204 protein-coding genes, 2 tRNA genes and 4 pseudogenes are annotated in these 221848 nt (G+C 73.9%); 91 read left to right on the top strand and 119 right to left on the bottom strand.

What is annotated here, in order from left to right; all coding sequences use genetic code 11:
• Nucleotides 1–224: 224 nt before the first annotated feature.
• The 9 genes from IE245_RS03835 to IE245_RS36680 form a co-directional block, all read right to left on the bottom strand.
• Nucleotides 225–1775: an alanine/glycine:cation symporter family protein gene (locus IE245_RS03835; protein WP_189945280.1), complete on the bottom strand. Its 1551-nt coding sequence runs from the start codon at nucleotides 1773–1775 to the stop codon at nucleotides 225–227.
• A gap of 572 nt (nucleotides 1776–2347) precedes the next feature.
• On the bottom strand, nucleotides 2348–7189 hold the full coding sequence (locus tag IE245_RS03840; protein ID WP_229851057.1) for a DNA repair ATPase: 4842 nt from the start codon (nucleotides 7187–7189) through the stop codon (nucleotides 2348–2350).
• Nucleotides 7190–7276: 87 nt separating this feature from the next.
• On the bottom strand, nucleotides 7277–9289 hold the full coding sequence (locus IE245_RS03845; RefSeq protein WP_189945281.1) for a flotillin family protein: 2013 nt from the start codon (nucleotides 9287–9289) through the stop codon (nucleotides 7277–7279).
• A 42-nt stretch (nucleotides 9290–9331) separates the two neighbouring features.
• Nucleotides 9332–9754 carry a hypothetical protein gene (locus IE245_RS03850; RefSeq protein WP_189945282.1) on the bottom strand — a complete coding sequence of 141 codons (423 nt, stop codon included), beginning with the start codon at nucleotides 9752–9754 and terminating at the stop codon, nucleotides 9332–9334.
• A gap of 800 nt (nucleotides 9755–10554) precedes the next feature.
• Complete coding sequence (locus IE245_RS03855) at nucleotides 10555–11487, bottom strand: SDR family oxidoreductase (RefSeq protein ID WP_189945283.1); 933 nt, start codon at nucleotides 11485–11487, stop codon at nucleotides 10555–10557.
• Nucleotides 11488–11570: 83 nt separating this feature from the next.
• A complete protein-coding gene (locus IE245_RS03860) occupies nucleotides 11571–12164 on the bottom strand; it encodes a fasciclin domain-containing protein (RefSeq protein ID WP_189945565.1) in 594 nt (197 codons plus the stop codon).
• A 365-nt stretch (nucleotides 12165–12529) separates the two neighbouring features.
• Nucleotides 12530–13363, bottom strand: coding sequence for a class II glutamine amidotransferase (locus IE245_RS03865; protein ID WP_189945284.1), 834 nt, complete (start codon nucleotides 13361–13363; stop codon nucleotides 12530–12532).
• A gap of 119 nt (nucleotides 13364–13482) precedes the next feature.
• Nucleotides 13483–14565: a YihY/virulence factor BrkB family protein gene (locus IE245_RS03870; RefSeq protein WP_189945285.1), complete on the bottom strand. Its 1083-nt coding sequence runs from the start codon at nucleotides 14563–14565 to the stop codon at nucleotides 13483–13485.
• A gap of 29 nt (nucleotides 14566–14594) precedes the next feature.
• Nucleotides 14595–15320: a VanZ family protein gene (locus IE245_RS36680; RefSeq protein WP_229851058.1), complete on the bottom strand. Its 726-nt coding sequence runs from the start codon at nucleotides 15318–15320 to the stop codon at nucleotides 14595–14597.
• A 184-nt stretch (nucleotides 15321–15504) separates the two neighbouring features.
• Between IE245_RS36680 and IE245_RS03880 the strand changes: the two genes are divergently transcribed.
• From IE245_RS03880 to ppk2, 3 genes are all read left to right on the top strand, one after another.
• Entirely contained in the window at nucleotides 15505–16185 is a 681-nt protein-coding gene (locus IE245_RS03880; RefSeq protein ID WP_189945286.1) for a DUF4230 domain-containing protein, read from the top strand.
• 161 nt (nucleotides 16186–16346) lie between these two features.
• Nucleotides 16347–16790: a hypothetical protein gene (locus tag IE245_RS03885; RefSeq protein WP_189945287.1), complete on the top strand. Its 444-nt coding sequence runs from the start codon at nucleotides 16347–16349 to the stop codon at nucleotides 16788–16790.
• Complete coding sequence (gene ppk2 / locus IE245_RS03890; protein WP_189945288.1) at nucleotides 16787–17770, top strand: polyphosphate kinase 2; 984 nt, start codon at nucleotides 16787–16789, stop codon at nucleotides 17768–17770. Before IE245_RS03885 ends, ppk2 begins: the two co-directional genes overlap by 4 nt.
• A gap of 72 nt (nucleotides 17771–17842) precedes the next feature.
• Here ppk2 and IE245_RS03895 read toward each other — a convergent pair whose 3' ends face one another.
• Complete coding sequence (locus tag IE245_RS03895) at nucleotides 17843–18694, bottom strand: RNA polymerase sigma factor SigF (RefSeq protein ID WP_189945289.1); 852 nt, start codon at nucleotides 18692–18694, stop codon at nucleotides 17843–17845.
• 170 nt (nucleotides 18695–18864) lie between these two features.
• On the opposite strand from IE245_RS03895, the gene IE245_RS03900 reads away from it, so the two are divergent.
• Complete coding sequence (locus IE245_RS03900) at nucleotides 18865–19287, top strand: ATP-binding protein (RefSeq protein WP_189945290.1); 423 nt, start codon at nucleotides 18865–18867, stop codon at nucleotides 19285–19287.
• Between the two features lie 67 nt (nucleotides 19288–19354).
• Here the strand turns inward: IE245_RS03900 and IE245_RS03905 are convergent, their stop codons facing one another.
• From IE245_RS03905 to IE245_RS03930, 6 genes are all read right to left on the bottom strand, one after another.
• Nucleotides 19355–19780 carry an SsgA family sporulation/cell division regulator gene (locus tag IE245_RS03905; protein ID WP_189945291.1) on the bottom strand — a complete coding sequence of 142 codons (426 nt, stop codon included), beginning with the start codon at nucleotides 19778–19780 and terminating at the stop codon, nucleotides 19355–19357.
• Between the two features lie 104 nt (nucleotides 19781–19884).
• Entirely contained in the window at nucleotides 19885–20316 is a 432-nt protein-coding gene (locus IE245_RS03910; RefSeq protein ID WP_189945292.1) for an STAS domain-containing protein, read from the bottom strand.
• Entirely contained in the window at nucleotides 20313–21431 is a 1119-nt protein-coding gene (locus IE245_RS03915) for a cobalamin B12-binding domain-containing protein (protein WP_189945293.1), read from the bottom strand. Before IE245_RS03915 ends, IE245_RS03910 begins: the two co-directional genes overlap by 4 nt.
• On the bottom strand, nucleotides 21428–23110 hold the full coding sequence (locus tag IE245_RS03920) for a PP2C family protein-serine/threonine phosphatase (RefSeq protein WP_189945294.1): 1683 nt from the start codon (nucleotides 23108–23110) through the stop codon (nucleotides 21428–21430). The genes IE245_RS03915 and IE245_RS03920 overlap by 4 nt, the downstream gene beginning before the upstream one ends.
• A gap of 134 nt (nucleotides 23111–23244) precedes the next feature.
• Complete coding sequence (locus IE245_RS03925; protein ID WP_189945295.1) at nucleotides 23245–25488, bottom strand: SpoIIE family protein phosphatase; 2244 nt, start codon at nucleotides 25486–25488, stop codon at nucleotides 23245–23247.
• The gene (locus IE245_RS03930; RefSeq protein ID WP_189945296.1) at nucleotides 25485–25895 is read right to left on the bottom strand and encodes an STAS domain-containing protein; all 411 of its coding nucleotides are present in this window, start codon (nucleotides 25893–25895) and stop codon (nucleotides 25485–25487) included. The genes IE245_RS03925 and IE245_RS03930 overlap by 4 nt, the downstream gene beginning before the upstream one ends.
• Nucleotides 25896–26264: 369 nt before the next feature.
• Here IE245_RS03930 and IE245_RS03935 point away from each other — a divergent pair, with 369 nt between their 5' ends.
• Nucleotides 26265–26522 carry a WhiB family transcriptional regulator gene (locus tag IE245_RS03935; RefSeq protein ID WP_189945297.1) on the top strand — a complete coding sequence of 86 codons (258 nt, stop codon included), beginning with the start codon at nucleotides 26265–26267 and terminating at the stop codon, nucleotides 26520–26522.
• Between the two features lie 83 nt (nucleotides 26523–26605).
• Here the strand turns inward: IE245_RS03935 and IE245_RS03940 are convergent, their stop codons facing one another.
• Both IE245_RS03940 and IE245_RS03945 read right to left on the bottom strand, forming a co-directional pair.
• Complete coding sequence (locus IE245_RS03940; RefSeq protein ID WP_189945298.1) at nucleotides 26606–27091, bottom strand: ATP-binding protein; 486 nt, start codon at nucleotides 27089–27091, stop codon at nucleotides 26606–26608.
• 113 nt (nucleotides 27092–27204) lie between these two features.
• Nucleotides 27205–28416 (bottom strand): PP2C family protein-serine/threonine phosphatase, encoded by a 1212-nt coding sequence (locus tag IE245_RS03945; RefSeq protein ID WP_229851059.1) that lies wholly within the window; start codon nucleotides 28414–28416, stop codon nucleotides 27205–27207.
• Between the two features lie 107 nt (nucleotides 28417–28523).
• On the opposite strand from IE245_RS03945, the gene IE245_RS03950 reads away from it, so the two are divergent.
• Nucleotides 28524–29036, top strand: a complete 513-nt coding sequence (locus IE245_RS03950) for a MarR family transcriptional regulator (protein WP_189945299.1) — start codon at nucleotides 28524–28526, stop codon at nucleotides 29034–29036.
• Nucleotides 29037–29169: 133 nt separating this feature from the next.
• On the opposite strand, the gene IE245_RS03955 is transcribed toward IE245_RS03950, so the two are convergent.
• From IE245_RS03955 to IE245_RS03970, 4 genes are all read right to left on the bottom strand, one after another.
• Nucleotides 29170–30330, bottom strand: coding sequence for a PP2C family protein-serine/threonine phosphatase (locus IE245_RS03955; RefSeq protein WP_189945300.1), 1161 nt, complete (start codon nucleotides 30328–30330; stop codon nucleotides 29170–29172).
• Nucleotides 30331–30396: 66 nt separating this feature from the next.
• Nucleotides 30397–30765, bottom strand: a complete 369-nt coding sequence (locus IE245_RS03960) for an STAS domain-containing protein (protein ID WP_189945301.1) — start codon at nucleotides 30763–30765, stop codon at nucleotides 30397–30399.
• Between the two features lie 53 nt (nucleotides 30766–30818).
• Complete coding sequence (locus IE245_RS03965) at nucleotides 30819–33278, bottom strand: SpoIIE family protein phosphatase (protein ID WP_189945302.1); 2460 nt, start codon at nucleotides 33276–33278, stop codon at nucleotides 30819–30821.
• A 115-nt stretch (nucleotides 33279–33393) separates the two neighbouring features.
• On the bottom strand, nucleotides 33394–37419 hold the full coding sequence (locus tag IE245_RS03970; RefSeq protein ID WP_189945303.1) for a HAMP domain-containing protein: 4026 nt from the start codon (nucleotides 37417–37419) through the stop codon (nucleotides 33394–33396).
• A gap of 286 nt (nucleotides 37420–37705) precedes the next feature.
• Here IE245_RS03970 and IE245_RS03975 point away from each other — a divergent pair, with 286 nt between their 5' ends.
• Complete coding sequence (locus IE245_RS03975) at nucleotides 37706–37933, top strand: DUF5133 domain-containing protein (RefSeq protein WP_189945304.1); 228 nt, start codon at nucleotides 37706–37708, stop codon at nucleotides 37931–37933.
• Between the two features lie 149 nt (nucleotides 37934–38082).
• Here the strand turns inward: IE245_RS03975 and IE245_RS03980 are convergent, their stop codons facing one another.
• Both IE245_RS03980 and IE245_RS03985 read right to left on the bottom strand, forming a co-directional pair.
• Complete coding sequence (locus IE245_RS03980; protein ID WP_189945305.1) at nucleotides 38083–38244, bottom strand: DUF5670 family protein; 162 nt, start codon at nucleotides 38242–38244, stop codon at nucleotides 38083–38085.
• 107 nt (nucleotides 38245–38351) lie between these two features.
• Nucleotides 38352–38723: a hypothetical protein gene (locus IE245_RS03985; RefSeq protein ID WP_189945306.1), complete on the bottom strand. Its 372-nt coding sequence runs from the start codon at nucleotides 38721–38723 to the stop codon at nucleotides 38352–38354.
• Between the two features lie 268 nt (nucleotides 38724–38991).
• On the opposite strand from IE245_RS03985, the gene IE245_RS03990 reads away from it, so the two are divergent.
• Nucleotides 38992–40722, top strand: a complete 1731-nt coding sequence (locus IE245_RS03990) for a thiamine pyrophosphate-dependent enzyme (RefSeq protein ID WP_189945307.1) — start codon at nucleotides 38992–38994, stop codon at nucleotides 40720–40722.
• A 93-nt stretch (nucleotides 40723–40815) separates the two neighbouring features.
• Complete coding sequence (locus IE245_RS03995; protein ID WP_189945308.1) at nucleotides 40816–40989, top strand: CsbD family protein; 174 nt, start codon at nucleotides 40816–40818, stop codon at nucleotides 40987–40989.
• Nucleotides 40990–41087: 98 nt separating this feature from the next.
• Here IE245_RS03995 and IE245_RS04000 read toward each other — a convergent pair whose 3' ends face one another.
• Complete coding sequence (locus tag IE245_RS04000) at nucleotides 41088–41690, bottom strand: DUF6328 family protein (RefSeq protein WP_229851060.1); 603 nt, start codon at nucleotides 41688–41690, stop codon at nucleotides 41088–41090.
• Between the two features lie 1392 nt (nucleotides 41691–43082).
• Here IE245_RS04000 and IE245_RS04005 point away from each other — a divergent pair.
• Nucleotides 43083–43156 (top strand) — tRNA-Trp (locus tag IE245_RS04005).
• A 25-nt stretch (nucleotides 43157–43181) separates the two neighbouring features.
• On the opposite strand, the gene IE245_RS04010 is transcribed toward IE245_RS04005, so the two are convergent.
• The 3 genes from IE245_RS04010 to IE245_RS04020 all read right to left on the bottom strand — a co-directional run bounded on the left by IE245_RS04010 (nucleotide 43182) and on the right by IE245_RS04020 (nucleotide 44393).
• A complete protein-coding gene (locus tag IE245_RS04010) occupies nucleotides 43182–43634 on the bottom strand; it encodes an SRPBCC family protein (RefSeq protein WP_189945309.1) in 453 nt (150 codons plus the stop codon).
• A 92-nt stretch (nucleotides 43635–43726) separates the two neighbouring features.
• Complete coding sequence (locus IE245_RS04015) at nucleotides 43727–44101, bottom strand: ribosome maturation factor RimM (RefSeq protein ID WP_189945310.1); 375 nt, start codon at nucleotides 44099–44101, stop codon at nucleotides 43727–43729.
• A gap of 67 nt (nucleotides 44102–44168) precedes the next feature.
• The gene (locus tag IE245_RS04020) at nucleotides 44169–44393 is read right to left on the bottom strand and encodes a DUF6458 family protein (protein ID WP_189945311.1); all 225 of its coding nucleotides are present in this window, start codon (nucleotides 44391–44393) and stop codon (nucleotides 44169–44171) included.
• A 265-nt stretch (nucleotides 44394–44658) separates the two neighbouring features.
• Here IE245_RS04020 and IE245_RS04025 point away from each other — a divergent pair, with 265 nt between their 5' ends.
• Together IE245_RS04025 and IE245_RS04030 are read left to right on the top strand one after the other, a co-directional pair.
• Nucleotides 44659–45747, top strand: coding sequence for a serine/threonine-protein kinase (locus IE245_RS04025; protein ID WP_189945312.1), 1089 nt, complete (start codon nucleotides 44659–44661; stop codon nucleotides 45745–45747).
• A gap of 137 nt (nucleotides 45748–45884) precedes the next feature.
• Nucleotides 45885–46028 (top strand): hypothetical protein, encoded by a 144-nt coding sequence (locus IE245_RS04030; protein WP_189945313.1) that lies wholly within the window; start codon nucleotides 45885–45887, stop codon nucleotides 46026–46028.
• A 191-nt stretch (nucleotides 46029–46219) separates the two neighbouring features.
• Here the strand turns inward: IE245_RS04030 and IE245_RS04035 are convergent, their stop codons facing one another.
• Together IE245_RS04035 and IE245_RS04040 are read right to left on the bottom strand one after the other, a co-directional pair.
• Nucleotides 46220–47140 carry a hypothetical protein gene (locus IE245_RS04035; RefSeq protein WP_189945314.1) on the bottom strand — a complete coding sequence of 307 codons (921 nt, stop codon included), beginning with the start codon at nucleotides 47138–47140 and terminating at the stop codon, nucleotides 46220–46222.
• A 16-nt stretch (nucleotides 47141–47156) separates the two neighbouring features.
• On the bottom strand, nucleotides 47157–47708 hold the full coding sequence (locus IE245_RS04040; RefSeq protein WP_189945315.1) for a hypothetical protein: 552 nt from the start codon (nucleotides 47706–47708) through the stop codon (nucleotides 47157–47159).
• A 294-nt stretch (nucleotides 47709–48002) separates the two neighbouring features.
• On the opposite strand from IE245_RS04040, the gene IE245_RS04045 reads away from it, so the two are divergent.
• Nucleotides 48003–48467 carry an ATP-binding protein gene (locus IE245_RS04045; RefSeq protein ID WP_189945316.1) on the top strand — a complete coding sequence of 155 codons (465 nt, stop codon included), beginning with the start codon at nucleotides 48003–48005 and terminating at the stop codon, nucleotides 48465–48467.
• A gap of 482 nt (nucleotides 48468–48949) precedes the next feature.
• On the opposite strand, the gene IE245_RS04050 is transcribed toward IE245_RS04045, so the two are convergent.
• From IE245_RS04050 to IE245_RS04085, 8 genes are all read right to left on the bottom strand, one after another.
• Nucleotides 48950–49168 carry a hypothetical protein gene (locus IE245_RS04050; protein WP_189945317.1) on the bottom strand — a complete coding sequence of 73 codons (219 nt, stop codon included), beginning with the start codon at nucleotides 49166–49168 and terminating at the stop codon, nucleotides 48950–48952.
• Nucleotides 49165–49389 (bottom strand): DUF6479 family protein, encoded by a 225-nt coding sequence (locus IE245_RS04055; protein WP_189945318.1) that lies wholly within the window; start codon nucleotides 49387–49389, stop codon nucleotides 49165–49167. Before IE245_RS04055 ends, IE245_RS04050 begins: the two co-directional genes overlap by 4 nt.
• A 162-nt stretch (nucleotides 49390–49551) precedes the next feature.
• The gene (locus tag IE245_RS04060; RefSeq protein ID WP_189945319.1) at nucleotides 49552–49818 is read right to left on the bottom strand and encodes a GlsB/YeaQ/YmgE family stress response membrane protein; all 267 of its coding nucleotides are present in this window, start codon (nucleotides 49816–49818) and stop codon (nucleotides 49552–49554) included.
• 136 nt (nucleotides 49819–49954) lie between these two features.
• A complete protein-coding gene (locus tag IE245_RS04065) occupies nucleotides 49955–50968 on the bottom strand; it encodes a glutathione S-transferase family protein (RefSeq protein ID WP_189945320.1) in 1014 nt (337 codons plus the stop codon).
• A 33-nt stretch (nucleotides 50969–51001) separates the two neighbouring features.
• The gene (locus IE245_RS04070) at nucleotides 51002–51562 is read right to left on the bottom strand and encodes a SixA phosphatase family protein (RefSeq protein ID WP_189945321.1); all 561 of its coding nucleotides are present in this window, start codon (nucleotides 51560–51562) and stop codon (nucleotides 51002–51004) included.
• Nucleotides 51563–51750: 188 nt separating this feature from the next.
• Entirely contained in the window at nucleotides 51751–52794 is a 1044-nt protein-coding gene (locus IE245_RS04075; protein ID WP_189945322.1) for an iron-containing redox enzyme family protein, read from the bottom strand.
• The gene (locus IE245_RS04080) at nucleotides 52791–53255 is read right to left on the bottom strand and encodes a CDGSH iron-sulfur domain-containing protein (protein ID WP_189945323.1); all 465 of its coding nucleotides are present in this window, start codon (nucleotides 53253–53255) and stop codon (nucleotides 52791–52793) included. The genes IE245_RS04075 and IE245_RS04080 overlap by 4 nt, the downstream gene beginning before the upstream one ends.
• 113 nt (nucleotides 53256–53368) lie before the next feature.
• A complete protein-coding gene (locus tag IE245_RS04085; RefSeq protein ID WP_373305260.1) occupies nucleotides 53369–53857 on the bottom strand; it encodes a flavin reductase family protein in 489 nt (162 codons plus the stop codon).
• A 115-nt stretch (nucleotides 53858–53972) separates the two neighbouring features.
• Between IE245_RS04085 and IE245_RS04090 the strand changes: the two genes are divergently transcribed.
• From IE245_RS04090 to IE245_RS04135, 10 genes are all read left to right on the top strand, one after another.
• Nucleotides 53973–54185: a hypothetical protein gene (locus IE245_RS04090; RefSeq protein WP_189945324.1), complete on the top strand. Its 213-nt coding sequence runs from the start codon at nucleotides 53973–53975 to the stop codon at nucleotides 54183–54185.
• A 16-nt stretch (nucleotides 54186–54201) separates the two neighbouring features.
• A complete protein-coding gene (locus tag IE245_RS04095; RefSeq protein ID WP_189945325.1) occupies nucleotides 54202–54939 on the top strand; it encodes a HemK2/MTQ2 family protein methyltransferase in 738 nt (245 codons plus the stop codon).
• 41 nt (nucleotides 54940–54980) lie between these two features.
• Nucleotides 54981–55547 carry a type 1 glutamine amidotransferase domain-containing protein gene (locus IE245_RS04100; RefSeq protein WP_189945326.1) on the top strand — a complete coding sequence of 189 codons (567 nt, stop codon included), beginning with the start codon at nucleotides 54981–54983 and terminating at the stop codon, nucleotides 55545–55547.
• Nucleotides 55548–55564: 17 nt separating this feature from the next.
• A complete protein-coding gene (locus IE245_RS04105) occupies nucleotides 55565–55732 on the top strand; it encodes a CsbD family protein (RefSeq protein WP_189945327.1) in 168 nt (55 codons plus the stop codon).
• Nucleotides 55733–55890: 158 nt separating this feature from the next.
• Nucleotides 55891–56451, top strand: coding sequence for a cysteine hydrolase family protein (locus tag IE245_RS04110; protein WP_189945328.1), 561 nt, complete (start codon nucleotides 55891–55893; stop codon nucleotides 56449–56451).
• 106 nt (nucleotides 56452–56557) lie between these two features.
• Nucleotides 56558–57523: an LLM class F420-dependent oxidoreductase gene (locus IE245_RS04115; RefSeq protein ID WP_189945329.1), complete on the top strand. Its 966-nt coding sequence runs from the start codon at nucleotides 56558–56560 to the stop codon at nucleotides 57521–57523.
• Between the two features lie 85 nt (nucleotides 57524–57608).
• Complete coding sequence (locus IE245_RS04120; RefSeq protein ID WP_189945330.1) at nucleotides 57609–58235, top strand: flavodoxin family protein; 627 nt, start codon at nucleotides 57609–57611, stop codon at nucleotides 58233–58235.
• Nucleotides 58236–58273: 38 nt separating this feature from the next.
• Nucleotides 58274–59167, top strand: a complete 894-nt coding sequence (locus tag IE245_RS04125) for an SDR family oxidoreductase (protein ID WP_189945331.1) — start codon at nucleotides 58274–58276, stop codon at nucleotides 59165–59167.
• 160 nt (nucleotides 59168–59327) lie between these two features.
• A complete protein-coding gene (locus IE245_RS04130) occupies nucleotides 59328–59651 on the top strand; it encodes a hypothetical protein (protein ID WP_189945332.1) in 324 nt (107 codons plus the stop codon).
• A 129-nt stretch (nucleotides 59652–59780) separates the two neighbouring features.
• Entirely contained in the window at nucleotides 59781–60194 is a 414-nt protein-coding gene (locus IE245_RS04135) for an STAS domain-containing protein (protein WP_189945333.1), read from the top strand.
• 14 nt (nucleotides 60195–60208) lie between these two features.
• Here the strand turns inward: IE245_RS04135 and IE245_RS04140 are convergent, their stop codons facing one another.
• Nucleotides 60209–60559 carry a MarR family transcriptional regulator gene (locus IE245_RS04140; RefSeq protein ID WP_189945334.1) on the bottom strand — a complete coding sequence of 117 codons (351 nt, stop codon included), beginning with the start codon at nucleotides 60557–60559 and terminating at the stop codon, nucleotides 60209–60211.
• A gap of 116 nt (nucleotides 60560–60675) precedes the next feature.
• Here IE245_RS04140 and IE245_RS04145 point away from each other — a divergent pair, with 116 nt between their 5' ends.
• From IE245_RS04145 to IE245_RS04160, 4 genes are all read left to right on the top strand, one after another.
• Entirely contained in the window at nucleotides 60676–61083 is a 408-nt protein-coding gene (locus IE245_RS04145) for an STAS domain-containing protein (protein WP_189945335.1), read from the top strand.
• The gene (locus IE245_RS04150) at nucleotides 61073–61408 is read left to right on the top strand and encodes a hypothetical protein (RefSeq protein WP_189945336.1); all 336 of its coding nucleotides are present in this window, start codon (nucleotides 61073–61075) and stop codon (nucleotides 61406–61408) included. Before IE245_RS04145 ends, IE245_RS04150 begins: the two co-directional genes overlap by 11 nt.
• A 63-nt stretch (nucleotides 61409–61471) precedes the next feature.
• Nucleotides 61472–61879, top strand: a complete 408-nt coding sequence (locus tag IE245_RS04155) for a hypothetical protein (protein WP_189945337.1) — start codon at nucleotides 61472–61474, stop codon at nucleotides 61877–61879.
• A gap of 84 nt (nucleotides 61880–61963) precedes the next feature.
• Nucleotides 61964–62674, top strand: coding sequence for a DUF6766 family protein (locus IE245_RS04160; RefSeq protein ID WP_189945338.1), 711 nt, complete (start codon nucleotides 61964–61966; stop codon nucleotides 62672–62674).
• A 20-nt stretch (nucleotides 62675–62694) separates the two neighbouring features.
• Here the strand turns inward: IE245_RS04160 and IE245_RS04165 are convergent, their stop codons facing one another.
• On the bottom strand, nucleotides 62695–62850 hold the full coding sequence (locus IE245_RS04165; protein ID WP_189945339.1) for a hydrophobic protein: 156 nt from the start codon (nucleotides 62848–62850) through the stop codon (nucleotides 62695–62697).
• Nucleotides 62851–63160: 310 nt separating this feature from the next.
• Here IE245_RS04165 and IE245_RS04170 point away from each other — a divergent pair, with 310 nt between their 5' ends.
• Both IE245_RS04170 and IE245_RS04175 read left to right on the top strand, forming a co-directional pair.
• Nucleotides 63161–64354: a cytochrome P450 gene (locus IE245_RS04170; RefSeq protein WP_189945340.1), complete on the top strand. Its 1194-nt coding sequence runs from the start codon at nucleotides 63161–63163 to the stop codon at nucleotides 64352–64354.
• Entirely contained in the window at nucleotides 64351–64587 is a 237-nt protein-coding gene (locus IE245_RS04175; protein WP_268256512.1) for a ferredoxin, read from the top strand. The genes IE245_RS04170 and IE245_RS04175 overlap by 4 nt, the downstream gene beginning before the upstream one ends.
• 19 nt (nucleotides 64588–64606) lie before the next feature.
• Here the strand turns inward: IE245_RS04175 and IE245_RS04180 are convergent, their stop codons facing one another.
• The 4 genes from IE245_RS04180 to IE245_RS04195 all read right to left on the bottom strand — a co-directional run bounded on the left by IE245_RS04180 (nucleotide 64607) and on the right by IE245_RS04195 (nucleotide 70931).
• Nucleotides 64607–67297: a hypothetical protein gene (locus IE245_RS04180; RefSeq protein ID WP_189945341.1), complete on the bottom strand. Its 2691-nt coding sequence runs from the start codon at nucleotides 67295–67297 to the stop codon at nucleotides 64607–64609.
• The gene (locus IE245_RS04185) at nucleotides 67294–67893 is read right to left on the bottom strand and encodes a hypothetical protein (RefSeq protein WP_189945342.1); all 600 of its coding nucleotides are present in this window, start codon (nucleotides 67891–67893) and stop codon (nucleotides 67294–67296) included. The genes IE245_RS04180 and IE245_RS04185 overlap by 4 nt, the downstream gene beginning before the upstream one ends.
• A gap of 91 nt (nucleotides 67894–67984) precedes the next feature.
• Entirely contained in the window at nucleotides 67985–69403 is a 1419-nt protein-coding gene (gene pntB / locus IE245_RS04190; RefSeq protein WP_189945343.1) for a Re/Si-specific NAD(P)(+) transhydrogenase subunit beta, read from the bottom strand.
• Between the two features lies 1 nt (nucleotide 69404).
• Nucleotides 69405–70931, bottom strand: a complete 1527-nt coding sequence (locus IE245_RS04195; protein WP_189945344.1) for a Re/Si-specific NAD(P)(+) transhydrogenase subunit alpha — start codon at nucleotides 70929–70931, stop codon at nucleotides 69405–69407.
• 184 nt (nucleotides 70932–71115) lie between these two features.
• Here IE245_RS04195 and IE245_RS04200 point away from each other — a divergent pair, with 184 nt between their 5' ends.
• From IE245_RS04200 to IE245_RS04210, 3 genes are all read left to right on the top strand, one after another.
• Nucleotides 71116–72090, top strand: a complete 975-nt coding sequence (locus IE245_RS04200) for an acetylxylan esterase (protein ID WP_189945570.1) — start codon at nucleotides 71116–71118, stop codon at nucleotides 72088–72090.
• A gap of 59 nt (nucleotides 72091–72149) precedes the next feature.
• A complete protein-coding gene (locus IE245_RS04205; RefSeq protein WP_189945345.1) occupies nucleotides 72150–73103 on the top strand; it encodes a LysR family transcriptional regulator in 954 nt (317 codons plus the stop codon).
• A 94-nt stretch (nucleotides 73104–73197) separates the two neighbouring features.
• Nucleotides 73198–74568, top strand: coding sequence for a carbohydrate-binding protein (locus IE245_RS04210; RefSeq protein WP_189945346.1), 1371 nt, complete (start codon nucleotides 73198–73200; stop codon nucleotides 74566–74568).
• 70 nt (nucleotides 74569–74638) lie between these two features.
• On the opposite strand, the gene opcA is transcribed toward IE245_RS04210, so the two are convergent.
• Complete coding sequence (opcA, locus tag IE245_RS04215; RefSeq protein ID WP_189945347.1) at nucleotides 74639–75553, bottom strand: glucose-6-phosphate dehydrogenase assembly protein OpcA; 915 nt, start codon at nucleotides 75551–75553, stop codon at nucleotides 74639–74641.
• A gap of 52 nt (nucleotides 75554–75605) precedes the next feature.
• A complete protein-coding gene (locus tag IE245_RS04220; RefSeq protein WP_189945348.1) occupies nucleotides 75606–76142 on the bottom strand; it encodes a DoxX family protein in 537 nt (178 codons plus the stop codon).
• 195 nt (nucleotides 76143–76337) lie between these two features.
• Here IE245_RS04220 and IE245_RS04225 point away from each other — a divergent pair, with 195 nt between their 5' ends.
• The gene (locus IE245_RS04225) at nucleotides 76338–76952 is read left to right on the top strand and encodes an HdeD family acid-resistance protein (RefSeq protein WP_189945349.1); all 615 of its coding nucleotides are present in this window, start codon (nucleotides 76338–76340) and stop codon (nucleotides 76950–76952) included.
• Nucleotides 76953–77120: 168 nt separating this feature from the next.
• Nucleotides 77121–77543, top strand: a complete 423-nt coding sequence (locus IE245_RS04230; protein WP_189945350.1) for a DUF350 domain-containing protein — start codon at nucleotides 77121–77123, stop codon at nucleotides 77541–77543.
• Between the two features lie 79 nt (nucleotides 77544–77622).
• Here IE245_RS04230 and IE245_RS04235 read toward each other — a convergent pair whose 3' ends face one another.
• The 4 genes from IE245_RS04235 to IE245_RS04250 form a co-directional block, all read right to left on the bottom strand.
• Entirely contained in the window at nucleotides 77623–78120 is a 498-nt protein-coding gene (locus tag IE245_RS04235; RefSeq protein WP_189945351.1) for a hypothetical protein, read from the bottom strand.
• Nucleotides 78117–79559 carry a WGR domain-containing protein gene (locus tag IE245_RS04240; protein ID WP_189945352.1) on the bottom strand — a complete coding sequence of 481 codons (1443 nt, stop codon included), beginning with the start codon at nucleotides 79557–79559 and terminating at the stop codon, nucleotides 78117–78119. Before IE245_RS04240 ends, IE245_RS04235 begins: the two co-directional genes overlap by 4 nt.
• Before the next feature lie 163 nt (nucleotides 79560–79722).
• Complete coding sequence (locus IE245_RS04245; RefSeq protein WP_189945353.1) at nucleotides 79723–80424, bottom strand: ABC transporter ATP-binding protein; 702 nt, start codon at nucleotides 80422–80424, stop codon at nucleotides 79723–79725.
• Between the two features lie 36 nt (nucleotides 80425–80460).
• The gene (locus IE245_RS04250; protein ID WP_189945354.1) at nucleotides 80461–81945 is read right to left on the bottom strand and encodes an ABC transporter permease; all 1485 of its coding nucleotides are present in this window, start codon (nucleotides 81943–81945) and stop codon (nucleotides 80461–80463) included.
• A 392-nt stretch (nucleotides 81946–82337) separates the two neighbouring features.
• Here IE245_RS04250 and IE245_RS04255 point away from each other — a divergent pair, with 392 nt between their 5' ends.
• Nucleotides 82338–82730: a nuclear transport factor 2 family protein gene (locus tag IE245_RS04255; RefSeq protein ID WP_189945355.1), complete on the top strand. Its 393-nt coding sequence runs from the start codon at nucleotides 82338–82340 to the stop codon at nucleotides 82728–82730.
• 19 nt (nucleotides 82731–82749) lie between these two features.
• Here IE245_RS04255 and IE245_RS04260 read toward each other — a convergent pair whose 3' ends face one another.
• On the bottom strand, nucleotides 82750–83445 hold the full coding sequence (locus tag IE245_RS04260) for a type 1 glutamine amidotransferase domain-containing protein (protein WP_189945356.1): 696 nt from the start codon (nucleotides 83443–83445) through the stop codon (nucleotides 82750–82752).
• Between the two features lie 219 nt (nucleotides 83446–83664).
• Between IE245_RS04260 and IE245_RS04265 the strand changes: the two genes are divergently transcribed.
• Nucleotides 83665–84621, top strand: a complete 957-nt coding sequence (locus IE245_RS04265) for a LysR family transcriptional regulator (RefSeq protein ID WP_189945357.1) — start codon at nucleotides 83665–83667, stop codon at nucleotides 84619–84621.
• Here the strand turns inward: IE245_RS04265 and IE245_RS04270 are convergent.
• Together IE245_RS04270 and IE245_RS04275 are read right to left on the bottom strand one after the other, a co-directional pair.
• Nucleotides 84611–85654, bottom strand: a complete 1044-nt coding sequence (locus IE245_RS04270; protein ID WP_189945358.1) for a S66 family peptidase — start codon at nucleotides 85652–85654, stop codon at nucleotides 84611–84613. The two genes, IE245_RS04265 and IE245_RS04270, sit on opposite strands and share 11 nt — an antisense overlap.
• 163 nt (nucleotides 85655–85817) lie before the next feature.
• Nucleotides 85818–87014, bottom strand: a complete 1197-nt coding sequence (locus tag IE245_RS04275; RefSeq protein ID WP_189945359.1) for an ROK family transcriptional regulator — start codon at nucleotides 87012–87014, stop codon at nucleotides 85818–85820.
• Between the two features lie 251 nt (nucleotides 87015–87265).
• Here IE245_RS04275 and IE245_RS04280 point away from each other — a divergent pair, with 251 nt between their 5' ends.
• From IE245_RS04280 to IE245_RS04295, 4 genes are all read left to right on the top strand, one after another.
• Complete coding sequence (locus IE245_RS04280) at nucleotides 87266–87814, top strand: winged helix-turn-helix transcriptional regulator (RefSeq protein WP_189945360.1); 549 nt, start codon at nucleotides 87266–87268, stop codon at nucleotides 87812–87814.
• Entirely contained in the window at nucleotides 87811–88755 is a 945-nt protein-coding gene (locus tag IE245_RS04285) for a ketopantoate reductase family protein (protein WP_189945361.1), read from the top strand. The genes IE245_RS04280 and IE245_RS04285 overlap by 4 nt, the downstream gene beginning before the upstream one ends.
• A 38-nt stretch (nucleotides 88756–88793) precedes the next feature.
• Nucleotides 88794–89435, top strand: a complete 642-nt coding sequence (locus tag IE245_RS04290; RefSeq protein WP_189945362.1) for a phosphoribosylanthranilate isomerase — start codon at nucleotides 88794–88796, stop codon at nucleotides 89433–89435.
• 67 nt (nucleotides 89436–89502) lie between these two features.
• The gene (locus IE245_RS04295) at nucleotides 89503–89751 is read left to right on the top strand and encodes a hypothetical protein (protein ID WP_189945363.1); all 249 of its coding nucleotides are present in this window, start codon (nucleotides 89503–89505) and stop codon (nucleotides 89749–89751) included.
• A gap of 218 nt (nucleotides 89752–89969) precedes the next feature.
• On the opposite strand, the gene IE245_RS04300 is transcribed toward IE245_RS04295, so the two are convergent.
• Nucleotides 89970–90419: a VOC family protein gene (locus IE245_RS04300; RefSeq protein WP_189945364.1), complete on the bottom strand. Its 450-nt coding sequence runs from the start codon at nucleotides 90417–90419 to the stop codon at nucleotides 89970–89972.
• 69 nt (nucleotides 90420–90488) lie between these two features.
• Between IE245_RS04300 and IE245_RS04305 the strand changes: the two genes are divergently transcribed.
• Together IE245_RS04305 and IE245_RS04310 are read left to right on the top strand one after the other, a co-directional pair.
• The gene (locus tag IE245_RS04305) at nucleotides 90489–91097 is read left to right on the top strand and encodes a TetR/AcrR family transcriptional regulator (protein ID WP_229851061.1); all 609 of its coding nucleotides are present in this window, start codon (nucleotides 90489–90491) and stop codon (nucleotides 91095–91097) included.
• Between the two features lie 92 nt (nucleotides 91098–91189).
• Complete coding sequence (locus IE245_RS04310; RefSeq protein ID WP_189945366.1) at nucleotides 91190–91570, top strand: hypothetical protein; 381 nt, start codon at nucleotides 91190–91192, stop codon at nucleotides 91568–91570.
• A gap of 58 nt (nucleotides 91571–91628) precedes the next feature.
• Here IE245_RS04310 and IE245_RS04315 read toward each other — a convergent pair whose 3' ends face one another.
• The 4 genes from IE245_RS04315 to xylB all read right to left on the bottom strand — a co-directional run bounded on the left by IE245_RS04315 (nucleotide 91629) and on the right by xylB (nucleotide 96553).
• Nucleotides 91629–92234, bottom strand: a complete 606-nt coding sequence (locus IE245_RS04315) for a GOLPH3/VPS74 family protein (RefSeq protein ID WP_189945367.1) — start codon at nucleotides 92232–92234, stop codon at nucleotides 91629–91631.
• Nucleotides 92235–92488: 254 nt separating this feature from the next.
• Nucleotides 92489–93094 (bottom strand): hypothetical protein, encoded by a 606-nt coding sequence (locus IE245_RS04320; RefSeq protein ID WP_189945368.1) that lies wholly within the window; start codon nucleotides 93092–93094, stop codon nucleotides 92489–92491.
• Nucleotides 93095–93305: 211 nt separating this feature from the next.
• On the bottom strand, nucleotides 93306–94874 hold the full coding sequence (locus tag IE245_RS36685) for a serine/threonine-protein kinase (RefSeq protein WP_229851062.1): 1569 nt from the start codon (nucleotides 94872–94874) through the stop codon (nucleotides 93306–93308).
• 203 nt (nucleotides 94875–95077) lie between these two features.
• Complete coding sequence (gene xylB, locus IE245_RS04330) at nucleotides 95078–96553, bottom strand: xylulokinase (RefSeq protein WP_229851085.1); 1476 nt, start codon at nucleotides 96551–96553, stop codon at nucleotides 95078–95080.
• A gap of 213 nt (nucleotides 96554–96766) precedes the next feature.
• Here xylB and xylA point away from each other — a divergent pair, with 213 nt between their 5' ends.
• Nucleotides 96767–97939, top strand: coding sequence for a xylose isomerase (gene xylA / locus IE245_RS04335; RefSeq protein ID WP_189945370.1), 1173 nt, complete (start codon nucleotides 96767–96769; stop codon nucleotides 97937–97939).
• Between the two features lie 22 nt (nucleotides 97940–97961).
• Here the strand turns inward: xylA and IE245_RS04340 are convergent, their stop codons facing one another.
• Nucleotides 97962–98963, bottom strand: coding sequence for a LacI family DNA-binding transcriptional regulator (locus IE245_RS04340; RefSeq protein WP_189945571.1), 1002 nt, complete (start codon nucleotides 98961–98963; stop codon nucleotides 97962–97964).
• A gap of 482 nt (nucleotides 98964–99445) precedes the next feature.
• On the bottom strand, nucleotides 99446–99766 hold the full coding sequence (locus tag IE245_RS04345) for an L-rhamnose mutarotase (RefSeq protein WP_189945371.1): 321 nt from the start codon (nucleotides 99764–99766) through the stop codon (nucleotides 99446–99448).
• Between the two features lie 159 nt (nucleotides 99767–99925).
• Here IE245_RS04345 and rhaI point away from each other — a divergent pair, with 159 nt between their 5' ends.
• From rhaI to IE245_RS04375, 6 genes are read left to right on the top strand one after another with little or no spacing between them, the layout of a single operon-like run.
• Nucleotides 99926–101092: an L-rhamnose isomerase gene (rhaI, locus tag IE245_RS04350; RefSeq protein ID WP_189945372.1), complete on the top strand. Its 1167-nt coding sequence runs from the start codon at nucleotides 99926–99928 to the stop codon at nucleotides 101090–101092.
• A 53-nt stretch (nucleotides 101093–101145) separates the two neighbouring features.
• A complete protein-coding gene (locus tag IE245_RS04355) occupies nucleotides 101146–103191 on the top strand; it encodes a bifunctional aldolase/short-chain dehydrogenase (RefSeq protein WP_189945373.1) in 2046 nt (681 codons plus the stop codon).
• Nucleotides 103188–104738, top strand: a complete 1551-nt coding sequence (locus IE245_RS04360; RefSeq protein ID WP_189945374.1) for a rhamnulokinase — start codon at nucleotides 103188–103190, stop codon at nucleotides 104736–104738. Before IE245_RS04355 ends, IE245_RS04360 begins: the two co-directional genes overlap by 4 nt.
• Nucleotides 104738–105454 (top strand): (Fe-S)-binding protein, encoded by a 717-nt coding sequence (locus IE245_RS04365; RefSeq protein WP_189945375.1) that lies wholly within the window; start codon nucleotides 104738–104740, stop codon nucleotides 105452–105454. The genes IE245_RS04360 and IE245_RS04365 overlap by 1 nt, the downstream gene beginning before the upstream one ends.
• Nucleotides 105451–106899, top strand: coding sequence for a LutB/LldF family L-lactate oxidation iron-sulfur protein (locus IE245_RS04370; protein WP_189945376.1), 1449 nt, complete (start codon nucleotides 105451–105453; stop codon nucleotides 106897–106899). Before IE245_RS04365 ends, IE245_RS04370 begins: the two co-directional genes overlap by 4 nt.
• Nucleotides 106896–107543, top strand: coding sequence for a LutC/YkgG family protein (locus tag IE245_RS04375; RefSeq protein ID WP_189945377.1), 648 nt, complete (start codon nucleotides 106896–106898; stop codon nucleotides 107541–107543). The genes IE245_RS04370 and IE245_RS04375 overlap by 4 nt, the downstream gene beginning before the upstream one ends.
• On the opposite strand, the gene IE245_RS04380 is transcribed toward IE245_RS04375, so the two are convergent.
• Genes IE245_RS04380 through IE245_RS04395 form a run of 4 tightly spaced genes read right to left on the bottom strand, consistent with a single transcriptional unit; the run spans nucleotide 107544 to nucleotide 111755 of the window.
• The gene (locus IE245_RS04380) at nucleotides 107544–108569 is read right to left on the bottom strand and encodes a LacI family DNA-binding transcriptional regulator (protein ID WP_189945378.1); all 1026 of its coding nucleotides are present in this window, start codon (nucleotides 108567–108569) and stop codon (nucleotides 107544–107546) included.
• 29 nt (nucleotides 108570–108598) lie between these two features.
• On the bottom strand, nucleotides 108599–109513 hold the full coding sequence (locus IE245_RS04385) for a carbohydrate ABC transporter permease (RefSeq protein WP_189945379.1): 915 nt from the start codon (nucleotides 109511–109513) through the stop codon (nucleotides 108599–108601).
• Nucleotides 109510–110442, bottom strand: a complete 933-nt coding sequence (locus IE245_RS04390) for a carbohydrate ABC transporter permease (RefSeq protein ID WP_189945380.1) — start codon at nucleotides 110440–110442, stop codon at nucleotides 109510–109512. Before IE245_RS04390 ends, IE245_RS04385 begins: the two co-directional genes overlap by 4 nt.
• Complete coding sequence (locus tag IE245_RS04395; RefSeq protein WP_189945381.1) at nucleotides 110439–111755, bottom strand: ABC transporter substrate-binding protein; 1317 nt, start codon at nucleotides 111753–111755, stop codon at nucleotides 110439–110441. Before IE245_RS04395 ends, IE245_RS04390 begins: the two co-directional genes overlap by 4 nt.
• 216 nt (nucleotides 111756–111971) lie before the next feature.
• Between IE245_RS04395 and IE245_RS04400 the strand changes: the two genes are divergently transcribed.
• Together IE245_RS04400 and IE245_RS04405 are read left to right on the top strand one after the other, a co-directional pair.
• A complete protein-coding gene (locus IE245_RS04400; RefSeq protein ID WP_189945382.1) occupies nucleotides 111972–113993 on the top strand; it encodes a beta-galactosidase in 2022 nt (673 codons plus the stop codon).
• Nucleotides 113994–114145: 152 nt separating this feature from the next.
• Entirely contained in the window at nucleotides 114146–115726 is a 1581-nt protein-coding gene (locus tag IE245_RS04405) for a glycoside hydrolase family 53 protein (RefSeq protein ID WP_189945383.1), read from the top strand.
• Between the two features lie 58 nt (nucleotides 115727–115784).
• Here the strand turns inward: IE245_RS04405 and dgoD are convergent, their stop codons facing one another.
• From dgoD to IE245_RS04430, 5 genes are read right to left on the bottom strand one after another with little or no spacing between them, the layout of a single operon-like run.
• On the bottom strand, nucleotides 115785–116930 hold the full coding sequence (gene dgoD / locus IE245_RS04410) for a galactonate dehydratase (RefSeq protein ID WP_189945384.1): 1146 nt from the start codon (nucleotides 116928–116930) through the stop codon (nucleotides 115785–115787).
• Nucleotides 116931–116940: 10 nt separating this feature from the next.
• The gene (locus tag IE245_RS04415) at nucleotides 116941–117693 is read right to left on the bottom strand and encodes an SDR family NAD(P)-dependent oxidoreductase (RefSeq protein ID WP_189945385.1); all 753 of its coding nucleotides are present in this window, start codon (nucleotides 117691–117693) and stop codon (nucleotides 116941–116943) included.
• A 28-nt stretch (nucleotides 117694–117721) separates the two neighbouring features.
• Entirely contained in the window at nucleotides 117722–118705 is a 984-nt protein-coding gene (locus IE245_RS04420; protein ID WP_189945386.1) for a sugar kinase, read from the bottom strand.
• Entirely contained in the window at nucleotides 118702–119343 is a 642-nt protein-coding gene (locus IE245_RS04425) for a bifunctional 4-hydroxy-2-oxoglutarate aldolase/2-dehydro-3-deoxy-phosphogluconate aldolase (protein WP_189945387.1), read from the bottom strand. The genes IE245_RS04420 and IE245_RS04425 overlap by 4 nt, the downstream gene beginning before the upstream one ends.
• Nucleotides 119344–119363: 20 nt before the next feature.
• Nucleotides 119364–120272, bottom strand: a complete 909-nt coding sequence (locus IE245_RS04430; protein WP_189945388.1) for an SMP-30/gluconolactonase/LRE family protein — start codon at nucleotides 120270–120272, stop codon at nucleotides 119364–119366.
• Between the two features lie 163 nt (nucleotides 120273–120435).
• Here IE245_RS04430 and IE245_RS04435 point away from each other — a divergent pair, with 163 nt between their 5' ends.
• Entirely contained in the window at nucleotides 120436–121692 is a 1257-nt protein-coding gene (locus IE245_RS04435; RefSeq protein WP_189945389.1) for an ROK family transcriptional regulator, read from the top strand.
• Between the two features lie 226 nt (nucleotides 121693–121918).
• Here IE245_RS04435 and IE245_RS04440 read toward each other — a convergent pair whose 3' ends face one another.
• Nucleotides 121919–122692, bottom strand: coding sequence for an IclR family transcriptional regulator (locus IE245_RS04440; RefSeq protein ID WP_189945390.1), 774 nt, complete (start codon nucleotides 122690–122692; stop codon nucleotides 121919–121921).
• Nucleotides 122693–122999: 307 nt separating this feature from the next.
• Here IE245_RS04440 and IE245_RS04445 point away from each other — a divergent pair, with 307 nt between their 5' ends.
• Entirely contained in the window at nucleotides 123000–124025 is a 1026-nt protein-coding gene (locus IE245_RS04445; protein WP_189945391.1) for a zinc-dependent alcohol dehydrogenase, read from the top strand.
• A 47-nt stretch (nucleotides 124026–124072) separates the two neighbouring features.
• Here the strand turns inward: IE245_RS04445 and IE245_RS38005 are convergent.
• Nucleotides 124073–124406: pseudogene (locus IE245_RS38005) on the bottom strand (winged helix-turn-helix transcriptional regulator).
• A gap of 217 nt (nucleotides 124407–124623) precedes the next feature.
• Here IE245_RS38005 and IE245_RS04455 point away from each other — a divergent pair.
• Nucleotides 124624–125655: a LacI family DNA-binding transcriptional regulator gene (locus tag IE245_RS04455; protein WP_189945392.1), complete on the top strand. Its 1032-nt coding sequence runs from the start codon at nucleotides 124624–124626 to the stop codon at nucleotides 125653–125655.
• Here IE245_RS04455 and IE245_RS04460 read toward each other — a convergent pair.
• From IE245_RS04460 to IE245_RS04480, 5 genes are read right to left on the bottom strand one after another with little or no spacing between them, the layout of a single operon-like run.
• Nucleotides 125603–127870, bottom strand: coding sequence for a glycosyl hydrolase family 95 catalytic domain-containing protein (locus IE245_RS04460; protein WP_189945393.1), 2268 nt, complete (start codon nucleotides 127868–127870; stop codon nucleotides 125603–125605). The genes IE245_RS04455 and IE245_RS04460 overlap by 53 nt on opposite strands.
• Nucleotides 127867–129864: a beta-galactosidase gene (locus IE245_RS04465; RefSeq protein ID WP_189945394.1), complete on the bottom strand. Its 1998-nt coding sequence runs from the start codon at nucleotides 129862–129864 to the stop codon at nucleotides 127867–127869. Before IE245_RS04465 ends, IE245_RS04460 begins: the two co-directional genes overlap by 4 nt.
• A gap of 29 nt (nucleotides 129865–129893) precedes the next feature.
• A complete protein-coding gene (locus IE245_RS04470; protein ID WP_189945395.1) occupies nucleotides 129894–130850 on the bottom strand; it encodes a carbohydrate ABC transporter permease in 957 nt (318 codons plus the stop codon).
• Entirely contained in the window at nucleotides 130847–131806 is a 960-nt protein-coding gene (locus tag IE245_RS04475) for an ABC transporter permease (protein WP_229851063.1), read from the bottom strand. The genes IE245_RS04470 and IE245_RS04475 overlap by 4 nt, the downstream gene beginning before the upstream one ends.
• 2 nt (nucleotides 131807–131808) lie before the next feature.
• Nucleotides 131809–133515 carry a type 2 periplasmic-binding domain-containing protein gene (locus tag IE245_RS04480; RefSeq protein WP_189945396.1) on the bottom strand — a complete coding sequence of 569 codons (1707 nt, stop codon included), beginning with the start codon at nucleotides 133513–133515 and terminating at the stop codon, nucleotides 131809–131811.
• A gap of 361 nt (nucleotides 133516–133876) precedes the next feature.
• On the opposite strand from IE245_RS04480, the gene IE245_RS04485 reads away from it, so the two are divergent.
• Both IE245_RS04485 and IE245_RS04490 read left to right on the top strand, forming a co-directional pair.
• A complete protein-coding gene (locus IE245_RS04485; protein WP_189945397.1) occupies nucleotides 133877–136726 on the top strand; it encodes a glycoside hydrolase family 3 C-terminal domain-containing protein in 2850 nt (949 codons plus the stop codon).
• A gap of 75 nt (nucleotides 136727–136801) precedes the next feature.
• Nucleotides 136802–137353, top strand: a complete 552-nt coding sequence (locus tag IE245_RS04490) for a hypothetical protein (protein ID WP_189945398.1) — start codon at nucleotides 136802–136804, stop codon at nucleotides 137351–137353.
• On the opposite strand, the gene IE245_RS04495 is transcribed toward IE245_RS04490, so the two are convergent.
• The 6 genes from IE245_RS04495 to IE245_RS04520 form a co-directional block, all read right to left on the bottom strand.
• Nucleotides 137313–138464, bottom strand: a complete 1152-nt coding sequence (locus IE245_RS04495) for a Cmx/CmrA family chloramphenicol efflux MFS transporter (RefSeq protein WP_268256514.1) — start codon at nucleotides 138462–138464, stop codon at nucleotides 137313–137315. The two genes, IE245_RS04490 and IE245_RS04495, sit on opposite strands and share 41 nt — an antisense overlap.
• 477 nt (nucleotides 138465–138941) lie before the next feature.
• Nucleotides 138942–139793, bottom strand: coding sequence for a hypothetical protein (locus tag IE245_RS04500; protein ID WP_189945399.1), 852 nt, complete (start codon nucleotides 139791–139793; stop codon nucleotides 138942–138944).
• A 66-nt stretch (nucleotides 139794–139859) separates the two neighbouring features.
• Complete coding sequence (locus IE245_RS04505; protein WP_189945400.1) at nucleotides 139860–140276, bottom strand: Imm10 family immunity protein; 417 nt, start codon at nucleotides 140274–140276, stop codon at nucleotides 139860–139862.
• Between the two features lie 29 nt (nucleotides 140277–140305).
• Entirely contained in the window at nucleotides 140306–140752 is a 447-nt protein-coding gene (locus IE245_RS04510; RefSeq protein ID WP_373305266.1) for a pyridoxamine 5'-phosphate oxidase family protein, read from the bottom strand.
• On the bottom strand, nucleotides 140749–140943 hold the full coding sequence (locus tag IE245_RS04515; RefSeq protein ID WP_189945401.1) for a DUF397 domain-containing protein: 195 nt from the start codon (nucleotides 140941–140943) through the stop codon (nucleotides 140749–140751). Before IE245_RS04515 ends, IE245_RS04510 begins: the two co-directional genes overlap by 4 nt.
• Nucleotides 140940–141779, bottom strand: coding sequence for a helix-turn-helix domain-containing protein (locus tag IE245_RS04520; RefSeq protein WP_229851064.1), 840 nt, complete (start codon nucleotides 141777–141779; stop codon nucleotides 140940–140942). Before IE245_RS04520 ends, IE245_RS04515 begins: the two co-directional genes overlap by 4 nt.
• 96 nt (nucleotides 141780–141875) lie before the next feature.
• On the opposite strand from IE245_RS04520, the gene IE245_RS04525 reads away from it, so the two are divergent.
• Complete coding sequence (locus IE245_RS04525; RefSeq protein WP_189945402.1) at nucleotides 141876–142340, top strand: hypothetical protein; 465 nt, start codon at nucleotides 141876–141878, stop codon at nucleotides 142338–142340.
• Between the two features lie 17 nt (nucleotides 142341–142357).
• On the opposite strand, the gene IE245_RS04530 is transcribed toward IE245_RS04525, so the two are convergent.
• Nucleotides 142358–142672: an ArsR/SmtB family transcription factor gene (locus tag IE245_RS04530; protein WP_189945403.1), complete on the bottom strand. Its 315-nt coding sequence runs from the start codon at nucleotides 142670–142672 to the stop codon at nucleotides 142358–142360.
• Between the two features lie 129 nt (nucleotides 142673–142801).
• On the opposite strand from IE245_RS04530, the gene IE245_RS04535 reads away from it, so the two are divergent.
• On the top strand, nucleotides 142802–144007 hold the full coding sequence (locus IE245_RS04535; RefSeq protein WP_189945404.1) for an MFS transporter: 1206 nt from the start codon (nucleotides 142802–142804) through the stop codon (nucleotides 144005–144007).
• Between the two features lie 139 nt (nucleotides 144008–144146).
• Nucleotides 144147–144650, top strand: coding sequence for a hypothetical protein (locus tag IE245_RS04540; RefSeq protein ID WP_189945405.1), 504 nt, complete (start codon nucleotides 144147–144149; stop codon nucleotides 144648–144650).
• Between the two features lie 81 nt (nucleotides 144651–144731).
• Here IE245_RS04540 and yicI read toward each other — a convergent pair whose 3' ends face one another.
• Entirely contained in the window at nucleotides 144732–146972 is a 2241-nt protein-coding gene (yicI, locus tag IE245_RS04545; RefSeq protein WP_189945406.1) for an alpha-xylosidase, read from the bottom strand.
• Between the two features lie 302 nt (nucleotides 146973–147274).
• Between yicI and IE245_RS04550 the strand changes: the two genes are divergently transcribed.
• The 13 genes from IE245_RS04550 to IE245_RS04610 all read left to right on the top strand — a co-directional run bounded on the left by IE245_RS04550 (nucleotide 147275) and on the right by IE245_RS04610 (nucleotide 162048).
• On the top strand, nucleotides 147275–147934 hold the full coding sequence (locus tag IE245_RS04550) for a GntR family transcriptional regulator (RefSeq protein ID WP_189945407.1): 660 nt from the start codon (nucleotides 147275–147277) through the stop codon (nucleotides 147932–147934).
• A gap of 2 nt (nucleotides 147935–147936) precedes the next feature.
• Nucleotides 147937–148839 (top strand): dihydrodipicolinate synthase family protein, encoded by a 903-nt coding sequence (locus IE245_RS04555; RefSeq protein WP_189945408.1) that lies wholly within the window; start codon nucleotides 147937–147939, stop codon nucleotides 148837–148839.
• A complete protein-coding gene (gene araD, locus IE245_RS04560) occupies nucleotides 148836–150602 on the top strand; it encodes an L-arabinonate dehydratase (protein WP_189945409.1) in 1767 nt (588 codons plus the stop codon). Before IE245_RS04555 ends, araD begins: the two co-directional genes overlap by 4 nt.
• Nucleotides 150603–150726: 124 nt before the next feature.
• Nucleotides 150727–151665: a carbohydrate ABC transporter permease gene (locus IE245_RS04565; protein ID WP_189945410.1), complete on the top strand. Its 939-nt coding sequence runs from the start codon at nucleotides 150727–150729 to the stop codon at nucleotides 151663–151665.
• Nucleotides 151662–152582 (top strand): carbohydrate ABC transporter permease, encoded by a 921-nt coding sequence (locus tag IE245_RS04570; RefSeq protein WP_189945411.1) that lies wholly within the window; start codon nucleotides 151662–151664, stop codon nucleotides 152580–152582. Before IE245_RS04565 ends, IE245_RS04570 begins: the two co-directional genes overlap by 4 nt.
• A 5-nt stretch (nucleotides 152583–152587) precedes the next feature.
• Nucleotides 152588–153760, top strand: coding sequence for a Gfo/Idh/MocA family protein (locus tag IE245_RS04575; RefSeq protein ID WP_229851065.1), 1173 nt, complete (start codon nucleotides 152588–152590; stop codon nucleotides 153758–153760).
• On the top strand, nucleotides 153757–154608 hold the full coding sequence (locus IE245_RS04580; RefSeq protein ID WP_189945413.1) for a DUF6807 domain-containing protein: 852 nt from the start codon (nucleotides 153757–153759) through the stop codon (nucleotides 154606–154608). Before IE245_RS04575 ends, IE245_RS04580 begins: the two co-directional genes overlap by 4 nt.
• Complete coding sequence (locus IE245_RS04585) at nucleotides 154605–156182, top strand: glycoside hydrolase family 43 protein (RefSeq protein ID WP_229851066.1); 1578 nt, start codon at nucleotides 154605–154607, stop codon at nucleotides 156180–156182. Before IE245_RS04580 ends, IE245_RS04585 begins: the two co-directional genes overlap by 4 nt.
• 86 nt (nucleotides 156183–156268) lie before the next feature.
• Nucleotides 156269–157606, top strand: a complete 1338-nt coding sequence (locus IE245_RS04590) for an ABC transporter substrate-binding protein (protein ID WP_189945414.1) — start codon at nucleotides 156269–156271, stop codon at nucleotides 157604–157606.
• Nucleotides 157603–158427 carry a rhamnogalacturonan acetylesterase gene (locus IE245_RS04595; RefSeq protein ID WP_373305273.1) on the top strand — a complete coding sequence of 275 codons (825 nt, stop codon included), beginning with the start codon at nucleotides 157603–157605 and terminating at the stop codon, nucleotides 158425–158427. Before IE245_RS04590 ends, IE245_RS04595 begins: the two co-directional genes overlap by 4 nt.
• 12 nt (nucleotides 158428–158439) lie before the next feature.
• A complete protein-coding gene (locus tag IE245_RS04600; RefSeq protein ID WP_189945415.1) occupies nucleotides 158440–159735 on the top strand; it encodes a pectate lyase family protein in 1296 nt (431 codons plus the stop codon).
• A gap of 112 nt (nucleotides 159736–159847) precedes the next feature.
• Nucleotides 159848–160984 (top strand): pectinesterase family protein, encoded by a 1137-nt coding sequence (locus tag IE245_RS04605; RefSeq protein ID WP_189945416.1) that lies wholly within the window; start codon nucleotides 159848–159850, stop codon nucleotides 160982–160984.
• Between the two features lie 131 nt (nucleotides 160985–161115).
• Entirely contained in the window at nucleotides 161116–162048 is a 933-nt protein-coding gene (locus IE245_RS04610; protein WP_189945417.1) for a DUF2382 domain-containing protein, read from the top strand.
• Between the two features lie 76 nt (nucleotides 162049–162124).
• Here the strand turns inward: IE245_RS04610 and IE245_RS36690 are convergent.
• The 4 genes and pseudogenes from IE245_RS36690 to IE245_RS04630 form a co-directional block, all read right to left on the bottom strand.
• A pseudogene (locus IE245_RS36690) lies at nucleotides 162125–162322 on the bottom strand (polysaccharide lyase family protein); the annotation flags it as partial.
• Between the two features lie 104 nt (nucleotides 162323–162426).
• Complete coding sequence (locus IE245_RS04620; protein ID WP_189945419.1) at nucleotides 162427–163068, bottom strand: hypothetical protein; 642 nt, start codon at nucleotides 163066–163068, stop codon at nucleotides 162427–162429.
• Nucleotides 163068–163610, bottom strand: a complete 543-nt coding sequence (locus IE245_RS04625) for a SigE family RNA polymerase sigma factor (protein WP_189945420.1) — start codon at nucleotides 163608–163610, stop codon at nucleotides 163068–163070. Before IE245_RS04625 ends, IE245_RS04620 begins: the two co-directional genes overlap by 1 nt.
• Nucleotides 163597–164631 carry a LacI family DNA-binding transcriptional regulator gene (locus IE245_RS04630; RefSeq protein ID WP_189945421.1) on the bottom strand — a complete coding sequence of 345 codons (1035 nt, stop codon included), beginning with the start codon at nucleotides 164629–164631 and terminating at the stop codon, nucleotides 163597–163599. Before IE245_RS04630 ends, IE245_RS04625 begins: the two co-directional genes overlap by 14 nt.
• Before the next feature lie 282 nt (nucleotides 164632–164913).
• On the opposite strand from IE245_RS04630, the gene IE245_RS04635 reads away from it, so the two are divergent.
• Nucleotides 164914–167802 carry a glycoside hydrolase family 2 TIM barrel-domain containing protein gene (locus tag IE245_RS04635; RefSeq protein ID WP_189945422.1) on the top strand — a complete coding sequence of 963 codons (2889 nt, stop codon included), beginning with the start codon at nucleotides 164914–164916 and terminating at the stop codon, nucleotides 167800–167802.
• Here the strand turns inward: IE245_RS04635 and IE245_RS04640 are convergent.
• The 3 genes from IE245_RS04640 to IE245_RS04650 all read right to left on the bottom strand — a co-directional run bounded on the left by IE245_RS04640 (nucleotide 167784) and on the right by IE245_RS04650 (nucleotide 170328).
• Complete coding sequence (locus tag IE245_RS04640; RefSeq protein WP_189945423.1) at nucleotides 167784–168380, bottom strand: DUF4328 domain-containing protein; 597 nt, start codon at nucleotides 168378–168380, stop codon at nucleotides 167784–167786. The genes IE245_RS04635 and IE245_RS04640 overlap by 19 nt on opposite strands.
• 86 nt (nucleotides 168381–168466) lie before the next feature.
• Nucleotides 168467–169138: a response regulator gene (locus IE245_RS04645; protein WP_189945424.1), complete on the bottom strand. Its 672-nt coding sequence runs from the start codon at nucleotides 169136–169138 to the stop codon at nucleotides 168467–168469.
• Nucleotides 169135–170328, bottom strand: a complete 1194-nt coding sequence (locus IE245_RS04650; RefSeq protein ID WP_189945425.1) for a sensor histidine kinase — start codon at nucleotides 170326–170328, stop codon at nucleotides 169135–169137. The genes IE245_RS04645 and IE245_RS04650 overlap by 4 nt, the downstream gene beginning before the upstream one ends.
• Before the next feature lie 132 nt (nucleotides 170329–170460).
• On the opposite strand from IE245_RS04650, the gene IE245_RS04655 reads away from it, so the two are divergent.
• Both IE245_RS04655 and IE245_RS04660 read left to right on the top strand, forming a co-directional pair.
• On the top strand, nucleotides 170461–171447 hold the full coding sequence (locus IE245_RS04655) for an ATP-binding cassette domain-containing protein (protein ID WP_189945426.1): 987 nt from the start codon (nucleotides 170461–170463) through the stop codon (nucleotides 171445–171447).
• On the top strand, nucleotides 171444–172322 hold the full coding sequence (locus IE245_RS04660; protein WP_189945427.1) for an ABC transporter permease: 879 nt from the start codon (nucleotides 171444–171446) through the stop codon (nucleotides 172320–172322). The genes IE245_RS04655 and IE245_RS04660 overlap by 4 nt, the downstream gene beginning before the upstream one ends.
• Before the next feature lie 7 nt (nucleotides 172323–172329).
• On the opposite strand, the gene IE245_RS04665 is transcribed toward IE245_RS04660, so the two are convergent.
• The 8 genes from IE245_RS04665 to IE245_RS04700 form a co-directional block, all read right to left on the bottom strand.
• On the bottom strand, nucleotides 172330–173382 hold the full coding sequence (locus IE245_RS04665) for a rhamnogalacturonan acetylesterase (RefSeq protein WP_189945428.1): 1053 nt from the start codon (nucleotides 173380–173382) through the stop codon (nucleotides 172330–172332).
• A gap of 17 nt (nucleotides 173383–173399) precedes the next feature.
• Nucleotides 173400–176132 carry an exo-rhamnogalacturonan lyase family protein gene (locus IE245_RS04670; RefSeq protein WP_189945429.1) on the bottom strand — a complete coding sequence of 911 codons (2733 nt, stop codon included), beginning with the start codon at nucleotides 176130–176132 and terminating at the stop codon, nucleotides 173400–173402.
• Nucleotides 176133–176847: 715 nt separating this feature from the next.
• Nucleotides 176848–177450 (bottom strand): hypothetical protein, encoded by a 603-nt coding sequence (locus IE245_RS04675; RefSeq protein WP_189945430.1) that lies wholly within the window; start codon nucleotides 177448–177450, stop codon nucleotides 176848–176850.
• On the bottom strand, nucleotides 177447–178304 hold the full coding sequence (locus tag IE245_RS04680; protein WP_189945431.1) for a carbohydrate ABC transporter permease: 858 nt from the start codon (nucleotides 178302–178304) through the stop codon (nucleotides 177447–177449). Before IE245_RS04680 ends, IE245_RS04675 begins: the two co-directional genes overlap by 4 nt.
• Complete coding sequence (locus tag IE245_RS04685; RefSeq protein ID WP_229851067.1) at nucleotides 178301–179323, bottom strand: carbohydrate ABC transporter permease; 1023 nt, start codon at nucleotides 179321–179323, stop codon at nucleotides 178301–178303. Before IE245_RS04685 ends, IE245_RS04680 begins: the two co-directional genes overlap by 4 nt.
• 11 nt (nucleotides 179324–179334) lie before the next feature.
• Complete coding sequence (locus tag IE245_RS04690) at nucleotides 179335–180621, bottom strand: ABC transporter substrate-binding protein (RefSeq protein WP_189945432.1); 1287 nt, start codon at nucleotides 180619–180621, stop codon at nucleotides 179335–179337.
• A gap of 160 nt (nucleotides 180622–180781) precedes the next feature.
• On the bottom strand, nucleotides 180782–180979 hold the full coding sequence (locus tag IE245_RS04695) for a hypothetical protein (protein WP_189945433.1): 198 nt from the start codon (nucleotides 180977–180979) through the stop codon (nucleotides 180782–180784).
• Nucleotides 180980–181320: 341 nt separating this feature from the next.
• The gene (locus IE245_RS04700) at nucleotides 181321–184236 is read right to left on the bottom strand and encodes a glycoside hydrolase family 48 protein (RefSeq protein WP_189945434.1); all 2916 of its coding nucleotides are present in this window, start codon (nucleotides 184234–184236) and stop codon (nucleotides 181321–181323) included.
• Between the two features lie 315 nt (nucleotides 184237–184551).
• On the opposite strand from IE245_RS04700, the pseudogene IE245_RS04705 reads away from it, so the two are divergent.
• Nucleotides 184552–185874 (top strand): annotated as a pseudogene (locus IE245_RS04705) (cellulose binding domain-containing protein).
• A 53-nt stretch (nucleotides 185875–185927) separates the two neighbouring features.
• Entirely contained in the window at nucleotides 185928–187664 is a 1737-nt protein-coding gene (locus IE245_RS04710; protein WP_189945435.1) for a glycoside hydrolase family 6 protein, read from the top strand.
• Between the two features lie 320 nt (nucleotides 187665–187984).
• On the opposite strand, the gene IE245_RS04715 is transcribed toward IE245_RS04710, so the two are convergent.
• On the bottom strand, nucleotides 187985–189007 hold the full coding sequence (locus IE245_RS04715) for a LacI family DNA-binding transcriptional regulator (protein ID WP_189945577.1): 1023 nt from the start codon (nucleotides 189005–189007) through the stop codon (nucleotides 187985–187987).
• A gap of 358 nt (nucleotides 189008–189365) precedes the next feature.
• Between IE245_RS04715 and IE245_RS04720 the strand changes: the two genes are divergently transcribed.
• The 4 genes from IE245_RS04720 (at nucleotide 189366) to IE245_RS04735 (ending at nucleotide 194291) form a co-directional block, all read left to right on the top strand.
• Nucleotides 189366–190703 (top strand): ABC transporter substrate-binding protein, encoded by a 1338-nt coding sequence (locus IE245_RS04720; protein WP_189945436.1) that lies wholly within the window; start codon nucleotides 189366–189368, stop codon nucleotides 190701–190703.
• A gap of 91 nt (nucleotides 190704–190794) precedes the next feature.
• A complete protein-coding gene (locus IE245_RS04725; RefSeq protein ID WP_189945437.1) occupies nucleotides 190795–191802 on the top strand; it encodes a carbohydrate ABC transporter permease in 1008 nt (335 codons plus the stop codon).
• Between the two features lie 3 nt (nucleotides 191803–191805).
• Nucleotides 191806–192720, top strand: coding sequence for a carbohydrate ABC transporter permease (locus tag IE245_RS04730; protein ID WP_189945438.1), 915 nt, complete (start codon nucleotides 191806–191808; stop codon nucleotides 192718–192720).
• A gap of 128 nt (nucleotides 192721–192848) precedes the next feature.
• Entirely contained in the window at nucleotides 192849–194291 is a 1443-nt protein-coding gene (locus IE245_RS04735; protein ID WP_189945439.1) for a GH1 family beta-glucosidase, read from the top strand.
• A gap of 64 nt (nucleotides 194292–194355) precedes the next feature.
• On the opposite strand, the gene IE245_RS04740 is transcribed toward IE245_RS04735, so the two are convergent.
• A complete protein-coding gene (locus IE245_RS04740) occupies nucleotides 194356–194826 on the bottom strand; it encodes a hypothetical protein (protein ID WP_189945440.1) in 471 nt (156 codons plus the stop codon).
• 121 nt (nucleotides 194827–194947) lie between these two features.
• On the bottom strand, nucleotides 194948–195679 hold the full coding sequence (locus tag IE245_RS04745) for an IclR family transcriptional regulator (RefSeq protein WP_189945441.1): 732 nt from the start codon (nucleotides 195677–195679) through the stop codon (nucleotides 194948–194950).
• 158 nt (nucleotides 195680–195837) lie between these two features.
• Between IE245_RS04745 and IE245_RS04750 the strand changes: the two genes are divergently transcribed.
• On the top strand, nucleotides 195838–196674 hold the full coding sequence (locus IE245_RS04750) for a glycerophosphodiester phosphodiesterase (RefSeq protein WP_229851068.1): 837 nt from the start codon (nucleotides 195838–195840) through the stop codon (nucleotides 196672–196674).
• A gap of 55 nt (nucleotides 196675–196729) precedes the next feature.
• On the opposite strand, the gene IE245_RS04755 is transcribed toward IE245_RS04750, so the two are convergent.
• Genes IE245_RS04755 through IE245_RS04765 form a run of 3 tightly spaced genes read right to left on the bottom strand, consistent with a single transcriptional unit; the run spans nucleotide 196730 to nucleotide 200367 of the window.
• Nucleotides 196730–197620, bottom strand: coding sequence for a geranyl diphosphate 2-C-methyltransferase (locus IE245_RS04755; protein ID WP_189945443.1), 891 nt, complete (start codon nucleotides 197618–197620; stop codon nucleotides 196730–196732).
• Nucleotides 197621–197637: 17 nt separating this feature from the next.
• Nucleotides 197638–198900 (bottom strand): family 2 encapsulin nanocompartment cargo protein terpene cyclase, encoded by a 1263-nt coding sequence (locus IE245_RS04760; RefSeq protein WP_189945444.1) that lies wholly within the window; start codon nucleotides 198898–198900, stop codon nucleotides 197638–197640.
• Between the two features lie 57 nt (nucleotides 198901–198957).
• Complete coding sequence (locus IE245_RS04765) at nucleotides 198958–200367, bottom strand: family 2B encapsulin nanocompartment shell protein (RefSeq protein WP_189945445.1); 1410 nt, start codon at nucleotides 200365–200367, stop codon at nucleotides 198958–198960.
• 905 nt (nucleotides 200368–201272) lie between these two features.
• Between IE245_RS04765 and IE245_RS04770 the strand changes: the two genes are divergently transcribed.
• Both IE245_RS04770 and IE245_RS04775 read left to right on the top strand, forming a co-directional pair.
• The gene (locus IE245_RS04770) at nucleotides 201273–202199 is read left to right on the top strand and encodes an NADP-dependent oxidoreductase (protein WP_189945446.1); all 927 of its coding nucleotides are present in this window, start codon (nucleotides 201273–201275) and stop codon (nucleotides 202197–202199) included.
• A 57-nt stretch (nucleotides 202200–202256) separates the two neighbouring features.
• Complete coding sequence (locus tag IE245_RS04775) at nucleotides 202257–203192, top strand: AraC family transcriptional regulator (protein WP_189945447.1); 936 nt, start codon at nucleotides 202257–202259, stop codon at nucleotides 203190–203192.
• 381 nt (nucleotides 203193–203573) lie between these two features.
• On the opposite strand, the gene IE245_RS04780 is transcribed toward IE245_RS04775, so the two are convergent.
• From IE245_RS04780 to IE245_RS04790, 3 genes are all read right to left on the bottom strand, one after another.
• Complete coding sequence (locus tag IE245_RS04780) at nucleotides 203574–204047, bottom strand: MerR family transcriptional regulator (RefSeq protein WP_189945448.1); 474 nt, start codon at nucleotides 204045–204047, stop codon at nucleotides 203574–203576.
• 19 nt (nucleotides 204048–204066) lie between these two features.
• Complete coding sequence (locus tag IE245_RS04785; protein ID WP_189945449.1) at nucleotides 204067–204939, bottom strand: SDR family NAD(P)-dependent oxidoreductase; 873 nt, start codon at nucleotides 204937–204939, stop codon at nucleotides 204067–204069.
• A gap of 394 nt (nucleotides 204940–205333) precedes the next feature.
• Nucleotides 205334–205675 carry a GNAT family N-acetyltransferase gene (locus tag IE245_RS04790; RefSeq protein WP_189945450.1) on the bottom strand — a complete coding sequence of 114 codons (342 nt, stop codon included), beginning with the start codon at nucleotides 205673–205675 and terminating at the stop codon, nucleotides 205334–205336.
• A 166-nt stretch (nucleotides 205676–205841) separates the two neighbouring features.
• Here IE245_RS04790 and IE245_RS04795 point away from each other — a divergent pair, with 166 nt between their 5' ends.
• Nucleotides 205842–206405, top strand: a complete 564-nt coding sequence (locus IE245_RS04795; RefSeq protein ID WP_189945451.1) for an NUDIX domain-containing protein — start codon at nucleotides 205842–205844, stop codon at nucleotides 206403–206405.
• A gap of 198 nt (nucleotides 206406–206603) precedes the next feature.
• A complete protein-coding gene (locus tag IE245_RS04800) occupies nucleotides 206604–206903 on the top strand; it encodes a helix-turn-helix domain-containing protein (protein WP_373305274.1) in 300 nt (99 codons plus the stop codon).
• Here the strand turns inward: IE245_RS04800 and IE245_RS04805 are convergent.
• Nucleotides 206900–209140: a glycoside hydrolase family 9 protein gene (locus tag IE245_RS04805; RefSeq protein ID WP_189945452.1), complete on the bottom strand. Its 2241-nt coding sequence runs from the start codon at nucleotides 209138–209140 to the stop codon at nucleotides 206900–206902. The genes IE245_RS04800 and IE245_RS04805 overlap by 4 nt on opposite strands.
• A gap of 285 nt (nucleotides 209141–209425) precedes the next feature.
• Between IE245_RS04805 and IE245_RS04810 the strand changes: the two genes are divergently transcribed.
• From IE245_RS04810 to IE245_RS04820, 3 genes are all read left to right on the top strand, one after another.
• Nucleotides 209426–209629, top strand: coding sequence for a hypothetical protein (locus IE245_RS04810; protein ID WP_189945453.1), 204 nt, complete (start codon nucleotides 209426–209428; stop codon nucleotides 209627–209629).
• Nucleotides 209630–209942: 313 nt separating this feature from the next.
• Nucleotides 209943–210545 (top strand): SRPBCC family protein, encoded by a 603-nt coding sequence (locus tag IE245_RS04815; protein ID WP_189945454.1) that lies wholly within the window; start codon nucleotides 209943–209945, stop codon nucleotides 210543–210545.
• Entirely contained in the window at nucleotides 210542–210985 is a 444-nt protein-coding gene (locus IE245_RS04820) for a hypothetical protein (RefSeq protein WP_189945455.1), read from the top strand. Before IE245_RS04815 ends, IE245_RS04820 begins: the two co-directional genes overlap by 4 nt.
• Nucleotides 210986–211204: 219 nt before the next feature.
• On the opposite strand, the gene IE245_RS04825 is transcribed toward IE245_RS04820, so the two are convergent.
• The 5 genes and pseudogenes from IE245_RS04825 to IE245_RS04845 form a co-directional block, all read right to left on the bottom strand.
• Nucleotides 211205–212410, bottom strand: a complete 1206-nt coding sequence (locus IE245_RS04825) for an MFS transporter (protein WP_189945456.1) — start codon at nucleotides 212408–212410, stop codon at nucleotides 211205–211207.
• Nucleotides 212411–212692: 282 nt separating this feature from the next.
• Nucleotides 212693–213232: a precorrin-3B C(17)-methyltransferase gene (locus IE245_RS04830; RefSeq protein ID WP_189945457.1), complete on the bottom strand. Its 540-nt coding sequence runs from the start codon at nucleotides 213230–213232 to the stop codon at nucleotides 212693–212695.
• A 69-nt stretch (nucleotides 213233–213301) separates the two neighbouring features.
• Nucleotides 213302–213589 carry a hypothetical protein gene (locus IE245_RS04835; protein ID WP_189945458.1) on the bottom strand — a complete coding sequence of 96 codons (288 nt, stop codon included), beginning with the start codon at nucleotides 213587–213589 and terminating at the stop codon, nucleotides 213302–213304.
• Nucleotides 213590–213680: 91 nt separating this feature from the next.
• The gene (locus IE245_RS04840) at nucleotides 213681–213899 is read right to left on the bottom strand and encodes a hypothetical protein (RefSeq protein ID WP_189945459.1); all 219 of its coding nucleotides are present in this window, start codon (nucleotides 213897–213899) and stop codon (nucleotides 213681–213683) included.
• Between the two features lie 128 nt (nucleotides 213900–214027).
• Nucleotides 214028–214393: pseudogene (locus IE245_RS04845) on the bottom strand (winged helix-turn-helix transcriptional regulator); the annotation flags it as partial.
• Between the two features lie 95 nt (nucleotides 214394–214488).
• On the opposite strand from IE245_RS04845, the gene IE245_RS04850 reads away from it, so the two are divergent.
• Nucleotides 214489–215700, top strand: coding sequence for a pyridoxal phosphate-dependent aminotransferase (locus IE245_RS04850; protein WP_189945461.1), 1212 nt, complete (start codon nucleotides 214489–214491; stop codon nucleotides 215698–215700).
• Here IE245_RS04850 and IE245_RS04855 read toward each other — a convergent pair.
• The 4 genes from IE245_RS04855 to IE245_RS04870 form a co-directional block, all read right to left on the bottom strand.
• Nucleotides 215694–216266 carry a HutD/Ves family protein gene (locus tag IE245_RS04855; RefSeq protein ID WP_189945462.1) on the bottom strand — a complete coding sequence of 191 codons (573 nt, stop codon included), beginning with the start codon at nucleotides 216264–216266 and terminating at the stop codon, nucleotides 215694–215696. The two genes, IE245_RS04850 and IE245_RS04855, sit on opposite strands and share 7 nt — an antisense overlap.
• A 171-nt stretch (nucleotides 216267–216437) precedes the next feature.
• Nucleotides 216438–217703 (bottom strand): acyltransferase family protein, encoded by a 1266-nt coding sequence (locus tag IE245_RS04860; protein ID WP_229851069.1) that lies wholly within the window; start codon nucleotides 217701–217703, stop codon nucleotides 216438–216440.
• Between the two features lie 2 nt (nucleotides 217704–217705).
• Nucleotides 217706–219781: a bifunctional polysaccharide deacetylase/glycosyltransferase family 2 protein gene (locus tag IE245_RS04865; protein ID WP_189945579.1), complete on the bottom strand. Its 2076-nt coding sequence runs from the start codon at nucleotides 219779–219781 to the stop codon at nucleotides 217706–217708.
• Nucleotides 219782–220009: 228 nt separating this feature from the next.
• On the bottom strand, nucleotides 220010–220246 hold the full coding sequence (locus tag IE245_RS04870) for a hypothetical protein (RefSeq protein WP_189945463.1): 237 nt from the start codon (nucleotides 220244–220246) through the stop codon (nucleotides 220010–220012).
• A 366-nt stretch (nucleotides 220247–220612) separates the two neighbouring features.
• Between IE245_RS04870 and IE245_RS04875 the strand changes: the two genes are divergently transcribed.
• On the top strand, nucleotides 220613–221563 hold the full coding sequence (locus tag IE245_RS04875) for a glycoside hydrolase family 16 protein (protein WP_189945464.1): 951 nt from the start codon (nucleotides 220613–220615) through the stop codon (nucleotides 221561–221563).
• A gap of 213 nt (nucleotides 221564–221776) precedes the next feature.
• Here the strand turns inward: IE245_RS04875 and IE245_RS04880 are convergent.
• Nucleotides 221777–221848, bottom strand: a tRNA-Pro gene (locus IE245_RS04880).

Genomic DNA, 221848 nt, shown 5'->3' on the forward strand with positions numbered 1-221848 from the left:
AACCCTCCGGGGCGTGTCGGCAGGTGGGCACACGGGCCCCTCGGACGCCGACCAGACTTCCCGGCACACCAGCATCGTTTCGTTGATGCGTTCTTCACACCCTATCGGGCGCACGGGAGTCTCACCAGGCGTCTCTCACCTGCTGGAACAGGGTGAAGGGCCCTGTCCCCACCAAGGCGCGAGGTGGGGTCAGGGCCCTTCTGGAGCCGGGCCGCGGGGGACGGTCAGACGGTGGTCCTCACCGGCTCCTGGTCGGCGTCTCCGTCCGTGCCGCCTTCCGCGTCGAGGCCGGCTTCGCGGCGCTTGACGAAGGCGAGGAAGGAGTTCAGCTCCCGCTTGACGACGGGGGCGAGGAGGTAGAGGCCGATGATGTTGATGACGGCGAGCATGAAGAGCACCGCGTCGGCCATGTCGATCAGGGTCTGGAGGGTGAGCAGGGAGCCCGCGACGGCGAAGACCGTGTAGACGACCTTGTAGGTCAGCTCGCTGGCGCGGCCGCGGCCGAAGAGGTGGGTCCACGCCTTGAGGCCGTAGTAGCCCCAGGTCAGCACGGTGGAGATCGCGAAGAGCATGACCGCGATGGTGAGGATGTACGGGAACCAGGGCAGGACCGTGGCGAAGGCGTCGGAGGTGATGGTGACGCCGCCGATGGAGTCGCCGCCGTTGCGGACCTCGACGTAGCTGGCGGGGTTGGCGATGACGATGGTCAGCGCCGTCATGGTGCAGATGACGACGGTGTCGATGAAGGGCTCCAGGAGGGCGACCAGGCCCTCGCTGGCGGGGTGCTTGGTCTTGACCGCGGAGTGGGCGATCGGGGCGGAGCCCAGGCCGGCCTCGTTGGAGAACGCGGCCCGCTTGAAGCCGATGATCAGCGCACCGAGGACGCCGCCGGCGACGCCCTGGGGGTTGAAGGCCCCCTCGATGATCGTGGAGACCGCGGCGGGGACGGCGGTGACGTGGACGGCGATGACGACGAGGCAGGCTGCGATGTAGATGCCGGCCATGGCGGGGACGAGCTTGCTGGTGACGGAGGCGATGGAGCGGATGCCGCCGAGGAGCACGATGCCGACGAGCGCGGCGATCAGGATGCCGAAGAACAGGGCGCCCGCCGAGGAGCCCATGATGCCGTTCTCGCCACCGGTGACGGAGACGAGCTGGGCGTAGGACTGGTTGACCTGGAAGAGGTTGCCGCCGAACAGGCCGAAGAACAGGACCATGAAGGAGGCGAGGACCGCGAGGACCTTGCCGAGCGTCTTGCCGTTCTTGCCGAAGCGGTCGGCGAGGCCCTTGGGCAGGTAGTGCATGGGGCCGCCGGAGACCGTGCCGTCGGGGTGCACCTCGCGGTACTTCACGCCGAGGGTGACTTCGACGAACTTGGTGGCCATGCCGAGCAGGCCGCACAGGATCATCCAGAAGGTGGCGCCGGGGCCGCCGATGGAGACCGCGACGGCCACACCGGCGATGTTGCCGAGGCCGACGGTGCCGGAGACGGCCGCGGTGAGCGCCTGGAAGTGGTTGACCTCGCCGGCCGACCCCTTCTCGTCGTACTTCCCGCGCACCACGTCCACGGCGAGGCGGAACTTGCGCAGCTGGACGAAGCCGAACCAGCCGGTGAAGACCAGACCCGCCACGACGAGCCACGCGACGATCAGCGGCAGGTCCGTGCCCCCGACGGGCACGGAGTAGAAGACGACCTCGCCCAGCCAGGTGGCTATGGGCTCGAAGAAGCCGCTGACGGCCTCGTCGACGGACTGGGTGAAGGAATCGAGTGACACGGTGGGGACCTCAGGTGCGCAGGACCGGCGTGCGGGAGGCGGTGCCGGTGTGAGGGTGCGGTCTGTGAGCGAACGCCGTTGTCCGGTCGGCGAGCGGGGTGAGCGACGTCCGCGGACTCGGAGCGTGATCACCTCGGTCGTGCAGCCGGGTCTTGCCCGGCACTCCGGTACGGCGGCGAGGGGTGGTGCCACCTGCGGAGTTGCGCATTCCTACCACGAGCTCCGACCTATGAGGTGTGATAGAGATCACATTACGGAAGGTGATCTCCCATAAGTCCAGCATCCGTGACGCGACCGTTATCCGGACAGCCCTATCCGTTCACCGTGCACTTATTTTCGCAGGTCAGGAGCTTGGAGTGGAACGCTCATGTCCTGGCGGGCCGCGCCGCGCGGAGAAGTCGCCATGTGGCGCGGTGGCAGCCCCCTCTCCACCCGGTGGGCGCGCCCCGAGACGTGGTCCCACCCCTCGTCGGGGATGCGGAGGTGATCGATGCGGTCGTCCTTCCAGAGGACGAAGGCGACGGCACCGGCCGCCAGGCCTTGTAGAGCAAGCCGAGCGGCGCGGTCACCGCTCACCGGGGCCGGGCGGGGTCGGAGCGGGCGAGCAGACGGCGGGGGTCCGCCGCCCGCACGATGGCCGTCTCGACGGCCGCGACGCGGTCGGCCAGCCGGACGAGGGCGGCGACCGTCCGCTCGCCGGGGCCGTCGCCGGCTCCGGCGAGGGAGCGGCCGCGGGCGCGGGCGGCGGTGATCACGGACCAGCGGTGAGCCTGTTCGGCGGTGAGGGTGCCGCGCAGGGCAGCGAGTTTCAAGAGGTTGGCCTCGGCGTCCGCGGTCAGGGTCTGGGCCTCCGCCGCGTAGTGGTCGTCGATGACGGCGGCGAGTTCGGCGTCGTTCATGGCGGGCGAGATCCGGGCCGCGATCTTGTTCATGCTGCGGTACGAGCCCTGGAGACGGAACGGCGGCTCGGTGCGGGCGTCGTCGGCCTGCGCGGCGGAGGCGATGTACGCCTCGTTCACCGCGAGCACGGTGGTGCGGGCGGTCAGCAGGTGACGCAGGACGGCGAGGATCCGGTCGAGCTCGGCCGGCGTGTACGGATGGGTGAGGCGGTCGCGGCTCGCGGTGGGGTCCGCGACGGCGAGCCGGGCGAGCAGGTCCAGGTCCGCGCGGTCCCGGCCTGCCAGGGGGGCCAGGTCCGGGTGGGAGGTGAGGGCGTTCTCGACGAAGCTGAAGGCGAAGGCGTCCTCCTTGCCGGTGAGGACGTCGCCGAGGTTCCACACGTCGGCGCGGTTGGCGAGCATGTCGGGGACGCGGAAGCGCTGCCCGGACTCGGTGTAGGGGTTGCCGGCCATGCAGACGGCGAAGCGCTTGCCGCGCAGGTCGTGCCCGGCGAGGCTGCGGGTCGCGTCGCAGAGGGGGATGAACTTCTGCAGGAACTCGGGCGCGCAGTGCTGGATGTCGTCGAGGTGGAGCATGACGTTGTTGCCTGCCGCGAGCGCGAAGGCGATCTTCTCCAGTTCGCGCCGGGCCCCCGCGTCGGGGGCCTCGGCGGGTTCGAGGGAGAGGGTGTCCTGGCCGAGGGCGGGGCCGTCGACCTTGACCAGGAGCAGGCCGAGGCGGTCGGCGACGTACTCGACGAGCGTCGTCTTGCCGTAGCCGGGCGGGGACAGCAGCAGGAGAAGGCCCTGGTTGTCGACGCGCTTGGCGTCGCCCGCCGCGCCGAGCTGCTTGGCCAGGTTGTCGCCGATCAGGGGGAGGTAGACCTCGTCGACGAGCCGGTTGCGGACGAACGAGGACATGACCCGCGGGCGGTGTTCGTCCACCCGCAGGCGGGTGCGTTCGGCGGCGACGAGCTCGGCCCTGCGCGCCTGGTAGGCCCGGAAGGCCGGTGCCTCGTGGGCACGGAACTCGCCCGTGCGGTGCAGGAACTCGTCGAGCCGGAGCTCCAGGGAGCCGCCGCGCAGCCGCGGGTGGCTGCCGATCAGTCCGGGGATCGTGGAGCCGGTCGGGCCGTCGACGTCGTAGTGGTCGAGCGAGGGGCACAGCTCGACGGCGACGGCCTCCGCCAGGATCCCCGGGCCGATCCGCTCGCCGGACGCGGCCGCGTAGGCGTGCAGCCAGCCCTCGACGAGCTGCCGGCGGGCCGCGACGTCCGGGAGGGCGGCGAGGTCGTCGTCGTACGCGCCGGTCCCCACCGCCCTGCGGAACTTCTCCAGCAGGGTGCGCGCCTCCGCGGACACCGCGAACCCGGCCGGCCCCGTGGCCAGTTCCTCGACCAGGTACGCGGCGGCCGACGGGTCGCCGATCTCCTCGGCCAGTTCGCCGCGGAGCCCGTCGAGGGCGGGCGCGGCGCCGAAGAGGTCGCGGGCGCGGGTGAGGGAGACGGCGCGCCGGGACCAGGCGGCGCGGGCCTCGTCGGTGGCCGTGTGCGCCCAGAACAGCTGGGCGCGTGCCCGGGCGGCCGCAAGGTGGCGCAGCGGTCCGGCGTTCTCGCGCAGTCGTAGGACCGCGGTGAGGATCGCCGCCGCGTCGTGGTCGTGGACCCCGCGCTCGTACCCCTCGTCGTACGCGCCCTCCGCCGCGTGCCGCACGAGGGCGGGCAGGTCGGCGGTGGCGAGGGCGTCGGCGCCGTGTTCGGCGAGGAGCCGGGCGGCGAGGTACTCGGAGCGGTAGACCTCCGGGGACTCGGACGGCAGGGTGCGCGTCCAGTGCGGGCGGGTGGCCTCGAAAGCCGGATCGGTGACCGGGCGGCGGTAGTCGGTGCCGGTGAGGGCGAAGGCGAGGGTGTCGCCGTGCGGGACCAGGGTCAGCTCGGGCGACTGGCGCTGGACGGCGAAGCGGTGCCGGCCGAGGCGGATGGTGTCGCCGCCGTCGGCGTACAGCTCGGTGCGGTCGCGCAGGGCGCGGCCGGCCTCCTGGCGGGCGGCGGTGAGACGGCCCTCCAGTTCCTCGGCCCGTACCTGGTCGCCGAGGTCCCGCAGTGCGTCGGCGGTGCGGCGGACCTTGGCGACCATGGGGTCGGAGGCGAAGTACGCGTGGACGTCGTCGGTGCTGCCGAGGGACGCGGTCCGCCGCGCGACCGCTTCGAGGATGCGGCCGGCGGACTCGGCCAGGCGCTCGGCGCGGCGGGCGCGGGTGTCGGTGAGGGTCTGGCGGCGTGCGGTGAAGGCGTCGTGGATCTCGGTGCGCTTCTCGGTGAGCTCGTGGAGGAAGCCGTCGTGGTCGGCGAACCGGGACTCGAGGTTCTCCAGCTGGAGCAGGAGCCGGCCGAGCTGTGCGTCGCAGTCCTCGGGGGTGCCCGTGGCGGCGAGAGCGCCGGTGACCGCCTCGGCGAGCAGGGCGAACTGCGCCGTGAACTCGGCCCGTCCCTCGCGGTCGAGGAGTTCGGTCCGCCGGGTGGTCAGGACGGCCCGGGCCCGGTTGAGGCGGCCGAGGACGTCGGCGACGCGCTCCAGGACGGAGGTGCGCACGGTGGCGTCGGCGATGTCGAGGCCGGCGACGACCTCGCTGAGCGTCCGCAGCCCGAGGCCGTGCTCGTCGAGCCGTTCGGCGAGGTCCCGGGTCGCGGCGACGCTGTCCGCCTCGGCCGCGGCGGCGGCGAGCCGTTCGGCCTCGGCGGCGTGGGTGGTGAAGGCGTCCTCGCGCTGGAGGAAGGCGACCGCCCGCTGGGCGGCCGAGGCGATGTCGTCCTCGGCCTGCCGGGCCAGGGCGTCGATGGCGTCGATGTCCGCGTACCGCAGCTCCTTCACGGTGAGGAGGCGGCCCTGGGCCCGGCGCAGTGCGGTGAGGCGGGAGATCCACTCCTCAGCGGTGGCCGGGGACTCTCCGCGGACCTGGCGGACGAGACGGGTGAGGCGCCGCTCCGCGTCCGCGAGGGCCTCGGCGGCCCGGCCGGTGAGGGCCGCCACGGTCTCGAACTCGGCGAGCACCCGCTCGGCGGTCGTCCGGAGCTCGGCGAGCGGGGAGCCGAGGTCACCGGTGCCCGGGTCGTCGAGCCAGTGGTGGGCGTCGGCCGCCCGGACGCACGCGGCGATCAGCGCTTCGTACACCTCACCGGTCGGCGTGGTCTCGGTGGCCTGCCGTGCGATGGCGAGGCAGTCGGAGATGCCGCGGACGAGGTCGGCGTTGCCGATCCGGGCCAGCGGCCCCGTTCCGGCCGGGGACAGGTGGGTGTCGGCGGCGAAGGGGGTGCGCCAGAGCTGCACGGGGTGGACGCGGCCCGCCTCGGTGCCGGTCCCGCGCAGCACGGCCATGGTCCCGTCGTCGAGCAGCGCGTGCGCGCGGCCGGTGACGGGGCGGGCGATCTCCTCACGGACCCGGTTGTACGGGAGCAGGACGGTCCGTCCGTCGTCCGGGGCGCGGAAGACGTACAGGACGTCCTCGCCGTGCGGCGAGGTGACGGACCCGTCGTAGACGAGTCCTGTGGTGTCCGCGTCGAAGGTCCGCACCGTGCCGTCGGCGAGGCAGTACCCGCCCGGGAAGACGACGCCCCGGTCCTCCGGGAGCCGCAGGCAGGCCTGGCCGAGCCCGTCGAGACGGATGACGGTGCCGGTGAGGGAGTGGAAGACGAGGTGCCGGGTGGTCTCCTCCCGGTACGGAAGGACCCGGACGAGCACGAGCGGCCCGACGACGGCGTGGGCGACCTCGGCGTCGGCGAGGGACTGCAGGGGCTCGTCGACCGGTTCGGCGTACACGCCGTCGGCGGTCTCCGTGTCGTCGTCCGTCTTGACGGTGAGGGTGCCGCCGACCGTGGAGACGTACAGCCGCCCGCCGAGCGAGATGTGGGGGTGCCGGCCCGGCACGTGGTCGTCGCGGACGGCGGCGGTCCAGTCGACGTCCTGTCCGGGCGGCGTGCCGAGATCCCGTTCGCCCTGGGCGTCCAGGAACCGGCAGGCGCCCGACGGAGCGACCGCCCAGCGCAGGACGCGCAGGTCGTCGGCCTTCTCGCCGGTACGGAAGACGGCGAGCAGACGTCCCCCGGTGCGGTGCAGCCGGACGAGGCGCGCACCGCGGAAGTAGCGGTGCAGGGCGGTGAACTCCCGGGCGAAGGAAGGGTCGTCGAGCAGTCCGGGCACCGCGTCCTCGGACAGGGCGGTGAGCTCCCGGTCGTACAGGGCGAAGACGTCGGCGACGCGGGGCTCCGTGGTCTCGGCGACGATCGGCGGGGTGCGGCCGAAGAGCAGCAGGCCGCCGACGGACACCACGTCCGTCAGGACGCACGGGTCCTCGGTCCGTGCCTGGCCGGTCCCGGTGAGCTCCAGCTCGCCCGAGCCGAACTCGCGGGTCCGTTCCTCGTTCAACCCCTGGGCCCGGGAAGCCAGTTCGGCCGCCTGCGTCGTCAGCCGGCCGCGCAGCACCGCGTACGCGTCCTCGTCGACACCGTGCGACTCGGTGGTCGCGCTCATCGTGTTCATCCCGTCGTCCCTCTCCGCGTCCCTTCCGAGGGGGCCGGCGCCGGGGCTCCCGTGCCCGGCCGCCGGCCCCCCTGGCCCCGTGGTCCGTCAGCTCGTGGCCGTGCCGTCCAGCACCCCGGCGGCCGGCTCCTTCACCGGTGTCGCCGGGTCGAGGACACCGGACTTCATGACCTTCGCGAGCAGCGCGGAGACGCTGAGGTTCTGCACGTCGGCCGTGGAGAGGGATCCGAGCACCTTGGTCAGGTCCTCGGTGAAGGAGCCGTCGCCGTTCAGCCAGGGACCGGCCAGCGCCCGCGCGGTCCGCGAGTGGTCCAGGAAGCCGTCGACGGACTTGCCGAGCGCGATGGACTGCACGAGCCGGTCGAGGAAGACGGACTCGCCACCGACGATGTTGATGTCGGCGTTCTCCAGGCCGGTGGCCAGGACGGTGGCCTGCGCCTCGGCGACCTGCCGCTGGACGTCGAGTCCGGCGAGCCGGACGTCCTTCTCGGCCTCCAGGCGGAGCCGGTACTCCTCGTGGGCACGGGACGCCTCGTCGAACGCGGCGACGGCGTTCGCCTTCTGGTGGAGCCCCTCGGCCTCCGCCTTCAGCTTCTCGCCGATCGCGGTCGCCTCGGCGAGCGCCTTGGCCCGCAGTCCCTCCGCCTCGGCGCGCAGCCGTGCCTCCGCCGCCTCGGCCTCGGCCCGGCCGGTCTTCTCGATGGCCGCGGCCTCCTGCTCCCGCACCCGGGCGGCGGCGAGCCCCTCGGCGGCGGCCTCGGCCTGGATTCCCTCGGCGAGGCGGATCCTGGCGCGGGCGTCCATGTCGGCCGCCTTCTGGCGGGCCTCGGCGAGGGTCAGCTCCTCCGCCGCCCGGTGCACGGCGGCCTGCTCGGCCGCCTCGGCGGCCTTGATGTCCTTGACCAGCTTCTCCTGGGCCTCGGCCTCGGCGCCGATGACCAGCGCCTGACGCTCGCGCTCGGCCTCCTCGACCACCCGCAGCCGCTTGATCGACTCCTCCTGCTCGGCGACGGTACGGTCCACCGCCACGCGCTCGCGGATGACCTCGGCGATGTCCCGGCGCTCGGCCTCGACCTCCTTCTCCGCGGCGATGCGGTTCAGTTCGGTCTCGCGGTCGCGGGCGATGACCTCCAGGAGGCGGTCCTTCTCGATCCGCTCGTTCTCGATGGCGATGACCCGCTCGCGGTTCTTCTGCGCGACGGCCACCTCGCGCGCCTGGTTCTCCCGCTGCACGCCGAGCTGCTCCTCGGTGCGCAGGAAGGCGCTCTGCGCCCGCAGCCGCTCCTCCTCGACGACCTTCGCCGTCTCGGCCTCCTCCTTGGCCCGGACGGTCTCGATCTCGCGCCTCTGCTTGATCTCGGCGTCGGCCTGGCGTCGCTCCAGCTCCAGGATCGCCTCGCGGGCGTCCACGTTCTGCCGCGTGATCTCCTTCTGCTCGTGCTGCCGCAGCTCGTTCGTGCGGACGTTCTCGACGGCCGTGAGCTCGGTGATCTTGCGGATGCCCTGGGCGTCCAGGATGTTGCCGGCGTCGAGCTGGGCCAACGGGGTCTGCTCCAGGTGGTCGATGGCCGCGTCCTCCAGGCTGTAGCCGTTGAGGTCGATGCCGATCACCTCGATGATCCGGAACCGCAGTTCCTCGCGCTTGGTGTAGAGGTCGGTGAAGTCCATCTGCTTGCCGACCGACTTCAGCGCCTCGGAGAACTTCGCGTTGAACAGCTCCTGGAGGGTCGCCTTGTCGCTCGCCCGCGCCGTGCCGATGGCCTGGGCGACCTTGATGACGTCCTCGGCCGTCTTGTTGACGCGGACGAAGAAGGAGATCCGGATGTCGGCCCGGATGTTGTCGCGGCAGATCAGGCCGTCCCGGCCGGTCCGGGAGATCTCGATGGTCTTCACCGAGATGTCCATGACCTCGGCCTTGTGCAGCACGGGCAGGACGACCTGCCCGGTGAAGGTGACGTCGACCTTGCGCATCTTGGAGACGATCAGTGCCTTGCCCTGCTCGACCTTGCGGAAGAGCCGGCTGAGCACGAAGACGACGGCTACGGCGAAGAGCAGGACCACGGCGACGAGCACGCCGATGCCCACGGTGATGGCATCCATGAGAGAACCCCGTGTCGGTGAAAGGAGAAGGAGCGCAGCCGCTCAGGCTGCGGAACGCGCAGGGCGCGGGCCGGACGCGGCGCCGCGGCGGCGGGCCCGACGGGTGGCGGCCGGCCGTTTCCTCACCCGGCCGGCCAGCCACCTCGTCAGCCGCCAGGACACGGTCAGAGCCGCCACGAGCAGCACGAGGGAGAGAAGAAGGGACCACAGTCCGGGCAGACCGGCTCTGCCCAGCAGCACCATGCCGGAAAGGTCGAGCACCCAGCCGACCGCGATGAAGACCGTGCCGGCCGGCGAGACGGACACATCGCCGAAGCCCAGGGCCTCCATGTCCAGATCCGCGTCGAAGGCGTCCGGTGAGACGACACGGCAGAGCACGAGCGACCAGAAACCGGCGACGGCGACGAGCGCAGACGTCAGGACGATGGCGGGAAGGCCGAAGGCCGCGTCGAAGAGCTCCGACATGCCTGTCCTCCCCGCTCTCGCCTCTTCCGGATCTCGGCATCAGGCCCCCAGGGCGCGCCGCCGCCAGAGCGATTCTGGCCCTGGAGAGTCCATGGGCACATTGCAGGGTTCCGGCAATCTTTACGCCCTCTTGATGCCGAAACCGCGCCCCTTCCGGCGGGTCACGGAGCGGCGGGGCCGCCCAGAGGGCCCTTCCGGGCCGGCCGAGCGGGCGGGCGCCGATGACGGCGGTCTGGAGGGCGTGGCGGCCGGCCGGATCGGCGGGGTCGGCACCGGTAGGCCGGTGGACGCGGTACGTGACGGCCCGCACGGACAGGTCGAGGTGGCGGGCGGCCGGGTGGTGACGCGTCCGCTGCCGGAGAACGCGGTCAGCGGTTCGGCCGCCGCCCGCTCGCCGCGACGTCCACGAGCAGTCGCTCGTGCCCCTCCACGTTTCCGTCCTTCGTCTTCCCGCTCCAGGCGGTCGCCCTCGTCCGTCCTCCTGCGCTGCCGCGGCCGCCGCGGCTTCGCGTACTCCTCGACCGTCGGCCGTCCCGGTTCCCGGCAGGGGCAGCCGCCACCGGAGGCGCCGTGGTCCCCTTCTCCGCGAGCGGGCGCGCGGTGGTCGTCCGGCGCTCCAGCCGGGCGGCGACGGCTTCCGACAGGTCGTAGCTCCGGCTGCCGTCGGTGGGGAACGGGTGGGTGCCGTGGGCGCTGCGGAAGACCCGGGTCCCGGCGCCGGGGCCTCGCGGCCCGGCGGCACGGCCGGCGCGCCTCCCGGACGGTCCTCCGCCCGCTTCGCGCGGGTCAGGGCGACGCTCTCACCGTCCCTCCCCCCGCGGCCCTCCGTGTCCGCCCGTGGCCGGACCGGCGGGTGTCCGGTCGATCAGTCCCTGCTCGATGTGGCCGCCCGCGCCGAGCAGGCCGGTCTGCCCGAACCCGTTCTCGCGCAGCAGACGGGGCAGTTCGCGACGGGAGAGCAGGTCCACCGCGAGGGGGAAGAACGGGCGGCCGGCCTGGGCGAGCCTGAGCCAGGGCGGGGCGTACACGGAGGCGGAGCGCCGTTCCACGCCGCGCACGAGCCAGGACGCCACCCGGTCCACCGGATACACGCGGCGGGCGGGGCCGGGCATGTGCCCGCGGAGTTCGCGCAGCACCGGGTGGCGCTCGACGTCGCGGACCATGTCGGTGTCGGTCCAGTGCAGGTACGCCACGCCCACGCCGACGCCCTGGTGCGCCACCTCGGCCCGCAGGGAGCGGGCGAAGGCCTCGGCGCCCGCCTTGGAGGCGCAGTACGCGCTCATCATCGGGGCGGCGCCGAAGGCGGCGGTGGACGCGATCTGGAGGAAGTAGCCGCCGCTGGAGAGCAGGCCGGGCAGGAAGGCGCGCGCGGTGATCGCGCTGCCGACGAGGTTGACCTCCACGACGCGGCGCCAGGTCCCGGGGTCGGAGGTCCCGAACGGGCCGCCCTCGGCGACGCCCGCGTTGGCGACGACGACGGACGGGGCGCCGAGGACCCGGGTCGCCTCCTCGGCGGCCCGCTCCATCGCCGCGTCGTCGGTCACGTCGACCTCGACGGCGTGGCTCTCGGTGCCGAGCGTCCCGGCCACGGCGGCGAGCGTGGCGTGCTCCCGCCCCAGCAGCGCCACCCGCATCCCGAGGCCGGAGAGCCGGCGGGCCAGGCCGGCGCCCAGCCCGCGGGCCGCGCCGGTGACGACGGCGGTGCGTCCTTCGAGTTCCCAGGCACGGGCCATGGGGGCCTCCGGTTCTTCGGCCGGGTCGGGGACGGGGCGCACCGGGTGACCGGCGCGCCTCCGTCACCCGGGCATCGGGACGGTCACTCGGGCATCAGGACGGTGTCGACGACGTGGACGGTGGCGTTGGCGGTCTTCACGTCGCCGCACACGACCTTGGAGCTGTCGTTCACCGTGAACTCCTCGCCGGAGCCCTTCGTGGTGAGCGTGCTCTTCTGCAGGGTCTCGAAGGTGCCGTTCTCCATCTGCTCGGGGGTGAGCTTCTGGCCGACGACGTGGTAGGTCAGGATCTCGGTGAGCTTGGCCTTGTCGGCGAGGACCTCGTCCAGGTCGGCCTTCGGGATCTTCGCGAAGGCGTCGTTCGTCGGTGCGAAGACCGTGATGTCCTTCGCGTTGTTCAGGGTGTCGACGAGACCGGCCCGCTTCACGGCGGTGGTGAGGGTGGACAGGGCCGGATTCTCGGAGGCGGCGGTCGCGACGGGCTGCTCCGCCATGGCGGCGAACGAACCCGGTCCCTCTTCGGGTACGTCCGCACAGCCCGGCCCGAACGGCTCCTCCACCGTGCCGGCGGCGGGCACCGCGGCCTGGGCGCCGCCGGACCAGGCGGCGGCCGAGAGCGGGAGGACGGCGACGGCGGTCACGGCGATCGCGCCGCGACGGACACGCAGGGTACGCAGGGAGTTCATGGCTGGTGCTCCTGGGGGTGCTCCGCCCGGTTCCACGGGGATCCGGGCGGCGCGGTCCCGGCCGGCGCTGGGGACGCGCCGCGCGGGGTGCCGGGGGCCGGTGGGGCCGCCGGTGCCGGCGGGTCGGCCGGCGGGGCCGCTGCGGAAGTGCTCATGTCCCCTGTTTCCGCCCGGGCGGCCCGGCGGATGCGCCCTTCCCCGCGGAGACGTTCTTCCAGAGGGCTGTGCCTCCCCGCGGATGCGTCTTCCGGACGGCGGCGGCCTCCCGTGGACGCGCCCTCCCGCGGAGGCGCCTTCTCGGGGACGCGCCCTCCTGCGGGCGTGCTCCCCGTGGAGGCGCTCCCCCGCGGTCGGGCTCAGGCCGCCGCGGGGGTGAAGCGGTGGAGTTCGTCCATGCCCGGCTGCACGACGCCGTAGCTGTTCTCCGGGACCTCGTTCCAGGCGCCCGGCAGGTCGCCGAGGGGCTCGGAGACGATGAGCCGGGTCTCCCCCGAGACGCCCCGCAGGAACTCCACGTCGGGGTGGAGGCGGCGCAGGGCCTCCACCCGGCTGCTGTAGAAGAGCGACCGGGACGCCTGGGCGCTGGAGTAGCGGAACGCCCAGACGCGCTCGCCGTCGGTGAGGGCGAGCGTCATCTGGAGGGGGTGTTCCACCCCGTGCTCACGGCCGACCCGCTCCACGACGCCGGCCATGCGGGCGACGGCCGCGGGCGGGTCCTCGTCGAGGCCGTAGGTGAGGGCCAGGTAGAACATGACCTCGGAGTCGGTCGTGCCCTCGATGTCCGCGTAGAGCGCCGGGTCGACGAGCAGGGTCAGGTCGCGGCGCAGCCGCGGGAACCCGGCGATGGCGCCGTTGTGCATGAACATCCAGCGGCCGTGCCGGAAGGGGTGGCAGTTCGACTGCTGCACGGCCGTTCCGGTCGACGCCCTGATGTGCGCGAAGAAGAGCGGGGACTGGACGTGGTCCGCCAGCTCGCGCAGGTTCCGGTTGTTCCAGGCGGGCCCGACCTCCCGCAGCAGCGCCGGGGTGTCGTTGTGCTTCGAGTACCAGCCGACGCCGAAGCCGTCGCCGTTGGTCGTCTCCACGCCCAGCTTGGAGTGCAGGCTCTGGTCGATCAGGGAATGGGTCGGCCGGTAGAGGATCGTCTCCAGCAGCACCGGCGTCCCCCAGTAGGCGAGCCATCGACACATACGCGATCACCTGGGTCCCTGCGCGAGCACGCTCCGCCGCGTCATCGGGTCCTCCCATTCTCGGCACCGCCACTCCGGGCCGCCACACCGGCGGCGGCCCCCGGTCCGGTCCGTCGTGCTCATTCGTCGTGGTGGCGGGGCTTCTCCGGCAGGCCCGCCTCGCGCCGCTCCTCGTCGCTCCACGCCCGGGTGTCGCGCGGCCTGACGTACGGTTCCCGGTCCGGCGGCATGCCGCCGGCCACCGCGCGCCGGCGCAGCAGCTCGGCGTCGACCTCCAGGCCGAGGAGCACGGCCAGGTTGCTGATCCACAACCAGACGAGGAAGACGATGACGCCGGCCATGGTGCCGTAGACCCGGTTGTACGAGGCGAACTGGGAGACGTACACCGCGAAGCCCGCCGAGGCCGCCATCCAGATCAGCAGGGCGAGCACGCTGCCCGGGGTGACCCAGCGCCATCCGCGGCCCTCGGCGTTCGGGCTCGCCCAGTACAGCAGGGCGATCATCACCACGGCGAGCAGGAGGAGGGCGGGCCACTTGGCCACCGACCAGACCGTCAGGGCGGTGTCGCCGACGCCCAGCACGTCGCCGGCCCGGCGGGCCACGTCGCCGCTGAGCACGAGCAGCAGGGCGCCCGCGGCGGCTATCAGCATGAGCGCCGCGGTCATGCCGAGCCGGATCGGCAGCAGCTTCCACACGGGGCGGCCCTCGGGGACGTCGTGGACGCGGTTGGCGGCGCGCATGAAGGCTCCGACGTAGCCGGACGCGGACCACAGCGCCACGAGGAGTCCGACCACGGCCATGACGGTGCCGGTGCCGGTGTTGCCGCTGAGGGCCGCCAGCGCCTGTTCCAGGACGTCGCGGGCGGGTCCCGGCGCCAGCTCCCGCAGGCTCTCCATCACCCGGTCGGTGGTCCGCTGCCCGCTGATCCCGAGCAGCGAGACCAGGGCGAGCAGTCCGGGGAAGAGCGACAGGACGCCGTAGTACGTCAGCGCCGCCGCCCGGTCCATGAGCTCGTCGTCCGTGAACTCGCGCGCCGCTCCCTTCAGGACCGCGAGCCAGGAGCCCCTGGGGAGGTCGGAGGGCGAGTCGGGGGCGCGTTCCTCGACGCCGGGGCCCGGTCCGGGGTCCTCGGCGTCGGACGGTTCGGGGGGCGGGGTCCGGTTCCCCGGAGCCCGCCGTTCGGGGAAGTTCCGTTCGGCCATGCCCCGGCGGGTACCCCCCTCGGCCGGTCCTACGCCGACGTCCGCCCTCCCGGATCTCCCGCCGGGGTACGGGCCGGGCGCCGGCGCCGCCACCGGCGGGGGCGGGTGCGGGGGTGGACGGCCCGGCCCAGCCGCCGGCCGACGAGCGCGTAGCCGAGCAGCGCTCCCGTCGTGTTGAGCAGGACGTCGTCGACGTCGAAGGCGCGGCCCGTGACGAGCGCCCCCTGCACCAGCTCGACGAGCAGCATGGTGGCCGCGGTGAGCAGCGCGACGCGCAGGAAGCCGCGGGCCCTGCGGGACAGGAGCGGCAGCAGGATCCCGAAGGGGACGCCGAGGAGGATGTTGCCCCCGAGCTGCTTGACGGTGTCCACGAAGGCGGGCCGGCCGAGGTACGCCTCGATCGAACGCCCGGGCGTCAGGTTGTCGTGGGTGAGGGGCGCGGAGGCCGGCGAGGCCTCCAGGGTCAGCCGGGCCAGGACCACGGCGAACACCACCATGCCCGCGAAGGCCGTGAGGGCGACCAGTGCCCGTACGAACCGGCCCGGCCCGCGCCGGGCCGGGACCGCGGTCCGGGGCGGCGCGGCGTCCGGCTCCTTCCGTGCCGGGCTCCCCCCGGCCGGCTCCTTCCGCTCCGGGTTCCCGCCGGCCGGGGCCGATCCGCCCGCGCCCGCCGTGTTCCTCTCCTCTCCCCCGTCGCCCCCGTCCCCTCCGGCGGGCGCGCCGCCTCGTCCCCTCGACGCTCTCCGACCGAACATGGCCCGTCTCCTCCCCTGGTCGTCCTCGTGCGAACGGGTCCCGGGTACCCCCGCCGGGGAACCGCATGCCCTGGGGTCGAACGGGGCGCCCGCGCGTCCGTCCCACTCACCTCACAGATCCCAACTTGGCTTACGAACATAAGGAGTTGGGTGTGCGGGCGGCCGACCCGGGCATCCGGCCCACATGGGAGAAGAGACCGAGAACGGACCCGCGCCGGCCCGCCGTCCGTGGAAGCGCCGCGGAGGGAGGTGGCGGCTCGCCGCCGTCGTCCTGTTCGTGGTCGCCGTCGCCCTCATGCTGGTCGGCCAGTTCCTCCGGATCCCCGGCCTGGACGTCCTCGGGACGGACGTGAAGGACCGCTCCGGTCCCGCCGTCCTGAAGTCCGTCCAGGACCTGAGCCGGTACGAGGGGGCGGCGGGGACCTACCAGGTGGTGGTCGACCTGGAGCACGACGCGCGGTTCCTGCCGGACGCGATCCGCGGCACCCGCACCCTGTACGTGGCGAGCGGCGGCGTCACCGCCTACGTCGAGTTCGGCGGCCTCGGGGCCGACGCCGTGACCGTCGACGCCGGCCGGACCGAGGCCACCCTCCGGCTGCCGCACGCCCGGCTGGGCGACCCGGCGCTCGATCCGGAGCGGTCGTACGCCGTGTCGAAGCAGCGCGGTCTGCTGGACCGGATCGGCGACCTCTTCTCGGACAACCCCGCGAGCGAGCAGGCGGTCCACGTCCTCGCCGCCCAGCGCATCGGCGAGGCGGCCCGCGCGTCCGACCTGACGTCGCGGGCGGAGCGGAACACCGCCGCGATGCTGCGGGAGCTGCTGCGGGGCCTGGGCTTCGAGCGGGTGACCGTGACGTTCGTCTGAGCGGGCCGGGGGACCGTGGACGAGCCCCCGGGGCCGTGGACGGGCCCCGGGGCCATGGGCGGCCCCGGGGGGGGGCGGCGGGCCGCCGTTCCGGCTGCGCCGTCCGGGCGATGTGTCGGCCGACACGCCGTGTCGGCCCGCGGACGGGGCAAGGGGCCTCTATGAGCACTCATGACGACGTCCGGGACGCCCCCGGCCCCGCCGCCCCGGACGCGACCACGGTCGAGGCCCTGGGTTCGCTGTCCAAGGCCCTGGAGACCGCCGAACGCGCCCGGGGCCACCTGTACGGATTCCACCAGCTCACCGGCACCGCGGACTTCGAGCTCGACCGTGCGGTGCGGCTCCTGCGGGAGGCGGGGCACCACGCCTGGGCGGACCGGGTGGAGAGCGAGATCCTGGGGCGGAACGTCATCCCGGGCCACTGGACGTACCAGATCGTCGAGGCCTACAACGAGACCTACTACGAGCCGTTCCGGGAGGTGGAGCGCACCGCCGTCTCCGCGCTGGCCGGCGGCCGCGAGCACCGTTTCGAGGCCCGGCTCCAGCGGGAGCGCCGCACTCCCGGCCACCCCGACCACGCCCCGGCCGAAGGAGCCGACGCATGAGCGACGCCGAGGACCCCGCGGACGTCCCCGACGACGACGCCGACGACGACCTGCTCGCCGGGCTGAGCGTGGACACCAGCCAGCCGGAGCAGCCCGTGCTGCTGGACGCGCAGGGGGGTCCCATCCGGACCTGGCGCGAGAACTACCCCTACGACCGGAAGATCCGCCGCCAGGAGTACGAACGGACCAAGCGGGTCCTGCAGATCGAGCTGCTGAAGCTGCAGCGCTGGGTCAAGGAGACGGGCGCCCGGCTGGTCGTGATCTGCGAGGGGCGGGACGCCGCCGGCAAGGGCGGCACGATCCAGCGCTTCACGGAGCGGCTGAACCCCCGTGGCGCCCGGATCGTCGCCCTGGACAAGCCGACCGAGCGGGAGGCGGGGCAGTGGTACTTCCAGCGCTACGTCCCGCATCTGCCGGCGCGCGGCGAGATCGTGTTCTTCGACCGCTCCTGGCACAACCGCGCGGGCGTCGAGAAGGTCATGGGCTTCTGCACCAAGGAGGAGCACGCGCTCTTCCTCCGGCAGTGCCCGGCCTTCGAGACGATGCTGGTCGAGGACGGCATCATCCTGGTCAAGTTCTGGTTCTCGGTCTCCCGCGCGGAGCAGCGCACCCGGTTCGCGATCCGGCAGGTGGACCCGGTCCGCCAGTGGAAGCTGTCGCCGACGGACCTGGCCTCGCTGGACCTGTGGGACGCGTACACCGCCGCGAAGATCGAGATGTTCCGCGCGACGGACACCGCCGACGCGCCGTGGACGGTCGTCAAGAGCAACGACAAGCGCCGGGGCCGGCTGGAGGCGATGCGCTATCTGCTGTGGCGGATCGACTACGCCAACAAGGACGCCGAGGCCGTGGGCCGGCCCGACCCCCTGATCGTGGGCGCCGCCGACACCCTCCTGGAACCGGGAGAGGAGCCGTCCGCGCTCTCCCCCACGCCGCTGGCCGGCCCTCCGGTGGGCCGGGGCCAGCACCCGCCCGCATGAGAACGGCTCCAGGGTTCCCGCGCCGGACGCGTGTCCGGCGCGGGAACCCTGGAGCCGTGCGGGCGGGTCGGATCAGCCGGTGCCGAGCAGGCCCTCGCGCAGGCGCTTCACGGTGCGCGCGAGCAGCCTCGACACGTGCATCTGCGAGCAGCCCAGTTCCTCGCCGATCTGCGCCTGGGTCAGTTCCTCGACGAACCGCAGGTGGATGATGCGGCGATCGCGCTCGTCGAGGTCGGCGATGAGCGGGGCCAGCGAGTGGAAGTCCTCGACCAGCGCCATGGCGGGGTCCTCGCTGCCGATGAAGTCGGCCAGCGAGGCGTCGCCGTCCTCGTCCTCGCCGCTGAGGGCGGCGTCGAGCGAGGAGGAGTTGTAGCCGTTGGAGGCCAGCCGCGCCTCGGTGACCTCCTCCTCGGTGAGGCTCATCAGCTCGGCCAGCTCCTTGACCGTCGGCATCCGGCCGAGGCGGGTGCTCAGTTCCTCGGTCGCCTTGGCCAGCTCCACCCGCGCCTCCTGGAGCCGGCGGGGCACGTGCACCGCCCAGGAGGTGTCCCGGAAGAACCGCTTGATCTCGCCGACGATGTAGGGGACGGCGAAGGTGGTGAACTCGACCTCGCGCGACAGCTCGAACCGGTCGATCGCCTTGATCAGGCCGATCATGCCGACCTGGACGATGTCCTCCATCTCGTCGGCGCGGTGGCGGAACCGGCCGGCGGCGTAGCGGACCAGGCTCATGTTCATCTCGATGAGGGTGTTGCGCGCGTACTGGTACTCGTGCGTCCCCTCCTCCAGCGTCGCGAGCTCCTGGAAGAAGACCTTCGACAGGGTCCTCGCGTCCTTGGGCGCGACCGCCGACGTGTCCGGGATCTGCGGCAGCGTCCCTGTCGCGGACTCGACTCCCGTGGTCGACAGCGTGGTGATCGTCACACCATTCCCCTTTCACGTGTACTTCTCATCGGGATGCACGGCCCTGAGGTGGCCCGCATACCCCGCCTTCTCACATCCACACCCATCGTCTCCTCACATGTTTTCGGTCGGTTCCTCTCCGCCGATGGAGGGGCAGACGGACTCCCGAACCCACCGCCGGAAGGAGAGTCATGACACGGGATCCCTCGATGAGGGCCGTCGGCTGGGCGCGGTCGCTGCCGATGGGCAGCAGCGTCAAGACGGCCCGGGACTGGACCCGCGAGCACCTGGCGGCGATCGGCTGGGACCGTACCGCCCCCGACGCGGCGGACTCCGTCGTGCTGACGGTCTCCGAACTCGTCACCAACGCCCATGTGCACGCCCACAGCGACGCGCAGCTGATCCTCACCTGGGACGAGGAGTGCCTGCACGTCACGGTGCACGACGCCTCGCCGCTGGTGCCCGAGCAGCGCAGGGCGGACGACGGCGCGCTGGGCGGGCGCGGGCTGATCCTCGTCGACGCGCTCGCCGACGACGTGCGGACCCGGCCCTGTCCACGGGGCAAGGACGTGACGGCGTGCTTTCGCCCGGACGCCCCTGGGCGTCCCGGCTGAGGGGCCGGGCCCGGGGACGCCGTGCGGGCGGGTGGCGCCGCCGTACGGCGTTGCGGCGCGGCCCACGTCAGCGCCTCAGGGACGCGAGCAGCGGTCCCCAGTCGATGTGGCGGTCCTCCGTGCCCTGCGGCACCAGGACGAAGGTCTCGCGCACGAAGCGGCAGAGCGCCTCCTGGTCGCATTTGACGACGGCGCGCTGTCCGGACGGCCCGAGCAGCAGGAGGAGCCCGCCGTCGGGGTCGGGACGGAGCCGGATCTCGCCGTCGCCGGTGGGCCGGAGGGATCCGGCGAGGATCATCTCTCGGTCGAAGCACCACACCACCGGCTCCTCGCCGAGGAGGTGGAAGGTGATCGTCAGGGCGTGGGGGGTACGGGAGTCGTACCCGACGGTCGTGTCGATCGGGACCGCCGTGTCCGGGGTGAGCAGTTCCATCGCCATGGGCTGGGTGAAGACGCGCGGGGCGGGGAGCGGCGCGGCGGGGTGCTGGGGCATGGGGTCCTCCGGCTGAGGGGCTGTCAGCGAGCGGGTGCGGTGTCCGCTTGACCCGTCCCGTCCCCGTTACACCTCGTACCGGCGTGGCGGATGTGCCGATGGTGTCACGGTTCGGTGAAGGTTGTGAACGGCCGCCGGAGGCCGGGGGGCAGGGGTCCCTCCGCCGTGTCGCTCCGGGTGTCGCCGTCCGGCCCGACGGTCGCCGACCGGCCCGTCAGGTGCTCGTACGTACCGGTGAGGAGGAGCAGCCGGTCGAGGAAGGGCGGCCTGCGGTCGAGGTGCAGCGGGACGCCGGCGGCCTCGGCCAGCCGGTGGAGGGCGAGCAGGGCGGAGAGGCCCGTCGAGTCGCAGAGGGTGAGTCCGGCGCAGTCGACGCGGAGGCCCGCCGGGACGGAAGCCGGGTCGAGATGGGCCCGGACGGCGTCGAGCAACTCGTCGGCGCTGTCCCACGCCAGGTCGCCGGCGAGCGTCACGGAGAGGATTCCGTCGGGCGCCGCGACGGCCTCGACGTCGAAGGTGGGTCCTGGGGTGTTCACGAGTGGAGTCCTGAGGCGGGCGGGGCGGACGGGCGGACCAGGGCGCGTCGCCCTGCGACGAGGTGCGCCCGGGCGCGGGGGAATTCGGACTGGACGTCGGCGAGCAGGTCGAGCGCGGCGACGAGGGCGCCTCCCGGAACCCCCCGGGCCCGGAGGATCCCGGCGGTCCAGGTGACGAAGCCGGTGAACAGCTCGGCGTCGTCGGCGTAGAGGGACGCGGCGAGGAAGTCGACGATCTGGGCGATGTCCTCGGCGGTCCGCTCCCTCTGCCGCTCGGTGTACGCGGCCGTCGCCGGCACCGCCTCCTGGAGGCCCTGGAGGACCTGGCGGACCAGCTGGGTCCGGGCGCGGGTGACCAGGGTGTACTCCTGGTCGGCGAGATGGGGCAGGTCACCCGGTACACCGGTCCGGGCCGGGTCCCGCGCCGGCGGGCCGACGGCGAGCAGACGGGCGGCGGCCCTGGCGTCCGGCGCCCACCCGTCGGCGCCCAGCAGACGGGCGTAGCGGCCCTCGGGGCCGAAGGCGGCGCCGCCGACGAGGACGGGGAGCCCGATCGCCTGGACGGCGGTGACGGCGGCGTGGGCCGTCGGGAGCCGGATCGGCAGGGAGGACGAGAGGGCGACGACGTCCGTGCCGGTCTGGTGCAGGTGGGCGATGAGATGGGGGGTGGGGACGTGCGCCCCCAGGTAGTCGACCAGGAAGCCCCGGCCCCGCAGGACCTCGGCGAGGAGACGGGCGGGCAGGGCGTGCCACTCGCCGTCGACGCAGGCGACGGTGACCCGCCGGGTCCCCGGCCCGTCCTCCGGCCGGTGGCCGGCCCCGTCGGCCGTGCGCCGGGAGAGGGCGGCGACGACACGTTCCTGGATGGCCGTGGCGGCGTGTTCCTGGGCGACCCCGATGCGGTCCGCGGCCCATTCCGTGCCGACCCTGGCCTGGACGGCGCCGATCACGTCGAGGAGGAGGTCCTCGGCCGGGACCCCGGCGTCGTGGGCCCCGAGGACGGCGGCGGCGGCCGCCGGTTCGTCCCTGGCCTCCAGGGCCGCCCACAGCCGTCGGCGGGTGGTGGCGAGGCCGTCGGTCGCGGTGTCCGTGGTCCGCGTGGTTCGCGTGGTCATGCGGTGTACCTGCCCCGGGTGTGGCCGTTCACCGCCGACAGGTGGGTGGTGTGCGGCGCGGTGATGGCGACGACCGCCATGTCGTCGTGAGGTCCGCGGCCCACCCAGTCGCCGGCGATCATCTGCACCCGCTCGACGACGGCCTCGGCAGGGAGTCCCACGCACTCGGCGAGCGCGGAGCGCAGCCGGTCCTCGCCGAACATGGCCGAGCCGAGCGGGCCGCCGCGGGCCTCCGTGATTCCGTCCGTGTACAGCAGGCAGGTCTCGCCGGGCGACAGGTCCACGGTCGCCGACCGGCTGGTGACGACGGGGAGGGCGCCCACCAGGGTCCCGCCGGTGTCCGCCTCCTCCACCTCTCCCGTCGCGCGCAGGACGAGCGGGCGGGGGTGGCCGGCGCTGGTGAGGCGGAGCCGCACCCGGCCGCCCGTGCGCCGCACCGAGGCGAGGACCAGGGTGGCGAAGCGGGTGTGCCGGGCGGTCAGCAGCGCGCCGTTGAGCAGCCGCAGGACGTTCTGGTGGTCCCCGGCGAGGGGCAGCAGGGCGTGCACGGTGCTCCGGATCCGGCCGGTGAGCACGGCGGCGTCCAGGCCCTTGCCGCACACGTCGCCGAGGACGGCGAGCGTCTCCGGGCCGTCCTCGGTGCCGGGGTGGACATCGTAGAAGTCGCCGCCGATGCGCTCGGTGTCCTGGGAGGTGCGGTAGCCGCCGGCGAAGTCGACCCCGTCGACGTGGTGGAGCCGGGGCGGGAGGAGCTCGGCGATCAGCGCGCGGGTGACGCGGGCCTGCTCGGCGTAGAGGCGCGCGGCGGAGAGGGCGGCGCCGGCGCGGGCCGCGAACAGTCGGGCGAAGAGCTCCTCCGAGGCGTCGAAGGCCCGCCGTCCGCCGCGCCGCAGCAGGATCAGCGCGCCCGCGGGCACGCCGTGGCCGGGCAACGGGGAGATGGCGACGGAGCCCGGGGGCCCGCCGAAGTCCTCCGGCACGGCCCATGACGGGAGTTCGGCCGGGTCGATCCAGCGGGCGGGCACCGGCGGGAATCCCTGCAGCGCCTCGGCGAGCCCCGGCACGACGGCCGGGTCGAGATTGACCTGGGTCCGCTCGAAGCCCCCGGCCATGGCGGTGACCACCGCGTGGCGGTTCCGGACGGGCGGGGAGATCACGAGGGCCGCGTCGCCGAGGTGGTCGGCGGCGAGCAGGGCCGCCTTCTCCAGGCAGCGGTCGGGGTTGAGCGAGGCCAGCAGCTGGGTGGACGCGTCGGCCAGGATCGCGTGGCGCTCCCGTTCGGTGCGCAGGGCGTCCTGGGCGGCCGTCAGGTCGGAGTCGTCGACCAGCCACCAGGCCACGTCGCCGTGACCGGACTCGGTGGGGTGGGCCCTCAGGAGGCGGCCGTCGTGGCTGCCGCGCAGCGGGGCGGGTCCCGCCGACGCCGTGGCCGCGGCGACGGGTGCGCGGGTCGTGCGGGCGAGCCGCCGGTGCGCGTCGGCGAGCCATCCGGGGACGACCTCGTCCAGCCACGTGCCGACCCTCATCCGGGGGAAGAGGTCGGCGGCCGCGGCGTTGAACTCGACGACGCCGCCGTCGCGGTCCGCCACCACCGCCGGGTGCGGCGATCCGATCCAGGAGGTGCTTCCCGCTCCGGTGGTCTCCCGGGAGCGGCCGGACTCGTCCTCGAAAACAGTCATATGCGTGGCCTGCGTCGTGGCCCGCCGCCTTCCTCGTCGACAACGGCTCGTCCGTCCACCCTCGCGCAGGGGGCGCCGCGCATCAAGTGAACCCTTCTGCTCCGGTACGCGCCCCGCCTTTCCCCCCGTGACCCTCACGGTTCCGACACGGCCCCTTCACCGGACGGGCCTCCGGTGGCGGTGAGGACGAGGACCGCCCGGTCGTCGTCGATCTCCTGCCCGCCCGTGAAGTCGCGCACCGCGTGGGTGACGGCGTCGACGAGCTGCTGGGCCGAGGGGCGGGGCGGGGCGCCGGCGACGGCCGCGGCGAGTCGCGCCTCACCGAACTGCTCGTCCGCGCCGTCGCGCGCCTCCGTGATCCCGTCGGTGTGGAGCAGCAGGCTCTCGTGCGGGCCCAGACGGAGGGTGCGGGTGACGACGTCGGTGTCGGCGGAGATGCCGAGCAGGGATCCGGGGGCGTCGACGAGACGGGTGGTGTGTCGGGCGTCGAGGTGGAGCGGGAAGGTGTGGCCGGCACGGACCAGTTCGATGTCCAGGCCGTGCCGGGCGGGGGTCAGCGTGCCGTAGACGAGGGTGACGAAGCCGGTTCCGTGACTGTCCGGCCGGTTGACGAGGGCCCTGTTGACGGCCGCGACGACGTCCTCGGGGCCGGGCAGGAGGGGGGCGACGGCACGCGCGGTGTGGCGCACCAGGGCGGTGGTCGCGGCGGCGATGGCTCCGCGTCCGCAGACGTCGCCGAGCAGGAACGCCCACCGCCCGTCGTCCAGCGGGAAGACGTCGTAGAAGTCGCCGCCGATGTCGAGGCCCTCGCCGGCGGGATGGTAGGAGGTGGCGACGTCCGCGCCCGGTACGTCGGGGATCTCCGGCATGAGCAGCCCTGCCTGGAGGTCCCTGGCGAGGGTCACCCGGTGGGTGTACTGGCGGGCGTTGCGGGCGGCCGAGGCGGCACGGCGGGCGAGTTCCTCGGCGAGGGCCACGCGGTGGCCGTCGAAGGGCTCCGCCTCGGTGGACAGCAGCGTCACGGCGCCGAAGGCGGTGCCCCTGTCCAGCAACGGGATGCAGAGGTATCCCGTGGCACCGAGGTCCTGCCAGGGGCCCGGGCCGGAGGGGGCGCGCCGGGCGATCTCGCTCGCGCGGGTCGCCAGGACACGGGCGACGGCGTCGTCGTCGGCGTCGTAGACCGGGGCGTGCGAGGCGAGGACCTGCCGCAGGCGTTCGTCCGGGGCGGCGGTGGCGACGCGGCTCAGACGGCCGTTCTCCACCACGTCGACGGCGCACAGTGGCGCCAGGCGCGGGGCGCAGGAGGCGGCCAGCCGCTCCAGGGTCTGGACGGCGTCGAGGTCGGCGGTGAAGGCGGTGCTGGCCTGGAGCAGGAAGGCGAGGTCGCCACGCGCTGCCCGCTCCCGGGTCTCGGCCGCCCTGCGGGCGGCCTCGGCCCGCTGCCGCTCCACGGCGAGCGCCGCGGTGTCGGCGAAGAGACGGGCGAGGGCGAGGTCGGCCGCCTGCGGGAGCCTCGGGACACGGTGGTACATCGCGAAGGTGCCCAGGAGGGTCCCGTCGCGTCCGAGGACGGGGGTGGACCAGCAGGCGGCCAGGTCGGCGCGCCGTGCCAGGTCGCGGAAGTCGTCCCACAGCGGGTCCGTGGCGATGTCTCCGACGATGACGGTCGCGCGGCGGTGTGCGGCGGTGCCGCAGGACCCGACGCCCTCGCCGATGCCGATCCCGTCGATGGCCCGGTTGTAGAAGTCGGGCAGGCTGGGGGCCGCGCCGTGGAGCAGGCGCCGGCCGTCGGGGTCGGCGAGGAGGACGGAGACCACCAGGTCCTCCGGGGAGAGTTCCTCTATCGCCCGGGCCATTCCGTCGAGGACGTCGGGCAACGGCGCCTGGCGGGCGATCTGTTCCAGCAGCAGGCGGTGCTCCGCCGTGAACCGCTGGGCCTGCTTCACCTGTGTCGTCTCCACCCCGATGACGCGGACGCCGGTGACGTTGCCGCCCGCGTCCACGCGCGGCTCGTAGCTGAAGTCGAAGAAGGCCTCGCGCGGTTGCGCGCCGTCGTCGAGCTGGACCCGCGCGTCGCGGCCGGTGCGGGGGGTGCCCGTCCGGTAGACGCGGTCGAGCAGACCGATGAGCCCCCGCCCCGCGGGGTCGGGCAGCAGCTGCCCGAGGGGCATGCCGGTGCGGACGCGCGGGTCGGCGCCGATGGCCCGGAAGAAGGCCGGGTTGGCGCTCTCGACCATGTGCGCCGGGCCGGCGAGGGAGGCGAAGACCGCGGTGGTCTCGCCGAACAGGACTCTGAGGTCGTCCTGCGCGGGGGCGGCGGGACCGAAGTCCTCCGCCGGGTCGGGCCGGTGCGGGTGCTGACCCGGTACGCGCCTCATGCGCTCTCTTTCCTGTTCTGCCGCGCCGGTGCTCCGGCTCCTGGTGCGGTGTCCGGCCGGACCGGCCCCGCGGCGAATGCCTCGTGCACGTCGGAGTGCGCGGTGAAGATCTGGTCCAGCCCCGTCAGGGCGAACAGCCGCCGGACGGTGCGCGGCACGGCGGCGAGTCCGAGGGGCCTTCCCCGGGCGGACAGGTGGCGGTGGAGCCGGAGCAGGGCGCTGATGCCGCTGGAGTCGCAGAAGGTCAGGGCGGCGAGGTCCGCCACGACGGGCCGCGCCGCGCCGTCGGCGGCTCCCGCGCTCCTCCGTCCCGCCTCGTCCAGCTGGACGGCGCTGTCGTGGTCCAGCTCGCCCCGGAGCACCAGCACGGTGCCCCGCCCCTCCTCCTCGACCTCGACCGAGAACACCCTCTGCTTCCTCCGTGTACGTCGTGCCGACGGACGCTCGCGGCCCGGGGACCGGCGTGGACGTCACTGTCCCGTTCCGTGTTCCCCTTCGCTCCGGATTCATGACGGAGGAGCGCGTTTCGGCGTGGCGTTCACGGTCAGTCGGTCCTCGAACGAGGTCCGCTCCCGGAAGGATTCCGTCGTGCCGGTCGTGCTGGTCCTGGTGTTCGTCATCGGTGTGGCGATGGCGTGGTGGAGCGTCATGCCCGTCCCCCGCGGGCCGCGACGGGGTCCGTGACGCCGTGGGACGGCCCGGCCCCGGGTTTCACCGCCGGACGAGCGGTCAGGCGAACGGGGACAGGACTCCCTACGCGTACACCGGAGGTTCCGATGGAAAGCCGGCGCGCGGACGCGGCCTGCCAGGAGGTCGACCCCGATCTGTTCTTCCCGGTGGGGACCGGTTCCCCGGCCCTCGCCCAGGCGGAGGAGGCCAAGAGGGTCTGCCGCCGGTGCCCGGTACGGGAGCCGTGCCTGCGCTCGGCCCTGGCGCAGCCCCATCCGCCGTCCGGCGTGTGGGGCGGGCTGACCGAGACCGAGCGGCAGTCGCCGGCACGCCGGGCCCGCCGACGTGCGGCCGACCGCCGGTGACCGCCTTCAGGAGCGAGGTCGCGTGCGAGGCCCCCCGGGGTTCCCGGGGGTCTTCGCGTGCCGTCGGCGCGCCGTGGGCGGCGTCAGCGCGGTCGCGGGTCCGCGGGGGTCGCCGGGTCGGCTTGGTCCGGCAGGAGGGAGAGGCGGGCGCGGACGCGCTTGCCCTCCGGCGCGGGCTCCACGGTCAGGTTCTCGCAGACGGCGACGACGATCTCCACGCCGTGCTGTCCGATGCGGCGGGGGTCGTGTCCGCGAGGGACGGGAGCGGCGGCCTCCTGGTCGAAGACCGAGATCTCCAGGCTGTCGCGGCCCAGTTCGAGAAGGAGCCGGCAGGGGCCTGCCGTGTGCCGGATCGCGTTGGTGACCAGTTCGCTGACCACCAGCTGCGCGAGTTCGACGCGCTCCAGGGCGACCGGCCCGGGCAGCACGGTCGGGGCGGTCGCGAGGAACTCGGCCGTGAAGGCGCGAGCGGAGGCGATCGCCCCGCCGCGGGCGGCGTCGTGGTAGACGGCACCCGCGGACAGCAGGGGCTCCGGGACCGCGCGTTCCGCGGTGAGCGCGTCCGTCATGGCGCTGGTACTCCCCTCGTCCTGGGTCTGCGGCTGGGCTCCTCGTACCCGCCTTTCCCCTCTTCATGGTCCCCACACCGCCCGCAGTGCGGATCACATCCGCCGGCGGCGCGTCAAGGGGACGCCGGCGCGGTCGACGCGGGGCCCTCGTGCGGTTCCCCGCCCGGGGGTCCGGCCTCGTGGCCGTGCCAGTCGAGACAGAGTACGAGGACGGCGTCGGGCGCGCCACGGCGCGTTCCGCGCAGCGCCCGCAGGACGGCGCCGGGGACGTCCGCGCCCCTCCGGCGGTGGGCGCCGGCGAGCGCGCGGGCGACGGGGCCGTCCGGCGCCTCGTGCGCGTCGTCCGCCGTCGGCTCCCCGGTGCCGTGGGCGACGAAGACGAGCCGGTCGCCGCGGAGGAGGCGCAGGCGCTGGGGGGCGTAGACGGTGTCCTCGAACATGCCCAGGGGCAGCTGGCGGTCCAGTTCGATGCGTTCGGTCGCGGTGGGGCGGACGCGCCAGAGCGTCGGCGAACCGGCGTCCACCACCTCGGCCTCGCCGGTGGTCAGGTCGAGCCGGAGCAGCAGGGCGGAGAGCGGGTGCTCGCCGCGGTACTGCCCGTAGAGCGCCTGGTCGGTGAGGCTGGCTTGGGCCACCAGGTCGAGGCCCGCCCGCCGGGCGTTGCGGATCGCCGTGAGGGCGAGGGTGCTCGCCAGGGCGGCCGGGGTGCCCGGGCCGGCGCCGTCGGCGACGACGACCACCAGGTCCCGGTCGGTGGCGCTCCAGTCCAGGAGGTGGCCTCCGGAGCCGTAGGCGGGCTCCCAGTGGGCGTGGAGGTCGAACGCCGGTGCCGCGCAGGCGCGGCCCGGCAGGGTGTCCCACTGCATCTCCCCGGCGACGCTGAGGGCGTGCGTCCTGCGGGTGCGGCGGTAGAGGTCGGTGTGGCGGTCGGCGACGCGCAGGGCGTGGCCGAGGGTCTCGGCGACCCGGGCGAGGCTCGCGGTGGCCGTGGGGCCGGACCGGTCCGCGGGCAGGACGACGACCAGGACCCCGAACCGGTCGCCGCGGACCGTGACGGGAAGGTAAACGGTCGCCGTGGGCCCGACATCACGGAAAAGATATGGTTGCTGGGTGCGGAAGACGCGGCCGGCGGGGCCCGCGTCCACGGGCGCGTGCGGCATCCCGGCAGGTGCCTGGACGGGCTCCACGGGGCGCAGGGTCGTGAATCCGTAGTCGACGAGCAGCAGGTCGGCGGAGGTCGCGGCGTACAGGTCCGCGAGACTGGTACGGAGGGAGTCCAGGAGGAGGTGTGGTGCCGCCCCGCGCAGTGCGCCTTCCACTGTCACGTGTCGATCCACCGGATCCGTACCGCCTTCTGGAGAGATGTGGAAATGACCGGTCCGTCGCGAGGCCGCCGTCCCCGGCCCTGGACGTCCGAGGAGGGTCGGCAGGCATGAACGGCAACCCCGCCCCGCCGCCGCGGGAACCGCAGCGGACGGCCGAGTACGCCCGGGAGCTCATCGAGCTGCTGGAGGTGTTGTGGGAGCGCGGCCGGGACATGGTGTCGTCGACACCCGTCTCGGCGAGTCAGCTGCGCGTGCTGTACAGCCTGGACCGGGAGGAGGGCATCAGCCTGCGCACCCTGGGCGAGCTGCTGGGCTCCGCGCCGCCCTCGGTGAGCCGCATGTGCGACCGGCTGGAGGCGCTGGGCTTCGTCCGGCGGCTGCCCAGCCCCGTGAGCCGCCGGCAGCTGGAACTGCACCTGACGGCACGCGGCAAGGCGTACCTGCGGGACCTCAGGGCCCAGCGCGAGGAGGCCCTGCTCGCGGTCATCGCGGACATGTCGCCGACGAGCCGCAAGGCGCTGCTGCGAGGACTCACCGGCTTCCACGAGGCCGTCGAGGGGGGCGGAGCCGGCGCCTCGTCACCCGCCCCCGCACCGCTGAAGGACGTCAGTTCGGCCTGATCCCCCCGCGCCGCCGGCTCCGGCCGGGCGCACATCCCCTGTCCTCATGTCCACCTCTGGTCGTGGTCGACGGCGTTCTTCCGGGCACCCGCCGACTGTTGCCCCAAGGATACAGTTGCCGCACGACAATTGATCACACGGTGCCGTGCCAGTCGAGGCAGACGACCAGGGCGTCGTCCTCCAGCGGGCTCCCGCCGTGGTGCTCGGCGAGCTCCCGGAGCACCGCCTGCGGCACCTGGGTCGGCGGCAGCAGCCGCGTCCCCCGCAGCGCACGGGCCAGCGCCCGGTCCCCATAGCTCTCCCCCGCGGGCGAGACGGCCACGTACACCCCGTCGCTCCCGAACAGCAGCCGGTCGCCCGGCCGCACCGTGAACCGCTCGGTCACGTACACGGTGTCCTCGAACATGCCGAGGGGCAGCTGCGCCTCGAAGCCGACCGGCTCCACCGTCTGTCCCCGCTGCCGCCACAGCCGGGGCGAACCGGCGTCCACGGCCTCCACCTCGCCCGTGGCCAGGTCGAAGCGGAGCAGCAGCACCGACACGAAGGCCTCGCCCCGGTACTGGGCGTACACGGCCTGGTCCGCCAGCGCGGCCTGGTCCGCCGGCGGGAGGCCGGCCCGGCGGGCGTTGCGGAGCGCGTTGATCGCGAGGTTCGTCAGCAGGGCGGCCTCGATGCCCTCCCCCATGCCGTTGGTGACCGTCAGGGTCAACCGGCCGTCCGAGACGGACCAGTCGTAGTTGTCGCCGAAGATGGCGTAGGCGGGCTCCAGATGGGCGGCGAGGGCGAACTCGGGACGGACGCAGGAACGGCCGGGCAGCAGCTGCCACTGCATCTCCGCCGCGAGCGTGAGCCGCGTCGCCCGCCGCGCCAGGACGTACAGGTCCGTGTCGCGCTCCGCCACCAGGATCTCGTGGCCGAGCGCCTCGCAGACCTGGGCGAGCCCGGGCAGCAGCGGTCTGAGGTCGGCCTCCGGCGGCAGCTCGGCCGTGAGCACCCCCAGCCGGTCCCCCCGGACGGTGACGGGCAGGTGGAGCAGGAGCGCCCCGGGCTCCCGCACCACGTGCGGCTCCTGGGCGCCGAAGGCGCGCCCCTGGGGGCTGTCGTGGATCGGCACCGACGGATCCGCCCCGGAGACGTGGCCGACGAGCTGGAGGGACCGCAAGCCGTAGTCGGCCAGGCGGAGTTCCACCCGCAGTGCCCCGCAGTGCTCCCTCAGGGCGTCCTCGACGACCCCGACGAGCCGGTGCGGAGCCGCCCGGCGGAGCGCCTGCTCGATCTCGGCGATCTCGTGCACGCTCTTCCTCTTCCCCTTCCTCTTCTCCTGGCCGGTCCCGTGCGCGGCGACCGCGCCGCCCGTCCGCTATCCGGCGGCGACGGCCGCGGCCAGCGCGTCCGCCACACCGTCGTACGGCGGGATCGTCATCGTCACGCCGGTGATCTCCAGGATGCGGCGCACGGCCGGGGTCGGCGCGGCGAGGTACAGGTCGCCGCCGCTCTCCCGCACTCTGTTGACCGCCCGGATCAGGACGTTCAGCCCCGAGGAGTCCATGAAGTCGAGGGCGGACAGGTCGAGGACGAGGCGGCGCCGCCCCTGGCCGAACTGCTCCGAGAGGCGGTCCTCAAGGCCGGCGGCCGTCTCCATGTCCAGCTCACCCCCCACGGTCAGCACCGCCGTGAGGTCGTCGCGGATCTCGACGTCGACTTCCAGGTTCGCTTCTCGCTCGAACATGTTCCCTGCTTTCCATGGGGGGTGGGGTCCGGTCGTGGGACGGGCGGCCGGGGTCAGGACACCTGGACACCGACCACGCACGTGTCGTCGTCCGTGTCCGACTTGCTGCGCGCCAGCAGCTGGTCCAGCCGGCGTTCCAGGCTGTCGGACGGCTGCCGGGCGACGGTGAGCAACTGGGTGACGGAGTCGTGGACGGCGGTGTCCCGCCGCTCGACGAGTCCGTCGGTGTACATCAGCACCGTGTCGCCGGGTTCGAGCCGGAGCTCCGACTCCTCGTACTCCGCCTCCGCGAGGGCACCCAGCAGCATCCCCCGCAGGAGCGGCAGGTCGTCCGCCTCCTCCCCGCGGACCAGCACCGGCGGGAGATGGCCCGCGCGGGCCCAGCGCAGCGTGCGGCTGCCGGGGTCGTAGATGCCGCACACGGCGGTGGCGGTGACCTGGGCGGTGAGGTGGTGGGCGACGCTGTTGAGCCAGGACAGCAGCTGTCCCGGGCCCGCGCCGGTGACGGCGAGGCCGCGGAGGGCGTTGCGCAGCACCACCATCCCGGTGGCCGCCTCCACGCCGTGGCCGGCGACGTCCCCGACGCAGAGGAGCACCTTCTTGGACGGCAGCACGACCGTGTCGTACCAGTCGCCGCCGACCAGGGACTCGGTCTCGGCGGGCCGGTAGCGGACGGCGACGTCGAGGCCCGGCGCGTCGAGCGGCGGCTTGACCGGCGGCATGATGGCGTGCTGGAGCTGGAGGGTGAGCCGGTTGCGTTCCTCGGCCGCCTCCTCCGTCGCCACCAGCCGGTCGCGGGTCGCCGTGAGCGCCACCTCGGTCCAGTGCTGCGCCGAGATGTCCTGGTAGGCGCCCCGGACGGTCTGGAGACCGCCGTCGGGGCCCAGGGCGGGTTCGGCGGTCACCCGGATGTGCCGCGTGACGCCGTCGTGGCGGAGCATGCGGAAGGCCGCGGAGGCCACCCGCCGCTGGTCCAGCACCTTCTGGAGGAAGCGGCGGATGATGTCGGCGTCGTCGGGGTGGGCGTGGGCGGCGAGCTCGCGCAGGGCGACCGGCTGCTCCGTCGGCGCGAGGCCGAAGAGCTCGTACAGCTGGCCGTGCCAGGTGATGTCCCCGGCGACGACGTCCTCCTCGAAGGCGCCGACCCGGCCGAGGCGCTGGGCGTGCTGGAGGAGGCTGGCGAGGCGTGCCGACTCGTCCTCGACGCGCCAGATGAGCAGGACGCTCGTGCCGTACCGGCTGATGCTGATGTCGGCGAGCGAGGCGAGCGGCACCTGGTCCACCAGCGCGGTGAGGCGGACCCGGCGGGCGCGGAACGGCTCCCCCGTGGCGTAGACCCGCTCGATCCGGTCGAAGAGCTCGCTGCTGCCCGCCGTCGCGGGGTACGCCTCCAGGAGCAGGGCCCCGTCGACGGAGCCGCGGGGCCGGCCGGCCGGGTCCTGGAAGTGCGCGTTGGCGTGCCGGATGCGGAAGTCGACGAGCTGCCCCGCCTCGTCCAGGTGGGGGGTGAGGACGAGAGCGGGGTCGTAAAGCCCGTCGGAGAGTTCGGCCAGCTCCGACGCCCCGGCCCCGCCGGGGACCGGGAAGCCCCCGGGGGACGCCTCGGGCAGCGCCTCCAGGGTGTGGGCGCAGAGCTCCGCGAGGGCCTCCAGCTGGCGCTCCACGGCCTGCGGCAGCGGGTCGAGGGGGCGGCCCCAGCAGATCTCCAGGACGCCGTGGATGCGGCCGCCGGTCCCGGCGGGGACGACGACCCGGCCGCCGTCGGGGTGGCGCGACCGGCCGATCGAGGGGATGCCGGCGGCCGCGAGCGAGGCGTACCGGACGGTGCGGCGCCCGACGAGCGCCTGGCGGGCCGCGGTGGTCACCCCCGGCGGTACGTAGTGCCAGCGGGCCGCCTCGTCGGGGCCGAAGCCGGCGTGGCCGCGCAGGCTCAGCGAGGTGTCCGGGCCGGTGGTCCAGATCGCCACGGCGACGGCGCCCAGGGGTTCGAGGGCGTGGCGGAGCAACGACTCGGCGACGGCCTGGGTGTCGCCGGCGCTGAGCACCGCGCTCTCGGCCGTGCGCAGCCGCACGGCGACGGAGGCGGCGGGGGCGGGGGCGGGGGACTCGCCGACGGCCGTCCGCACGAACTCGTCCGCCGCCTCGGCCATCCGGTCCCGGGCCGCCTGGTTGATGATGTCCGCGGCGAGTTCGAGCCGGGACAGACCGGCCCGGTCGGCGAGCTCCGCGAGCTGGCGGGCCGCCTGGGCGGGGCCGCAGCCCAGGCGCTCGACGATGACTCCCTTGGCGAGTTCGATCAGGGCGCGGCCCTCGGCCGCCGCCTGGGCGGCGCGCACCTCGCCGCGCAGGCGTTCCACCGTGGCGGCGAGCCGGCCGTCGGTGTCGGCGGTCGTTTCGGCCGGCACGACGTCGGCGGGTGCGGTGACGGCGGTGCCGGGTGCCGGGGACACGGCGGCACCTGCCTCGGGGAGGCCGGCGGCCGGGTCGCCGCCCGGGATGCGGGGGCCACTCACGTCGGCGACTCCTCGGTCGGGGCGGCCCCGGGGCCGCCGTGCGGACGCGGCCGGGGGGCGCCGGTCGGGCGCTCCGGGGCCGGGCGGGGCGTGCGGGCCGGGCCCGCGGGGGCGGTCACGAGGCCGCCCTGCCGTCGAGCCAGCGGCTGATGCAGGCGATGAGCTCGTCGGCGTCGACGGGCTTGGTGACGTAGTCGCTGGCACCGGACGCGAGGCTCTTCTCCCGGTCGCCGGGCATCGCCTTCGCGGTGACGGCGATCACGGGCAGGTCCGCGTACTGCGGGAGCTCCCTGATCCGCGCGGTCGCCGTGTAGCCGTCCATCTCCGGCATCATCACGTCCATCAGCACGAGGGCCACGTCGGGGTTCGCCTGGAGCGTCTCGATGCCCTTCCGCCCGTTCTCGGCGTGCAGCACGGTCATGCCGTGCAGTTCCAGGATGCCGCTGAGGGCGTACAGGTTGCGGGCGTCGTCGTCGACGGCGAGGACGGTCCTGCCGCGCAGGGTGGTGTCGATGGCCTGGGTCGCGGGCGCCCAGTGGTCGCCGCGCACCAGCGGCACGACGTCGCCGGGCTGCTCCGCGGACAGGTGGAGGGCGATCCGCTCGCGCAGCTCGTCGAGGCTGGAGAGGAGTTCCAGCGGGCGGCGGCGGGCGAGCTCCTGGAGGGCGCCCTCCTCGTCGGCGGGGAGCCGGCGGTTGTTGTGGGCGAGGACGGGGACGGTGCGCAGTGCCTCGTCGCCGTCCATGGCGTCCAGGAAGCGCAGGGCGTCGCCGTCCGCCATGTCGACGTCGAGCACGACGCAGTGGAACGGCCGGGCGGCGAGCGCGGAGGCGGCCTCCTGGGGGCCGACGACCGCGATGAGTTCGATGTCCGTCCGGCCCGTGTGCCCGGCGTCGGCGGCGAGTTGGGTGACGGCGTTCTCCGCGACGACGGCGAGGAGCCCGCGCGGGCGTTCCTCGATCACGAGGAGGCGCCGGGTCGGCCGGTGGGCCGGGGCGCCGGGCAGGGCGATCGCGCCGCCGGCCTGTGCCGGGACGGCGAGCTCGGCCGAGGGGTCCGCCGGCACGACGGCGGCGTCGGGCTGTTCGACGAAGTCGGTGCGGGTGACGGGGAGGTAGAGGGTGAAGGTGCTGCCCTCGCCGGGCACGCTCGTGACGGTGAGGGCGCCGCCGAGCAGATGGGCGATCTCGCGGCTGATGGAGAGGCCCAGGCCGGTGCCGCCGTACTTGCGGTTGGTCGTCCCGTCGGCCTGCTGGAAGGCGCCGAAGATGGCCTCCAGGTTCTCGGGGGCGATGCCGATGCCGGTGTCGGTGACGCGGAAGGCGACGACGGGGCCGCCGCGGTGGACGGACACGGGCAGCTCGCGGTCCGAGGCCGGTTCGATGCGCAGCTCGACGCTGCCGTGCTCGGTGAACTTGACGGCGTTCGACAGCAGGTTGCGCAGCACCTGCCGGAGCCGCGTGTCGTCGGTGACGAGGTCGACGGGGACGCCGGCGGCCGTGGAGACCGCGAAGGCGAGGCTCTTCTGCGAGGTGAGGGGGCGGAAGGTGGCCTCGACGTAGTCGAGGAGCCTGCGCAGGGGCACGCGCTCCGGGTTGAGGTCCATCTTCCCGGCCTCCACCTTGGAGAGGTCGAGGATGTCGTTGATCAGCTGGAGCAGGTCCGATCCGGCGGAGTGGATGATGCCGGCGTACTCGACCTGCTTGGCCGTGAGGTTGCGGGTCGGGTTCTGGGCCAGCAACTGGGCCAGGATCAGCAGGCTGTTGAGCGGGGTGCGCAGTTCGTGGCTCATGTTGGCCAGGAACTCCGACTTGTACGTGGAGGCCAGCGCGAGCTGCTGGGCGCGGTCCTCCAGCTCCTGCCGCGCCTGTTCGATCTGGAGGTTCTTGGCCTCGATGTCGCGGTTCTGCGTGGCGAGCAGCGCCGCCTTCTCCTCCAGCTCGGCGTTGGAGCGCTGGAGTTCCTCCTGGCGCACCTGGAGTTCCTCGGTGCGCGAGCGGAGTTCGCCGGCCAGGCGCTGGGACTCGTCGAGGAGTTCGTCGGTGCGGGCGTTGGCGACGATGGTGCTCAGGTTGACGCCGACGGTCTCCATGAGCTGTTCCAGGAAGTCCCGGTGCACGGAGGTGAAGGGGGTGAAGGACATCAGCTCGATGACGCCGAGCACCTGCTCCTCGACGACGATCGGCAGCACCACGAGGCTGCCCCGGGACGTGCTGCCGAGGCCCGAGGAGATCGTGACGTAGTCGGCGGGGACGTTCTCGGCGGCGATGGTGCGGCGGCTGCGGGCGGCCTGCCCGACGAGCGACTCGCCCAGCCGGAAGCGGACGCCGTCCTGGTCGCCGGCGGGGCGTCCGTAGGAGCCGACGAGACCCAGCTCGACGCCGTCGGCGCCCTCCTCGGCGAGGTAGAACGCGCCGTACTGGGCGGAGACGAGCGGGGTGAGCTCGTCCATGACGAGTTCGGCGACGGCGGCCAGGTCGCGGTGGCCCTGCATCAGCGCGGACATCCGGGCCAGGCTGGACTTGAGCCAGTCCTGCTCCTGGTTGGCCCGCGTCGTCTCGCGCAGCGAGCCGACCATGGCGTTGATGTTGTCCTTGAGCTCGGCCACCTCGCCCGAGGCCTCGACGGTGATCGAGCGGGTGAGGTCGCCCTCGGCGACGGCGCTCGCGACCTCGGCGATGGCGCGAACCTGGCGGGTGAGGTTGCCCGCCAGCTCGTTGACGTTCTCGGTCAGCCGCTTCCAGGTGCCGGAGACCCCCTCGACCTCGGCCTGGCCGCCGAGCCGGCCCTCGCTGCCGACCTCGCGGGCCACCCGGGTCACCTCGGCCGCGAACGAGGACAGCTGGTCGACCATCGTGTTGATGGTCGTCTTCAGCTCCAGGATCTCGCCCCGGGCGTCCACGTCGATCTTCTTCGACAGGTCGCCGTTGGCGACCGCGGTCGTGACCTGGGCGATGTTCCGGACCTGTCCGGTCAGGTTGTTCGCCATGGAGTTGACGTTGTCGGTGAGGTCCTTCCAGGTGCCGGCCACGTTCGGCACCCTGGCCTGGCCGCCGAGCCGGCCCTCGGTGCCGACCTCGCGGGCGACGCGGGTCACCTCGTCGGCGAAGGCGGACAGGGTGTCCACCATGGTGTTGATGGTGTCGGCGAGGGCGGCGACCTCGCCCTTGGCCTCCACGGTGATCCGGCGGGAGAGGTCGCCGCGGGCCACCGCGGTGGCGACCTGGGCGATCGAACGCACCTGCCCGGTGAGGTTGGACGCCATCACGTTGACGTTGTCGGTCAGGTCCTTCCAGGTGCCCGAGGCGCCCCGGACGGTGGCCTGGCCGCCGAGGTTGCCCTCGGTGCCGACCTCGCGGGCGACGCGGGTCACCTCGTCGGCGAAGGCCGAGAGCTGGTCCACCATCGTGTTGATGGTCGTCTTCAGCTCCAGGATCTCGCCCCGGGCGTCGACGTCGACCTTCTTCGACAGGTCGCCGCCCGCGACGGCGGTGGCCACGTGGGCGATCGCCCGCACCTGCGCGGTGAGGTTCCCGGCCATCGAGTTGACGGAGTCGGTCAGGTCGCGCCAGGTGCCGGAGACGCCCTTCACGTCGGCCTGTCCCCCGAGGATGCCCTCGGTGCCCACGTCCCGGGCCATGCGCGTGACCTCGTCGGCGAAGGCCGAGAGCTGGTCGACCATCGTGTTGATGGTGTTCTTCAGCTCCAGGATCTCGCCGCGGGCGTCCACGTCGATCTTCTGGGAGAGGTCCCCCTTGGCGACGGCCGTCGCCACGTGGGCGATGTCGCGGACCTGGGTGGTGAGGTTGCCGGCCATCGCGTTCACCGAGTCGGTCAGGTCGGCCCAGGTGCCGGAGACACCGGGCACGGCGGCCTGGCCGCCGAGCGTCCCTTCCGTGCCGACCTCGCGCGCCACCCGCGTCACCTCGGAGGTGAACAGGGACAGCTGGTCGACCATCCCGTTGAACACCTGGGAGATCTCGCCCATCAGCCCGTCCGCCTCGTCCGGCAGACGGGTGCCGAAGTCGCCGTCCCGCACCGCCGTCAGCCCGGCCAGGAGCTGACGGAGCTCAGGCTCGACCACGGCGGCCGGTCCGGGCTTCTCCCGGCCGGAGGAGCTCCTGGTCGTCGTCTCAGACATGGCCCATCCTCGTTCCCCACCAAGCTCGCACACGGACCGTACGGCTCACGTCACGCGTCGGACGTCCGCTCCCCCGGGACGGCTCCGACTGCCGCGATCGTTGCCGTACGGCAATCATGACGACACTACCCCTCCGTGATCGCCACGAGGAGGCCGGTGCCGGTTCGGGCGGCCGGAACCCGCCCCCTCCGCCGCCGGGAGGAGCGGGGCATACGACGCCGCGACCGGGGTACACGCGCGTCGAACCGGGCGGTCCCCCGCCCCCGAAGACGAGGGGAGCAGTACGTTGCTGATGGCCCACCCCGCGGTCCTGCGCAATCTCATCGAGCAGTACGAGACGCTCAAGGTGCTCCAGGCCGAGAACGGCGGCGAGGAAGTGCGACGGCGCATGGACGACCTCGCCTACACGCTGTGTGTCTCCACCGGTACGCGTGACGTGGACGCGGCCCTGATCGCGGCCCGCCATCGCCTGCCCGGCGCCCGCCCCGAGGACGACTCGGTGCTGACCGCCTGAGCACACCGCCCCGCCGTGCGGCTCTGCCCGGCACCTCTTCCGGAGGTGCCGGGCAGAGCCGCGCACCCATGGACGCGGCCGGGCCCGGCACGCCCCTGAGGGAGCTGCCGGGCCCGGCCGCGTTCCGCCCGTGGGCGCCGCGGAGGCGCCTACCAGCGGTACCAGCGGCCCGTGCTGCCCTTCGGCCGGGCCACGAAGCCCACCAGCCACAGGACGAGCACGATGACGGCTATCCACCACAGCGCCTTGACGGCGAAGCCGGCGCCGAAGAGGAGCAGGGCGAGCAGCAGCACGAGAAGCAGGGGGACCATGACGGATCGACCTCCGTGAGAACGGTGACGGAAGAAAGAAGGAGGGCCGGGCGGCGCACACGCGCGCACCGGCCTGGTCGGGCTGGGCGGGCGGCGCCGCCGCCCGCTCAGCCGAGGCGTTCGAGGAACAGGGCCATCGGGCCGAGGTCGCGCCGCGCGGCCAGGCGCCCCGAGCGGCGCCCCCACCCGTACGCGGCGGTGAGTGCGGCGGCCGCGCCGACGGCGGCACCGGCCGCCACGGTCCGGTGCGCACGCGCGGCGGCCCACAGGTCGCCGCCGGTGCCGCGGGCCACCAGGGCGGCCGCGCGGGCCTTCTCGGCGAACGGTGCGGGCAGGATGCGCGGCTCCCCGGGAGCGGCCGGGTCGTACCTCTCGTCCACGTCGGGGTCGTCCACCCGCGTCAGGTCGGGGTAGTCCGGGACGACGTAGGGCCCGGTCCAGGGGAACTGGTTCTGTTCGCTGTTCTCCGAAGCACTCATGGGCATCGTCTCGCCGCACTCCCGCACGCTAAACCTGGCGGCCCCGGGGCCGTCCGCCACGTCGGAGGGCCGGCGGGCCCCGCCGGCCCTCCGGCACCGCTCTCCCCGGCTCCCCGGCACGTCTGCACGTCTGCACGTCTGTACGCCGGCGGGGAGCTTCGCCGCATCGGTCCCGGCCCCGTGGGCAGGCGCGACGGGAGGCACCTCGTTCCGGCCGGTCCGCCCCCGGCGCGCCGGCCGACGACACAGAGAAGAGAAGGGAGACCCCATGACTCGGACCGTCGCGCAGGTGATCGTCGACGGGCTCGCGGACCTCGGAGTGGAACGCGTCTTCGGCGTGGTCGGCGACGCGCTCAACCCGCTCACCGACGCCATCCGGACCACCGAGGGCATCGACTGGACCGGCTTCCGCCACGAGGAGGCGGCCGCGTTCGCCGCCTCGGCGCGCGCCCAGCTCTCCGGGGAACCGGCCGTCTGCATGGGCACGGTGGGACCGGGCTCGGTGCACCTGCTGAACGGGCTGTACGACGCGGCCAAGAGCGGGGCGCCGGTCCTGGCGATCTGCGGCCAGGTGCCGCTGTCGGAGATGGGCGGGGACTACTTCCAGGAGGTCGACAACGACCTCCTCTTCCGGGACGTGGCCGTCTACCGGGCCACCGTGACCTCGCCCTCCCAGATGCCCCGGCTGCTGGAGTCCGCGGTGCGGGCGGCCGTGACCCGGCGGGGCGTGGCGGTGCTGACCGTCCCCGGCGACCTCGGCGACCAGGAGGTCGAGGAGGACCGGCCGACGCGGTTCGCGCTGCCGCGCCCGGCCGTCACGCGTCCCGACGACCCGGCGCTCGCCGAGGCGGCCGAGGCGATCGCCCGTGGCTCGCGGGTCACCCTGCTGGTCGGGCACGGCGCCCGGGACGCCCGCGAGGAGGTGTTGCGCGCCGCCGAGCTGCTGTCGGCGCCGATGGTGCTGACGCTGAAGGGCAAGGAGTGCTTCGAGGACGACAACCCGTACGAGGTCGGCCAGACCGGCCTCATCGGCAATCCGGCCGCGGCCCGTGCGATGGACTCCTGCGACACGCTGCTCATGCTCGGGACGGACTTCCCCTACCGGGACTGGTATCCGGAGGGCTGCCGGGTCGTGCAGATCGACACCCGGGAGGAGCACCTCGGCCGCCGGGTCCCGGTGGACGTCGGCCTCGCCGGGGACGTGGGCGCGACGCTGCGGGCCCTACTGCCGCTGCTGACGCCCGTCCCGTCGCGCTCCCACCTCGACGAGGCCCGCGAGCGGTACGCGGACTGGCAGGAGGGCCAGGCCGGCCTCGCCGACCCCGGCCACGACCGGCGTCTCCTCGGACGGGTGCGGGCCGTGTTCGACAACCGGGGGGCGGACATCCGCCCCGAGGCCCTCGCCGCGGCCGTCGACCGCCACGCCGCCGACGACGCGATCTTCACCTCGGACACCGGGATGGCCACCGTGTGGCTCTCCCGGTTCGTGCGGATGCGCGGCGGCCGCCGGCTGATCGGCTCCTACAACCTCGGCTCCATGGCCAACGCCATGCCCCAGGCCATCGGGGCGCAGCTGTGGGCGCCGGACCGGCAGGTCGTGGCCTTCTGCGGCGACGGCGGCCTCGGCATGCTGCTCGGCGACCTGATGACCATCCGTTCCGAACGGCTGCCGGTGAAGCTCGTCGTCTTCGACAACCGCCGCCTCGGCATGGTCAAGCTGGAGCAGGAGCAGGCGGGGCTTCCCGAGTTCGGGACGGAGCTCGACAATCCCGACTTCGCCGCGGTGGCCCGGGCGCTCGGACTGACCGGCATCCGCGTCACCGCGCCGGGCGAGCTGGACGAGGCGGTGCGCGAGGCGCTCGCCCTCCCCGGCCCCGTCCTCCTGGACGTGCTGACCAATCCGGCGGAGGTGGCCGTGCCGGGGAAGCCGACGGTGTCGCAGGGGTGGGGCTTCGCCATCGCCAAGATCAAGGAGAACCTCCCCTCCGGCGCGGGCTGAGCGGTCACGCCGGATTTCCACGGGTTTGTCACCAAGGATCCGGGTGAGGTGTTCTGTCGTCAGACGTGTCGCACGGAGAAGGAGTGATCCCTCGTGTCCGGTGAGCAGAAGATGAAGGGCAAGGCCGAGCAGGTCAAGGGCAAGGCCAAGGAGGCGGTCGGCCGGATGACCGACGACGAGCGCCTCGAGGCGGAGGGCCGGGCCGAGCAGGCCAAGGGCGACGCGCGCGGCGCGAAGGAGAAGGCGAAGGACGTCTTCAAGCACTGATCCGACGGACGACGGACCTCGTCCGGTACGGAGAGAGGAGCGGCCCGCCGGACGGCGGGCCGCTCCTCTCTCCGTCGTGCTCCCGGGCCGTGCTCCGGTCAGCTTCCGTTGGCGTAGTGGGTGCGGACCCACAGGGGCAGGGCGAACCAGCAGACCAGGTACCAGGCGAGGACGCCGGAGACCAGCCAGGGCACGTACGGGTCGTGCGTCGCCACCCGCAGGATGAGGAACAGGGCGGACGTCAGCGTCGCGAGCAACAGCAGGATGCCGGTGAAGGTCAGCCGGGAGGCCCAGACGACGGCCTGGGGCTTGACCCGGTGACCCGACACGATCCGGTGGAAGGAGACGGGCCCGATGAGCGCGCCGGTGGCCAGCGAACCGAGGACGACCGTGACCAGGTAGATGGTCTTGTCGGTCTGCTCCAGGTCGTGGAAGAGCGGGGTGAACACCACGGTGAGGAGGAAGCCGAGAAGGATCTGGACACCGGTCTGGGCGACCCGGATCTCCTGGAGGAGTTCCTGCCAGCGCCGGTCCGCGCGCTCCTCCTCGGTCTCGCCGCGTCCGTCGCGGCCGCCGCGTCCGTCGCGTCCGCCGCGTCCGTCGACGCCCGCACCGGCGGCGCGGTCCGGCTCCCGCGCCGACTCGCCGTGTCGCGTCTCCCCCGGCTCGTCCTCCGGGATGCCGCCGTCTCGGTCGTTCATGAAGATCCTCCTCTGAAGCACGGGGCGGGAGCGGACCGGCACCACCCGGTTCCGGTGGCGCTCCGCCATGATCGGTCGTGGACGGCGCCGTCGCGCGCCGGGTCGGGGACGACACGGCGGAAGCCCCCGTCGAGCGCGGGGGCTTCCGTCCGGCGCGGCACGGGGCGGAGTCAGGGCCGCGGCGTACCGGCCGTCCATGGGGGCACGGGGTGTCGCCACCGTCCGGGACGGGCTGCCCGGTCGTCGTGGGCCGGCCTCCCCCGGTCACCGTCGGCCCGCCCGTGCGGCCCCTCCTGCCCGTCCCGTCCGCGCGGTGCGTCGGGGGTCACGGCGGGAGCGTACGTGCGGCTCTCCCCGCTCCGGCCCGAGGCACTGGGGTCCTCGGACGGGGCCGCGGCCTCCGGCGGCCGCGTCGGCGGCGCCGCCGGAGGGCGGGTCGGGCGACAGGGCCGGCGCACCGGTGCGGAGGACTCCGCCGCGGCGGTCCGGCCCTGGTGCGCGGGCCTGGGAACCGTTCCCGCGGGCAGCCCCCGGGTGGGGGCGCCGAGCGGGGGGACTCCCGGCATCGGAAGGCCGGGCGTCGGGATCCCCGGGTGAGGCGACTCGCGCCGCTGCCCGTGGGTCCCGGGCGCCGTCCGCGCTCCCACCGGCGCGGCGCACGGCGCCACGCGGACGAGGACTCGGGTCGGGTTCGACATGAGTGCCTCCTGGTGGGTTCCGCGGGCCGGCCGACCGTCACCCGACTTTCTTCGCCTACCAGTTCGGCTTGCCGCTCTTCCCGGTGCCAAACGCCGGGGACGCGGGGAGACTTCCCGGCGGTCCTGCGCCCCTGGCGCGTCGCCTCCGGGTGCGTCGTCCCCGGGTGCGTCGTCCCGGCATGCGAGCGGCCCGCACCTCCACCAGGGTGCGGGCCGCTCGCGGGTGCCTCCGAGCCGCGGCCAGGGGGGAAACCGCGGATCGTCCGGCGTGAGCGCGTCCCTTCGCTCGATCCCCGCCTGCCCCGCCGTCCAGGATCCATGCCACCCGGATCCGATCCCGCCGGAGCCCGCTTCCGGGCGGGGCCGGGCAAGGGACCGCCCCGCTCGGAGGGGGCCCGAGCGGGGCGGTCGTGGGGCCGTCGGCGCGTGGCGTGGGGGGTGGCCGCGGGCCGACGGCGGGGAGGGGTGGTCCTGCGGCGGTGCCGTGACCCGCCTACCCGCGCCTCGGGCGGCCATGCCGCCCTTCTTCTCCGTCCGGCGCGCGTCCCGTGTCCGCGTCGGCGTCCGATGGGCGGCGGACGGCCGCCCGGTCCGCGGTCGGCCCGGCGGTGCGGGGCGCGGGTGTCGTCCGTTCCCCGCGGCTTTATCCGTTGGCGCCGGCTCCCGCCGGTGTGGCACGCTTCCCTCACACCGAAGGGGTGTAGCTCAGCTGGCCAGAGCGCCGGTCTCCAAAACCGGATGCCGCAGGTTCGACTCCTGTCACCCCTGCCGAGGGCGCGCGGGCGCCGGATCCTCAGACGGATCCGCGCCAGCCGCCCGTCTGAAGGCCGCCGCGCTCCTCGATGAACGACTTGAACCTCTTGAGGTCGCCGGCCACCTTGCGCTTGACGAACCCCAGCTTGTCGCCCGCCTGTTCCGTCAGCCCCTCGGGGGCGAAGTCCATCTGGAGCATGACCTTCGTCCGGGTCGCGTCGAGGCGGTGGAACGTGACGACGCCCGCCTGCCGGGCCTCGCCCTCGACCGTCGTCCACGCGACGCGTTCGTCCGGGATCTGCTCGGTGATGACCGCGTCGAACTCGCGCCGCACCCCGCCGATCTCCGTGACCCAGTGGGTGAGCGTGTCCGTGCGCTGCTCGATCCGTTCCACGCCGTCCATGAAGCGCGGGAACGTCTCGAACTGGGTCCACTGGTCGTAGGCGGCACGCACCGGGACCTCGACCTCGACCGACTCCTCCACCTTGGACATGGCGACACCTTTCTGTCGGACGGGGACCGTCTCCCCGTCGGGGACGTGCTGCTGCTGTGCTGTGCGTGCGTACCGGGGCGGCCGGCGGCCCGTCAGAGGCCGCCCGTGCTCCCCGGGAAGGGCCAGGACGTGCGGTAGTACTGGCCGATCTCCTCGCGGTACTGACGGTCCGCGAGGTGCTTGTCGGAGACGAACTCGGGCGAGTCCTTGACCTGTTCCTTCGTCAGCGCGAGGTGGAGGGTCTGCTCCTCCAGGTCGACGCGGGTCACCGCGCGCGCCGGGATGAGCACCTCCTTCCCGAAGATCCAGACGCCCGTGTCGACGACGAGGTAGGAGTCGTCCACCTCGTCGGAGTGCTTGTCCACCTTGCCGATGTGGCCGTCGGAGGCCTCGACGCGCCAGCCGGTGAGGTCGGTACCCGCCAGGTGGCCGGAATCGGTGCTGTAGGACCACAGATGGTCGGTCATCGCTGTCACTCCTCTGTCGCTTGTCGCTGTGTTCGCGCAGGGCGCGGCGCCGGACGTGCGGGCCGCCTCAGAGCAGGTCCCGGCGGTCGTCGTCGGTGACCGTCGGGGCCACCGGCGGGACCACCATGCGGCGGCGGCGCAGAACGCTGGTGTAGACGGCGGTCCCGAGCAGGCCGACGCCCATCAGGATCAGGCCGACCAGGTCGAGGTCGACCGCTTCGAGTTCCCAGTCGGTCGCGAACGTGAGGATGGCGCCGACGGCGATCATGATGATGAACAGTCCCATACCCATGGTGGGTCGCTCCTCCCTGCGGGTCGGACAGCGTCCGCGTACCCGGGTCCCCGGGGATCATTCCGCCGCCACCGGAGACGTTCGGAACCGGATCCGCCCGGCCGCCGCGCGCACGCCGGATCCGCCGGTCCGCCTTCTTCCGGGGGATGTTCATGGGCGGACGGGGCACGCGGTCAGCCGCGGGCCCGCGCACGCACCGGCGGGCGCCGCACCCGACTCCCGGCCCGTCGGCAGAGGGCCGGCCACACTCCCAGGGAGCCCCCCGATGCAGCTCGGAGCGAGGCCCGTACGTCCCGACGTCCCGCGGACGGCCCGTGCCGTCGCCGGGCGCTACCGGCTCGACCGCCTCCTGGGCCGCGGCGGCGCGGCCGACGTGTACGAGGCGGTGGACCTGCGGCTGCGGCGCCCGGTGGCGGTGAAGGTGTTCCGCCCGGCGGAAGGCCGCCGGGCCGACGTCCAATGCGGCGACGAGGCCCGGATCCTGGCCCGGATGCACCATCCGGGCCTGGTCACCCTCTACGACGCGGGCCGCGACGGAAGCCGGCCCTTCCTGGTGATGCAGCTCGTCCCGGGGACGACCCTGCGCCGGCGGATCGCCCGCGCGGTCCTCACGCCCGCCGAGACCTGCCGGACGGGCGCCGCCCTGGCCGCCGCCCTCGCCCATGTGCACGCCCGCGGCGTCGTCCACCGGGACGTCAAACCGTCGAACATCCTGCTGGACGGGGCGGGCACCCCGCACCTCACGGACTTCGGCATCTCCCGGCGGGTCGAGGCCGCGGACGACGGCCCGGAGGGCGGCGGCGCCCTCGTCGGCACCGCCTCCTACATGGCGCCCGAGCAGGCCCTGGGCCGCGGGACGGGGCCCGCCGCCGACGTGTACAGCCTCGGTCTGGTGCTGCTCGAAACCCTCAAGGGCGAGGCGGAGTACGGCGGGGCGCCGCTGGAGGCGGCGCTGGCGCACCTGCACCGCCCTCCGGTGCTGCCGCCCGGTCTCCCGCCCGAACTCGCCCGTCTGCTCACGGCGATGACCGCCCGCTCCCCCGAGGCCCGCCCGGACGCCGCCGTCTGCGCCCGGGTCCTCGCCGACCCGCGGACCGCGGGACGCGCCCCGAAGCCCACCGTCGCACCCGGCTCCCGCGAGGCGGCGGCGCACCGGTCGCCCCGGCCCGTCGGCGGGCGCGCCGTGGCGGCGGCCGTCGTCACGCTCGGGCTCACGCTGACCGGTTCGCTGGGCGGCCCTCCCGCCGGCCAGGCGGCGCCCCCGGGACGGGACGGGGCGGGAGCCGGGACCCGGACGAGCGCTCCGGCTCCGCCGCTGCCCGATCCGAACCACCTTGCTGTTAACGTCATTTGACGGTTGTTCAGGATCTCGTAGGTGTGCGGCGGCCGCTCGGGGCAACACGAAGTGCCAGTACACGGAAGGAAGGCGGGGCCGGGGGCCGTTCACCGGCCTCCCCGGTCCTTCCGCGTTCGACACCGGAGGAGAGTCCCATGACCGCACTGCTGGACCGCATCAAGCGTTTCGCGCGCAGCCCCCAGGGCCGTGACGCGGCGGCGTCCCTGCGCCGCGCCGCGTCCGACCCGCGCACGCGCACCCGGGCACGTCGCCTGCTCGGCAGGCTGCGCCACCGCTGACACCCGCCCGGCCGCCTCGCGGCCGGACCGCCGACGCCCCGCGCGACGTATCGCGCGGGGCGTCGGCGTGCGTGCGCCGCGGGGCGTCGGCTCGTGCGCGGCGGCGGCGCCGGACATGACGCCGGCCCGGCGGTGCGGGCCGCGAGGCCGATCGCGCCGCCGGGCACGGGGCCGGGGAGCCCCCGGGGGCGTCAGGTGGACAACAGGCGCTGGAACAGGGCGCGGTACTGGCAGAGCGCGAGGCGCAGGCTCTCGGTGTCGGCCTCCAGCCCCTGGCTCCACTGCCCCTCCAGGGTGTGCCGGTGCCGGGCGAAGGTGGCCGCCAGGGTCCTCATCACGTCCCCGACGAGGACGTCGGCCGCGTGGACCGCCTGGCGGGGGTCGTCGACGAACCGGCCCTGGACCTCGTGCCAGCGGCGGAGGAACTCCTCCTCCTCGGTCGGGCCGAGCAGATCGGGGATCCCCTCCGCGTCCGCTCCGGCGGCGCCGGACGGAGCGGCGTGCCGGGCGTGGCCGCCGGGGGCCGCGGGCGCCGGGCCCGGGGGCACGGAGGGCGGGGTGTACGGCATGGCCTGCGGGTACGCGACCGGCGTCCGCTGCGCCGGTACGCGCGGGGGCGCGGGGCGCGGAGTCGGGGTGCCGTCGGGGCCGTCGGACCGGGGCCGGTCGTGCGCGGGCCGGCCGGTCTCCGGCTGCGGATGGTCGTGCCGGGGCCCGCCCGGCCGGGGCCGGTCGGCCTGGGGAGGGGTCGGCGCGACCGTCGGGCTGCCCGAGTCACCCGGACCGGTCGTGGGGGCCGGCGGCCCGGGCGGCGTGGAGGAGGGGGTCCGGGGCGCGGCCGGCCGGCGCCCGTCCCCCTCCTCCGTTCCGGGCTGCCTCGGCGGGGTCGGCGCGACCGTGGGGCTGTGCCGCGGCGGGCGGGCCGCCTCGTCCCCGGTCGTCGCGGACCCCGGACGGCCGGGGTCGGACCGGCCCTGGCCGGTCCGCGGGTCGGGGCGGTCCGCCGGCTCGCGGCGGCCCTCCGGCTGTTCGGGGTACCGGCCCGTGGGGTCCGCGTGGTGTCGTCGCTCCGGCGCGTGGGTCGTGCGCTCGGACGTCTCGTGGTGTCGCATCTCTCCTGCTTCCGCGTCAGGACCGGCGGGTGCCGGTCGGCTCGCCGTCGGCGAGCAGGTCGTCGAAGAGGGTGCGATAGTCCATCATCGCGCCCCTCAACTGTTCGGTGGTGGCGGCGTCGTGGGTGCTCAGGGCGTGGACCTCCAGGGCCGCCCGGTACCGGTCGAGGGTGCGGCCGTGCCGCACCGACAGGTCACGCAGCCGCTGCTCGTACCCCTCGTCGGGGTATCCCCGGTCGCGCATCAGGGCCGTCACGAGTTCGTCGGCGTCGTGGACGGCGGCCTCGGGCCGGTCCACGAACTCCTCCTGGGCGCGCATCCACCGCCGCGCGTACTGCTCCCGCACCTCGCCGGGGACCGGCTTGAGCTCCAGGTCGGCGAAGCGGCGCTCGCGGGCGTCCAGTTCCCGCTCCGCGGCCCGTCTGCTGCCGGTCGCCTCGACGGCCCGTTCGTACTCGGGCCCGAAGCGGTCGCGCAGTCGCGATCGCCGCCGGCGGTCCACCGCCACGCCGGCGGCGATGCCGGCCACGACGACCGCGACGACGACCAGGACGATTCCGATGGACATCGGCTCTCACCCTTTCGCGTTCTCTCTCGGAGTCGCGCTCTTCCGTCCCGGCCTCCGGGGGCCCGGGACTCATGGAGCTCCGCGTGCCCCTGCCCCCGGAAGGCAAACCGGGCGTCCCCGACGGGACGGACCGGAAGGAAGAGGCGGACGGACGGGAGAGCGGCACGAGGGCAGGGACCGCATCCGATCGCCGGAAATGGCGATAAGCACAGATATCAGGGCATAAGGACGTTCCTTGGGCGGAACACGCCCTGGGCTCCGGAAGACCCGACCGCGCGAGACGGAGAGCCGACGATGGAGAAGACCGACGACACGCATTTCGCACACGCCTTCGCCCGGGGCGAGCTTTCGCCCTCCCTGGCCCGTGGGCTCGCCGTGGACTTCCTGCACGGCCTCGCACGGCACGGCCGGCCCGTGCCGCCCGCCGCGGTGGAAGCCGCCCGGCTCGTCACCAGCGAGCTGGTCACCAACGCGCTCAAGCACGCGCCGGGGCCCGTTCTGCTGGAGCTGCGACTGGAGGGCGGGCTGGCCGCCATCACCGTCTGGGACAGCGAGCCGGCCCTCCCGGTGGTCGGGGAAGGCGACCCGGCCCGGGTCGGACGGCACGGCCTGGAGGTGGTGACGTCACTCGCCCGACGCTTCGAGGTGCGGCGGGAGTCCGTCGGCAAGCGGGTGACCGCGTGCGTCGCCCTGGACGACGAGACGGCCCCCGAGCGCGCACCGGCGCACGGGGGAAGGGTCACCGGGGCCCGCCGGTGACCGACGGCGAAGAGTGGCGGGGCCCCGGCCGCGGCCGGGGCCCCGTTCCACGGGGTCGGCCCGCGGCAACAGGGCCCGGTGGTGATCCCGGCCCCTGAGCAGGCGCCCCGGCTCACGACCGGCGGCGGGGCCGGGGGCGTGGAGGCGCCGCCCGTCGACGACTCGTCCACGAGGGGACGTATCGCACCGAGTCGGCGGGGCCGAGCCGGCCCGACTCGGGCGGGGAACATACGGGAGGGATCCCGGTCGTGGACGGCATCGGCCGGACGGGTGACCCGCGGGTCACCGCGCCGGACATCGACGCGCCGCTCCCGCGACGGCGCCGGTCCCCTGCCCCTCCCTACGGCCCGGCCGCGGTCCGGCGACCCGGGGCGCCGCGACGACGCCGCCGTCCTCCTCGCATGACGGAACCCCGGGCGCCGGTGGAGTTCACCGGCGCCCGGGGTTCCGTCGGTCGTCGTGGCCGTCAGTCGTCGTGGCGGTCAGCCGCCGTGCTCCTCCGTCTGCTCCTCGCGTCCCACTCCGGGGCGCTGTTCCTTGGCGGTGTGTCCGTCGGCGCCCTTCGGGTCGGTGGCCTCACGGCCGGCGGCCCCGCGGCGCTCCTCGGAGGACCCTCCGGAGTCCGTCGCCTCGACGGCCTCCCGGCGGGCCTTCCCGTCGCCGCTCCCGCCCGTTCGCGGACCGTGCGCGTCCCCGCTCATCGCGTCTGCCCCTCTTCCGGGGCGGACCAGGAATCGCGCCGCGCCTCCGCGGGCGGCGGCTGGGCCACACCGGCGCTCCGCCGTCTGCGGGCGACCCGCCGGGAACCCCACCAGAACGCGCCGAGCAGCACGAGTACCGGTACCACTCCCACCAGGATCAGGAACAGCGAGGGAGATCCGGAGGCGGCGAGCCCGGAGGCGTTGACCAGGGAGAGGGACATGAATCAGCCTTCCTGACGAGTGACGGGAACGGTACGAACCGTTCCGTCGGCGCTGCTGATCCGGCTTCGGCGGAGCCATCGCGGCGGGCACCGCGCCGGAGGTGCCGTTCGGCGCCCGCGCCCCACCGGCCCGACGTGGCCCGAGGCGGCGTCGCCCCGGTCTCACGTCCTCCGGGAGCCGGTGAAGAGCCGGTAGAGCGCCAGGAGGATGAGCGAGCCGACGATGGCCGCGATCCAGGTGGACAGCTCGAAGAATCCGTCGACGGAGTCCACGCCGAAGATGACCTTGCCCAGCCAGCCGCCGAGCAGGGCTCCGACGATGCCGATGAGCGTGGTGACGATGAAACCGCCCGGGTCTCTTCCGGGCATCACCATCTTGGCGATGATGCCCGCGAGAAGCCCGAGGATTATCCAGGCGATTATTCCCATGATTCTTCCATTCCGTGTCGTGAATCCCGCCGTATTCGTACCGGCTCGGCTCCCGAGCCCCGCCGGGACGAAAAGCGAAAACCCGATGTGCTTCTCCTGTGTCTTCTGCAGGTGCTTCTACGCGATCGGCGCGCACTCAAACGTGGAATTCCGCATCGGGTTCCGGGCCGAGGGGCGGCACGCGTTCCGCGGGCGGTGGCGGCCCCGGCGGGGTGCCGTCGCCGAACGGCCGGCCGCCGAGTTCCTCCCGGTGGTGCGGCGCGAGCCAGCCGCGGACGTCCGGGCCGCGCGGGACGACCCCGGTCGGATTGATGTCGTGATGGACGACGTAGTAATGCGCCTTGATCTGTGCGAAGTCGATCGTGTCGCCGAAACCGGGCGTCTGGAACAGGTCCCGCGCGTAGGCCCAGAGGGCCGGCAGTTCGCTCAGCTTGTGCCGGTTGCATTTGAAGTGGCCGTGGTAGACGGCGTCGAAGCGCACGAGGGTCGGGAAGAGGCGGACGTCGGCCTCGGTGAGGGTGTCGCCGACGAGGTAGCGCCGGCGTCCGAGCCGCTCCTCCAGCCAGTCCAGCCGTTCCCACAGCCTTCGGTACGCCCGGTCGTACGCCGCCTGCGTACCGGCGAAGCCGCACTGGTAGACACCGTTGTTGACGTCCGTGTACACCTTGCCGGCCACGTCGTCGATCTCGTCGCGCCACCTCTCCGGGTACAGCTCCGGCGCCCCGTCCCGCTGATGGGCCGTCCATTCGGTGCCCAGGTCGAGCGTGATCCGCTCGAAGTCGTTGGTCACCACCCGGCCGGTCGGGACGTCGACGATCGCGGGTACGGTGACGCCCTTCGCGTAGCCGGGTTCGCGTGCCTCGTACGCCTCCCTCAGCCACTCGATCCCGAGGACCGGGTCCCGGCCGCCGGGGTCCAGGTGGAAGCACCAGCTCCGCTCGTCGTGCAGGGGCCCGACGATCCCCATCGGGAGGGCGGCCTCCAGTCCCATCAGGCGCCGCACGATCGCGCTCCGGTTCGCCCACGGGCAGGCGCGGGCGATGATCAGGCGGTAGCGCCCCGGTTCCACGCCATGGCCGTCCCGTCCGTCGGCCGTGATCCGGGTGGTGAGGTACGTGCGGTCGCGCTCGTACGAGCCGTCACCGCTCATCGTCGCCCGCCTCCTCCGTCCGTGACGTCGGGATCAGTCCGCCGGTGACCAGCAGGCGGTCACCCGCCCGCTGCCGGGGGACAGCCGCTCCCAGCCGCCGGGCGCCTCGATCACCACCACCCCCGAGGTCGGGAAGCCCGCCCTCACCCGCTCCAGCAGGTCCGGCGGACCGCTCCCGCACAGGCCGGCGGCCAGCTCGTGGATCCCCGGGTTGTGGCCGACGAGGGCCACGGCGCGCAGGCCCGGGGCCCGCTCCGCCAGGACCGAGACCAGCGTGCTCGGCGGCGTGTTGTAGAGGCGCCCGTCGTAGACGACGGGCGGCGGGTCCTCCAGCGCGGGGGCCGCGAGCCGCCAGGTCTCGCGGGTCCTGAGCGACGGTGAGCAGACCACGAAGTCGGGCCTGTGCCCGGACTCCGCGAGCCAGTGCCCGGTCCGGGGCGCGTCGCGCCTGCCCCGCTCGCTCAGCTCGCGGTCGAAGTCGTCGATCCGCCGGTCCTTGCGCACGGCCTTCGCGTGCCGCACCAGCAGCAGCCGGCACCCGGCCGCGCCGTCACCGCCCGGCGAAGGCCGCCGGGCTCCGGACTCCAGGGACATGGCGTCTCCCTCCGCGCGTACGGCTCCGACTCGTTCCGGAGGATGCGCCTACCCCGCCCGGCCGTCCGCACGCGCCGCCGCGTCGGCATCGCGTCGAACCGGCCCCCGCAGGGGCCTCCGGACGCCGCCGTCGCGGCCGGCCGCGCTCCTCGCCGAGGGTGGCCGCGCCGGGGCCGGCCGCGCGGGGCCTACGGCGCGGCGGCGTGCCGGAGCGGCGTGCGCAGGGCGCTCTCGCCGCGGGTCCAGGCGTCCACGACCTGGCTGCCGAGGCGGTCCTCCAGGAAGCACGTCGCGGCGATGCCGAAGGCGACCTCGGGGGCGAGCGCGGGCTCGTCCTCCAGGAGGCCGCCCACGACCTCCCTGCGCACCAGCTGCTCGTGCACGGCGTCGGCCTCCACGTGCTCGTCGTAGTACCGCTCGGCGGCCGCTCCCGCACCGGTCCTGCGGGTCGCCGCGGCGATCCGGGAGGCGGCGGGCGGCGAGGTCGTCTCCAGGACGGCGAAGTGGCCCACGAGCGCCCCGCGCAGCCGCCGGTGCAGGCCCAGGAACGACATCAGGTTCGAGGCCGCCAGGAGTTCGGCTCCGGCGGCGTCGGTGTAGTGCCCGTACGAGGGGTCGAGGTCCAGGGCGGCCATCAGCTCCGCGTAGAGCCGGGAGTGCATCCGCTCCGGCCGCCCGCAGCCGTACTCGTCGTACTCGATGGCCACCATCGCCGCCTTGGCCCGCCCGAGCAGCCGGGGCACGACCCACAGGTGCGGGTCGGCCTCGCGCAACTGGTGCACGGAGCGCAGGGCCGCGTACTCGCGCAGGTGCCACGACTCGCCCCGGGACATCAGGAAATCCGAGACGCCGGTGCCTTCGGCCGGTTCGACGAGCAGGGCGTCCAGGGCCTCGCCGACGTCCGGGAGGGGGCTGCAGTCGTGGCGGAGCGCGCTCTCGAAGCGGTGCTCCAGAAGGGCCCTCGCCTCCAGCAGGCGGTGGTCCCATTCCAGGGTGTCGGGGACGCCGGCGAAGCCCCGGTAGTGGAGCTCGTAGCAGAGGTGGAGGGCGAGGTGGAGGTCCTCGCCGTACGGGGAGCAGCGGGCGATCTCGGCGGGGCCGGGCAGCTGCCCGCTGCCGGCGCCGAGCAGGCGGTCCCGCAGGGCCTGGGACACCTCGCCCCGCGCCTCGGGGAGTCCGGGGGCCTCGGCGGCTCCGGGCCCGGTGGCGGCGGTCGTCGGAAGCAGCGTCATGACGTCCCCGCCTCCTCCGCCGCTCCCGCCCTCTCCCTCGGCTCCGTCCTCTCCGTCATTTCCGTCCTCTCCGTCATTTCCGCCTTCCCGGCCCCTTCGGCCTTCGCGGCCGCCTCCGTGGCCTCCGCCGCTTCCGGCTGGTCCGGCTTCTTCGCCCGTTCCGTGTTCTTCTCGGCCGAGCGGCGTGCCGGACGCCGCGCGCGGTGCCGGTGGCTGGTGTCGCAGAACGGGGCCCGCAAGGTCCGCCGGCAGGTGCAGAGGGCCATCACCGGCCGCTCGCAGCGGATCACCCGTCCGTCCGGCATGACGATCTCCACGGGCCCCTCGACGAGCAGCGGCCCCTCCGGCAGCGGCCGGAGGCGGGGCGGGTCCGTGGGGGCCCGTCCGGAGGCGCGGAGCACCGCTCCGCCGTCCTCCCGGTACGGCTCCGGCAGACCGTTCTCGTTCGGGGAAGCCGACATCACACACCCTCCGTCGTGTCGACAGCGTCGATACGCCGCGACTGCCCGCCCCGGCGGGCTCGAACCACGCGGGGCCCGCACGGCTTCCGCGAGGGCCCCCCGGCGAAGCCGCCTCAGGCCGGGTGTCCCGGGTCCAGGCCGCGCAGCTCCCGGTACCGGAGCAGGGCGGGAGGCGGGCCCGCCGACGGCGGGGCCTCCGCCACGGGGGCCAGCAGGAATCCGACGTGGTCGCCGCCCTCGATCCGCGCTTCGATCCGGCCGGTGAACCACGGGGAGAGCCCGTCCAGGACGGGGCTGTCCGCTTCCCCCGCGTGCCAGGCGACCTCGGCGAACTTGTCCACCTCGTCGCCCGTCCGGCCGCCGAACCACTCGGCCGTCGCCCGTTCGTCCTGCCGCAGCAGGTGCACGGTGAGGTGGTCGGCCGTACGGGCGAGGCGGTAGGTCCGGTTGGCGGTGGACAGCCACACGACGAACCTGGGCGGGTCGATGGAGCACTGCGACGCGAAGCCCACCAGGCAGCCGGCGCGCTCCGCTCCGGACGCGACGGTGACCACGTACATCGGTCCGTCCAGCGCCTCCGTGAAGACCGGGAATCCCGTCACGACGACTTCTCACCCCTTCGTTGTCCTTGCCCGTCGTCCTTGTCGACGGCCGTCCCCGCGCCCTCCACCCTCGGCCGTCGCGACGCGCGCCGCCACCGGACGACTGCCCGGGCCGGTGCCGGGTAGGCGCCTGCCGACGCGAGGAGCCGACCGCGCGGATCCCGACGAGGGGGTCGAGGAGGAGCCCTTCCTCGTCGACCGCCCCGGCCGGACCCCGTTGGACCGCGCGCCCGGCCCCTCCCGGTGCCGGCGGCGGGCCGTCCACCGCCGGCACCGGCGCCTCACCGACGGGGTCGGCTCGCTCGCGGAGACGGTCGCCACCGCCTGAACGGAAGGACGCTCGCATGCGCATGGTCACACCGCCCGGCGTGTACGCCCCCCAGGGCGACACGGCTTTGCTGATGGAGACCCTCGCCCGGGAGGAGCTGGAGCCGGACGCACGGACGCTGGACCTGTGCACCGGGACGGGCGTCCTCGCCATCGCCGCGGCCCGCAGAGGTGCCAGGGCGACGGCGGTCGACGTCTCCGGCGTCTCCGCGGCGACGGCACGGATCAACGCCACGCTGCACCGCTGCCGGGTCCGGGTCCTCCGCGGGGACCTCACGGCGCCGGTGTCCGGCGAACGGTTCGACCTCGTCACCGTCAACCCCCCGTACGTGCCGGCCCGCCCCTCGGGCAGGCCTCCCCGGGGCCTCGATGTGGCCTGGGACGCGGGTCCCGACGGCCGGCTCCTCCTCGACCGGATCTGCCGCGCCGCTCCCTCGCTCCTGGCGGCGAACGGCGTGCTGCTGCTCGTGCAGTCCTCGCTGAGCGACGTGACGGCCAGCCTCGCGGCTCTGGAACGCCAGGGCCTGCGCGCCTCCGTGGCGGCGCGCCGCACCCAGCCGTTCGGGCCGGTCCTGACGGAGCGGGCCGGGTGGCTGAGGGAGCGGGGGCTGGTCCCGCCGGGGGCCTCCACGGAGCAGCTGGTGGTGATCCGCGCGGTCCGCGAGGCGACCGCGCACGCGCGCCGGGACGGAGGGACGGCGGGCCTCGCGGCATCGGGTGGCGACGGCACGTTTGAGGGCCCGCCCGCGCGGTGAGGTGACGAATTAGGACATAAACCCTGAAAAGGAGGCGAACCGTGTCGCTCGACGGACGCAGCGTGCTGGTCCTCACGACCAACTACGGAACGGAACAGGACGAGCTGACGAGACCGGTCGCCGTGCTGCGCGAGAACGGGGCCCGCGTCGTGATCGCGGCCCAGGAGGACGAAGCCGTCCAGACCCTCGTGTCGGACCGCGACCCCGGCGAGGTCGTCCGGCCGGACACGACGTTCGCGCGGGAGACCGCGAAGGATTACGACGCCGTGGTCGTGCCCGGAGGCACGCTCAACGCCGACCAGCTGCGGACGGACGCCGAGGCGCGCCGCCTCGTGTCGGCCTTCGCCGACGCCGGGAAGCCGGTGGCGGCCATCTGCCACGGTCCGTGGCTGCTCGTCGACAGCGGGCTCGCCAAGGGCCGCGAACTGACCTCGTACCCCTCGCTCCGTCCCGATCTGGAGAACGCCGGGGGCACCTGGACGGACCACGCGGTCGTCGTCGACACCTCGGGGCCGCACCCCCTGATCACCTCCCGCAGGCCGGACGACCTCGACGCCTTCTCGGCGGCGATCGTCGACGCCCTCGGCGGCGGCGGGGACCGCGAATGACGGAAAGGAACCGCGTCATGGGCAAGAGCGGGATGCAGAAGGGCAAGGGCAAGGTCAAGGAAGCCCTGGGCAAGGTCACCGGCAACGAGCGCATGAAGGCGGAGGGCAAGGCGGAGCAGGCCGAAGGGAAGGTCCGGGAGTCGGCCGACGAGGCCCGCGACGCGATGAGGCGGCGCTCCCACTGACCGGCCCGAGGGACGGGCCGGTCCTCGTCGCCACGAGCGCCGCGCCCCCTCGGACACCACAGGGCCCCCGACGATCCCCTTCCGCCGGGGGCCCGCTCCGCTCGCGCCCCGGGGTCCGCCCCTCCGGGCGGGCGGACCGCGGAACGGAGGTCCTCGCCATGGACGGTACGGCCACGGCGCTCATCGTGATCGACATGCTCAACACCTACGAGCACGAGGACGCCGAGACGCTGGTCCCGTCCGTGCGCGCGGCCCTGCCGGGCCTGCGCGCCCTGCTGGAGCGGGCGAAAGCCGGCGAAGCGCCGGTGATCTACGTGAACGACAACTTCGGCCGGTGGCGCTCCCACCACGGGGAGATCCTCCAGGCCGCCCTCTCGGGGCGCCACCGCGGCCTCGTCGAGCCGGTCGCGCCCGACGAGGAAGCCCTCTTCGTGGTCAAGGCGCGGCACTCCGCCTTCTACGAGACCCCCCTGGCCTATCTGCTGGGGCAGCTCGGGGTGCGCCGGGTGGTGCTCTGCGGGCAGGTGACCGAGCAGTGCGTGCTGTACTCGGCGCTGGACGCCCACATCCGGCACTACGAGGTCGTCGTCCCCGTCGACGCGGTCGCCCACATCGACGCGGACCTGGCGGAGGCGGCCCTGCGCATGATGGAGCGGAACATGTCGGCGCGGCTGTGCACGGGCGACGAGATCGCCTTCGACGGCGGGGCACCGCGCTGAGACCGCCGCGGGCGTCGCGGCCGTGGACGCTCCCCCGTCGGACCGCGGAAGCCCGGCGGGGGATTTCTTCCGTTTCATCCTCCCGGGTACCGGCAAGTCGCGGGACATGATGCACATCGGCTACACGATGATGACCGAGCAGGCAGGCCCCCGTGAGCTCGTCGGGCACGTGGTCGAGGCGGAGCGGGCCGGGTTCGACTTCTCCGTGATCTCGGACCACTCCTTCCCCTGGCTGCCCTCCCAAGGGCACGCCCCCTACGCGTGGAGCGTCCTGGGAGCGGCCGCGCAGGCCACCTCGCGCATCCCCCTGATGACGTACGTGACCTGCCCGACCTTCCGCTACCACCCCGTGGTGGTCGCCCAGAAGGCCGCGACGCTCCAGCTGCTGTCCGGAGGCCGGTTCCGGCTCGGCCTCGGCTCGGGCGAGAACCTCAACGAACACGTCGTCGGCAGGGGCTGGCCCTCGGCACGGGTGCGCCTCGCCATGCTCGACGAGGCCGCGGAGATCATCGACGCCCTGTTCACGGGCGAGTACGTGACCCGGCACGGCCGCTACTTCCAGGTCGACGACGCCAGGCTCTGGGACGTGCCCGACACCCCGCCGCCCGTCGGCATCGCCGTCTCCGGCCCCCGCTCCTGCGCGCTCGCCGGACGCCGCGCCGACCTGGTGATCGCCACGGAGCCGAAACGCGAACTGCTCGACGCCTTCGACGCCGCCGGCGGCGCGGGAAAGCCCCGGGTCGGCCAGCTCCCGGTCTGTTACGACCCCGATCCTGACGCGGCCAGGGCCCGCGCGCACGAGCAGTTCCGGTGGTCGCTGGGCGGCTGGCGCCTCAACGCCGAACTCCCGCTGCCGGCCGGCTTCGCCCAGGCCACCGCGCACGTCCGGCCGGAGGACGTGGCGGAGAGCATCCCCTGCGGGGACGACGTGGACGCCGTCGTCGAGGCGGCCCGCCCGTTCGCCGAGGCCGGCTTCACCGAACTCGCCCTCGTCCAGATCGGCGGCGGCCACCAACTGCCCTTCCTCCGCTGGGCGGAGTCGGACCTGCTGCCCGCCCTCCGCGCCCTGTAGGGGCACGCGGAACGCGAGGGCGGGACGTTGCGCCGGATGGAGCAGGCGGAGGGATGCGCGGCGGCCTTCCGGGTAGCCGCACGCCATGGACACCACGACCGACACCACGCCGCTGCGCGCCCTCGCGCTGGTCTGCACGCTCTCTCCGTCCCCCAAGCGGTCCAGCTCCCAGCTGCTGGCCGAGCAGACCATGGCCGCGCTGGCCGACCACGGCGTCACGGGAAGCGTGATCCGGATCGCCGACCACGACGTCAAACCGGGCGTCGAGGTCGACATGGGAGAGGGCGACGCCTGGCCGGCGATCCGCGACACGATCATGGACAGCGACATCCTGATCCTGTCCACGCCCATCTGGCTGGGCCACCCCTCCAGCGTCGCCCAGCGCGTCCTCGAACGCCTCGACGCCGAGCTCGGCGAGAGCGACGACGAAGGCCGCATGCTCACCTACGGCAAGGCCGCCGCGGTGTGCGTCGTCGGCAACGAGGACGGCGCCCACAAGGTGAGTGCCGACCTCTTCCAGGGCCTCAACGACGTCGGGTTCTCCCTCGCCCCGAACGCCGTCACCTACTGGGTCGGCGAGGCCATGCAGGGGACCGACTACCAGGACCTCGACAAGACGCCCGAGAAGACCGCGACCGCCACCCGGACCCTCGCGGCGAACACCGCGCACCTGGCGCGCCGCCTCAAGTCCGCGCCGTACCCGCCGTCCTGACCCCCCGTCCGCCGTCACGCCCGAAGGAGTTCTCCGCCATGCCGTCCCAGGAGCAGAGCCACCTCACCGACCCCGTGTCCCTCCACGCCCGTCCCCCGTTCCCCGAGCAGGAGCAGGACCCTCCCGGCTCGACCGAGGCCATGGACCCCCGCCCCGACCACGGCGAGGACAGCTACCGGGGCCACGGCCTGCTGCGCGGGCGCAAGGCGCTCGTCACCGGAGGCGACTCCGGGATCGGACGGGCCGTCTGCCTGGCCTTCGCCAGGGAGGGGGCGGACGTCGTCCTCACCCACCTGCCCGAGGAGGCGGAGGACGCGGCGGAGACCGTCCGCCTGGTCCGCGAGGCGGGCCGCGAGGCGGTGGCCGTCGTGTGCGACCTCAGGAACGAGGACGAGTGCACGGCCCTCGTCGACCGGGCGGTGGGCGAACTGGGCGGCCTCGACCTGCTCGTCAACAACGCCGCGTACCAGATGGCGCAGCCCGACGGGATCGAGGCGATCACCACCGAGCAGTTCGACCGGGTGATGAAGACCAACCTGTACGGGATGTTCTGGCTCACCAAGGCCGCGCTGGCGCACATGCCGCGCGGCGGCTCGGTGATCAACACCACGTCGGTGCAGGGCTATCAGCCCAGCCCGCACCTCCTCGACTACGCGATGACGAAGGCGGCGATCGTCTCCTTCACCCACAATCTCGCCCAGATGCTCGCCGAGCGGGGCATCAGGGTCAACGCCGTCGCCCCCGGTCCCGTCTGGACGCCGCTGATCCCCTCGACGATGCCGGACACGACGACGTTCGGCGAACAGTCGCCGCTGGGCCGGCCCGCCCAGCCGGCGGAGATGGCCCCCGCCTACGTCTTCCTCGCCTCGGACCGGGCCTCCTACATCACCGGCGAGATCGTCAACGCCACCGGCGGGACCCCTCTCCCCTGACGCGGGAAGTCCCCGGGGGCGGGGCGCGTCGGCGCCCGGGAGCGGGGCAGTCGCAGGGGCGGGAACGTCGGTCGAGGAGGTGCTACGGGTGGAGTTCTGGCTGCGGCGTCAATGCCGCCCCCCGGCCGGGCCCGGGGCCGCGGCGGAAGCCCGGCGCGAGGTGCACCGGCTGGCCGACCAGGCCCTGTTCGTCGGCCACGTCGTCAGCCGGGCGTCGGAGGACGACGCCGCGCTGATCGCCAGTGAGCTCGTCGCCCACGCCGACGGCGCGTGCGTGCTGGAGCTGCGGCTCGCCTCCGACGGCCTCGACATCCTGGTCATGGGCGCCCGGCCGCCGTTCCCGGCTCCGACCGGGCGCGGCCCGTACGTGTTCTGGTGGGATCTGGTGACGATGCTCGCCCGGGACGTCACCGTCCGCCGCCGCACGCCCTCCTCGGGCGCCGTCGTCCGGGTCCACGTCGACGCCGAGCGCCCGGCCCGCTGACGCCGGCTCCGCGCTCCGGGCGGAGCCGGCCGGGCGCGGCAGGCGCATACTGGAGGGACCGCGTGGACCTCCACGACCCCTCTCCGAGCCAGGCGAACCCCTCATGACGAAGAACCCGGAGTTCCCCTCATGACGAAGAGCCCCGAGTTCGCCGAGGACGGGGTTCCGCAGGGCTTCGTGGCCTCCGGGCCGCACGCGTACAAGTCCCGGGGCGTCGCGAAGGTCACCCGTGACTCCTCCGCTCCCCCGGACACCTGGCTGCTCGTCCTCCGGGGGGAGTTCGACCGGGACACGGTGCCGTGTCTCCGCGCGGCGCTCGACGACGCCCAGGCGGGGGGCGCGGCGCGGATCGCCCTGGACCTCTCCGGCGTGACGTTCGGCGACTCGTCCTTCCTCAACGAGCTCCTGGAGGCGCGGACGCGCGCGGGGGAGCTCGTCCTCGTGGGGCCGTTCACCGGCCAGATCCGGCGCCTCTTCGAGCTGACCGGCACCGGCGGGATCCTCTCCCTGGCTCCCGACCGCGACAGCGCCGGCCTCGCCTGAGGACCCGCCGCGCGTCACCGGTCGCGCGGGGCGTGCCCGGACCCGTCGTGGCGCGGCGCGCGGTCCGGCCGGGACACGAGGAGTTCGAGGAGCCCGGCGATCTCGTGGTCGGCCTCGGCGGGGTGCCGGAAGGGCGCGGCGGGGTCGATGCGGTACACGTTGCGGCGGCCGTCGGCGGCCCGGCCCCGGGTGAGGTATCCGCCCGCTTCGAGGTCGGCGACGACGCTCTGCACGGTGCGTTCGGTGACACCGCAGTGCGACGCGACGTCCCGCAGCCGGATCCCGGGGTCCCGGGCGATCGCCAGCAGCACCCGTGCGTGGCTGGTGAGGAAGGTCCAGCCGGGGCTCGCTCCGTTGCCCTGCATGACGGGCCCCTTCCCCCTCTCCCACGGATCATGCGAAGGGTTTTTCAGGTAACGGTTGACCGGTATGCGGCATAGGCGCAGACTCGGAGAACAGGCCCTCCACCCCAGGAGGAGGCATGATCCGTTCCCCCGCCCCACCGCCTCCCGCGTCCCCGGGAGGCCGCGCACGCGAACGGCTGCGCCACCGGACGGAGCCGACCGGATCCGGGACGTCGGTGCGACTGAGCGGCGAGATCGACCCGAGCACCGCCGGGGAGCTGGAGTCCGTCCTCACGGCCGCCCTGTCCCTCGGAGGCGACGGCGCCTCCCTCACTCTGGACCTGTCGGGCGTCTCCTTCTGCGACTCCTCCTGCCTGAACACGCTGCTGCACGCCCGTCTGCTCGCCGTGGCCCGGCACAGCGATCCGAGGGTCGTCGCGGCCGGCGCCCGGGTCGCCCGTCTGCTCGCCCGCACGCACGTCGGCGACCTCGTGGAGTTCCCGGCCGCCCCGGCCGCTCCCAGGGGAGACGATCATGCCCCGTGACCTCCTCCACCACGTCCAGTTCCTGCTCGCCGAGGCCGGGTTCGGACCGGACAGCGGTCTGACCACCACCCGCGACGGCCCGGCGGTCGTCGTCTCCTGGCACGCCGACCCGCTCATCCGGCCCATCATCACGGCGCACGCCACCGATCCCGACGTCGGCACCGCGGCCGGGATCCCCGGTCTGCGCACCGCCCTCGAGGCCGCCCTGACCAACGTCTTCCAGGCCGCCGACCTCCGCCCGCTCCCCGACCCCGGAGGACTGCTCCGCGTCACGGCGGGGTTCGGCACGGCCGACGCCGCGCCGCGGAAGAGCGCGAACGGGTGAAGGCCGCGGCACCGACGGCGGCGCGGGACGGCGACGGGCGGCCCGCGCGGGCAGAGTGAGGGCATGTCGACACCTCTGCGCGCGGCCGCCGTGCTGGTGGTCGCGGCCTTCCTCTCCGGCTGCGGAGCGTCCGCGGCGCGCGAGGACGGCGCCTCCTCCTCGGGTCGCCGCTTCGCGGCGGCGCTGGCCGCCGGGGACTACCGCGCCGCCTGCGAACTGCTCGCCCCCGAGACCCGCGACGAGGTGGAGGAGGACGCCAAGGGGCCGTGCGGCCCGGCCCTGCGCGAGCTCGGTCTGCCGCCGTCCGGCCCCGCGCGCGGCGTCGACGTGTACGGGAACGACGCGCTGCTGCGCACGGCGGGCGACACCGTGTTCCTGTCGCGGTTCGACGACGGCTGGAAGGTCACCGCGGCGGGCTGCGTCGAGCAGTCGACGGACGAGCCGTACCGCTGTTCGCTGAAGGGAGGATGACCGGATGAGGACCATGTTCCTCGGCGTCGCCCTGACGATCCTGGGCGGCCTCGCCTACTTCACGGTGATCGGGGCGATGCACCGATGAGCAGCGGAAGGGTCCCGGGCCGCCGGACCCGGGCACCGGGGTTCTGGCGTTCCAACAGCCTGACCCTCGTCTTCGGCGGAGCCTTCCTGGTGGTGCTCGCCGCCCAGGCCGTCGCCGGACGGGCCGAGTTCAACGAGCAGCTGGCCGTGGACGGACTCCAGCAGGTCGGGTTCGGCGCCTACCTGATGTCCTCGGACTTCGCCGTCGACGTCACGGAGAACTGGCAGTCCGAGTTCCTTCAGTTCTTCCTGTACGTCTTCGGCACCGTCCACCTCGTCCAGCGCGGCTCGCCGGAGTCGAAGCCCCTCGAACGGGCGGGCACCGAGAGCGATCGCGACCAGAAGATGGGCGATCACGCCCGCCCCGAATCGCCGCGCTGGGCGGGCACCAAGGACTGGCGCCAGGGCCTCTACTCCCGGTCGCTGGGCCTGACCATGGCCGTGCTCTTCTTCCTGTCGTGGTTCGCCCAGTCCGTCGCCGGCGTCGCCGCGTACAACGGGCAGCGGCTGCGGCAGCTCCAGGCGCCCCTCGACTGGAGCGCCTATCTCGCGTCCTCCGATTTCTGGAGCCGCTCGCTCCAGAACTGGCAGTCGGAGCTCCTCGCCGTCTGCGCGATGGCCATCCTGTCCGTCTACCTGCGCCAGCGGGGCTCCCCGGAGTCCAAGCCGGTCGGATCCGCCCACTCGGCCACCGGCGTGGAGGGCTGAAGGCGGGCGGATCGACCGTGTCACCAGCGGTACCAGCGTCCCTGCGAGCCACGGACGAAGAAGCCCAGCACCCAGATCACCAGCACGGCGAGGGCGATGTACCACAGGACTTCGACGGCGAAGCCGGCTCCGAAGAGCACGAGGATCAGAAGCAGTACGAGCAGAAGCGGAATCATGACGTCACCTCCTCGGCCACCGGCCCGCGTCGTTCCGCCGCAATGCCGGTCGTCCACCAGGCGACTTCCCCTCCTTAGTCCCGGCATGCGCCGCACGGGCGACGCCCTCGGCCCGCCGTCGCCCGGCGGCGCCGCGACATTGCCTTCACCTCTATCCATTGCAACGGTCCGTTGCATTCCAACGGAGCTCATTGCATCGATTTTCCCGCAACTACCTGCATCTAAGGGCATTCGCGATTGACGCTTCCCTGAACGCAACGTAGCGTTCAAACATCTTCGAACGTACCGGGTCGCGAGATGCGGAGTGATCATGAGCGAGTCCGTCCACACCGTCACGGCGCTCCCCACGGAGCGCCGGACCGACTGCCCCTTCGATCCGCCCGCCGAGCTGCTCGACGCGCGCCGGCACGGACCCATCAGCCGCTGCACGCACCCCGGCGGGAAGCCCGGGTGGCTGGTCACCGGGTACGAGCTGGTGCGTTCGGTCCTGGCCGACCCCCGGTTCAGCTCGCGCAAGGACCTCCTGAACGTGGTCGACTTCGAGCTCCCGCCCGCGCCGCCCGGCGAGTTCCTCCTCATGGACGACCCCGAGCACAGCCGCTACCGCAAGCCCCTGGTGGGCAGGTTCACCGTGCGGCGGATGCGGATGCTCACCGAGCGGATCGAACAGATCACCGCCGAGTGCCTGGACGCCATGGAGGCGGGCGGCACGTCGGCGGACCTGGTGACCGCCTTCGCCAAGCCCATCCCCACCATCGTCATCTGCGAGCTCCTGGGCGTCCCGTACGAGGACCGGGCCTCGTTCCAGGAGCAGATCGACGCGTTCATGGGCGGCGAGGTGAGCGACGAGGAGCTGATCGCCGCGTACACCGCGACGCAGGAGTACCTCGCCCGGCTGGTCGCCGCCAAGCGCGCGCACCCCACCGACGACGTGCTCAGCGAACTCACCGACAGCGACCTGACCGACGAGGAGCTCAAGGGCATCAGCCTGATCCTCCTGGCGGCCGGTTTCGACACCACCGCGAACATGCTCTCCCTCGGCACCTACGCCCTGCTGCGGAACCCGGACCAGCTCGCCGCGCTGCGCGCCGACCCCTCGCTCACCGACGGGGCCGTGGAGGAGCTGCTGCGGTACCTGAGCGTCGCGAAGACCTTCCACCGGACGGCCCTGGAGGACGTGGAGCTGGGCGGGCAGACCATCGCGGCGGGCACGACGATCGTCCTCTCGTACCACACCGCCAACCGCGACCCCGAGCGCTTCGCCGACCCGCACGCCCTCGACCTGAGCCGGCAGGCCGCCGGGCACCTGGCCTTCAGCCACGGCATCCACCAGTGCCTCGGCCAGCAACTGGCCCGCGTCGAGATGCGCGTGGCGTTCCGCGCGCTCGTCGACCGCTTCCCCGCCCTGCGCCTCGCCGTGCCCGCCGAGGAGGTCGTACTGCGCCCGGAGAGCGCGGACATCTTCGGGGTGAAGAGCCTCCCGGTCGCCTGGGACGCGAAGTGACCGCGCCCGCGCCCCGGCTGACCGCCGACCGGGGGCGCTGCATCGGCGCCGGCATGTGCGCCATGACCGCCCCCGACGTCTTCGACCAGGACCCCGAGGAGGGCCTCGTCCTCCTCCTGCACACCGAGCCGCCCGCCGCCCACCGCGCGGCGGCCCGCCTGGCCGTCGGCCTCTGCCCCTCCGGGGCGCTCGCCCTCCACGACGGGGGCGGGGCCGACGACCGCCCGTCCTGAGGCGTCCGGGCCCGTCCCGTCAGGTGTGGAGGTGGATGTACACGGGGGCGGGGTCCAGGCCGGCCGCCGCCAGGAGGTCGCCGAGGTCGCGCTGGGCCTGGGCGCCCTGGGCCGTGGGGCGGGGCGCGCCGTTCTGGAAGGCGGCGAGCGGGGTCGCCGGGGCGAGGATGCGGAAACTGCTCCACGCCCTGCCCCGCCTGCGGACGAGGAGCGGACGGCTCCAGGCCATGAAGCAGTCGACGCCGGTGCCCCGGGCATGGGCGCGGACGAGCACGGGCCCCGGCCACAGGTCGCCGGGCAGGCCGGCCAGGACCGTGACCGCCTTCGCGCAGGCCGCCTGCGGGTTGCTGAACTCGCCCGTGAGCTCCCAGACGCCGGACTCGTGGCGCGCGGCGAGGTGGGCGGCGGCGAGCGCGCGGTGCGCCTCGGTCATGGGGTCCGGGACGTCGCGGGCCCGCTTGCCGAGGGCCTCGACGTCGGTCACGGTCGCCACGGGGGCGCCCCGGCGGCCCGCCGGGAGGTAGAGGTCCGCCGCATGGTCCGGTTCGGCGCGGGCGACCGCGGCCCGGCCGGTCCGCCAGGCGGCCGCCGCGACCGGCTCGGCCTCCGGCCCCTCGAACTCTCCGTGCAGCCCGAGCAGGGACACGCAGACGGCGACCACCGCGTCGAGCCGCTGCCGGTGGGGCCCGGACGGGTCCTCGTCCGCCGGGCGCTCCGTCCGGGGATCCGCCGCGTCGAGGGCGCGGAGGAGGTCGGCGGTGACGGCGCGCCAGCCGTAGTCGTCCTCGTCCCAGGCCCCGGCGGCGAGCAGCCGGAGGTGGAGGGCGGTGACCAGCAGGGTCGTCGGCGGCGACCAGGGGCGCGCCGCCGCCGGCCCCGGCCCGCCCGGCGCCTCCGGCGCCTCGGTCGCCTCGGTCGCGAGGCGCCGGGCCATCCGGGCCATCCAGGCGCGGGCCTGCTCGCGGGCGCTCGCGGGCAGCGGGCCCTCCTCCGCCCCGGCGGCGGCTTCCTCCGTCGCGTGCTCCGCCTCGGCCCCGTCGTCGCCCCCGGCCTCTTCGTCCGCGTCGGTCGTGACGTACTCCGAGAGCCGCCGGCGGCGCGGTGCCGGGATGCCCGGCAGCTCCGGAAGGTCCGTCGCGAGCGGGCCGTAGGCCGCTTCGGCGAGCTCCGGTCCCAGCGTCCGGACGCACTCGGCCACCGTCGGGGACGCGGTGCCGGGCCCCGACGCGTCCGTGACGACGCGTTCGCGCAGCCTGGCGATGTCCTGCTCGAAGCGGCGCGCGGCGGCCGGGTCCTGGAACAGGTCGTCGACCGCGTAGCCGCCGGAGAGGCGCGGCACGGTGTCGGCGGCGCCGCGCGGTGCGCAGCCCTCGGCGTCGTAGGGGAAGGCCGCGGCGGATGCGACGTGCGTCCCGTCGGCCGGCCGGCAGCTCGCCCGTACGGCCGCTCCGGGGGCGGCGGTCCACGGGAAGGTGCCGGTGTTCCGGTCGGCCGGGATAGGGCCGAGGGGGCGCCACGAGCCGGGCGCGCCGCCGTCCGTGGAGATCTCGACGGTGACCTCCGCGCCGGCGGGGCGGCGGCCGAGGACGGCTTCCAGGAGGAGGCCGTGCTCGCGGACGCCGAGGAGGACGAGCGCCGGGGGCGCCTCCGTCGCGTCCCGGGGCGCCGCGGTGGATCCGGTGAGTTCCGGGACGGGGCGGACGGGGCCCGCGTCCGGCAGCAGCGGGGCGGTGCCGTGGACGATGACGGCGAGTTCGCAGTTGCGGGCGGGGCCTTCCGCCGGGCCGCCGGTGGCGTCGCCGACCGCGCGGGCGAGGGCCGCCCGGGTGAGGTCGGGGCTGCCGGTGAGGGCGTGCCAGGTGTCGCCGACGCGCCATTCGACGAGCTTGCCGTGGCGCGTCCGGGTCCCGGTGAGTTCGCGCACCCGGGCGGCGGGGTGCCCGTCGAGGGCCTTGCGCACGCCGGCGGGGTCGTGGCCGGTCCAGCGGGGGTGGACGCCGAGGGTGATCTCCCGGGGGTCCAGCCGCTCGCGCAGGAGGCGCAGCGGTTCTCCCGAGGGGTCCACGGAGGGGGCGTACAGGCGGAGTTCGTCCACCGGCCCTTCGGGGAGCCGGGCGATCAGGGGCGTGCGCAGGTTGTGCGCCAGTTCCACCTCCGGCCCCGTGGCGTCGGTGGGCGGGGCCTCGCAGTGCAGGACGGTGAGCAGTTCGGCGAGGTGGCGCAGGTGGTCCGCCCACCAGGAAGTCATGGCGACGGCGTCGGGCAGGGCCTCCAGCCAGTCGGCGAGGTCGGCGAGCAGCGGGTGGGAGGCGCCGTCGTCGGTGGTGACGACGGTCCACGGTCCGTCGTCGGTGCCCCGGCCGGACCGGGTGGGGTCGCCGGAGCCGATGGCGACGCGGCAGGCGTCGTCGCCGAGGAGCAGGACGAGTGCGGGGCGGAAGGCGCCGTGGCAGGCCGCGACGCCGTGGAGGTAGCCGCGCCCGGCGAGGCGGACGCCGACGGCCTCGTGCGGGGCGTGTCCGGCGTCGCCGAGGATGGCGACGCGGGCGCCGAGGGCGCGGGCCCTCGGCACGGCGACGGCTTCGAGGAAGGGGAGGTCGGTGGTGTGGCCGAGGACGAGGAACTCCCTCAGGGGCCCCTTGCCGTGCTTCTCCCAGTCCCCCAGGAGGGAGACGGGCGAGGCGGATCCGGTGTGCACCGCTGTGGTCATGGCATCCCGTCCAGGCTCGTGCGTGCGTGGTCCGTCGGAGCGGGGGCGCCGCCCCGGGTGTCGTCGGCGGCGAAGAGGCCGGGCTGCCGGGCGAGCCGGTGGACGCGGACGCCGGTCTCCGCGCTCGGCTCCTCGCCGGGCCTGGAGGAGCGGTCGTGGCGCGCGTGCGGGCGCGGGAGGACGCGGTGGCGCCCGGTCCGGGGGTCGTGGCGGTTCTCGCGGAGCGCGACCCTCCGGGACCGGGCCGGCACGTCGTCGACGAGGCGGGAGGCCGGGTCGCGTGCCGGCCGGCTGCCGTACTCGCGCGGCGGGCCCGCCGTCCCTCGCGGGTCGGGGAACTGCCGGCGGTCGCCGGGGAAGGCGCGCCGGGCGTGGGCGGCCAGCGGGGCGCGGCACTCCTCGGTGCCGGGGCTCCGGCGCTCGGCGTCGGCCGCGTGGAGGGTGGAGTGGCGGGCGTGCTCGGTGACGCCGGAGACGCCGGGCGCGAGCCGGTCGGCCGGCCTCCGGACGGGGCCTTCGACGGACAGCGGGGACGCGGGACTTCCGTGCCCGGGTCCTTCCTCGGCCCACGCGGGGCCCACCGTCCGCACGCCCATGCCGTCGTCCCCTCCCCTTGCCGTCCCCTCGGCCGCGGACGACGATACCGCCGCCCGCTGTCAGCGGGCGGCGGCGGGGGGCGCGGCGGTGTCAGAGGGCGCTGACGATGGCCTCGACCCGGTCCTTGGCGTCGCCGAAGAGCATCGAGGTGTTCTCCCGGAAGAACAGCGGGTTCTGGACGCCCGCGTAGCCGGAGGCCATCGAGCGCTTGAAGACGATGACCTGGCCGGCCTCCCAGACGGTGAGCACCGGCATGCCGGCGAGGGGGCTGGAGGGGTCCTCGGCGCCCGCCGGGTTGACGGTGTCGTTGGCGCCGATGACGAGGACGACGTCGGTGTCGGCGAAGTCGTCGTTGATCTCGTCCATCTCCAGGACGACGTCGTACGGGACCTTGGCCTCGGCCAGCAGGACGTTCATGTGGCCGGGGAGCCGGCCGGCGACGGGGTGGATGCCGAACCGTACGTCGACGCCCTTCGCACGGAGCTTGGAGGTGAGCTCCGCGACCGGGTACTGGGCCTGGGCGACGGCCATGCCGTAGCCGGGCGTGATGACCACGGACCGGGCGGAGGACAGCAGTTCGGCGGCGCCCTGGGCGGTGATCTCCTGGTGCTCGCCGTAGTCGACGTCCGAGCTCGACGGGGCCTCGATGCCGAAGCCGCCGGCGATCACGGACAGGAACGACCGGTTCATCGCCTTGCACATGATGTAGCTGAGGTAGGCACCGGAGGAGCCGACGAGGGCGCCGGTGACGATCAGCAGGTCGTTGCCGAGGAGGAAGCCGGAGGCCGCGGCCGCCCAGCCGGAGTAGCTGTTGAGCATCGAGACGACGACCGGCATGTCGCCGCCGCCGATGGAGGCGACGAGGTGCCAGCCGAGGGCCAGGGCCACGACGGTGGCGGCGACGAGCAGCCAGAGGTCGGGCTCGATGGTGAAGAGGACGGTGAGGACGAGGAGGACGACCAGCGCACCGACGTTGAGGACGTTCTTGCCGGGGAGCACGAGCGGCTTGGAGTTGATGCGGGCCGCGAGCTTGAGGTAGGCGACGACGGAGCCGGTGAAGGTGACGGCGCCGATGAAGACGCCGATGAGGACCTCGGCGTGGTGGATGCCGAGGGTGCCGAGCGCGTCGAGGGCCTTGGCCTCGGCGCCGCCCGGGTGGTGCTCCACCTCCAGGTAGCCGTTCCAGCCGACGAGGACGGCGGCGAGGCCGACGAAGGAGTGCAGCAGGGCGATGAGTTCGGGCATGCCGGTCATCTCGACGCCGCGGGCCCGCCAGATGCCGATGACCGCGCCGGCGAGCATCGCGACGGCGAGCAGTCCGGCGGCGCCGGCGGCGATGCCCCGGTCGGCGGCGAGGACGACGGTGGCGACGAGGGCGACGCCCATGCCGAGCATGCCGAACGCGTTGCCGAGCCGGGCCGACTCGTGCTTGGAGAGTCCGGCGAGGGCGAGGATGAAGAGGACGGCGGCGATGAGGTAGGCCGCCTGTGCAGCGTGTGTGGCGGACATGTCAGCTCCTGTTGAACATGGCGAGCATGCGGCGCGTCACCGCGAAGCCGCCGAAGACGTTGATGCTCGCCAGCAGGATGGCCGCTGCGGAGAGCACGGTGACGACGGTGCCGCCGTGTCCGATCTGCAGCAGCGCGCCGACGACGATGATCCCGGAGATCGCGTTCGTGACGGACATCAGCGGGGTGTGCAGGGCGTGGTGGACGTGCCCGATCACGTAGTACCCGATCACGATCGCCAGCACGAAGACGGTCACGTGCGACAGGAGCGCGACGGGCGCGAAGCCGACGACGAGGAAGAGCGCGAGGGCCGAGAGGGCGACGGCGGTGAAGCGGCGTCCCTGGCTCATCGGGGTCTTCACCGGCGACACGGGGGCCGGGGTGGCGGCGGCGGCCGCCGCGGGGGCGGCCGAGACCTGGACCGGCGGCGGCGGCCAGGTCGTCTCGCCGTCGCGCACGATGGTGACGGAGCGCTGCACCGGGTCGTCCCAGTCGAGGACGAGCGCGCCGTCCTTCCCGGGGGTCATGAGCTTCAGGAGGTTGAGCAGGTTGGTGCCGTAGAGCTGGGAGGCCTGGGCGGGGAGGCGGCCGGCGAGGTCGGTGTAGCCGAGGATGGTGACGCCGTTCGCGGTGACCGTGCGCTCGCCCGCGACGGAGCCCTCGACGTTGCCGCCGTTGGAGGCGGCCATGTCCACGATGACCGAGCCGGGCTTCATGGTGGCGACCATCTCCGCGGTGATCAGCCGGGGCGCGGGACGGCCCGGGATCAGCGCGGTGGTGATGACGATGTCGGCCTCGCGGCACTGGGCGGCGTAGAGGGCGGCCTCGCGGGCCTTGTAGTCGTCCCCCATCTCCTTGGCGTAGCCGGTCGCCGAGACCTCCGTCTCGGCCGACTCGATGGACAGGTACTCGCCGCCCATCGAACGGACCTGGTCGGCGACCTCGGGGCGCGGGTCGGTGGCGCGGACGATCGCGCCGAGCGAACCCGCGGTGCCGATGGCGGCCAGGCCGGCGACGCCCGCGCCGGCGACGAGGACCCGGGCCGGCGGCACCTTGCCGGCGGCGGTCACCTGGCCGGTGAAGAAGCGGCCGAACTCGTGGGCCGCCTCGACGACGGCGCGGTAGCCGGCGATGTTCGCCATCGAGGACAGGACGTCCATGGACTGGGCCCGGCTGATGCGGGGCACGGCGTCCATCGACAGGACGGTGAGGGGGCGCCGGGCCAGGTCCTCGACCGTCTCCGGGGAGGTCGCGGGGGCGAACAGGGCGATGACGGTGGCCCCGGGCCGCGCCCGGTCGAGCCGTTCGGGCGGCGGGGCGTTCACCCCCAGGACGATGTCCGCCTCGACCGCCTCGCCGACGCGGGCGCCGGCCTCTTCGTACGCGGCGTCGGCGAAGCCCGCCGCGGCGCCCGCTCCCGGGTCGACCACGACCTCGTACCCCAACCCGCGGATCTTCTCGACGGTGACGGGCGTCGCGGCCACCCGCCGCTCGCCGTCCCGGGCCTCCTTGAGGACTCCGACAATCACCACACCCCTCCGTTCGTCGCTGTCGGCCCCCACCTTGAACCCCAAAGGCGCCCGGGGGAAACAAGGCTCGCTCGGGTCTGGACAGAAGATCGAGGATCGGCCTGGCGTATGTGCACGTTAGGGTGGGTCGGGCCGGGTCCGACCGGTCGACATTTCGAACGTGACGACCGACCAGGTGGTGTCCATGACCCTCTTCGACCTGCCCCTCGACCGGCTCCGCGAGTACCGCAGCGCGTCCGTGGAACCGGCGGACTTCGACGCGTTCTGGGCGGGGACGCTCGGCGAGGCGCGCAAGCACGGGCTCGACGCCCGGTTCGAGCGGGTGGCGACCGGCCTCGCGACGGTGGAGACGTACGACGTGACGTACTCCGGCTTCGACGGACAGCCGGTCAAGGGCTGGTTCGTGGTGCCCGCGGGCACCACCGAGCCGCTGCCGGTCGTCGTGGAGTTCATCGGCTACGGCGGGGGGCGCGGGCTCGCGCACAGCCATCTGCTGTGGGCGTCGGCCGGGTTCGCGCACTTCGTGATGGACACCCGCGGCCAGGGCAGTGGTTGGGCGCCGGGCGACACCGCGGACCCGGTGGGCAGCGCGCCCGCCTTCCCCGGGTTCATGACGCGGGGCGTCGAGGACCCGGAGACGTACTACTACCGGCGGGTCTACACGGACGCGGTGCGTGCCGTGGAGGCGGCCAGGTCGCATCCGCTCGTGGACGCGGCCCGCACCGCGGTGACCGGGATCAGCCAGGGCGGCGGCATCACCGTCGCCGTGTCGGGGCTCGTGCCGGACCTGGTGGCGGTGGCGCCCGACGTGCCGTTCCTGTGCGACTTCCCGCGCGCGACGACGGTCACGGACCGGACGCCGTACCGGGAGATCGGCAACTACCTGAAGACGCACCGGGGCCGGACGGAGCGGGTGCGGGAGACCCTCGCCTACTTCGACGGGGTACACTTCGCGGCCCGCGCGACGGCTCCGGCGCTGTTCTCCACCGCCCTGGAGGACCTGACGTGCCCGCCGTCGACGGTGTTCGCCGCGTTCAACGCGTACGCGCACGAGGACAAGGCGATCGAGGTCTACGACTTCAACGACCACGAGGGCGGTGGCGCGTTCCAGCAGGCCGCGCAGCTGGCCTGGCTGCCGGAGCGCCTCCGCGCCCGGTAGCCCGAATCCCCTCCCTCCTTGGTCTGGACCTACCGGCCGGGGGTCGTCAAGCTGGCCGCATGGACTTGGAGTTGCGGCACCTGAAGACGGTCCGGGCGATCGCCGAGGCCGGCAGCCTCACGCGCGCGGCGACCGCCCTCGGACTGGCGCAGCCCGCGCTGAGCGCCCAGCTCAAAAGGATCGAACGGGCCCTGGGCGGTGCCCTGTTCGTGCGCGGCCGGGAGGGCGTGCGGGCCACCGCGCTCGGGGACCTGGTCCTCGACCGGGCACGGGTGGTGCTGCCCGCCGTCTGCGAACTCCAGGAGGAGGCCGTGCGGTTCGCCCGCGACGGCGCCGCCGGGCACCGGCTCGGCGGCACCCACGGCCCGCTGCTCGGCGGCCTGGTGGACCGGCTCGCGCGGGCGGAGCCGGACGCGCAGGTGACCACGTACACCTCCTGGTCGGAGCGGGAGGTCGCGCGCGGAGTGGCCGCCGGGCGGCTCGACTTCGCGCTCGTCGGGGTCTGCGGGGAGAGCTCCCCGCCGGAGGCGGGACGGCTCGCCTGGACGGAGGTGGCCCGCGACCCCGTGTACGTGATGCTGGCGACCGGCCACCCGCTGGCGGCCCGCCCGCAGCTCGCCCTCGCCGAACTGGCCGACGCGGACTGGACGGACGTGCCCGGCGACGGCTGCTTCGGCGACTGCTTCGCCGCCGCGTGCGTGCGGGCCGGCTTCACCCCGGCCCGGGTGTACGAGACGGACACCGCCTCCTGCGTCCACCTGGTGCAGGTGGGCCGCGCCGTCGGCCTCTGCCGGGCGACCTTCCCCGCCACCCCCGGCATCGTCACCCGCCCCCTCACCGGCACCCCCCTCGTCTGGCGCCACCTCCTCGGCTGGCACCCCGAGGGCCGCGCCGCCGCCCACGCCGCCACCGTCCTCGCCCACACCCGCGAGGCCCACGCGGAGGCCCTGGCCCGCAGCGCCGGCCGGACGGGGGACCCGGGGGCCCGGCCGGGGCCGTCCCCGGGGCCATAACGCCGGGGAGGGGGCGGACCGGAGGGTGCCCGGGGCCCCGGGCGGTTCCTACGGTTCTCGGCAGATCCCCCACCGAGAACCGAGGAGACTCCCCATGCTCCGACGACACGCCCGTGCGGCGTGTACCGCGCTGGCCGCCGCCGGGATGGTGCTGGCCGGGCTTCAGGCCGGGTCCGCCACCGCCGCGCAGCCCTCCCCCGGAGCCGCGCCCGGCGCGCAGAGCGCCGCTCGGGCGCTCGGCGCCGCCGAGGCGCAGCCCGAACTGCTCGCCGCGATGGGCCGCGACCTGGGCCTGACCCGGGCCCAGGCAGAGCGCCGGCTCGTCAACGAGGCCGAGGCTGGCGCCGCCGCCGCCCGGCTCCGCGACCGGATCGGCGGCTCCTTCGCCGGGGCCTGGGTCGAGGGGGCCGAGTCCGGCTCCCTGACCGTGGCCACCACCCGCGCCGCCGACCTCGACGCGATCCGGGCGGCCGGGGCGACGGCCCGGCTCGTCCGGCACGACCTGTCCTCGCTGGAGCGGGCGAAGGCCGCCCTCGACCGGGCCGCGGGCGCCGACGCGCCGGTGCGGTACGTGGACGTGCGCGCCAACCAGTTGGTCGTCGAGGAGGTCCGGGCCGGTGCCGGGGCGCGCCTGGCGGCGGCCACCGGGGTGCCGCGGGAGCTGGTGCGGGTGGAGCGGAGCACCGAGGCGCCGCGCCCGCTGTACGACCTCCGGGGCGGCGACGCGTACTACATGGGCGGCGGCGGGCGCTGCTCGGTCGGCTTCCCGGTGACCCGGGGCACCACGCAGGGCTTCGCGACGGCCGGGCACTGCGGCCGCGCCGGCCAGACCACCAGCGGCTACAACCAGGTCGCCCAGGGCAGCTTCCAGGGCTCGGTCTTCCCCGGCAGCGACATGGCGTGGGTCGCGGCCAACAGCAGCTGGACCGCCACCCCGTACGTGAAGGGCGCGGGCGGCGCGAACGTCCAGGTCACCGGCTCCGTGCTGCAGCCCGTGGGCGCCTCCGTCTGCCGCTCGGGCTCCACCACCGGCTGGCACTGCGGCACCATCCAGCAGCACAACACGAGCGTGACGTACCCGGAGGGCACGATCTCCGGCGTGACCCGGACGACGGTCTGCGCCGAGCCCGGCGACTCGGGCGGCTCGTACATCTCCGGCAGCCAGGCGCAGGGCGTCACCTCGGGCGGCTCCGGCAACTGCTCCAGCGGCGGCACCACGTACTTCCAGCCGCTGAACCCGATCCTGTCGACCTACGGCCTGACCCTGAAGACCACCGGCACCGACCCGGGCCCCGGCCCGGGCCCGGGCGAGCCGGAGCCGGGCGGCACGTGGAAGGCGGGCACGGTGTACGCGGCCGGCGCCACCGTCACGTACGGCGGTTCCACCTACCGCTGCCTCCAGGGCCACCAGGCGCAGACCGGCTGGGAGCCGCCGAACGTACCGGCGCTCTGGCAGCGGGTCTGACGGCGACGGCCCACCACGGCGACACCCACGGAGGCCCCGGGCGAAGTCCGGGGCCTCCCGGCGCGGCGGCTCAGGAGGAACGGCCCTCCAGGGCCGCCGCGTAGGCGTCGTCGGGGTCGAGGTGGCGCAGTTCCTCGGCGATCAGTTCGGCGGTCGAGCGGACCTTGAGGGCCAGGACGCGGCTGGGCTGGCCGGGGATGGCGAGCCGGGCGACCGGGCCCTCGGGGCGGTCGATCCGGACCTCGCCCTGCGGGGTGCCCATGCGGACGGCGGTCACGACGGGGCCGTCGGAGACGATCCGGTCGACGGGGACGCCGAGCCGGACCTCGAACCAGCGGGCCAGCAGCTCCGCGCTGGGGTTGGCCTCCTCGGCCTCCACCGCCGCCGAGACGACGTCCGTGCCGGCCTGGTCGAGGGCGGCGGCCAGCATGGAACGCCAGGGGGTGAGCCGGGTCCAGGCCAGGTCGGTGTCGCCGGGGGCGTACGAGGCGGCCCGGGCGGCCAGTGCGCCGAGCGGGTCCTCGACCGCGAACGCGTCGGTGATCCGCCGCTGGGCGAGGGCGCCGAGCGGGTCCTTGGACGGGACCGCCGGGGCGTCGACCGGCCACCAGACGACGACGGGCGCGTCGGGCAGCAGCAGCGGCAGCACCACCGAGTCGGCGCGGGCGCCGAGTTCGCCGTGCAGGCGGAGCAGCACCGTCTCGCCCGAGCCGGCGTCGGTGCCGAGCCGGACCTCGGCGTCGAGCCGGGTGACGTGCCGCTCGCGCGGGGAGAGCGCCCGGCGGCGGATGACGACGAGGATGCGCGAAGGGTGTTCCTTCGACGCCTCGTTGGCCGCCTTCACCGCGTCGTAGGCGTGCTCCTCGTCGGTGACGATCACCAGGGTGAGGACCACGCCGACGGCGGGGGTGCCGACGGCTCTCCGGCCCTCCAGGATCGCCTTGTTGATCGCGCTGGAGCTGGTGTCCGTGAGATCGATCTTCATTGCCCGGAGTCCGTCCCTTCCTCTGCGGCGAGCCTAACGCCCCGCGCGGGGTTCAGTGGTCGTCGCCCGGTTCCTCGCCGCCGGCCGCCGCGGCGGCCCTGGCCTGGGCGCGTCGGCCGACGACGGCCGCGGCGGCGACGGCGGTGCCGAGGAAGGCGGTGGCCACCACCCACGGGCGGTCGAGGACGTGCCCGGTGGCGTGGTCGAGGGAGTAGCGGCCGGCGCCGGTGAGGCCGATGGCGGCGGCGGTGAAACCGAGGAAGGCCGGGTACTCGTAGCCGCCCCCCTGCGCGAAGAAGCCGGCCGGGGCGTGCACGGAGACGGCGCCCGCCATCGCACCGGCGGCGGCCGCGCCGGCCGCGGGGGTGGCCAGGCCGAGGGCGAGCAGGACGCCGCCGCCGGCCTCGCCGAGTCCGGCGGCGACGGCGGACTCGCGGGGCGGGTGGAAGCCCATGGCCTCCATCGCCTGGGCGGTGCCCTCGATCCCGCCGCCGCCGAACCATCCCAAGAGCTTCTGGGTGCCGTGCGCGGCGAGCACGGCACCGGTGCCGACCCTCAGCACGAGCAGCCCGAGGTCGCGTCGGTTCATGGGGATCTCCTGATGCGGGAAGGGGCGTGGACGCCTCCACTGTCGGCGGGTCCGCCGCCCGCCGCCGCCCGGGAGGCCGTCGAGTACTCCACGCGTGTCATGTTTTGCGGCGTTTGCCCCGTGTTGCTTGACTGGGGTGGCCGCCGCCGTCCCGGCCGTCCGGGAGCGGCCCCGAGGAAAGAGGAGACGGAACCCATGACGCAGACACGTGAACGGCCGCACGACGGCCGCACCGGGACCGACCTGCCGCAGGGGCCGCTGAGGACGCTCGCCGGCGCGGCCTGGCAGGCCCTGCTGCTCGCCGGGGCGGTGGCGCTCGTCCTCGGGGTGCTCGTGCTGGTGTGGCCGGGCGCCTCGCTGGTGGCGGCCGGGGTGCTCTTCGGCCTCTACCTGCTCTTCAGCGGTGTGACGCAGCTGGTCGCCGCCTTCGGTACGCACGCCACGACCTCGCTGCGGGTGCTGGCCTTCATCAGCGGCGCCCTGTCGATCCTCCTCGGCCTGTTCTGCTTCCGGGGCGCGACGCAGTCGATCCTGCTGCTCGCACTGTGGATCGGCATCGGCTGGCTGTTCCGCGGCATCACGCAGACGGTGGCGGCGGCCTCCGATCCGGCGATGCCGGCCCGGGGCTGGCAGGTGTTCCTCGGGCTCGTGAGCGCCGTGGCCGGGGCGGTGCTGATCGTGTCCCCGCTGGAGTCGGTCGCGGTGCTGACGCTGCTCGGCGGGATCTGGCTGATCGCGGTCGGCGCGGCGGAGATCGTCACCGCGTTCCAGATCCGTTCGCGGGCCCGGCGCCTGCCGCCGGGCGTCTGATCCGTCCCGGCAGGGCCGGCTCGTCCGGGCCGTCCTCCGGCGGCTCCTCCGGTCCGCCGTCGGCCCGATCTCCGGGCGGGCGGCGGACCGGCGCGTTCTGTGCGCTAGATTTTGCCGGTCCTCGACCGTCGATCGCTCGCGATCACCACTTTCCGGAGCCGGCTTCCCATGACCGACATCGTCAACGGCCTCGGCCGCGCCACCGCCTACGGCGCCCTCGGCGTGGTCCTGCTGATCCTCGGCATCGTCCTGGTGGACATCCTGACCCCCGGCAAGCTGGGCCGGCAGATATGGGAGGACCGCAACCGCAACGCGGCCATCCTGCTCAGCTCCGCCCTGCTCGGCATCGGCGGGATCGTCTTCACCTCCATCTGGACCACCTACGACAACTTCGGCAAGGGCCTGGCCTCGACGGCCGCCTTCGGTCTCCTCGGCCTGGTGATGATGGCGGTCGCGTTCCTCGTGGTGGACCTGGTGACGCCCGGCAAGCTGGGCGCCACGCTGGTGGACCCGGAGCCGCACCCGGCGGTCTGGGTGACCGCGTCCTGCAACCTCGCGGTCTCCGCGATCGTCTCGGCTTCGATCGCCTGACGCGACGCGTCCGGGCGAGCCCTCCGCGAGGGCCCGCGCGCCCGAGCACGCCCCCCGTCCCGGCCCGGTGCCCGTCCGTTCAGGACGGGGCCGGGCCGGGGGCCGTCGTGACCGGTTCCACCTCCAGGAAGCGGCGGCCGCGCGGCCCCTTGTAGAGCAGGGCCTCCCAGCCGAGCCGGTCGAGGACGTCGGCGCACTCCGCCAGGGCGGTGGCCTCCTGCCCGGCGGCGCCGGAGCCGGGCGGCCCCAGCCATTCGACGACGACGGTGGCCGGCCGCTCCCCCGCCCGGACCCGGTAACCGGTCGCCGTCCTGGCCCCGTCGGCGTCCACCGCCGACGGCGCGAGCCCGCCGGCCTCCAGGGCCAGGGCCACGGCCCGCACCGGCTGCCGCCGTTCCCATTCCGCGGGGACCGCCCCACCGGCGCCGTCCCGGCCGGCGGTCAGGCGCCGGATCTGCCGGAGCCCGTCGAGCGCGGACCTGACCTCGCGGGAGCGCTGTTCGGGATCGCCGGCGAGCGGCGGACCGTCGCCCGTCGCCGCCTCGAAGGCGCCCCTGCCGCCCGGTTCCCGGCTCACAGCAGCCGCCGGATCTCGCCGCGCACCCGGTAGAAGCCGCCGGCCGCCGGGTGCAGCGCCTCGACGACGTACCGGGCACCGGGTTCGCGGATGGCCCGCGGGAACTGCACGTTCCACGACGGCTCGTAGCCGTGGCTGACCACCCGGACGCGGCTCCGGCCGCCCTCGCGGACGCACTCGACGACGATCGAGCCGCTCGGCGCCTCCTGCACGGAGACGACGGTGGCGACGGCGGCGGCGGTGGTCGCCGGGGTGTAGGTGGGCAGCGCGGCGGCCAGCTTGACGTCCCGTACGACGGGCACGCTGCCCTGCTGGGCGGCCGCGATCGCCGCCTCGCTCGCGTCCACGCAGACCAGCGAGCCGTCGGTGGTCACCAGGTAGAGCCGCTCGTCGCGGTACTGCATGGAGAGCGCGGAGCCGCCGCCGGTGGAGAGCTTCCACAGCCGGGTGCCGTCCTCGGCGAAGCAGTAGACGGAGGAGGCCGAGTCGCCGGCGAAGACGAACCGGCCGCCGGGCGAGGTGGCGCAGGAGTACACGCTCGCGTCGCAGGTGTAGACGGCCTCCACGCGGCCGTCGGCCTTGGCCAGCCGCTGCACCTTGCGGTGGCCGGTGCCCGCGTAGACGGAGCCGGTCTCCTGCCAGCCGAAGAGGACCGCCCCGTCGGTGGCGGTCCGCCACAGCTCGCCGGTGCCGTCCGCCGCGTAGGCGGTGACGCCGCTGGTGTCGCCGTAGTAGACGGCGCGGCCGTCCGCCCGGACCATCCAGGCGAACTCGCCGCGGCCCGAGCGGGACCACTGGTGCTCGTCCTCGTGGTCGATGACGGTGAGCCGGCCGGAGCGGTCGGCGACGTCGAGGACGCCCTCGTGGATGTCGAGCCAGAAGATGTCGACGTCCGCGCCGATCTCGTAGGCGGCGAAGGGCAGCTTGGAGGAGAGGTCGTAGACCTTGCCGTCGTCGCAGCCCGCGTAGATCCAGAAGTCGTCGGCGACCAGGCACTTCACGCCGTCGGGCAGGCCGAAGCGGGCCAGCACCTCGCCGCCGTGGTCCAGGGTGAAGACGTCCCCCGCCTGGTTGCCGACCCAGATCCGCTCCTCGTCGACGTGGATGCCGAAGGCGGCGGAGCCGGTCCGGAAGCGCCAGAGGACGGGCGCGACGGCGCGGGCCGTGGAGGGCGCGGAGCCGACCGCCCGGCGGGTGACGGCGCGGGCGGCGCGCTGACCGGGGACGGCGGGGGCGTATCCCTTGCGGACCTTCTCGCCGATCTTCTTGGCCGCGGCGGCCCGCGCCTTGTCGGCGGTGGCGAAGGTGGAGCGCTGGGTCTGGCCGGCCGTGCCGATCCGGCCGTAGCGGACCGACACCTCCAGGCCGTCGACGGTCACTTCGTAGAACTTGTGGGCACCGCCGCCGTCCTGCGACAGCTCCAGATAGGTCGTCGTCATGATCCGAACGGTAGGGGCTGCCACTGACAACGGCCCCCGTCCGTCCGTGAAGCTCTGGCCGGGGCCGAGGTCCCGGGCGGGCGTGCCCCGCGCCGCCACCCGCCCGCCGACGCCGGCCTCGTCGAACGCCCCGGGCGGCGTCCGGATCCGGGGCCCGCGCGTCTCACGCCCCTGTCGGGGCCGCCGCCTTCGGGTTCTCCGTGACCGTGACGCGGCCCTTGCGGAGGGTCGCGAGGCGCGGGGCGCGGCGGGCGAGGGCGCTGTCGTGGGTGACCATGACGAACGTCAGCCCGTGTTCCTTCCAGAGCCCTTCGAGGAGGTCGGCGATCTCGTCGCGGGTGGACTCGTCGAGGTTGCCGGTGGGTTCGTCGGCGAGCAGCACCTGGGGTCGCTTGACCAGCGCCCGGGCGATGGCCACGCGCTGCTGCTGACCACCGGACAGCTCGGACGGCAGATGGGCGAGGCGCTCGCCGAGTCCGACCGACTCCAGCGCCTCGGCGGCCCGGCGGCGGCGCTCGGCGGCCTTGACGCCGAGCGGGACGAGCGCGGTCTCCACGTTCTCCTGGGCGGTGAGCGTGGGGATGAGGTTGAAGCTCTGGAAGACGAAGCCGATGTACTGGCCGCGGACGGCCGTGAGCCGGCTCTCGGACAGCTTGGCGAGGTCGGTGCCGTCGAGGAGGACGCTGCCGGCGGTGGGGCGGTCGAGCCCGCCGAGCATCTGGAGGAGGGTGGACTTGCCGCCGCCGGTGGGGCCCTGGACGACCAGCCGGTCGCCCTGGGCGATCGTCAGGTCGATCCCGGCGAGGGCGTCGACCCTCGCCTGGCCGCGCCGGTACTGCTTGGTGACGCCGATGAGTTCGTACATGGGGGGACTCCTGGGGTACGGGGAAGGTCGGGGTGGCTACTCGACGCGGCGCAGCGCGTCGGCGGGCCGCAGCCGGGAGGCGCGCCAGGCTCCGAAGGCTCCGGCGACGAGGCCGCCGGCGAGCGCGAGGAGCACGGCGAGGCCGACGGTGGTGAGGCTGACGGGGGCGGTGAGCGCGATGTCGACGCTGCGGCCGGCGGCGGTGCGCGCCGCGCCGGGCCCGCCCGCTCCCCCGGGGCCGCCGAGGACCACGCCGCCGCCGCGTCCGGCGAACCCGCCGGCGCTCGCGCCGAGTTCGGCGGTGAGGGTGGGGCTGACGGCGGTGACGGCGTACGCGCCGGCGAGGCCGACGGCGATGCCGAGGGCGCCGCCGATGACGCCGTGGACGAGGGCCTCGCCGACGACCTGGCGGGTGACGCGGCCGCTCTTCCAGCCGAGCGCCTTGAGGGTGCCGAACTCGCGGACGCGGCGGCTGACGGCGGAGGAGGTGAGGAGGCCCGCGACGAGGACGGCGGCGAGGAGGACGGCGTACGAGAGCCACCGGCCGACGTCGGAGGCGAGACCGGCGGCGGTGTCGAGGGAGCCGGACACGGTCTGGGCGAGGTCGGCGGAGGTGGTGACGGTGGTGCCGGGGACGTTCTTCTGGATGGCGGCCTTGACGGCGTCGATCCGCGTCGAGTCGGTGGCCTCGACGTAGACGGTGGTGACCTTGCCGGCCGAGCCGGAGAGGGTCTGCGCCCGCTCGAGCGGGAGGTAGACCTGGGCGGCGGACTGGCCGCTGTCGGCGGTGGCGATGCCGATGACCTCGAACGTCACGCCCTTGACGGTGAGTTCGTCGCCGACGGCGAGGTCCTGCTGTTGGGCGTAGGCGCTGTCGACCACGACGACGGCGGCGTCGGTCTCGGTGGTCCTGAACGCGCGGCCCTCGGTGACGGTGGAGGTGGTGAGGGGGCCGAGGTCGGGGGTGGTGACGTCGGTGCCGTAGAGGGTGAAGGAGTCGACGTCGAAGGCGGCGCCGCCCCCGGTGACGGTGTCGCCGGGACCGCCGCCGGTTCCGCCCTGGCCCGGGGGCCGGCCCTGGCTCTGCCCCTCGCCGCGCTGGATCTGGCCGCGCCGGAACTCGCCGTTGATCTTCAGGTTGACGAGGCTGAGGCCGCCGACCGCGCGGCCGACTCCGGCCTGCTTCGCGACGGTGGCGACGGTGGAGTCGGCGAGGGTCTGGAAGCCCTGGACCATGAGCCGGTCGCCGCTCTGCTCCTCACCGTCCTCGCCGCCCTGGAACTCGAACCGGGGCCGGGCGGGCTGCGCGCCCTCGGCGGGCCGCTCCTGGGCCTTCGTCACCGTCAGGTCCGTACCGAGCCCGTAGAGGGATTCGAGGACCTTGCCCTGGGCCTGCTTCATGCCGGCGGAGACCGAGGTCACGACGATGACCAGCGCGATGCCGAGCGCGAGCCCGGAGGCGACGACGAGCGCCGCCTTTCTGCGGCGGCGCAGTTCGCGCCGGAGGTAGGTGAAGAACATGGGCGCGAAGGTAGGGGCGCCGCGTGAGGCGGGGATAAGGCCCGCGTGAGAGCGGGATGAGAGCCCGCGGGCGGGTTCCGGAGCGAGGCGGGGCGGAGCGGGGCGGAGCGGGGCGGAGCGGCTGAGGCTCTGGGACGAGGCCGGGTGGGGCCGGGCGGGCGGCTGGGGTTCTGGGGCGAGGCCGGGCAGCCGAGGTTCTGGGGCGAGGCCGGGTGGGCGCGCGGGGCGAGCGGTCGCGGGGCCGTAGGGCCTGGGGGATCCGTCGTCCTCGCGGCGGGCCCGTCCGCCCCGTCCGGCGGGCCCGCCGCCCTGGACAAGCCCCCGCCCGGAACCTACCCTCCCCTACACCTATTCAATTTATTGAGTATCACCGTGGACGCCGTGGAGGCCCCGTGCACCCCTTCCGTACCGCCGTCGAGAACCACGACGAGGCCGCCGTCGAGGCGCTGCTCGCCGAGGACGTCGTCTTCACCAGCCCGGTCGCCTTCAAGCCGTACGCCGGGAAGGCGGTCACCGCCGCGATCCTCCGCGGGGTCCTGCGCGTCTTCGAGGACTTCACCTACGTCCGCGAGATCGCGAATCCGGACGGCCGCGACCACGCCTTCGTGTTCACCGCCACCGTCGACGGCAAGCGGATCCAGGGCTGCGACTTCCTCCACTTCGACGACGACGGGCTGATCGACGACTTCACCGTCATGGTCCGCCCGCTCTCCGCCGCGCAGGCCCTCGCCGCCGCGATGGGCGCCCAGTTCGACCGGATCACCCGGGAGGCGGCCGGGGGCTGAGCGGGCGCCCGGGCGGGCGTCAGGCCAGCTTCTTCAGGACCTCGTCCGCGAGGGCGGTGGAGGAGGCGGGGTTCTGACCGGTGACGAGGTTGCCGTCGACGACGACGTGCGGGGCCCACGGCTCGCCGGCGTCGACGTCGACGCCCGCCTCGCGGAGCCGGGTCTCCAGGAGCCACTTCGCCCGCTCGGCGAGACCGGCCTGGGTCTCCTCGGCGTCGGTGAAGGCGGCGACGCGGCGGCCGGCGAAGGCGTTGGCGCCGTCCTCGCCCACGGCGGCGAGGAGGGCGGCCGAGCCGTGGCACACGACGGCGAGCGGCTTGCCGGAGTCGAGGACGTCGATCAGCAGCCGGCCCGAGCCGGCGTTCACGGCGAGGTCCTCCATGGGGCCGTGGCCGCCGGGGTAGAGGACGGCGTCGTACTCGGCGAGGTCGACGTCCTCCAGGCGGAGCGGCTTCCGCAGGGCCGCGAAGGCGTCGAGGGCGGCGGCGACGCGCTCGGCGCCCTCGGGGCCGCCGTTGACCTCGGGGGCGAGGCTGCCCCGGTCGACGGTGGGGACGACGCCGCCGGGGGTGGCGACGACGACCTCGTGACCGGCCGCGGTGAACGCCTCGTACGGCGCGACGGCCTCCTCCGCCCAGAAGCCGGTGGGGTGCTTCGTGCCGTCGGCGAGGGTCCAGTGGTCGGCGCCGGTCAGTACGAAAAGGATCTTCGACATGGGTCTGCGGGCCTCTCGTTCGTGGGAGCGGACCGGCCCGGGCCCCTTCGGGGGCCACCGGACCGGTGAGGGTTCGACCGTAGGCGCGAGGACCCATGGGAATCCAATAGGCTCGGGCATGTGAACGATAGGAATTCCGATGGCTCGCCTGGAGCGTCGGCGGCGGGCGGCCCGGAGCCGGGCCCGGCATCCGGAGCCGGAGCCGGGCACGGGCTCGCGGTGGGGAACGGCGGGCTGCCGGACCTGAACCAGCTGCGGACCTTCCTCGCCGTGTACCGGGCCGGGGCCTTCACCGCGGGGGCGCGGGTCCTGGGGGTCTCGCAGCCGACGGTGACCGCGCAGATCAGGGCGCTGGAGGGACGGCTCGGGCGGGAGTTGTTCGAGCGGGGGCCGCGCGGGGCGGCGCCGACGCCGTTCGCGGACGACCTCGCGACGCGGATCATGGGTCCGCTGGACGCGCTGGGGGCCGCCGCCGGGGCGGCGGCCGGCTCGCCCGGCGAGGAGGGGCCGGCCGAGCCGGTCCATCTGGCGGGTCCGGCCGAGTTCCTCGCGCACAGCGTGCTGCCGACGCTCGCGCCGCTGGTCGAGCGCGGGGTGCGGCTGCGCGTCTCCTTCGGCCTCACCGACGGGCTGCTCGACGAGCTGCGGGCCGGACGGCACGACCTGGTGGTGTCGACGGTACGGCCCCGGGGCCGCAGCCTCGCCTGGCTGCCGCTCTCCGACGAGGAGTTCGTCCTCGTCGGCGCGCCGGTGTGGGCGGAGCGGCTCGGGGACCGGATCGCCGCGGAGGGGCCCGCCGCGCTGCACGGCGTCCCCCTCGTCGCGTACGCCGAGGACCTGCCGATCCTGCGCCGGTACTGGCGCCACGTCTTCGGCCGCCGCCTGACGGCCGTGCCCGCGGTCACCGTCCCGGATCTGCGGGCGGTGCGGGCGGCGGTGGCGGGCGGCGCCGGGGTGAGCGTGCTGCCCCGCTACCTGTGCGCGGCGGAGCTGGTCTCGGGTGCTCTCGTACCGCTCCACCTGCCGGAGGACCCGCCGATCAACACCGGTTTCCTGGTGCACCGGCCGGGCCCGCCGGCCCACCCGCACGTGGCGCTGGTCCGGGACCACCTCGTGCGGCACGAGCGGGACGCGCCGCGGGAGGCGGCGCCGGGTCGGCGGCCGGTCAGTAGGTGACGGTGATCCGGCGGGCGGGGCCGTCGACGCGGACGGTGCCGCCGTACGGGATCACCACCTGCGGGTCGGTGTGCCCGAGGTCCACGTCGAAGACGGCCATGGTGTCGGGGGCGTACGCGTCGAGGGCGCGCAGCACGGCGGCGCGCTGGGCCTCCCGGTAGGCGGCCCGGGCGGCGGTGTCGTTCGGCGTCCCGAAGGACCAGGCGCGGGCCCGGCCCATGAGGAGGGCCGGGAAGCGGGCGAGCAGGCCGCGCTCCCCCATGGCCCGCAGGATCCGGAAGACCTCGTCGGCGGAGGGCAGCAGTTCGGAGGTCTCCAGGAACAGCACCCCGCCCTCGTACGCCGCCGGCTCCGCGATCTCCCGTCCGGCCATGAGGAGCTGCGAGACGATCTCCAGGCAGCCGCCCCAGGAGCGGCCCTCGACGACCCGCTCGGCCCGGTGCCAGTGCCACGGGCCGGCCGGTTCCATGACGGGCGCGGAGTCGAAGGTGCGGGGGTCCTCCCAGGGCCGTTCGACGTCGTTGGTGTCGGTCGGGGCCGGGAGTTCGTACGGTCCGGAGCCGAAGAGCGCGGCCCGGACGGAGGCGTCGGTGACGGGGTGGACGGCGCCGGGCCGGCCGAACTGGGTCATCACCGCGGCCCCGTGGTAGCCGACGACCCCGAGGTTCCACAGCCGCATCAGGAGGTTGGTGTTGTCGCTGAAGCCGAAGAACGGCTTCGGATGCGCGCGGATCAACTCGTCGTCGAGGTGCGGCAGGACGGTGATCTGGTCGTCGCCGCCGATGCTGGCGACGATCGCCGCGACCGTCGGATCGGCGAACGCCGCGTGCAGGTCGGCGGCCCGGTCCCGGGCGGACGCGCCCAGCTTGCGCGTGGTCGGGTACTCGACGGGCACGAGCCCGTACTCCTCGGACAGCCGCCGCAGGCCGAGGTCGAAGGGGAACGGCAGCACTTCGGGCAGTCCGGCGGCGGGCGACAGCACGGCGATCCGGTCCCCGGGGCGCGGCTTGGGCGGTATGACGGTCGGTGACATCTCCGCACCCTAGCCGGGCTCCGGCCGCGCCCGCCCGGCCGTTTCCCCGCCCGCCGGCACGCGCGCGTGGCCCGCGGCGGGCCCGCGCCACGGGCCCACGCCCCGGGCCCAAAAGGCGGGCTCAGGGGAAACGGCCCCGGAGGAGGCCTCAGGGGAGGCGGGCTCAGAGGGTGTGGGCGAGGGGGTCGGCGAGGACGTCGCGGAGGACGAGGGCGGCGGCGCCGCGGGCCGCGTCGGCGGCCGGGGAGGCGGCCCGCAGCCGGCCGGCGTCGGCCGGCCAGAGTCCGGACACGACCCGTTCGGCGAGCTCGGCGGTGACGGCGGGGGCCAGCCAGGGCATCAGGCGCGGGTAGATGCCCCCGAGGACGACGGCCTCGGGGTCGAGGAGGTTGACCGCGCCCGACAGGGCCCGGCCGAGCATCCGGCCGGCCTCGGCGAGGGCCGCGAGCGCACGCGTGTCCCCGCGCTCGGCGCACCCGGCGAGCTCGTCCACGTCGCCGGCCTCCGCGGCGCGCAGCAGCGCGGCCTGGCCGGCGTACTGCTCCAGGCAGCCGCGCGAGCCGCAGCGGCAGCGGGGTCCCTCGGCGTCGACGACGAGGTGGCCGATCTCGCCGGCGAAGCCGTGGGCGCCTCGCAGGAGTTCGCCATGGACGACGACGGCGCCGCCGACGCCGGTCTCGCCGGTGAGGTGGAGGAAGGTGCGGGGCGTGCCGGGGGTGCCGAAGCGGAGTTCGGCGAGGGCGGCCATGTTGGCCTCGTTGTCGGAGGCGACGGGGAGGCGGCCCGCGGCGGGGCGCAGCGCGGCGAGCGCTTCGCCGAAGAGGCGCTCGGCGGGGGTGTCGTGCCAGCCGAGGTTGGGGGCCTGGCGGACGGTGCCGTCGGAGACCAGGCCGGGCAGGGCGAGCGCGGCGCCCGCCGGGGCGAGGCCGAGGGCGTCGGCGTCGGCGAGCGCCTCGGCGGCGACGCCGGCCGCCCGGGCGAGGACGGCGGGGGCGTCGGCGCGGTTGTCCAGCCGCACGGTGCGGCGGAGCCGGTCGGTGCCGGTGAGGTCCACGAGGCAGACGGAGACGTACGCGACGTTGATCTCGACGCCGAGCCCCGCGGGCCCGGTCCCGGCCGGCTTGAGGACGGTGCCGGGGCGGCCCGCCTGACCGCTGAAGGTCTTCCCCGACTCGACCAGGAACCCGAGGTCGAGGAGCTGCTCCACGAGCGAGGAGACGGCGGGCCGGGTGAGCCCGACGCGGGCGGCGACGGCGGCCCGGGTGGTCTCGCCGGCGTCGTGGACGGTCCTGAGGACGAGACTCAGGTTGTGCCGGCGCACGCCCGACTTGTCGGCCTTGGGTTCCGTGGGCTGGTTCATGGTGAGCGAGAGCCTAGTCGCCCCTTTCACTCGAACAGAAATGCCCCGACCGGCAACGGAAAAGGCCGCCCGGGGACGACGACGCCCCGTCCGGGGACGGCGCGGCGACGCCCGCCGGCCGGACGTCCCCGGGAGACGGACGACCGCTCCCACCCCCGGGGAACCGCCCTGCGGTCCCCCGGGGCGACCCCGCCCCCGGGCTCCTCGCAGAAAGAGTTCGGTGACCGAACTTTTACGGCTACGCTGCCGCCGTGCCCCTTCCGCGCGACTACCGCGGCCAGAGCTGCTCCCTCGCCCGTGCGATGGAGGTCGTCGGCGAGCGCTGGACGCTGCTGATCCTGCGGGACGCCTTCTACGGGGTGCGCAGGTTCGGCGAGTTCGCCGCGCACCTCGCCGTACCGAGGTCGGTGCTCGCCGAGCGGCTGGCCGGGCTGACCGGGGCCGGCGTCCTCGACCGCCGCCGGGAGCCGGGCGGCGGCCGGCGCGAGGTGTACGCCCTCACGGAGAAGGGCCTCGGGCTCTGGCCGGCCGTCCGGGCCCTCACCGACTGGGGCGAGGCGCACCACCCGGCGAACGGCGACGGGCCCCGCCGGGTCTTCCTGCACCACGCCGACGGGGCGCCGACCGGCCCCGACGGGCACTGCTCCGGCTGCGGGGCCGCCGTCCCGCCCGGGGACCTCCTGGTCGCGCCCGGCCCGGGGCTCCCCCCGCCCGGCGACGACGCCGACCCGGTCACGGCGGCCCTCGCCCGCCCGCACCGGCTGCTCACCCCGCTGCTCCCCACGAGAGGAACCCCATGAAGATCCTGGTCGTCGGTGCCGGTGCCACCGGTGGTTACTTCGGCACGATGCTGGCCCGCGCCGGGCAGGACGTCACCTTCCTGGTGCGGCCCGGCCGCGCGGCGGCGCTCCGCGCGGGCGGGCTGCGGGTGGCCGGGCGGGACGAGGAGTGGGTCCTGGACGCGCCCCGGCTCGTCACGGCAGGCGAGACGCCGGCGGGAGGGCCGTACGACCTCGTCCTGCTCGGCGTGAAGTCGACCGCCCTCGACGCCGCCCTGACGGACCTGGCCCCCTTCGTCTCCCCGGGCACGGCGGTGCTGCCGCTGCTCAACGGCATGGCCCATCTCGACGCCCTGGACGCCCGCTTCGGCGCCGGCGCGGTCCTCGGCGGGGTCGCGAAGGTGGTCACGACGCTCGACGACGCGGGGACCGTCCGGCGGCTCGCACCGCTGGCGCACCTCGCCCTCGGCGAGCGCGACGGCACGGTCTCGCCGCGCGTGAAGGAGATCCGTACGGTGCTGGAGGACGCCGGCATCGACGCGCCCGTGCCCGCGTCGATCGTCACCGCGATGTGGCACAAGTGGGTCTTCATCACCACGATCGGCGCGGTGACGAGCCTGATGCGCGGCACCGTCGGCGAGGTGTACGACGCCCCCGGCGGCCCCGGCCTCGGCCCCGCGGTCCTCGCCGAGGGCGCGGCGGTGGCCGCGGCGGCCGGGCACCCGCTGCCGGAGGCCGAACGCGCGGCGTCCCTGGCCGTCGTGTCGGCCCCCGGCTCCCCGATGGTGCCGTCCCTCTACCGGGATCTGACGGCGGGGCGGCCGACGGAGGTCGAGCACCTCTTCGGCGACCTGACCGCGCGGGCCCGCGCCCTGGGCGTGCCGACCCCGCTGCTCGACCTGGCCACCCTCCACCTGCGGGTCCACCAGCGGCGGATCGACGACGCCGGACGCGGTCAGTAGGCTCGGCGGCGCCGGGACGGGAGCAGAGGAGCGACAGAGTGTTCGTCAAGGTGTGCGGGCTCGCCACGACCGCCGACATCGACGTGGCCGCCGAGGCGGGCGCGGACGCGATCGGCCTCGTCATCAGCGGGACCAGTGTCCGGGGCCTGGACCGCGACCGGCTGCCGGGCCTCGTCGGGCGGGTCCCGGACGGCGTGGTGTCGGTCCTCGTCGTCAACGACACCCCGGCCGCCGAAGCCGCCCGGATCGCCGCCGGCCTCGGTTTCGACGCGCTCCAGCTGCACGGCCGCGCCTACGGACCCGCGGAGTTCGAGGCGGCCGCGTCCGTCCACCCGCGTCTGTGGCGGGCGACCGCGCTCGCCGACGGGCCCGACACGCGCGTGGGCGCGCTGGGAGAGGAGGTCCTGCTGCTCGACTCGCCGAAGGCGGGCTCGGGTTCGCGATGGGACCTCTCGCTCCTGGACGCCGCCCGCCCCGAGGGCCACTGGCTCCTCGCGGGCGGCCTCGCCCCCGGGAACGTCGCCGAGGCCATCGCCACCGCCCGCCCCTGGGGCGTGGACGTCTCCAGCGGCGTCGAGTCCGCGCCCGGCGTGAAGGACCACGCCCTGGTCCGCGCCTTCGTCGCCGCCGCGAAATCCGCGCCGTCCGCTCAACCTTCCGACGTCTCCGCACGTCAGTAGGGGTGAAGCACGTCGTACTACCGAGTACGACTACGACCGCGTATCGCCGAGAGCAAAGGGGGCCGTGATGGTGGAGGAACTGGCGGAGGCCGTGGTGCGGGCGGCCGGCGCGGCGGCGCGCGGCGTGGCCGCGATCCTGTCGGTCCCGGAGACCTACTCGGCGGCGGCGGAGATCGCCGCGGCGAAGGCGGAACAGCGCCCCGACGACGCGGACGAGAAGGACGAGAAGGACGCGGCGGACGAGAAGGACGGCAGGGCCGGAACCGGCGAGACGACCGGGACGGACCCGGCGGGCGCGGACGGCAAGGACGTCTAGGTCGTCCGGGCCGTCCCTTTCGGGCCTCGCCGGGGAGAACCCGCGCGGGGCGTGAGGGACGCGGCAGGGCCCCGGGCTCCCGCGACCCGGCGGCCAGGTCCTCGGCACGGGCGCCGCGCTCGGGTCCCGCGTCGCCCCCGGGACCCCGGCGGCCCCCGCAAGGCAGTCGTACGCCTGGGCCGAGGGGGCGGGCGGTGCCGTCGCGTCCCGCCCGGGCGTCAGACGCCGGTGTACTGGGCGGCGTACTCCCCACGGGCCGGGACGACGGTGATGACGTCGACCAGCACCCCGTCGGGGGCGGCGACGATGAAGTGCCGCTGGCCGAACTCCTCGGTGCGCAGGGACAGCACCTCGGGCAGGCCGGCCTCCGTCACGAGCCGCCGGTGCTCGGAATCCACGTCGTCCACCTCGAAGTTCAGCAGCAGGCCGCCCCGGAGCGCGGCCCGGTGGCCCTCGGGAACGGTCGGGTGGGCGTGGTCGAGGAGGGCGAGCTCGTACTGCGGGGCGTCGGGACGACGCAGACTGACGTACCAGTCGGCCTCGAAGGTCGTCTCGAACCCGAAGTGGCGGGTGTAGAAGTCCCGGGAGGCCGCCACGTCCCGGGTGGCGAGCACCGGGTAGAAGCCGCCGAGCGGGGCCGTCGGCGTGGTGGCGGGTCCGTTCGTCATGGTCGAGCTCCTCCGCTCCGTTTTCGCATACCCGGAGTACGCGAATTTCTCCGTTAGCATACCCCGGGTATGCGAAATGGGAAGGACGTGCGGCCGATGGCGGTCAACCGGGCGGAGCAGCGGGCGGCCACGCGGCGGGCGCTGCTGGCCGAGGGGAGGCGGCGGTTCGCCGCCGACGGCTACCACCACGTGGTCCTGGCCGACGTGGCGCGGGCCGCCGGGGTCACCAAGGGAGCCGCCTACCACCACTTCGACAGCAAGGCGGGGCTCTTCCGGGCCGTCGTCTCCGAGGTCCAGCACGAACTGGGCGAGCGGGTCGCGGCCGAGGCCGAGCGGCACGAGGACCTGTGGGAGCAGCTCCGGGCCGGTTGCCGCGCCTTCCTGGCCGCCGGGACCGATCCGGCGGTACGGCGGATCCTGCTGGTCGACGCGCCGACCGTGCTGGGCTGGGACGAGTGGCGGACCCTGGACGAGGAGTCCTCCGCCCGCCACCTCGCGGAGGCTCTGGAGGCGCTCGTCGCGGCCGGAACCCTCGCCGACCGGCCGGTGGAGCCCCTGGCCCGGCTGCTGTCGGGGGCGATGAACGAGGCCGCGCTCTGGATCGCGCGGGGCGGGGACCCCCGGGCCGCGGAACAGGCGCTCGACCGGCTCCTGGCGGGCCTGCGGGCCCCGGCCTGAACGCCTGCTCGGCGGGCGACGGGTCGTGAGATCATCACATCCGCAGCCCCGGAACACCGCAGGTGTCGGGCTGCGGCGCGGGGGGAGCGGACATGGAGCACGACCGGGCAGGGGCGGAACGCGGAGAGCGTACGCGCACCGAACGGCTGACCGAGGGGCTGGTCGTCGCCGTGGCCTCGGTCCTCGCCCTCGGCCTTTTCGCCTGGCCGGCGACGGTCTTCGGCACGACCGCCTGGCGCCTGGCCACCGGCACCGGGACCACGACGTTCAGCCGGTTCCTGGTGCCGGTGCTCCTCCTCGCCCTCCTGACGGTGCCGTTCGTCCCGGCCCGCGCGGTGTTCCGCTCGGGCCGGCGCGAGGGACGGGCACGGCTGACGGCGGCGGCCCCGGCGGCGCTGGCCCTGCTCGCCGGATCCGTGGTGCCGGTCGCGGCCCTGTGCCTGCTCCTGGTGTACGGAACGTACGGGGACTGATCCCCTCCGGTGCGGCCGGAGGGGATCCGGCGTCACCGGCTCCGGCCGGGCGACCGGCTCACGGCCCGCGCCAGACGTTGGCGAAGGCCGTGTTCTCGATGGTCCGCCGCTGGCGCACGGCCTCCAGCTCCATCACCGCGTCGTGGACGGCGGCCACCACGTTCGTCACCGCCTCGTCGTCGAAACCGGGCTCCTCGTCGGGCCGCCCGCCGCCGATCCCCACGGCCGAGGCGAGGGCTGCCAGGACGGGCTCCCCCTCCTCCCGGCGGCCGACCGCCCGGCGGCGGGCGGGCGTGTCGACCGGCTCCACGCGTTCCGGACCGAAGGGCAACCGGCCGGTTCGCCTCCGCCTCAGCTCGCCGTCCTCCTCGAGCGCGGTCCGGTACGCGGCCGCGAGGTCCCGGCCCCGGCGCCACAGCCAGTCCTCGACCCTCTCGTAGGGCGGCTGCCGGACGAGCTCCGCCTCGGCCTCGGCCAGCAGCCGGTCGTCCGGTCCCGACGGCCCGCCCGGCACGACGAGATCGTCGTCCACGGCGACGGCCCCCGCGCCGACGAGATCGATCAGCTCGGCTCCCGCGAGCGCCAGCGACAGGTCACCCTGCCCCACGTCGGGCCCCGGCCCCGGTTCCACGGAGATGAGGAACAGGTCTTTCGCCGTGCTCATGTACGGCTCCCCTCGGAGACATCGACAAGGCGAACCCCACCGGCCGGTCCCGCGACCGGCACGACGGCGGGGCGCCCACCACGATCAGTATCGCCCGCACGGGGGTGGCGGAACGAGGCCGCCGCCCTTCCCCGGGCCGACCGCCGAACCGCCGAACCGCCGGACCGCGGACCGCCGATCACCGAACCGTCGGTCTCCGGCTTCCGGCCACCGACCGCCGACCGCCGACCGCCAGCCGCCGGCCGCCGACCGCTTCAAGGCCGGAGCCCGACGTGTTCGAGCGCGGCCGCACTGAGGTCGGTGATGGCCTGCCGGTCCCCCCGGCGCCAGGCGTCGGCCCAACCGCCGGACGGCACCGGCAGCCCGGCCGGCACGCCCGGAGGCCCGGTGAGGGCGCGCAGGGCGAGCAGGTCGGCGCCCCCGGGAGTCCCGGCGAGACGGCGCAGGGTGGTGCTCCGGCGGATCCAGAGCAGACGCGGCGGGAGCCACAGCAGCAGGACGAAGAGCACCGGGACGACGATGAGGGCGGCCGTGACGACGTCGGCGACCCGGCCGACGGTCTCCTGGAACGCCACGCCCGCGTCGGCGAACCCCGAACCGGCGTCGGCCGCGGACCGCAGCGGCTTCTCCAGGACGTCACCGACCAACGGCACGTCCGCCGCCGCGTCCCCCGCCTGGTCGAGCTCCCTGGCGAGATCGCCGCCGGAACTCTCCACCTTCCGTCCCGGTTCGGCCAGCAGCATGATCGTCCCGCGGACGGCGAGGGCCACCCACACCGCCACGGCGATCAGGGCCACGGCGATCAGGTCCACGAGCACCTGACGGTTCCGGCGGGCGGGCGTCTGGGCGTAGAAGCGCAACGGAGGGCTCCGTTCGAGTCGTGGCGGCGAGGAAGTCCGGCCGTCCCGACCTCGGCCCGGCCGACCGGTCGTCGGAATCAACTCTTCCACCGCTCCTCACGGGCAAACGTACGCAACACGAGGCACACCGCGAGCCCGGCGGGCCGTGCTGGAGCGCTGGTCATGCCGCCGGTCGGACACGGTCCGTATCCGGCGGGTCGGGACGGGCGGGTCAGCCGCCGGAGCGGGCGGCGCGGAAGCCGGTGCAGCCGAAGCGTTTCCACTGGGTCCGGTCGTCGGTCCCGGCGCGGTAGACGACGACCGTCCAGTCGCCCGCCTTCGAGGTCACGGGCGGAGCCCCGGGGAAGTCCCGGGGATACACCAGGGTCTTCCCCGCCGGACCGACCCGCATCGGCCGCGTGGTGTGGCCGAACCCCTTCCCGCCGGGCGGCTTCACGCCGGCCACCAGGCGGAGGGCCCCCTCGCCCGAGAAGGAGAAGCCCACTTCGGCCGAGGAGGCGCCGGAGAGGTACGTGACCGAGGTCGAGGTGGAACCGCCGGACGGACCGCCCTCGGCGAGCCGGTCGCACTGCCCGATGCCCAGCCGTGCCTGCTTCGGGTCCTTCGAGAGGGACCAGCGGACCTCGGAGGCGGACTCGACCGGTGGGGCGGGGTCGGCGGGGTCGGCGGGTTCGCGGGTCGGAGCGGGCGCGTCCCGTCCGGACGTGCCCGACGGCGTCGGCCCGCCGGTGGCCCCCGCCCCGGTGCCGCCGTTCCCCTCGTCCGCGTTCCACGCCTGCCGGGCGGCGGTGCCGGCCACGCCCGCCAGCACCAGGAGCAAGGCCACCGCGCCCCATCCGCCGCGCCGGCGGCGGGCCGTGCCCGCGTCCGTCCGCGTACCCGGGCCCCGGTCCCGGCTCCGGTCCGGTTCCGGTTCCGGGTCCTCGGGGGCGTCCGGGGCGACGCGTGTCGGCGGGAGGGCCGGGGCCGCCGGTGCGGCGGAGCGGGCGATCACCTCCGGGACGGCCGGGCGGTCGGCGGGGTCCTTCGCCACGCAGTCCCGGATCAGCGCGAGCAGTCCGGGGTCCCGGTCCGGCGTCCCCGTCAGGTCGATGTCCTCGTGCACCGCCCGGTAGGAGACGGCCTCGGCGGGGCCGTCACCGAAGGGAGGCCTCCCCGTCAGCGCGTACGCCATGGTGGCGCCCAGCGCGAAGACGTCGGCGGCGGCGGAGGTCTCGTTGCGCAGGAGTACCTCCGGAGCGGTGAAGCCCGGGGTGCCGGGCGCGGCACCCGTCCGCGTCAGGGCCGTGTCGTCGAGGCCGCGCGCGATCCCGAAGTCGATGAGCCGGGGCCCGTCGGCCGCCAGGATCACGTTCTGCGGCTTGAGGTCCCGGTGGGTCACCCCGTAGGCGTGGACGTCCGCCAGGGCGACCGCGAGCGCCTCGAACAGGCCGCGGCACGCCGCCGGCGTGAACGCCCCTTCGGCGGCCACCGCCTGACGGAGCGTCGGGCCCGGGACGTACTCGGTGGCCAGCCAGTACGGCGGCTCGCCCAGCGACGCGTCCACCAGTTGCGCCGTGCGCGGGCTGCGGACGGCGCGCACCGTCGCGACCTCCCGCCGGAACCGGGCCAGCGCCTCCCGGTGCCCGGTGATCTCCTCCCGGATCACCTTGAGCGCGACCATCCCCCCGCCCGGCGACCGCGCCAGGTACACCTGGCCCATGCCGCCGGCGCCGAGCCGGCCGAGCAGGATGTGGTCGCCTATGCGCGCGGGGTCCTGGCCGGGTCTCAATGGGTCCACGCCGCCGTACTTTAGGCCGTCCCTTTCGGATCTTGCCCCGGTCGTCGTTCCTTGGGCTCATCCGCTCGTCGCGGATGTGAGTCGTTGGGTTGGATCCAGAAGATTGGATCCGGGATCCCGGATCGTGGATGCAGGATCCGATATCCGACATTTGGATCCGGGATCCGGGATCCGGGATCCGGGATCCGGGATCCGGGATCCAGTCAGGCCAGCAGCCCCGTCCTCGCCGCCCCCAGCACCCCCTCGATCCGGTCCCACGTCTCCGTGTCCCGGGGGAGCGCCTCCAGGGTGTCGCCCGTTCCGGTGCCCCAGGCGGTGGCGAGGGCGACGGGGTCCTCGCCGGTGGTCGTGGCGGCGGCGAGGGCGGCGGCGCCCAGGGCGACGAGTTCGGTGGCGGCGGGGAGGACGAGGGGGCGGCCGGAGAGTCGGCGGATGGTGTCGGTCCAGGTGCGGCCTCGGGCGCCGCCGCCGACGAGGCGGAGGGGGCGGGCGCGTACGGACGGGTCGGTGGGGTCGAGGCCGCAGGCGGTGAGGAGGCCGTCGAGGGCGCGCAGGACGGTGAAGGCGGCGCCTTCGTAGGCGGCGCCTAGGACGGCGCGGGGGTCGGTGGCGTGGCGCAGGCCGGTGACGAGGCCTGAGGCGGCGGGGAGGTCGGGGGTGCGTTCGCCGTCGAGGTACGGGAGGACGACGGTCTCGCCGCCGGGGAGGGCGTTCTCGCGGTCGAGGCCGAGGAGGGTGGCGAAGCGGTCGACGGCGAGCGTGCAGTTGAGGGTGCAGCCCAGGGGGAGGTGGGTGCCGTCGGTGGCGGCGAAGCCGGCGAGCGCGGGGTCGGCGGGGCGGGTGCGGGTGGCGGCGAAGACGGTGCCGGAGGTGCCGAGGCTGACGACGGGGTGGTCGAGGAGGCCGGCGGCGCCGAGGCCGAGGCCGACGGCGGCGGCCATGTTGTCGCCGGTGCCGGCCGCGACCGCCACCGTGCGGGGCAGGCCGAGGGCCTCGGCGGCCGCCGCCGTGAGGGTTCCCGCGCGGGCGGCACCGGTGGGGGCCACCGCGGGCAGGTGCGCGGGGGTGAGGCCGAGGAGGTCGAGGAGGTCGGGGGCGTAGGCCCCGTCGGCGGGGGCGTACCAGCAGGTGCCCGAGGCGTCGCCGGGGTCCGTCACGGCCTCGCCGGAGAGGCGTTCGGTGAGCAGGTCGTGCGGGAGGCGGACGGCGGTGGTGGCCTCGGCGTGGTGGGGTTCGTGCTCGCGCAGCCACTGCCACTTGGCCGCGGTCATCGAGGCGACCGGGACGGAGCCCGTGCGTTCCAGCCATGCCTTCGGGCCGCCCAGGGCGTCGGTGAGGGCCGCGGCCTGGGGGGCGGAGCGGGTGTCGTTCCAGAGGAGGGCGGGGCGCAGCGGGCGGCGGTCGGCGCCGAGGGCGACGAGGCCGTGCTGCTGTCCCGCCACGGCGATGGCGGTGACCTGCGCGGGGGTGGCGCCCGCCTCGCGTACGGCCGCGCGGACGGCGGTGACGAGGGCGGTCCACCACTCCTCGGGGTCGCTCTCGCGGGCGCCGTTCGTGCCGGTGACGGTGTGCGGGGCGCGGCCCAGGCCGAGCACGTCGCCGGTGGCGACATCGACGGCGACGGCCTTGGTGGACTGCGTGGAGCTGTCCACGCCGATCACGATCGGGCCGTTCGCGATCGGGCCGTTCGCGGCCGGACGGTTCGCGGCCGAGCCGTTCGCGGCCGAGCGGTTCACGGCGGAGCCGTTCGCGGGCATGCGCGTACCTCTTCTCTCATCTCTGTCGCCCTGTGGGGGGCTGGCGTGCCGGGGCACCCGTGGCGTATTAGTTATCTCAGAAAACAAATCCGGCCGCCAGCATCCGTCAGCAGCCCGCCAGAGAAGGATCCGCCCATGCCCGAGCGTTTCTCCCCCACCCCCGAGGACCGTTTCACCTTCGGCCTGTGGACCGTCGGCTGGCAGGGCCGCGATCCCTTCGGCGACGCCACCCGCCCGGCCCTGGACCCGGTCGAGTCGGTCGAGCGACTGGCCGGGCTCGGGGCGTACGGCGTCACCTTCCACGACGACGACCTGATCCCCTTCGGCGCGCCGGAGGCGGAGCGCGAGGCCGTCGTGAAGCGGTTCCGGGACGCCCTGGACCGCACCGGCCTCAAGGTCCCCATGGCGACCACCAACCTCTTCACCCACCCGGTCTTCAAGGACGGCGGCTTCACCGCCAACGACCGGGACGTGCGCCGTTACGCGCTGCGCAAGACGATCCGGAACATCGACCTGGCCGTCGAGCTCGGCGCCACCACCTACGTCGCCTGGGGCGGGCGCGAGGGCGCCGAGTCGGGTGCGGCCAAGGACGTGCGGGTGGCCCTGGACCGGATGAAGGAGGCCTTCGACCTGCTCGGGCAGTACGTCACCGAGCAGGGCTACGACCTGCGGTTCGCGATCGAGCCCAAGCCGAACGAGCCCCGCGGCGACATCCTGCTGCCCACCATCGGCCACGCCCTCGCCTTCATCGAACGCCTGGAGCGGCCCGAACTCGTGGGCGTGAACCCGGAGACGGGCCACGAGCAGATGGCCGGGCTCAACTTCCCGCACGGCATCGCGCAGGCCCTGTGGGCGGGCAAGCTCTTCCACATCGACCTCAACGGCCAGTCCGGCATCAAGTACGACCAGGACTTCCGCTTCGGCGCCGGCGACCTGCGGCAGGCGTTCTGGCTGGTCGACCTGCTCGAATCCGCCGGCTACACCGGGCCGCGCCACTTCGACTTCAAGCCGGTGCGCACCGACGGCTCCGACGGCGTCTGGGAGTCGGCGAAGAACTGCATGCGCAACTACCTGATCCTCAAGGAGAAGGCGGCCGCCTTCCGCGCCGACCCCGAGGTCCGGGAGGCGCTCGCCGCCTCCCGGCTGCCGGAGCTCGCCGCGCCGACCGCGCCCGAGGGCCTCGCGGAGCTGCTGGCCGACCCGACCGCGTACGAGACCTTCGACGTCGACGCGGCCGCGAGCCGCTCGATGGCCTTCGAGCGGCTCGACCAGCTCGCCCTGGAGCACCTGCTCGGCGTACGGCGCTGAGCCCGGCGCCCCTGGAGCGGCGTCAGCGGGTGGTAAGCGTGGAGCGGCGGACGACCAGCTCCGGCTGGAGCACCACCCGCTGGTGCCGGTGGTCCGCCGCCGCCTCGCCGGTCTCCTCCAGGAGCAGTTCGGCGGCCCGGGCCCCCAGGGTCAGGGCCGGCTGGCGCACGGAGGTGAGCGGGACGGTCGCGGCCGCCGCGAACTCGATGTCGTCGTAGCCGACGATCGCCATGTCCTCCGGGACCCGCACCCCGGCCGCGTACAGCGCCTGGAGGACGCCGAGGGCCAGCAGGTCGTTGGCGCAGAAGACGGCGGTGGGGCGGTCGGCGAGGCCGAGGAGCCGGGAGCCGGCGTCGCGGCCCGAGGCCACGTCGAGCCGGTCCGCCGGAAGCTCCCGGAGCGCGCTCGCGGGCAGTCCGGCCTCGGCGAGGGCGAGCAGCGCGCCCTCGCGGCGGTCCCGCACCTGCTGGAGGTGGGCGGGGCCGCTGACGTACGCGAAGGTGCGGTGGCCGGTGGCGACGAGGTGGCGGATCGCGAGCGAGCCGCCGACGACGTCGTCGACGGAGACCGAGCAGCCGCCGCCGTCCCCGCCGACCCGGTCGACGAGGACGTACGGGATGCCGTGGCGGCGGAAGTCGCGGAGGTTGCCGCCACCGGCGTCGGCGGGGGTGACGAGGACGCCGCGGACCCGCTGTTCGGCGAAGAGGGAGAGGTAGTCGGCCTCGTCGCCGGGGTTCTGGTCGCTGTTGCAGACCATGACGCCGAGTCCGGCGGCGCGCGCGGTGCGTTCGGCGCCGCGCGCGATGTCGACGAAGAAGGGGTTGCCCATGTCGAGGACGAGCAGCGCCACGATCCGGCTGCGGCCCGCCCGGAGCTGGCGCGCGGACTCGCTGCGGACGTAGCCGAGCCGGTCGATGACCCGCCGGACGTGCTCCAGGGTGGACGGGGAGACCCGGTCCGGCTGGTTGATCACGTTGGACACGGTGCCGACGGAGACCCCGGCCTCCCGCGCCACGTCCTTGATCCCGACGGTCCGCCCGGCGGCCGGACCGCCGGGGGAGGAACTCCTGGGGGGACCGGCGGGGGCGGGGGCGGTGGAGACCTGACCGGCGGGCGTCGGCCCGCCCGGCGACTGGCCGGCGGAGTCGGCGGGTGCGGGATCGGCGGCCGCCCGTTCGCCGGGCCCCGGGCCGGCGTGCGCCTGCCCGGTTGCCGTTTCCCGGGCGAGGGCCTCCCCCGCGGGCGACCGACCGGGCGCCGACTCCCCCGCGGGCGACCGACCCGCAGCCGACTCCCCCGCAGGCGACCGACCGGCGGGCGTCTCCCCCGCGGGCGACCGACCGGCGGCCGTCTTCGCGCCTCCGGTCGTCCCGCCCCCGGTCCTCCCGGCGCCGCGCGCGGGGCCCGTCACCCGTTCCACCTGCGTGCCACCTGGTCGTCCGTCCTGCCCGTTCCGCCCCGTCCGCGCGGGGTCGCCGCCACCTGTCGCATCCTATGCGGCTCCGCTCACGCGAGGTGGAAGACCTCGGTCAGGGGGCGCATCGCCTCGTCCGGCCGCCGGCCGTCGAGTTCCTCGAAGAAGCCGCCCATCCCGGCCTGCCAGCGGGCGTTCACCTCGGTGGCCTCCATGGCGGTCTTCGCGCGCTCGAAGTCCTCGGTCTCCAGGTAGCCGACGAGCAGGCCGTCCTCACGGAGGAAGAGCGAGTAGTTGTGCCAGCCGGAGGCGGTGAGCGCCTCGCGCATCTCCTGCCAGACCTCGGCGTGGCGCGCCCGGTACTCCTCCGTCCGCTCGGCACGGACCTTCAGCAGGAAGCAGACCCTCTGCACGACGGCTCCTCGACTTGAAATGTTTCAGTTCCTCCGTGCACGGACGCTAGATCCCCGTCGCCACCGTGGTCAAGAACCTTGACGACACCTTGGGTGCAGGCTAGCTTCCCAGTCGACTGAATCGATTCATTGAACTCGACTGAACACACTGAGGTGGACATGCCCGACATCGCCGCCGTGAAGGCCGCCCTCGCCGCCCAGCGGATCGAGACCCCCTCCTGGGGCTACGGGAACTCCGGCACCCGCTTCAAGGTGTTCGCGCAGCCCGGCGTGCCCCGGGACCCCTACGAGAAACTGGACGACGCCGCCGAGGTGCACGCCCGCACCGGCGTCGCGCCGAAGGTCTCCCTGCACATCCCGTGGGACCGGGTCGACGACTACGCCGCCCTCGCCGCGTACGCGAAGGAGCGCGGCCTGGAACTGGGCGCGATCAACTCCAACACCTTCCAGGACGACGACTACCGCCTCGGCAGCGTCTGCCACCCCGACCCCAAGGTGCGCCGCAAGGCCGTCGGTCACCTCCTGGAGTGCGTCGACATCATGGACGCCACCGGGTCGACGGACCTGAAGCTGTGGTTCGCCGACGGCACCAACTACCCCGGCCAGGACGACGTCACCGCCCGTCAGGACCGGCTCGCCGAGTGCCTCGCCGAGGTGTACGCGCGGCTCGGCGACGACCAGCGGATCCTGCTCGAGTACAAGTTCTTCGAGCCCGCCTTCTACACCACCGACGTCCCGGACTGGGGCACCGCGTACGCCCACTGCATCGAGCTCGGCCCGAAGGCACAGGTCGTGGTCGACACCGGGCACCACGCACCGGGCACCAACATCGAGTTCATCGTCGCCTTCCTCCTGCGCGAGGGGAGGCTCGGCGGCTTCGACTTCAACTCCCGCTTCTACGCCGACGACGACCTCATGGTCGGCTCCTCCGACCCCTTCCAGCTCTTCCGGATCATGCACGAGGTCACGAAGAACGGCGGTCTCGACCCGGCCGCGAACGTGGCCTTCATGCTCGACCAGTGCCACAACATCGAGGCGAAGGTCCCGGCCGTCATCCGCTCCGTGATGAACGTCCAGGAAGCCACCGCCAAGGCCCTCCTCGTCGACGCCGACGCGCTCACCGCCGCCCAGCGTGAGGGCGACGTCCTCGCCGCCAACGCCGTCCTGATGGACGCCTACGCCACCGACGTGCGCCCCCTCCTCCGCGAACTCCGCGAGGAGCAGGGCCTCGGCCCCGACCCGGTGGTCGCCACCCTCCGCTCCGGACGCCTGGAGCGCGTCGCCTCCGAGCGCGTCGGCGGCGCCCAGGCCGGCTGGGGCGCGTAACCCCTCCTCCCCCTCACCCACCCCCTTCCAGGACTTCAGGAAAGAAGACCGCCATGACTCCCGGCACCCACCCCGAGGTCGCCGCCCTCCTCGCCCGCGCCCACCGTCTCGGCGCCGACCCGACCGTCACCAACTACGCGGGCGGCAACGCCTCCGCGAAGGGCTCCGCGCCCGACCCGGTCACCGGCGGGGACGTGGAGCTGATGTGGGTGAAGGGCTCCGGGGGCGACCTCGGCACCCTCACCGAGGACGGACTCGCCGTCCTCCGGCTCGACCGGCTCCGCGCCCTCGCCTCCGTCTACCCGGGGGTGGAGCGCGAGGACGAGATGGTCGCCGCCTTCGACCACTGCCTGTACGGGAAGGGCGGCGCCGCCCCCTCCATCGACACCGCCATGCACGGCCTGGTCGACGCGCCCCACGTCGACCACCTGCACCCGGACGCGGGCATCGCGCTGGCCTGCGCCGCCGACGGGGAGAAGCTGACCGCCGAGTGCTACGGCGGGAAGGTGGCCTGGGTGCCGTGGCGCCGGCCCGGATTCCAGCTCGGCCTGGACATCGCGGCCGTCAGGGAAGCCCACCCGGAGGCCATCGGGGTGGTCCTCGGCGGGCACGGCATCACCGCCTGGGGCGCCACCTCCGAGGAGTGCGAGCGCAACGCGCTGCACATCGTCCGCACCGCCGAGGCCTTCCTCGCCGAGCGCGGACGCCCCGAGCCCTTCGGGCCGGTCGTCGACGGGTACGAGCCGCTGCCGGAGAGGCTGCGCCGGGAACGGGCCGCCGCGCTCGCCCCGTACGTCCGCGCGCTCGCCTCCCAGGACCGGCCGCAGGTCGGCCACTTCACCGACTCCGGGACCGTCCTCGACTTCGTGTCCCGCTCCGCGCACCCGCGCCTGGTCGCCCTGGGCACCTCCTGTCCCGACCACTTCCTGCGCACCAAGGTGCGGCCGCTCGTCCTCGACCTGCCGCCCACCGCCCCCCTCGACGAGACGGTGGCCAGGCTGCGGGAGCTGCACGCCGCCTACCGCGAGGAGTACGCCGCCTACTACCACCGGCACGCGCTGCCGGACTCGCCGCCGATGCGGGGCGCCGACCCGGCGATCGTGCTCGTGCCCGGGGTCGGGATGTTCTCCTTCGGCAAGGACAAGCAGACGGCCCGCGTGGCGGGCGAGTTCTACGTCAACGCGATCAACGTCATGCGCGGCGCGGAGGCGGTGTCGGCGTACTCCCCGATCGAGGAGGCGGAGAAGTTCCGCATCGAGTACTGGGAGCTGGAGGAGGCGAAGCTGCGGCGGATGCCGAGGCCGAAGCCGCTGGCGACCCGGGTGGCGCTGGTGACCGGAGCGGGCAGCGGCATCGGGCGGGCGATCGCGGCGCGGCTCGCCGCGGAGGGCGCGTGCGTGGTCGTGGCGGACGTGAACGCCGGGAGCGCGGCGGAGGTCGCGGCCGAACTCGGCGGTCCGGACCGGGCGGTGGCCGTGACGGTGGACGTGACGGACGAGGCGGCGATCGAAGCCGCCTTCCGGGAGGCGCTGCTGGCGTTCGGCGGGATCGACCTGGTGGTCAACAACGCCGGGATCTCGATCTCCAAGCCGCTCCTGGAGACCACGGCCGAGGACTGGGACCTCCAGCACGCCATCATGGCCCGGGGCTCCTTCCTGGTCTCCCGCGAGGCGGCCCGGGTGATGACCGCCCAGGGCCTGGGCGGCGACATCGTGTACATCGCGTCGAAGAACGCGGTCTTCGCCGGCCCGAACAACATCGCCTACTCGGCGACCAAGGCCGACCAGGCCCACCAGGTCCGGCTGCTCGCCGCCGAACTGGGCGAGCACGGGATCCGCGTGAACGGCGTGAACCCGGACGGGGTGGTGCGCGGTTCCGGAATCTTCGCCGGCGGCTGGGGGGCGCGGCGGGCGGCGACGTACGGCGTCGAGGAGGAGAAGCTGGGCGAGTTCTACGCGCAGCGGACGCTGCTGAAGCGGGAGGTGCTGCCGGAGCACGTGGCGAACGCCGTCTTCGCGCTCACCGGCGGGGACCTCACCCACACCACCGGTCTCCACGTGCCCGTCGACGCGGGTGTCGCCGCGGCCTTCCTGCGATGAACGGAATTCCCGCGACGGGCGGACTCCCCGCGAGGAGCCGCGGCCTTCCCCCGGCGGGCGGGCGCACCGGGACCTTCGCGGCGGCCGATCTGGGGGCCACCAGCGGACGGGTCATGGTCGGCCGGGTCGGGCCCGGCGTCCTGGAACTGGCCGAGGCGCACCGCTTCCCCAACGTGCCGGTCCGGCTGCCGGACGGGCTGCGCTGGGACGCGCTCGGCCTGTTCCAGGGGATCCTGGACGGGCTGCGGACGGCGGCCCGTCCGGGCCCGGTGGACTCCGTCGGGGTGGACGCCTGGGCGGTCGACCACGGGCTGCTCGACGCCGACGGGGCGCTGCTCGGCGCCCCGTTCCACTACCGGGACGCGCGGACCGACGGGGTCGCGGAAGGGGTGTGGGAGCGGGTCGGCGGCGCGGCGGCGCTGTACCGCACGACCGGGCTCCAGCACCTGCCGTTCAACACGGTCTTCCAGCTGGCCGCTGCCGCCGGTTCCGCCCAACTCGCCTCGGCACGGACCCTGTTGCTCATGCCGGACCTGTTCACGTACTGGCTGACGGGGACGGTCGGGGCGGAGGAGACGAACGCGTCGACGACCGGGCTGTTCGACGTCCGGACGGGCACGTGGGCCGGGGGGCTGCTCGACGCGGTCGGCATCGGTCCGGCGTTGCTGCCGCCGCTGCGGGCGCCCGGCGATCCGGCGGGGACGCTGCTTCCGTACGTGACGGAGTACACCGGACTGCCGGCGGGCACGCCGGTGACGGCGGTCGCCTCGCACGACACGGCGTCGGCGGTGGTGGCCGTTCCCGCCACCGGGACCGAAGGCGGCGCCGTCGCGTTCGTGTCGTGCGGCACGTGGTCGCTCGCCGGGCTCGAACTGCCGGGCCCCGTGCTGACGGAGGAGGCCCGGGCGGCGAACTTCACCAACGAGCGGGGCGTCGACGGCACGGTGCGGTTCCTGCGGAACGTGATGGGGCTGTGGCTGTGGGAGGAGTGCCGCAGGACCTGGGAGGGGCGGGGGCAGGTGGTGGACCTGCCGGCGCTGCTCGAACGGGCCGCTCGGGAGCGGCCGTTCCGGTCGCTGGTCGATCCGGACGCGCCGGAGTTCCTGGCCCCCGGGAACATGCCGGGGCGGATCGCGGCGTACTGCCGGCGCACCGGTCAGCCGGTGCCGGAGGCCCCGGCGGCGGTGCTGCGCTGCGTCCTGGAGTCGCTGGCCGCGGCGCACCGGCGCACCCTGCGGGAGGCCGCCGAGCTGTCCGGGCGGGAGCTCCGCGGGATCCACCTGGTGGGCGGCGGGGCACGGAACCCGCTGCTGTGCCAGTGGACGGCGGACGCGACGGGCCTGCCGGTGACGGCGGGTCCGGTGGAGGCCACGGCGCTGGGGAACGTGCTGGTGCAGGCGCGGGCCGCGGGGCTCGTGGGCGACCTGGCCGCCGTGCGTCGCCTGGTCGCCGGGACCCAGCCCCTGCGACACTACGAACCGCAGGGCGACGGTTCCGCCTGGGACCGGGCCGCCGCACGATTCGAACCGTCCCCGAGGAACTGCTGATGCGCGTCGCCCTCTTCGTCACCTGTGTCAACGACGCCGTCTTCCCGTCGACGGGGGTGGCCACCGTCCGGCTGCTCGAACGGCTGGGCGTGGAGGTGGACTTCCCGGCGGCGCAGACCTGCTGCGGGCAGCCCCAGTTCAACACCGGCTACCGGCGGGAGACCGAGCCGCTGGTGCGGCGCACGGTCCGCGCCTTCGACGGGTACGACCACGTGGTCGTCCCGTCGGGTTCGTGCGCGGCGATGGTCCGCCACCACTACCCGGCCTTCGGTCCGGAGGCGGCGGCGCTCGGGCCGCGCACCCACGAGCTGACGGAGTTCCTGGTCGACGTGCTGGGCGTGACCGACGTCGGCGCGTGGTTCCCGCACAAGGTCACGTACCACCCGTCCTGCCACGGCCTGCGGATGCTGGGGCTGGGCGAGCGGCCGCGCCGCCTCCTCCGCGCGGTGAAGGGCCTGGAGCTGGTGGAGCTGCCGGGGGCGGAGGAGTGCTGCGGCTTCGGCGGCACCTTCGCGGTGAAGAACCCGGACGTGTCGGCGGCGATGGGCGCGGACAAGGTGGCGCACGCGGTGTCGACCGGCGCCGGAGTGCTGTGCGGCGCGGACAACTCGTGCCTGCTGCACGTCGGCGGCATGCTGAGCCGGCAGGGGGCGCCGCTGCGGGCGGTGCACCTGGCGGAGATCCTGGCGAGCACGGAAGAGGAGCCCTGGCGGTGAGCGGAGTCTTCGTGGGAATGCCGGCCTTTCCCGAGGCCGTGCGGTCGGCGGTGCGGGACGAACGGCTGCGGCGCAATCTGCGGCACGCCACGCACACGATCCGCGACAAGCGGGCGCGGGCGGTCGCCGAGCTGGCCGACTGGGCCGAGCTGCGGGAGGCCGGGAAGCGGATCAAGGACCGGACGCTCCGTCACCTCGACGCGCACCTGCTGCGGTTGGAGGAGGCGGTGACGGCGTCGGGCGGCACGGTGCACTGGGCGGCGGACTCCGACGAGGCCAACCGGATCGTCGCGGACCTCGTCAAGGCCACCGGCGAGACCGAGGTGGTCAAGGTCAAGTCGATGGCCACGCAGGAGATCGGACTCAACGAACACCTGGAGGCCGAGGGGATCCGGGCCTACGAGACCGACCTGGCCGAGCTGATCGTGCAGCTCGGCGAGGACCGGCCCTCGCACATCCTGGTCCCCGCGATCCACCGCAACCGGGGCGAGATCCGCGACATCTTCCGCGACACCATGGGGAGGTGGGGCCGCCCGGCGCCGGAGGGACTGTCCGACTCCCCCGCCGAACTGGCGGAGGCGGCCCGGCTGCACCTGCGGGAGAAGTTCCTGCGGGCCAAGGTCGGCGTCTCCGGCGCGAACTTCATGGTCGCCGAGACCGGCACCCTCGTCGTCGTCGAGTCGGAGGGCAACGGCCGCATGTGCCTGACCCTCCCCGAGACGCTGATCTCCGTCGTGGGCGTGGAGAAGGTGGTGCCGGAGTGGCGGGACCTGGAGGTGTTCCTCCAGACCCTCCCCCGCTCCTCGACGGCCGAGCGGATGAACCCGTACACGAGCATGTGGACGGGGACGACGGACGCCGACGGGCCGAAGACCTTCCATCTGGTCCTCCTCGACAACGGCCGCACCGACGCCCTCGCCGACGAGGTCGGCCGGCAGGCGCTGCGCTGCATCCGCTGCTCGGCCTGCCTCAACGTCTGCCCGGTGTACGAGCGGGCCGGCGGGCACGCGTACGGCTCCGTCTACCCCGGCCCGATCGGCGCGATCCTCACCCCGCAGCTGCGCGGCACCGCGAGCGAGGTCGACGCCTCCCTGCCGTACGCCTCCTCGCTGTGCGGGGCCTGCTACGAGGTGTGCCCCGTCGCCATCGACATCCCGGAGGTGCTGGTGCACCTGCGGGAGAAGGTCGCGGGCCAGGGCGGGAAGGGGCACCGGCTGGAGAAGGCGGCGATGAAGGCCGCCGGATGGGTCCTCGACCACCCCGGCGTCCTCGCCGCCGGCGAACGCCTCGCGTCCAAAACCCGCGGGCTGCACCCCAGGAAGCTGCCCGGTCCCGGCGCCCGTCAGTGGACGGACCACCGCGACCTGCCCGGACTGCCCACCGAGCCCTTCCGCGACTGGTGGAAGAAGAACCGCCCCGCAGACCCGCCAGGAGACCGCGCATGAGCCAGAACTCCCGCGAACGGATCCTCGCCCGGATCCGGTCCGCCGTCGCGGACGCCCCCGAGACCCCCGACGTCCCCCGGACGTACCTCGCCCGTCACACCCCGGACGACCCGGACGCGGTGCTCGACCTGCTGCACGAGAACCTCGCCGACTACCGGGCCCATGTGCACCGCACCGACGAGGCCGGACTGCCCGCGCTGATCGCACGGCGGCTGGAGGAGCGCGGCGCGCGTAGGGTCGTGGTGCCCGACGGGCTGCCGGCGGAGTGGCTCGCCGGCACGGCGGCGGAGCCCGTACCGGACGACCGGCTCACCCCGGCGGCCCTGGACGCGGTCGACGCCGTCGTCACGGGGTGCGCGCTCGCGGTCGCCGAGACCGGCACGCTCGTGCTCGACGGCGGCCCGGGGCAGGGGCGGCGCGCGCTCAGTCTCGTACCGGATCTGCACGTGTGCGTCGTCCGCGAGGAGCAGGTCGTCGCCTCCGTGCCGGAGGCGCTGCCGCGGCTCGACCCGCGGCGGCCGCTGACCTGGATCTCGGGGCCGTCGGCGACGAGCGACATCGAGCTGGACCGGGTCGAGGGCGTGCACGGGCCCCGGACCTTGGAGGTCGTCCTGGTCCGGGGCGCGCGCTTCGCGGCGGGGTGATCAGGCGGACTCGCGGATCACCAGTTCCGTGGGGAGGATGACGGTCGCCGGGTCCTCGCCCGCTATCCGGGCGAGGAGGGTGCGGACCATCTCCGCGCTGATCCGGTCCCAGGGCTGCCGGATGGTGGTCAGCGACGGCTGGGAGGCGTGCGCGGCCGGGGAGTCGTCGAAGCCGCCGACGGCGATGTCCTCGGGGACCCGCTTCCCGGCGCGGGCGAGGGTGTCGAGGACGCCCTGGGCCATCAGGTCGGAGGCGACGAAGACCGCGTCGACGTCGGGCGCCCGCTCCAGGAGGGCGCGGGCCCCCTCGGCGCCGCTGGCGCGGCTGTAGTCGCCGGTGACGATCAGGTCGTCGTCGGCGGGGAGTCCGCACGCGGCGAGGGTCTCGCGGTAGCCGGCGAGCCGTTCGACGCCGCCGGGGGTGTCGAGCGGGCCGGTGACGGTGGCGATGCGGCGGCGCCCGGTGGCGTACAGGTGCCGGACCATCTCGCGGGCGCCGTCGCGGTCGTCGGCGGCGACGTACCCGACGCGGGTGGTCTGGCCGAGCGGTTTGCCGCAGGCGACGACGGGCACGCCGGCCTCGTGGAGCCGGGCCACGACGGGGTCGCCGGAATGGCTGGAGACGAGGAGGACGCCGTCGACGTGGCCCGCCTCGATGTAGCGGAGGTTGCGGCGGCGTTCGTCCTCGGTGCCCGCGATCATCAGGATCAGGGGGATGTCGCGGTCGGCGAGGGCCTGGGTGCAGGCGCGCAGGAGGACGTTGAAGTTGGGGTCCTCGAAGAAGCGCTCCTGCGGCTCGGTGAGGAGGAAGGCGACCGAGTCGGACTTGCCGGTGATCAGCGAGCGGGCGTGCCGGTTGACGACGTACCCCGTTCTGCGGATCGCGGCGTCGACGGCCGCCTTGGCCGCGGGGCTGACGTAGTGGCCGCCGTTGAGGACGCGGGAGACGGTGCCGCGCGAGACGCCGGCCTCGCGGGCCACGTCGTGGATGGTCGCGGGACGGCGCCTGCTCGCTGCTGTGCTCATGCTGTGTGTTTCCCCTCGATCCCCTGTGTTCAGGACTTTACGGCGCCGGACAGCAGATCGAGGCTCCAGAACCGCTGGATGACGAGGAAGAGGGCGATCAGGGGGACGACGGCGAGCAGGGCGCCGGTGATGACGAGGGTGTAGAGGGCGGGCTGGCTGGCGCCCTGCTTGAGGAGGGTGAACAGGCCGACGGTCATGGGGAACTTCTCGTCGTCGCCGAGCATGATGAACGGCAGCAGGAAGTTGTTCCAGATGGCGACGAACTGGAACAGGAAGATCGTCACCAGGCCGGGGGCGAGCATCGGCACGGCGATCCGGCTGAAGATCCGCCATTCGCCCGCGCCGTCGACGCGGCCGGCCTCGACGAGCTCCATCGGGATGGCGGCCTCGGCGTAGATGCGGCCGAGGTAGACGCCGTACGGGGAGAGGACCAGCGGCAGCAGCACGGAGGCGTGGCTGTCGGTGAGGTCGGCCTCGGCCATCAGCAGGTACTGGGGGATGGCGAGGATGACCGGGGGCATGAGGACGCCGGTGAGCATGACGTTGAAGAAGAGCTCGCGGCCGCGGAAGCGGTAGACGGCGAGGGCGTAGCCGGCGAAGGCGGAGACGACGGTCGACAGGAGGGCGCCGAGGCCGGCGTAGAGGACGGAGTTGCCCATCCACGTCCAGTAGATGCCGTCGCGGTAGGAGGTGAGGTCGCCGAGGTTGTCGGCGAAGCCGCTGCCCGGGAGGAAGGTGAAGGTGGAGAAGAGCTCGTCGTCGGCCTTGGTGGCGGCGACGACGACCCAGGCGACGGGGAGCAGGCAGTAGAGGGCGCCGAGGACGAGGGCCGCGGTGGGCAGCAGGGCGGTGCGGCGCGGCCGGGGCGGTCCCTGCGGGACGCCGGGGGTGGTGCCGGGCGCGGGGGGCGCCTTGCGGAGCGTCGGGGAGGCGAGCCCGGTCATCGGCTGGCTCCTTGTGTGGTGCGGCGGTTGGAGATCCTGAGGAGGGCGAAGGAGAGCGCGAAGGTGGCGAGGGCGAGGACGACGGCCGTGGCGGAGGCCGCGTGGATGTTCCCGCCGGTGAACGCGTCGTTGTAGACCTTCATCAGGGGGCTCCAGGTGGAGGGGATGCCGTTGGTGAGCGGCTTGAGCGTCATCGGCTCGTTGAAGACCTGGAGGGTGGCGATGATGGAGAAGAAGAAGGTGAGGACCAGGGAGGGCACCACCATCGGGATCTTGATGCGGAGCGCGATCTGGAGCTCGGAGCAGCCGTCGAGCTTGGCGGCCTCGTAGACCTCGGCGGGCAGGGCGCGCAGCGCGGTGTAGATGACGATCATGTTGAAGCCGGTGCCGCCCCAGACGGCGATGTTGGACATCGCGAGGTAGAGCGGGCCGCCGTCCATGAGGTCGGGCTGCGGGAGGCCGGCCTTCTCCAGGAGGTAGTGGAAGGGGCTGACGTCCGGGAGGTAGAGGAAGCCCCAGAGGACGGCGGCGATGACACCGGGGACGGCGTACGGCAGGAAGATCGCGAGCCGGGCGAAGGAACGGCCCCGGACGCGCTCGGAGTCGAGCAGGAGCGCGAAGAGGAGGGCGAGGCCGAGCATGACGGGGACGACGATGGCGCCGTAGCCGAGGACGCGCAGGGCGCTCGCGAGGAACTCGGAGTCGGTGAGGGCGGAGGCGTAGTTCTCCAGGCCTGCCCAGACCTCGGACCTGGCGCCCTTGCCGAGGCCGAGGCCCTTGATCTCGACCTTGTGGAAGCTGAGCCACACCGCGTAGCCGATGGGCAGCGCGAAGAAGAGGGCGAAGAGGACGGCGGCCGGGAGGAGGAAGCCGTACGGGGCCGCCTTGACCCCGTACGACCGGCGGGCGCCCTTGGGGGGCTGCGTCACTTGGCGACCTCGAAGCCCTGCTTGTCGAGGTCGTCGACCGTGGTGTCGCGGACGGCGGTGAGGGCCTTGGCGAAGGCGGCGGCGGTCCTGGCCTTGGCGGCCTTGCCGAACTCGTCCTTGAAGGCGGTGTAGGCGACGTTCACGTTGGGGCCCCAGGCCGCGGGGGCGGTGGTCTTCGCGATCTCGGCGGCCTTCGTGTAGAAGTCGGGCTGGTTGGCGAAGTAGTCGGGGGCCTTGGCGAGGGCGCCGCTGGTCTGGGCGGCGGTGGCGGCCGGGTAGATGCCGCTCTCCTTGACGAGGGCGGCGAGCGCCTCGGGGTCGGTGTTCAGCCAGACGGCGAACTTCGCGGCGGCCTCCTTGTGCTTGGAGTCGCTGGTGACGGCGGTGGAGGAGCCGCCCCAGCTGCCGGTGGCGTTCTCGCCCTCGGTCCACTGCGGGAGGGGGGCCATGGCCCACTTGCCCTTGGTGGCGGGGGCGGCGGTGGTCAGGGTGCCGGGGGCCCAGACGGCGGAGACCCAGGCGATCTGCTCGCCGGTGTCGAGGGCCTTGTTCCAGGCGGGGGTGTACATGGGCTGGTTGTCGATGGCGCCTTCGGCGACCAGGCCGCCCCAGAAGTCGGTGACCTTCTTGGTGGCGGCGTCGTCGATGCCGACCTTCCAGGTGTCGCCCTCGAAGGTCCACCACCGGGCGCCGGCCTGCTGGGAGAGGCCGGCGAAGAGGCCGGCGTCGTTGGCGGAGAAGGTGGTGAGGGACTTCTTCGGGGCCTTCTTCTTCAGTGCGCGGGCGGTCTCGGCGAAGGCGTCCCAGGTGGTGGGGACGGTGAGGCCGTACTCCTTGAAGAGGTCCTCGCGGTAGAAGAACATCAGCGGACCGGAGTCCTGCGGGAGGGCGTAGACCGCGTCGCCGCCGAGGGTGGTCTGCTGCCAGACGCCGGGGGCGAACTTCTTCTCGACGCCCTGGACCTCGGGGCCTATGTCGGCGAGGGCGTCGTTGGTGACGAGGGTGGGCAGGGCCTGGTACTCGGCCTGGACCAGGTCCGGGCCCTTGCGGGCCTTGGCAGCGGTGATGATCTTGGTGACGAGGTCGTCCCCGGAGGCCTGCTTCTGCACCGTGACCTGGATGTCGGGGTGCTTGGCGTTCCACAGGGCGGCGACCTTGTCCATGCCGGGCGCCCATGCCCAGTAGGTGAGCTTGACGGGGCCGGATCCGGCGTCCGCCTCGTCGTCGGAGTCGGATCCACAGGCGGTGAGCGCGGTGGCACCGAGGAGCACGGCGGTGGCGGCGGCGAGGCTGCGGCGCGTGAGCTGGGGCATGGGTGGTTCTCCCTGACCGAAAGGGGCCTCTCCATCGGACGGAGAGGCCGACCATGCATCTGTGAGCGTTCACAGTAGAGAAACGTTCCGGACACTTGTCAATGGTTGTTCCTGTGCGGTTATGTTGCGTTGCCACTTCGAAATCTGATGTGTGTACGTTCACAGCTACGGCGATCGAACACCCCCTTCCGTTTCACAGGTGCTCAGGAGAGACTCATGTCTGCCACGACCCCCAAGGGCCTGACCCGGCTCGCGTTCGGCGGGGACTACAACCCCGAACAATGGCCGGAAAGCGTCTGGCAGGAGGACGTGCGGCTGATGCGCGAGGCCGGCGTCACCATGGTGAGCGTCGGGATCTTCTCCTGGGCGCTCCTGGAGCCCGAACCGGGCCGCTACGACTTCGGCTGGCTCGACCGGGTCCTCGACCTGCTGCACGCGAACGGCATCCGCGCCGACCTCGGGACCCCGACGGTCGCCCCGCCCGCCTGGTTCTACCGCGCGCACCCGGAAGCGCTGCCCGTCACCCCGGACGGCGTCCGCCTCGCGTACGGCTCGCGCGGGGCGATCTGCCACAGCTCCCCCGCCTACCGGGAGGCCGCCGCCCGGATCACCACCGAGCTGGCCCGCCGGTACGCCGGCCACCCGGCGCTCGCGCTCTGGCACGTCCACAACGAGTACGGCGTCCCCGTCAGCGCCTGCTACTGCGACGGCTGCGCCGCGCACTTCCGGCGCTGGCTGGACGGCGCGTACGGTTCGGTCGAGGCCGTGAACGAAGCGTGGGGCACCGCCTTCTGGGGCCAGCGGTACGGCACGTACGAGGAGATCCTGCCGCCCCGCACCACCCCGACCGTCGGCAACCCGGCCCAGCAGCTGGACTACCGGCGCTTCGCCGACGCCACGATCCGCGAGAACTTCCGCGCCGAGCGGGACATCCTCCACGAGCTGTCCCCGGGGATCCCGGTCACCACCAACTTCATGACCGCGCTCAGCCAGTGCGACTCGATCGACTACTGGGCGTGGGGCCGCGAGGTCGACCTCGTCACCAACGACCACTACCTGATCACCGACGGCCGCCGCACCCACGTCAACCTCGCGATGGCCGCCGACCTGACCCGCTCGGTCGCCGGCGGCGCGCCCTGGCTGCTCCTGGAGCACTCCACCTCGGGCGTCAACTGGCAGCCCCGCAACCCGGCGAAGCGGGCGGGCGAGATGGCCCGCAACTCGCTCGCGCACGTCGCCCGCGGCTCCGAGGGCGCGATGTTCTTCCAGTGGCGGCAGTCCCGGCGCGGCGCCGAGAAGTTCCACTCGGCGATGGTCCCGCACGGCGGCACCGACACCCGGATCTGGCGCGAGGTCGTCGAACTCGGCGCCGGACTCGGCGCCCTGGAGGAGATCCGCGGCAGCCGGACCGTCCCGGACGTGGCGATGCTGTGGGACTGGCAGTCCTGGTGGGCGCAGAAGCTGGAGTGGCGGCCGAACGAGGCGCACGACGCCCGCGAGCGCGCCGACGGCTTCTACGAGACCCTCTACGACCGGCACCTCACGGTGGACTTCGCGCACCCCGAGGCCGACCTGTCCGCCTACCCGCTGGTCGTCGTCCCCGCGCTGTACCTGATGACGGAGGCGGCCGGGCAGAACCTGCGGGAGTACGTGGAGAACGGCGGCACGCTCGTCGTCTCCTACTTCTCCGGGATCGTCGACGAGCACGACGCCGTCCACCCCGGCGCCTACCCGGGCGCGCTGCGGGACGTCCTCGGGCTCACCGTCGAGGAGTGGTCGCCGCTCCTCGACGACCAGCGGGTCGGGCTCGCCGGGCCCGGCGGCGCGGCGCTCACCGGCGACGTGTGGACCGAGTTCGTCCGCCCGCGCGGCGCCGAGACCGTGTGGACGTACGCGGACGGCCCCGCCGCCGGCGGCCCCGCCGTCACCCGGCACCGGCTCGGGCGCGGCACCGCCTGGTACGTCTCCACCCGCCTCGACGCGGCCTCGCTGGACGCGATCGTGGCGGCGGCCGCGGAGGACGCCGGCATCCCGAGCCGCCCCTCGCTCCCGCGCGACGTCGAGGTCGTCCGCCGCGCCGGCGCCCACGGCCACTACGTCTTCGTCCTCAACCACACGGACGCGGAGGCGAAGGTCCCCCTGGACGGCCCGGGCACGGAACTGCTCGCCGACGGCGAGGTGACCGGCTCGCTCACCGTCCCGGCGGGCGGCGTCCGGGTCGTCCGTCTGGACGGCTGACGGCCGCCCCTCCCCCTGATCTCCCCGGGGGCGGCACGCACCGGCTGCGCCGCCCCCGGGTGAGCCGTACCCCCCGATCCCCCGTCCCCGAGGAACAGCGCCACCCCCGGCACCACCACTCCCCCGTCCGTCACCGTCGAAGGGACTCGACGATGCGCACCACCAGAGGCCGTTTCCGGCTTCGTTCCGCCGCTCTCGCCACCGCGCTCGGCGCGGGGCTGCTGCTCGCCCCGCTGCCCGCGCAGCAGGCCGTGGCCGCGAGCACGCTCACCAACACCGGGTTCGAGGCCGACGGCGCGGGTACGGCGACGCCGTCCGGCTGGTCGACCTACTCGGCCGCCGGACAGAACGCCGCCTCCTTCACGGAGGCCGGCGGGCGCAGTGGCGGCCACCGCCTCTCGCACTGGTCGTCGTCGGCGTACAAGGTCGAGACGTACCAGTACCTCAGCGGGCTCGCCGACGGCACGTACACGCTGACCGCGTGGGTGCGTTCCGGCGGCGGCCAGAACTCCGCGTACCTCGCCCTGCGCAACTGCGGGTCGGCCGAGCAGCGCACCGACCTGCCGGTGACCACCAGCTCCTGGATACGGGTCGTGACCTCCGTCAAGGTCGTCGGCGGCGGCTGCACCGTCAGCATCAACTCCGACGCCCACGCGGGCAACTGGCTCAACGTCGACGACCTCTCCTTCACCCCGGGCTCGACCGGGCTCACCGTGAAGGGCGTGGACCTGTCCGCCCTCAAGAAGAACGAGGACTTCGGCGCCACGTACAAGAACGCCTCGGGCGCGACCGGCGACCCGGTCGCGCTGCTCAAGGGCGCGGGCGCCACCTACGGCCGGCTGAAGGTGTGGGTGAACCCGGCCGACGGCTACAACACCAAGGCCCAGGTGCTCGCCACCGCGAAGCGCGTCAAGGCACAGGGCATGAAGCTGCTCGTGGACTTCCACTACTCGGACGTCTGGGCCGACCCGGGCGCCCAGACGAAGCCGGCGGCGTGGGCGGGGCACTCGTACGCGCAGCTGAAGACGGACGTGTACAACCACACCTACGACGTCCTCAACGCGCTGAAGGCGCAGGGCACCACGGCCGACATGGTGCAGATCGGCAACGAGATCAACACCGGCATGCTGTGGCCGGAGGGGTCGACCAGCAACTGGACGCAGCTCGCGGGGCTGCTGAACTCCGGCATCTCGGCGGCGAAGGCCGTGTCGTCCTCGACGCAGATCGCGCTGCACCTGGCGAACGGCGGCGACAACGCGCTGTACCGCACGTGGTTCGACAACGCCAAGGCGCAGGGCGTGAGTTATGACGTGATCGCGCTGTCCTTCTACGGCTACTGGCACGGCGCGCTGTCCTCGCTCCAGGCCAACCTGGACGACATCTCGGCGCGTTACGGCAAGAAGGTGATGGTCGCGGAGACGGCGTACCCCTTCCGTCTGGACAGCGAGGACGCGCACGAGAACATCATCGACCTGCCGTCGGAGCTGACACCGGGCTACCCGGCGTCCCCGGCGGGCCAGTCGGCGTGGCTGCGTGACGTGATGAACGTGGTGGAGGCCGTCCCGGGCGGCCGCGGCCTCGGCGTCGTCTACTGGGAACCGGCCTGGACCGCGGTGAGCGGCAACGGCTGGGACCCGACGGACCCGTCGTCGGGCAACGCCTGGGAGAACCAGGCCCTGTTCGACTACGACAGCCGGCTGCTTCCGGCGGCGTCCTGGTTCGCCCACCGGTAGACCCGACACGCCCTGAAGGGCCGGACTCCTCGACGGAGTCCGGCCCTTTCCCCATGTGCTACCACTCCGCCAGGGAGCCGTCGTCGCGGCGCCAGGCCGGGTTGCGCCAGCGGTGGCCGGTCTCGGCGGCCCGTTCCACGGCCTTCGCGTCGACCTCGATGCCGAGTCCGGGGCCGGTGGGCAGGGCCACGTGCCCGTCCTCGTACCGGAAGACCGAGGGGTCGACGAGGTAGTCGAGGAGGTCGGAGCCGGTGTTGTAGTGGATGCCGAGGCTCTGTTCCTGGATGAGCAGGTTGGGCGTGGCGAAGCCGACCTGGAGGCAGGAGGCGAGGGCGATCGGGCCGAGCGGGCAGTGCGGGGCGAGGGAGACGTCGTACGCCTCCGCCATCGCGGCGATCCGGCGGGTCTCGGAGATGCCGCCGGCGTGCGAGAGGTCCGGCTGGGCGACGGCGATGCCCTGGCCGAGGACTTGTCTGAAGTCCCAGCGGGAGTAGAGGCGTTCGCCGGTGGCGACGGGGATCGAGGTGGAGCGGACGATCTCGCCGATGTGGTCGCTCATCTCGGGGACGACCGGCTCCTCCACGAAGAAGGGGAGGTACGGCTCCAGGAGCGGCAGGACCCGGCGGGCCATGGGGAGGGTGAGGCGTCCGTGGAAGTCGAGGGCGATGTCGAAGTCGTCGCCGACGGCCTCGCGGACGGAGGCGACCCGGTCGACGATGCCCTGGGTGGCGGCCGGGGTGTCGATGAGCCGCAGCTGCGCGGAGGCGTTCATCTTGATGGCGGTGAAGCCCTCGTCCTTGCGGGCCAGGGCCTCGCCCGCCACCTCGTCGGGGCGGTCGCCGCCGATCCAGCTGTAGACGCGGACGCGGTCACGGACGCGGCCACCGAGGAGTTCCCAGACGGGGACGCCGAGGGCCTTGCCCTTGATGTCCCACAGGGCCTGGTCGATGCCGGCGACGGCGCTGGAGAGGACCGGGCCGCCCCGGTAGAAGCCGCCCTTGGTGAGGACCTGCCAGTGGTCCTCGATGCGCATCGGGTCCTGCCCGATCAGGTAGTCGGAGAGTTCGTCGACGGCGGCGGCGACGGTGTGGGCGCGGCCCTCGACGACGGGCTCGCCCCAGCCGGTGACGCCCTCGTCGGTGTCGATCCGCAGGAAGCACCAGCGGGGGGCGACGAGGTGGGTCTTCAGGGAGGTGATCTTCACTGGTGGTCCTTCACTTGGAGTCCTTCTTGACGGTCCAGCCGCCGTCGACGACGAGGTTGGTGCCGGTGATGTAGGCGGCGTCGGCCGAGGCCAGGAAGGCGACGGCCGCGGCGACCTCCTCGGGGCGGCCGAGGCGGGCGAGGGCGGTGGCGCCGGCGGAGAGGCGGCGGCCCTCCTCGTCGACGTCGTTCCAGACGTCGGTGAGGATCGGGCCGGGCAGCACGGAGTTGAAGCGCACGTCGGGGCCGTACTCGACGGCGAACTGGCGGATCAGCGCGCACATGCCGCCCTTGGAGGCCGCGTAGGCGGGGTAGCCGGGGAGGCCGAAGTCGGCGTGGACGCTGGAGGTGGCGACGAGGCTGCCGCCCTCGGCGCGCAGGTCGTCGAGGAAGGTGCGGGCGGCGAGGTAGAGGGAGCGCAGGTTGACGGCGAGCTCGCGGTCCCAGGCGTCGACGGGGAGTTCGTGGGCGGCGGCCGGGGTGTGGACGAAGGCGTTGCTGTGGAGGACGGAGACCGGGCCGAAGCGCTCGTGGGTCTCCGCGCGCAGCGCGGTCCAGTCGGCCTCGGAGGAGACGTCGCAGCGGACGTAGGCGGCGCGGCCGCCCTCCTCGCGGATGCGGGCGGCGACGGCCTCGCCGGCGACGGCGGCGATGTCAGCGACGACGACGGCGGCGCCTTCGCGGGCGAGCCGGGCGGCGCTGGCCGCGCCGATTCCGGAGGCGGCGCCGGTGACGACGGCGGTCTGCCCGGAGAAACGGTTCATGGGAGGGGCTTCCTTGGGCGGGGGGGGGTCAGCGGGTGATGTCCTGGGCGGCCAGCAGGCCGAGTTCGGTGCGGTGCGGGATGCCCTCCCAGTCGCCGGGGACGGAGACGGCGAAGGCGCCGCAGAGGGCGGCGAGCCGGAGCCGTTCGGGGACCGGGGAGCCGTCGAGGAGGGCGGCGAGGTAGCCGGAGACGAAGGCGTCGCCCGCGCCGACGGGGTCGACGGCGGTGACGGGGATCGCGGCCCGCACGTGGACCGTGCCGCCGGTGACCGTGAGGGCGCCGTCGGCGCCGAGCTTGAGGACGGCCTCGACGGGGCCGAGCCGGGTGAGGGCGCGGGCCATCTCCTGCGGTTCGTCCTCGGGGACGAAGAGGGTGGCCTCCTCGGGACCGGCGAAGACCAGGTCGGTGTACGGGAGGAGGCGGCCGAGCACGTCGGCGGCCTCGGCGCGGCTCCACAGGCGGGCGCGGTGGTTGACGTCGAGGGAGACGGTGACGCCGGCGGCCCGGGCGAGGGCGACGGCGTGCTCGACGGCGGCGCGGGCGGTGGCGCTCAGCGCGGGGGTGATGCCGGTGACGTGGAGGATCCGGGCGCCGGTGAGGGCGGCCTCGTCGAGGTCGCCGGGGGCGAGGCGGGAGCCGGCGAGGCCGGCCCGGTAGTAGCCGACGCGGAGCCGGTCGGCGGTGCGGCGCTCGCGGAGCATGAGGCCGGTGGGGGCGTCGGGGTCGGTGCGGGCGCCGGTGACGTCGACGCCCTCGGCGCGGAGTCCGGCGAGGATCATCGCGCCGGCGGCGTCGTCGCCGACGCGGCCGGTCCAGGCGGCGGTGTGGCCGAGCCTGCTGACGCCGACGGCGACGGTGGCCTCGGCGCCGGCCCAGCCGAGCCGCAGCGGGGCGCCGTTGGCGAACGGTCCCGGGGTGGTGGCGGCGGCGACGGCCATGGCCTCGCCGAGGGTGACCAGGGCGGGTCCGGGGGCGTCGGCGGGTCCACGCGCGCGTGCGGGGTGCGTCATCGGAGCCGTATCCCGTCCAGGAAGGCCGCGGCCCGCTCGGTGAGGGCCGCGAGGGAGCCGCCCTCGCAGGCGTCGCCGACGAGCGGGCCGCCGATGCCGAGGGCGGTGGCGCCGGCGGCGAGGTAGGCGGGGGCGTCGGCGGCGGAGATGCCGCCGGTGGGGACGAGCGGGACGTCGGGGAGCGGGGCGCGGACGGCCTTGAGGTGGCCGGGGCCGCCGGTGGCGGCGGGGAACAGCTTGACCATGGTGGCGCCGGCCCGCCAGGCGGTGAGGATCTCGGTCGGGGTGTACGCGCCGGGCAGCACCGGCACGTCGAGGCGGACGGCCTCGGCGATGACGTCGGTGCAGGTGGCGGGGGTGATGAGGTAGGTGGCGCCGGCCTCGACCGCGGCCTGGGCGTCGGCGGGGGTGGTGACCGTGCCGGCGCCGAGGGCGAGGCCGGGCGGGGCGTCGGCGGCGTACTCGCGGAGGACGTCGAGGACCCCGGGGGTGGTGAGGGTGAACTCGGCGGCGCGGACGCCGGAGGCGAGGAGGGTGTCGGTGACCTCGGGGAAGCGGGCGGCGGAGGCGGAGCGGAGGATCGCGATGACGGGGGCGGCGGCCAGGGCGGCGCGCAGCCCCTCGTACGGGCTGGTCATGGTGGGTTCCTGTAGGTGGGTCAGTGCTGGTCGGCGTACGGGGTGGCGGGCAGCCCCGTGACGCCCGGGCGGCAGACGAAGAGGCGGCCGGCGTCGGGTTCGGCGCGGCGGCGCTCCTCGGGGAGGTGGTGGGTGGCGGTGGTGACGACGAGGACGTCGAGGTCGGGTCCGGCGAAGGCACAGCTGGTGACGTGGGAGGCGGGCAGCTCCACGCGCGCGTGCGGGACGCCCCCGGGGGTGAGGGCGAGGACTTCGCCGCCGCCCCAGACGGCGACCCAGACGTTGCCCTCGGCGTCGACGGTGAGGCCGTCGGGGTAGCCGCTGTCGAGGACGGCGAAGGGGCGGCGGCCGGAGAGGGCGCCGGTGGCGGGGTCGTAGTCGAAGACGTCGACGCGGCGGGTGGGGCTGTCGGCGTAGTAGAGGAGGGTCCCGTCGGGGCTCCAGCCGAGGCCGTTGGAGATGGTGACGGGCGCGACGAGGGTGGTGAGCCCTTCGGCGTCGAGGCGGTAGAGGGCGCCGGCGCCGGGCCGTTCGTCGAAGGCCATGGTGCCGCCGAGGAGGCGCCCGGCGGGGTCGACGGAGGCGTCGTTCATGCGGCGCTCCACCCCGTCGTCGGGGAGGGCGGGAGCGGCGAGCTCGACGGCCTCGGCCGGGGGCCGGCCGTCCTCCAGGCGGACGAAGGCGGTGCCGGCGGCGACGAGGAGGGCCCCGGAGGCGCAGGGGACGGCCGCGCCCACGGGGCGGTCGAAGCGGAGGGAGGCGGTCGGCACCACGTCGGTGCGGCCGTCCTCCCGGGTGAGGGCGGCGCGGTGGACGAGGCCCTCGGTGATGTCGACCCAGAGGAGTTCCCGGCGGGCGGCGTCCCAGACGGGACCTTCGGGCAGGCGGCCGGGCGCGGGGGTGCAGGGCACGGCGCTGAGCTGGAGCATCGTTTCTCCTCCTGGTGCGTGCGGGGGTGCCGCCGGGGCGACGGCCAAAAACTACGGGTTCGTCTAACGGTTGTAAATAACCTGCGGGATTCTTCTTCCAACCCTTCGAATAAGATCGGGCGACACGGCGCACCGCCACGCGCACCGACGGAGGGCAGCAGGGATGATCAAGCGCACCTCGCAGGACATTCGCCGCCTCAACCGCTTCGAGGTGCTGCGCCGGGTCTACGCCGGCCCGGGCGCGATGAGCCGGCAGGACCTCGCCGCCGCCACGGGCCTCTCCTTCGCGACGGTCGCCAACCTCACCGCCGAACTCCTGGAGGCCGGCGTCCTCGTCGAGGCCGGCCACGAGGAGTCCGGCGGCGGACGGCCCCGCGCGCGGCTCGCCGTGAACGCCGAGCGCGGCGCGCTCATCGGCGTCGACATCGCCGAGACCTCCGTCCACGCCGAGCTGTTCGACCTGGCCCTGAGCGTCCGGCACTCCGTGGAGCGGCCGCTGCCGCCGGGGGACGTACGCCCCGCCGACGTCGTCGACACGCTCGCCGGGGCCGTGGAGGAGCTGCTCGCCGCCTCCGGGACCGACCGCTCGCGGGTCCTCGGCGCGGGGGTGAGCGTGCCCGGCATGGTCGAGCGCGAGGGCGGGGTCTCGTCCTTCTCGCCGTACTGGTCCTGGCACGAGGTTCCGCTGCGGGCGCTGCTCGACGAGCGGCTCGGGCTGCCGCTGTGGCTGGACAACCCGCTGCGGGCCAGCACGGTCGCGGAGATGTGGTTCGGCGCGGGCCGCGAGGTCGACGACCTGGTGGTGCTGACGCTGCGGGCCGGCGTCGGCGCGGGCATCGCGATCGGCGGCCAGCTGCACCGCGGTTTCACCAACAGCGCGGGCGAGTGGGGGCACACGTGCCTCGCCCTCGACGGACGGCTGTGCACCTGCGGCAACCGGGGCTGCGTCGAGGCGTACGTGTCGCTGCGCGGGATCGCCGGGACCTGGCGCGAGCTCGCCCCCGGCGACGAGCGGGCGGCCGGGCCCGACGACGCGGCGACGGTCGCGGCGCTGGCCCGCGCGGCCGACGCGGACGAGCCGGTGGCCGCCGCCGTGGTGGAGCGCACCGCGCGGTACCTGGGCGCGGCCGTCGCCAACCTGGTCAACCTGGTCAACCCGCAGGTCGTCGTGGTCGGCAACCAGGTCGTCGACCTGCTCGGCGAACGGCTGCTCCCGGCCGCGTACGAGGCGGTGGGCCGGCACGCCCTCGCCCTGCCGCACCGGGCGGCCACCCTGCGCCGCAGCGCCGTCCCGCACAACCCCGTGACCCGGGGCGCGGCGACCTTCGCCCTGGAGGGCTTCCTCGACGACCGCGAGGTCTTCGGCCCGGTCAGCCGCATGCGCAAGGCCGCGAAGGGCGGCGGAGCCGCCGGTGGCTGAGCACGGGGGCGGGCCCCGTCGCGGACGCGGGCCGACGCCGGCGACCGGCCCGGGGACCGGGCGGGAGCGCGGACCGGCGCGGACGTACGAAGTCGTGGGAGCGCGCGACCCGTTGGGCGCGCACCGGCCGGCGCCGGCGGACGGGGCGACGCGGACGGACCGCGCCGCGGGCGCGCGCGGGCCGCGCGGGTCGGCGGCCCCGGAGGCGGCCGCGGGCGTCCGCTTCTCAGCGCGCGCCGCCGCGGTGGCCGAGGCGGGTGGAGAGGTCGGCGGCACCGTGGACGGCGAGGGCGGTGAGTTCGTTCTCGCGGGCCTCGTCCCAGCGGATGACGGGGACGGAGATGGAGAGCGCGGCGACGACGCGGCCCGTGCGGTCGCGGACGGGGGCGGCGACGCACGAGACGTCCGGGTTGGACTCGCGCTGCTCGACGGCGACGCCGAGGACGGCGATCTCGGCCAGGGCGGCGCGCAGCACGTCCGGGTCGGTGATGCTGTGCGGGGTCATGCGGGCCAGCTCGCGCCCGTCGAGGAGCGCGTCGAGCTCGTCGGCCGGCAGCATCGCGAGGAGCATCTTGCCGACGGCCGTGCAGTGGGCGGGGAGCCGCCGGCCGGCCGCGGAGACCATGCGGACGGCGTGGGTGGAGTCCACCTTGGCGACGTAGATGACGTCCGCGTCCTCCAGGAGCGCCACGTGGACGGTCTCGCCGCAGGTCTCGGCGATCTCCCGGGCGACCTGGCGCCCCTCCGCCGCGAGGTCGAGCTGCTCGGCGTACCGGCTGCCGAGCTGGTACGTGCGCACCCCGAGCCGGTAGCGGCCGGGCTGTTCCGGCACGGGCACGAGGTAGTTGCGGGCGGTGAGCGTGGTGAGCAGCTCGTGGGTGGTCGTGCGGGGGAGCTGGAGACGGCGGGTGATCTCGGGGGCGGAGAGCGTGCCGTCCCCCTGGAGGAAGAGCTCCAGAATGTCGAATGCCCTGGTCACTGCGGGTACGAGTCGTCCCATGGCCCCCACCTCACCCTCATGTCGTTCGATATGCCGGACCGCGACCGAAATCGCGGACAGAGACTAGCCCCGGACCGGAAGCCGGGCAACGGTCCCGGCACGGGGGTGCTCCCCGGGACGCTTGACGCCCCGGAACGCCGCTGCCTACGGTCACGCCGACCCGCCGAACGGTGTTCGGCATGATGAACATCCTGGGAGTCTCCACCGTGCGCACCACGGGCATCACCACTCATGTCGTCGGCACTCCCCGGCGCGGCCCGATCCGTGTCCCGGCGCGCACGGACGAGGGGCGGAAGAGGCGGCCGCGGTGAACGGCGGCGCACCCGGCCGGGCGGTCCTCGTCGAACGGCCGGGGGTCCACCGGCTCGTGGAGTGCCCGTGCCCCGAACCGGGCCGGGGCGAGGTCCTGGTGCGGGTCGCCGCCGCCGGGATCTGCCTCAGCGACCGGGAGGTGTACGAGGGGAGGCGGGCGCCCGGCTACGTGCGCTACCCGGTGGTGCCGGGGCACGAGTGGTCCGGCACGGTCGAGGCGGTCGGTCCGGGCGTGGACCCGGCGCTGCTCGGCCGGCCGTGCGTCGCCGAGGGCTTCCGCCGCTGCGGGACCTGCGAGCGGTGCCGGTGCGGCGAGACGAGCCTGTGCACGGCCGGGTACGCGGAGACCGGCTTCACCGAGCCGGGCGCCTTCGCCGACTGGCTGCTCGTGCCCGCCCGGCTCCTGCACCTCCTGCCGGAGGACGCGGACCTGCGGGCGGCGGCGCTCCTCGAACCGGCGGCGGTCGTCGCCGCCGCGGTACGGGCCGGGCGGCCGCGCCCCGGGGAGCGGATCGCGGTCGTCGGCGCCGGGACCCTGGGGCTGCTCGCCGTGCAGTGGCTGGCCGCCCACTCCCCCGCCGACCTGGCCGTGGTCGACCCGCGCGCGGCCCGGGCGGACCGGGCCCGGGGTTTCGGCGCGACCCGCGCCCTGGACCCGGCGGCGGCCTCGGCCGCGCAGGGGGAGTTCGACCTGGTGGTGGAGACGGCCGGGGCGCCGCCGACGGCCGCCTCGTCCTGCCTGCTGGCCCGCCGGGGCGGCCGGGTGGTGCTCACCGGGATGTTCGCGGAGGGCGCCACGGGCATCGACCCGGTGCACCTGTCGGTGAGCCAGCTGGAGCTGCGGAGCGTCTTCGGTGCCTCCTCGGCCGCCTGGGCGGACGCGGTCCGGGCCTTCGCGAGCGGGCTGCTCGACCCGGCGCCGTTGATCACCCACGAGTTCCCGCTCGACGGCTTCGCCGAGGCCCTGGCCCTGGTCGGCGGGGGCGACCCGGAGGTCGGCAAGGTCCTGCTGCGGCCCTGAGCACCGCCGTACGCCTCGCCCGACACCCCCGCCGGTCCGCTTCCCCGTCACGGACCGAGCCGCTCGATGCGGTCCAGGTGCTCCTCGCCCCAGGCGCCCAGGGGGGGCGAGGGCGGTGTTCAGCGAGCGCCCGAAGGGGGTGAGGGAGTGGACGACCCTCGGCGGCACCTCCTCGTGCGCCTCGCGGTGGACCAGGCCGCTCGCCACCATCCCCTTGAGCTGGAGGATGAGGATCCGCTCGCTGATGCCCGGCACGGCCCGGCGTAACGCCCCGAAGCGGAGCGGCTGTTGCCCCAGGGCGAAGAGGATGAGCCCTTTCCACTTGCCTCCCATGACCGTGATGGCCGCGTCCAGCCCGCAGGTGTACTTCCGTCCGCCCATCGCGTCCGCGCCGGCCGCGTGCGTCGTCGTCCGGTCCGCGCACGGCCGAACGTCCTGCCGGGTGCTCCGCACGCCGCTCCGTCGAAGCGCTTCGATCTTTCGCCGTCGACAGTCTGGACACGTCAACTCCCCCGCGTTACCGTCTCGCTGAGCGTCGAAGCGATCTTTCGACGGCATCGTCGAAGCGATTCACCAGTCCTGGCCGCGGGGAGATCGGATGGTCACGCTTGCCGAGGTCGCCCGCCATGCCGGGGTGTCGGCCAGCACGGTGAGCTATGTCCTCAGCGGCAAGCGGCCCATCTCCGAGCCCACCCGGCGGCGCGTGCGGGCCAGCATCGAACAGCTCGGCTACCAGCCGCACGCCGGGGCCCGGGCGCTCGCCAGCAGCCGGTCGCGGATCATCGCCCTGATGGTGCCGCTGCGCACCGACATGTACGTGCCGGTGATGCTGGAGATCGCGGTCGCCGTCGCCACCACGGCCCGGGCGCGCGGCTACGACGTGCTGCTGCTCACCGGCGAGGAGGGCCCCTCGGCGCTGCGCCGGGTCACCGGCAGCGGACTCGCCGAGGCCGTGATCCTCATGGACGTGCAGCTCGACGACGGGCGGCTGCCGGTGCTGCGGGGGGCCGCGCCGCCGGCCGTGCTCGTCGGGCTGCCCGCCGATCCGGCCGGACTGAACTGCGTGGACCTGGACTTCGCCGCCGCCGGGGCGCTCTGCGTGGAGCACCTGGCCGGGCTCGGGCACCGGGAGATCGCCGTCGTCGGCGGCTCGCCCGGGGTGTACGCCCGGCACACCGGCTTCGCCGAGCGGACCCTCGGCGGGCTGCGCGACCGGGCCGCGCGCCTCGGCGTGGGGCTGCTGCACCGGCCGTGCGACGGCAGTCACGACGCGGTCGCCGGGGTGCTCGCCCGGATCCTCGACGAGCGCCCGGCGGTCAGCGCCTTCGTGGTGCAGAACGAGACGGCGGTGGAGCCGCTGCTCTCCCTGCTGCGGCGGACGGGCCGGGCGGTGCCGGAGGACGTGTCGGTGGTCGCGGTCTGTCCCGAGGCGGTGGCCGAGCGGGCGTCCGTGCCGCTCACCGCGGTGGCGATCCCGGCGCAGGAGCTGGGCCGGCGAGCGGTGGAGCGGCTGTTCGCCCGGCTCACCGACCCGGACGGACCGGCGGCGACCGGGGTGGAACTGCTCGCCCCGGTGCTCACGGCCCGGGAGAGCTCGGGCCCGCCGCCGGTCCGGCGGCGCACGGACTGACGAGGATGTGCTCCTCGCCGGCCCGCAGCGCGAGCCGCCGCCTCCCCTCGGGGGCGCACAGTTCGATCGAGGCGTCGCGGGAGGGGCGGAGCACGGCCCGGTACGTCCCCGGCGCCCAGGTCAGGTCGATCCGGGCGCCGAAGCGGGTGCGCACCCCGGTGAGACGGCCGCGGGAGCAGAGTCCGGGCGGCGGCGCGGGCAGCAGGACGAGCCGCCCGGGGGCGGAGCGGACCAGGGACTCGACGAGCAGTGCGGGCAGGGCGTGGGCGGCGTCGGCGTTGTAGACGTCCCGCTTCGGATAGTGCGCGCTCATCAGGGAGGCGTGGAAGTAGTCGCCGTCGAGGACCCGGCGCAGGGCGTCGCCGGTGCGGCCGGCGTCGCCGAGCCGGGCGGCGACGAGCCCCTGGTGGAGGTGGCCGTGGGCGGAGTCGTTCTCGCTGCCGCGCAGGGCGAGGGCGCGGGCGGCGGCGCGGGCGAGGCCGGGGGTGTCGTACGGGGTGACGGCGTCGAGCGGCCAGACGGGGTAGAGGTGGCTGAGGTGCCGGTGGTCGTAGCGGTCGCCGAGGCCGGGCCAGGCCCACTCGGCGAGGGCTCCGTCGGCGTTGACGCGGTAGGGCGGGAGCCGGTCGGCGAGGGCCCGCAGCCGGGCGGCCCGTTCACCGGGGGCGCGGTCGGCGGCGGCGGTGAGGGCGTGGCGGGCGGCGGCGAGGTCCATGGTGGCGTTGACCGCGCCCCAGCTGCCGCCGCGCGGGCGGTTCTCCGGGGAGTAGGAGGGGACGACGGCGAGCCGGCCGTCGGGGCCGGTGCGGGCGAGGAAGTCCTCGTAGAAGTCGGCGAGTTCGAGGAGGAGCGCGGTGAGCCAGGGGTCGTGGCGGCCGTCGGCCTCGTCCGCCTCGAGGAGCGGGAGGAGGAGCCAGTCGGCGGCGGCGGTCCACAGGTGCAGGGGGTATTCGCGGTCGAAGTGGTACGCGTGGCCGCTCTCGCCGTCGGTGTGGGCGGGGGCGACGACGCCCCGGGCGCCGAAGACGGCCCGGGCGTTGTCCCTCCAGTCGGCGAGCTGGCCCCGGAGGAGGCCCCGGTGGGCGTCGAGGACCTCGGGCAGGTCGGCGGCGACGGCGGAGGCGGTCTGGAGGGCGAGGTTGGCGTCGGTGGTGAAGCCGCCGGACCAGGCGGTGTCCCAGTCCCCGGTCCACAGTCCGCAGAGCCGGGGCGGGTAGAGGCCGGAGGAGGAGAGCAGGTGATAACGGCCGGCGGCGAAGAGCCGTTCGAGGAGGGCGGGCCCGGCGGGGCGGGCGAGCAGCTCCGAGCCCGGGAGGGCACGTTGGCCGGGGTCGGCGTCGAGGTCGAAGGTCACCCGGCGGTAGGCGGCGCCGTGGAGTGCGGCGTGCCGGCCGAGGAGGCGGGCGTACGCGGCGGCGGGGCCGTCGTCCCCGGCGAGGGCGCGCAGGGCGGCGGCCTGGCCGGCGGGGTCGTACGGGCCGTCGTGGCGGTGCACCCGGGTGAGCAGCAGGAGTCCGCCGGCGCCGTCGGCGCGGATGCCGCGGTCGGTGAGGGTGGTGCGGCCGGTGTCGGCGACGACGAGGGTGAGGCCGGTGTAGCCGAGGGAGGAGCCGGGATAGCGGGCGTGGAGGGTGAGGAGGGTCTCGCCGTGGGCGGTGGCGACGCCGCGGCCGGCGGCGAGGCCGGGCGGGACGCCGTCGAGGCGGTGGTCGAGCTCGACGGCGACGCGGGGGCCGGGCTCCGTCACGTACTGGACGAGGACGTCGTCGGCGCGGGAGGCGAACACCCGGCTGGTGCGGGCGCCGGCGGTGGCGGTGGCGACGCCGGTGGTGAAGTCGATCGCGCGCCGCGCGCCGGGGCCGGGTCCGGGGGGCTCGGCCCGGAGGCGGGTGAGGAAGCCCGGGTGGAAGGGCTGGATCCAGCGGAGCGGGCGGTCGTCGGTGAAGGCCTCGGCGGCCGTGAGGTCGCCGGCGAGGAGGGCGTCCTGGAGGGCGGGGAGCCGGTCGGCGAGGCGGGGCGGGTCGGTGTCGCCGGGCCGGTGGTGGGGGCGTACGAGGGTGTGGTGGGTGACGATCACCCGGTCGTCGGCGGGGTCGCCGTACACCAGGGCTCCGTGCCGGCCGTTCCCGGTGAGGAAGGCGTCCTCCCAGCGGGCGGCGGGCGCGGGTTCCCAGGTGCCGTGGACGGGTCCGGTCACGGGTGCCGCTCCGGTCATGGCTGCTCCTCCAGGACGGCGGCGCCGAAGCGGTCGAGGGTGAGGGGGGAGTCGACGGTGGTGCCGGTGAGCAGGTCGCGGTGGCGGCCGGGGACGGTGACGGTGACGGGCTCGCGGCCGTGGTGGAGCAGGAAGAGGAGGTCGCCGCGGCGGACGGCCTCGACGCCGTCGGGCAGTCCGGCGAGGACCGGCCGGACGCCCGCCTCCGCGGCGGCCTCGGCGAGGAGGGCGCGCAGCGCGGCGGGTTCGGGGAGGGTGGAGAGGTAGCGGGTGGGGCCGTGGCGCAGGACGGCGGGGCGGCCGTCGAGCTCGCCGCCCCGGTAGGTGGCGAGGATCTCGGCGCCGGCGGCGGGGACGAGCTCCTCCGACCAGAGGGTGCCGTGGAAGGTGCCGCAGTCGACGCGGTCGCCGGGTTCCAGGGGCCACCATTCGTCGACGCGGTCGATGCCGAGGAGGGCGCGGAGGCGGGCGTCCACGCCGCCGGGGCGGACGCGGTCGTCGGGGTCGGCGACGCCGGTGAAGAAGCCGCAGACGAGCCGGCCGCCGCCGGTCGTGTACCGCCGCAGGTTGTCGAGCGCGGTGTCGTCGAGGAGGTAGAGGTGGGGGATGACGACGAGGGGGTGGGCGGTGAGGTCGTGGTGGGGGTGGGCGAGGGTGGTGGGGAGGCCGGCCTCCCAGAGGGCGCGGTGCCAGGTGCGGACGAGTTCGCCCTGGTCGAGCCGGTCGGAGAGGGCGCCTTCGTGGCGCTGGGCCCACCAGGAGTCCCAGTCGTGGAGGACGGCGACGCCGCCGGCGGGCAGGCGGCTGCCGGCGACGCGGGGGCCGAGCCGGGCGAGGTCGGCGCCGACGCGGACGCTCTCGCGGAAGCCGCGGCCCCGGGGGCCGCTGTGGCCGAGCATGCCGGAGTGGAACTTCTCGGCGCCCTGGCGGGAGGCGCGCCACTGGAAGAAGTGGACGGCGTCGGCGCCGCGGGCGACGGCCTGGAGGGTCCGGAGCCGGTTGAGCCCTTCGGGCTTGGGCCGGTTGACGGGGCGCCAGTTGACGGCCCCGGCGGCCTGTTCCATCACCATCCAGGGGCGGCCGCCGGCCTCGGCGCGGGTGAGGTCGGCGAGGAAGGCGTTCTCGTGGGCGCCGGCGCGGGGCGCGGCGGGGTCGGGGTAGACGTCGACGGAGACGAGGTCCTGTTCGGCGGCCCAGGCCCAGCCGTCCTGCCCGGACCAGAACGGCATGAGGTTGGTGGTGACCGGGAGGTGCGGGGTGTGCGCGCGGACGATGTCGCGTTCGGCGCGGTAGCAGTCCAGGAGCTGGTCGGAGGTGTAGCGGCGGAAGTCGAGGACGTGTGCGGGGTTGCGCAGGTAGTGGGCGTGGCGCGGGGGCAGGACCTCGTCCCAGTCGGCGTACCGCTGGCTCCAGAAGTCGCCGCCCCAGGCGGTGTTGAGGGCGTCGAGGGTGCCGTACCGGTCCTGGAGCCAGGTGCGGAAGGTGCGGGCGGCCTCGTCCCCCCAGTCGTAGGTGCAGTACTCGTTGTTGATGTGCCACATGACGAGCGCCGGGTGGCGGGCGTAGCGGGCGGCGAGGTCCTCGGTGATCGCGGCGGCGTGCCGGCGGTACGCCTCGCTGGAGTGGGAGAAGTGCTGGCGGGAGCCCCACCATTCGGTGCGGCCGTCCTCGTCGCGGGGCAGGGTCTCGGGGTGGAGCCGGCCGAGCCAGGGCGGCGGGGAGGCGGTGGGGGTGGCGAGGACGACGCCGATGCCGTGGTCGTGGGCGAGGTCCATGAGCCGGTCGAGCCAGCCGAACTCCCTCGCGCCCGGCTCGGGTTCGAGCCGGGCCCAGGAGAAGACGCCGAGGGTGACGGTGGTGACGGCGGCCCGGCGCATCAGCCGCAGGTCCTCGGTCCAGGTGTCCTCCGGCCACTGTTCCGGGTTCCAGTCGGCGCCGTAGAGGAGGCGGGGCGGGCGGCCGGGCGGGCGGGTGAGGTCGTCGAGGCCGGTCATCGGGGCTCTTCCGTGAGGTGGGGGTGGCGTCATCCCTTGACGGCGCCGGTGAGCATGCCCTTCTTGAAGTGCTTCTGGACGAAGGGCGAGAGGACGGCGACGGGCAGCAGGGCGAGGACCATGACGGCCATCTGCACGGCGAGTCCGGAGAGGTTCCCGGCCTTGACGGCCTGGCCGAGGCCGACGGGGATCTCCTGTTTCTGGGCGAGCTGGATGAGCACGTTCTGCAGCGGCATCATCGTCTGGTCGTTGAGGTAGATGGAGGCGTTGAACCAGGCGCTCCAGTAGCCGACGGCGTAGAAGAGGGTGATGACGGCGATGACCGCGCGGGAGAGCGGCATCACGATCGTCCACAGGATGCGCAGGTCGCCGGCGCCGTCGATGCGGGCGCTGTCGGTGAGTTCGGGCGAGATGCCCATGAAGAAGGCGCGCAGCACGAGGATGTTGAAGACGCTGACGGCGCTGGGGAGGATCAGCGCCAGGTAGGTGTCGGTGAGGCCGAGGGTCTGCACCAGCAGGTAGGTGGGGATGAGTCCGGCGCCGAAGAACATGGTGCCCATCAGCGTGAAGAGGATGGCCCGGTGGCCGACGGAGCCGGGCCGGGAGAGGCCGTAGGCGCAGAGCACGGACACCGTCATCGAGAAGAGGGTGCCGACGAGGGTGACGCCGAGGCTGACGGCGACGGCCCGGGTGACCTGGCCGCCGCTGAGCAGTTCCCGGTAGGCGATGAGGGTGAAGTCCCGGGGGACGACGACGAGTCCGCCGGCCTCGGTGATCGTCCGCTTCGAGGAGACGCTGGTGACGACGACGATCCAGAGCGGGAAGAGGACGGCGAGGCAGGCGAGGACGAGCAGCCCGGCCTTGGCGGTGAGCCCGGCGCGGGTGGGCGGCTCCTCCCAGACGGGCCGGGCGGGCGCCGCCCACCGGGAGGGCCGGGCCGCGCCGCCGACGGGGGGCGCGGGCCGTTCGAGGACGCGCGTGGTCATTTCCGGTACACCCCCTGCTCGCCCATGAGGTGGGCGGCCTTGTTCGCGGTGAGGACGAGGGCGAGGCCGACGATCCCCTTGATGAGCCCCGCGGCTGCGGCGTAGCTGAAGTCCTGGCTGCGCAGGCCGGTCCACCAGACGAAGGTGTCGAGGACCTCGGCGGCGCCGGGGCCGACGGCGTCGCGCTGGAGCAGGAGCTGTTCGAAGCCGACGGTGAGGGCGTCGCCGACGCGGAGCACGAGGAGGAGGGCGACGACGGGTCGGAGGGCGGGGAGGGTCACGTGCCACATGCGGCGCCAGCGGTCGGCGCCGTCCATGGCGGCGGCCTCGTACAGCGCGTGGTCGACGGCGGCGAGCGCGGCGAGGAAGACGATGACGCCCCAGCCGGCGTCCTTCCAGATGCCCTCGGCGGTGACGAGGAACTTGAAGAGGGCGGGGTCGGTCATGAGGTCGAAGCCCTCGTGGCCGTGTTCGCGGAGGGTCTGGGCGATGATGCCGGCGCCGCCGAAGATCTGCTGGAAGACGGTGATGACGATGACCCAGGAGAAGAAGTGCGGCAGGTAGAGCACGGCCTGGACGAAGGCGCGGACGCGGGGCCGCAGCAGGCTGTGCACGAGCAGGGCGAGGGCGATGGGGACGGGGAAGAAGAGCACCAGCTGGAGGAGGAAGAAGACCAGGGTGTTCTCGACGGCGGCCCAGAAGGCGGGGTCGGACAGGACCCGGTCGAACTGGGCGAGGCCGACCCAGGGCGATTCCAGGATGGCGGTGACGCCGTTGGTGGAGACGTACGGGTCGTAGTCCTGGAAGGCGACGACGTTCCCGAGGATGGGGACGTAGTGGAAGACGAGGACGAGGAGGAGGGCGGGGACCGTCATCAGCAGGAGGGTGCGGTCGCGCCGGAGCCGCCGGCCGAGGGGGATCCTCGGCCGGCGGTCGGTGGTGTCGTGCGTCTTCACGGTCAGCTCGCCGCGGAGCCGGTGGTGTCGAGGAGCTTCTTGTACCAGTCGCGGAGCTGGTCGCCACCCTTGGTCTTCCACTCCGAGACGGCCTGCTGCATGTCGGAGAGCTTCCTGCGGCCGCGGACGATGTCCTTCTCCAGTTGCTCGAAGTCGTTCATGAGGCCGGTCCACTGGGCGGGTTCGGTGACGGTGAGGCCGTAGAAGGAGGACTTGCGGGTGAGGGCGCCCATCCGCTGCTGCCACTCGACCTGGGCCTTGGTGACCTCGGGCAGGTCGGGGTGGGCGATGTAGGGGGCGGGGCTGGCGACGAACATCCAGGAGCTGCTGACCTCCTGGTTGCCGGCGTCGGTCTTGACCGGCAGGCCGTCCTTGATCGTGTGGTGGACGCCCTCGACGCCGTAGTCGGTGAGCATGCGCTCCTTGGTGCCGTAGGGGGCGGCGGTGAAGTTCGCGATGGCGAGGGCGTCCTCGATCAGCGCCTTGGGGGCGCCCTTGCGGACGAAGGCCCAGATGTTGGCGGGGTTGGTGGCCCACAGCCGCGGGGCGCCGCCGGCGTGGCCGGGGACGTCCATGGCGGCCATGGCGAACGTGGGGTTCTGCGCGGCCATCTCGGCGGTCTTGGCGTACCAGTGGGAGAGGTCGTTGTTGTAGACGAGGCACTGGCCGGAGGTGAAGCGGACGCTGGTGTCGCCCTGGTTCTGGGCCTTCTCGTCGGGGTGGACGACGCCGGCGTCGAAGAGCTTGCGGGTCCATTCCAGGGCTTCGAGGTATTCGGGCGTCTCGATGCGGTTGACCAGCTTGCCGTCGACGAGGTTCCAGCCGAGCGCCTTGTCGCCGCCGTTGAGGACGCCGAACATGTTCCAGGCGGTCCAGGTCATGTCGCCGCAGGCCCACACCTTCGCCCTCGCGCTGGTGATCTCCTTGGCGAGGGCGAGGAACTCGTCGGCGCTCTGCGGGAGTTGCCAGCCCTTCGCCTCGAAGAGGTCCTTGCGGTAGAAGGGCGCGATGTTGGTGACGTAGGAGGCGGGCATGGGCAGGCCGCGGAGGCTGCCGCCGAAGAGGGAGCGCTGCCAGGCGTCGGTGGGGATGGCGGCGAGGTTGGGGTAGGCCTTGACCTTGTCGCCGGAGAGGTACGGGCCGAGGTCCTCGAACTTGGCGTTGATGGCGCTGGGGATCTTGCCGCCGAGGTTCCAGCCGGGGACGACGACGATGTCGGGGATGTCGCTGGAGGCGAGGACGGCGCCGAGCTTCTGGTCGTAGACGTTGCCGTCCTGGTTCTGCCAGGTGGCCTGGACGCCGATGGCCTCGTTCATGGCCTGGTAGTACGGGTTGCCGGCGGCGGGCGGGGTGCCCCAGAAGGGGGCCATGACGGTGAGCGCGCCTCCCTTGCCCTTCTTCCCTTCGACGGACGCCTTGAGTTCGGCGCTCGGGATGGCGCGGGTGAAGCCGGCGGCGGAGCCGTTGCGCGCGGGGACGTCGGGGGTGACGACGTCGCTGGGCACGTGGGCGGGGAGGAGCTTCGCGGCCTCCTTGCCGCTGGTGGTGCCGTCCTTCTTGCCGGTGCCGGTGCCGCCACCGCCGCCGCAGGCGGTGAGGAGCGGGGCCCCGCCGGCGACCGCGACGGCGGCGACGGCGCCGGTGGCGAGGAAGCCCCTCCGGCTCTGCTCGGTTCTCGGGGAGCCCGTGGAGGCGGCGTTCGGCGTCATTGCGTCAACCCTTCATGGCACGCGCCAGGACACACGGCGTCCGAGGGGTCGCCGGCCGGCTGCGGTGTGTGGAGGTGGAGCAGGAGCGAAGAAGCGGGAAGTCGAAGCGGCGGAGCCGGGGCACGACAGTCGAAGCGCTTCGATGTTGCTGTGAGGTTAAGTGAGGACCACGGGTGCGGCAAGAGTCGTTCAGGAGTTTCTCGCAGCGGAGCCCGGACCGGCCGGATGCCTTCAACTCCTGTGGACAGAAAGGGAAGTGTCGGCGCCATACGCCTTGACACCCACTCGGCGGGACTGAAGCATCGAAGCGCTTCGAAACTTCCGGCCGCCGGACGGCGGCCGCCGTCCAAGGGACTCGTACGTGACCGCAGACCGGCCGCCCTTCCGTGACCCTTCCCTCCCCGTCGGGGCACGCGTCGCCGACCTCGTCGGCCGCCTCGCCCCCGCCGAACGCCTCGCCCTCCTGCACCAGTTCGCGCCCGGCGTCGACCACCTCGGGCTCGCCGCCTTCCGCACCGGCCAGGAGGCGCTGCACGGCGTCGCCTGGATGGGTCCGGCCACCGTCTTCCCGCAGGCCGTGGGCCTCGGCGCGAGCTGGCACCCGGAGCTGGTGCGCAGGGTCGGCGAGGCCGTCTCCCGCGAGGCGCGGGTGATGCGCGCCAAGGACGACCGGGTCGGCCTGAACGTGTGGGCGCCCACCGTGAACCTGCTGCGCAACCCGCTGTGGGGGCGCGTCGAGGAGGGTTACGCGGAGGACCCGGTGCTCACCTCCGCCATCGCCGTCGCGTTCACGCGCGGCCTGCGCGGCGACCACCCCGTGTACTGGCGCACGGCGCCGGTCCTCAAGCACTGGCTCGCGCACAACAACGAGACGGCCCGCGACACCTCCTCGGCCTCCGTCCGCCCGCGCGTGCTCCACGAGTACGACCTCCGGGCCTTCCGCGGCGCCGTCGAGGCGGGCACGGTGGCCGGCGTCATGCCCGCGTACAACCTGGTCAACGGCCGCCCCAACCATCTGTCCCCGTACCTGGAGTCGGAGCTGCGGACCTGGACGGAACAGGAGCTCCTCGTCTGCTCCGACGCGGGCGCGCCCAGCAACCTCGGCGACTCCCAGGCGTACTTCGGCACCCACGAGGAGGCCGTCGCGGCGGCGCTGCGCGCGGGCGTCGACTCCTTCACGGACCACGGCACCGACAGCACGATCGTCCTCGGGCGGCTGGAACGGGCCCTGGAGCGGGGCCTGATCGACCAGGAGGACGTGGACCGGGCGGTCCGCCGGCAGCTGACCGTGCGGATGCTGCTCGGCGAGTTCGACCCCGAACTCGACCCGTACGCACGGGAGTCGGCGTACGACACGGCCGACCACCGGGAGCTGGCGCGCGAGGCGGCGGAGGCGGCGCTCGTCCTCCTCCGCAACGAACCCGTCGGCGACGCGCCCCTGCTGCCGCTGCGGGAGGGCGGGCGGATCGCGGTCGTCGGGCTGCTCGCCGACGCCGCCAAGCTCGACTGGTACAGCGGCGCGCTGCTGCACCGCTCCTCCCCCCTCGACGGCATCCGGGAGCGGTTCGGCGCGGACCGGGTGGACTTCGCGGAGGGCGTGGACCGGATCCGGCTGCGCACCGCCGACGGCCGCGCGCTGCGCGTGCGCGAGCCCGCGGACGGCGGGTCCGCACGCGACGCGGAGATCGCCCTCGACCCGGCGCTGCTCGCCGGCCGCACCGACCTGCCGCCGCTGACCGCGGACCCCGAGGGTTCGGTCCTCGACCTGATCGACTGGGGCGACGGGGTGCTGACGCTGCGCGCCCCCGACGGCCGGTACCTGTCCGTGGCCGAGGACGGCCTGGTGCGCGCCTCCGCGGACGAGCCGGGCGGCTGGGTCGTCCAGGAGACGTTCCGCTTCGAGACCCACGGGGACGGTCACCTCCTTCGGCACCTCGGGACGGGGGGCTACGTCTCTGTCGCCGCCGACGGCGTGAAGGTTGCCGCCGATCGCGAGACGGCCGGAGTCTTCGCGGTGGAGACCGTCGAGCGGGGCGAGGACGCCGTCGCCCGGGCGGCGGCCGGCGCCGGGACGGTGATCGTCGTCGCCGGGAACGACCCGCACATCAACGGCCGCGAGACCGAGGACCGCACGACCCTCGCGCTCCCGCCGCACCAGGACCGCCTGTGGCGGGCCGCGCACGCGGCCAACCCGCGCACGGCCCTCGTCCTCGTCTCCTCCTACCCGTACGCGGTCCCCGACGCGGCCGCCGCGCTCCCGGCGCTCCTGTGGACCGCGCACGGCGGACAGGCCGCGGGCACGGCGCTCGCGCGGATCCTCGCCGGGGACGTCTCCCCCGCCGGGCGGCTGCCGCAGACCTGGTACGCCTCCGACGCCGACCTGCCGGACCTGCTCGACTACGACGTCATCGGCGGCCGGCAGACGTACCTCTACTTCGACGGGACGCCGCTCTTCCCCTTCGGCCACGGCCTGACGTACACGCGCTTCGGCTACGAGGACCTGACGGCGGCGGTGGACGCGGACGGGGTGCGGCTCTCGTGCACCGTCACCAACACGGGCGCGGTCGCCTCGGACGAGGTGGTGCAGGTGTACGCGCGGCCCGTCGCCCCCTCGGTCCCCCGCCCGCACCGCGCGCTCGTCGCCCACGAACGGATCCACCTGGCACCCGGCGCCACCGCCGCGCTCGCCTTCACGGTGCCGCTGTCGGCGCTCGCGTACTGGGACGTGGCGCACGGCCGGTGGGCGGTGGAGCCGGGGACGTACGCGTTCCTGGCCGGCCCGTCCTCGGCGGACGCCCGCCGCACCGTCCTCGTGGAACTGGCCGGCGAGGCGCCGGGACCGCGCCCGGTCCCGGAGGCGGGTCTGGAGGCCGCCGACTACGACGAGCAGACCGGCACGGCGATCGTCGACCGGTCCCGCGTCTCCGGCGACGCGGTGGCCCCGGCGGACCCCGGCGTGCCGGGCACGCTCCTCTACCGGGCGTGCGGCTTCGGCGACGGGGTCACGGAGGTGGCGGTGACGGCGGCCGGGGAGGGCGAGGTGGTCCTCTCCGCCGGCTCCCGCGAACTGGCCCGCGTGACGCTGCCGCCGACCGGCGGCCGGTACGCCTACGCGACCGTCGGCGCCCCCTGTCACGTCCGCGACGTGACGGACCTGCGCGTCGAACTGCGCGGCCCGCTGCGCCTCGCGCGCCTGGCCTTCGCCGGCTGAGGGACCTGCGCGCGGCTCCCCCGTGTCACGGCCGGTTAGGCTCGCCGGGTCCATGACACAGGGGAGGGAACCCACATGATCCGCACGACGCCCGTACGCCGGGCCGCGCTGGTGGCCGCCGCTCTGGCGGCCCTGGCCGTCTCCTGCAGCACGACGCCGAAGCCGGACGCCGCGGCGGGGGGCCGGGCGACGACACCGGCGACGGCGGTGCCGGAGGCGACGGAGAGCGCCGGGCCCACGGCCGCGCCCGACGGCCCCGACGCCCTGCCCGACGACGCCACGCGCTCCCCCGCGCCCACCCAGGATCCGTTCGCCCCCTCCTCCGACGAGAAGGTCCGCGACGCCTTCGCGACCCTCCAGGCCACGCTCTACGACTCCTGCACGACGGACTGCTCCTCCTTCCTCGGCCGCGTCCACAAGGAGCTCCAGGAGCTCGACATGGCGATGAAGGCCGACCCGAAGGGCCCCGGCCACTTCCCGGAGCCGATCGCGCGGATGGCGGAGCTGAACGAGACGCTCGCCGGGGACGCCTCCTACCCGAACCTGAAGGAGCACCAGAAGGAGCTCATCGGCACCCGCGACTTCATCAACACCTGGATGCAGGACCACCCGGACGACTACCGCTGACGGCCGCGACGGCCAGCGCGGCGGCGACGAGCCCCGCGCTCAGCAGGAACGGCCCCGTCGCCCGGTCCAGGACCGTCGCGGCGAGCAACGGCCCGGCCACCGCGCCCACGTTGAGCGCGGCCGTCGCGTACGCCCCCGCGAGCGTGGGCGCGCCGGCGGCCTCGTACAGGACGCGGGCGACGAGCGTGCCCCCGAGGGCGAACGCCAGGGCGCCCTGGACGAGGAGCAGCCCGAGCAGGGCGGCCGGACGCTCCGCGAGCGCGGCGAGGCCGACCCAGCCGACGAGGAACAGCGGCCCGCCGACGGCGAGGACCCGGGCGGCGTGGCGGTCGGCCAGCCGCCCGGCCGCCGTGACCCCGGCGAAGGAGCCCGCGCCGAACAGCACGAGGGCGACGGAGACCCAGGCCGCGCCGAGTCCGGCCGGGCCGGTCACCACCGGAGCGAGGAAGGTGAACGCACCGAAGGTGGCGGCGTTCACCAGCGCGGCCGGCACCAGGACACGGAGCAGCCGGGGCGACCGGAGCACCCCGAACTCGGCGCGCAGGGAACGCCGTTCGCCCCGGCCGCCGGGCACGCCCCACAGGATCCCGAACGCGGCGGGCACGCACAGCGCGGCGACCGCCCAGAACGCGGACCGCCATCCGGCGACGGCGCCGAGCAGCGCGCCCCCGGGCACCCCGGCGACGGTCGCGACGGTCGTGCCGCCCAGCAGCACGGCGAGCGCCCGCGCCTTGCGGTCCGCCGGGACCATGGCGGTGGCGGTGGTGAGCGCGAGCGCGAGGAACCCGGCGTTGGCGAGGGCGGCGGCGAACCGGCTGAGGAGCAGGACGGCGAAGCGGTCCGTCACCGCCCCGAGGAGGTGCGCGGCGAGGAAGACGAGGACGAACACGAGCAGCCCGCCGCGCGCGGACCGCCCTCGGGTCAGCACGGCCATGAGCGGCGCGCCGACCACCATGCCGACGGCGAAGGCGGAGGTGAGCGCACCGGCGGCACCGACGCTCACCCCGAGGTCGCGGGCGAGGTCCGGCAGCAGACCGGCGAGCATGAACTCCGAGGTGCCCATGGCGAAGACGGCCAGGGCGAGCAGATACAGGGGGAAGGGAAGGGGCACGGGGGCTCCGAGGTGAGGCGAGAACGGTGGACGTCGTCTCGTCACCGCCGCCGTCCCGCCTCACCGACCCCTCGGGAGCGCACGGGCACACCGGAACGGCCGCACGGCGCGGGGCGCTGCGGCGGTCGGTGGCCGGGTGCGGCTCAGGGAGTACGGAGGCTCAGGGGCTGACGGCGTGACCGAAAGCCCCCCGCTCTGGACGCCTCGGGGCTGGACATGGTGGGCACGGTACCTCTCGGCCCCGCTCCCCCGCACCTGGTTTCCCGGCCCAGGCCGTGTCTTCCGGATCGGGCCGGATCAGCTCGCGGCGTCCGGTGCCGTGCAGTGCAAGGCGGAGGAGGAAGTCCCTGCGGTGGGGGGTGCCTCCCAGCGGTAGCCGGGGGACGTCGGCGGCCGACGACAACGCGGCTGGGGGCGCCCCCTCTGGGGGAGGGCGTGCCAGGCGCCGCGAGCCCGGCCCGATCCGGAAGTCACGGCCTAGGATCCGGCCTGTTCGTCGTGGGCTTCGAAGACCGTGCCGTCGGCGCACGGCCTGCCGGCGAACCGCTCGGAGCCCGCGCCGTCCAGCCCGACCCGGTCGCCCTCCCGGGCGTAGAGCCCGCCCTTCGGGCCGTACACGGCGGCCTCGCCGTCCTCCTCCCGGACCGACCAGCCATGGCCCCAGGCGACGGCCGTCGGCACGGCGCCCGCGTGGGTCCTCACCGCGACGCAGCGGTCGTCGGTGACCACGAGCGTTCCCGAGAGGTGCGCGGAGCGGCCGGGCGGCGTGTCGCCCGCGCCGCGGGTCAGGACCTTCTCGAAGGGCTTCCCGACCTTTCCGGACCGGGCCCGGTCCGGACGGCCGGGTGCGGGGGGCGTGGTCGCCCGCTCCCCGCACGCCTCGGGCGGGAGCTCCCGGAGGGAGGGCCGCGGGGGCCCCGAGGCCGGGGGCGGCACCTCGAACGCGTAACAGCCGGTCACCCACCGACTCGTCGGGAAAGGGATGCCGGCCGCCTGGCCCTGACCGGCCAGTTCCGCGACCACGGTGACCGCCCCGTCCTGGCGCGTGGCGCCGACGAAGCCCCCCGCGGGCTTGGCGGGGCGGAAGACCCCGGCGATCTCCCCGTCGGGAAGGCTGCCGTCGGCCGCCGCCTCGCCCAACCGCTCGCGGTGCGTCGCGACGTTCTCCCGCAGGTCCTCACGCGCCCGGTCCTCGGCACGCGCCGGCTGCGTCTCCAGCCAGACCAGGCCGCCGAAGACAGCCGTGAGCAGCAACACCAGAACGGTCAGGCAGCCGTTGAACAGGCAGCCGCCCGGCGTACCCGTCCGGACCCGTGGTCGTCTCGCCATGACCGCAGCGTGCACCACGGGTACGCGGCGCTCACGGCCGTTTCCCCGATCGTGACCGGGGCCGCGTCACCACGTCACGACGGGCAGCGCGTCCGGACGGCCATAAGCAAGGATGTGCTTGAGGGCCTCCCGCATGCGCGCCACGTCCTCGGCCGGCGCGTCCAGGACCACCTCGACCACGGGATCCTCCAGGCCCAGGTCGTCCAGGTGCGCGGGGTCGAACGTGACCCGCAGCAGGTCGCCCCCCAGCTCGACCGCGCGCAGGCATCCGTACGCCGTGTTCTGGTCGGGGGTGACGACGCAGTAGGAGTCCATCCCGAGCCGGACGGCCTGCTCGTCCGGCTCCTCGATGCCGCTCTGGAATTCGAGCGCGAAGCTCTCCTCGTCCTCCGACTCGATGACACCGGCCGTCGGGACGTACGCGCCCGGCGGAAGCTCCTCGTGCCATCCGTAGGCGATGGTCGCCACGAACCTGTAGCTCATACGCCTGTTCTATCAGGCCTGTCGGGACCTCACTCCACGGCCCATTCCCCGTCCTTCATCAGCTGCCGCCCCGCGAGCTCCGGCTCCTCGTGCCACGCCTGCACCTCCACCGGCCGCACCCGGAACCACCGGTACGCGGGCCCCGCCTCGCGCGCGTCCCACCCGGTCTTGGCACGGAAGCCCTCGGCGGCCTCCGCCGGGACCTCGTCATGCGGGTACGCCGTGACCTCGCCGTCGAGAAGGACGACGTCCCGGGTGTCCCCGAGGGCGAGGCGGGCGCGGGGGTGGGCGACGAGGTTCCGCCCGGTCGGGTTGGACAGCCGGGTCACGAGCCACACGTCACGCCCGTCCCAGAAGAACGACAACGGCACGAGGTACGGCACCCCGCCGTCCCCGGCGGAGGCGACCCAGAGGTCCATCTCGCGCGTCAGCCGCTCCCGTACGTCGCGGATGCGCCGCGCGGTGTCGCGTATCACCGCTTGACGGAGGCGAGGAAGGCGGTGAAGGCGGCGGCGGAGAGGATGAGGCTCGGGCCGGCGGGCACCTTGGAGTCACGGACGGGGACGACGCCGTGGGTGGGGACGAGGTTGTGGGCGACCTCGACGCAGTCGGCGCCGCCGTTGCCGCTGTAGGACGACTTGAACCAGAGGGGGTACTCGTTGTTCACAGCAGGCCCTTTCGCACTTCCTTGATCATGGTCACGGTGTCCGCCTGCGAGAGCGATTCAGCCGCGAGCTGATGATAGGCCGTGAGCATGGACGATACGGCTCCGATTTCCCGCTCCAGATGGCCCCTGGCCTGCGATTCGGCGTACGAGATCACGGACCGGTCAGGCAGGGTCAGCAGGTACAGGGGAAGGTCGAGCGGACGCCGCTCACCTATCGCGAAGGGCGCCACTTGGACGACGGTGTTCGGGCGCTCCGAGAACTCCACGAGCCGGTCGAGTTGCGCAGCCATGACGTCGAAGCCACCGACAGGGCGGCGAAGGCAGCTCTCGTCCATCACGACGAAGAGCATCGGAGGGCTCTCCTGCTCCAGAAGCTGTTGTCGCTTCATCAGGTACGCCACCCGCTCTGTGGCCTGGTCCGCCGTAGCGGCTCCTCGGGAGACGAAGCTGGCCGCCACGGTCCGAGCATATTCGGGCGTCTGCAGGAGTCCCGGGACGATCCCGATCGTGAACAGACGGATCTCAACGGCCTTCCGTTCCTGGGCGACGTACTCCGGGAAACCCTCCAGCAGAAGCCCGTTCCTCAGCTTCTGGCACTCCTGGTTGAAGGACTGGTCCGTCCCCACCAAGCCGAACGCCACATCCAGAGCTCCCGAGAATTTGAGAGTTGAGCGTCTGCTACCGGTTTCGACGGCTGAGATGTGCTTGCTGGAGTACCTGGTCCGAGTGGCCAGCTCCTCCTGCGTCCAACCACGCTCCTCCCGCAGCCTGCGCACACGCGCTCCGTATGCGGCCATGAGCCCGTCGTCCGGGTCCAGCTCCTTGCGGTTGACCACAACTCTCCCTCCAATTCCCGTACGTTGAAGGAGCTTCGACTCTAGGCCACGCTGATGGCTCCTGGTAGTGAAACCGCTACAGAGAGGAGCGTGTGCGTGCCCGCAGACGACCCCCCGACCCCCGTCCCCGACCTCGGCACCTACATGGCGGAAGACACCACCGAGGGCACCCCTCGGCTCGGCAGAGTCACCGCCTGGGACGGGTCCCTGCTCCACCTCCAGCCGCCCGGCGGCGGCACCGTGTGGACGGCCGCGCCGGCAGGCGTGCGGCGGCCGAACGAGCGGGAACGCGCGCTGATCCGGATCCTCACCCGCCCCGTCACGGCCATGGAGCCGCCGCACGCGCCGCGGACCTGGCCGGAGCCGCCGGTCGTGCTCTCCGTGGATCCCGCACCGCCCGCCGTTCCCGCACCGGGCTGCGCCCCGTGCGCCCTCGCCGCCGACTGGGAACGGCACCACCGCCACCGGGAGGACCACTCCGCGGCGGCGGACTGCCGGGTCGAGATCCGCAACCATCCGCACGTCACGCCGAAGTTGACGCTCCCGGACGCGCGGCCGTGAGCACCCGGCCGGCCCCGTCAGGAGCGCCGGGCGCCGTCGAGGACGGAGGAGAGGAGGCCGGGGAAGCGCGCGTCCAGGTCCTCGCGGCGCAGCCGCACCAGCCGGGACCGGCCCTGGACGGTGGTCCAGGTGACGCCCGCCTCGCGGAGGACGCGGTAGTGGTGGGAGAGCGTCGTCTGGTGGACGTCCAGGTCGCCGGCGAGGGCGTTGCAGCTCTCCTCGCCGGTCTCGGCGAGCCGTTGGACGATCTCCAGGCGCACCGGGTCGGCGAGGGCGCGCAGCACCTCGACCAGCCGGATCGCTCCGGTCGCGGGGTGGGTGACCTCGCGCATCGTTCTCCTCCCTCCGTCCGTGGCGGGTTCCAGCCTAGCCACGCATGGATACATGGACAAGCATCCATGTGTTGCCTACAGTGCCGGTCGTCCCCGTCTCCGCACCGCTCCGAAAGGCGGCACGCGTCCGTGCTGAAGAGACTCCTCCCCCTGGCCCTGGCGACGTTCGCCGTCGGCACCGACGGTTACGTCATCGCGGGCCTGCTCCCTTCGATCGCCGCGGACCTGGGGGTCTCGACCCCGGCGGCGGGCCAGCTGGTCACGGTCTTCGCGCTGACGCTGGCGCTGTCGGCGCCGGTCACGGGCGCGCTGACCGGCGGCCTGGACCGGCGGACGGCGCTGCTGGTCGCGCTCGGCGTGTTCGTGGCCGGCAACGCCGTCACCGCGCTGGGGACGAGTTACGGGGTGGTGATGGCGGCCCGCGTCGTCACCGCGGTGGGCGCGAGTGCCATCACCGCCGCCGCCTCCAGCACCGCGGCGGCGCTCGCGCCGCCGGAACGCCGGGGCCGGGCGCTGGCGTTCGTCCTGGGGGGTCTGACGCTCGCGACCGCGCTGGGGCTGCCGCTCGGCACGCTGGTCGGCGGCGCCGGCTGGCAGCCGGCGCTGTGGGCGGTCGCCGGGGTCGGCCTGCTCGCGGCCCTCGGGATCGCCGTCGCCCTGCCCCGGGTGGAACTCCCCGCCGCCTCCCTGGCCGACCGGATGCGGCCGCTGCGGCAGGGCAGGGTCCTGGGGCTGCTCGCGGTCACCTCGCTCGCCCTGCTCGGCACGTACACGCTCTACACCTACATCGCGCCGACCCTGCGGGACGCCACCGGCGGCAGCGAGCACCGGACGACCCTGGTCCTGGTGGTGCTCGGCTTCGGCACCCTGGCCGGGAACATCGCCGCGGGCCGTCTGGTCGACCGCCACTCCCCCGCCCGTGTCCTCACCGGCGCCCTGATCGCCGCCGCGCTCGCCCTGGCACTGACGCCCCTGGCGGTCCGCGCCCTCCCGTCGACCCTGGTCTGGGGCGCGGTCTGGGGGGTCGCCGTCGGCATCGTCGTCGTGCCGCAGCAGCACCGGCTCGTCGCCCTCGGTCCCGCCGGCGCGCCGGTCCTGCTGGGCCTCAACTCGTCGGCGCTCTACGTCGGGATCGCGCTCGGCGGGGGGCTCGGCGGGCTGGCGCAGAACTGGTTCGGGCTCGCGCCGGCCGAGCTCGGTCCGGTGGCCGCCGCCGTCACCGTCCTGGCCCTTCTGTGGCACTGGCGCACCACGCGCCTGCCCGCCCCGCCGGCCCCGTCGGCCGTTCTCCCGGCACCGGAGGCAGGGAGCACGGCACGCCGGCAGGTGCGATGACGGCCGGGCGCAAGCGGTTCAGGGGATTTCGTCGCCTTCTCGCCATTGCTCTCGACTTGCCCTGTCTTCGGGGGCCTTCACCCCAATAATGGGCGGTGCTCGCATCACTGTTCCGACGATTGACCACGGAGGATCAAGCATGCATGTGCGTCGAAAGGCGGCAGGGCTCCTCGCGGGGGTGGTCCTGGTCGCCGGTGGCCTGCTCGCCACCGCTCCGGCCCAGGCCGCCGCTCCCGCCGACCGGGCGACAAGCGACACCGCGTCGACGGCTCCCGCCGCTCCGGCGGCCGCACAGGCCGAGGCCGGCGTACTGGCCACGGCACCGACGATCTCCCCGGCCGCCGAACGCGTCCGCTACGTCACCGACGGCACCTACAGCTGCCCGACCGGGCGTCTGTGCGCCCGCGTCTGGGATCCGACCCAGGGCAAGTACAAGGTCTTCGACCTGTACTACTGCAACACCTATTCCCTGTCCTACTGGGGAAGCGGGGGCGACGGCGGCGGCTTCAAGAACTACCAGACCAACGGCACGGTCGCCCGGTTCTACAACTCCTCCGGCGGCGTCGTCCACTCCTCGACCGCGCCCGACATCGCCCCCGCCACGTGGAGCTGGGATCCGATCTGGAAGATCAAGAACTGCTGATCCACGTCACGCGCACCACCCGCACCACTCGCACGCAGACGCCCGCCCCGCCGTCCGGGGCGGGCGTCCGGGGTCTCCGGCTCAGAGCTCCAGGTCCCTCGTCAGCACGCGCGTGCGGTACGGCAGGTCCGTGCCCGTGACCGTGGCCTCCGGGCCCGTCTCCGTGCGCGTCACCGTGTACACCGCCGCCGGGGCGCCCCGGTGGTCCGGGACCGTGACCGTGGTCGTCGTGCCGGCGGGCGCGCCGGGGGCGACGAGGAGGGTGAGGCCGTCGGACCAGTCGGCGTCGGGGCGGTCCGTGGGGGCGGCCAGGGGGAGGACGGCGCCGGGGCGGACGTACAGGGGGAGGCTGTCCAGGGGGTGGGTCTCGCGGCGCCAGCACGGGCCGGTGACCTGCTCGCCGGTGAGGAGGTGGGTCCAGGTGCCCTCGGGGACGTACACCTCGGTCTCGCCGCCGGGGGTCATGACGGGGGCGACCAGGAGGTCGGGGCCGAGCATGTACTGGCGGTCCAGGGTGCGGGCCGCCGGGTCGTCGGGGAACTCCAGCAGCATCGGGCGCATGACGGGGACGCCGGTGGCGTGGGCCTCGGCGGCGGCCGCGTACAGGTAGGGCATGAGGCGGTGCTTGAGGCGGGTGAAGCGGCGGGCCACGGCGACCGCTTCCTCGCCGAACTCCCACGGGACGCGGTAGGAGTCGCTGCCGTGCAGGCGGCTGTGGGAGGAGAGGAGGCCGAAGGCGAGCCAGCGGGTGAAGACCTCGGGTTCGGGGGTGCCTTCGAAGCCGCCGATGTCGTGGCTCCAGAAGCCGAAGCCGCTGAGGGAGAGCGAGAGGCCGCCGCGGAGGGACTCGGCCATGGCCTCGAAGGAGGCCCAGCAGTCGCCGCCCCAGTGGACGGGGAACTGCTGGCCGCCGGCGGTCGCCGAGCGGGCGAAGAGGACGGCCTCGCCGGGGCCGCGTTCCTTCTCCAGGAGTTCGAAGACGGTGCGGTTGTAGAGGTGCGTGTAGTGGTTGTGCATGCGCTCGGGGTCGGAGCCGTCGTGCCAGGCGACGTCGGTGGGGATCCGCTCGCCGAAGTCGGTCTTGAAGCAGTCGACGCCCTGGTCGAGGAGGGGGCGGAGCTTGTCCTGGAACCAGGTGCGGGCGGCGGGGTTCGTGAAGTCGACGAGGGCCATGCCGGCCTGCCAGAGGTCCCACTGCCAGATGTCGCCGTTCGGCCTGCGCACGAGGAAACCGGCGGCCGCGGCCTCGTCGAAGAGGGCGGACTTCTGGGCGATGTACGGGTTGATCCAGAGGCCGACGCGCAGGCCGCGGGCCTTGAGGCGGGCGAGCATGCCGTCCGGGTCGGGGAAGGTCTCCGGGTCCCAGGCGAAGTCGGACCACTGGTACTCGCGCATCCAGAAGCAGTCGAAGTGGAAGACGGAGAGCGGAATGTCGCGCGCGGCCATGCCGTCGACGAAGGAGGCGACGGTCGCCTCGTCGTAGGGGGTGGTGAAGGAGGTGGTCAGCCAGAGGCCGAAGGACCACGGCGGGGGCAGGGCGGGGCGGCCGGTGAGCGCGGTGTAGCGGCGCAGGACGTCCTTGGGGGTGGGGCCGGCGACGACGTGGTACTCCACGGTCTGGCCCTCGACGCTGAACTGGACCTGGCCGACGGCCTCGGAGCCGACCTCGAAGGAGACCCGGCCGGGGTGGTTCACGAAGACGCCGTAGCCGCGCGAGGAGAGGTAGAACGGGACGTTCTTGTACGCCTGTTCGCTGCTGGTGCCGCCGTCCGCCTGCCAGATGTCGACGCTCTGGCCGTTCTTGACGAAGGGCGTGAAGCGCTCGCCGAGGCCGTAGACCTGCTCGCCGACGCCGAGGGCCAGCTGGACGGCCATGTGGTGGGCGCCGTCGGGGGTGGTGACGAAGGCGGTGCCCTTGCGGCCCGCCTGGGTGAGGGGACGGTCGTCGGCGTCGAGGAAGTCGAGGCTCCAGGGGCGGGAGCGGTCGAGGCGGAGACGGAGGGGGCCCGAGACGAGTTCGACGGTCGTGCCGTCGTCGTGGACCGTGCCGGCGTCGGGATCGGGGGCGGCGAGGGCGAAGTCGGGGCCCCGGCGGGCCTTGCCCGCGTGGTGGGTGATCCTGACGGCGATGACGCCCTCGGCGGGGGCGCGGCACTCCACCGTGAGCAGCGCCGAGTTCAGGGTGTCGCCGCGGGTGTGGACCCGCTTGACGGAGGCGTGCGCGGTGAAGCGGCCGGAGGCCGTGCGCAGGTCGCGGACCTCGGTGGCGTACGAGGCCTGCACGCCCTCGCGCATCAGCCAGAAGCCGTCGGTGAACTTCATGCGGGTCCTCGCGGGGTCCGTGGGGCGGTGGGGAGGGGCGCGGGAGGCGGGGCGCCCGGGGAGGGGCCGTACCCCACCCTCGGGGGCGCGCGGCACCCCCAATAGTTATCCCAGAAAACAAAACAGGGGAACAGTCCCTCCGGCGCCTTCGGCCACGCCGTCGCAGAAAACGCTTTCTACCAACCCTGTGCGAAGCATTGACGAAACATCGGCGCCGCCTTAGCTTCATGGCCGTTGCACTTCGTACGTCATATATGAGACGCGATACATGAGACGTCGTACACGAGATCTGAGAGTGCTCCATGCCCTATGCCCCCAGCCCCATCCCCTCCCGGACCCAGTACGTCCTGGAGGCGATCAAGCACGACATCCTCACCGGGGGCCTCAGACCCGGGCAGGCCCTCGTGGAAGCCGAACTCGCCGCGCGCTTCGGGGTGTCCAAGACCCCGGTGCGCGAGGCGCTGAAGACCCTCGCGGGCAGCGGCCTCGTGGTGATGAACCAGTACAAGGGCGTCACCGTGCGGATGGTGGACGCGGACATGGCCAGGGCCGTGTACGACGTCCGGCTGCTCCTGGAGCCCGAGGCCGTCCGTCGGACGGTCGCCTCCGGGGCCTCCCTCGACGCGGCCCACGAGGCGCTCGCCCTGGCCGCCGAGGCCGAGGACCCCGCCCAACGGTCCCTCGCCAACCGGGCGTTCCACCGCGCGCTCTACCTCCCCTGCGGCAACCCGCTGCTCGGGCGGATGCTCGACGAGGTGCGCGACCAGGCGGCGCTGGTCTCCACGGTCGCCTGGGCCGCCGTCCCCTCCTGGGAGCGGGAGGCCGCCGAACACGACGAGATCCTGCGGCTCGCCGCCGCCGGCGACGCCGACGGGGCGCGCCGGGCGGTGCACGCCCACATCGCCTCGTTCGTGGACCGGGCCTTCCCCGCGAACCCCCTGAACCCCCTGGACAGTGAGTGACAATGACCCCTCAGACCCTTCGGGCCGCCCTCGCCGACGTCGTGGCCATCCCGGTCACGCCGTTCGCCGAGGACGGCCGGGTGGACTCCGCCGCCCACCGGGCGCTGCTGCGCCGGCTGCTCGACGGCGGGGTGCGGACCCTCACCCCCAACGGCAACACCGGCGAGTTCTACGCCCTGACCCCCGAGGAGCGCCGCTCGCTCACCGAGGCGACGGTCGCGGAGGCCGACGGCCGCGCGACCGTCCTGGTCGGCGTCGGGCACGACCTGCCGACCGCCGTCGACGCGGCCCGGCACGCCCGGGACGCCGGGGCGCACATGGTGATGGTCCACCAGCCGGTGCACCCGTACGTCGCCGAGAGCGGCTGGGTCGACTACCACCGGGCCATCGCCGAGGCGGTACCGGAGCTCGGCGTCGTCCCCTACATCCGCAACCCGCTGCTGAGCGGCGAGCGGCTCGCCGAGCTCGGCGCGGACTGCCCGAACGTGGTGGGCGTCAAGTACGCGGTGCCGGACGCGGCGCGGTTCGCGGGCTTCGCCCGGGACGCGGGCCTCGACCGCTTCGTGTGGGTGGCCGGGCTCGCGGAGCCGTACGCGCCCTCGTACTTCTCGGCCGGCGCCACCGGCTTCACCTCCGGCCTGGTCAACGTCTCCCCCGCGCTCTCCCTGGAGATGCTGGCGGCGCTGCGGGCGGGCGACTACGGCACGGCGATGAAGGTGTGGGAGCGGATCCGCCGCTTCGAGGAGCTGCGCGCCGCCAACGGCAGCGCCGACAACGTGACCGTGGTGAAGGAGGCGCTGGCCTCGCTGGGGCTGTGCCGCCGGGACATCCGGCCGCCGAGCCGCGAACTCCCCGAGGACGCGCGGGCCGAGGTCGCGGCGATCGCCGGCGGGTGGCCGATATGAGCGAGGACCGCGAGGCGCGGGCCCGGGAGGCGGACGGCCGACCGGAGAAGCGGGCGCACGAGCTGCGCAGCCACCAGTGGTACGGCACCGACGGGCTGCGGTCCTTCAGCCACCGGGCGAGGACCCGGCAGCTCGGCTACCTGCCGGAGGAGCACCTCGGCAAGCCGGTGATCGCGATCCTCAACACCTGGTCGGACATCAACCCCTGCCACGTCCACCTGCGCGACCGCGCGCAGGCCGTGAAGCGGGGCGTGTGGCAGGCCGGCGGCTTCCCGCTGGAGTTCCCGGTGTCCACGCTGTCGGAGACGTTCCAGAAGCCGACGCCCATGCTCTACCGCAACCTCCTCGCGATGGAGACGGAGGAGCTGCTGCGCTCCTACCCGGTGGACGGGGCGGTGCTGATGGGCGGCTGCGACAAGACGACGCCCGCGCTGCTCATGGGCGCGGCCTCGGTGGACCTGCCGACGGTCTTCGTGCCGGCCGGTCCGATGCTGCCGGGGCACTGGCGCGGGGAGACCCTCGGCTCCGGCACCGACATGTGGAAGTACTGGGACGAGCGGCGGGCCGGCACCATCGGCGACTGCGAGATGGCCGAGCTGGAGAACGGGCTCGCCCGCTCCCCCGGCCACTGCATGACGATGGGCACGGCGTCGACGCTGACGGCGGCCGCCGAGACCCTGGGCGTGACCGTGCCGGGCGCCTCCTCGGTGCCGGCGGTGGAGTCGGGGCACGACCGGATGGCCGCCGCCTCGGGGCTGCGGATCGTGGAGCTGGTCCGCGAGGACCTGCGGCTGTCGAAGCTGCTGACCCGGGAGGCGTACGAGGACGCGGTCGCCGCCGTGCTCGCGCTCGGCGGCTCCACCAACGCGGTGATCCACCTGATCGCGATGGCGGGGCGCTCGGGGGTGAAGCTGACCCTCGACGACTTCGACCGGATCGCGCGGACGGTGCCGGTGCTCGCGAACCTGCGGCCCGGCGGGGCGCACCTCATGGAGGACTTCCACTTCGCCGGCGGGATGCCCGGCTTCCTGTCGCGGATCGCCGACGTGCTCCACCTGGACCGGCCGACGGTCGGCCACGCCACCCTGCGCGAGCAGCTCGACGGGGCCCTCGTCCACAACGACGACGTGATCCGGGAGCGGCACCGGCCGCTGGCCGCCGAGGGCGGGCTCGCGGTCCTGCGGGGCAACCTCTGCCCGGACGGCGCCGTCATCAAGCACGTCGCCATGGAGCAGAAGTTCCTCAAGCACACCGGTCCCGCGGTCGTCTTCGACGACTACCGGACCATGCAGCGGACGATCGACGACCCGGCGCTGGGCATCACCGCCGACCACGTCCTCGTGCTGCGCGGCGCGGGCCCCAAGGGCGGTCCCGGCATGCCGGAGTACGGGATGCTGCCGATCCCCAAGTACCTCCTGGAGCAGGGGGTGCGGGACATGGTCCGGATCTCGGACGCCCGGATGAGCGGCACGAGCTACGGGGCGTGCGTGCTGCACGTGGCGCCCGAATCGCACGTCGGCGGGCCCCTCGCCCTGGTCCGTACGGGCGATACGATCACCCTCGACGTCGCGGCCCGCTCCCTCCACCTGCACGTCACGGACGAGGAGCTGGCGCGCCGCGGGGCCGAGTGGGCCCCGCCGCCGGCCCGGTACGAGCGCGGTTACGGCGCGCTGTACATGGAGCAGATCTCGCAGGCCGACACCGGGTGCGACTTCGAGTTCCTGGCCCGGCCGGGGACGACCCCCGATCCGTACGCGGGCTGAGCACCCCGCACGACCCCACCACCGACCCCTTGTTCGATATATCGAACGCCGTTCGCGAAGCGCTTCACCGCAGGTGGAGCGTGCGCGGACCCCGCACCGCCCGCCCGAGAACGGAGCCGCCGTCATGGCCACAGCTGTGACCAAACCGCCCCGAGCCGCCACGGCACGGGGGCGCCGCCGCACGGGAGCGACCCCCCGCCGGCTGCCGTATCTGCTGATCGCCCCCGCAGGCCTGCTGATGCTGGGCTTCATCGCCTATCCCGTGCTGAGCGTCTTCTACTACAGCCTCCAGCACTACAACCCGACCAAGCCCTGGCGGAACGGCTTCGCCGGCTTCGACAACTTCACGAAGATCTTCACGGACGACCCGCACTTCTGGGGCACGCTCACCTTCAGCCTCAAGTGGGTCGTGGTGGAGGTGACGCTCCAGCTGCTCTTCGGCCTGGTGCTCGCCCTCATCGTCAACCAGACCTTCTTCGGCCGGGCGCTCGGCCGGGCCCTGGTCTTCTCGCCCTGGGCCGTCTCCGGCGTGCTCACCTCGGCGATCTGGGTGCTGCTCTACAACTCCCAGACCGGCATCACCCGTTACCTGGCGGACCTCGGCATCGGCGAGTACGGCACCTCGCTGCTCTCCGACACCGGCACCGTCTTCTGGGCGGCGATCGTCGCGGACCTCTGGCGGGGCGTGCCCTTCTTCGCCATCCTCATCCTCGCCGACCTCCAGTCGATCCCGGGCGACCTGTACGAGGCCGCCGAGGTCGACGGGGCGGGCCGGCTGCGGCAGTTCTTCCACATCACGCTCCCGCACATCCGGGACGCGATCGTGCTCTCCACGCTGCTGCGCGCGGTGTGGGAGTTCAACAACGTCGACCTGCTCTACACCCTGACCGGCGGCGGGCCCGCGGGCGTCACCACGACCCTGCCGCTGTACGTCGCCGAGACCAGCGTCGACGCCCACAACTTCGGCTACGCCTCCGCCCTCACCACGGTGGCGTTCGTGATCCTTCTCTTCTGCTCGATCGTCTATCTGCGCCTGAGCAAGTTCGGAGGCGACAGCAAGTGACCGCCGCAGCCACCCGCACCCGCACCGCGCCCGCCGACGGGGCCGCGCCCCCCGCCGAGCCGCCGGACCGCACCCCGCCCGCCACCGCCCGCAAGCGCCACCGGGCCTGGGACGAGGTCCCCCGCTGGCAGATCTACCTGCCCCTCGGCATCTACCTCGTCTTCACCCTCGTCCCCTTCTACTGGATCTTCCTCTTCTCCGTCCGCCCGGCCGGCTCGACCTCGCTGCTGCCCTGGCCGATGACGACCGAGCACTTCGAGAAGGTGTGGACCGAGCGCAGCTTCGGGGTCTTCTTCCAGAACAGCCTGCTCATCGGGATCGCGGTGCTCATCAGCACCACAGTGGTCGCGCTGGCCGGCGGATACGCCCTCGCCCGCTTCGACTTCCGGATCAAGAAGGGCTTCATGCTGGCCCTGCTCTGCTCCCAGTTCGTGCCGGGCGCCCTGCTCCTCGTGCCGCTCTTCCAGATCTTCGCCGAGCTGAGGATGATCAACTCGATCGGCAGCGTCATCCTCGCCGAGACGGTCTTCCAGCTGCCGCTGTCGATGATCCTCATCAGCGGCTTCATCAGGAACGTGCCGCCCTCCCTGGAGGAGGCCGCCTGGGTCGACGGCTGCGGGCGCTTCCGGGGCTTCCTCATCGTGGTGCTGCCGCTGCTGCGGCCCGGCCTCGTCGCCGTCGGCTCCTTCGCCTTCGTGCACGCCTGGAACCACTTCCTCTTCGCCCTGATGTTCCTCAGCAGCCAGGACAAGCAGACCATCCCGGTCGGCCTCAACACCCTGATGGGCGCGGACAGCGTCGACCTCGGCGCGCTCGCCGCCGGCGGTGTCATCGCCGCCGTCCCCGTCGTGATCGTCTTCGCCTTCATCCAGAAGTGGCTCGTCACCGGCTTCAGCGCCGGGGCGGTGAAGGGATGAACCCCATGTCCGCACCCCTGTCCGCACGCGAACCGCTGCCGGTCGTCCTCGCCGGCGCCCGCGGCCACGGCCGCAGCCACCTCCTCAACATCCACCGGCTCGAACGGCTCGGCCTGGTCCGCCTCGCCGGCGTCTGCGAGCTCCGCCCGCTCGACGCCGCCGAGCTCGACGGGCTCGGCGAGCCCGCCCAGTCCGACGACTTCGAGGCGCTCCTCGCCACCACCGGCGCGAAGCTGGCGGTGCTCAGCACCCCGATCCAGACCCACACCGACATGACGCTCGCGGCCGCCCGGCACGGCGCCGACATCCTCCTGGAGAAGCCGCCGGCCCCCTCCTACGCGGAGTTCCGGCGGATGGCCGACGGGGTCGCGGCGGCCGGCCGCGCCTGCCAGATCGGCTTCCAGTCGCTCGGCTCGCACGCCGTCCCCGCCGTCCGCGAACTGATCGCCGACGGGGCGATCGGCGAGGTGCGAGGAGTCGGCGCGGCCGGCGCCTGGGTCCGCGACGAGGCGTACTTCCGGCGCGCCCCCTGGGCCGGCCGGCGCCGCCTCGACGGCCTCGACGTCGTCGACGGGGCGCTGACCAACCCGCTCGCCCACGCCGTCGCCACCGCCCTCGCGCTCGCCGGGACCACCCGCGCCGAGGACGTCACCGGCATCGAGACGGAGCTGTTCCACGCCCACGCCATCGAGTCGGACGACACCTCGGCCGTCCGCGTCAGCACCACCGCCGGCTTCCCGGTGACCGTCGCGGCGACGCTCTGCGCCGAGACGAACGGCGAGCCGTACGTGGTCGTGCACGGCACCCGCGGCCGCGTCACCTTCTGGTACCGCGAGGACCGGATCCTCCTCCAGCGCGCAGGACACGGCCCGGAGGAGATCGTGTACGGCCGCACCGACCTCCTCGAGAACCTCCTCGCGCACGTCACCGACGGCACCGGACTGCTCGTCCCGCCGGACGCGACCGGCGCCTTCATGCGGGTCGTCGAGGCGGTCCGCACCGCGCCCGACCCGCTGCCGATGGACGCCGCCCACTGGCGCACGGAGGCCGGCGGGAACGCCGACCGGCGGGTCGTGACCGGCGTCGAGGCGCTCGTCGACGCGAGCGCCGAACGGCTGCGGCTCTACTCCGAACTGGGCGCGCCCTGGACGGCCCCGGCACCGGCGGAGGTCCGATGAGCACCGACACGACGACCACCACCGCGCTGCGGGTCGCGGGGCGCACCGTCGCCCGGTACGTGACCCGGCCGACGCTCGCCGCCGACCACTCCCCCCGTCCCTACCTGCACCCGGTGACGACGCTCTCCGGGCGGGCCGTCACCGAGGTGCTGCCCGAGGACCACGTGCACCACCTGGGCGTCTCCGTCGCCGTCCCGGACGTGGCGGGGCACAACTTCTGGGGCGGGCGTACCTTCGTCCGGGGCCGCGGCCCGGTCGCGCTCGACAACCACGGCACGCAGCGCCACGACGGCTTCAAGCTGTGCGACCCGGACGGCTTCGTCGAGGAGCTGACCTGGACCGCCGGCGGCGAGCGGCTGCTCGCCGAGCACCGCACGGTCGCCGCCGTCGCCCTCACCGACACGGCCTGGGCCCTCGACCTGACCTTCTCCGTCGCCAACGTCTCCGGCCGCGACCTGTCCATCGGCAGCCCGGCCACCAACGGGCGTCCGGGCGCCGCCTACGGCGGCTTCTTCTGGCGCGCCCCCAAGGAGGCCGCCGCACCCGCCGTGTTCGGCCCCGGAGCGACCGGCGAGGAGGCCGTGCACGGGGCCCGCGCCGACTGGGTGGCGATGTGCGGCGACGGCTGGACGCTGGTCCACGCCGGGGCGACCGCGACGACCCGGCGCGACCCGTGGTTCGTACGGGCCGCCGAGTACCCGGGCGTCGGCTCCTCCCTGGCGTACGGGGAGCGGCTCGCCGTCCCGGCCGGCGGGACCTTCGTACGGCGCGTGGTCACCGTCGTCGCCGACGGGCGGCTCGACCGGGACGGGGCCGCCGCCCTGGTCCGCAAGGCGGTGGCGTCGTGACCGGGGCCGCGGTGACCGGCGTCACCGGCGACCTGGGGGACGGCACGTACCGCAACCCGGTGCTCGCCGCCGACTGGTCGGACCCGGACGTCGTCCGGGTCGGCGAGGACTACTACCTCACCGCCTCCAGCTTCGGCCGCGCCCCCGGTCTCCCGCTGCTGCACTCCCGCGACCTCGTCAACTGGACGCTCGTCGGACACGCCCTCGAACGGCTCGTCCCGGAGGAGGCGTTCACCCGCCCGCGGCACGACCGCGGGGTGTGGGCGCCCTCGTTCCGCCACCACGACGGCCGGTTCTGGATCTTCTGGGGCGACCCCGACCACGGGATCTTCCAGGTCAACTCCCCGTCGATCGAAGGACCTTGGAGCCTGCCGCACCTGTTGAAGGAAGGCCGGGGACTCATCGACGCCTGCCCGCTGTGGGACGACGAGACCGGCGAGGCGTACCTGGTGCACGGCTGGGCGAAGTCCCGGGCCGGGTTCAACAACCGGCTCACCGGGCACCGGATGAGCCCCGACGGCACCAAGGTCCTCGACGAGGGACGGACCCTCGTCGACGCCGACCTCGTCCCCGGCTGGTTCACCCTGGAAGGTCCCAAGCTCTACCGGCACGAGGGCCGCTACTGGATCCTCGCCCCGGCCGGCGGCGTCGCCACCGGCTGGCAGGGCGCCTTCCGCGCGGACTCCTTCTTCGGCCCGTACGAGGAGCGGATCGTCCTCTCCCAGGGCGACACCGACGTCAACGGCCCCCACCAGGGCGGCTGGGTGCGCACCGGCGCCGGCGAGGACTGGTTCCTGCACTTCCAGCAGACCGGCGCGCACGGCCGGCTCGTCCACCTCCAGCCGATGCGCTGGGACGCGGACGGCTGGCCGGTCCTCGGCGACGAGGGCTCCCCCGTACGCGTCCACCGCAAACCGGCCCTGCCCGAGGGGCCGCCGTCCCGGCCGGCCGTCGACGACGCCTTCCCCGGCGGCGCCTTCGGTCCGCAGTGGCAGTGGACGGCCAACCCCGGCGCGGAGTGGACGAGCACGCACGACGGGAAGGGGCTGCGCCTCGCCTGCCTGCGGTCGGAGCGGGCCGCCGACGACCTGCGGACCGTACCGCACGTGCTGACGCAGCGGCTGCCGGCCGGCGCCGGGGCCGTCGAGGTCCGGCTGCGGCTCGACTCCCGGGTGCCCGGGGCCCACGCCGGACTCGTCGTCCTGGGCGACGCGTACGCCTGGATCGGGCTGGAGCACGGCCCGGACGGCGGACCGCTGCTCGTCCACCGCTTCGCGCCGGGCAACGCCGACCGGGAGCGGGACGCGGCCCGCGCCCGGCCCCTGGACTCCGACGAGGCGCTGCTGCGGATCGAGGTCACCGCCGACGCCCGCTGCCGCTTCTCCTACGACGCCGGCGAGGGACCCGTCCGGCTCGGCCCCGAGTTCGCGGCCACCCCCTGGCGGTGGGTGGGCGCCCTGCTCGGACTGTTCGCCGCCGCGCCCGAGGGCGAAGGGCACGCAGGGACGGGCGTGTTCGACGACTTCCGCGTCCGCGCCATGCCCTCCACGCCCCCGGCCGCCGCCGCTCGCTGATCCCCGGCGAGCCCCCGCACTCCCCCCACACGCGTCACCATCGCCATCCCCATCCCCCGCACCACCCCGAGAGAAGAGAGCCGACGATGACCATCTTCCCCGGACGGCGCAGAGCCGCCCTCGCCCTCGCCGTCTCCGGCGTCCTCGCGCTGACCGCCACCGCCTGCGGTGACGACGGCAGCGCCGCCGCCGGCGGCGGAGGCACCGAGGGATCCGGCAAGGGCAAGATCACCTTCTGGGACAACAACGGCGGTGTCCGCACCGACGTCTGGAAGGAGATCATCGCCGACTTCGAGAAGGCCAACCCGGACATCGACGTCGAGTACGTCGGCGTCGCCTCCAAGGAGGTGCAGTCCAAGTACGACACCGCCATCCAGGGCGGGGCGCTGCCGGACGTCGGCGGCGTCGGCGCGGCGATGCTCGCCGGGATCGCCGCCCAGGGCGCCCTGGAGCCGCTGGACGCGCGGATCGAGAAGAGCGCCCTGTTCGGCAAGCTGAACCCCGGCATGGTCGAGTCCGTGAAGGCGGCCGGCGGCCAGGACAAGCTCTTCACCGTCCCGACCTCCGCCAGCAACGGCGTCCTCTACTACCGCACCGACCTCTTCAAGGCGGCCGGCCTCCAGGAGCCGTCGACCTGGTCGGCGTTCTACGAGGCGGCCGAGAAGCTCACCGCCAAGGACAAGAACCAGTTCGGCTACACCATCCGCGGCGGCGCCGGCTCCATCGCCCAGGCCCTCGACGCCATGTACGGCCAGAGCGGCATCCAGAGCTTCTGGGAGGACGACAAGACCACCGTCAACGACCCGAAGAACGTGGCCGCCCTGGAGAAGTACGCGGCCCTGTTCAAGAAGACCACCCCGGCCGCCGACGTCAACAACGACTTCACCAAGATGGTCGCCCAGTGGGACAGCGGCCAGATCGGCATGCTGAACCACAACCTCGGCTCGTACCAGGACCACGTGAAGGCCCTCGGCACCGAGAAGTTCCGCGGCATACCGAACCCGACGCTCGACGACGGCACCCGGGTCATGGTGTCCAACCCGGTCGACGGCCTCGGCCTCTTCTCCAGCAGCAAGAACAAGGCCGCCGCCTGGAAGTTCATCGAGTTCGCGGCCTCCCACGAGTCCAACTCCAAGTGGAACAAGTCCGCCGGCGCCATCCCCGCCAACACCGAGGCCGCGCAGGACCCGTGGATCAAGGAGGCCGAGCCGACCAAGCTCGCCGCCGAGGTCCTCTTCAGCGGCAAGGCGACCATCGTCCAGCTGCCCTACTACCTGCCCGACTGGAACACCATCTCCAAGGCCGACAACGAGGCCAACTTCCAGAAGGTGCTGCTGGGTTCGATGACGGCGAAGGAGTTCGCCGACTCCCTCGCCGAGCAGCTCAACGAGGCCCAGGCCGAGTGGAAGCAGCAGCAGAAGTGACGCTCGGCCGCCGTGAGGCGGTCGCGGCCGGGGCGGGCATGGTGCTCGCCCTGGCCGCCGGCCCGGCCGCCGCCCGCACCGAGGACGCCGTCGGCTCCTCCCCCCGACGCCCCCGCACCCTGTTCATCGCCGGGGACTCCACCGCCGCGCAGAAGTACGCCGACGCGGCCCCCGAGACCGGCTGGGGCATGGCCCTGCCGTTCTTCCTGCACCGGGAGACCACCGTCTCCAACCACGCCGTCAACGGGCGCTCCACCAAGAGCTTCCTCGACGAGGGACGGCTCGACCCGATCACCGCCGCCCTGCGCCCGGGGGACGTCCTGCTCGTGCAGTTCGGGCACAACGACTCCAAGTCCACCGACCCCGCCCGGTACGCCGCCCCCTGGGGCGCCTACCAGGACAACCTGCGGGTCTTCGTCGAGGCCGCCCGCTCCCGGGGCGCGCTCCCGGTGATCGCGACCTCCGTCGAGCGGCGCCGCTTCGACGCCGCCGGCACCGCCCAGCGCTCGCTCGGCGACTACCCGGCCGCCGCCCGCGCGGTCGCCGCCGCCTCCGGCACACCGCTCCTCGACATCGAGGCGCTGTCCCTGGAGCTGTGGCAGCGGCTCGGCCCCGAGGCGACCAAGACGTACTTCAACTGGACCGCCACCGAGCAGGACAACACCCACTTCAACCCGCCCGGCGCGATCGAGGTGGCCCGGCTCGTGGCCCGTGAACTGCTCCGCACCCGGGTCCTCGCCCCGCGCGAGACCCGCCGGCTCGACGACGACATCCCCACCGACCGGATCACCTGGCCTCCGGCCGTCCCGTCCGCATCCTGAGGAGAACCGCGCGTGAACAGAAGCACGAAGCTCGGGGCGGTGGCCGCCGCCGCCCTCGTCCTCACCGTCACCGCGCCCGCCGCCGGCGCCCACTCCGGCCGCCCCACGGGCTCCGACCCGGCCCGCGCCACCCTCCCCGCCGGTGACGGCTGGGCCTCCGTCGGCGCCGGCACCACCGGCGGAGCCGCCGCCGACGCCTCCCGCGTCTTCACCGTCACCACCTGGGCCGAGCTGCGGGCCGCGCTCGCCGTCCCCGGCACCGAGCCCCGCATCGTCAAGGTCGTCGGCACCCTGGACGCCGTCGAGGCCGGCTGCGCCGCCTTCGAGGCCCCCGGCTACGACTTCCAGCAGTACCTCGCCGACTACGACCCCGCCGTGTGGGGGTACGAGACCGAGGTCAGCGGCCCGCAGGAGCAGGCGCGCGCCGCCTCCGCCACCGCCCAGGGCCAGGCCATCAAGGTCAAGGTGCCCGCCAACACCACCCTCGTGGGCGTCGGCCGGAACGCGACGATCCTCGGCGGCAGCCTCCAGGTCACCGGCGTCGACAACGTGGTGATCCGCAACCTGAGGCTGGAGAGCCCGCTCGACTGCTTCCCGCAGTGGGACCCGACGGACGGCGCCACCGGCGCCTGGAACTCGGAGTACGACAGCCTGGTCGTGTACGGCTCCACCCACGTCTGGATCGACCACAACACCTTCACCGACGGCCGCTACCCGGACAGTTCGCTGCCGGAGTACTACGGCGAGGTGTACCAGCAGCACGACGGCGAGCTGGACGTGGTGCGCGGCGCCGACCTCGTCACCGTCTCGTGGAACGTCTTCACCGACCACGACAAGACGCTGATGATCGGCAACAGCGACAGCGCGGGCGCCACCGACCGCGGCAAGCTCCGCGTCACCCTCCACCACAACCTCTTCGACGACGTGGTGGAGCGGGCGCCGCGGGTCCGCTTCGGCCAGGTCGACGCGTACAACAACCACTTCAAGGTGCCGGACGCGAACTACGTGTACAGCCTGGGCATCGGCCTCGAATCGCAGCTGTACGCGGAGAAGAACGCCTTCACGCTCGGCTCCGAGGTGCCCGCCGGCAAGATCCTGAAGAAGTGGAAGGACGCGCCCGTCACCACCACCGGCAACTACGTCAACGGACGCCCGGTCGACCTCCTGGCCGTCCACAACGAGCAGTTCCCGGAGGAGACGCTGCGCGGCGACGCGGGCTGGGCGCCCACGCTGCGCACCCGGGTGGACCACCCGAGGGCCGTCCCGTTCCTCGTCGGCCTCCACGCCGGCGCCGGCCGCCTGCGCTGAGCGAGCCCCCTGCCCCGGGCCGGGGCGGAGCGCGGCACCCCCGTCCCGTCGCGCCCGCCCCGGCCCGGTCCTTTCCCCGGCCGTTCCCGACCGTCCCCGAAGGAGCTTCCGCATGCCCTCGCGCCACCTCCGCACCTCCCCCGGCCGCCGCGCCTTCCTCGCCGGCGCCGGCGCGGCGCTCACCGCCCTCGCCCTGCCGGCGGCGCCCGCCGCCGCCTCCGTGTCCGCCGGCCCGTTCGGCCGGTACGGCTCGCCCGCCGCGCGGCTCTCCGCGAAGACGCTGTACGTCCATCCCGGCGGCCTCGGCGACCACACCTCCGTCCAGGCCGCGGTGAGCGCCGCGTCCGGGACCGGCTGGACGCTGGTCCTGGCGCCGGGCACGTACCGGGAGACGGTCGTGGTGACCGCCGCCCGCACGGGCATGACGTGGATCGGGGCCAGCGGGAACGCCAAGGACGTGGTCGTCGTATACGACAAGGCCGCGGGCACCCCGAAGCCGGACGGCTCCGGCACGTACGGCACCACGGGGTCGGCGACGGTCACCCTCCAGGCGGCGGACTTCACCGCGCACGCCGTCACCTTCGCCAACGACTTCCTCCGCACCGACCTGCCGGGGAACCCGGGCACGCAGGCGGTGGCGCTGAAGGCGCAGGGCGACCGCTCGGCCTTCTTCCACTGCCGCTTCCTGGGCCACCAGGACACCCTGTACGCGGACTCGATGTCCCTGGCGGCCTTCGCCCGGCAGTACTACGCGCACTGTTACGTCGAGGGGGACGTGGACTTCGTCTTCGGGCGGGCCACGGCCGTCTTCGAGCACTGCCACTTCCGGACGCTGGTCCGCCCGGACCTGGCCGGCGCCCCGTACGGCTTCGTCTTCGCGCCCTCCACGGCCCGCGCCAACCCGTACGGCTTCCTCGCCGCCCGCTGCCGGGTCACCAGCGAGGCCCCGGACGGCTTCTACAAGCTCGCCCGGCCGTGGGTGCCCGGCTCCGACCCGACGGCCTGGCCGTCGCTGGTGGTCCGGGAGAGCGTGCTGTCCGCGGGCGTCGACGCCGCGGCCCCGTACGCGAACATGCGGGCCGAGCACCCCTGGCAGCTGCAGCGCTTCGCGGAGTACCGCAACACGGGCCGGGGGGCGCGGGCCACGGTCCCGGAGAACCGTCCGCTGCTGACGGCCGAACAGGCCGCCGTCGCGACCCCGGCCGCGTACCTGGGCGACTGGACCCCGGACGGCACCTTCTGCCCCTGATCCCTTCCCGTTCTTCGCTTCAGCGGTAAAAAAGTCATGAAATCAACCATTTTCTTCCCTCAAGGAGGTGTTTCCACCTCGATGCACCGGAAAGTCGCCGGGAGACCGCGACAACGCATGGAGGGTGGAACATGATCGCCAAGGAACAGATACCGACCGTGCTGGACCATCCCGTCTACGACACCGAGGGGCACAAGATCGGTGACGCCAAGAGCGTCTACCTCGACGACGCCACCGGCCGTCCCGAATGGGTCACCGTCAAGACCGGTCTGCTCGGCACCGGCGAGTCCTTCGTGCCGATCAAGGACGCTTCCCTGGTCCACGACCATCTGGAGGTCCCCTACCCCAAGGACCGGGTCAAGGGAGCACCGGACGTCGACGTCGACGACCAGGGGCACCTCGGGGAACGCGAGGAACGGCGCCTCTACGAGTACTACGGGCTCTCCTGGGACGACGCCTGGCACCGGGCCAACCAGCCCGGCGAGGGGGGCTGGGCCCACGGCGGCACCGCGGGCACGGCCGGCATGGCCGGAGCGGCCGGCACCGCCGGCATGGCCGGGACGACCGGGGACCGGGACAGGGCCGACATGACCCCGACCGGGGAGACGACCGGCGCGGCCGGGATGTCCGGGACCGCGGGCATGAAGGGCGACCTCGGGCCCGCCCCGGACGCGATGACCCGCTCCGAGGAGCAGATGCACGTCGGCACCGAGCAGGTCGAGACCGGCCGCGCGCGGCTGCGCAAGTACGTCGTCACGGAAGAGGTCCAGCAGACCGTGCCGGTGCGCCACGAAGAGGTGCGCGTGGTGCGTGAGCCGATCACCGAGGCCAACCGCGACGAGGCCCTGTCCGGCCCCGAGATCACCGAGGCCGAGCACGAGGTGATCCTCCACGAGGAGCGCCCGGTCGTCGAGACGCGGGCGGTGCCGGTGGAGCGGGTCCGCCTGGAGACGGACGAGGTCTCCGAGGAGCAGACGGTCACCGGTGAGGTCCGCAAGGAGCGCATCGAGGTCGAGACGGACGACACGATCGTCGCCCGCGAGGACGACGAGCGCGGCATGTGAGGTGCGCGCCGTCGGAACCCCGGTATGAGCGGGGCCGGGCCGCCGGACGGCCCGGCCCCTGCGCACGGGGTCGGACGAGCAGGTCCACGCAGTCGAGGGCGGTGCCCGGGCTCAGGAAGCCGGTTCCGGTCGAGCCGCTGACGACGTCCAGCCGGAGCACGTTGTACGGGGACGGGTCCGCCCTCCACGCGCTCGCGGGGACGCTGTACGTGAAGGTGTGGTTGTTGCCCCGGTACGAGCCGGTGGTGAGGGAGCGGGTCGACGCCCTCGTCGGCCGCTTCTCCGGTCCGCGGAAGAGGATCGGGCAGCCGCTCGACCGGCCCTTCGGCCACGGGGCCGCGGACCGGCCGGACGCCGACGGCCGGCTGAGCCGTCCCGTCAGCCGAAGCCGCCCCTGAGGGTGGTGCGGCCGCCGTCCCGGGCGGTGAGGACGACGGTGTACGCGTCGGCCGAGGCGTCCCGGGTGCCCTCCGCGTGGTTGTACTGGGCGGCGAAGGTGTGCGGTCCCGGGGGCACCGCGCGGCCCTCCTTCAGGGTCCAGCGGTAGACGAGGGCGCCGGCCTCCTCCGCGACGGCGACCGTGAAGTCGTCGGCGGGACGGGTCTGCCAGTGGCCGGTGCTCACGATCCCGCCGGTGAGCGCGACCCGCAGCTCGACCGTGAGACCCGCGACCTCGGCGTCCGTGGTGACGGCGAGGTCGCTCTGCGCCCACCAGCGGTTGCTGCCGGCGTCGATGGTGCCGGCCGCACGGGCCGCCGGGCCGGGCACGGCGACGCCTCCCGACGGGGGCGCGGGCCGGTCCCGGAGGGTGGTGACGGCCAGGCCGCCGAGACCGAGGACCCCGGCCACGGTGGCGGCCACCGCGACCGCGACCGTCCAGCGGCGCCGCGGCGGCCGGACGCGGGCCGGCGGCGGGCCGGCCGTCATGCCCCGCTCGACGCGGGCCAGCATCCGGGCGTGGTCGGGGCGGTGCGCGGCCGCCGCCTCGCGCAGTTCGCCGCGCAGGCGTGTCTCGTCCATCAGCGCCCTCCCGCGGCGAGTTCGGTGGCGGCCCGTCCGTCGAGCAGCCTCTGGAGTTCGGCCATGCCCTTGGCGGTCTGGCTCTTGACCGTGCCGACGGAGACGCCGAGGGCCAGGGCGGTGTCGCGCTCGGACAGGTCGAAGGCGTGGCGCAGGACGACGCAGGCGCGCTTGCGGAAGGGCAGGGCGCGCAGCGCGGTCCGCACGTCGACGACGGCGGGCACGTCCGGGTCCTCGGTGTGCTCGGGGCGGCGGTCCCAGAAGGCGGCGATGCGGCGGCGCTCGCGGACGGTGCCGCGGATGCGGGTGCGGACGAGGTTGGCGACGACGCCCCGCGCGTAGGCGGCGGGGTGTTCGGCGGCGCGGACCCGGTCCCAGCGGTGCCAGAGGGCGAGCATGGCGTCGGCGGCCAGGTCGTCGGCGGCGTCGGTCTCGCCGGTCAGGAGGTGCGCGAGGCGGGCGAGTTCGGCGTAGTGGCGGTCGAAGAAGTCGCGGAACTCGGCGGCGCCGTCGCGCTCCTCGCCGGGGTCAGCGGCGGGCACGGCCGTCTCCCGGTGCGGTGGCCGCCGGGCCGGTGGCGGCGCGGACGGAGAGGCGGGGCGCGAGGAGTTCGGTGCCGCGGGCGGGCTCGCCGCGCAGCCGGGCGACGAGCCGCTCGACGGCGATCCGCCCCAGGTCCTGGGCGGGCACGGCGACGGCGGTGAGCGGTACGGAGGCGTGGGCGGCGACCTGGTCGGGGCAGACGGCGGCGACCGAGACGTCCTCGGGGACGGCCCGGCCCTGGTGGCGCAGGACGGCGAGGAGCGGTTCGACGGCGGCCTCGTTCTGCACGAGGAGGGCGGTGGTGCCGGGGCGTTCCTCGAAGATCCGGGTGACGGCGGCGGAGACGGCCGCGTAGGTGCCGTCGACGGGCCGGTGGAGCAGGTCGAGGCCGTGCCCGGCGGCGGCGTCGCGGACGCCGGTGAGGGTGCGCTCGGCGTAGCCCGTGCCGCGGGCGTAGACGGCGGGGGGTTCGCCGAGGACGGCGAGGCGGCGGTGGCCGAGGCCGGCGAGGTGGTCGACGCAGTGGGCGCCCGCGGCGGCGAAGTCGAGGTCGACGCAGTCGAGTCCGGCGGTGTCGGCGGGCAGGCCGATGAGGACGGAGGGCCGTTCGGCCTCGCGGAGCAGGGGCAGGCGCGGGTCGTCGAGTTCGACGTCCATGACGATCATGCCGTCGGCGACGGCGCTGCCCTCGACGCGGCGGACGGCCTCGGGGCCCTCCTCGCCGGTGAGCAGCAGCACGTCGTAGCCGTGGGCGCGGGCCGTGGTGGTGACGGCCATGGCGATCTCCATCATCACCGGCACGTAGAGGCCGGTGCGCAGCGGCATCATCAGGGCGAGGATGCCGGTCCGGCCGCCGGCGAGGGCCCGGGCCCCGGCGTGCGGGCGGTAGCCGAGCGCGTCGATGGAGTCCTGGATGCGCTCGCGGGTGGCGGCGGAGATGGAGCGCTTGCCGCTGAGGACGTAGCTGACGGTGCTGGCCGACACACCGGCGTGACGGGCGACGTCGGCGAGGGTGACCACGTGCGCGCTCCTCGACTGGTCCGGGACGGGGGCGTTCCGGGGTGGTTCTCCGGGATGGCTTCCGGGGCGGATGGGGTGCCCGTCGGCGACGGGGACCCCGACCCTAAGCGGCCGCTCGTCGGACTGTCCAGGCGGGGCGCGAAGAGTCCAAGGGCCGGGGGGTCGCCCGGGGTTGTGCGGGGGCGCGCGGGGCGGTGGGATGGAGACCGTCGCGCAAGCGCTTTCTGGCGGTGTCCTCGCCCCGCCCCTTCCCCCTCTCTCTCGCCTTCCGTTGGGAACACCATGACCGAACTGCCCTGGTACACCTCCTTCGCCCCCGAGCGGGGCACCCTGCCGCCGCGCGCCTGGACGGGGGACTCGGACGCGGCGCGCCTGCCGCTCGGCGGCGACTGGGCGTTCCGCCTCTCCCCCGCCGCCGACGCGGCCGACGCCTCCTTCGCCGAGCCGGGGTTCGACGCCGGCGGCTGGCGGACCGTCTCCGTGCCGGGGCACTGGGTGCTCCAGGGCGAGGACGGGGAGTTCGGCGGGCCCGCGTACACGAACGTCCTGTACCCCTTCCCCGTCGACCCGCCGTACGTGCCCGACGAGAACCCGACCGGGGACCACCTGCGCCGGTTCGACCTGCCGGACGGCTGGCCGGCGGACGGCGGGGCGGTGCTCCGCTTCGACGGCGTGGAGTCCTGCGCCCGGGTGTGGCTGAACGGCACGGAGCTGGGCTGGTTCAAGGGGTCGCGCCTCGCCCACGAGTTCGCGGTCGGGGAGCTGCTGCGGGAGCGGGACAACGTGCTCGCGGTCCGCGTGCACCAGTGGTCCTCGGGCTCCTACCTGGAGGACCAGGACCAGTGGTGGCTCCCCGGCATCTTCCGGGAGGTGACGCTGCTGCACCGGCCGTCCGGCGCGCCCGGCGACTTCTTCGTGCACGCCTCGTACGACCATGCGGCAGGAACCGGCGAGCTGCGGGTCGACTGCGACGTACCGGCCCGGGTGCGGGTGCCGGAGCTGGGGCTCGACCTGGCGGCCGGGGAGTCCGTCACGGTGCCGGTGGAGCCGTGGAGCGCCGAGGTGCCCCGGCTGTACGAGGGGGAGCTGACGGCCGGCGGGGAGCGGATCGGGCTGCGGATCGGCTTCCGTTCGGTGTACGTGGAGGACGGCGTCCTGAAGGCGAACGGGCGGCGGATCCTCTTCCGGGGCGTGAACCGGCACGAGTTCCACCCCGAGACGGGGCGGACGCTGGACCTCGCGACGATGCGCGCCGACGTGGAGCTGATGAAGCGTCACAACATCAACGCCGTACGGACCTCGCACTATCCGCCGCACCCGGCCTTCCTCGACCTGTGCGACGCGTACGGGCTGTGGGTGATCGACGAGGGCGACCTGGAGACGCACGGCTTCGAGGAGCTGGGCTGGCGGGGCAATCCCGTGGACGACGAGCGGTGGACGCCCGCGCTGCTCGACCGGGCGGCCCGGCTGGTCGAGCGGGACAAGAACCATCCGTCGGTGGTGCTGTGGTCGCTCGGCAACGAGTGCGGCACGGGCGCCGGCCTCGGCGCGATGGCCCGCTGGATCCACGACCGGGACCCCTCGCGTCCGGTGCACTACGAGGGCGACCGCTCCTGCGCCGACGTCGACGTGTACTCCCGGATGTACCCGCCGCACGCCGAGGTCGAGGAGATCGGCCGGCGCGCCGACGAGGGACCGGAGCGCCGCCGCGCACTCCCCTTCGTCCTCTGCGAGTACGCCCACGCCATGGGCAACGGGCCGGGCGGGCTGAGCGAGTACCAGCGGCTCTTCGAGCGGTACGAGCGCTGCCAGGGCGGCTTCGTGTGGGAGTGGATCGACCACGGCCTGGCGCACCCCGTCCACGGGTACGGCTACGGCGGCGACTTCGGCGAGGAGCAGCACGACGGGAACTTCGTCTGCGACGGCCTGCTCTTCCCCGACCGCACGCCCTCGCCCGGCCTGGCCGAGTACAAGAAGGTGATCGAGCCGGTGCGGATCGCGCCGGGCGGCCGGCCGGGCACGGCCCGGGTGTCCAACCTCCACGACGTGGCGGACCTCTCCGGGCTCGCCTTCGCGTGGGAGTTCCTGGCGGACGGCGTGGTGGTGGCGGAAGGGGACCTGGACGTACCGCCGGTGGCGGCCGGCGGACACGCGGAGGCGGAGCTGCCGGCCGTGCCGGAGCACCCGGCCGGCGCGGAGGGCGTGTGGACGGTACGGGCGCTGCTCGCGAAGGCCACGGCCTGGGCGCCGGCCGGGCACGAGGTCGCCTGGGGGCAGCTGCCGGTGACGGAGCCGAAGCGGCCCCGGCCCCTCGGCGCGCGGGTGCCCGCCGTCACGGACGGGGGCCGGATCGCCCTCGGTCCGGCCGTCCTCGACGCGCGCACCGGCGCGCCCCTGCTCCTGGCGGGGCAGCCGGTCACCGGCTTCGGCCTCGACGTGTGGCGGGCGCCGACGGACAACGACGAGGGCGCGCCCTGGCAGCCCGACGCCCGCTTCGGCCCGCTGTGGCGGGAGCTGGGCCTGCACCGGATGCGGCACCGCACGGACGGGGTGGCCGTGGACGGGGAGAGGGTGACGGTGCGGGCCCGGGTGGCGCCCGCGGCTCGTGACGTCGGGCTCGCCGTCACGTACCGCTGGACCTCGGACGGCACGGCGGTGCGGCTCGGCGTGGACGTGGTGCCCGAAGGCACGTGGCCGGTGCCGCTCCCCCGGCTCGGCGTCCGGCTCGGCCTTCCGGCCGCGCTCGACCGGGCCGACTGGTACGGCGGCGGCCCCGGCGAGGCGTACCCGGACACCCGTGCGGCGGCCCGCCTCGGGATCTGGGGGTCCGCGGTGGCCGGCCTGCAGACGCCGTACGTCCGCCCGCAGGAGAACGGTGCCCGGATCGACACCCGGTGGCTGGAGCTGACGGGCGGCGGCGCGGGGCTGCGGGTCGAGGGCGAGCCGTCGTTCTGGTTCACCGCCCGCCGCTGGACGCACGCGGAGCTGGACGCCGCCGCGCACCGCCCGGACCTGGTGCCGGGCGGCACGCTGTGGCTGAACCTGGACCACGCGCTGCACGGCATCGGGTCCCAGTCCTGCGGCCCGGGCGTGCTCCCCGAGCACCGTCTGGAGGCGGCCCCGGCGTCCTTCTCGCTGTCCTTCTCCGCCGCTCAGGTCATGTTGAAGTAGGGCAGCGGTCCGGCGGGCTGACCGGCGGTCACCCGCCGGATCACCGCGAGGGCGAGGACCGCGCACAGGACGCCGATGCTCTGGTCGACCGGGTTGTAGTAGTCGAAGTGGTCGAGGACCAGGAAATGGAAGGCGACCGTGAGGGGCCCGTCGCAGAGCCAGACGAACCACCAGGCGTTGATCAGCCAGGCGTCGCGGGGCGGGCCGCCGGCCCGGCGGATGTCGAGGGTGATGCGGCACGGCAGCCACCACATCGCGAGCGGGATGATCCAGGCGCCGAGGGCGAAGCCGGGGCTGTACGTGTGGCTGCCGGGGGCGATCACCTCGGCGTTGCAGCGGACGCGGTGGAACCACACCAGGAACGAGATCCAGCACGCCACCTGGAGCACGGCCGGGAGCGGGACCAGTCCTTCGGAGAGCCAGGGCGAGTCCTTGCCGCCGGTGGCGATGACGTACGCGTCGGCGAGGCCCTGCGTGGCGATCAGCGACTGGACGACGAGCGCGGGCCCGGCCGGATCGCGGAATCTGTGGCGGGGCCCGCGCGCGGCGGGCCCCACGGGAATGTCGTAGACGTTCACGGGCTGTCTCCCCCCCGGGATACGGTGACGCCGCCGTGACCGGGCAGGGCGGCGGTGATCAGCGGCATCCTACGGGCGCCCGCGGCTCACCGGCCCGGGGCCACGAGGCCGAACTCGTAGGCCAGGATCACCAGGTGGATGCGGTCGCGGGCGGCGAGCCGGGTGAGCAGCCGGGCCACATGGGCCTTGGCGGTGGCCGGGCTGATGAAGAGCTCGCCCGCGATCTCCTGGTTGGACAGTCCGCGCCCCACGAGGGTGAGGACCTCCCGCTCGCGGTCGGTCACGGTCTCGGGGAGGGGCCGGGCGGCGGGGGCGACGGGGGCGGGCGGCCGGGCGAAGGCGGCGATCAGACGGGTGGTCACGGCCGGGGCGATCAGCGCGTCCCCGCCCGCGACCACCCGGACGGCGTTGAGGATGTCGTCGAGGTCCATGTCCTTGACGAGGAAGCCGCAGGCTCCGGCGCGCAGCGCCCCGTACACGTTCTCGTCGTCGTCGAAGGTGGTCAGGACCAGCACCCGGGCGCCGCTGGGGCCTTCGGAGATGAGCCGGGTCGCCTCGATGCCGTCCGTGCCCGGCATCCGTACGTCCATCAGCACCACGTCGGGGCGGGTCCGCTCGGCCAGGACGACCGCCTCGGCACCGTCGGCGGCCTCGCCGACCACGTCGAGACCGGGCGTCTCGGCGGCGAGCAGGCGCAGGCCCGCCCTGATGAGGGGCTGGTCGTCGACGAGGAGGAGCCGGACGGGGACGGCCGTCACCGGGCCTCCTCCGGGACGGGCAGGCGGGCCGCGACGCGGAAGCCGCCGCCCGGTCGCGGTCCGGCCGTGAACTCGCCGCGCAGCAGGGCGACCCGCTCGCGCATGCCGGTGATGCCGTAGCCGGCGCCGGATCCCCGAGGGCCGTCCCCGCGGCCACCGGCCCGGGCCGGGAGACCGGGGCCGTCGTCCGTGATCTCGACGCCGACCGCGTCGCCGCTCAGGTCGACGACGACCCGGCAGGCGTCGGTGCGCGCGTGCCGCACCACGTTGGTGACCCCTTCCTGCACGATCCGGTACGCGGCGAGCTCCACGTCCGGCGGAAGCCCCCGGGGCGCGCCGCGCCGCTCCAGGCCGACGCGCACGCCCGCGCCGGCGGTGGCCGCGACGAGCCGGTCGAGGTCGGCGAGACCGGGCGCGGGCTCGCGCGGCGCGGCCTCGGGGTCGTCCGCGCGGAGGGCGACCAGCATCCGGCGCAGCCCGGCCAGGGTGTCCTTCCCGGTGCTCTCGATCGCGGCGAGCGCCCGGTGGGCCTCCTCGGGCCGGGACCCGGCGACCCGGCGGCCGACCCCGGCCTGGATGGTGATGACGCCGATGCTGTGCGCCACCATGTCGTGGAGTTCGCGGGCGATGCGCAGCCGTTCCGCCGTGACGGCCTCGGCCGCCTCCCGCGACCGCAGCTCCCGGGCGTGGCGGCGCCGCTCGCGCAGCAGGTGGCCGGCCGTCCAGGCCAGCGCGGTGGTGAGCACGAGGACGACGAGGTGGGAGACGTACGCGTCCGCGCCGGTCCGCGCGAACCCCAGGGAGAGGGCCTGGACGGCGAGGGTCGCGGCGGCCGCCGCCGCGGCGGCGCGGGGACGGCGGGTGGCGGCCACGTACGCCACGGCGAGGCCGGCGAGGAGCGCCTGCGTCTGGCCGAGCTGCCAGCCGGCGCCCGTGCCGGGCCGGTACACGGCGGCGATCCGTGAGGAGGCCGCGACCGCCGCCGAGGCCGAACCGGCCAGGAACACGGCGAGCGCGGTCCCCGGGCGGCGCGGGAAGAGCGGGACGACCAGCGCCGCCGACAGCACGGGCAGCACGAGGCGTGTCCCGGTGGGCTCCGCGGTGTGCAGGACCACGGCGGTCGGCACCACGAGATAGGCGAGGGCGGCGGCCCAGGTGAGCGCACGGGCCACGGCCGGGGGAACGGTCATGCGGGAATCCTAGGAAGCGCCCCCGGGCGGCGCATCGGCCCGGCGGCTTACGCCCGCGGGCCACAGGACCGGCCCCGGGGCGCGCCCCGGGGCCGATGCCGGGAGGGGGCGTCCGGCGGCAGCGTGGACGGCGTGATCGAAGCGAACGCACTCACCAGACGCTACGGCGCCGTCACGGCGGTCGACCGGCTGTCCTTCACCGTCCGGCCGGGCCGTGTGACCGGCTTCCTCGGACCCAACGGGGCGGGCAAGTCCACCACCCTGCGCATGATCCTCGGCCTCACCGCGCCGACCTCCGGCACGGTGACGGTCGACGGGCGGCCGTTCCGCGACCGGCCGCGCGGACTCCGGCACGTCGGCGCCCTCCTCGACGCCCACGAGGTGCACGGGGGCCGTACCGCCCGCGCCCACCTCTCCGCGCTGGCCCACGGCAACGGCCTGCCGGCCCGCCGGGTCGAGGAGGTCCTCGGGACGGTCGGGCTCGCCGCCGCGGCCGGCCGGCGGATCGGCGGCTTCTCGCTGGGCATGAAGCAGCGGCTCGGGATCGCCGCCGCGCTCCTCGGCGATCCTCCCGTCCTCCTCTTCGACGAACCGCTCAACGGCCTCGACCCGGAGGGCGTGCGCTGGGTGCGGGGCCTGTTCCGGTCGCTGGCCGCGGAGGGCCGGGCGGTCCTGGTCTCCAGCCACCTCATGGGCGAGATGGAGCACACCGCCGACGACCTGCTCGTGATGGGCCGGGGCCGGGTCGTCGCCGCCGAGCCGCTCGCCGTCTTCGCCGCCCGGGGCGGGGGCACGACCGTCACGGTCCGCACCCCGGACCCGTCGGCCCTCTCCGGCGCGCTGCGGGCCGAGCCGGGGGCGGCGCTCCGCGAGGCGGGCGACGGCGCCTTGACGGTGACCGGCGTCAGCGCCGAACGCGTCGGCGACCTGGCGCACGCGCACGGCGTGCGGCTGCACGCACTGGCCGCCCGGACGGCCTCGCTGGAGGAGGTCTTCCTGGAACTGACCGCCGACCGGGTCGAGTTCGGCGCGGCGGGGACCACCGGCGCCGGGTCTGTGCGCCCGGAACGCCCTGTCGCGTCCGTGTCCGTGCCCGGTCGTGAGGAGTCCGCCCGATGAACGCCACCGCACCCGTCCGCCCCCTCGGCGCGCCGGCGGGACCGGCGCGGTTCCGGCATCTGCTCCGCTCGGAGTGGACCAAGCTGTGGTCGCTGCGCTCGACCCCGTACGTCCTCGGCGCGGGCGGTCTCGTGGTGACGGGGATCTGCGTCAACGCGGCCCGGTCGAACGCGGACCGGCTCGACCGGGGCCCGCGCCCGGGGCCGGGTCCCTCGCGGGGGACCGGGAGCGCGCCCGAAGCCGCTCCTTTCGCGTTCGACGCCCTCGGGACCGCGTTCGTCGATCCCGCCTGGCAGTTGCTGATGGTGCTCGCCGCCTGCCTCGGCGCGGCCGCGCTCTCCGGCGAGTACGCGACGGGCCTGGCGCGGACCACGTTCGCGGCGGTGCCGGACCGGCGGTCGGTCGTGGCCGCGAAGGCGGTCGTGGTGACGGCGGTGCTGCTGGCCTTCGGCACCTGCGTGGCCCTGACGTCGTTCGCGGCGACCCAGGCGCTGCTGCGGGAGCACGGCGGCCTGTCGCCGGCGGATCCGGGCGCGGTACGGGCCGTCGTCGCGTCCGCGCTGCTCGCGCCGGTGTGCGGCCTGGTGGGCCTGGCGGCGGGGGCGCTGGTGCGTCACGCGGCCGGGGCCGCCGTCACGGTGATCGGCGTGCTCCTGCTGCTGCCCGCGCTGTTCCGGGGCGACACGTACCGCTGGGTCAGGGAGACGGGCCGTCTGCTGCCCCTGGACGCCTGGGGGACGCTCGTCCACGACCCGGCGCTGCCGGTGGCGGAGAAGTACCCGGCGACGGTGGCGGAGGCGTGGACCGTCCTCGGCGCCTGGGGGGTGGCGGGGCTCGTCGTCGCGGTGGCGGCGGTCCGCCACCGCGACGTCTGAGCCGGCCCTAGCGGAGCACCCGCTCGGGCAGCAGGCCCCGGGCCTTCAACTCGGCGGCGACGAGCGCCGCGTACTCGGTGGCGCCGCGGACCGAGGTGTGGGTGTTGTCCCGCTTCTCGGCCGTCAGGTAGAGCGCCTTGGAGGGCTCGGGTCCGAGCTGTTCGACGCGGGCCCTGGTGAGGGCCGTGAGGTCGATCAGCGGGGTGGAGAGGGTCGCGGCGAGGGCGCGGATCTCGGCCGGGTGGTCGACGCCGAGGCCGTTGACGAGCAGGGCGACGCCGTTGTCCAGGGTGCCGTCCGCGTTGAACCAGCGGCGGACGATCGGGGTGACGAGGACGGGCTCGCCGCCGCGGGCCCGCACCCGCTCCACCAGGGCGGTGAGGTTGGCCCGGTAGCCGGCGGCGTCGGTCTGCTTGTCGTTGTGGGCGAGCTGGATCAGGACCGGGTCGCCGGGCCTGATCGCGGCCTCCACCCGGTCGAAGAGGGCCGGGTTCGAAAGGAAGGTGACGGTGCTCTCGCCGCCGTCGGCGTGGTTGGCGACGGCCGCCCCCCGCTTCAGGTGGACGGGGAGCTGCTGGCCCCAGCCGGTGTACGGGGCGCCGGGCTGGTCGCAGACGGTCGAGTCGCCGATCAGGAAGAGGCGGGTGGCCGCGGGGGCCGGCGTGACCCGGAGGCTCTCCACCCTGGGGGCGGTACCGCCGAACAGCAGGTCGAGGCCGGGGGTGCCGGTGGCGCCGGTGGGTTCGCCCTCGGGGTCGCGGACGTCGACGGTGAAGGAGCGGCGCAGCCGCTCGCCGGCCCGGGTCGGGGTCTCGGCGAGCAGGGCGCGCCGGGTCTCGCCGCTGACCGCGGTCGCGCCGGCGGTGTCGCCGCCGAGGGTGACGGTGACGTCGTATGTGCCGGGCGGAAGGTCGAAGTGGCAGGCGAGGGAGCCCCTTCCGGCGGCCTCCGCGCAGTGGTCGAGGCCCTGGCCGTACGGGGTGCCGGCGTGGGCGGTGGCGGGTGCGGTGGCGGCGAGGAGCGCGAGCAGGCTCGCCGCGAGGACCACGGTCCTCTTCATCGGGGTTCTCCTGTCCGTCACTGGGGGAGGTGGTCGCCGACGAGGGCGAGGTTCTGGATGGCGGCGAGGCCGTAGAGGGCGGTGGTGTTGGTGCTGATCCAGAGGTGCTCGTAGCCGGGTTCGAGGGCGGCGGGGCCCTGGACGGGGGTCTTGTCCCAGACCATCGCGGACGTGTAACCGTCGCTCTTGTCGAACTTGGCCCAGGCGCGCTGGGCGAGTTTGGCGTCGTTCAGCTGGGCGGCGGCGTAGGCGTCCTGGCGGGAGTGGCCCTGGAAGAGGAGCAGGGTGCCGAAGTTCTTCCCGTAGCGGGCGGCCTGTTCGGTCTTGGTGGCGTTGAAGTAGCGGCAGTAGTCGAGCCAGGCGGACCGGAAGGCCGGCATGTCGACGAGGTCGATGAGCTCGGCGCACATCTCGACGAGGCCGAACATGGCGGAGAGGTGGGAGACGCCGACGACGGGCTCCGCGGCGACCGCGAAGCGCCCGGTGTCGAGGTCGTAGAGGCCGGTGCCCTGGACGAAGCCGTTGGGCTGGGCGGCGATGGTCTCCATGGTGGAGCGCAGCCGCGCCTCCGCCTTCGCGGCCTTGGGTCCGCCGCGCTCCCACTCGGTGAGCCAGGCCGCGGCCAGACCGCTCCAGTCGGTGCCGAAGCCGATGGAGAGGGCGTGGCGGTCGGGGGTGTAGGGCTCGGTGCGGATCTTGCGGATGGGGTCGAGGACGAGGAAGGTCTCGTCGGAGTCGACCAGGTCGCTCATGAGGTCGCCGACGCGCTCGTCGGCGGTGAGGAAGTAGTAGGGGCGGCGGTAGACGGCGGTCGAGATCCGCTGCTGCTTGGCGCTGCACGCGAAGTGCTGGACGCCGTGGCGGGTGCCGAGCCCGGCCCACCGGCCCAGGTGGTAGACGTCGACCTCGCCGGTGTGCCGGGTCATGGCCTCGGCGAAGCGGAAGACGTCGGCGCGGCCGGACCGCAGGTAGGCGTACCAGAGCCACAGGTCGGGCGAGAGCTCGGAGTTGTCCCAGGCGTAGCCGCCGACGTCGTACCGCCACTGGTGCCGGTCCTCGTCGTACGTGTGCATGATGTCGCCGTAATCCCAGAAGCCGTACCAACGGCGCTGCTCGGCCTGGTCTTTGTAGTAGGTGAAGAGGTAGTCGAGCCGGTCCTCGATCCGCGCCTTCGCGGGGGTGGAGCGGTCGACCGGCGAGAACAGTCCGCCGAAGACGCGGGCGCGGACCAGGTCCTCGGGGCTCGCGGCGAGCTGCGGCGGGACGCGGACGGCGGCGGCCTGGGCGACGAGGGCGGTGGCGGTCGGGGTGGCGGCGTTGGCCCAGAACATCAGCTCGCTGGTGCGGGCGATGCCGTAGGGGGTGCCGAAGCCGGGCTCGTAGTCCTCGTAGGTGATGTTGAGGCCTTCGAGCTGCTCGGGGAAGGTGTCCTGGCCCATGCCGTCGTGGTAGAAGCGCAGGTCCATCGGCTGCGCCTCGGGCGACCAGAGCCAGAGGGTGACCTCGGCCTCGTCGCCGGCGGCGCCGCGGACGTCGAGCTGGGCGGGGTGCTTCTGCCAGAAGTCCCGCAGCCCGAAGGAGAGTCCGCCGCTCGCGCCGCCGACGTAGCCGAAGCCGCCGGCCCGCCGCCCGCCGCCGGCGGGGATCCAGCCGTGGCCGGCCTTGGTGCGCTTGCGGATCGAGAAGCCGTCGGCGGTGAGCTGCGACAGCGTGTAGTCGCCCCACGTGGGGATGTACTGCAGCCGGCTGGTGACCCGCTGGTCCCAGGTGGCCGGGTCGGGCAGCCTCTCCCCCTTGACCTGCGCGGCACGGACGGCGGCGCCGGGGTCGCGGCGCAGGCCGGTGATGCCCTGGACGGCCTCGGTGAGGAAGCCGGCGTCCTCGCCCGCGAGGCGGACGTGCCGGTCGTAGAAGGCGTCGCGCAGGGGGACGGTGAAGCGGACGCCGAGCCCGCGGATGAAGTCCTTGTTCTGGTCGCCGTCGTAGGTGATCGTGTGGATCATCCGGAGGGCCTCGGAGCCGGCGTAGAAGTAGAGCCGCACGGAGAAGGGGAGCCAACTCCTGCTCCCCTTGCGGTGCTTGCCGTCGATCCTGACCACGGCCCGGACGGGCCCGTCCTGTTCGACGACGGCACCGGAGATCTCGCCGTCGAACCGCTCCCACCTGGCGTTGCCCTGGTCGCCGTCGTCGAGGTCGCTCTGCCGCAGCAGGACGAGCCGCCCGTCGGTGGCGATCTTCACGCCGTCGCGGGTGAGGGACTCGACGAGCTTGCCGCCGTCCTTCCACAGCACGGCCTTCACGACACCGGTGTCGACGGTGATCCTGCGGTCGGTCTCGCTGACGGTGACCTTCTTCGCGCCGGCCGCGGGCGTGCCGGGCGCGAGCGCGTACCGCTCGGCCCCGGCCGCCTCGGGCCCGACCGCGTGCGCGGTCCACTTCAGCGACCCGTCGGGCCAGCGGGCGGTGGTCCACGTCTGCACGGGCACGGGGGCGCCGTCGGCGGTGGTGAGCGCGAACTCCCGGTCCCCCGGGTGCACGCCCTTCGGCCAGGCGACCCCGAAGGTCGACCCGCCCGCGGCCCCGAGCCCACCCGGCTCCAGCCACGTGATGCTCGCGGGCCGCTCCTCGGCGGCCGGCTCGGTGACGGACGCCGCCTGCGCCTCGCTCCGCCCGAGCGCCCAGCTGAACTGGGCGGCGGCACCGGCGACGGCAGCCGCCTTGAGGAGGGAACGACGAGGTATCGAGGACACGTGAACTCCTTTCGAGGGCGCGCCTGCGGCACGCCCGAGGGAGGGGAGGTGGCACGGGGGACGGAGGTAGGAGTCAGGGGATACGGAGATATGGAGCTATGGAGCTATGGAGCTGGCGGGACACGAGGTACGGGGCCGTGGCCGGGGCCGGCCACACGGCCTGACGGGCCGACGCACCACCGGGGGCGGAAAGGGGGCGGACGGGGCTCGGGCCCGGGCCTAGCTCAAGCCCTGACTCGGGCCCAGGCCCGGCCCCGGGCCGGCTCGGGCCTGATCCCGGCCCCGGGCTCGGGCTCTGGCCCCGCCTCGGACTCAGGCCAGGTCGCGGACTCAGGATCGAATCCGGACTCAGGCCCGGGGCCGGGCTCGGACCCGGCTCGGACTCGGGTCCTGACCGGGCCTGGGCTCATGCCAGGTACCTGGCCTGGGCTCAGGCCCGGCACCGAGCTGGCCCGGACCTGATCCCGGGCCGGCCTCGCCCCGGGCCCGGGTCCGGGCTCGGGCTCGGGCTCGGGCTCGGGCTCGGGCTCGGCTACGGACCTGGGTCCGGGCCGGGTTCGGATCCGGGTTCCGGCCAGACCGGACCACGGGTCCGGGCCGCGCTCGTGCTCGCATCGCGGGCCCGGGCCCTCGTGGGGCTCAAGTCCGGCGTCGGCGAGGGGGCCGGCCGGGGAAGGTGCCCGGCGCGGCGGCACCGTCCCCGGGCGCCCGTGGGTCAGGTGGCCGCGAGGGCGGTCGTGCGGTGGTCGGCCGCCAGGGCGCCGGCGACCAGGAGGCCCAGGGCGGGCAGTGCCAGGGGGGCGGAGAACCAGGCGGAGGCGACGACGACCGCCAGGCCGCAGACGACGAGCAGGGAACCGGCCGGGTCACGCAGCGAGCGGCGCCAGGCGCCCGCGAGCAGCGCTCGCCAGGCGGCGCCGGGCCGCCAGGCGGTGGCCGCCCGGAGCACGGTGACGGTCGCCCAGAGCGCCGCCAGGATCGCGAGGGCCCCGGCCGCCCGCCCGCCGGGCACCGGCAGCGCCCGTACGAGCGCGAGGTCGGCCTGGACCAGGGCGAGCGCCGCCCACCAGCCCAGGCCCACCGCCCACCCGCCGCCCCGCAGGGCGGCGCGCAGGTCGGCGGCGAAGGAGCGCAGCCCGGTCTCCTCGCCCTCGACGGTGCGCCGCAGGTGCCCCGCGCCGGCGGCGAACGCCGCCGGCAGGGTGACGAGCGGGAGCGCGGCGACGGCGATCCACACCCCCGTCAGCAGGCATTCGGCGAAGACGGCGAAGCGGGCGAAGAAGCGCGCGCCGCGCACCGGGGCGCCGGCGGTGGTCACTTGAGCCCCGAGGTGGCCATGCCGTCGATCAGGTAGCGCTGGAAGGCGAGGAAGAACGCGACCACGGGCAGCAGCGCCACCAGCGACATCGCGATCATGCCGCCGTAGTTGGCGACGCCGTCCTGGTCGACGAACATCTTGAGGCCCAGCGACACGGTGTACTTCTCCGGTTCGTTGAGGTAGATCAGCGGACCCATGAAGTCGTTCCACGCGTTGATGAAGGTGAAGATCGCGCTGGTGATCAGCGCCGGCCGGCACAGCGGCAGCACGATCGACCAGTACGTCCGCAGGTGCCCGCACCCGTCGAGCCGCGCCGCCTCGTCCAGCTCCCGGGGAAGCCCGCGCATGAACTGGACCATCAGGAAGACGAAGAAGGCGTCGGTGGCGAGGTACTTGCCGAGCAGCAACGGCGTGTACGTGTTGATGAGTTCGAGCTTCTGGAAGAGCACGTACTGCGGAATGAGCAGCACGTGGTACGGCAGCAGCAGGGTGCCGATCATCAGCGTGAAGAGGAGGTTCCGGCCCGCGAAGCCGATCTTGGCGAAGGCGTAGGCGGCGAGGGAGCTGGAGACCAGCACGCCGACGACCGAAGCGAGCGCCAGGAAGAGCGAGTTGCCGAAGAAGGTGGAGATGGGGATGTCGGCGATGCCGTCGGCGAGCCGCCGGTAGTTGTCGGTGATGGGGTCCGTCGGGAGGACGTTCAGGCTGCCGACGATCTCGTCGTTGGGCTTGAACGAGCCGCCGATCACCCACATCACCGGATAGAGCACCACCGCGAGGACGGCGAGCGAGCCGAGGTGCCAGGCGAGAGACCCGGCGCGGACGCCCCGCGCCCCGGTACGGACGAGGCTCATCGGCCCCCCTCCTCGTAGTGCACCCAGCGCCGCTGGGACCAGAACAGGACCGCCGTGACCAGGCCGACGGCGAGCAGCAGCATCCAGGCCATGGCGGAGGCGAGGCCCATCCGGCTGTTCTCGAAGCCCTGGACGTAGAGGTAGCAGGTGTAGACGAGCGTGCCGTCGGCCGGTCCGCAGGCGTTGCCCTGGCTGCCGATGATGTAGGCGGAGCCGAAGATCTGGAAGGAGTGGATGGTCTCCAGGAGCACGTTGAAGAAGAGCACCGGGGAGATCATCGGCAGGGTGATGTTCCAGAACCTGCGCCAGGGCCCCGCGCCGTCCATCTGCGCGGCCTCGTACAGCTCGCGGGGCACCTGCTTGAGCCCGGCGAGGAAGATGACCATGGGCGCGCCGAACTGCCAGACGGTGAGCGCCACCAGAGCGTAGATGATCTTGTCGGGGTCGCCGATCCAGCCGCCCGGGTCGAGTCCGATGAGCTGCTGGGCCCGGTCGACGGGGGCGTTGTCGGAGAAGAGGGCGCGCCAGACGATGGCGATGGAGACGCTGGCGCCGATGAGCGACGGGGCGTAGAACGCGGCCCGGTAGAAGCCCTGTCCGCGCCGGCTCTGGTTGAGGAGGACGGCGACGCCGAGGGCGGCGGCCAGCTTCAGCGGGGTGCCGAGGACCACGTACCAGCCGGTGACCTCGACGGAGGTGCGCCAGCGGGGGTCGCCGAACATCTCGGTGAAGTTGTCGAGCCCGATCCAGCGGGGGGCGTCGAAGAGGTTGTAGTCGGTGAAGGCGAAGTAGAGCGAGACGGCCATGGGCCCCGCGGTCAGCAGCAGGAAGCCGGTGATCCAGGGGGACATGAAGAGGTAGCCGGCGAGGTTCTCGCGGGCGTTGCGGCGCCGGGGGGCGCCGCCCGCCGGCCGGCGGGGGTGCCCGTCCCGCGGGGCGGGGACCGCGGACGCGGTGCCCCCGCCCGGCGGGGCCGTCGCCGGGCTCTCCGGCGCGGCGGGGTTCGGTACGGTGTTCACGGCGGTGTCCATCAGGCCGAGAGGGCCGTCTTCGCCTCGGTGAAGTACTGCTTCACCGCGTCGGCGACGGTCCGGGTGCCGAGGGACATCTCCTCGGAGAGGCGCAGGAAGGCCGCCTCGCAGACGTCGGCGCCGGCCGGGTGCGGGGTGATCTGCTCCAGGACGCGGCTCTCGACGAGCTGCTTCTCGTACGCGGCGATCTGCTTGCCGACCTCGTCGGTGGGGACGTAGGCCGCGTTCTGCGCCTCGGTGGCGGGGACGCCCCGGTCGTAGCCCATGATCTTGCCGACCTCGGGGTCGTGGACCATGAAGTCGATGAACTGGGCGACTTCCTTGGGGTGCTTGGTGCGCTTGGAGGCGCTGAGCATGAGCGAGCCGAGGTACTGGCCGGTGCGCTTGCCGTCGGTGGTGGGGATGGGCGCGAGGCCGTACCGGCTCTTGCCCTCGGAGGTGTAGCGGACGGTGAAGTTGTCCCAGGTGAACTCGCAGCCGGCGAGTTCGGCGGTGACGGCGGACTTCGGCTTGGCCTGGATGGTCTTCTTCGGGTCGGCGTAGACGCCGGACTCGACGCGCCCGGCGGCCTTGTTCCACCAGTCCGTCAGATCGGCCTCGGTGAAGCCGAGTCCGGAGGCGGTGAAGAAGGCCTTGCCCTGCTGGCGCAGGTAGAGGTCGTAGAGGTACATGATCCCGTAGGGTCCGGCGTCACCGGCCCGGCCGGCCGTCTCCCGGATCTTCGCCAGGGCGTCGTGGTACTCGTCCCAGGTCCAGCCGGGCTTGGGGGTGACCTTGGCCTTGGCGAAGACCGCCTCGTCGATGACGAGGGCCATGGAGTTGGAGCCGACGGGGACGCCGACGAGCTTGCCGTCGACCTCGCCGAACTTCTCCAGGCCGGCCCGGAAGCCCTCCAGGCGGAGGTTTCCGGCCTCGACCTGCTCGCGCAGGTCGAGGAGGACGTTCTTGGCGTCGTACTTGCGCAGGAAGCCGATGGCGTTCTGGAAGACGTCGGGCGTGTTCCCGCCGGACGCCTGGGTGTTGAACTTCTTCCAGAAGTCGGCGTACGGCTGGAAGTCGGTCTTCACCTTGATCTTCGGGAACTTCTTCTCGAAGAGGGCGATCGACTGGTTGATCCGCTTGGCGCGGTCGTCGGAGCCCCACCAGGTGTACCGGATGGTGACGGTGCCGTCGCCACCGGAGTCGGAGCCGCCTCCGCAGCCCGCCGCGGTCAGGCCGAGTGCCGCCACCGAGCCACCCGTGATCTTCAGCAGACTCCGACGGTCGACAGTGCCATGAGTACGCACAGTTCGTCCTCCCGCGCGTGATTAGAACGTTTCAGGAAAGCGCTTGCTGGGTCACCGTAGGTTCGCCCGTCAGCCACGTCAACGCTTCGGACAGGATCTTTCGAAGCGCTTCGAATCCTCCCCGCACCCCACCGCAGTGAAAGGATTCAAAAGGAGCCGGTCAGGCCGGCCGGAGGACGTTCCGGGCCATCGGTTCCGGGACCACCTTCAGCACCCCGCCCGCGAGCTCCGCGCCGGCCACCGCGTGGGACACCACCCGGCCGGGCGCGGCCGGGGCGCCGCAGGCCTCGGGGCCGACGCGGCCGACGGTGAAGTCGGGGTCGGGGACGAAGCGGGCGGTGCGCCCGGGAAGGGTCACGGAGAATCCTCTCGTTCGAGATTTCGGCCGATGGCCGTGGGTTCGAACGAGAACGTAAGAGCGGGGTCGTCGTCGGGTCAATGGATCACCGGCGGATGCATCCGAGATATCGGATGCAATCTCCCGGATCCTTGATCCCCGGATGCTGGATCCAACGTCCCTGATCCGGGATCCAACCTCCTGGATCCAGCCCCCAATCTTCTGGATCTGGGATCCGGCCTTCTGGATCCGGGATCCAGGATCCGTCCGTCCGTCCGTCGCAAGCCGAAGGCCGGGCGGGCCCCCTTCGGGGGACCGCCCGGCCTCGTCGTACGCGGAGCCCGCTCGCGCGGGGCGGGCTGTTATTCGAGCAGCTCCGCGTACGAGCCCATGGCCAGGGCGATGTCCGCCTGGGCCCAGAACCGGTGGTAGGTGAAGACGGGGGCGGCGCCGCCCGCCAGGTAGGCCTCGATCTTCGGCCAGGCCGGGTCGTCCTGGTAGAAGGAGCGGATCGAGGCGAAGGTGGAGGTGTTGTTCACCGCGTCGCCGTTCGGCATGACGCCGGTCCAGCCGCTCGGCACGTACACCTGGTCGTCGAAGCGGTTGTAGTCGGCACGGGTCTCCTCGACGGCGATGCCGAGCGGGTCCTGGTGGTGCTCCCACATGCCGTCGAGGAGGGCCTTGGCGACCCGCTTGGCCTCCGCGTGGCCGGACTTGGCCGCGTAGTAGGTGAGGGTCTTGGCGTAGGCGGCGGCCACACCGACGTCGTTGGTGTAGTCGGCGACGGTGACGTGCAGGCCGTTGTTGGCACCGGGGTTCGCCGCGTTCCAGGTGTCGGGCGCGCCGGACCACTGGAGGGTGGACGGGATGCGGAAGGTGCCGTCGGGGTTGATGGTGGTCTTGGACAGCGCCCAGGAGACCCACTTGTCGAGGACGGTCTTCGCCTCGGCGTTGCCGGTCTGCTGGTAGTACTCGGCGACGCGCTCCATGGACCAGGCCTGGAAGCCGAACCACTGGTTCGACGCCGGGTCGTGGTAGACGGGCTTCTCGTCGTAGTACATGCCGTAGAAGGTGGGGGTGCCGGCCGGCGGGGTGGCGTAGCGGCCCTGCCAGCTGTTGGTGGCGCCGCCCGCGATGCCGCCCTCGCTGGACTGGAGCCAGCGGTAGAACTCCAGCTGCCGGTCGAGGCTGGTCGCCCAGTCCGCCTGGCCGGTCGCCGACTTGGGCTTGAGCGGGGCGTACTCGCTGAGCGCGTACGCGGCGAGCGGGTTCTGGTAGCCGCTGTGGTTGTGGCTGGATCCGATCCGCCACGACCAGCCGGCGGAGGTGTCGACGGCTCCGCCCCAGGCGTAGTACCAGGACATCAGGTAGTGGGCGCTGTCCTTGCCGGTGCCGGCCGGGCAGGCGGTCGGGCCGACGCAGTTCCCGATCTTCTTGAAGTACTTGTCGAACATGGCGTACCGCAGGTAGTCGCCCATCTTGGCGGCCTTGCCGACGGTGGCGGAGACCTGCGCGCCCTTGCCCTGCTCCTTGGCCCAGAGGTCGGCCCAGTAGGCGGCCTGGACGGCGCGGGCGTCGGCGTCGGGGGCGTTGGTGTACTTCCACTGCTTGGCGTAGGAGGCGTCCCCGGTGAAGATGTCGAGGTAGCCGTTCTTGCCGCCGTAGGAGAAGTTGTCGCAGGTCGGGTGGGTGACGGTCTCCCAGACGGACTCCTGCGGGCCGCGCTGGAAGGTGTTGATGTACGAGGGGCCGGTCGCCGTCGGTCCCGCGGAGCACTTGCCGGGTTCGTTGCCGAAGCCGTAGACGTTGTCGACGTCCTGGATCCAGTGCATGCCGTAGATGTCGTCGGTGCCGTAGGCGCTCTTCAGCTCGGCCGCGATCGGGTCGGAGCCGGAGGTGACGCCGGAGTCCAGCCTCGCCGGGTACTGCGAGGGGAGGTCCCACTCGGGGGCGTAGGTGGCCGGCTTCGAGGCGTTGTACGAGGAGTTCGTGGGCTGGTCGGCGTGGGTCGGGATCATGAACTTCTCCATGATGTCCCAGGCGCCGTTGAACTTGGTCCAGTCACCGGTGATCTTGCCGTACATGGCCTGGAGCCAGATGAGGTAGCTGTACGCCTCCGAGGTCGTCTCGTGCCCGTGGTCGGGGGCCTCGACGATCAGGGTCTCGACGGAGTGGTACGGGATGCCCTCGGGCGAGAAGTAGCCGTTGGCCGGGTTGGTGATCTTCCCGTAGAGGTCGAGGAAGCGCGCGTCGTAGGTGGAGTCCGCGGCGAGCTGGGTGGCCTGGACCTCGGCCTTGGCGTGGCCGGGGGCGCTCGCGGTGAAGACGGCGACGCCGGTGCCGGTCGCGGCGGCGGTGACGGTCACCTTCTGGGCGGTGTTCCAGTTCGCCGGGGTGAAGGTGAGCGTGGCCGGGGAGGCCGTCAGGCCGGTGTTCCCGGAGGTACGGGCCACGGTGACGGTGACGTTCGCCGCCGGGGCCTTCGACAGCTTGAGGTCGAAGGTGCCGGTGGAGCCCTGGCGGACGGCCAGCTGGCCCGGGCTGACGACGAGCGCGGGGCCCGCGGCGACGGTGATGCCGACCGGGGCGGACTCGCCGGAGGCGCCCTGGCTGTCGTACGCCTTGGCGTAGAGCGAGTGGGCGCCGGTGGCGAGGCCGGCGGCGCTGTACGTGAACGGCGCGGTGGTGTCGGTGCCGAGGAGGGTCGTGTCGCTGTAGAACTCGACCTTGTCGACGGTGGCGCCGTCGGCCGCGGCGGCGGTGGCGGCGAGCGGGACGGCGTCGCCCTGGGCGTAGACCGCGCCGGCGGCGGGGCTGGTGAGGACGGCGACCGGCGGCTGGTGGGCCCCGGCGCACAGGGTGCCGTTGACGGCGAAGTTCGTCGGGGCGGTGTTGGCCCCGCTGTAGGTGAACTGGCCGCCGGCGGTGACGGCGGCGCCGGCGGCGATCGTGCCGTTCCAGCCGGCGTTGGTGACGGTGACGTTCTTGCCGGACTGGGACCAGACCCCGCTCCAGCCGTTGGTGAGCTTCTGGTCACCGGCGTAGGAGTAGGTGAGGGTCCAGCCGTCGATGGCGGCGGTGCCCCGGTTGGTGAGGGTGAGTTCGGCGGTGAAGCCCGAACCCCAGTCGTTGGTCTTGTAGTCGACGCTGCACGCGAGGGCGGCGGCCTGCGCGGTGCCGGCCCCGGCACCGGCGGCCAGCAGGCCGAGGGGGAGCGCGAGCGCGGCGGTCAGGGCGGTCAGGTGCCTGCGTGGGCGGCGTGGTCTCAGGCGTTGCATGCGGGTGGGTCTCCTCGCGGCTCGGGAGGTCGGTTGGTGCGAAGAGCGGGCCGTACGGAGCGCGTCGGTGGTGCGGGGAACGGGCCGTACGGGGGGTGCGTGAACAAGCCGTGAACCAGTGGGAGCGCTCCCACTGTGCAAGCGTGACGCAACCACGTCAAGATGCGTGAAGAGTCGAAGGCAAACGACGAGCAATTTCCCCAACTCCTCTTTTGCTTGGCCGCCGTTGGCGCTACGGTCTGCCCCGACCAGTGGGAGCGATTCCATCCAGTCGGCACGCCGTCAGGAGCGTGCCCTCGCTGCGAGGACTCGCTCATGCGAAGACCCCCACGTCCCACCGCGCCGCTCGCAGGAGCGGCGGACACGACGGCGAGCACCGCGCTCGCCGTCGTGGGTACGGCCCCAGGAGCCGCGGCCGCACCCGTCTGCACCGTGAAGCACTCGGTCGCCGGCCAGTGGACCGGGGGCTTCCGGGGTGCCGTCACCGACGACGGCACGGCGCTGAACGACTGGAGCCTCGGCTTCCCCTTCCCGGCCGGCCGGCAGGTCGGCCGGGGCCGGGGCGGCAAGTGGACCCGGTCCGGCGCCGCCGTGACCGTCGTCGACGGGGGCTGGAACGCCCGGCTCGGCTCCGGCGCGAAGGTGACGACGGGCTTCGTCGCCTCGTGGACGGGGTCCGACACGGCTCCGGCCTCCTTCACCCTCGACGGTGCGCCCCGCACCGTGGACGGGCCGACCGCACTGCCCGCCCGTACGCCTCCGACCACCCCGCCCACGACTCCCCCGACCGACCCTCCGACCACACCACCCACCACCCCGCCCACGTCGCCGCCGCCCACCCCGGTCTCCGGCGCACCCGAACTCACCGTCACCGGCGACAAGTTCACCGACCAGAACGGCGCGGTCCGCCGGCTCCTCGGCGTCAACCGCTCCGGCGGCGAGTTCATGTGCGCGCAGGGCCACGGCACCGGGGACGGTCCGGTCGACGACGCCTCCGTCGAGGCGATCGCCGACCGGAAAGCCGACACGGTCCGCATCCCCCTCGACGAGGAGTGCCGGGGCGAACACCTTCAAGAACGACGAGCGGGTCGTCCTCGACCTCTTCAACGAGCCCCGTCCGGACCGGGCGACCTCCGACGCGACCCAGGCATGGACCTGCCGGCGCGACGGCGGCACCTGCCCCGGCATCGGGTACGAGGTCGCCGGCACGCAGGACCCGGTGGACGCGGTCCGCGCCACGGGAGCGAGGAACCTGATCCTCGTCCCGGCATCGCGTACTCCGACGACCTCAGCCGGTGGCTCACGTACCGCCCCACGGATCCGGCTGCCGACCTGGCCGCCGCCCGGCACGTCTACGACTTCGACACCCGCTCCACCGAGACGTGCCGGAACGACACCCTCGCCCACGTGGCCGCCCACGTGGCCCTCCTCGCGGGCGAGATCGGTGAGAACACCTGCGGACACGCGTTCGTCGACCGCGTCATGAAGTGGTTCGACGACCGCGGGCTCTCGTACCTGGGCCGGACCTGGAACACCTGGAACCGCGACTCCGGTCCCGCGCTGATCACCTCGTACGACGGCACTCCCACCGCATTCGGCGCCGGGCCGCGCGACCACCTGCGCGCCCTCGCCCCGTGACCCCCGTCGGTCCCGTACATCCGAAGAATCCCCAGAAAGGAACACCCACCCCCATGAGCCGCACCAGCCGTACCGCCCTCCTGGCGGCCCTCGGCCTCATCGCAGCGTCCGGAGCGACCGCCACGGTCTTCGGCTCCACCGCCGGCGCAGCCACCCCCGGCTGCAAGGTGGACTACTCCGTCACCAACCAGTGGAGCACCGGCTTCGGCGCCAACGTCGTCGTCACCAACACCGGTGACCCGACGTCCTCGTGGACCCTGGAGTGGTCCTACGCCGGCAACCAGCAGGTGACCCAGGGCTGGAACGCCACCATCACCCAGTCCGGCTCCGCCGTGACCGCCAAGAGCCTGTCCTACAACGGGGCGCTCGCCACCGGTGGTTCGACCTCCTTCGGCTTCAACGGTTCCTACAGCGGCACCAACGCGGTGCCCGCCACCTTCAAGCTGAACGGCGTCACCTGCAACACCGCCACCCAGCCGACGGACCCGCCGACCACGCCGCCCACCACCCCGCCGACGACCCCGCCCACGACGCCGGGCTCGAAGGCCGACAACCCGTACGCCGGAGCCAAGGTGTACGTCAACCCCGACTGGCGCGCCAAGGCCGAGGCCGAGCCGGGCGGCAGCCGGATCTCCAACCAGCCCACCGGCGTCTGGCTGGACCGCATCGCCGCCATCAACGGCACGCCCGGCGCCCGGGGCCTGCGCGCCCACCTCGACGAGGCCCTGGTGCAGAAGGGCTCCGGCGAGCTCGTCGTCCAGCTGGTCATCTACAACCTGCCCGGCCGCGACTGTGCCGCGCTCGCCTCCAACGGCGAGCTGGGCCCGACGGAGATCGACAAGTACAAGACGCAGTACATCGACCCGATCGCCGCGATCCTCGCCGACCCGAAGTACGCGGGCCTGCGGATCGTCACCACGGTCGAGATCGACTCGCTCCCGAACCTCGTCACCAACGTCTCCGGACGCGACACCGCGACCGCGAACTGCGACGTGATGAAGGCGAACGGCAACTACATCAAGGGCGTCGGCTACGCGCTCAACAAGCTCGGCGCGATCCCGAACGTCTACAACTACGTCGACGCGGGCCACCACGGCTGGCTGGGCTGGGACTCCAACTTCGGTCCCTCCGCGGAGCTCTTCAAGACGGCCGCGACGGCCGAGGGCTCCACGGTCGCCAACGTCCACGGCTTCATCGTGAACACGGCCAACTACAGCGCCCTGAAGGAGGACAACTTCAAGGTCACCGACAGTGTGAACGGAACCTCCGTCCGCACGTCGAAGTGGATCGACTGGAACCAGTACACGGACGAGCTGTCCTACGCCCAGGCGATGCGCGACAAGCTCGTCTCGCTCGGCTTCGACAGCAAGCTCGGCATGCTGATCGACACCTCCCGCAACGGCTGGGGCGGCACCGCCCGGCCCACCGGCCCGGGTGCCCTGACCAGCGTCGACACCTACGTGAACGGCGGCCGCTACGACCGCCGCATCCACCTCGGCAACTGGTGCAACCAGGCCGGCGCCGGTCTCGGCGAGCGGCCTCAGGCGGCTCCCGCCGCGGGCATCGACGCGTACGTCTGGATGAAGCCCCCGGGCGAGTCCGACGGCGCGTCGAAGGAGATCCCGAACGACGAGGGCAAGGGCTTCGACCGCATGTGCGACCCGACCTACACGGGCAACGCCCGTAACGGCAACAGCATGTCCGGCGCCCTCCCCGACTCCCCCATCGCCGGCCAGTGGTTCTCGGCCCAGTTCCAGGAGCTCATGAAGAACGCGCACCCCGCGCTGTAACCCCTCACAGGGGGCGCCGTCCCGGCCCGGCGGGACCGGGACGGCGCCCCCGTGGGGAAGCGACCAAGGCCGGACGGGCCCGGGAACCCCGTCCGGCCTCTCGCGTGCCGTCCGCGGGGAGGTCGTTCCGCCGACGGGCCGCCCGGCGGCGGAACGCCCGGCGTCAGGGCGGCCGTCATCAGGACGCCCGTCGTCAGAACACTCATCGGCAGGACCGCCGCCGACAGGACGCCCGTCGACAGGACACCCATCGGCAGGACGCCCGTCATCAGGGCGACCGCCGGCAGCAGGCCGCGCCGGCAGGCCCGGCAGCGGGCCCGTCAGCAGGACTCCCGCACCACCAGCTCCGTCGGCAGGACGCGCTTCGGCACGTCCCCCCGGCCGCCCGGGGCGTCGTCGAGGAGCATCCGGGCCATGGTGCGTCCCATCTCCTCGATGGGCTGGCGGACGCTGGTGAGCGGGGGGTCCATGAGGCGGGCGACCGGGGAGTCGTCGACGCCCACGAGCGCCACGTCGTCCGGGACGCGGCGGCCGGCCTCGCGGAGGGCGGCCCGGGCACCGGCGGCCATGACGTCGGAGGCGGCGAAGACCGCGTCCAGGCCGGGACGGCGCTCCAGGAGCTCGCGCATGGCCGCGCGGCCGCCGTCCTCGGTGAAGTCGCCGGCGGCGACCAGGCCCTCGTCGGGGGCGTGGCCCGCCTCCGCCAGACCGGCGCGGTAGCCGCCCAGGCGGGCCCGGGCCACGTACATGTCCAGCGGGCCGGTGACGGTGGCGATGCGCTGCCGGCCGCGGCCGACGAGGTGGGCGACGGCGGCGCGGCCGGCGCCGATGTTGTCGGAGTCGACGTACGGGACGGATTCGGCCTCGGAGCGGCGGCCGTTCATGACGACCGGGATGCCGAGCTCGCGAACGCGGTCGGGGAGCGGGTCGTCGCCGTGCACGGAGGCGAGCAGGACGCCGTCGACGCGCTGGGCGGCGAGGTACTGCTCGAAGCGCTGCCGCTCCTGTTCGCTGCGGACCAGGGTGAGCAGCAGCTGCTTGTCGGCCTCGGCCAGTTCGGCGCTGACGCCGCGGATGAGGTCGAGGAAGTAGGGCTCGGCGAAGAGCCGTGCCTCGGCCTCGGGGATGACGAGGGCGACGGCGTCCGTGCGGCTGCCGGCGAGGGCGCGGGCGGCCTGGTTGGGCACGTAGCCGAGTTCGGCGACGGCCCGGGCCACGGCGGCGCGGGTCTGCTCGCTGACGCGCGGGGATCCGTTGATGACCCGTGAGACGGTGCCCCGGCCGACTCCGGCGCGGGCCGCGACCTGCTCCAGGGTGGGTCTGCTGTTCTGCCGTCCGTTCACCGTCGCCGTGCTCCCCTCGTCGGACTCGTGCAGCTCGCCAGAGCCGGGCACACCGGTATGGGAGCGCTCCCACCCTAGAGTACGGCGACGGGAATCCGCCACGCGCGCGTTCAGGAGATGACGTGAAGACCGGTGCCGGAGGCTCCGGAAACCCGCTGAACACCTTCCGGTAACGAATCCGCGTTCATGTCTTGACACCCCCACCCCCCCGGCGGCAACCTTCCGGCAACGACGTGGGAGCGCTCCCATCGGGGGGCGGCACCGCCTGCATCAGGTCCGGGCAGGGCCCGCCGAGCCGCGAGCAGCCGACCGGACCTCTTGGCGCACAACGAGCACCACCTTGGACGAGGAGAGTGGAATGGGCACTTCCAGCAGCAGACGCGGACGCCGCACGGCCGCCGCGGCGGTCGCCGCAGTGGTGACCGGGACGGTCCTGCTCACCGGTTGCGGAAGCGACGAGGACGACGAGGCCGGGAAGGACGGCGGGAAGATCACCCTGCGCGTCGGCACCTTCGGCTCGTTCGGCTACGACAACAAGACCGGCGCGAAGCTCTACGCCGAGTACGAGCGGCTCCACCCGAACATCAAGATCGAGGAGTCGAACGTCTCCGACGGTCAGAAGTACTGGGACACCCTGAAGCTCCGCCTCTCCCAGAACAGCGGCGTCGCCGACATCCAGGCGATCGAGGTCGGCTACATCGCCGAGGCCACCGGCACGAGCATGGCCGACAAGTGGGTGGACCTCGGCAAGGAGGGCGGCGCCGACACCTCCAAGTTCCTCGACTGGAAGATCAAGCAGGCCTCCACCGCCGACGGCAAGATCATCGCCCTCGGCACCGACATCGGCCCGATGGCCATCTGCTACAACAAGGACCTCTTCGCCAAGGCCAAGCTGCCCACCGCCCGCGAGGACGTCGCCAAGCTGTGGAGCGGCGACTGGTCGAAGTTCGTCGAGACCGGCGAGACGTACAAGAAGAACGCCCCGGCCGGCACCGCCTTCCACGACTCCGCCAGCGGCCTCTTCAACGCGGTGCTCTCCAGCGACCCCGTCCAGTACGCCGACTCCAGCGGCAAGCTCGACTGGGAGAACAGCCCCGGCGTGAGGAAGGCCTGGGAGCTCGGCGTCAAGGCCGCCCAGGGCGGACTCACCGCCAAGCTGCGCCAGTTCGACGAGAAGGGCACCTGGAACGCCGCCTTCAAGAACTCCAAGTTCGCCACCGTCGCCTGCCCCTCCTGGATGACCGGCATCATCAAGGACCAGGCCGGCCCCGCCAACCAGGGCAAGTGGGACATCGCCGCGCCGCCGGTCGCCGGCAACTGGGGCGGCTCCTTCCTCGCCGTGCCCAAGGCGGGCAAGCACACCAAGGAGGCCGCCGAGCTCGCCGCCTGGCTGACCGCCCCCGAGCAGCACGCCAAGGTCTTCGGGGTGAACGGCAACATCCCGTCCACCAAGGACACCCTCCTCTCCCCCGCGGTGCAGAACGCCAAGATGCCGTACTTCGGCGACACGCCGGTCGGCAAGATCTTCTCCTCGGCGGCGGCCGGCATCAAGCCCGCTGTCATCAGCCGCTACGACGGCCAGGTGAAGACCTTCCTCACCGACAACGGCATCCTCGACATCGAGCAGCGGGGCACCGACCCGGCCAAGGCCTGGGAGAACGTCAAGAAGCTGGTCGACGACAAGATCGACCAGTAGCGGGGACCGCGTGCCGGCCCGCCGCCACCTGCCGGCGGCGGGCCGGCGCCGTCCGCACCACCGCACGCATCGACCTGGAAGGACGCCACCCGTGGCCACCTCCGTACGGGCGGAGCGGGGCGGCACCCCGCCGCCTCCCGCACCGCCCTCCCCGCCCGCCCCGCGCGGCCGCCGCCGCCGGGGCCCGGGCGGCTGGCGCAGCACCCTCTACCGCTGGGACGTCAAGGCGATCCCGTACGTCTTCATCGCCCCCTTCTTCCTCACCTTCGCCGCCTTCGGCCTCTTCCCGCTGATCTACACGGGCTGGCTCTCGCTCAACCGGGTCGAGCTCGGCGGCACCGCCGAGTGGAAGGGCCTGGAGAACTACTCCGACCTCGCCACCAGCGAGTTCTTCTGGAACGCGCTCCTCAACACCTTCACCATCGGGGTCATCTCCACCGTCCCCCAGCTGCTGATGGCCCTCGGCCTCGCCCACCTGCTGAACTACAAGCTCCGCGGCCGCGGCTTCTTCCGGGTCGCCATCCTCGCCCCGTACGCCACCTCGATCGCCGCGGCGACGCTGGTCTTCGCCCAGCTCTTCAACACCGACTACGGCATGATCAACAGCCTGCTCGACTGGGTGGGGATCGGGCCGATCGACTGGAGCACCTCCAAGTGGCCGGCGCAGATCGCGATCTCCGTGATCGTCACCTGGCGCTGGACCGGCTACAACGCGCTGATCTACCTGGCCGCCATGCAGGCCGTGCCGCAGGACCTCTACGAGGCCGCCTCCCTCGACGGCGCCTCCCGCTGGCGCCAGTTCATCAGCGTCACCATCCCCTCCATCCGGCCGACGATCTTCTTCACGATCATCGTCTCCACCATCGGCGCCACCCAGCTCTTCGGCGAGCCGATGCTCTTCGGCGGCAGCGTCGGCATCAGCGGCGGCAGCGGCCACCAGTTCCAGACCCTGAGCCTCCTGATGTACGAAAAGGGCTGGATCACCGGCGCGCTGGGCTCCGCCTCGGCGATCGCCTGGGTCATGCTGGCGCTCCTGCTGCTCATCGGCGGCATCCAGGCGCTCGTCTCCCGCCGCAACCGCAAGAAGCTGGGGGACTGACCCATGGCCCGCACCCTCGACACCACGCCCGCCGTCGAACCGAAGACGGCCGGGGAGCGCCCGACGCGCCGCCGCTTCCGCCAGACGGCGGGCCGGCAGCACCACGCCGGACCGCTCACCTACGTGCTGCTCGTCATCGCCACGGTGGTCTCGCTCTTCCCGCTGTACTGGAACGTGGTCGCCGCCTCGCACACCGGCGAGCGGGTGGTCCAGGCCCCCGCGCCGCTGCTGCCGGGCTCCCGCCTCCTCGACAACCTCAGCTTCGCCTGGGACCAGGTCGACATGGGCGAGGCGCTGATCAACACCACGATCGTGGCGAGCCTGGTGGCCGCGTCCACCGTCCTCTTCTCCACGCTCGCCGGCTTCGCCTTCGCCAAGCTGCCCTTCAAGGGGCGCGGCATGCTGCTCTCGCTGGTCGTCGCCACGATGACCATCCCGCCGCAGCTCAGCGTCATCCCGCTGTACCAGATCATCACCGACCTCGGCTGGTTCGACCAGCTCCAGTCGGTCGTGCTGCCCTCGCTCGTCGCGGCCTTCGGCGTCTTCTTCATGCGCCAGTTCCTCGTCGAGGCGCTCCCCGTGGAGCTGGTCGAGGCGGCCCGCATGGACGGGGCGCACAGCCTGCGGATCATCTGGCACGTGGTCTTCCCGGTGGCCCGCCCGGCGATGGCGGTGCTCGGCATGCTCGTCTTCGTGCAGGCCTGGAACGACTTCTTCTGGCCCTTCATCGCGCTCACCCCGGACGGCAGCCCGACCCTCCAGGTCGCGCTCGCCGGCCTCGGCGCGGGCAACCACACCGTCGACCACGCGATCGTCCTGACCGGCGCGCTGATATCGACCGTGCCGCTGCTGCTGGTCTTCGCCTTCCTGGGCAAGCACATCGTGGGCGGCATCACCGCCGGCGCGGTCAAGAGCTGACCCGACCGCGGCCACGAGCCGTCCGCCCCACCCCTCGTCCGTTCCGCCTTCCCGTCGGCCGTACGGGTCCGCCGCAGTCGCCGGACCCGTCACGGCCGACCCGTACCCCGCGTTGGGAGCGCCCTCCTATGACCGCGTCCGAGACCCGGCCGCTCACCGCCACCCGCCCGTTCCCGTCCGACTTCCTCTGGGGCGCGGCGACCGCCGCCTACCAGATCGAGGGGGCCGCCCGTGAGGACGGCCGCACCCCGTCCATCTGGGACACCTTCTCCCACACCCCCGGCAAGGTCTTCGAGGGCCACACCGGGGACGTGGCCGTCGACCACTACCACCGCTTCCGCGAGGACGTCGCGCTCATGGCCGAACTCGGCCTGAACGCCTACCGGTTCTCCGTCTCCTGGTCCCGCGTCCAGCCCACCGGGCGGGGTCCCGCCGTCCAGAAGGGCCTGGACTTCTACCGGGCGCTCGTCGACGAGCTGCTCGCCGCCGGCATCGAGCCGGCCCTCACCCTCTACCACTGGGACCTTCCGCAGGAGCTGGAGGACGCGGGCGGCTGGCCCGAGCGCGCCACGGCCGAGCGGTTCGCCGAGTACGCGGGGATCGTCGCGGACGCCGTCGGCGACCGCGTCAAGCGGTGGACCACCCTCAACGAGCCCTGGTGCAGCGCCTTCCTGGGGTACGGCTCCGGGGTGCACGCCCCGGGCCGCACCGACCCGGTCGCCGCGCTGCGCGCCGCCCACCACCTCAACCTCGGCCACGGACTCGCCGTCCAGGCGCTGCGCGCCTCGCTGCCGGCGGACCGTCAGATCGCGGTCTCGCTCAACCTGCACGAGGTGCGGGCGCGCAGCACCTCCGCCGAGGACCTGGAGGCGGCCCGCCGGATCGACGCCGTCGGCAACCGCGTCTGGCTCGGTCCGATGCTGGAGGGCGCCTACCCCGAGGACCTGATCGCCGACACCCGGCACCTCACCGACTGGTCCTTCGTCCAGCCCGGTGACGCGGCGACGGCGAACCAGCCGCTGGACTTCCTCGCCATCAACTACTACGCGCCCACCCTGGTGGCGCACGTCGCCGAGGGCGAGGAGAAGCCGCAGGACGACGGGCACGGCGACAGCGCCCACTCGCCGTGGCCGGGCGCCGACTCGGTCGCCTTCCACCGCGCGCCCGGCGAGCGGACGGCGATGGGCTGGCCGGTGGACCCGACCGGCCTGTACGACCTGCTGCGCCGGACCTCGGAGGCGTACCCGGACCTGCCGCTGGTGATCAGCGAGAACGGGGCCGCGTACGAGGACGTGGTCGGCGAGGACGGCGGGGTGCACGACCCGGAGCGCACCGCCTACGTGCACGCGCACCTGACGGAGGTGCACCGGGCGATCGCCGACGGCATCGACGTCCGCGGCTACTTCCTGTGGTCGCTGCTCGACAACTTCGAGTGGGCGTACGGCTACGCGAAGCGGTTCGGCATGGTCCACGTCGACTACGACACCCTGCGGCGCACCCCGAAGACGAGCGCCCGCTGGTACTCGGGCGTGGCCCGCTCGGGCGAGCTGCTGCCGCCCGACGCGGTCTGAGCCCACGACCTGGTGGCCGTGCCGGTCCTCACCGGCACGGCCACCAGGCCTTTCCGATGAATGATCAGATGTCGATGACCCGGTAGCCGATGACGTAGATCCCGCCGGAGCCCTCCACGCTGCGCCACTGGGTCTCGGCGCCGACCTCGCTGCCGGTGACGAGGGTGGCGCCCAGCTTGTCGTCGCCGCTGGTGGAGTCGTAGTCCCACAGCGTCAGGGTGCGGGCCTGCTGCTTGCCGAGGATGAGCGCGGCGTTGCCGTTGCCGTCGGCCATGGAGCGGACGTAACCGGTGCCCATGGTCTGGTACTTGAGGCCGTTGCCCGGCCAGACCTTGACGGCGTTGCCGTTGGCGTCGGTGATCTTGAGGTAGGCCTCGTCGTGGTCGCCCTCGCTGTTCTTCTGGCAGTGCAGCTCGACGAGTTCGATCCGCACGTAGTCGATCGGCTCGGCGTGGGCGGTGCCGGCGAAGGCGGCGAGGCTGCCGAGTCCGAGGAGGGCGGTGGCGGCGATGCGTGCGGTCCGGTTCTTGCGCATGGTGTGTCTCCCCCGAAGGTGTTCGTTCGCTTCTCTTCCGTGCCGTTCCCCCGGCACGTCCCCTACTGTGCCGTCGGGCCCGGGCCTCGTTCTACGCGCGTTCCACTCAACGGAACCGGGATCAGGGGGCGAGGGCGGCGGGCGGGACGGAGCGGCGCGGCACCCCGCGGGCCAGGGCGCGGCCGAGGGCGGCCCCCGCCCCGGCGACGGCCTCGCCGAGGGCGTCGAGCCGCCGTCCGGCCGGCACCATCGCGGCGAGCGCGGCGACGGTCCGCCCGTCCCGGCCCCGGACGGGGAAGGCGGCGCAGCACACGCCGTCCATCACGTCCTCCCGGTCGAGGACCGGACCGCCCCCGAGCGGTCCGCGCAGCGCGGATCCGGCGGCGGTGTCGAGCCGGAACGCGGTGCCGTTCCGCACCGGCACCAGCGGTTCCAGCTCGCCCGGCGCGGAGGCGACGACGAGGGCCCGGTCCTCGCGGAGCACGGCGAGGACGACGCTGGCGCCGGTCGCGGCGCGCAGCCGCTGCACCGGCAGCCGGGCGGCGAGCCGGAGTCCCGGGTGCGGTTCCCAGGCCTGCCCGAGGCGGTAGAGCTGCGGGCCGACGCGGTAGCGGGAGCCGCACCGCTCCACCGCGCCGACGGCGACGAGCTGGTCGAGCAGCCGGTGGGCGCTGCCCTTGGGCACCCCGCAGGCGAGGGCGAGTTCGGTGACGCCGGCCTCGTCGCCGCAGCGGCGCAGCGCGTCGAGGAGGGCGAAGGCGCCTTCCAGCACGCCCCGGCCGCGCCCCGGCCGGTCGTCGGTCGTCCCGTTCCGCTCCGGGGCGGCGGGTCTCGGTCGTGTCCCGTGGTCCATGGGTGGCGTTCCCCCTGTCTCTCGGCCCGGCCGGTGTCCCCCATGGCACGGCTCCGGGCGCCCTCACAGGGTGCCGCAGACCCGGACGAACCACCGAAGGGTTCCGCGCCGGTGCGTCGCGTCCGGGCGGCCCGGGGCCGGGGGTAGGGTCACCGGCCGTGACTCCCGTACGCCTCCGCCGCCGCGCCGCGTTCGCCGCCACGGCACTGGCCGCGCTCCTGGTGGCCGCCCCGGCGCCGACCGCGGCCCCGGCCCGTACCCTCACGGTGATCGCCCACCGGGGCGCGTCCTCGGCGGCGCCCGAGAACACGCTGGTCGCGGGCGAGGTGGCGCGCCGGGGCGGGGCGGAGTGGATCGAGAACGACGTCCGGCCGAGCCGGGACGGGGTGCCGTACGTGGTGCACGACGCGACGGTGGACCGGACGACCGACGGCTCGGGCGCGGTGCGGGAGCTGACCTCGGCGGAGCTGGACTCCCTGGACGCGGGCGCCTGGTTCGCGCCGTCCTTCGCCGGTGCCCGGGTGCCGCGGCTCGCCGCGCAGCTGGCGGACCTGCGGGAGCGGGGCGGGCGGCTGCTCCTGGAGGTGAAGGGCGCGCACTCCCGGGCGGAGGTGGCGCGGATCGTCCGGGACGTGCGGGAGCAGCGGATGGCGGAGCGGGTGGTGGTGCAGAGCTTCGACGCGGTGTCGCTGCGGTACGCGCGGGAGCTGGCGCCGGAGCTGCCGCGGGCGCTGCTGCGGGACCGGCTCGACGCGGATCCGGTGGCGGTGGCGCGGGATCTCGGCCTGGCGGCGTACCACGTCTCGGACCGGGGCCTGTCGGCCCGGCCGGGCGTGGTGGCGGAGCTGCGGGCGGCGGGGGTGGCGGTGAACGTGTGGACGGTCGACGCGCCGGCGCGCTGGCGCGCGCTCGCCGATCTGGGGGTGGACGGGGTGATCACGGACCGTCCGGCGGAGCTGGCCGGCTGGAACGCGGCGCGGGCCGGACAGCGCTGAGGGCCGGGCCCGCCGCGGTGGACGGGCCCGGCCCGGTGACCGGCCGCGCAGGGGATCAGACGCGGTCGGCGGCGATCAGCACGTACTGGAAGGAGCCGTCCTTGTACGACTCGATGAACGCCTCCTCGATGCCGGTGACCAGCGACGAGGTGGCGCGCAGCTCCCAGTAGGGCAGCGTGTCGGGGGTCAGGTCGATGACGGCCTGGGGCACCAGGCGGTTGTCGGCCATCGCCTTCAGGTACTCGCGGCGCGAGTGGATGTTGCACTCGAAGTGGGCGTTGATCTGGGAGACCCACTTGGAGGGCTGGCCGTACTTCGGGTTCCAGCAGCCGGTGATGGTGACGTAGCGGCCGCCGACCTTGAGGAAGCGGGAGTGCTCGGCCATCAGGTCGTCGAGGTCGACGTACATGCTGGACTCGTTGTTCCAGGAGGCGGTGATGCTGCCCTTCTCGAACGGGGTGTCGAGCATGTTGCAGACCTGGGCGCGGACGTGGCCGTCGATGCCGAGCTCGCGGGCGCGCCTGTTGCCGAACTCCGCCTGGGTGGAGGAGAGGGTGACGCCCTCGACCTTGCAGCCGAAGCGCTGGTGGGCCATCACGCTGGAGCCGCCGCGGCCGCAGCCGGCGTCGACGAGGGTGTCGGCGGGGGTGACGGTGCCGAGGTGGTCGAGGAGCACCTCGGTCTGGGCGGACTCCAGGCGGTGCAGCTCGGCGATGAGCTTCTTCTCGTACTCGCTGTCCTCGGGGGTGCCGAGGGAGGCGTGGTCCACGGCGCCGATGCCGTAGTGGTGGTGGTAGAGGCCGTCCACGTCACCGAGGCGCAGGTTCACGGGCCGTGCCTCGGCGTTCCAGTAGCGGGCGATGTCGCCCTGGTACGGCGTCGCCGGGCCGGGGATCATCGCGGAGGCGTCGGTGGAGGTCAGCTCGGTGGTCACAGAGGAATCCATTTCTTGCGGGACGGTGATTACCAGAAGTCGGGCAGGCTGTAGCGGAACGTGTTGGTCTGGTGCCAGTAGTGGTTGCCGTCGACCCAGGCGGCGACGCCCTTGAGGAAGCGGAGCACGGTGGGGGCCGGGAAGGCGGCGGCCACGTCGGCGGCGGCGGCCTCGAAGGCGTGCATGAGGTCGTTGTGGACCTCGATCGCCTTGAGGTAGGCGTCGCGCTCGGAGAGCTTCTCGCGCTCGGCGAGCACCACCGGCAGGTTGAGGTGAACGCCGGGGCTGGAGAGTTCCTTGGTGTAGGAGTAGAGGTCGTTGACGATGGTCGTCGCGTTGCCCGCGAGGGCGATGACCCGCTGCATCTCCGGCCGGGCGTGCAGGTCCGCCGGCAGTTCGTAGCCGCCGACGCTGTCGGTGATGGTGGGGCAGGGGCGGAAGTTGTTGAACTGGCGCATGGCCAGGTACTCCCACACCTCGGGCACGTGGTCGGTCTCGGCCCAGGCGGCCTCGGCGAGGTAGCCCATGTGGAGCCGGGCCATGTCGTGCCGGAAGCGGTCGGCCTGGGAGGGCGAGGCGGCGCGGACGAAGTACTCCATGGCGGAGCGGTAGGCGCGGCGCGGGGCGTCCGAGCCGAGCGATTCCGCCCACGCCGGCGCGTACTCCGGGGTGGTGTGGAGGGGGTCGAGCGCGGTGTGCGCCATGAGGAGGCGTCCGCCGAGGCCGATGGGCGAGCCGCCGTGGTCCTCGCAGTAGCAGTCGTCGACGGCGTTCTCCGCGACCATGAGCCGGGTGGCGAGCATGAGGTGGTCGACGGTCGGGGCGTCGGGGTGGCAGGCCACCATGTAGCGCCCGACGTGGAAGCCGTCGAACTGCCCCTCCCACTCGTCCGGATAGAGCTGGACCTCGTCCACGGCCCAGTCCTTGATCCGGCGGCTGACCTCGCCCACGCGGACGGGGTCGGGGTCGGGGACGGGGTGGAAGTAGAGGCCCGGGATGGGCCGGCCCTCCGCCGCCGAGGGGGCGGCGGACGGCGGCCCGGCGGGCGCCGGAAGGGCGTCCGGCGCCGGGACCGGCGCGGGGGGCGCTTCCGGGACCGCGGCCGGCCGGGCGAGGGAGAGGGCGGTCGTGCCGAGTCCGCTGGGGCCGCCGGGGATCCAGCGGGGTGCGGCGGCCGGCGCGGGCGCCTGGGCGGCCGGGCCGGCGAGGGCCGCGGCGAGGACGTCGGCCCCGAGGCGGGCCGCCGCCGCGGGCGGGTGCGCCGGCAGGGGGGAGAGCCCGGGGTCGGGCATCCGTCAGCTCCTTGCTGGGTGGGAGTGGTCCGTCCCGGATGCGGGACGGACGGGACGTCAGTCGCGGCGGCGGGCGATCTGCACGTTCTCCATCACGCCGAGCGCGTCGGGCACGAGGACGGCGGCGGAGTAGTACGTGGTGACGAGGTACGACATGATCGCCTGCTCGTTGATGCCCATGAAGCGGACGGAGAGGCCGGGCTCGAACTCCTCCGGGATGCCGGTCTGGCGCAGGCCGATGACGCCCTGGTTCTCCTCGCCGGTGCGCATGGCGATGATGGAGCTGGTCTGCTCCTTGGTGATCGGGATCTTGTTGCAGGGCAGGATCGGGACGCCGCGCCAGGCCGGCACGGACTGGCCGCCGAGGTCGACGTGGTCCGGGTAGAGCCCGCGGGCGTTGAACTCGCGGCCGATGGCGGCGATGGTGCGCGGGTGGGCGAGGAAGAGCTTGGTGCCCCGGCGGCGGCTGAGCAGCTCGTCCATGTCGTCCGGGGTGGGCGGGCCGGAGTGGGTCTGGATGCGCTGCTTGAAGTCGGCGTTGTGCAGGAGGCCGAACTCGCGGTTGTTGACGAGCTCGTGCTCCTGCCGCTCGCGCAGGGCCTCGATGGTCAGGCGGAGCTGCTCCTCCGTCTGGTTGTGCGGGCCGTTGTAGAGGTCGGCGACGCGGGTGTGGATCTTGAGGACGGTCTGCGCGACGGAGAGCTCGTACTCGCGCGGCTTGAGCTCGTAGTCCACGAAGGCGCCGGGGAGGACGGCCTCGCCGACGTGCCCGGAGGACATGGCGATCTCGGCCTCGCCGTGCTTGTTCTGCGCCTGCTCGGGGAGGCTGGAGAACGCCTGGATGTGGGCCTGGAGGGCCGGGGAGTTCGCCATGACGGCGGCGAAGTCGGCGCGGGAGAGGGTGAGGAGGGTGCCCGCGGTCTCGGCGGTGGCCGTGTAGTCCCAGGTGGCGTCGGCGTCGAGCAGCGCGTTCTCGCCGAAGCGGTCGCCGTCGCCGAGGACGGCGACGGCGATGTCCTCGTCGTAGGGGCCCTCGGAGGTCTGGGCGACGCGGCCGTGGGCGAGGAGGTGGATCTCGCCGGCCGGGTTGCCGCGGGTGACGAGGATGTCGCCGGCGGAGAAGTCGCGCTGGACGCAGCGGCCGGCGAGCGCGGTGAGCACGTCGACGTCGTCGAAGCCGCGGAGGAGGGCGAGTTCGCCGAGCTCGCGGGGGATCACGCGGACGGTGGCGCCGTCCTGGACGAACTCGATGCGGCCGTCACCGACGGTGTAGGTGAGCCGGCGGTTGACCCGGTAGGCGCCGCCCTTGGTCTCCACCCAGGGGAGCGTCCGCAGCAGCCAGCGGGAGGTGATCTCCTGCATCTGCGGGGCCGACTTGGTGGTCGAGGCGAGGTTCCGCGCGGCGTCGGTGCTGAGGGACTGCTGCGGGGGTGCCGCCTGGGCTTCCGGGCTGGTGTCGACGGTCATCGGACCGGTCTCTCCTTAGCGAGGGTGGTGACCGGGCACGGCGGCACGCCGGACCGGTCGAAGGGGAGGAATGGGGGTACGGAGGGAGGTGGTCCGGAGGAAGGTGGTCAGGCCGTCCGTCCGGACGCGGGAACAGTAACGGTCCGTCAGCGGGCCTCGCCCGTGGAGCCGAGGGGCATTACCTCGATGCAGTGATCTTGTTCGCGGGCCGGTTTACCGCCTGGTCGGTCGACTTTCCGCCACGCGTGGGCGTGGCGGCACGACAAGGGGGCCGGTGGGGGCGCCGGGGCGCCTCGGCACCCCGATCGGACGGCGTGTGTTCCGGCCACGTCGACCCCCTCCGCTCCCTCTTGACAACCCGCCCCTGCCGTCACACAAGTCAACGGCGGGCGTCAACGCGGATTCCGACGCCTCGAAGGGCAGGCGCACCGGCGGGGCGGGCCGCTCCACGAGTCCCCTGGCCACGGTCGCGAGGACGCGCGACCCGACGGTGTGACCGGCGCCGGTGAAGGCGCCGTACCGCGACTCGGACCACCTGCCGGCCGGGCACGGGGAGGCGCGGGGCGCCGGACACCTGGCGTCGACCGGGGCGGCGGCGACTTCCGCGCGCCGACCACGGCGTGGCCGCGGCTCCGGCCGACGGGCTACGGGCTACGGGCTACGGGCGAGCACGCGGGTTCTTCTTCGGTCCGGGCGGAACCCGACCGGCCTGGGGAGAGTTTCGGCGTGGTCACGGAAGGGGCTGTGCCGGCGCCACCACCGGATCGTGTCCTTCCCCGGGCGCCGTGGACGCTCGGACATCTTTTGAAGACTGGAGGATATTCAGCGGCTCGTTCGATCTTCCTAGGGTGGAGGCACACGAAGGGCGGTCACCCCGAGACCGCCACGGCGAAAGGGAGTTCACCATGCGTGCTGTCGTCCAGAAGTCCTTCGGCGGCCCCGACGTCCTGGAGCTCGCCGAGAGGGACAAGCCCGCCCCGCTCGGCGGCGAGGTCCTGGTCCGCGTTCACGCGAGCGGCGTCAACCCGGTCGACGTGGCGGTGCGCTCCGGCGCCTATCCGCTCCTGGGCGAGCCTCCGTTCGGTGTCGGCTGGGACGTGTCCGGCGTCGTCGAGGAAGCCGGACCCGGTGCCCGATTCAAGCCCGGGGACGAGGTCTTCGGCATGCCGTTCTTTCCTCGTGCTGCCACTGGTTACGCCGACTACGTAGCGGTGCCTTCGCGCCAGGTGGCCCGCAAGCCCGCCACGCTCGACCACGTGCGGGCCGCCTCCGTGCCGCTGGCCGCCCTCACCGCCTGGCAGGGGCTGGTCGACGCGGCCCGGGTGGCCGAAGGGCAGCGGGTGCTGATCCACCGGGCGGCCGGTGGCGTCGGCCACTTCGCGGTGCAGATCGCCAAGGCGCGCGGCGCCCACGTCACGGCCCTGACGAGCGCCGCCAACCACGACTTCGTACGCGAGCTCGGGGCGGACGACGTCATCGACCACCGCACCACCGACTACACCGAAGCGGCCGGAGACATGGACGTCGTCTTCGACTCCAGCTCCGAGGGCGAGCGTGCGCTGAGCGTCCTGAAGGCCGGCGGCACCCTGGTCAGCATCATGGAGCACTGGAACACCGAGCTTGCCGCCCGGATCGAGAACGAGGGCCGCCGTTTCGCCGGGGTCTCGGTCGAACCGGACTACGCCTCCCTGGAGGCGATCGCGGCCCTGATCGACGCCGGCCGCATCCGCCCGCACGTCTCCGCGACGCTCCCGCTCGAACAGGCGGCGAAGGCCCACGAACTGGTCGGATCCGGCCGCACTCGCGGCAAGGTCGTCCTGACCGTGGTCTGAGCAGGGCGGGTTACAGTGCGGAGGGAGATCGGGAGATCCGCGGAGAGGGGGCGGGAGTTGGACATCCTCACCGAGGTGCTGGCCTCGATGCGTACCGGCCGGCCGGTCTCCGTCCGGACCACCGGACGCGTGCCCTTCGGACTGAGGCTGCCCCCCGTGGCCGGCGCGGGATTCCACGTGGTGCTGTCGGGCACGTGCTGGCTCGTCCCGCTGGAAGACGCGGCCCCCCAGCCGCCCCTCCCGCTCGGCCCGGGTGACGTGGTCTTCCTGCGGGACGGGCGCGGTCACATCCTGGCCGACCACCCCGACACCCCCTCCGAGGTCGAGCGGGCCTCGCAGTTCAGCCCGGGCTCACCGCTCGGCACGGTCACCGTCGGCGGCGTGGGCGCCCCCACCAACCTGCTGTGCGGGAACTACCACCTCGACCAGGCCCGCCCCCATCCCCTCGTACGGCAGCTGCCGGAGATCATCCATCTGCCCGCGAGCCCCCTCCGGCATCCCGAGCTGGCTTCGGCCGTGCAGCTGCTGCGCACGGAACTGGAACAGCCGCGGCCGGGCTCCGCCGGCATCGTGCCCGCGCTGATCGACTCGCTGCTCCTGTACATCCTGCGCGCCTGGCTGGAGGAACGTCCGGCCGCGCGGGCCAAGGGCTGGGCCGCCGCACTCGGTGACGCGGCGGTCGCACCGACCCTGGCGGCGATCCACGAGAAGCCCGCCTTCCAGTGGACCGTGGCGACGCTGGCAGCCCGCGCGGGTCTGTCCCGTGCGGCCTTCGCCCGCCGGTTCAACGACCTGGTCGGTGAACCGCCCATGACGTATCTGACCCGCTGGCGCATGACGACCGCCGCGCGGCTCCTTCGGGAGTCCGACGTCCCCCTGTCCGAGGTCGCCGCGCGCACCGGTTACGGCTCCGAGTACGCCTTCGCCAAGGCTTTCAAGCGCGAGTACGGGCAGGCCCCGGGCGGTTACCGGCGTAAGGTGCGGGCGGCCTGACCGGCGGTCGCCACCGGCGACGCAGGGACGAACGGGTGACGGGCGGAGCGGCTGCACGCCCCCGGCTCCGCCGACATGCGGCCCGCCGGCGGCGAACCCCGCGCCTGGCCGGGCCGGTTCCTGGTCCGTCCCCGCGCGCACCGCCGCGCGTCGCTCTCCGGCGAAGGCGCCAAGTCCTCGGCCGTCCCCCGGAACGACCAGGCACCGGAGGAGCGACCGCACCGCCTGCGCGACCACGGATCCGCCCCCCGCTCGGGCCGACGACGAAGTCGCCTGGATGCGCCGTGGCCCTTCGCCGTCGCGCTCGTCGTCGTCCGGACGGCGATCGCCCGGGCCCGCTCCGTCGGCCTCGCATCGGACCGTGGGACCGGAGGGCGGGCGTCAGTCTTCCGGGTGGCCGTCGTAGACGCGGATTTTGTACTCGGTGATCTCCAGCGCCAGACCGAGTTCACGGATCTGCCGCGTGATGCGGTCTTGCTGGTCGAGCATGATGCGGCGGCGTTCCGGGACGGTGCTCGGGCCCTGCTCGACGAGCAGGATGTAGCGCTTGAGGTCGGCCATGGTCATGCCGGACAGGCGCATCCGGGTCAGGAAGACGAGACGGCGCAGATCGAGCGCGGAATACTCGCGGTACCCGGAGGCGTTGCGAGCGGGCCGCACGAGTCCCTCCTGTTCGTAGTACCGGAGGGTGTGCGTCGACAGGCCGACCAGGCGAGCGGCCTCGGCGACGCTCTTGGGCATCGCCGAGGTCTCGATCGTGGTGTCGTCGAGCAGTTCGTGCAGCGCGTCGATCGCCGAAGAGGAGGGCCCTCCCCCGGCAGCGAGGAGACGTTCGATCAGCGCTTCGGTGGCCATGGCCCACAGCGTACGGCGATCAGAACGCGCGCACTGCGGGCGGCATGCCCGGGAAGTCCGCCGACTCGCTCACCGACGCCCATTTCTCGACGTCTTCGAGCGCCTCACGGTGGACGCGGGTGAGATTGCGGACCGCCTCGGCGCCGAGCGGGAGCCGGAGCGGCGCGTCAGGGGTGCCGAGCATGTCGCGGATCACCCTGGCGGCGCGTGCCGGATCGCCCTCCTGGATGCCGTCGGCCTCGGCCATGTTCGCGCGCACGGCACCGACGGCCTCGTCGTAGATCGAGCTCTGCCGCGCCGTGTGGAGCACGTCGGCGGCGTTGAACGTGGTGCGGAAGCGACTGGGCTCGACGATCAGGACGCGGATGCCGAACGGCGCGACCTCACCCGCGAGCGCCTCCGACCATCCCTCGAGCGCGAACTTTCCGGCCGAGTAGCTGCCGACGGCGGGGAACGACATCCGCCCTCCCTGACTGCTCATCTGCACGATCGCGCCCGAGCGGCGCTCCCGCAGATGGGGCAGCACGGCACGCACATAGGCGGCCGGGCCGAACAGATGCTGCTCGAGCATGGCCCGCAGATCGGCATCCGTGATCTCTTCGGCGGTGCCGACCTGGCCGGCGCCGGCATTGTTGACGAGCACGTCGACGCGCCCGAACACCTCCAGCGCCCGCCGCACCACCGCGTCCGCTCCCGCCGTGTCGCGCACGTCGTGTTCGATGCCGAGGAACCGGCCCCCGTACCGCGCCTCGAGCCCGTCGAACCGGTCGGCCCGTCGCGCGGTCCCGATCACCTGCTCGCCGGCCGCGAGCGCCGCCTCGGCGAGCGCCAGACCGAGGCCCGAACTCGCACCCGTGATGATCCATGTCTTCGCCTCGTTCGTCGTGGTCATGGCACCGACGCTAAAGCTTCACGTGCGCTTGAAGGCAAGCCGCACTCGGGCTCGGGAGGCGTGGAGCGATCCAGCCGCTGGATCCCGTGCCGGTGGACCCGACCGCGGCGCGGGCTCACCGGCATGCCGCCGGCGCGCGGCCCTCGTCGTCCCCGGCCCGTGCCCGCGCACCCGGCGGAGCGGGTCGGCGTCTCCGCGGTTCACGCCTCGCCCTCACGGGCAGACGGTGGGCGGGACCGATCCGGTCGCTTCGCGAGGAGGCCCCGACGCCGGGCGCGGAAGGGGGTCCCTGCGATGGGGGCACCTCCCAGCGGCAGCCGGGGGGGGGACGTCGGTGACCGACGACGACGCGGCCGGGGGAGTCGTGAGCCCGGCATGATCCGGAAGAGACGGCCTAACGGCCCAGGCGGGCGTCCAGCCACTGGAGGACCTCGGGGGTGACCGGGTCGGTGATGTCCGCGAACTCCTCGTTCTTCTTGAGGAACTTGGCGACGTACGGGCAGACCGGCACGATCCGCATGCCGGAGGCGCGGACGTCGTCCAGGGCGTGCCGGACGAGAATCGCCGCCAGGCCCTGGCCCGCGTAGGCCTCGTCGACCTCTGTGTGGAAGAAGACGCGGCGGTCGTCGCGGTCCCGGTAGGCGGTCAGCCCGGCCCGGGCACCGTCGACGAGGATCTCGTAGCGGTGGCGCTCGTCGACGCGGCGGACGACGGGGGCGGCGGTCTGCTCGCTCATGGGCGGCCTTTCGGGGTCGGGGCGCTCGGACGCGCCCTCCACCCTACTCCCCGGTATCCGCAGGTGGCGGGCGGCCGCGCGGCCGAAACCGCTGTGCACGCCGAGGGGGGCGGGCTCGTTGGACCCGGCGAAGCCGCTCCGCACTCCCCCACCCCGGAGGTCCGACATGCATCCCCTGCCCTCCCCCGCCCCCGCCGCCGCTCCGGCGGGGTGCCGGGAGATGCTCCCGGTCGACGAGTTCGTCGCGACGCTGCCGAAGGCGACCCTCTTCGGTGCCGTGTACTTCACCGACATGGACGACCGGCCGGTACAGCTCCACGCCGTCTACAGCCCGGACCACCCCTGGCAGCTGCCGGGCGGCACCGCCGAGGCGGGGGAACGGCCGTGGCGGACCGCCGTGCGGGAGACGGAGGAGGAGACGGGGCTCGTGGTGCCCGGCCCGCCCCGGCTCCTCGCCGCCGTCTTCGGGCTGCCGGGCGCCGCGTGGCCGCTGGCGACCGCCGGGTACGTCTTCGACGGCGGGCGCCTCACCGACCGGCAGATCGAGGAGCTCGTCCTCGACCCGGAGGAGCACGACGAGGTGCGCGTCCTGCCGCTCCCCCGGTGGCGGCCCCTGATGCCCCCGCGCGACTTCGCCCGCCTCACCGCCTTCGCCGAGGCCAGGCGCACCGGCACGGCCGCGTACGTCGGCGCCTGGGACTGGGACGAACCGCCCGGCGGGGAGGAGTAGTTCCCCGCGTTCAGGTGGCCCGCGCGCGGCGGAGGGTGCGGATCACCGGGACGGCCGGCAGGGCGGCGCCCGCCGCCACGCAGGCCGCCGCACCGGGAGGGCTGCCGGCTCCAGTACGCGGAGCTGCCGGTCGCCGGGCCGGGGGCCGACTCGCCGGCGCCGCTCCTGGACCGGCTGGGCGAGCGGCTCGAACAGCCGCTGTCCGTCGCGGACATGGCGGTCCGGGCGCGGGTCTCGCCCCGGACGCTGACCCGGCGCTTCGACGAGCAGCTGGGCATCAGCCCGGGCCGCTGGCTCCTCGACCGGCGAATCGCCGCGACCAGGACTCTCCTGGAGGAGACGGACCTGCCGGTGGAGACCATCGCCCACCGGGTGGGCCTCTCCTCGGCCGTGAACCTCCGCCGTCGTTTTCACGAGGCCCTGCGCACCACCCCCGCCGCCTATCGGCGCGCCTTCCGGGCGGAGAGGGCGGGGGCGGGCGCGGGTGCCGGTTCCTAACCCTGGTCGGCGACGAAGGACGCCATCCAGGTCAGGGCGGAGTTCCAGTTGATGGTCAGTTCGTTGGTGGACCAGGACTGGATGTCGTCGATGTAGCAGAACTGGCCGGTGCAGCCCTGGAGTTTCGCCTGCGCCAGCGGGTCCTGGATGCTGGAGTTCGGGCCGCCGGAGAGCGAACCGGCGGGCGGGTGCGGCAGCGCGGGGTCGAGCTGGTGCGCGTACCAGCGGCTGTGCTGGTTCCGGGCGCTGACCTCGCCGTAGCCGGTGACGTAGGAGAGGTTCAGGGCGTTGCGGCCGAGGACGTAGTCCATGCTCTGGAGCGCCCCGTCGCGGTAGGCGGCGGCACCGGTGAGGTCGTAGGCGGTGGCGAGGACGACGGCGTTGTTGAGGATCTGGTGGGTGGAGCCCCAGTCGTACCGCTGGCCCTCGGGGGCGTACGGCATGCCGTAGGGGTGGGCCTTGAGGGTGGCCAGGTAGCGGTCGGCCCCGGCGCGGACCGAGGCGCGGACCTTGTCGCGGCCGGGCAGGCGGCTGGGGACGGTGGCGAGGTCGAGGCGGGCGGGGACGGCCGTCCGCGCCCAGTCGAAGCCGACGGCGCCGAAGACGTCGGCGGTGTGGACCGGCGAGGCGAGGACGTGGTCCTTGAACGCCTTCTCCCCGGTCGTGAGGTACAGCTCGGCGGCGGCCCAGTAGAACTCGTCGGAGACGTCGGGGTCGGGGTAGGCGCCGCCGCCGACGCCGTCGCTCTCGGAGGCGAGGACGTCGGGGTGGGCGAGGGCGGCGGCCCAGGCCTTGCGGGCGGCGGTCAGCGCGGTGGCCGCGAACCGGGGGTCGAACTCCTCGTAGACGCGGGCCGCCTGGGCGGCGGCGGCGGCGAGGTTGAGGGTGGCGGCGGTGGTCGGCGGGTGGAGCTCGCGCTTCTGCGGGTCGTCGGCGGGCAGCAGCGGCAGGCCGGTCCACTGCTCGTCGTGGATCTTGTGGTGGGCCATGCCGGCGAGCGGTTCGCCGTCGGGGACCTGCATCTTGAGGAGGAAGTCCAGCTCCCAGCGGGCCTCGTCGAGGAGGTCGGGGACGCCGTTTCCGCTCTCGGGGAGGGCGAGGGTGCCGTCGCCGAGCGCGTCGGCGTCGCCGGTGCGGGCGTGCCGGGCGCGCTCGTAGGTGGAGAGGAGCTGCCAGACGGAGATGCCGCCGTTGACGACGTACTTGCCGTGGTCGCCCGCGTCGTACCAGCCGCCGCTGACGTCGAGGGTGTAGTCGCAGACGCCCGGCTGGCAGGGCACTCGGGTGTCGCCCTGGTTGGGGGCGGTGCCGACGTGGCCGGCCGCGCGACCGTAACCGGGGCGCAGGTCCTCGCGGATGGGGGTGCCGCTGCGCTGGGTGTAGTAGAACTTCGCGGCGTCCAGGCGCAGTCGGTCGTAGGCGGCGGTGCCGATGTCGAAGGGGTGGCTGGTCTCGCCGTCGACGGTGAGGGTGAAGCCGGTTCCGGGCGTCCGGTGCCGGCCGAAGTCGAGGGAGTGGACGTTCTGCCCGGAGGAGGCGTCGACTCCGCGCGGGACGGTCCAGCCGCGCGCGACGGCGGTGCCGTCGGCGTCGTCGAGCCGCCAGGGCAGCCGGGTGGTCGCCTCGGTGACGACGGTGGCGTTCTTGGGGCCCCGGGGCAGATAGCCGACCTGGTTGACCCGGACGCGGGGACCGGTGTCGGGCTCGTACTTCTCCGGCGGCACCCCGCCGAGCAGGGAGACGTCGTCGAGGCAGAACCGCCAGGCGTCGGCGGATCCGCCGAGCTGGAAGGCGACCTGCCCCTGGGTGGTGTCGACCGGGGAGGTGAAGGTGTAGGCGTAGGTGTCGCCGGAGACGCTGAGCTGCGGCACGACCTCGTGGTAGGCGTCGTACGGGGCGACCTGGAGGCCGACGACGGCGCGGACGGAGTGGCCCGCCGGGGTGCCGTTGGCACGGAAGGCGATGCGGTACGTCTCGCCCGCGGCGAGCGTGAGGTCGTTCTGGCCGACGCCGGCGTCCCAGCGGTTCACGGTGCCGCCCGGCACGTCGGCGCAGAGTCCGCCGTCGGCCGGGCCTGCGGTGACGCCGCTCGTCCACCAGGAGGCGGTGCCGTCGTCGAAGGTGCCGTTCACGATCTGCTCCACCTCGTCCGCCCCGGCGGTGCCCGCGGGCACGGCGGTCAGACCGGCCGCCAGCAGGGCCGTCAGGGACAGCAGGGCGGTTCTGCGTAGGTTCAACGTCCGCTCCTCGTGGGATCGGTGGGGCACGCCCTCCGATGCGCCGCCGCGCCGGAGTGGGAGCGCTCCCAAGCGAGTGGTGGACATCCTTGTGGCCGGAGCGCGGGGCCGTCAACGGTCCGGACGGCCCCGCGCGGGGAAATCCGGCCGGCCGTCGGTGGACACGCGGTCGGCCGTGAGGGGCACGCGGCCCGGTCGCGGGGGAATCGCGGCCGGTCGTGGACGGACACGCGGTCGGCCGTCGGTGACCCGCGGCCGGTCGTCCGCGGGTCACCGTCCGCCGCCGTGCCGTCCCGCCTCCTCGCGCAGGGCACGGACGGGCGCGGTGGCACGGGGTCGGTCACGGCCGCCGATCGTGGCGACGCCGTTGTACCGGACGGGGTGCCGGGAGCCGGGCGCCCGGCCTCCCTCACCGGCTCCGCCAAGGCGGCGGACCTCACGCTGGGCGCGCGGGAGCTCGGGGGCCTGGGCGGCGTCCTGCCGGGCTGAGCCGGGTCGCCCGTCGCCCACAGGCCGCGGCGGGCGCGTGCCGCTTCCCGAGCCGCGTGGCGACCGCGCGCGGCCCGGCGGGGTTCACCCCGCGGTCGTCGCCGTGCCGGGCGTCGGCCTCCCGCGTCCGGGGTCCTCCAGGGCGGCCGGCTCGGCCGGCGCCTCGTCCACCGTCTCCCCGGCCGTCCGGTCCTCCTGCCCTCCGCCCTCGCCCCCCGCCCCTCGCCCCTCGCCCCTCGCCCCTCGCCCCACGGTCCGACGGTTACGGGACCCCGGGACGGGTAGCCGCGCCGCGAACAGGGAGATGACCGGCATGGTGTACGACACGATCGAGGTGGAGGCCCCGCTGCGCCAGGTCTACGACCAGTGGACGCAGTTCGAGGAGTTTCCGCGTTTCATGGACGGGGTCGAGGAGGTCCGGCAGCTCGACGACCGGCTCTGCCACTGGCGGACCAAGGTCGCGGGCGCGACCCGCGAGTTCGACACGGAGATCGTCGACCAGCTGCCCGACGAGCGGATCGCGTGGCGGACGGTCGGCGGGGACGTGCGGCAGAAGGGCGTCGTCACCTTCGAGCGGGTCGACGACGAGCACACGCTCGTACGCCTGAAGATGGAGGTGGAGCCGTCCGGCATGACCGACCGGGTCGGACAGGCGATGGGTTTCGTGGAGCAGCGGATCGAGGGTGACCTGCACCGGTTCAAGGACTTCATCGAGGACCGCCGGCACGCGACGGGTGGCTGGCGCGGGCGGCTGCGCCCCAGCGACAGCGCCGGCGGGGCACCGGGCGGCGACCTGCCGGAGTACGGCGTGCCGCCGGGCGACGAGGGACCGGCGCGCGGCATGCCCCCGGCCGCGCCGGGCGGGATGCCCCGGCGTGACGACCCGCCGTCCCCCGGCGGGCCCGCGGTCCCGTGAGCGGCTCCGGGACCGGCCTGCGGCTCCTCGACGTGTCCCTGCACACGGAGGAGCAGGGCCGGGACGTGGTGGCCCTTGACGCCCGGGCCGAGGAGCACGGCCCGCCGAGGGTCCCGGAGGGCGCGATGGTGAGCGTCGGACTGACCTTCCTGGTGGACCGCGCGATCGACGGGCTCACCTTCGAGGAGCGCCGCACCGGGGACGACCACGTGCCGGTCACCACCCGGACGGCGCTCGGCGGCTTCCGCCGCGGCGGACCGTACGAGGTGCGGCTGCCGCCCCGGCGGATGCCGGTCGGGCGGGCCCACTGCGGCCTCTACCGGGTGACCGGGCGGCTCACCGACGGCGAGGGGCGCGAGCTGGCGCGCGCGGACCACGAGCTGGTGCTCGTCCATCTGACGGGAGCGCCTGGGGCCCGGACGGCCCCGGACGCCTCTTGAGCCGAACGGCCGCCCGGTGGGGGCGGGGGCCGGGTCGCCGCAGGATCGGAGCGTGGAAGCGCGTGGACCGGATTCCTCCCCCGGTCGCCCGGAGCCGGTGCGGGCGGCCGCTGCGGGGCAGGGCGGCGACGGCGGCGGGCCTCGTGGGCGACGCGGGCCTCGACGAGGCGGTGCGGTGTCCGGAGTCGGAGGAGTGCGCGGCGCCGTCGGCCGGGCTGCTCACGGTGTGGGGCCGGCGGTGGTCCCGGTGCGGGCGCGCCGCAGGAGGTAGGCGCCCGCCGCGGCGGCGAGGACCAGCATGCAGGCGATGAAGACGAGGCCCGCGCCCTCCAGACCGAGGGGGTCGGCCAGCAGGCCGACGCCGATCACCGGGAGGGAGATGCCGGTGTACGCGACGACGAAGAGCGAGGAGATGACGGCGGCCCGCCGGTCGGGCGGCGAGGCGGCGGCCACGGCGGAGAGCGCGGCGCGGAAGGTGAGGCCCTGACCGGTCCCGCCGACGAGGGCGGCCGACACGAGGAAGAACAGGTGGTCGGTGGCGAGGGCGAGCGCCAGCAGGACCAGGCCGGCGAAGAGGACGGCGCAGCCCAGCGGCAGCGAGCGGTCGGCGCCGACGCGGCCCGCGGCGGTCTGTCCGGCGATGGAGGCGAAGAACGCGAGGGCGACGACGAGGCCGCTGACGGCGTGGTCGTCGACGTGGAGGTAGCGGGCGAGGAAGGCGGGGCTGACGGAGGTGAAGACGCCGAAGAGGGCGAAACCCACGAAGGAGGCGACGGCCGCGGGCACGAACACCGGCCGCACGCGGGCCGGCAGGGCGGGCCTGCGGGGGCGCACGGCGCTGAGGGGCCGGCGTTCCGCGACGGTCTCGGGCAGCCACCGCAGGGCCAGGGCGGAGAGCGCGAGGAGGGCCAGGTGGACGGCGAACGGCAGCAGGAGGGGCTCGGGGGCGTACTCGGCGAGCAGCCCGGCGAGGAGGGGTCCGCAGCCGAGGCCGCCCATGTTCGCGGCGGTCGCGACGAGGGTGGCGCGGGCGGCGCCGCCGGGCGGGGCGAGCTCGATGACGTAGGCGGTGGCGGCGCCGGTGAAGAGGCCCGCGGAGAGGCCGGACAGCAGCCGGCCCGCGTACAGCCAGCCCAGGGCGTCGGCGCAGAGGAAGCAGACGGCGCTCGCGGCGGCGAAGGCGAGGCCCCAGCGCAGGGTGGGGCGCCGGCCGATGGTGTCGGAGGCGTTGCCGGCGAGGAGGAGCACGGCGAGGACCCCGAAGGCGTACACGGCGTACACCACGGTGACGGTGAGTTCGGAGAAGCCGAACTCCTCCTGGTAGAGGGGGTAGAGCGGGGTGGGGAGCGTGGTGCCGGCCATGCACACCGCGAACACCGCTCCGCCGAGCAGGCACCGCGGCCATCCGCGTCGGTCATCGGCCATACCGGCGACCGTAACCCGCCCGTGCCGTCGGACACCGGCGGCACGGCAGACCGACCACACCGTTGCCGTACGGAAGCGCCGCGGCGCGGCGGGCGTCGTGCGTCCGCCGGGTTCGCCGTGGGTGCGCGGGGGCGTCGTACGCCGGTGGCCGGTGTCGTACGTCGGGGCCGGTGCCGATGCCGGTGCCGTACGCCGGTGGTCGGTGCCTTACGCCGGTGGCCGGTGCCGTACGCCGGTGGTCGGCCCGTACGTGTACGCCGGTGACCGGCCCGTGCGCGTACGTCAGTGGCCGCCCAGGCCCGGCAGGCAGGTGCCGTCGAGGGTCCGGCCGGAGACCTCGGAGGTGACGGTGCCGGAGTCGGTGATCGCGCCCTTGACGCAGACCTTGCCGGTGCCGCCGGCGACGGCGAGGTTCTCGATCGTGGGCCCGCGCCGGGCGCCGGCGCGGTACTCGATCTCGTTCGGGTTCAGGCCGAGCGCGCCGGCGACGGCCTTCCGCACCTCGGCCTCCTCGGGGCGGCCCTCCGCGAGTTCCCGCAGGACGCCGCCGAGGTCGTCGGCCTTGCCCCGGGCGCCGGCCCGTTCCTCCTCGGTGAGCTCCGTCTCCTGGCGATAGGCGTGGTTCTCCCGGTACTTGCTCGCGGGGTCCTGCGGGACGCACGGCGCGCCGGACGGGAGCGGCGGCTCCTGCGGGCTCGGGCAGAAGCGCATGCCCTCCGTGGGCGCCCCGGCGCGCGGGTCGGCGGAGCGTTCGGCGCAGCCGGTGACGAGGACGGCGAGGAGGAGGGCGCCGGTGGCGGCGCGGGACGGGTGTCGACGCATGCCGCCATCCTCGCCGCCCCGCCCGGCGGACCGCCCGCCGCTCCCGGGACCGTGACCGAGCCGTGTCCGTCAGCCGGCCGCGCCCGGCACCCAGTGGTTGTGCACTTCCGCGATGCGCGGCCGCGGCCCGTCCGGCCAGCCGAGGCTCGTGGCGACGGGCATCATCTTCTCGGCGAAGGCCTGCATCTTCCCTTCGTTCTCCCAGAGGTCGAAGATCTCCAGGCCGCTCTCGGTCGACACGCACGCGTGCGCGATGCACCCGTCGAAGATCTCGGGGGTCGACTGGAGCCGGGCGTTGAGCGTGTCGTACTGCTCCGTGGTGATTCCGTCGAGGACGGCGTGGACGAGGATCGCCATGGCCTTTCCTCCTCGTGAGGCGACGGTCCGCCCCCTCACTACCAGCAGACCACGGCGGGGCGGGTACGGCACCCGCTCCGCCGGACAGGCCCTAGAGGGCGAAACCCAGGAGGGCGACCTCCAGCGGGAGGGCGGGCCGCTCGGGCAGGGCGGGCGGCTCCTCGCCGCGGCCGGTGTGGGTGGGGCGCACGGGGCGCAGCGCCGCGACTCCGTCGGCGGCCCAGCCGGCGCCCGTGGCGGGCAGGGAGAGGGTCATCCGCCGGCCGTCGGCCAGGGTGGTCTCCAGGGTGTTCGGGTCGTTCGTCCGCATGGCACCTCATTCGGCTCGCACACGATGGATCACCGCTTCGGAAGGAAGGACGGCGGGGAGGGGGGAAAGGTTCCCTCCCCCTCCCCTCACCCCCCACCCCCCTGGTTCCCCCTCCCTCACCCCCCGGTGAACCAGTGGGTGCGGACGGCGTCCGTCGGGCGGGGGGTGCCGAGCGCGTCGAGGCCCCAGGCGGCCAGGGCCTCGACGACCGGGCGGAGTTCCGCCCCGCGCGGGGTGAGCTGGTAGACGGTCGCGTTGGCGGGCCGCTCCAGGCGGCGGCGTTCGACCAGTTCCTCGCCCTCCAGCTGCTTGAGCCTGCTGGCGAGGATGTCGGTGGAGACGCCGGGGAGGTCGGCGTGGAGGTCGGTGTACCGCCGCGGGCCGTGCAGCAGCTCCCGGACGATCAGCAGGCTCCAGCGCTCCCCCACCGCGTCGAGGGCCCGGGCGACGGCGCAGTACTGGTCGTAGCTTCGGCGTGGCATGGGGGCCAGCATAGCCAAAAGGTTGGACTTTCCAAGTGAGTACTTGGTAGAACGAAGCAGCCGCAGCGGCGCGGATGACGGTGACAGTGACGGTCGGGAGGCCGCAGATGACGTTTCGACAGTCCAGCAAGTTGAAGGACGTGTGCTACGAGATCCGTGGCCCGGTCGTCGACCAGGCCAACGCCCTGGAGGAGGCGGGTCACAGCGTCCTGCGGCTGAACACCGGCAACCCCGCGCCGTTCGGCTTCGAGGTGCCGGAGGAGATCCTCCAGGACATCATCCGCAACCTGCCGAACGCGCACGGCTACAGCGACTCCCGGGGCATCCTCCCGGCCCGGCGCGCGGTGATGCAGTACTACCAGCAGCGCGGCGTCGCGGGCGTGACCGTCGACGACGTCTACCTCGGCAACGGCGCCTCCGAGCTGATCCAGATGGCCGTGCAGGCGCTGGTGGACGACGGCGACGAGGTCCTCGTGCCGATGCCCGACTACCCGCTGTGGACGGCGGTGGTGCGGTTCGCCGGCGGCCGGGCCGTGCACTACCTGTGCGACGAGGACGCGGACTGGTTCCCCGATCTCGACGACATCGCCTCGAAGATCACCGACCGCACCAAGGCCATCGTCGTCATCAACCCCAACAACCCCACGGGCGCGGTCTATTCGAAGGAGCTCCTGGAGGGCATCCTCGAACTCGCCCGCCGTCACGGCCTGATGGTGCTGGCCGACGAGATCTACGACAAGATCCTCTACGACGGCACCGAGCACCACTGCCTCGCCGCGCTCGCCGACGACGTGCTGACGCTCACCTTCAACGGCCTCTCGAAGTCCTACCGGGTGGCCGGGTTCCGCAGCGGCTGGCTGGTCGTCTCCGGCCCCAAGGACCGGGCCGCCGACTACCTGGAGGGCCTGACCATGCTGGCCGGCATGCGCCTGTGCCCCAACGTGCCGGCGCAGTACGCCGTCCAGGCCGCGCTCGGCGGCCACCAGTCGATCCACGACCTGACCCTGCCGACCGGCCGGCTCACCGAGCAGCGCGACGTCGCCTGGCAGGCGCTGAACGAGATCCCGGGCGTCAGCTGCGTCAAGCCCAAGGGCGCCCTCTACGCCTTCGCCAAGCTGGACCCCGCCGTGCACAAGATCGTCGACGACGAGCGGCTCGTCCTCGACCTGCTGCTCCGCGAGAAGATCCACATCGTGCAGGGCACCGGCTTCAACTGGCCGCGGCCGGACCACTTCCGCTTCGTCACGCTGCCGCGCGCCGACGACCTGGAGACGGCCATCAACCGCATCGGCCGCTTCCTGTCGACGTACCGTCAGTAGCCCGTCGCCGGCGCGAGGTCCGCCCACAGGGCGACGGCGTCGGAGGCGAGGGGGACGAGCTCCTCCCCGCCGGCGCCCTCGCCCCCTCCCCACCACACGCCCTGCCCCGCGCCCATCGGCCGCTCCTCCCCGCCGGCTCGCCAGCGCCCGCCCCGCACGAGGAGCACCCCGGCGTGTCCGGCCGGCGGCGCGACGGCGCCGGTGACGCGCTCCACCCGGACCGTCCAGCGCCCCCGCCGCACCATGAGGTTCAGCACGCGGCAGGCGCCCCCGGCCGGCCGGGCGGTCAGTTCCAGCTCGCCGGGGAATCCGAGCGGCTCCTCCGGCCGCGCCGTCCGGTCGAAACCCCCCGGCGCCGTCAGCCGTACGCCCTCGCCCGCGAGCAGCGTGAAGGTCCGGTCCACGCCGGGGAACGCCGAGAACGGCCCGTCCTCCTCGATGTCGGCCACGCTCGCCCGCCACGCGAAGTCCGCGGCGCCCGCCGGCCAGGAGACGAGCTCCCGCGTCACGCCCCCGCCGTTGCGCCACCGGCCCGCCACCAGGGTCTCGACATCGAAACGGCGCATACGGCTGACTCCTGGGCTGCGGACGGACGAAGGGCCGCAGGATCCTAACCCGCGCCGCGCCCACCGCCCGTCCGCGCACCCGGATCCGTACCGCGTGCCCCGCCCTCCGCGCTCCGCACCCCCGGGGCGGCCGGCCGGAAAGGGGCACGTCCCCGCATCGGACGGCCCGTGTCAGGCGGCCGCCCGGCGGCGGCCCCGCACGCGGCGCGGGTACGGGAAGAGCCGGGGAGCGCGTTTCGCGGCCACGTCCTCGACCCAGCCGAAGGTCAGCACCAGCAGTCCGGTCAGGGGGATCGCCACCACCAGCGGGAACCACTGGCTGCTCAGCAACCACCGGAAGTGCTCGTAGAAGAAGCCCACGGACCAGAGGGGGTCGATCAGGGGGATGGCGGCCACCAGCGCGGTCTGGTGCCAGAGGTAGACGCTGACGGCGCGCGCGTTGAGCAGGCTGATCAGGCCGTTCCAGCGTTCCAGCGGCCGGGGCCACCGCTCCCAGGAGGGGCTGATGTGGAGCAGGAGGGCGACGAAGCCGAAGGACCACAGGGCCTGGGCGACCGGCCAGCTCTCGATGTCGGTGTGCACGGTCGGATCGACCGGCCGGGTCTGGAGGTACCACCAGCCGGCCACCATGACCAGCGGCGCGACGGACGGCACGACGTACTGCGGGATCTTCCTGAGCAGGCCCTCCTGGTGCGCCATGCCGAGGATCCAGCAGGCGCCGAAGGTGCCGAAGTCGCTGGCGTTCTCCCAGACCCGGCCGTAGAGGAACTCCTGGTCGATGAAGAACGTGTGCATGACGATCACCAGGCCGAGCGGCGCGCACAGCGTCACCACCGGCATCCGCCGCAGCGCCCACAGCATCAGCGGTGACAGCAGGACGAACCAGAGGTACGCACGGAGGTACCAGAGCGGCACGATGATCTGCACGGCCCAGCCCTGCCCCACAAGGTGGTCGAAGCCGCTCAGCGCTTCGGCGTACGGCGGGGTGCTCAGCGGCAGGATCCAGAACAGCAGCTTGCCCCACCACCACGCGGGGTGCCCCTCGGCGTCGGGCCCGTCGCCGTCGAGGATCTGGGCGGTGACCACGATCGCGCCGAACAGCCAGAGCGGCGGCAGCAGGCGGCGCAGGCGGCCCCGGATGACGCCGAGGGCGGGCCTGCTGAGGGAGCGGGTCATCAGCGACCCGGCCAGGGCGAACATCACGCCCATCGACGGGAAGACGAGGGGCAGCCAGAACCAGCCGAAGTTGTGGTAGAGCACCACACGCCCCAGCGCCAGGGCGCGCAGCATGTCGAGGTAGCGGTCCCGGCCGCCCTTGGCGCCGGACGGCGCCGTCGGGACGGACTCCGCCTGCGGCGCCTCCTGGGGACGCGGAAAGGCGGGGACGCGCAGCCGGAGGGTGTCGTGGGTGCCCACGGACTCGAAGGACGCGGTCATGGTCAGGCCTCCACCGGTGCGGCGACCTCGCCGGTGCGCCGGAGCTTCTGCCAGCGCAGCCGGCCACCGGTCAGCGCCGTGATCGTGGACTGCAGCAGGACGATGTACATCAGCTGTCGGTAGACCAGCTGCTGGATCGGCAGGCTGATCAGATGCAGGGGCTTCTCGCCGTCGAGCCGGAAGGCGTACCACGACAGCAGGGCCTGGAGCAGGATGAAGCCGCCCCAGCTGGCGAGGGTGATCGGCGCGTCCGCGAACAGCACGCCGTACAGCAGGAACATGTCGACCAGCGGCGCGAGCAGCGGGGCGACCACGCCGAACAGCACGACGAGCGGCAGACCGAGCCGGCCGAAGCGGCCGGCCGGACCGCGGGAGGTCACGGCACGGCGGTGCTTCCACATCGCCTGCATGCTGCCGTAGCTCCAGCGGTACCGCTGGGACCAGAGCTGCTGGATGCTGGCGGGGGCCTCGGTCCAGGCGCGGGCGCGCTCGGCGTAGACGATCCGCCAGCCGTCGCAGAGCACCGCCATGGTGATGTCGGTGTCCTCGGCGAGGGTGTCGTCGCTCATCCCGCCGACCCGCCGCAGGGCCTCCTTGCGGAAGGCGCCGACCGCGCCGGGGATGGTCGGGATGACGTTGAGCATGTCGTACATCCGGCGGTCCAGGTTGTGGCCGAGGACGTACTCGATGTGCTGCCAGGCGCCGATCAGGCTGTCGCGGTTGCCGACCTTGGCGTTGCCGGCGACCGCGCCGATCGTCGCGTCGCCGAACGGCTGGACCAGCTCGCGCACGGTGGAGGGCTCGAAGACGGTGTCGCCGTCCATCATCACGACGATGTCGTACGACGCGGCCGCGATGCCGGTGTTGAGCGCGCTGGACTTGCCGCCGTTGGCCTGGCGGATCAGCCGGACGAACGGCAGGGCCATCGCCTCGACGATGTCCGCCGTGCCGTCCGTGGAGCCGTCGTCGATGACGATGACCTCGATCGGATGGTCACTGGAGGCCAGCGAGTTGAGGGTGTTCGCGATGCACTCGCGTTCGTTGTAGGCCGGGACGAGGACGGTGACCGGCTCGGTGACGGGCGCTCCCCACGCGTCCCGCCGCCGGGAGCGCCGGGCGTGGAGCGGTGCGAGGATGAGCATCAGCGCGAACCGGCCGAAGTTGAGGAAACCGACGACGGCGAGGAGCGCGACCAGGACCGGCAGGGTGAGCACGGCGGCCTGACTGGCCCAGATGAACACCTTGCCCGCCCACAGCCGGTAGCCGTGCACCGGCACGTTGGCGTCGGTGGCGCCGAGCGCCTCGGAGACGGTGGCGAAGCGGTAGCCCTCGCCCTGCAGCTTGTCGATGATCCGCTCGAGCGCGGCGAGGGTCTCGGTGCGGTCGCCACCCGCGTCGTGCAGCAGGACCAGCGCGCCCGCGCCGGGCTTGCGCGGCATCGCCGCCTCGACGATCGCGTCGACGCCGGGGCGCTTCCAGTCGTCGGTGTCGCGGTCGATGAACGCGGTGAGGTAGCCGCGGGAACCCACGTACTTGATCACCGGATAGTTCCAGTCGTCGAGCGCCGAGGCGTCGGAGGAGTACGGCGGGCGGAACAGCGCGCTGTGGATGCCCGCGACTCCGGCCAGCGCCAGCTGCGTCTGCGCCAGCTCCCAGCTGATCCGCGTCTCGGACTGGTACACGAGGTCGGGGTGGGTGAAGGTGTGCACGCCGATCTCGTGGCCGGCCGCGACGATCTGCCGGATCAGCTCCGGGTGGCGCGTGGTCATCGCGCCGGTCACGAAGAAGACCGCGTGGACGTCGCGGGCCGCGAGCACGTCCAGGATCTTCGGGGTCCACTCCGGCGAGGGGCCGTCGTCGAAACTCAGGACCACGGTGCGGTCGGGGACCTGGTAGCTCACCGGGTGCTCGTTCTTGTCGCCGCGCGCGTCGATGATCGGGCCGCCCTTGAGCAGGGTCTCCGGCACGGTCGTCTTGTCGACCGAGGTCGCGATCCGGGTGTCGTGGAACGCCTCGTTGGTGGCGAGGCCGCGGAGGACGAGGAGCGCGAGCAGGCAGGCCAGCAGGGACAGCGGCATGACGAAGCGCAGCGGCGGCGCGGCCAGTCGGCGCGGTCTCAGCAGGGACTGCCGACGGCGCTGGTGGCGGGACAAGGGCGCTCCTGGAGAGAGGGGTGGTGCGGACGATCGGGCACGCCCGACCCGCCCGCAGCGCTGCTCCGGGCGACACGGCGGTCGCGTCGTGCCAGGGAAGGGCAGGGCGTTCGGCGGGACGGCCGAACTCTTCGGGCGGGGTGTCCGCGCCTTCTAGGGCCAGAAGGGAGGCAGGGGTCCCCCGGTGGGCAAGTAGGCGGGCTTCGGCGGGATCTCCATCGCCGGGGCGTCCGCCTGCATCCCGATCAGGCTGCCGCCCATGGCGGCCGCCAGGATCGCGCCGACCACGGAGACCGGCCAGCCGAAGCGCCGGAACAGACGGCTGCGGAGACCCGACTGGTCGACGAACACCGGTGCCGGAACGGGCTCCTGGGGACTGGATTCGGACACACCGGGCCATGCCGGGTGCGCCGGTTCCCGCCCGAAGGATGTGGAGGTCTGGCGCAACTCGTGTGGCCTTTTTGTGCAGGGACGTAGACGGCTGAAGCGTAGAGCGAACCGTATCGAGCACCCCCGATCGATTGGTGCGAGATATCCGCTTTTGGCATGCCCCGATCGAATGTCGTGACCAGATCGGTATCTCGACGGGGGCGCTTCGCCCCGGTCGGCGGTCGGGTCGGGCACACGCGGAAGAGTGGCCGAAACCCTTCGCTAGGATGACGCCTCACTTCCTGTGAACAGCGTCCGGCGCCCGCGCGAGGAGCATGCCCGGTCATCGCCCCGACGCCTCGCCACCCCACGCCCCAAGGAGCCCGCGTGAGCCAGCCCCGCCGCACCTCCCTTCGCCGTGCGCGGACGGCACTCGTGCTGCCCGCGCTCCTGTGCGCGCTCGCCGCGTGTTCCGCCGACCCCCAGGCCGGCGGGAGCAGCGACGCAGCCGGGCCCGCGCGGGACGCCTCGCCGACGCCCACCGGACCGCCGGGCACCCTGTTCGACGATTTCGACTACACCGGTGCCGACGACCCTTCCTTCGCCGCGCAGGGCTGGGAGGTCCGTACCAGCGGGGGCGGCCCGGGGATCAAGGACAGCTGGGGCGCCGGCGGCGCCGCCTTCTCCTCCGATCCGACGGCCGAGGGGAGCAAGGTCCTGCGGCTGCGCTCCTCCACCGACGGCACGAAGCAGGGCACCACGCAGGTGGAGGTCCAGACCACGAGCCGGAACTTCTTCACGGGAACCTTCGCCGCCCGGGTCCACTTCAGCGACGAGCCCACGAGCGGACGCGACGGCGACCACGTCGTCCAGACCTTCTTCCCGATCTCCCCCTCGGACTCCTCGGAGAACTACAGCGAACTCGACTTCGAGTACCTGCCGAACGGCGGCTGGGGTTCGGTGGGTCCGCAGCTCGACAACGTGAGCTGGTACAAGGCCGACCCGCCGGACCGGGTCCACAACACCCTGAAGCGGCGCCTCGGGGGCTGGCACACCCTGATGATCACCGCCATGGACGGGAAGGTCGTCTACTCCCTGGACGGCAAGAAGCTGTTCACCAGCTCCGGCAAGTACGTCCCGCGCGACCGGATGGACATCCACTTCAGCAACTGGTTCATCGACCTCCCCTTCACCGGCGGCCCGCGCACCTGGGACATGAAGGTCGACTGGGTCTACCACAAGGCCGACGAGGCCGTCTCCCCGGCGGACCTCCGGAAGACGGTGGCCGACTTCCGCGCCACCGGCACCGCCTACGTCAACACCGTCCCGAAGCCCTGACCCCGCCCTCGACGCCGGCGCCGGGACGGACGCCGCCGAGCCCACCGGGCCCCGCCCCACGAAGCGCACGTCGAACCGGGTCGACGTGCGCTTGACCGGTCGACGCGCGCGTCGACCGGTCAAGCGCGCCGGTCCCCGACCGGTTCCCGAAAACGATCGAGGGGCCGTTTCAGAGCGATCTGAAACGGCCCCTCGATCTACGACTCCTTCGAGTCGGGACGACAGGATTTGAACCTGCGACCCCTTGACCCCCAGTCAAGTGCGCTACCAAGCTGCGCCACGTCC

Source organism: Streptomyces roseolus, from assembly GCF_014649855.1.
GTDB classification, from domain to species: Bacteria; Actinomycetota; Actinomycetes; order Streptomycetales; family Streptomycetaceae; genus Streptomyces; species Streptomyces roseolus.

Bases quoted from the DNA above. Each gene is read 5' to 3' on its own strand.
- IE245_RS03840 (WP_229851057.1), bottom strand. From the start codon at position 7,189: ATGAACACGATGAGCGCGACCACCGAGTCGCACGGTGTCGACGAGGAC.
- IE245_RS03845 (WP_189945281.1), bottom strand. From the start codon at position 9,289: ATGGATGCCATCACCGTGGGCATCGGCGTGCTCGTCGCCGTGGTCCTG.
- IE245_RS03850 (WP_189945282.1), bottom strand. From the start codon at position 9,754: ATGTCGGAGCTCTTCGACGCGGCCTTCGGCCTTCCCGCCATCGTCCTG.
- IE245_RS03855 (WP_189945283.1), bottom strand. From the start codon at position 11,487: ATGGCCCGTGCCTGGGAACTCGAAGGACGCACCGCCGTCGTCACCGGC.
- IE245_RS03865 (WP_189945284.1), bottom strand. From the start codon at position 13,363: ATGTGTCGATGGCTCGCCTACTGGGGGACGCCGGTGCTGCTGGAGACG.
- IE245_RS03870 (WP_189945285.1), bottom strand. From the start codon at position 14,565: ATGGCCGAACGGAACTTCCCCGAACGGCGGGCTCCGGGGAACCGGACC.
- IE245_RS36680 (WP_229851058.1), bottom strand. From the start codon at position 15,320: ATGTTCGGTCGGAGAGCGTCGAGGGGACGAGGCGGCGCGCCCGCCGGA.
- IE245_RS03880 (WP_189945286.1), top strand. From the start codon at position 15,505: ATGGGAGAAGAGACCGAGAACGGACCCGCGCCGGCCCGCCGTCCGTGG.
- IE245_RS03885 (WP_189945287.1), top strand. From the start codon at position 16,347: ATGAGCACTCATGACGACGTCCGGGACGCCCCCGGCCCCGCCGCCCCG.
- ppk2 (WP_189945288.1), top strand. From the start codon at position 16,787: ATGAGCGACGCCGAGGACCCCGCGGACGTCCCCGACGACGACGCCGAC.
- IE245_RS03900 (WP_189945290.1), top strand. From the start codon at position 18,865: ATGACACGGGATCCCTCGATGAGGGCCGTCGGCTGGGCGCGGTCGCTG.
- IE245_RS03905 (WP_189945291.1), bottom strand. From the start codon at position 19,780: ATGCCCCAGCACCCCGCCGCGCCGCTCCCCGCCCCGCGCGTCTTCACC.
- IE245_RS03915 (WP_189945293.1), bottom strand. From the start codon at position 21,431: ATGACCACGCGAACCACGCGGACCACGGACACCGCGACCGACGGCCTC.
- IE245_RS03920 (WP_189945294.1), bottom strand. From the start codon at position 23,110: ATGACTGTTTTCGAGGACGAGTCCGGCCGCTCCCGGGAGACCACCGGA.
- IE245_RS03925 (WP_189945295.1), bottom strand. From the start codon at position 25,488: ATGAGGCGCGTACCGGGTCAGCACCCGCACCGGCCCGACCCGGCGGAG.
- IE245_RS03935 (WP_189945297.1), top strand. From the start codon at position 26,265: ATGGAAAGCCGGCGCGCGGACGCGGCCTGCCAGGAGGTCGACCCCGAT.
- IE245_RS03940 (WP_189945298.1), bottom strand. From the start codon at position 27,091: ATGACGGACGCGCTCACCGCGGAACGCGCGGTCCCGGAGCCCCTGCTG.
- IE245_RS03950 (WP_189945299.1), top strand. From the start codon at position 28,524: ATGAACGGCAACCCCGCCCCGCCGCCGCGGGAACCGCAGCGGACGGCC.
- IE245_RS03960 (WP_189945301.1), bottom strand. From the start codon at position 30,765: ATGTTCGAGCGAGAAGCGAACCTGGAAGTCGACGTCGAGATCCGCGAC.
- IE245_RS03970 (WP_189945303.1), bottom strand. From the start codon at position 37,419: ATGTCTGAGACGACGACCAGGAGCTCCTCCGGCCGGGAGAAGCCCGGA.
- IE245_RS03980 (WP_189945305.1), bottom strand. From the start codon at position 38,244: ATGGTCCCCCTGCTTCTCGTGCTGCTGCTCGCCCTGCTCCTCTTCGGC.
- IE245_RS03985 (WP_189945306.1), bottom strand. From the start codon at position 38,723: ATGAGTGCTTCGGAGAACAGCGAACAGAACCAGTTCCCCTGGACCGGG.
- IE245_RS03990 (WP_189945307.1), top strand. From the start codon at position 38,992: ATGACTCGGACCGTCGCGCAGGTGATCGTCGACGGGCTCGCGGACCTC.
- IE245_RS04000 (WP_229851060.1), bottom strand. From the start codon at position 41,690: ATGAACGACCGAGACGGCGGCATCCCGGAGGACGAGCCGGGGGAGACG.
- IE245_RS04010 (WP_189945309.1), bottom strand. From the start codon at position 43,634: ATGTCCAAGGTGGAGGAGTCGGTCGAGGTCGAGGTCCCGGTGCGTGCC.
- IE245_RS04015 (WP_189945310.1), bottom strand. From the start codon at position 44,101: ATGACCGACCATCTGTGGTCCTACAGCACCGATTCCGGCCACCTGGCG.
- IE245_RS04020 (WP_189945311.1), bottom strand. From the start codon at position 44,393: ATGGGTATGGGACTGTTCATCATCATGATCGCCGTCGGCGCCATCCTC.
- IE245_RS04025 (WP_189945312.1), top strand. From the start codon at position 44,659: ATGCAGCTCGGAGCGAGGCCCGTACGTCCCGACGTCCCGCGGACGGCC.
- IE245_RS04030 (WP_189945313.1), top strand. From the start codon at position 45,885: ATGACCGCACTGCTGGACCGCATCAAGCGTTTCGCGCGCAGCCCCCAG.
- IE245_RS04035 (WP_189945314.1), bottom strand. From the start codon at position 47,140: ATGCGACACCACGAGACGTCCGAGCGCACGACCCACGCGCCGGAGCGA.
- IE245_RS04040 (WP_189945315.1), bottom strand. From the start codon at position 47,708: ATGTCCATCGGAATCGTCCTGGTCGTCGTCGCGGTCGTCGTGGCCGGC.
- IE245_RS04045 (WP_189945316.1), top strand. From the start codon at position 48,003: ATGGAGAAGACCGACGACACGCATTTCGCACACGCCTTCGCCCGGGGC.
- IE245_RS04050 (WP_189945317.1), bottom strand. From the start codon at position 49,168: ATGAGCGGGGACGCGCACGGTCCGCGAACGGGCGGGAGCGGCGACGGG.
- IE245_RS04055 (WP_189945318.1), bottom strand. From the start codon at position 49,389: ATGTCCCTCTCCCTGGTCAACGCCTCCGGGCTCGCCGCCTCCGGATCT.
- IE245_RS04060 (WP_189945319.1), bottom strand. From the start codon at position 49,818: ATGGGAATAATCGCCTGGATAATCCTCGGGCTTCTCGCGGGCATCATC.
- IE245_RS04065 (WP_189945320.1), bottom strand. From the start codon at position 50,968: ATGAGCGGTGACGGCTCGTACGAGCGCGACCGCACGTACCTCACCACC.
- IE245_RS04070 (WP_189945321.1), bottom strand. From the start codon at position 51,562: ATGTCCCTGGAGTCCGGAGCCCGGCGGCCTTCGCCGGGCGGTGACGGC.
- IE245_RS04075 (WP_189945322.1), bottom strand. From the start codon at position 52,794: ATGACGCTGCTTCCGACGACCGCCGCCACCGGGCCCGGAGCCGCCGAG.
- IE245_RS04080 (WP_189945323.1), bottom strand. From the start codon at position 53,255: ATGTCGGCTTCCCCGAACGAGAACGGTCTGCCGGAGCCGTACCGGGAG.
- IE245_RS04095 (WP_189945325.1), top strand. From the start codon at position 54,202: ATGCGCATGGTCACACCGCCCGGCGTGTACGCCCCCCAGGGCGACACG.
- IE245_RS04105 (WP_189945327.1), top strand. From the start codon at position 55,565: ATGGGCAAGAGCGGGATGCAGAAGGGCAAGGGCAAGGTCAAGGAAGCC.
- IE245_RS04110 (WP_189945328.1), top strand. From the start codon at position 55,891: ATGGACGGTACGGCCACGGCGCTCATCGTGATCGACATGCTCAACACC.
- IE245_RS04115 (WP_189945329.1), top strand. From the start codon at position 56,558: ATGATGCACATCGGCTACACGATGATGACCGAGCAGGCAGGCCCCCGT.
- IE245_RS04120 (WP_189945330.1), top strand. From the start codon at position 57,609: ATGGACACCACGACCGACACCACGCCGCTGCGCGCCCTCGCGCTGGTC.
- IE245_RS04125 (WP_189945331.1), top strand. From the start codon at position 58,274: ATGCCGTCCCAGGAGCAGAGCCACCTCACCGACCCCGTGTCCCTCCAC.
- IE245_RS04135 (WP_189945333.1), top strand. From the start codon at position 59,781: ATGACGAAGAGCCCCGAGTTCGCCGAGGACGGGGTTCCGCAGGGCTTC.
- IE245_RS04140 (WP_189945334.1), bottom strand. From the start codon at position 60,559: ATGCAGGGCAACGGAGCGAGCCCCGGCTGGACCTTCCTCACCAGCCAC.
- IE245_RS04145 (WP_189945335.1), top strand. From the start codon at position 60,676: ATGATCCGTTCCCCCGCCCCACCGCCTCCCGCGTCCCCGGGAGGCCGC.
- IE245_RS04150 (WP_189945336.1), top strand. From the start codon at position 61,073: ATGCCCCGTGACCTCCTCCACCACGTCCAGTTCCTGCTCGCCGAGGCC.
- IE245_RS04155 (WP_189945337.1), top strand. From the start codon at position 61,472: ATGTCGACACCTCTGCGCGCGGCCGCCGTGCTGGTGGTCGCGGCCTTC.
- IE245_RS04160 (WP_189945338.1), top strand. From the start codon at position 61,964: ATGAGCAGCGGAAGGGTCCCGGGCCGCCGGACCCGGGCACCGGGGTTC.
- IE245_RS04165 (WP_189945339.1), bottom strand. From the start codon at position 62,850: ATGATTCCGCTTCTGCTCGTACTGCTTCTGATCCTCGTGCTCTTCGGA.
- IE245_RS04170 (WP_189945340.1), top strand. From the start codon at position 63,161: ATGAGCGAGTCCGTCCACACCGTCACGGCGCTCCCCACGGAGCGCCGG.
- IE245_RS04180 (WP_189945341.1), bottom strand. From the start codon at position 67,297: ATGACCACAGCGGTGCACACCGGATCCGCCTCGCCCGTCTCCCTCCTG.
- IE245_RS04185 (WP_189945342.1), bottom strand. From the start codon at position 67,893: ATGGGCGTGCGGACGGTGGGCCCCGCGTGGGCCGAGGAAGGACCCGGG.
- pntB (WP_189945343.1), bottom strand. From the start codon at position 69,403: ATGTCCGCCACACACGCTGCACAGGCGGCCTACCTCATCGCCGCCGTC.
- IE245_RS04200 (WP_189945570.1), top strand. From the start codon at position 71,116: ATGACCCTCTTCGACCTGCCCCTCGACCGGCTCCGCGAGTACCGCAGC.
- IE245_RS04205 (WP_189945345.1), top strand. From the start codon at position 72,150: ATGGACTTGGAGTTGCGGCACCTGAAGACGGTCCGGGCGATCGCCGAG.
- IE245_RS04210 (WP_189945346.1), top strand. From the start codon at position 73,198: ATGCTCCGACGACACGCCCGTGCGGCGTGTACCGCGCTGGCCGCCGCC.
- opcA (WP_189945347.1), bottom strand. From the start codon at position 75,553: ATGAAGATCGATCTCACGGACACCAGCTCCAGCGCGATCAACAAGGCG.
- IE245_RS04220 (WP_189945348.1), bottom strand. From the start codon at position 76,142: ATGAACCGACGCGACCTCGGGCTGCTCGTGCTGAGGGTCGGCACCGGT.
- IE245_RS04225 (WP_189945349.1), top strand. From the start codon at position 76,338: ATGACGCAGACACGTGAACGGCCGCACGACGGCCGCACCGGGACCGAC.
- IE245_RS04230 (WP_189945350.1), top strand. From the start codon at position 77,121: ATGACCGACATCGTCAACGGCCTCGGCCGCGCCACCGCCTACGGCGCC.
- IE245_RS04240 (WP_189945352.1), bottom strand. From the start codon at position 79,559: ATGACGACGACCTATCTGGAGCTGTCGCAGGACGGCGGCGGTGCCCAC.
- IE245_RS04245 (WP_189945353.1), bottom strand. From the start codon at position 80,424: ATGTACGAACTCATCGGCGTCACCAAGCAGTACCGGCGCGGCCAGGCG.
- IE245_RS04250 (WP_189945354.1), bottom strand. From the start codon at position 81,945: ATGTTCTTCACCTACCTCCGGCGCGAACTGCGCCGCCGCAGAAAGGCG.
- IE245_RS04260 (WP_189945356.1), bottom strand. From the start codon at position 83,445: ATGTCGAAGATCCTTTTCGTACTGACCGGCGCCGACCACTGGACCCTC.
- IE245_RS04270 (WP_189945358.1), bottom strand. From the start codon at position 85,654: ATGTCACCGACCGTCATACCGCCCAAGCCGCGCCCCGGGGACCGGATC.
- IE245_RS04275 (WP_189945359.1), bottom strand. From the start codon at position 87,014: ATGAACCAGCCCACGGAACCCAAGGCCGACAAGTCGGGCGTGCGCCGG.
- IE245_RS04285 (WP_189945361.1), top strand. From the start codon at position 87,811: ATGAAGATCCTGGTCGTCGGTGCCGGTGCCACCGGTGGTTACTTCGGC.
- IE245_RS04295 (WP_189945363.1), top strand. From the start codon at position 89,503: ATGGTGGAGGAACTGGCGGAGGCCGTGGTGCGGGCGGCCGGCGCGGCG.
- IE245_RS04300 (WP_189945364.1), bottom strand. From the start codon at position 90,419: ATGACGAACGGACCCGCCACCACGCCGACGGCCCCGCTCGGCGGCTTC.
- IE245_RS04305 (WP_229851061.1), top strand. From the start codon at position 90,489: ATGCGAAATGGGAAGGACGTGCGGCCGATGGCGGTCAACCGGGCGGAG.
- IE245_RS04310 (WP_189945366.1), top strand. From the start codon at position 91,190: ATGGAGCACGACCGGGCAGGGGCGGAACGCGGAGAGCGTACGCGCACC.
- IE245_RS04315 (WP_189945367.1), bottom strand. From the start codon at position 92,234: ATGAGCACGGCGAAAGACCTGTTCCTCATCTCCGTGGAACCGGGGCCG.
- xylA (WP_189945370.1), top strand. From the start codon at position 96,767: ATGCCCGAGCGTTTCTCCCCCACCCCCGAGGACCGTTTCACCTTCGGC.
- rhaI (WP_189945372.1), top strand. From the start codon at position 99,926: ATGCCCGACATCGCCGCCGTGAAGGCCGCCCTCGCCGCCCAGCGGATC.
- IE245_RS04355 (WP_189945373.1), top strand. From the start codon at position 101,146: ATGACTCCCGGCACCCACCCCGAGGTCGCCGCCCTCCTCGCCCGCGCC.
- IE245_RS04360 (WP_189945374.1), top strand. From the start codon at position 103,188: ATGAACGGAATTCCCGCGACGGGCGGACTCCCCGCGAGGAGCCGCGGC.
- IE245_RS04365 (WP_189945375.1), top strand. From the start codon at position 104,738: ATGCGCGTCGCCCTCTTCGTCACCTGTGTCAACGACGCCGTCTTCCCG.
- IE245_RS04375 (WP_189945377.1), top strand. From the start codon at position 106,896: ATGAGCCAGAACTCCCGCGAACGGATCCTCGCCCGGATCCGGTCCGCC.
- IE245_RS04380 (WP_189945378.1), bottom strand. From the start codon at position 108,569: ATGAGCACAGCAGCGAGCAGGCGCCGTCCCGCGACCATCCACGACGTG.
- IE245_RS04385 (WP_189945379.1), bottom strand. From the start codon at position 109,513: ATGACCGGGCTCGCCTCCCCGACGCTCCGCAAGGCGCCCCCCGCGCCC.
- IE245_RS04395 (WP_189945381.1), bottom strand. From the start codon at position 111,755: ATGCCCCAGCTCACGCGCCGCAGCCTCGCCGCCGCCACCGCCGTGCTC.
- IE245_RS04400 (WP_189945382.1), top strand. From the start codon at position 111,972: ATGTCTGCCACGACCCCCAAGGGCCTGACCCGGCTCGCGTTCGGCGGG.
- IE245_RS04405 (WP_189945383.1), top strand. From the start codon at position 114,146: ATGCGCACCACCAGAGGCCGTTTCCGGCTTCGTTCCGCCGCTCTCGCC.
- IE245_RS04415 (WP_189945385.1), bottom strand. From the start codon at position 117,693: ATGAACCGTTTCTCCGGGCAGACCGCCGTCGTCACCGGCGCCGCCTCC.
- IE245_RS04420 (WP_189945386.1), bottom strand. From the start codon at position 118,705: ATGACGCACCCCGCACGCGCGCGTGGACCCGCCGACGCCCCCGGACCC.
- IE245_RS04425 (WP_189945387.1), bottom strand. From the start codon at position 119,343: ATGACCAGCCCGTACGAGGGGCTGCGCGCCGCCCTGGCCGCCGCCCCC.
- IE245_RS04430 (WP_189945388.1), bottom strand. From the start codon at position 120,272: ATGCTCCAGCTCAGCGCCGTGCCCTGCACCCCCGCGCCCGGCCGCCTG.
- IE245_RS04435 (WP_189945389.1), top strand. From the start codon at position 120,436: ATGATCAAGCGCACCTCGCAGGACATTCGCCGCCTCAACCGCTTCGAG.
- IE245_RS04440 (WP_189945390.1), bottom strand. From the start codon at position 122,692: ATGGGACGACTCGTACCCGCAGTGACCAGGGCATTCGACATTCTGGAG.
- IE245_RS04455 (WP_189945392.1), top strand. From the start codon at position 124,624: ATGGTCACGCTTGCCGAGGTCGCCCGCCATGCCGGGGTGTCGGCCAGC.
- IE245_RS04460 (WP_189945393.1), bottom strand. From the start codon at position 127,870: ATGACCGGAGCGGCACCCGTGACCGGACCCGTCCACGGCACCTGGGAA.
- IE245_RS04465 (WP_189945394.1), bottom strand. From the start codon at position 129,864: ATGACCGGCCTCGACGACCTCACCCGCCCGCCCGGCCGCCCGCCCCGC.
- IE245_RS04470 (WP_189945395.1), bottom strand. From the start codon at position 130,850: ATGACCACGCGCGTCCTCGAACGGCCCGCGCCCCCCGTCGGCGGCGCG.
- IE245_RS04480 (WP_189945396.1), bottom strand. From the start codon at position 133,515: ATGACGCCGAACGCCGCCTCCACGGGCTCCCCGAGAACCGAGCAGAGC.
- IE245_RS04490 (WP_189945398.1), top strand. From the start codon at position 136,802: ATGATCCGCACGACGCCCGTACGCCGGGCCGCGCTGGTGGCCGCCGCT.
- IE245_RS04500 (WP_189945399.1), bottom strand. From the start codon at position 139,793: ATGGCGAGACGACCACGGGTCCGGACGGGTACGCCGGGCGGCTGCCTG.
- IE245_RS04505 (WP_189945400.1), bottom strand. From the start codon at position 140,276: ATGAGCTACAGGTTCGTGGCGACCATCGCCTACGGATGGCACGAGGAG.
- IE245_RS04530 (WP_189945403.1), bottom strand. From the start codon at position 142,672: ATGCGCGAGGTCACCCACCCCGCGACCGGAGCGATCCGGCTGGTCGAG.
- IE245_RS04540 (WP_189945405.1), top strand. From the start codon at position 144,147: ATGCATGTGCGTCGAAAGGCGGCAGGGCTCCTCGCGGGGGTGGTCCTG.
- yicI (WP_189945406.1), bottom strand. From the start codon at position 146,972: ATGAAGTTCACCGACGGCTTCTGGCTGATGCGCGAGGGCGTGCAGGCC.
- IE245_RS04550 (WP_189945407.1), top strand. From the start codon at position 147,275: ATGCCCTATGCCCCCAGCCCCATCCCCTCCCGGACCCAGTACGTCCTG.
- IE245_RS04555 (WP_189945408.1), top strand. From the start codon at position 147,937: ATGACCCCTCAGACCCTTCGGGCCGCCCTCGCCGACGTCGTGGCCATC.
- araD (WP_189945409.1), top strand. From the start codon at position 148,836: ATGAGCGAGGACCGCGAGGCGCGGGCCCGGGAGGCGGACGGCCGACCG.
- IE245_RS04565 (WP_189945410.1), top strand. From the start codon at position 150,727: ATGGCCACAGCTGTGACCAAACCGCCCCGAGCCGCCACGGCACGGGGG.
- IE245_RS04575 (WP_229851065.1), top strand. From the start codon at position 152,588: ATGTCCGCACCCCTGTCCGCACGCGAACCGCTGCCGGTCGTCCTCGCC.
- IE245_RS04580 (WP_189945413.1), top strand. From the start codon at position 153,757: ATGAGCACCGACACGACGACCACCACCGCGCTGCGGGTCGCGGGGCGC.
- IE245_RS04590 (WP_189945414.1), top strand. From the start codon at position 156,269: ATGACCATCTTCCCCGGACGGCGCAGAGCCGCCCTCGCCCTCGCCGTC.
- IE245_RS04605 (WP_189945416.1), top strand. From the start codon at position 159,848: ATGCCCTCGCGCCACCTCCGCACCTCCCCCGGCCGCCGCGCCTTCCTC.
- IE245_RS04610 (WP_189945417.1), top strand. From the start codon at position 161,116: ATGATCGCCAAGGAACAGATACCGACCGTGCTGGACCATCCCGTCTAC.
- IE245_RS04620 (WP_189945419.1), bottom strand. From the start codon at position 163,068: ATGGACGAGACACGCCTGCGCGGCGAACTGCGCGAGGCGGCGGCCGCG.
- IE245_RS04635 (WP_189945422.1), top strand. From the start codon at position 164,914: ATGACCGAACTGCCCTGGTACACCTCCTTCGCCCCCGAGCGGGGCACC.
- IE245_RS04650 (WP_189945425.1), bottom strand. From the start codon at position 170,328: ATGACCGTTCCCCCGGCCGTGGCCCGTGCGCTCACCTGGGCCGCCGCC.
- IE245_RS04660 (WP_189945427.1), top strand. From the start codon at position 171,444: ATGAACGCCACCGCACCCGTCCGCCCCCTCGGCGCGCCGGCGGGACCG.
- IE245_RS04665 (WP_189945428.1), bottom strand. From the start codon at position 173,382: ATGAAGAGGACCGTGGTCCTCGCGGCGAGCCTGCTCGCGCTCCTCGCC.
- IE245_RS04680 (WP_189945431.1), bottom strand. From the start codon at position 178,304: ATGAGCCTCGTCCGTACCGGGGCGCGGGGCGTCCGCGCCGGGTCTCTC.
- IE245_RS04700 (WP_189945434.1), bottom strand. From the start codon at position 184,236: ATGCAACGCCTGAGACCACGCCGCCCACGCAGGCACCTGACCGCCCTG.
- IE245_RS04710 (WP_189945435.1), top strand. From the start codon at position 185,928: ATGAGCCGCACCAGCCGTACCGCCCTCCTGGCGGCCCTCGGCCTCATC.
- IE245_RS04720 (WP_189945436.1), top strand. From the start codon at position 189,366: ATGGGCACTTCCAGCAGCAGACGCGGACGCCGCACGGCCGCCGCGGCG.
- IE245_RS04730 (WP_189945438.1), top strand. From the start codon at position 191,806: ATGGCCCGCACCCTCGACACCACGCCCGCCGTCGAACCGAAGACGGCC.
- IE245_RS04735 (WP_189945439.1), top strand. From the start codon at position 192,849: ATGACCGCGTCCGAGACCCGGCCGCTCACCGCCACCCGCCCGTTCCCG.
- IE245_RS04740 (WP_189945440.1), bottom strand. From the start codon at position 194,826: ATGCGCAAGAACCGGACCGCACGCATCGCCGCCACCGCCCTCCTCGGA.
- IE245_RS04745 (WP_189945441.1), bottom strand. From the start codon at position 195,679: ATGGACCACGGGACACGACCGAGACCCGCCGCCCCGGAGCGGAACGGG.
- IE245_RS04755 (WP_189945443.1), bottom strand. From the start codon at position 197,620: ATGGATTCCTCTGTGACCACCGAGCTGACCTCCACCGACGCCTCCGCG.
- IE245_RS04760 (WP_189945444.1), bottom strand. From the start codon at position 198,900: ATGCCCGACCCCGGGCTCTCCCCCCTGCCGGCGCACCCGCCCGCGGCG.
- IE245_RS04765 (WP_189945445.1), bottom strand. From the start codon at position 200,367: ATGACCGTCGACACCAGCCCGGAAGCCCAGGCGGCACCCCCGCAGCAG.
- IE245_RS04770 (WP_189945446.1), top strand. From the start codon at position 201,273: ATGCGTGCTGTCGTCCAGAAGTCCTTCGGCGGCCCCGACGTCCTGGAG.
- IE245_RS04780 (WP_189945448.1), bottom strand. From the start codon at position 204,047: ATGGCCACCGAAGCGCTGATCGAACGTCTCCTCGCTGCCGGGGGAGGG.
- IE245_RS04785 (WP_189945449.1), bottom strand. From the start codon at position 204,939: ATGACCACGACGAACGAGGCGAAGACATGGATCATCACGGGTGCGAGT.
- IE245_RS04790 (WP_189945450.1), bottom strand. From the start codon at position 205,675: ATGAGCGAGCAGACCGCCGCCCCCGTCGTCCGCCGCGTCGACGAGCGC.
- IE245_RS04795 (WP_189945451.1), top strand. From the start codon at position 205,842: ATGCATCCCCTGCCCTCCCCCGCCCCCGCCGCCGCTCCGGCGGGGTGC.
- IE245_RS04815 (WP_189945454.1), top strand. From the start codon at position 209,943: ATGGTGTACGACACGATCGAGGTGGAGGCCCCGCTGCGCCAGGTCTAC.
- IE245_RS04825 (WP_189945456.1), bottom strand. From the start codon at position 212,410: ATGGCCGATGACCGACGCGGATGGCCGCGGTGCCTGCTCGGCGGAGCG.
- IE245_RS04830 (WP_189945457.1), bottom strand. From the start codon at position 213,232: ATGCGTCGACACCCGTCCCGCGCCGCCACCGGCGCCCTCCTCCTCGCC.
- IE245_RS04835 (WP_189945458.1), bottom strand. From the start codon at position 213,589: ATGGCGATCCTCGTCCACGCCGTCCTCGACGGAATCACCACGGAGCAG.
- IE245_RS04840 (WP_189945459.1), bottom strand. From the start codon at position 213,899: ATGCGGACGAACGACCCGAACACCCTGGAGACCACCCTGGCCGACGGC.
- IE245_RS04850 (WP_189945461.1), top strand. From the start codon at position 214,489: ATGACGTTTCGACAGTCCAGCAAGTTGAAGGACGTGTGCTACGAGATC.
- IE245_RS04855 (WP_189945462.1), bottom strand. From the start codon at position 216,266: ATGCGCCGTTTCGATGTCGAGACCCTGGTGGCGGGCCGGTGGCGCAAC.
- IE245_RS04860 (WP_229851069.1), bottom strand. From the start codon at position 217,703: ATGACCGCGTCCTTCGAGTCCGTGGGCACCCACGACACCCTCCGGCTG.
- IE245_RS04865 (WP_189945579.1), bottom strand. From the start codon at position 219,781: ATGCCGCTGTCCCTGCTGGCCTGCCTGCTCGCGCTCCTCGTCCTCCGC.